We start from the raw sequence: 230,686 nt of genomic DNA, 5'->3' as shown, positions 1-230,686 counted from the left end.
CTAAAATGCCAGCGCAAAATATAATTAACAATTTCATTGCTGTTTTTATTTAGTTAAACTGATATGAGCTTTAAATTAAATAATAATTGGCGCATACGACTACCTATATTTTTTTGAACAAACATTTACTTGTAATGCATTACTTTTTGGAGCTTAACGCCAGTACCTTCAATGTTATGAAAACGAGCATAACAATTGTTATGCATTATATATGATCAACTACTAGTAACTAACATGGAAGAAATTATTGGAATTTTCGCCGGTATATTTACAACCATTGCCGCAGTTCCACAGATTTATAGAGCTTGGAGAACTAAAAAGGTAGATGATGTCTCCCCTAAAATGTTTTTTACATTAACGCTAGGGGTCCTGCTCTGGACAGTATATGGTGTTATGAAAAAAGATGTTCCAATTATTGTTACAAACGGTATTTCAACACTATTGAATATCACCATGTTCATGCTCATATTCAAATATAGAGAACAGAACAAAAGCCAAACACAATAAATTTTAAAGCTATAGGAAACATTTAGATTGTAAATATAAAAGTTGATTTTCCTTTAGATCTATAGATTCTCTTAAATGCAAAAAAGAATCACTCTAACCTATCCTAATGCAGCCCATAAGATTTCATTTTAATCATTATTTGTGCCGTATTGATATCATTATTTATCCATATGCTATACCGCACAATTTCCAATTAAAAGAGCAAATTATTTAACTGTGCATATTTTAATTTCAAGTAAGAAATTACAACCTATTAAAATTTAACAAGATGAAATTAGCATATAAAAGTTGCATAGAAGCCTGTAAAAAATGCTTCATAGATTGCCAAAACTGCATAGTTAACATGGCAGGCAAAGAAAGTATGAACGAGTGTCCAAATTGCTGTATTCAGTGTGTAGATACTTGTCTTAGTACCATTAAAATGTTAATGGCAGATAGTCCATTTTCCTCAAAACAAGCAACACTTTGCGCTGAAATTTGTGAATGGTGCGCAGAACAATGTCAACAACATGATCATGATCATTGCCAATTGTGCGCAGAATCTTGCCTGGCATGTGCCAAAGAATGTAGAAAACTTGCAGCCTAACACCTATTTAAAACTTAGAACATGGAAAATATTACAATAGATAAAAATCAAGAACAGACCGTACAACCTGGTGATGAATTTAAAATGAATCCTGAGCCGCTCACCATACGCGAAAGCTACAAAGGCAGTGACAAATTAAAAAACAAAGTTGCACTACTTACTGGTGGCGATAGTGGTATAGGTAAAAGTGTAGCGGTACATTTTGCAAGAGAAGGAGCAAAAATTGCCATCATTTACCTGAACGAAGAAAAAGATGCACTACAGACAAAAATTGAAATTGAAAATGAAGGCGGTCAATGTCTTTTATTAAAGGGCGATGTAAAGAACGAACAATTTTGCAAAAAGGCCTTAGATAATACCATTGCAAGCTTTGGCAGTTTAAACTGTATAATCAATAATGCGGCAATGCAATTTCCTACCGAGCATATTGAAGAAATAGAAACAGAAAATTTACACACCACCTTTGAAACCAATATCTATCCCTATTTCTATATTGTAAAAGCTGCTATGAAACACTTAAAAAAAGGCGATACCATTATAAATACAACATCTGTTACTGCTTATAGAGGGTCTGAGCATTTAATAGATTACGCCAGTACAAAAGGAGCAATTGTATCTTTTACAAGAAGTTTGTCAAAATCGCTTGCAGAGAAAGGAATTCGTGTAAATGCCGTGGCACCTGGACCCATTTGGACTCCTTTAATACCAGCTACTTTTGATGGTGAAAAACTAGAGAAATTTGGTAAAGATGTACCCTTGGGCAGACCAGGCCAACCGGCCGAAGTAGCGCCTGCCTATGTGTATCTGGCCAGTGAGGATAGCAGCTATATGACCGGACAGGTGTTACATATAAACGGCGGTGAAATTATTGGAGGATAATTAATTGACTTACTAATGATGAAAGATGACGTATTCCATATCTATATGGCAGAAGACGACGCCGAAGACCAACAAATTTTTATTGAAGCTATTGATAGTTTGCATGAGAACATACATATAACCATGTTCTCTAACGGGTCTGACCTATTAAATGAACTGCATACCAAACTGCTTACACCAAATGTTATTTTTCTAGATCTTTTTATGCCTAAATTAAATGGGGAAGAAACCTTGACCGAAATTAGAAAAAGTGCAGATTTTGACGATATTCCGGTGGTTATATTTTCCAATCAATATGATATTGACCGGATTTCGAATTTGTTCGAAAATGGAGCCAATAGATATCTCCACAAGCCAAATTCGTTCAAAACGCTGACTTCTGCTTTAAAAAGAACTATAGAATCTATTAAAAATAACACTTTGGGCGGTACGGCTATAATAAATTATGTTGCATAACAGTTACATAGAACGGTCATTAATAATATGACCCAAAAAAAGCAAATCTATTTTTTTAGGTATTGAGTTATTTTTAAAATCAATCGCATTATTGCGCAAAAACAGCAAATACTAACTTGCAATAGAATAATCGGCATTTCTAATGCCGATTTTCAATCAAATAATTTTAGAGTTCAAATTATTTACCGAACATGAGCAAACCAATTTTAAATGTTTTCCTAGCGGATGACGACAGTGACGACAGAACATTTTTTTCTGACGCTTTACGCGAAATACCAATACAGACCAAAATATCGGAATTCAACAATGGCGTAGATCTTATGGCAGGCTTGCTATCCGATAGTAACGATAAACCAGATGTCATATTCTTAGATTTAAAAATGCCTATGATGGATGGATTCGAGTGTCTTGCGGATATACGTGATCTTGAAAAATACGAAGATATTCCAGTAATTATTTATTCAACATCGTACCACCCTAAGGAAATAACCCGTTTAAACGAAATGGGGGCATCATTATATTTGCAAAAACCATCTTCATACAATCAACTTAAAACACTTTTACATAAGTGCCTTCGCTATGTGGACAATGCTGAAGAAAGCAAGCCTGAAAAAGAATTTGTTATTTCCATCTAAACACATTCTTTATCTTTTATTTTAACATCTTTTCCTTTTTACTCCTGTACCACCTTTCTGTTATTCTATTTTTCTAAAGCTTTATTAAGACCATATATAAAATAAAAAAGCCAGCTCTAAAGAGCCGGCTCAACCATTTTCATATATTTTACCTTATGCTGAAAGCGATACGTTTCTAATGTTCATTAAGTATGCTTTAGGAGTACATTTAAACTTGTTTCTAAATATTTTAGAGAAGTAACTTCTACTGGTAAATCCTATGGAATAAACTATCTCTGAAATATTCATATCAGATGTTTGTATCAACTCTTCGGCAAGAATCAACCTTTCATTTCTAATGAAATTGGTTACCGTAGTACCTTCCATTACCTTAAAGCCCTCTTGTAATTTAGTTGGCGAAAGACCATATTCCTTACTTAAATCTGTTACGGTATATGGAAATTCCGGTTTTCTTTTAATTGCGTTAACAGCTTCTTCAATTCTTAAAAGCTCTTTCTTGGTCAACATCGTAGATACCTGCCCACTATTCTCAATATCTTGCTTACAGTGTAATATCTCTAAAGCTAAAGTAAAGTTTACAATACCTTCTATTAGCAGTTTTCTAACCAAACCTACCTGGGTAATTGATCTGATCTGCAATAACTGTTCTTTTATTTTTAGATTGAAAGTTCCAATATGTGCATTACCGTCCTCATTTAAGAACTGGGCAAACAATTGGTCGTACAACTCATTATTATCTACGTTCTTACTTAGAGATTCCCCGTTTTGCGTTACCTTAATAATAGATAAGTTAGATTTTGTAGCCTCTCTTAATTTTATATTAATAGTTTTGTTAGAACCGCCTACAACCACTGTTTGCAATGCTTCAACCTTACTATTTTCTTTTCCGTTTGAAAACCTGAAATTACCTTCCAAACAGTAAATAAAGTATAAACTACGATTTTCATCCAATTTTAAATCAAAATTAAAATCCTCGTTCAAATCCATATCATATTCTGTGTAGGATATTCCAGATCCCAATGAAACAGTTTGTATTCTACCCGTTCCTTTATCATTATCATATTGAAGAATACGATCACCTTGAAAACTGGAGATACTTCCTCCTAATACACTATTGAAATAACTTAATTGATTATGGACTACTTGCATGATATATTGTTTAAATGGTTATTATTAGATAAAGCCTTTTGCGCTACTAAAGCGTCTGATGAGCTAGAAGTTGATATTTCTAGTTTAGAACCTTGGTTATTAGAGTTTTTGTGTCTTACGGCACCTACTCTAGCATATTGAAGATTGTTCATAAAAGCTTACATTTTTTGTTGTTACAAAGATGCAGCCTGTAGCAAGTAAATACGTTACAACATTTTTAAAAGCTGTTACACAATTTTAAGAAGACATAAAAATTATGAAATATACCTATTATAAAAGGGTGGGTAGATATACAGTGAAAACGGCCCCTTTATCCGTCTCTCCCTTGGCCATAATAGTTCCGTTATGTGATTGCACTATTTTTTTACAGATGGATAACCCTAACCCTGTACCGGAAAATTCTGTTTTTCCATGAAGGCGTTGAAATATTTCAAAAATTTTCTCTTGGTACTTTTTTTCGAAACCAATACCATTATCGGCAAATTGAAGTTGCACATAATTAATGTTAGGTAACAAGGTTTCTATATCCGTTTTGTTTCCACTTACTATATTACCCATAATTTTAATATGGGGGCGTACACCTTCTTTTACATACTTAAGTGAATTACCTATAAGATTTGCAAATAATTGCTCTAATTGAAATTGAATACCGTTTACGACCGGAAGGCTTACAGATTCTACTTTGGCATCTAAATCAATAATTCTTTCGCCCAAATCTTCTAAAACATTATTTAAAACGTCGTTTAAATCTACCCTTGTAGGTTGTTCGCTTACCTCATCTACTTTTGAATAAGAAAGCAGATTATTGATAAGATTGCGCATTCTATCCGATGAATATTTGATTTTTGACAAATACCCTTGCGACCTTTCACTTAAACGCCCCTCTTCTTCTTCGTCCAGTCTACTAACAAACATTTGAATTTTACGTAACGGTTCTTGCAGATCATGACTTGCAACACGGTTAAATGCTTCTAAATCTGCATTGGTTCGCTTTAGCTCTGTATTCTTTATCTGTAGTATAGATTCTGCCTCTATTTGTTTGGTTACATCCCTAATGACGCCTACCATATACCAACTACCCTCTTTTTGATGGCATTCTCCTATAGTATTCATATAGCGTAGTTCTTGAGATTTCGTGTAAATGCGAAAAACAAGATCTGTTTTAGACTTGTTTTTTCTAGCCTCTTTAAAACTAGACTTTACTTTCTCAAAATCATTTGGGTGTAAAAAAGTGAGCAGACGATCATATTTATTATCAAACTCGTTTGGATCGTAACCAAACAATCTGTACACGTTATCCGAATATTTTATATGATCCTCATTTAAATGCCAACGAAAGCTACCTATATTGGCCACACGTTCAGCTTCTGACAATAGCCTATTCTGTATAAATAATTGCGCTTCATACTTTTTCTCCTGTGTTACATCTTTAGAGAACAATATAAGGCCATCATTCATTTTAACCGCTTTAGTGGACAACCAAACAGGGTCATCTGTAAAAGCAAATTCTTTAGTGTATTCTTTATTCTCTCCGGTCGTATAACAATCGGTCAAAATTTCCAATACACCATTTTCTAAATTTTTAGGGTAATATTCTAAAATGGTCTTACCTTCTATAAAGCCCGAATCATCATTGGTAATCTCATTTAACCGATTATTAATATAATCTATACGAAAGTCCTCTACACCTCCCGCTTTATTGAACACGGGCTTTAAGTAAGAAATAATACTATCATTGCTATCTAAAACACGAATACCAAAAAGATTGGAAATTTCAAGTTCTCTATTTCTTGATTCCAAACTACCTAACGGAAGTTTAGAATCCTTATCTGAAATAAATTTTGGCTTTACCAAGGTCAGGGCAAATAATAACCCCTTACCAAAAATCCTAATTCTTACATGATAATTGAGAATATTAGCTTCTTCCCTTACTATGATATTAAAATTTTCATCTTCACCAGTTTCCAACACCTTGTTTGCCAAAATCAATACCTCATCATAATGAACAAGCTCCTCTAACGTTTCACTTTTATCATTTTCTGCTGTAACCGCAAAAAAGACCTGTCCTTTCTTGTTTGCATATTTAGGCCTATAATCTTTGATATTTACAGAATTAGAGGCTGATGGCTCAGCATATAAAATAGCAGTATCGGCATCATCTACCATTGTTCTAAAAAAATCATCCGCTAAATTATTCTTCATACTATTCCGTATTAAACATCTTATGTTAAGATACTGCGAAATAACTTATTAAATTGCGACTTGTTTGGTGCTAAAACAAAAAAAGTTGTTCCTAACGAAACAACTTTGATAAAATACCTTATGTAAGCAGTTTATATTTTCAATAAAAAGTTTTCTTTCTTAAAATCATTTAGGTGATAGGCCCAGTTCATTTTAACTACTTGCTTTAAGGACTTTTTAAGCTCGTTAAAACTACTTGGTTTTTTAATATAAATATTGGCTCCTTTTTCAAAGGTTTCCTCAATATCTCTTTCTGCAGAAGAAGTAGAATATATTGCGACCAACAGATCTTTTAAATGTGGTGTACGTCTAATTGCTTCCAAACACTCAAACCCGTTCATAATAGGCATATTCAAATCTAGAAATACCAAATCTGGAGTATTGTCCGTATCGTTCAATAAAAATTCCATACAACTCTTACCGTTCTCTAGCTGACGTAACTCCGTATTGAGTTCAACCCCTTCCAATGCATCTGCAAAAAACTGTCTGTCGTCTTCATCGTCATCAACGAGAAGTATTTTTAATTTATCCATTTTCTCTATTCATGTATTGAAAAGAAGAACCCTTCCTCTTTATTTTTTTCTAAACTTCATGTATTGGGTTATGGTTAACCCTGTTACTTTCTTGAATTGATTTGATAAATGGGGAACACTGCTAAAATTTAAGTTATGGGCAATTTCACCTAAACTCGTATTCTCTAAAAGCACTAATTCCTTTACTTTTTCTATGCGCACTAAAATATAAAAATTCTCTATCGAGGTAAATGTTTTACTAGAAAATAAGTTTGAAAGGTAAGGGTAACTAAACCCTAATTGATTAGATAATAATTCTGAAATTTTTACATTTCTAATATCACCTTCATAAACCATTTTTTTTATGTAAATCTTAATTTCCTCAACAAGATCACGATTTTCTTTCGTCTGAACTTTTATACCAAAACCCTTCAATTCACCAATGATCGCTTTAAGCTTTTCATCACTTATATCATCAGACAACTGAACGGTATTGTCATGCAAAATTTCAAAATCAACCCCTGCAGCGTCCATTGTTCTTTGAAATATTTCATTAACCATTTTTTCAGGGCTATATATGAAACTATATTCCATTAATTACATCAATATTAGTTCGCCACATTTAAGCCGGTAAAATTATTGTTTTACCTATAGATTATATAACAAAATACAATAAAATTTTACCACTATTAAAGCCGATTCCATAAAAATATTGAAATGTAAGTTTAAACCTACATAATATTATATCGGAATAATGCCATTTAAAAAAATTCTTACGATTTGGTAAATATCAATGCTCCATATGCAGGTATATTAATTTTTCCTGTCCAGTTCTTGGCATCGGTATGTTCTTCAACAACGGTTACATCATCAACCGGTAACTCTGAGAACGCTTGATCATATATTTTACTGCTAGCATTGATCTTAAGTTCAAAAGATTCATTTTCATGTAGACCGATACCGTAATTCCCGTAGTCCTGATTGCTAAAATTTAAAACGACCAGTACTGAATTGGATACATTATTTTCATCAAACCTTTTATATGCCAATATTTTAGTTTCATGATTTACATGTAGCATTTCTATATGCTGGCTTCTTAAACCCTCACCACCATCTATTTGGCCTGTTCTTAGCTTTATAATATCACTTACAAGATTTTCAATGCCTTTGTGTTTCTTTTCTTTGTCCCAATCCAAGCCTTCCGTATCTTGAAAGTATTCATCTTCAATAAACTCCTGCCCTTGAAAAAGCATTGGTATACCCGGTGCCGTCAAGGTCAAAACTATACCTAACAATGCTCTCTTTTTAGCAAAATCACTTTCTGCATCACCTGGTTGTATCTCTTCTGGCACTCTTGCCTTACCATTGGCAACCTCATCATGAGACTCCGTATAAACTATACGGCAAAACGCATCGTTACTATACTTAAATTCCAAGGCATCTACCACTTTTTGCAAATCCCTACTATCATCATGGGTATCTTCTATCACCTCTCTAACGGGGTGTACAAAATTCATATCCCATTGAGATCCATAAGCAAGTCCATTATGTTCAATGGCATCCGTTACCCTACTATCGCCTTTAAGATCTTCGGCAATTGTCAATACATGCGGATATTTATCCCTTATTTCAGAATTGATATCACGCATTAAAATATTGCCTTCTTCTATTTCGGTATCATACCCTAGACCACCGCCTTCATAACGTATATATGAGGTAGCATCCATACGCAACCCGTCACAATGGTACTTTTCTATCCACATTAATGCATTGTCCCTTAGATATTGGCGTACTTCTTTTCTGCCATAGTCAGGTCTAGTATCTCCCCAAGGGGTATCACTTCTATGGTCATTATAGAAATAGATGCCGCCTTTATCGTTCTCGCTCCAACCATCAAACTGCCATAGATCTACATCAGAAGGACCAAAGTGGTTATACACTACATCCATTATTACAGCTATACCTTTTTTATGCGCTTCATTGACCAATTTCGCAAAGGCATCTGGACCGCCATAATCTTGTTCAATGGCAAATGGGTGCGCAGGGTTATACCCCCAAGAAATACCACCCGCAAACTCTGCGACCGGTAACAGCTCTATACAGTTAATACCCAAATCCCTTAGATAGTCTAACTTATCTATAACATCTTGGAACGTACCTACGGTATCTGATGCCGAACGATTAAAAGTACCTACATGTAGTTCGTATATAACAAGCTCGTTCCAATTTGGCATGTTAAACTCCGCATCGTCCCATTTAAAATCTAAAGCCCTAATTATGGAATTACCATTGCTATTGGTCACTTCAAAGGCATAAGGATCGTTTCTTGCCAAAATCTCCCCATTATATTCAATAAAGAATTTATATTCATCACCTTCAGATGCTTTTTCGGTGATTACAGACCAGTACCCATTTTCTTCAAGTTCTAGTGAAATGTCATTTTTAGACCAGTTGTTGAAGCTTCCGCCAACGAAAACTTTCTCCGCATGCGGAGCCCACACTCTAAAGGTTACGGCACCATCATTTAAGACAGCGCCCATACCTGCCGATTTTTCTATAGTAGTATTCATATACCAAAAATAGACTGCGATCGGTGTAAGTAATATCCTCAAAAAGAGATGCTTTAACTCAAAAACATTTTATTCACGTAATTATAGGCTTCCCTATAAAAAAAGCTCATTTTAAAGAAAATGAGCTTTTTTTATGAATGCAATCACTTTGGTTCAAGAAACACTTTTCTATTGCATTTTTGGCAATACGATTTCAAACACCGATCCTTCGTTAAGTTTGCCCGATGCACTAATTACACCATGATGATTCTGTACAATCTTCTTAACAATTGCCAAACCTATACCGGTACCTACATATTCTTGCTTAGAATGTAAGCGTTGAAATACTTCAAATATCTTTTCTGCAAATTGTTCTTCAAACCCTATACCATTATCGGTAATGGTAATTTTAACGTATTCCTTATTATTTTTTAACCCAACATCTACAGATTTTGCGTTCGTAATAATTTCCGTATCTATGGTTACATTGGGCGAGACATCATTTTTAGAGTATTTTACGGCATTGGATAATAGATTATACATTAACTGCCTAAATTGAAATGGCACCACCTCCAATTCACATGAACGCAACAAGGTTATTTTGCCCTCTTTCTTTTTAAGTTCTTCCCCAAGGTCATTTTTGACATCTTCTACCAGTTCTTTTAAATCTATGACCTCAAAGACCCTATTCTCGGTATCTGTGCGTGAATATGATAGTAAATCATTGATCAGTGATTGCATTCTTTTGGCCGCAGATTGTATCTTTTCAAATTTAGCTTTGCCAGATGTGGATAGTTTATCATACTCTTTGTCCATCAACACTTCGGCAAACATCTGAATTTTACGCAGCGGTTCTTGAAGATCATGGCTAGATATGTATGCAAAAGACTGAAGCTCTTTATTCATTGCCTCTAATTTGCTATTACTATCAGCTAGTTCTTTGGTACGTATGTTCACTTCTTTTTTAAGTTCATCTGCAAACGATTTTTGTTTATCGATATTCATTGCCGTACCAATAAAGCCCACCATTTTATTTTCCTCGAATTTTGGAACCCCTAAAACCTTAAACCATTCGTATTTACCGGTTTCCTTTCTTCTAACCCTATATTCTAGCGTAAAGTCAGTTTCATCTGCAACCGCTTTACCAAAACCTTCATAAATAATATCAAGGTCATCTGGGTGCACTACTTCTTTCCAGACCTTACCGGTAAAGTCCGCTTCTTTTTCTATTCCTACATAATTTAATAAAGCACGATTAGAATACTGAATATTGATATCATTATCCGTAATCCAGATCCATACCGGAGATAAGTTTGCCACTTCCCTAAACCTACGCTCACTTTCCTTTAAGCGCCTTTCTGCCAACACCGCCTCCGTAGTATCGGTAACAATAACCAAAACGCCAGATACTTCTCCTTCTTCATTTTTTACGGGACTATAGCTAAATGTCCAGTAAACATCTTCCATTCTACCATTTCTAAAAATAGGAACCATTAGGTTTTCTTTCCAAATAGATTCGCCATTTTCAGTTACAATTTTTAACATAGGTTCTACATCGCTCCAGCTTTCGGACCAAGCCTGCTTTCCGTTTAAACCCAATATCTTAGGATGTTTACCATCATTTCCTAAAATGGGCCTATACGCATCATTGTAAAAACTCTTTAAAGTATCTCCCCAAAACAAAAACATGGGAAATGGAGAGTTCAACATTATGTTCAATGTGGTACGTAAATTATGCGGCCATCCATCTGGCGTACCTAACGGAGTAAGAGACCAATCTTTTTCTCGCATTAGCCTACCCATTTCACCACCATCATCCAGAAAATGAAATTTTTTATTCATAAGAATGTAATATCAAAACCCCTAAAACAACTATTAAATAATTGACAATCATAAAATTATATAGAAACTAAAGCAATCAATTTCTACCTGAAAAACATAATTGTCAAAGTATGCAAATTAATCAATTTAAAAAGTAATTGTTAACTCAAAAAAATAGATTGGCATTCATATGAAAAATTCTTACTACATAACTAACATTTTGTTTAAAAACATGGCTCATTGATCCACTATTCTTATTTTGCATACAGATACCAACCACCTACCATCTATGAAGAACAAGACTATTTTTAAAGTATTAATTTATGTTATTCCTTTTCTTTATCTGTTTGTTCCACAAAATGTAACAGCTCAAGACAAGGTTTCCAATCAAGAATTAGTTCAACTTTTTAGAGAATGGCGCTCTTTTGAAAACCCGCCACTAGTAGACGGCGCCCCTGATTATACCGTGCACACTTTTAAGAAAAGATTTCCAAAATTTGAACTATTACGAGAACAACTTCTAGCTATTGATACTGCAGGATGGCCTATACCGGACAAAGTAGACTGGCACATTATACATGCCGAAATGAACGGTTATGATTTTAACCAACGAATTTTAAAACCTTGGACCAGAGACCCTGCATTCTATAAAACAATTTGGACAGACCGTAGCGATGTTCCTGCCCACGAGGGTCCTACCCACCATGCCATAATAGATATTTGGAAATATAGCTTTCCCTTAAACAAAGCAGACCAAACCAAATTACTTAACTCTTTAAAAATCATTCCTATCCTTAACAAGCAGGCTCAGGAAAATTTAACGGGCAATGCCAAAGACCTATGGTTGGCCGGCATCCGTGATATTGAGACACAGAGTAATGACTTGGCAGCTATAAAAAACCTGCCCGGGATTCAAAAAAACAAAAAAATAATGGCTGCGATCAATGCGGCAATAACATCCACCGATCGTTTTTCGGCATGGCTAAAAACGGAAGCCAGTACTAAAACCGGTCCTTCGGGCATTGGCAAAGAAAATTATACCTGGTACCTACAAAATGTTCATTTGGTACCATTGACATGGGAAGACGAGGTTATGCTCTTAAAACGAGAGCTTACCAGAGCATGGTCCGCACTTAAATTAGAGGAACACAGAAATAGAAATCTGCCTGAGTTACCAGATGCCGGTAGCGTTGAAGAATATAATAAAATGGCAAAGGTCTCCGCAGAAAGCCTTTTGCAATTTTTAGATAAAAATGAAATAGTAACGGTTAAAGACTACTTTGAGACTGCGCTTAATGATCATTTAGGTGCATATGTACCTCGTGAGAAAAGAAACTTTTTTTGGATTACCGCCCATTTAGATCAACGCCCGCTTTACTCTCATTTTTATCATTGGTTTGAACTGGCAAGGATGGACAAAGAACCTAACCCGCGCGAAATTAGAAAAGAGGCCCTACTATACAATATATTCGATTCAAGAAACGAAGGCGTGGCTACCGCGGTAGAAGAAATGTTCATGGATGCGGGGCTATATGATGACCAAACCCGTTCTAGGGAAATTGTTTACATTATGATCGCACAACGCGCAGCAAGGGGCTTGGGATCGCTCTATGCACATGCAAACCTTATGAGCTCTGAAGAAGCGGGCGGCATCCACTCCAATTACACCCCAAGAGGTTGGATGAAAACAGAAAAGGACCTGTTGCTTTTTGAGCAGCACCTATACCTAAGACAACCAGGATACGGAACTAGTTACATTACCGGTAAATACTTACTTGAAAACACCATGGCCGAATATGCCAGAATGAAAGAATCTAAAAACGAACCTTTTGAAATGAAAGCTTTTTTCGATGAGCTAAATGCCATAGGCTGCATTCCAATAACATTGGGCAGATGGCAAATGACAGGTGTACGATCTTTTTTAGATAAAGAATAACATGGCCAACCATAACTACTTAAATATTGACTACGAACTCTAAGAAATTAAACCGCCAAATGGGGCTTCTTGCCCTTACCGCTACGGGTGTTTGTTCTATGTTAGGGGCATCTATAAATGTTGTGCCGTTCATGATACAACGTAATGTGCCGGGTATTGGCCCTTACGTACTGCCTGCATTTATTTTTGCGGCGGTGCCTGCATTGTTCGCGGCATTGGCCTATGGTATTTTGGCGTCTGCCATGCCACGTGCCGGCGGTAGTTATATATACGCCAGTAGAGGCTTAAATCCGTATTTAGGCTTTGTCGCCAGTTTCTCCCAATGGTTCGGGCTCTCTATTGTTATTGGTGTTATCGCTTACGTTACCGTACCGTTTATAAGAGATGTAACACTGAGTTTGGGATGGAAAAACATCTCTAACGGATTGGAAATAGGATGGATAAGAGTAACCATTGCATTGGCATTGATCTGGTCGTTTATCACCATTAACATTAAGGGCATCAAAAGTTATGAACGCATTTTATTGCCCATGATGTTTTTAATGTTCGCCCTTGGCGGAATTGTCATAGTTTCGGCACTCATTTACGATACAACGGATTTCCTGGCCGGGCTACAAAACAAAACAGGACGCAGCTTTACCCCTGTAAATCAAATAGATTTTGATTGGCGCATATTTCTGTCTGCGGCCGCACTTTTGTTTTCCAGCTTTATTGGTTTTGATTCTATTGCCCAAGCAGGTGGGGAAGCAAAAAAACCTACTAAAACATTACCAAGGGCAATTTTACTCGCCATATTTGGCGTTGGGCTATTTTACTTTCTCTTTGCAACGGCGGTTTACCATATTGTACCGTGGAGTTTTGTTGCAGAAGAAGCTATGAACAAAGATATCTCTGCCCCTGGGCTGTTAAGCTATGTACTGCCATCTGGTTTAGGCATTGCAATACTGGCAGGTGCCGCAATTGCCCTGATCAATGATCTACCTGCTATGTTACTATCCGTATCACGCTTAATGTTCGCTTGGGCCAAAGATGGTATTTTTCCAAAATCCATCTCTAGGGTACATCCAAAAAATCATACACCACATATTGCCTTAATAGTGGCTGGCGCTATGGCAAGTATTGGTGTTCTAGGCTCTCATTTTGCAGGAGATTTCTTTTTGGGCATAGATATTATGGTGACCTCAATGATGGTCAATTTTCTGCTAATGTGCATTACACTTGTTACCATAAAAAAGGTAAACCCAGGTTTGGCAAAAAAGATTTCCGTACTTAAAAACAGAACATTACAACTATGCATTGCTTGGTCTGGCATTTTCACCCTTTCCGGGTTCTTGGGCATACACACTTATAAGGATCTTACCTCAGAGACAACGGCGTGGTATTTTCACTCTACACCAATATGGCTCATAGTTATGGCGCTGGCAAGTTTATTATTTGCCTACTACTGGAAAAAATTGAAGAAACAGAACAACGATACAAACAAATTATTTTTAGAACTGCCTGAAGAATAAAAGATGCGAACAACAATTGAATTAGCAAAAGATTTAGAGATTTCCAGAGTGGTTACGGGCTTATGGCAAATTGCGGATATGGAGCGTAACGGCAATACCTTGGACCCTGTTGCAACGGCCAAGTACATGAAGCCTTATCTAGATGCCGGTCTCACTTCTTTTGATATGGCAGACCACTACGGCTCCAGTGAAATAATTGCCGGTACCTTTAAAAATAACCTAGCGGATAAAGATAGCGTGCAGCTATTTACCAAATGGGTTCCAAAACCCGGAAAAATTTCCCGTAAAGATGTCAGAGCTGCCATACGGACTGCACTTGACAGAATGCAACAATCCAGCATAGACCTTTTGCAATTTCATGCGTGGTACTACCCCGATGCCAGTTGGTTAGATGGCCTCTTATATTTAAAAGAACTACAGGAAGAGGGTTTGATCAAACATATTGGGGTCACCAATTTTGATGCCGCACATTTAAGAATTGCCCTGGCAAGCGGTATCCCTATTGTTAGCAATCAAATTTGCCATTCATTGATAGACCAAAGGGCGAACGGGCAAATGGCAAAAGTATGCCGTGAGTATAATGTAAAACTATTGACGTTCGGGACTTTGGCAGGCGGATTTTTAACCGATAAATGGTTAAACAAAACCGAGCCCACCAAAAAGGAACTGACTACATGGTCACAAATGAAATACAAACGTTTTATTGATGCCGCCGGCGGATGGGAACCGTACCAAAAGTTATTGCGGACCGTAAAAAAAATTGCAGATAAACATAATGCTTCCATCGCAAATATTGCAAGTAGGTTCATCTTAGAAGGTGAAGCCGTTGCCGCTGTTATTGTAGGCGCCCGTTTGGGAGAAAGCGAGCATATTGACGATAATAGAAAAATGTTGGACATTCAACTTGATGCGGATGATATCAACGATATTAAAAAGGCACAACTTCAATTGAAAGACATACCTGGAGATTGCGGTGACGAGTACAGAAAACCTCCCTTCCTGACCGCATCGGGTGATCTCAGCGACCACTTGGAAACTATTCCCAAAGCTTTTACCCCGTTAAAAACGGGAGAAAATAAAGAACAGATTTTTAGTGGTACCGAATGGGAAGAATATGCAGGTTATTGCAGAGCCATTAAACTTGGTAAAAACATCCATGTTTCTGGCACCACCGCTACACACGGCAACTTAATGATCGGCGGTAACGATGCCGCTGCCCAGACCCATTTTATAATTGATAAAATAGAAGGCGTAATCACTTCCTTTGGCGGTAAACTTGAAGACGTGGTTAGAACACGTATTTTCGTCAACGAACTAAAAGATTGGGAACCTATTGCAAGAGCTCATGGCGAACGGTTTAAAGGAATAAACCCTGCAAATACCCTGGTAGAAGCCAAACTGGTAGGCAATGGTTATATGGTAGAAATTGAAGCCGAAGCTATACTACCATAGCTCTTTTTAGTTTTTTGATCAATCTTTCAAAATGGTATTGCCTTTTTCAATATTTTCTTGAAAAGGAACCCAGTAGTCTTCCATAAAATTAGATACGGTCTTAGAAAACTCCGCGACAAGTTTTTTTGCTTGCCCAAGAATTTCTTGATGCTGAACAGAAGGTTCGTTGTTCTGTGCGGCCGCAATACGTAATGCGTCTTTTATTTTTGAATAGGGCGTTGTGTCAAATGATTGCCAAGCCCCTACTTGCCTATCTGGTTTTGGGGTCTTACCTTTTGCCCGTAATTCTTTTAAGGACTGTTCCATTTTTTCTAGCTTACCTATCAATACCTGATTAAGATCATTATTAGATGCTTGTATTTTAGATAGCCAATCAGCTATTTTCTTGCTCTTGGCATCAATATTCTTTAAGTCATTTGACAAAATTTCTACTTGAGCATCTACTTCTTTTTTATAATCATACAATGCTTTATCTACACTTGGCAATACTTCAAATCTAGGATCTGCAACTACGGTAACCTTTGTAGTATCGGCATAAGTACCTTGCTCTAAGACGATGGTATATTCCCCCGGCAACACTGGTATATCCCTAGAAAAATCATCTGTCCACGAACCTGGCAAGGAAGATGCCGTTTCATCTAATTTCCAGATCATATAATTTAAACCTTTGGTCAATTCCTTGGTCTCAACTGTATTGATTAATCTATCTTTTTGATCATAGATCATGGCGGTTACCTTAGTTTCTTTGGTAGGCTCGTCCGTAAGGTAAAAGGGAATTTTAGTCTTCTGAAATACCTTATTTTCCCCTTCAAAAGTGGTATGAAAACCTGTCCAAATATTTCCTGGCGGATTTATGAACAAACCTTTTACCTGTACGGCATCATTCATAGGCAGTGCGGTTAAGCCCAACTTTAACCTGTTTGCCGCAATTTCACGTAAGGCGGACAAATCATCCAAAACCCAAATTGCCCTTCCAAACGTACCAACGATCAAAGCGGATTCTTTCTCTTGAATTTTAAGATCCATGGTTGATACTGAAGGAAATCCGTTTTTAAATTGAGACCATGTTGCCCCTTCATCAATGCTTATCCATAATCCGTTCTCCGTGCCCAAAAAGACCAAATTTGGTTCTACCGGATCCTGTATTATACTTAAGGCATAGCCTTTTACCATAGTATTATCCGCTACACGTTTCCATGTTTTGCCTAGATCATCCGTTTTAAAAACGTAGGGTTCATAATCACCCTTTCTATAATTGTTGACGACCATCCATGCAGAATTTTCATTATAACGAGAAGCCTCTATTTGGGCAATCCAACCTTCGTTTGGCATACCCTTTACCTTAGAGGTTATATTTTTCCATTTTTTTCCGCCATCGGTAGTTAGTTGTACTTGTCCATCATCCGTACCTACCCAAACAATACGTTCGTTCAAAGAACTTGGTGCAATACTTAAAATTGCATTATAGCGCTCTGCACCGGAAACATCCAAGGTCAACCCTCCATAATCAGGTTTTTGGTGCTCGGGATTATTGGTCGTTAAATCTGGCGAAATAATTTTCCATGTTGCCCCTTTATCTTTGGTTACGTGTACAAATTGAGACCCGTAATAAGCTGCATTGTCATTTTTGGGGTCTCTTGCAAAAGCTGCGTTCCAGTTAAAACGTAATGGAACGTTTATATCTTCTGACGGTGGTTTTATACTTACATAATAACCGGTTAATTTGTCATACCTGTATAAATCTCCGTTTTGGGAGGAACCATAACCAAATCTAGAATTATCCGGATCGGGAGAAATATCAAACCCATCACCACCTACCAAATACTGCCAGTACAACGTTCTAATCCCACCTCTTTTCCAGGTATAGGAAGGCCCGGACCAATTGCCATTGTCCTGCATACCTCCGTACACATTGTAAGGCGTATCGTTATCTACGCCCACATGATAAAATTGCGCCACCGGTATGGTTTCCGGAAAGTACCAACTTTTGCCATGATCTTGGGTTATGCCCAGACCGCCGTCTCCACCAATGATAAAATGTTCGGCATCTTTAGGATTTACCCAAAAGGCATGAAAATCTGCATGAATGCCCTTTGTCTCATCAGCGGGTATCATAGGTACTGTATCAAAAGTTGCGGCACCATCATAACTGACCGATAATGGCTGATATATATTATAGACTCTGTCCGGGTCTTCCGAATCTACCGCTAGGTCTTGAAAATAAAAGGGCCTATTATTGGCAAATTTTGGATTATCATTGATCATTTCCCAACTGGCACCTCCATCATCGCTTCGGTAAATTGCATTTTTCTTTGCTTCTATTTTTGCATAGATCCTATCTGGTTTAGAAGGTGCAATGGCAATACCTATTCTTCCTAGATCACCAGAAGGCAATCCATTTTTCTCATCTAGCTTTCGCCAATGTGCACCGGCATCATCAGTTACATAAAATCCGGAACCTTCTCCGCCCGATGTAAAATAATAAGGCGTACGTTTATGTTGGTATAGCGCTGCAAATAGCTTTTTAGAATTTGTAGGATGCATGACCAGATCTGCAATACCGGACGTGGTATAGGAGTATAAAATCTTTTCCCAATGCAACCCGCCATCAACAGTTTTATATAAGCCCCTATGCTCATTTTCCGTAAAAGGATCGCCCATTGCCCCTACGTAAACAATGTTAGCATCGTTTGGATCAATACGTATTCTATGTATAGTTTTAGTGTCTTTAAGCCCCATGTGCTTCCAGGTTTTTCCGCCATCCGTACTTTTAAAAACGCCCATACCTAAATTCATGGAATTACGGGGATTACCTTCGCCCGTACCTACCCAAATGACATTAGGGTCATTTTGTTGTATGGCAAGCGCCCCTATATTTTGCGTTGGCTGTTCATCAAAGACAGGCTTCCATGCAGAACCTCCATTTTCCGATTTCCAAACGCCGCCAGAAGCCGCCCCAACGAACATCGTCTTTGGATGATCCGTTACCACATCTATTGCCGTGATACGACCGCTCATATTTGCGGGGCCCACATTGCGTATTTTCAGGTTTTTAAGTGTAGAGAAGTCTATCTTTTGCCCGATCGCAAATGGTGCAGTCATGGCAAATGCGAAGAATAAGATACTAAAGCGAATTTTCATAGTGTGACAGGTAGTTTACCCAAAAATAAAAATCAAGGCTTTAATATCAGCAGTGTAAACCATAAAAGATAATCATGGCATGTATATTTATATTAAGGAAGAATGCTACTTATGCAAATGTGTAGCAAAGTATACCCCGTATATGTAAATCATTAAGGTTCCATTGAAAGAAATGTGAAAACAAGCACTGTATAAATTTTAAAAACTATCCATTTTAGCTTAAAAACAGTTCAAAATCCACTTAAAACAGTCAAATAAATCATAAAACGGGTCAATTTCTTGTGTTTTATCAAAATTATACTATGTTATAGTTTAACCTTAAATTATTCTATGCGACAATTAAAGATCACCAAACAAATTACGAACAGAGATGCCAAATCATTGGAAAAATATTTTCAGGAAATCAGTAAAATAGATTTAATTACTGCAGATGAAGAAGTAGAGCTGGCAAAGAAGATTCGTGAGGGTGATCAAAAAGCGCTAGATAAATTGGTCAGTGCCAACTTAAGGTTCGTGGTATCTGCGGCTAAACAATATCAAAATAGAGGGTTACGCCTAACGGACCTCATCAATGAAGGTAATTTAGGACTTGTAAAGGCCGCTAAACGTTTTGATGAAACCAGGGGATTCAAATTTATATCCTATGCCGTTTGGTGGATCCGCCAATCTATTTTACAGGCATTATCGAACAAATCTCGACTCATTCGTTTACCACAGAACAAAATTGCGGTGAACTCCAAAATCTATCAGGTATATTCTGCTTTAGAACAAGCAAACGAAAGACCCCCTAGTGCTTCTGAGGTTGCACAGGAGTTGGACATCCATGTTTCTAAAGTAAAAAGCTCCATGAAAAATTCCGGTAAATCGGTTTCATTGGATGCTCCTTTTAAGGAAGGGGAATCATCTTCTCTTTATAATGTACTGGAATCTACCCAACTCAATAGCCCGGACAAGCAGATGATGGCAGAATCTTTGGAAACGGACATTGATCAAGTGCTAAGAAAAATTCCTGAAAGACAAGGCGATGTTCTTCGCCTATTCTTCGGTCTAGGAAATCAGCCTGCCATGAGCCTAGTTGAAATAGGCGAAGTCTTTGACGTTACCAGGGAGCGTGTACGTCAAATAAAGGATAAAGGGCTAAAATCACTTCGCCGTACCTCTAATACGGAAATACTACGTGCCTATCTATAGTATTACCTTAGAAAAACAGGTACAGCCCAATTACAAGTACCCCCTTAAAACAGAATAACATAAACTTAACAGCTTTAATTTGGAGTTGCAATTGCTTATGTTATGTTACTATTAAAACAGAGCTACATGAAATTTATTTACATTAAAAGAGAAAGCAATACCAAAGAATTGTACAGAACACGAAATGGTTTAAAAAAGTCTAAAGTAACCTCTATTACAAAATACTTTTTAGGAATACCTATTAAAACCTTGCATACCTACAGACAAATATATTACAGACGCAAGAACAATGCTGTTGACAAGATGTTGTTCATCTAATTGAACAGCTACACATACCATCCAATAATTAAAATTAAATTCATGAAGATATTAGTAATAGGAGCCGGCAATATGGGCCTAACATATGCAGAAGGCATGTCTAAATCAAAATTACTTAAGAAGAGAAATATAATGGTGCTGGACACTTCTGAAGAAAAGTTGGAGGCATTACGGGAAAATCCCCAATTTGATGCTTTTGACGATCTAAAAAATTGTGCTCCCCAGGCCGATATTATTTTTATAGCCGTAAAACCTTATCATGCAGAAAGTGTATTTCTAAAATTGAAACCCCTGGTTAAACCTGGTCAAATTCTTATTTCCATAATGGCAGGCGTGACCATGGAAACCATTAAAAGCTTAACGGGACTCACAAAAATAGTACGTGCCATGCCCAACTTGCCGGCACAGATCGGTAAGGGACTAACTTCTTTCGTTGCCGCAGAAGATGTCACTAGAATTGAACTGTTGACCATAGAAAGCCTGTTGGATACCACAGGTAAATCCGTTTTGGTGAGCGATGAGAATTTTATAGATGCCTCTACGGGTATTTCCGGTAGCGGACCTGCCTACGTATTCTACTTTATGCAAAGCATGATGGAAGCTGCTTTAAAAATGGGCTTTACGCCCAATGTCTCTAAAATATTGGTTGCACAGACCTTTACGGGAGCTATTGAATTATTCAACCAAAATGAACTTTCGCCAAATTCCTGGATGGACAAAGTTGCCAGCAAAGGCGGTACAACCCGTGCGGCCCTAGATTCTATGGAAAACAATAATGTAGGTGAATTGATCAAGGATGCGGCCTTTGCAGCCTTTGAGCGTGCAGTAGAACTTGGAAAAGAAAAAGTCGGTGAACATTAAATTACATCTCCCTAAATTGCCGATCCGTTTTATTTTAAAATAACACTATATTGTTGCCTAGCGGAACATACAGATTCCAGTAAATTTAATTGACAATGGTACCCCTCTACCTATTGTCTCATTTAATAACATTAATACTTTGATAAGACTATATTTTGTGCTTTATTTGAAAAATGCAAGCTAGAATTATCAAATTCATTAATGAAAGGCGCTAAAAATATGAAATTCATTCCTCACCTTTCTTATGACTGTGTAATATTCGGGTTTAATGGAAAGACGTTAAAAATACTCATTTTAGAATATCACAATACGGGCTTGTTTGCACTTCCGGGAGGCTATGTCAAAAAAAACCAAAGTTTACAGGATGCCGTAAACAAGGGAGTAGAAGAACGTACCGGACTCAAAAATGTGTATTTAGATCAATTTCAGATTTTCGGAAAATTAGATAGAACCGATCCTGAGGCCACGCGTCGCATTTTAGAGGCAAACAATAAGAATTTGGAAAAAAATAAATGGATGATGGAACGCTTTGTTACCGTTGGCCATTACGCCCTTATTAATTATGAAGATGTAAACCCTAAACCGGATCACCTTTCAGATAGTATTGGTTGGCATGATATAAACAAGGTACCCAAGTTAATGATGGACCATAACGAAATTGTTGAAAAGGCCCTGGAAGTACTTCGTAACAACATTAGCGAGAAATTGATAGGTATGAACCTACTACCCCAAAAATTTACAATGAAACAGTTACAACAAGTTTTTGAGGCTATTTTGGGCGAAACCTTAAGACGAACCAGTTTTCAACGTAAAATGCTGTCTCTTGATATTTTAGAGCGACATGAAAAACTTTTTGAGGGCAAGGCACACAAAGCTCCTTATCTATATAGCTTTAAACAATAAAAATAATATTCACACTTTATACAACAACAATGAAAAATTCAACAAACAACTTATTTAAATGCATGGCTATTGCCATTTTTATGCTAGGCACGGTAACCACCTATGCCCAAAAGAAATTTGGTGGCCTTGCCCTTTATACGGTCAGAGATGACATGGGTAAAGACGCCAAAGCTACGCTACAGGCTGTAGCAGATGCCGGCTACAAAAATATTGAAGCCGCCGGTTATGAAGATGGAAAATATTATGGTATGACACCATCTGATTTTAAAGGTTTATTAAAATCTTTAAAATTGAAATCGATCAGTACGCACCAAAGCGCGGTTACCCTTGACAATGCCGATAAAATGATGGCAGATGCCAAAGCTGCGGGGTTTAAGTATTTTGTAGTACCTATACCACCAATGGGCATGTTTACCTTTGATCAGGAAACAAAGCAAATGGGTATGACCGGCACGGTAAAAGACCTGGCTGAAATTCTGACGACATTAGGTGAAAAAGCCAACAAAGCAGGATTAAAACTACTTTACCACAATCACGATTTTGAATTTAAAAAGAACGAAAACGGCATAGTACCTATTAACTATCTTTTGGAAAATGTAGATTCCAAATTATTGGATTTTCAAATGGATCTATATTGGGTCACCAAAGCGGGCGCCAATCCTATAGCATATTTTAACAAGTACCCAGGTCGTTTTAAAATATGGCATGTAAAAGACATGGATGAGCAAGGTAGATTTGCCCCTGTTGGCACCGGATCCATCGGTTTTAAAAACATATTGGCCAATAAAGCTCTTTCTGGTATGAAATATTATATGGTTGAGCAAGACATGACCTTTGATGGTCTTAAACCTTTAGATGCCATTAAAATTAGTCACAAGGGTATTAAAGAAATTGGCTTCAAATAATAAAGAACACCAAACAACGGAGAAGGCCCCGAAGAGATTTTTCTCTTTGGGGTTTTCTTTTTTTTTAGCTTCTTCTCATTAAACCTTTTATCATTAAGGCTGTCTTAACCATTACATTAAAATATGTCCCTATTTTTGCGCACCAAAACCAACGATTAAAAAGTAAAGAATGAAAATGACCACAAGTTTACGCATGAGAATTATTCACCGTTATTTAGGTTTCTTTTTAGCCGGTATCATGGCTATGTATGCTATTAGCGGAATTATCATGATCTATAGAAATACCGATTTTCTTAAAAGTGAAAAAATAGTGGAACGCCAGTTAAAACCGAATTTAAAAGCTGCAGAACTTGGTGGAGCATTACGTATTAAAGGCGGCGTAAAGCCCCAAAAAACAGAAGGTGACGTCGTCTATTTTAAGCAAGGGCAATACAATAAAGTTACAGGTATGGCAATTATAAAAAAGATGGAACTTCCATTTATCTTAGATAAGATGGAGCACTTACATAAAGCCACGACCAATAGCCCTGTTTATTTCTTGAATATTTTCTTTGGGCTATCGTTACTGTTTTTCGTGGTTTCATCATTTTGGATGTTTTTACCCAAAACTTCAGTTTTTAAAAAAGGACTGTATTTTTCTTTGGCAGGTATGGTGTTGACCATTATACTGCTATTCGTTTAGTATAAACTCGACTAATTCAAACCTAAACCGTTGTAAGGAACTTTCCTTACAGCGGTTTTTTTTGCTTTAGTAGCTATCAGTATAGCGACAAAACAAAAACCTCCCTTCTTGGGAGGGGATTGAGGGGTGGGTAATCGGGTACTGTAGATTTCATGGAACATGCTAACCTTCAAGAACCCACCCCTAGCCCCTCCGAGGAGGGGAATAGTTTGTGACTGTTTAATCTCCATCCATTAACCTTTAATTAATCAAACTTCTGTATCTTTCAATAAGCAAAGTACTCTCCCCTAACACTTTATAATATTATCTTTATAGTAAATCCATAACCATAGGATTTTTTAAAAAAACCGTAAAATAAATATCTGACCAAATGAAAAAAGTTTTAACCCTTCTTATCCTTTTAGCAACTACATCATCCGTTTTAGCTCAATCAAAACTCATAAAAGCAGCTTCTTTTTTAGATGTTAGAACCGGTAAGTTAATTTCACCTGCCAACCTGCTCATTGAAAACGGAAGTATCAAATCTATTAATCCAAAGGCATTGCCTGAAGGTTTGGAAACAATTGACTTAACGGGTAAAATATTGTTACCCGGGCTTATGGACATGCACGTGCATTTAGATGGGGAATTTAAAGGTAGTTGGGACTATGTATATAAGGAAAGTGCCAGTCAAGGTACCATAAGGGCTGTTACAAATGCTGAAAAAACACTGATGGCAGGCTTTACCACCATAAGAAGTATAGGGCAATTACATATTACTCCAGAATTAATAGATGTTGCCGTTTCAGAGGCTTCTGAACAAGGTACCATAGCTGCACCACGAATTATTCCATCGGGACATATGATCACCATTAGCGGCGGACACGGGGATATTTCTTTAGGACTGGCGGAAGGATTGGTTACCGTAGGTCCCAATGACGGAGTGATCAATGGTAAGTATGATGCCATAGAAGCGGTAAGATATCAAATTAAGCATGGTGCCAAATTCATAAAAATGCACGCCACCGCAGGTGTGCTCTCTATGGAAGATGCCATTGGCGCCCAACAACTAAGCAATGAGGAAATGAAAACCATTGTTGACGAAGCTGCTAGGCACCATATTAAAGTTGCCGCCCACGCACATGGTACAGAAGGTATTAAAGAGGCCATAAAGGCTGGCGTGTACTCTATTGAACATGGGTCTATTATAGATGATGAAGGTATTCAACTAATGAAAGAAAATGGTGTTTATCTAGTACCTACCAGGGGGCTGGCCACTATAATAGAACCCATGATAGATAAAATGGATCCCGTTATGGCCGGTAAGGCAGAATATGTAATGCCCATTGCCAAACAAAACATTACAAAAGCTATAAAAGCAGATGTCAAAATTGCTTTTGGGACGGACACGCCTATTATTCCCCATGGAAAAAACGCCATTGAATTTGCGGCATTAATAGATTGTGGTATGAGTACTAAAGAAGCCATCAAAACCGCTACTACCAATAGTGCAGAAATGCTAGGGCTCACGGATCGTGGTGAATTAAAAGAAGGTATGCTCGCAGATATTATTGCTGTAGACACAAATCCAATTGAAGATATCTCCACTTTGGAACACGTAAAATTCGTGATGAAAAACGGTACAGTTTATAAGAATGAAAAATAAATAACCTTTTAGAATTCAATCAATCAAAAAAACAAATTATGAAATCATTACATCGCAGTATTAGCAATACGTTACTTACTTGTCTATCTGTTGTGCTTTTTATAAGTACCTCAGCGATCGGGCAATCAAAATCAGAAGAAATAGATGCACTCCTAGATCAATATCTCTCATATGGCAAATTCAATGGTTCTGCCCTAGTTGCCAAAGATGGTGAGGTTATTCTTAAAAAGGGTTATGGTATGGCGAATATGGAGTGGGATATCCCTAACAGTCCCAACACCAAACATCGTTTAGGATCGATCACTAAGCAATTTACCGCCATGCTTATTCTTCAATTGGCAGCGGATGGAAAGTTAGATCTTCAAGCTCCCATAACTACATACTTACCAGCATATCCAAAAACTACCGGAGACCAGATTACCACCCACCATTTATTGACCCATACCGCCGGTATACCCAACTACACCTCATTTCCTAAGTTTTTTGAAGAAGATAGTCGCGACCCATATTCGCCAGAAGAGTTCACTAAAAAGTTTCAGGATATGGAATTGGAGTTTACCCCTGGGGAAAGATTCAATTATAGCAATTCGGGGTACTTTCTTTTGGGTTTGCTCGTTGAAAAACTATCCGGCAAAACGTATGAAAAAATGCTAACGGAACATATATTTTCTCCACTAGGAATGAAAGATTCCGGATTTGACCATCACTCCAACATCCTTAAAAATAGAGCTACAGGCTATGAAAAAAATGGGAGCGAATTCATCAATGCTCCTTACCTAGATATGTCCATTCCGTATGCGGCAGGATCTCTCTATTCTACCGTAGAAGATTTATATCTGTGGGATCAAGCGCTATATACCAACAAATTGTTACCTCAAAAATATATGGATATGTATTTTAAACCATACATACCTGCATTTGGCAGTTTTCACTATGCCTACGGATGGATGACCGGTAATGAAGCCCTTGGAAATACAACAGATAGTATTGCCATAATTAGCCATGGTGGCGGAATTAACGGATTTAACACACAAATTTCCAGAGCGCCATCGGACCGATCATTGATCGTGCTTTTAAATAATACAGGCGGCGCTCCCTTAGGTCAAATTACGCAAGCTATTCTCGGTATTATAAACAATAAGAGCTATGACCTCCCAAAAGCTTCCTTGGCATCTAAAGTTTTAGAAGTTATAGAGATAGAAGGTATTGATGCAGGAGTAGCCTTTTATGAGAAAAATAAAGACAATCAAGATTTTGATGTCAATGAAAATGAGATGAACCAAGCGGGATATAAATTATTAAGGTCTAACAAAACCAGTGAAGCTATTCAAGTCTTTAAGTTAAATGTAGACGCGTATCCAAATTCTGCCAATGTATATGATAGTTATGCCGAAGCGTTAATGAAATCAGGTGATAATAATGGTGCTATTGAAAACTATACCAAAACGGTAGAAATGAATCCTGGAAATATAAATGCGATAGATATGCTTAAAAAATTAGGTGTTGATACCAGTAACTTCACTAAAGAGTTTGAAGTACCAGAAGCACTACTGGAAAGTTACCTAGGCGTCTACGAATTAATGCCCACTTTTAAAATTACGATTACCAAAGATGGTAAACAATTAAAAGCACAGGCAACGGGGCAGCCATCGTTCAATATTTTCGCCAAATCGAAAGATACTTTTTACTTAAAAGAAGTTGCCGCACAAATTCAGTTCATAAAAGACGAAAACGGAAATACAGAAAGTTTGACCCTATTTCAAAACGGACAGGAAATGAACGGTATCAAGGTGGAGTAAAATACCCACACCTAGCCCCTCTATGGAGGGGAAAAAATTGAGACCGTAATTTAACTTTCAGCAAATGATTTACATGACAATAGAATTTTCAACCAACGCTAACTTTACCATCAAAAACGCAATTCTCCCCTCTTGGGAGGGGACTAAGGGGTGGGTGCTATCATGAGAAAAATAATACCATACCACCCATATTTAGTAGAACTGGCTAAAAAGCTAAGGAACAATATGACCTTAGGTGAAATTGCCCTATGGCGAGAAATCAAGGGTAAAAAATTGGGTTACAAATTTAGCAGGCAAATACCTATAGACCAGTATATAGTAGACTTTTATTGTAAAGATCTTCAACTTGCCATAGAAGTAGATGGCAGTATCCACTTTAAAGAAGGACATGAAGAAAAAGATAAGAAACGGCAAGCTCGTTTAGCATCTTTAGGAGTAAACATGATTAGGTTTTCAGATAGTGATGTGAAGAATAATCTATCTACCGTTTTGGGAGAAATTAAAGAGTATATTGAAGAATTGGAACAAGGAAGAACCCACCCCTAGCCCCTCCGTGGAGGGGAATAGTTTTTAACTATTATTCACTTTTTAGATAAAAAATGGTAGTAACCTTTTTGAAAACGTAGCTCCCCAACAATCAACAAACCCCAAAACAAAGACGAAAACCTCCCCTCTTGGGAGGGGACCAAAGGGGTGGGTAATCGGGTGCTGTAGATTATATGGAACATGCTAACCCGGTAGAACCCACCCCTAGCCCCTCCGAGGAGGGGAATAGTTGGTGACTATTATTATACATTTTAGATAAAAAAGTAGTGGTAACCTTTTTGAAAACGTAGCTCCCCAACAATCAACAAACCCCAAAACAAAGACGAAAACCTCCCCTCTAGGGAGGGGACCAATGGGGTGGGTAATCGGGTACTTTAGATTTCACGGAATATGTTAACCCGTAAGGACCCACCCCTAGCCCCTCCGAGGAGGGGAATAGTTTGTGACTTTTATTACACTTTTTAGACAAAAAAGTGGTGGTTATCTTTTGAAAACATAACTCCCCAATAACCAACAAACCCAAAACAAAGACAAAAACCTCCCCTCTTAGGAGGGGACCAAAGGGGTGGGTTCTTAGGAGTTCTAATCTCAATTATAAACCTCCCCGCCCCATAGTAGGCAACCCATTTATTTTTCTGACAGTTTTACGGAAAGCCATAAGAAAATATACCGAAAACTTCTTTATATTGCATTAGCAAGCAAAGTATACTCCCTCTAGCACTTTAGCTGAAACTATTACATATATATTTTAATATTTGCGAATATGTGTAATTGTACAAATGCACCATAGTTACCTGCAAGCTGAACAAATGTAAATGAAAAAAATAATAGGAATTTTAATTGTTGGATTATTACTTTTTGGGTGTAAAGAAAAAACATCTGAAAAAAGAGAAATAAAAGAAAAATTAGAGTTCAATCAGGAATTAGCGAATGAACTAAAAAAAATGGCTGAGATTGACCAAATCGCCGCATATATTCCACAGGGAGAATATAAAAAAATGACTGATATGCAATGGAATTCTTACAAGGATAGTGTTTTTACTACTCACGAAATGAGATTAAAACAAATTTTTAAGCAATATGGATTTGTAGGGTTTGACTTGGCTGGAAAAGAAGGCTCACAAAACTTTTGGCTAATGATTCAACATTCTGACCACAATCCTGATTTCCAAAAAGAAGTATTGGAAAAAATGAAAATCGAAGTTGACAAAGGAAATGCAAAACCTAGCAATTATGGTTTATTAGTTGACCGAGTAATGCTTAATATTGGGAAACAACAAGTGTATGGAACTCAAGTGGACTACAATATGGAGACAGGACAAGCATTCCCGAGAAATTTGAAAGACAGCTCAGAAGTAAACAAAAAAAGAAAATCAATCGGACTTGAACCGATAGAAGAATATTTAAATGGAATGTCTGAAATGCATTTTGAAATGAACAAAGAAGGCTACATTAAGAAAGGAATTACAGAACCCAAATTATATAAAATTGAATAGAAGCCAGCATGTAACAATGTATAACCGCAATTACGGTGGATTCGAAAACGTCCGAATCCACTCGGAATTGCTAACGTCTGTGCTAAACCGAAAATTAACGCATATAATCCCGTAACTGACGGTAATACGGGACCGTTATGCATAATATTCCAAAACCATAGAAAATATGAAAAACCTGAATGGTACTTGGCTAAAGATTAAAACAGGAGACGACTATTGTCGACCAGAATTTATTGAATTCACTAACAACCAAATTATCCATTTTGAACTTGAATTAAAACACGGATATGAATTATCAAAAATCCGAACTGAATGGAGCGAGAAACTTTCCGAATCAAAGTATGAATTCGTAAATAAAAACCGAATAAGAATATTTAGAACGGGAAAAACTCTTACGGTTTTGAGCGAAACTGAATCTAAAACGGAGGATACTGAATTTGCGACTGACTATGAAAGAATTGAACTAACGAAAACGGAACTTGAATTTAAAAAAATTGAGACGCTCGAATTCAAAGCACAGTGGAATAACGAGAAAATACCATTAACGTTTAACAAACTTTTGGATAGTCCAGTAATCCAAGAACTAAATAAAAAAATGAAAAGAAATGGACGGAAATTAATATTAGAAAATTTGCAAGGAACTTATTTTGCGTCAATTTTCGAAAATGATGAACGAGAAACCTTAATCGGAATTAAGGAAATAGATGAGAAAAAAGCAATATTATTCGGATTTCCAGAAAAACCTTATGAAATAAAAGCTGAATAAAACGCTATGCACAACAATGTATAACCGAAATTACGGCGGATTCGACTACGTCCGAATTCACTCGGAATTGCTAACGTCTGTGCTAAACCCAAAAAATAGCTAATTTAACCCGTAATTGACGGTTATATGAGACCGTTGGTAGTAATATGAGCACAAGAGAAGAACATATCAAGTATAGACAAATAAAATTTGAATGTGTTATTATGAATCCCATTTTATCCAAGGAGGATTTGGAAATTTTAAAAGAATATGGAACTTGGATGGAAGCTCTTTTTTTAAAAAAAATTGAACCCCTAAACGAAAAGCAAGCTGAGTTTTGTCGGCAACTACTGCTTGATAAACCACCTGAAGAAAAATTTGCCAATATTTTTTGGAAATATCTTAAAAGGAATGAATTAGCAAATACCATTGAGCTAAACAATGTGCGTAAAACTTCAAAAGATGATAGAGAAGATTGGAAAAAAATTAGAAAAATGAGATTTTAATGTTTTACAACGGGGCTAATTGCGACATATACATTGGTAAAGGTGCAGGGAAAAAATTGTTGAATGACATTCGTAATGCAAAAACATCCATTAAAATCGTTTCACCTTATCTATCACCATTTTTGATTTCCGAATTAATAAACTTTCGAAAACGAAATCTACGGGTAGAATTAATTACTACCGATAATATTGAAGATTTTTATGGGAGTTACAAGAAAAATATTCATAAAATAATTATACAGAATAGAAAAACAGACAATGAAGCTGTTGCGCAACGTGAAAAATGGAAGGATATTAACAAAATATTACTTTATATCGATATTGGACTATTACTACTAATAATAGGTCTAGCCTATTTCTTAAGAGATATAAAAGTTGCTTTTGGACTAATACCAATAGGCGTTATACTTTTAATTATAAAACTCTATAAAAATAAAATCAGAAACAAAAGAATTTACTCTTATTGGTATTCTCAATTATTCCCTTTCAAAGTTTATATGTCGCCTGACACTACAGAACTGAGTGATACTTTCATTCACGGAAAAATTTATTTGATTGACGACCGTATTGCATATTTAGGTTCGTTAAACTTCACAGCAAGCGGGACTAAACACAACTACGAAACGCGAATAAGAACAACAGACCCAAAAGCAATTAAGGAAATCAAAAATGAACTCCACCAATTATTGAACCACTCAAATTTACCAGAAAGAGATATTCAATATTGGGGAAAGCAATTGTATAAAGAACCTATAAACTGAAAAAATACTACTGCCAATACGGCATATAAAAAATAGCGGTTTACATGCTTGAACAAAACGAGTTTTGTAAATTTATTATCAACCTTAAACCGAAAAGTAGTCGCCTAAAAAATCCGCTACTTTCCATATAAGAAGCCGCCACAAATCCCTATCCAATTTTGAACAAGAAAATCTTTAAAAGAGAAGAAAATAACTAAAACGTACCAAATGCCAAGGTGAATAATAATTAATGAAATCTATGATTCCCTATGAAAACCACCTTCTCCACCATTATTTTCATCCTGTTGCATGTAAACAGCTTTGCCCAAGACAGTTTTAAAAAACTTCCCCAGGCAGCTAATACCAGTTGCCCAATACTCTTGGTAGACGAGCATATTATCGCCAATAAAAACATCATCACTTCAAAGGAAGATATTGAAGAAATAGGAGTGATAAAGGATAAACCTAGCCGCAAAGCGCATTTTCACAATCTCACGGCAAACGGTATTTTGTTTGCGAAACTAAAAAAGAAGATACCCTTTAAAACGCAAACACAACTCAATGCCTTTTTTAATTTGGAAGAGAACAACCCGGTATATGTAAACGGCTATCTATTAGAGCATGACACCTATACCATTGCAACAGAAAGTATTGCGACCATAGACCTTGTAATGCCAAATGAAGAAAATGACTTAGACCAAAAAGTCATCAATGTTTGGATAATCTCCCAAGAAGAGCGTAAAAATGGCTGTTCACTGCAACAAATGGAGTAAATTAGTTGCTCACCTCATCATCGCTCATCATGAAAAAAATGATTCTACTTATCTCTTTCATCCTATGTACCACAACAACGTTGGTTGCCCAGCAAAATCAATTTCTAGAAGATAGTATTGAACGTTTAGAGAACTCCCGCAAGTATTTGCTCTTAGTCGCAGAAATGATGCCCGAAGAAAAATATGGTTACAAAGCCACAGCAGAATCTTTGAGCTTCTCCGAGAATCTAATGCACATTGGTTTTGCGCTAGATTGGCATAGCCAGTCGCTCTTAGGTGGTCGTGAAGCCCGTGTATACCAAACCGATACCATTTTTAAACCTGCCCATAAGACCAAGGCGGAAATGATGGCACGTATAGACCAAACCTTTACGGAAGCCATTGCCTTGTTAAAGGATTTTGACCCCAAAGCATTGAACGATCATTTGGACTATTTTGGGCTGGATCGCTCTAAAAGACAAATATGTATGCTGTTGGCAGACCATATTACCCACCATAGAGGGCAAATGTTGGTTGCCATGCGCTTGAACGGTCTTACGCCACCACGGTACGTTTTGTATCAATAATATTACTCCTGCTTCTTTTTATCGGTATTCATAATAGAAAGCACAATCCCTACCAGGGCAATGCAGACGCCGGCAAATATGGCGATCATTACTACACCATTGCTCCAGTTCACCAACGGAAGATTCATTGTTATCATAGTTTGGTCATTTTAATTGCGGTAAATGTAATCTCTAACGGCTGTGTATTCTATGACAATTGTCAGTCCGCCAACAATAACATGATGTATTTCTGCTTGGATTATCGCCTAAAGATTGTATGCCTAATTTGGGTTCTGTATTTTTATAGTTACAAATGATATTTGAACATGGTAGATAAAATTAAATGTCCGAATTGTGCGCATGAGTTTGATGTTGAAGAGGCACTTTCTGGCAAAATGCAGGCTCATTTTAAGGCTGAATACGAACGTAAAGTAGCAGAGCAGGCAGAGAAATTCAATAAAGAACGTAGAAAGCTTGAACTTGAGGTAGAAGAGTTCGAGAAAAAGAAAGAAAAAGAGAACGAGCTTTTTAAAGAGAAGCTGGCGCAACGTCTTGCCAAGGAATCTGAAAAAATACAAAAGCAGACCAACGAATCTTTTGAGCAGCAACTCCGTGCCCTACAACAAGAGAACGAAAAAAAGAAAGAGGAGAACAGAGCTTTGCGTGCCCAAGAGATCGATCTTTTAAAACGTGAGAACGAATTAAAGGAGAAAGCCGAGGAACTGAAGATGAACGTGCAAAAAGAGCTATTGGAGAAGCAATCTATCATAGAAGAAAAAGCCAAGGCAAAAGAGCGTGAGGCCATGGCGCTGAAAGAGAAGGAATACCAAAAGCAACTGGACGACCAAAAGAAACTTATTGATGAAATGAAGCGTAAGGCCGAACAAGGTTCTATGCAAATGCAGGGCGAAATACAAGAACTTGCCCTAGAAGAGTTGCTACGTAACACCTACCCTTTTGATAATATAGACGAGGTTGGTAAAGGTATTCGTGGTGCAGATTGTATACAAACGGTGATTAACTCCCTTCAGCAGACCTGTGGTTCTATCGTATATGAGAGCAAGCGCACCAAAAACTTCAGTAATGATTGGATCAATAAGCTAAAGCAAGACCAGATCAATTGCAAGGCAGATATTGCGGTGATCGTTACGGAGACCTTTCCACCAGACATGGATCGCTTTGGTGAGAAGAACGGTGTATGGATCTGTGGGTTCAATGAGGTAAAAAGTGTATCGCTGGTGCTGCGCGAGTTGCTGCTAAAAACACAATCGATCAAATCATCTGACGAGAACAAGGGCGATAAAATGGAACTTTTATACTCTTACCTTACCAGTAACGAGTTTGTACAGAACATTAATAGAATTATTGAAAACTATGATTCTATGATCAAGCAACTGAACTACGAGAAAAAAGCTGCCTACAAGAATTTTGCGGTTAGGGAAAAGCAAATTTGGGGCGTTCAAGAGAATATTAACGTGCTGTTTGGTTCTATTAAAGGTATTGCCGGTAACTCCTTATCTACCTCAACGATTCTTGACCTTCCGGATGCGGAGATTGATGATTAGTTGTTAGTGTGTTAGTTGGTTGTTGGTTGTTGGTTGTTGGTTGTTGGTAAAATAATGAATTTCACTTTGCGCTAAGCACAAAGCCCTTAATAAATTATGCGCCAAGCGTGCCACGCATTGCGTTTAGCGTTGGGCGCTAAGCTCTTTTTAGTTTGGAATTTAGCCAGGTGATCATCTTTTCAAATCTAAAAGAGATGAATATTAAATATATACAGCTCATAAAACTACCGATATTGCTACTTGATGTATCTTTAAAATAAAACACATTTAAAAGTGTTGCCGCTAACCCTAAAACACCAACAAAAAGAATAAAGTATTTTATAATTTTTATGGTAAGGGGCTGAAGGTACTTTTGCATGTTTTGGACGATTTTGATAATTAACTACGCCTATATGTAGCATTTTTGTGCAAATTGTTACATGTTTTGATGAAAATAGAGGGCTTATAAATAACCAAATTATTTTAATGGTTCAATTATTGATGCTAATTTACCTATGAAGAGACCTGTACTTTTTACCCTATTTTTTATCCTTATAGCCATAGGTTGTAATGCCCAAGAAGCTACAATTTCTGAATATGACTTGTATGGATGTTGGGTTCTGGACGAGGAAACAAAATCTTCCAACAACATCGTTATATATAAACCTTGTGAAGATGTCGACAATAAAAACGTAAAATTTGGATCTAAAATATCCCTCCTCGCATTTAATGTAAGTGAACATGAAAGCACGAATCATCAAGCATGCTTTACTACATTTACCGAAAAAGGCACTTGGGAATTTGATGAGAACACAAGAATAGCGAGTTTATACTCAGGTCATGAATGGTTAAAAGAGTTTAAATAACTTGACCCTGAAGAATATGCCAGTTAGGGATCACCTGAAAAATTTGAACAACTAAAATTCAGGGTTATCGGTATGGAGAACAAACAACTTACCGTAGAAATCATTCCTAAGCAAAACCCTAAAAGCCCAAGGGAAGCCTCATTAGAATAACACTATGGAAATAAAACGATTATTATGCATTCCTCTACTGGTTGTCACCTTCATGTCTTGCCAACAAAAAAAGAAAGCATCAGGTGATGATGTAACTGTTATGTGGACGTCCTTTTTGTCCGATTTAGAGGCTAAGGATAAAGTAGCTTTTAAACAATCATCGGACAAGACCATTCGCTGTTACGATTGTTTAGAGAATACTCCATCCGAAGTACAACAAATGAACCTTTTAAGGGAAAATGACGCTCTCTGGTACGACAAAATTTATGATGATTTCATTTATATTCCCATAGATAGCTTTATTGCCAATGACTATGACATCCTTTTCAGTCAAAAATTCATACGCATTCTCAGGGAAAATGAAACGATTATTTCAAACGAAGATAAGAATGGGGTGGCATTCGCCCACATATTAGTGACCACTACCCTACCCACTGCATATTTTGAAGGCGGGCAACATATCTTTTCTTTTAGAAAACATGAAGAGGGCGTATGGAAACTGAATGAGATAAGTACCGTACCGTAAACATATAAGTTAGGCGCCCATCCAATTTTTGAAGTCCGACGCTTTTGCCTTGCTTACTACAATACGCTCGCTACACGGCGGATGAACATCTACCAATAACTTGCTGTTGAAATGAAATTTAATGGCGGTAATGGCTTCTCTACGTACTATAAACTGTCTGTTTGCCCTATAAAACAGCTGAGGATCAAGTGCATCTTCAACATCTTCCAGTTTAATATCCAATACATAGGATCGCTCCTGTACCGTTACTGCTTTAACGAGCCCCGTATCTATATAAAAATAGGCAATGTCCGCAGTTTTAATAGGCAACAACTGATCGCCGACACCTACTAAAAATGTTTGTTTATAATTAGCGGGTTTGTTCTGTATTAAATGCAATAGACTTTGCATTTGCCGCTCATTGATACCCTTTTGTTGGTTCTGAACTTCAAAACGACCTAAAGCATCAGACAGCTCTTCTTGGTCTATTGGTTTTAATAAATAATCTATACTGTTGACCTTAAAAGCTTTTAACGCATATTGGTCATATGCGGTTGTAAATATGATGGGAATATTGATGGTAACCTGGTCAAAAATCTCAAAAGAAATACCGTCCGCCAAATGAATATCCATAAAAACCAGCACACCTTCATGCGAATTTGAAAAATAATCAACGGCGCTCTTTACGGTGTCCAATACCGCAATGACCTCAATACCCGGGTTGATCTTCGTCAACAAATAGGTTAGGTTATCACTTGCAGCAAGTTCGTCTTCAACCAATATTACTTTCATGCCACTTCCTTTAAAGGTAATTCTACTTTAAATATATCATTAACGGTACTTACCAGAACTTCTTTTTTTAATAAAAGTAAATATCGCTTTTTAAGATTGTACAATCCTGTGCCCATGCCTTCTGCCAATGTACTTCTTGAGCGAATGGGGTTTTCTACAATTAATGAATCCTTACCTGCATAAACCTTTACGATTAAAGGATTGGTAGATGATATTTCATTATGCTTTACAGAGTTCTCTACTAAGGATTGCAAAGCCAAAGGCGGTATCTCACGATCAAAAAAACGCTCATTTATATTGACCTGAATTTCTATACGATCACGATACCGGGTCTTCATTAAAAAAATATAACTGTCCAAAAACTTTAGCTCATCTTTTACCGGTACCAAATTGGTTTCACCGCTCTGTAAAATATAACGATACATATAAGAAAGCTTGTTTACGAACTTGGTGGCATTCTCATTTTCACGAATTAACGATGATAAGGAATTTAACGAATTGAACAGGAAATGAGGATCTATCTGGTTCTTTAATGCCGCTAACTCATTCTCAAGGTTTTGCTGTTTTAATTGTTCGTTCTCTATTCTACTTTCTTGTTTATCCGTACTTACCCGTAACAAACGTGCTATAAAAAACAAAACAATAGATAGATTGATGAAGGTGAAATTGACCCAACCCATTTCATTGGACCTCAACGACCTACCATTGACCAAAGGATAACAGATCTTAAAAATTTTAACCACCGTAATTGCCAACACAATATTGACCAATAGAATAACGATCCATCTAAAAAATGACGGCCACTTAAATTCATCGTAATCAATATTCGCGTTAAGCTGAATAACAGACCATGAATAGCAAAAGAAAAACAGGTAACGATACATAAAATCGACCACCCATGACATGGAAAAATTTAAATTACCCTCCATTATACCATTGTATAAGTAGATGGTTTTTGGTAACGACACCAATATTCCTAAGAGAAGAGCTGTCTTAATTACTTCGCCCTGCTTAACTTTTGTTATTGCCATTTAATTTATCTCTAATGGTATTTCTCAAATATACCGTAATAAACCTATGTAGTTTATGCACAAAAATAACGTGGAATATGGCTAACCGATGGTATTTATGACCCAAACGTCTATAATTACACCTAAAACAACCTTAGCCAATTATGAAATTTTAGGGAAGGGCAAAAAACATGGAAAAAATAAAAACAAACAGTACCTAATGAAAAATTGAATACTATGAGATGTAAGCAGAATAGCTACGTACTATAGCACTTTATACCTAGTGTTGACCGAACCAATGACGTACCGTTTCTTCTGCCAATTTATTGTTTGGCGTAAAGGCATTGTTATGTTCTCCACGGTATTCTAAATAACTTGGGAATTTCCACCACAAGATACCTTGGCACCAGGGTTCATTCTCAATACCCTTAAAGATAATTTCGTAAGATCTGCGCTGTGCTTCTTCATTTATAGTATCGTCTGCCTCTGCATGCGGATTCTTCCACGGAGTAGCTACACTCCTAAAACCTATTTCCGTAAATACAATGGTTTTTTTAAAACGGTCATATACTTTTTTAATTTTGGTCTTCACGGTATCGAACCTTAAGCTCATTTCCTCATCTGTAGGGTTGTCTTTTTTACTTAACGGATAGTAGGAGTTTAACCCAATGAAATCCAGATCGTCCCAAAAGTCGATTTTCTCGAACTCATCGCCCCAATTAGCGGCATAGGTCAGTTGACCGGAATATAATGCGCGTGTCTTTTTGATCATCTGGCGCCATGCATGGGGTTGGGACAATGTTGCTTTGGTAAATTCTACACCAATACACAACGCATCCATCTCATGAATCTCCGCCAAAAAAGCGTAATGGCGAATCCACCGATAATAATAGTCATGAAATTTGTCCCATTGGGCATCTGTAGGCATGTCTATACCACCAGGCCAACTACCGCCCACATAAATTTGAGGTTTCAATAAGGTATACATACCCATATCACTTGCCATAGAAACGGCATGTACCACGGCATCATCATTCTCGCTTCCGGCATTATCACTAAAATGTAATGGGGTTGGTGTATTGATATCATTAATACCCGTATACGGAACAATTGCCATGGCATTACTACCCATATTCATTTGCTTCAACAAAGATTCCGTTGCTTTTTTTGAACCGTAACCGTTGTAAATACTATAGCCCTCATGTGCAAAATTAAAGCCTTTTAAATAGGGCATTTTTTTCTTTACCGTATCTTTCTTGGGGTGTGTTTTTGGTAATTCCGCCAAATAGTCCTGCCATTTCGCTTCAAGTGTTCTTACCTCTTGTTGGGTAAGCGACAGCTTATGATAACGGTTTAGATATGTCTCTTTGCCCCAGGTATCAATCAAAAAATCAGTGAACGCACCTGCCATACAATCTCTAATCAACGAAGATTCCATCTCCAAGAATGAGTTGTTCAACAGCTCTGCTACCGTAAACGTATTTTCAGATTCTACCAATCTTGCGGCCCAATACTTGTATCCCTTCATTTGCCAAGTTTTGGTAAAATAAATTGGCAAGCCCAAGGTCATGATATTTTTATTGCTCTTACCGATCAGGTGGTGCAATAACAGCGCATTGTCCCTGCCAATGTTATTATCTGCATAAATATTATTGACTATGTTGTGTACGGAATTTGTAACGGTATCAAACGTTGCGTGGTCCGTATTGCCCGTCATTAAACCTTTTTCTTCTGTACAGGTATAAAAATTATACGTGATCTTTGGTACGTTCTTGCCTCCTACAAAATTTATGATCTCTGCTTTTGATGTGGAAATCAATGCTTGCCACTTGGCTACATCTGCTTCTTGAACGGCTTTCTGGTGGTCTACAAACTTAACATCATCAGTATCTAACAACACCCTAGAACCTTGGGCAAAATTAAAAAAGGTAGATTCATCTATTCCCCAGTTTGCATTAAAATCGCCCATGACCAATCGCTCTTTGCTCTCATACACCTCATATTCTAAATTCTGGCGGTAAAACGATTGTCCCCGATTTTCTATTTTCTCCGCAAATAAGGAAAACACTTCTTGAGCATCTGTACCTGTTAAGATGGCAAAAGGAATTTTTGGATTTTTGGGACTGGGATAAAAGCATACTCCTAAAACCGAATTATTATTGGGTACTACCTTAGCTCCCAATTTTATTTTTAATGGCGATATTTTAAAAGGGGTGTTACCTATGTATTCCTTAATGAGTGGATTATCAGCTATGGTCCCCACTAAATACACAATGCTATTGTTCAACACTTCATGGGTTACCTCATCAACACTTTTGAAGTTGACTTTGACACTGCGCCATGATCGAGATACTTCTACTAATGAAAGCTCATGAAGAATATTTTTATATTGCTTTTGCAAAGCGGTATCTTTTGCCCCGTATACGACCAAAATTTCCCGTTTATCAAAAAAACTTCTACGCAGATCTCTTCGCGAAGCTATAGAATCCAATTCTTTGGACATTATCTCTTGTTCTGCCGTTGGCAAGTATTGTACACCGGCAAAACCTACAATACCACCAATAACAATCAAAACAATAAAAAGATATTTTTTCTTCATAGACCAGTTAACAGCAAACGCTTGTTTAAGATAGCAAAACTGCAAAACCTATGTCTGTTTGCACCATTATTTAACTTTTAAAAAGGAGTTTGTGTGGTGATTTGCCAGTAATATGTTTCTATTATATTTTTAAAATTCACTACGCTTCTTTTAAAACACTCGAACTGACATTTTAAACAAAAAAAGGTTTTGAAACAATAGCCATTGTGATAAGAGCCCATTTGTACCTTAACTTTGTATTACACAACAACCAATTTTACATGAAGCCATTTTTGTTCTTAACGTTTATCCTGTTTTCTACCTTAAACACTCTTGCACAACACCGAGCCACGATACCTCTAGAAAAATATACCGAGCTAAGCGTATATGACAGAATAAGTGTTACCCTGGTAAAAGGTGAGGAAAATAAAATTGAAATAAGCGCTGCCGATAAGAAAGAACTAAGCATTACCGAAAACGATGGGCGTTTAAGGCTAAAAATGTGCTCTGGCGAATCTAATTTGAGTACCATTTTAAGCCTTACTCTTTTCTATACCGAAGCACTATCCGTTTTAGATGCCAACAAAAATTCTAGAATTATTTCAACGGGACTGGTTATTGGCACCGACCTAAAAATTGAGGCACAAGATGCCAGTACCATAACTTTGAATATTGCCTACAACAATGTGTCCGCAAAAAGTACTAGCGGTAGCGAAATAAAACTATCTGGAACAAGTAATGACCAAGAAATAATGATCAATACCGGTGGTAAACTCTTGAACAAGGGCTTAAAGACTAAAAACAGTACCGTAATAGTTCTATCTGGCGGTAGTGCGGAAGTATACGCCAGTGAGTCGGTCATTGCAAAAGTAAAGGCCGGTGGGGCCATTACCGTTTACGGCAACCCAAAAACCGTGGACAAGGATGATACCTTTGGCGGTAAAATTGCAATAGTAGAATAATTATTGCTCTATACTTTGAACATCAAAACCGATCAACTCATTTTCTTGAAATTGCGGCGTAACTTCAATTGGGTTACAACACACTTCACAATCTTCTACATAAGTTTGCAATGACACCGATGGGTCTAATAACATAGAAACTTCTTCCCAGCAATACGGACATTGAAAATAATGCTCGAACATAATATTTTTTATGCTTTTAACTCTTTGGCAAGTTCCTTTAAAGTCAGGGACTGTATTAAATTGCCTCCGTTGGATGTGAAAATGGTATCATGCCCCAATTTCAAAGAAAGCACATCTTCATCTACATCTAAATGAATGTCTGACGGATTTACCTTAATCTCCTCCAGCTTAACATCAAAACGCTTTTTTAGGGTAATGGAACCATTGATCTTACTTAATTCAAACCCGTAAAAATCGAACAAACGTTGTAACCCGCTGAAAAAGCTGAATCCTATGTATATCAAAGCAGCCATGGCAAACTTATATGCCAATGTAAATACATCTAGCTCATCACCGTTAATAAAAGTATACACTAAGTTTATACAACCGTAAATACCTAACATGAATACCAATAGGCCAACTACAACGGCCAATACATCTGTAAGCAATGCTTTTGTGGTTCTGGTCACAACCAAACCTTCTGCAGTTTTATCTGCCCTAAAGCCAAAATCTTTTAAATAATCCAAGTTATTTATTTCAGCACGCTTATGGGCAATGGTATTTTCCAAATCACTTAAATCTACAACAACAGCGCGTTTTTCCAGCTCTTCATGTAAACTTAACTGTGCTTCAAAAGTGAGCAATGAATGTTGGTTCATTATCTCTATGAGCTCGCTATTTGTTCTATCGCTATACATTTTTTCCCTAATTTATTTGCTCGTTATTCGAGATTAAAACTTTAAGGTTTACTTATAGTTCTATATTTAGTAATTGTCCTGTAAGTTGCAGTAATTGAAGCTCTGCCAACTTTGCATCATACTTCGCTAAATTCTTATTGGTCTGTGCATTCAACAAATTGATCTGTGCCTGCCTAAACTCGATTGATGTAATACTCCCCAATTGAAATTGCTCTTTAGAACGCTCAAAGTTATTCTGGTTGGTAAATACATTCTGTTCTTGAATTTGATATATTTTCAATAGATTCTCATACAAGGCCATAGCATTTTGCATATCACGATTTACCTCTAGTTCTACCTGCTTTCTCAATAATTCTTGATTGGCATATGTAATTTTCGCATTCTTAACACTTACAGTAGTGCTACCACCATCAAATAAGTTCCATGTAAGGCTTGCACCTAATGAATAATTGCCAACATTAGAATTGGTACCCGGAAAAACAGCACCCGTTAAAAATGCCGATGGTGCGTTCTGGTTTCGGTTCCAACCATAAGAACCTGACAGACCGATTGTTGGTAAATAGCCGGACTTGCTTACTTTAATATCATATGCATTGATATTTAAGTTAGTTTCGGTCTGTAGCACTGCTACGTTATTGGCAATTGCCTTATCCATAAATTCCATTATTTGAAACTTCGGTATAAAAACAATGGTGGTATCTACCTCATATTGGGTATTTAAATCTTGATTAAGCACTACATTCAAATCACGCTTCGCATTGGCCAATTGCTGTTCCGTATTCAATAGATTAATGCTATCATTGGTCATATCTACTTGGGCGTTCAATATATCCAATCTAGTATTTTGACCATATTCAAAAGAGTATTCTGATCTCGTTATTCTATCCCTAGAGATTTCCAATGCCTGCTTTTGTACATTCTTATTTTCCGTAAGTCTTGCAATTTCAAAATAGACCGTGAACATTTGGATCATGGTATTTTCTATAGTTTCCCGAGCCTGTAACGTGCTCAACTGATATTGCTCTTTTAATCTTTTATAATTATAAAACCTGCCCAAACCATCAAACAAGGTATAATTTAGGTTCAATGCCGTACTATACCGTTGACTTTCTGCACCGTCTATAGAGATATCGTCTCTTTGGCTACCATCCTCGTTAAACTGACCAGGAAACTCAGTAGTCGTATTATTGTTGTTATATGTAGCAGCTGCCGTTCCGGTCAACGTTGGCAAATAGCCTGAATTTAAAATACTGGTATTATTCTCTGCAATATCAACTTGACCTCTGGCAATCTCTATACCGTAATTGCTCTCTAACGCCTTGATTACAGCTTCTTCTTTAGAGAGTGTTTTCTCTTGCGCGAAAACTGTGCACATGGGCAGAAATACCAATAATATGATGAATTTTACTTTACTCATTATAACTTATCTATATTCTTATATCAATGTGAACCTGCTTCAATTTGTTCTTGATGCTTGCTACCTTCTATACCTTCTTGTGAATGGCCTTCTAAATGATTGGCTTCTTTTCTTTCCTTTATAGCTCTTTCCACCTCTTCTTTCGTAATCTTATGGCCAGAAGCAAAAGATAAGTTCTGAGCTTTTAGATTATTACTGAACGATAGGAACAATGGCAACATCAATAATGTCAGTACCGTAGCAATACCAATACCATAGGCAATAGATATGGCCATTGGTTTTAAGAACTGGGCCTGTCTACTTGTTTCTAACATTAAAGGGGCCAATCCTGCAATGGTAGTTATAGATGTCAAGAAAATAGCCCTGAACCTAGATTTACCAGCTTCAAATATGGCGTTGTCGAAGGTCATACCTTCACGCAAATTAGAATTGAACTTACCAATAAGCACCAGACCATCGTTCACCATAATACCGATCAAGGCAATGATACCTAAAATAGAAAGTACGTTAATTGGGAAATCATGAATCCAATGTCCCCATGCTACAGCCGTAAAGCTAAACGGCACCAATAATAGTAGCATTAACGGCTGACTGAAACTCCTAAACGTAAATGCAATTGTGATATAGATTAAAAGAATTACCGTGAAACCCACTAACTTTAGCGAGCCTGTTAATTTCTCCAACTCCCTGTTCTGCCCTTCATAAGATGCACTTACCGTAGGATACTTAGATTGTATCTCCGGCATATGTACATTTTGGATTTCTGTCATAATCTCCGTAGGACTATCCTTTACGTCTTTCATATCGGCAGACACTTGAATTTCCCTTCTACCTTCCAAACGATTGATGGCAACATCACCACGTTCAATGGTATAATCGGCAATTTCACTCAATGGAACGCGATCACCTGACGGAGTTACGATACGCATATCATCTAAATTGGAAATTGACGAACGCTCTTTTCTATCATAACGGACCCATACCCTAATCTCATCTTGCGATCTTTGAAAACGTTGTGCCTGTACCCCAAAGAAACCTGCACGAACCTGCGTCATCAATGTTTGAAGATCTAATCCTAATAAATAGGCATTCTCCTTTAATGTCAACCTAATTTCCTTGATACCTGCCGGGTCATTGTCCGAAATATCCTTTAACCTTGGATTTTTGGTCAATATGCTTTTTAGCTCTGCCTTTGCAGCTTTCAGTTGCTCAATATTATTCCCTAACAGGGAAACCGAGACCGGAGACCCACCAAAGTTTCCACCAGACCCATAAATTAAGCTTTCTACACCCACAACAGGCCCCACAAGCTCTTCTAATCTTCTAGTAACCAAATCTGCTGAAATATCATTTGGTCTCTCCTCTCCTGGCAGCAGGTTAATTGTCAATACCGCAGAAGATGACCCAGGACCTAATCTTTTGATCACGTTTTCAAAAACTTGTTTATCCGATCCATCAAGATATTCCTCAGTCAATTCTTTATTGACGATCACAGCTTTCTCTTCGATCAATGATATAATAGAATCTGTAATTTTTTCATTGGTACCGTTTGGCATCTCTAATTCTATACCAACCCGGTCACTGGCTATTCTAGGGAAGAATGCCGTTCTAATAATACCACCGCCTACAGAACCTAATGTTTGAATGAATGCAGATGCAAATACCGCAAACATGAATATTTTATGGTTCATTGAAAAGCTCAATACCGGCGTATACAATTTATCGCGCATCCATACCATTAGCCTGTCGCCAAACTCATTGATCACCCTAAGCTTTGCAAAGGCATTTGCAAATCCGCTTTTTGGCTTATCATCTATAGGCTGTAATGCTTTTGAATGTGCCAAGTGAGCGGGTAAAATTACCAAAGCCTCTACCAATGACACTACCAAAGTTAAAATTACGATAACCGAAACCTCACCAAAAAACTCCCCTATTCTACTATCTAAGAACAAAAAGATAGAAAAGGCCAATATTGTGGTAATAATTGCAGATATGATTGGTGGTAAAACCTCCATAGTACCATCTACCGCCGCTTGAACAGGAGACTTTCCTTTTTCATAATGCTGATAGATATTCTCGGCAATTACGATACCATCATCTACTAAAATACCGATAACGATGATCATACCGAAAAGTGAAAGTACATTAATGGTCACATCAAAGAAACCTGCAAAAACGAACATACCTAAGAATGCAACAGGTAGACCAAAGGCAACCCAGAACGCCAATCTGGTATTCAGGAACAGGGATAAAAATATGAGTACCAAAACCATACCCATAATGGCATTTTCCGTAAGTAATTGGGTTCTTTGGTTAAGCGTAGTGGACTGATCGGATACAACGTCCAATTTAATATTGTTATACTTTTCGTTAAACTCGTCTACATAGGCATTTACCTGGTCCGCTGCAGCAATTAAATCTTCATTATTGGTACTCGTTATCGTTGTGCTAACCGATAGATTACCATTGAAAAACGTTGCATTAGGACTCTCCGCAAATCTATCCCTAACTACAGCTACATCCTTTAAACGAATTACATTACCGGATTGATCTGCGCGCACAACTAGGTTACCCAATTCACTACCATAGTATGAACGGTTATTGGCACGTATTAAATATTCTTCCGCATCGGTCTTAATATTACCGCCCGTTACTAAAATATTGGCACTTGAAACCGAGCTGGCTACTTCCGCAAAAGATAAACCATAGGCCAAAAGGTCATTTTCATTAACGGCTATTTCAATCTCCTCATCTGGAAAGCCCGATATTTCTATTTGAGAAATACCATCCATTGCCCTTAAGTCATTTTCAATATCCCTGCCTACACTTTTTAAAGTCGCTAACGGAATATCCTCCCCGCTAATAGCAAATGATATTGTTTGGCGTACGGTCTCTAGTTTAGAAACAATCAATGGCTCCATACCTGTAGGAAACGTAGGCACCCTATCTACGGCATTCTTGACTTCTAAAAGCATGAAATCTATATTTTCGCCTTTTTCGATCTCAACGTTTATAGTACCACTATTCTCCCTAGACGTAGAGGTAACACGATCAACACCTTCTAGCCCTTTTAGGTTATCTTCAATTTTAAGAACAATACCTTCCTCAACCTCTTGTGGAGATGCCCCCGGGTATGTAATGGTTATGGCAATATTCTTTGAATCTGTTAGCGGAAAGAAAGAAGACTTCAGCGCCTTGGCACCAACGATACCAAATAAGGCAAAAGAAATTACGACCACATTGACCGCAACATGGTACCGAATAAAATACTCTATCAGTTTACGCATTATTCTTTTGTTTTTTCTGGTTGTTCAGAGTAAATTTTTACGGACATCCCTGTAAATGCACCACTAATTGGTTTAGAAACTATAGTAACACCATCCGGTACATTTTTTAACACTACGCGCTTATCGGAAAAATAAACGGGTTCTACATCTATCTTATCAAGCACAGAGTCTTTTACTACAAATATTTGATTGCCATCTAACAACAACCCTCTGTCAACTTCAATGGCATTTTCTTCCTTTTTGGCATCTAGGTCTGCCTCTAGGTACATACCCTCCCTAAGGTTTTTATCCGCAACCTCTATATATGCATTTACCGATTGCGTTAATTGATCTATACTACCATTGATTCTGGTAACCTTTCCTTTATAGGTAGTGTTATCATCTAAATTGGTCAATTCTACAGATTCCCCTACCTTTAAAAGATCCGTGTATCTTTTGCTAATGGCAACTTCAAGTTCATATACTTCGGTATTGATGAATTCACCTAATTTTTGGCCTGATCTTACCAAAGTACCCTCAGTAACCAAAGCCTCTGTTAGAACGCCCGAAAATGGCGCGGTTATACGATACTTGGACAATCTTTGCTCCAAATTCTTAACATTGTAGTAACTGGTTAAAATTCCTCTACCGGATATAAAAAACTTTTCTTTTTCCGTTGCCAACTCCGGAAGTGCCGGGGTACTTTTAGACATATCAAAATTAGAAAGATACTCTTGCCACTTAGAATAAATGTCAGGGTAGTCCAATCTTAAATCTGGCATTACCGCCGTTAGTTGATTGAAAAGATTACTTTTTGCAGATTGTACACTTGCGGCATATTCATTGGCATCTATACTGATAATGGTTTCACCTTGACGAAAAGCCTGACCTTCCTTAAACAACTTACTACCTTTTTTGAATACTCCCTGAACCTCAGCATATAGCTCTACCCGCTGCTTGGCCGTTAAATTACCATTGGCAGATACTACGATAGGTACCGTACCATTCTTAACAACCTCCGTAAAAACAGTTTTTACTACTTTTTCAGATTTCGGTTTAAATGTTTTCTTACTATCTATAATAATCCCTGCTAAAAAAAAGGATACTACAATTAGTAACAAACCTAGAACGGTAAAAATAATTTTTCGCATTTTATTTTAATTTATAAGCGTATTTCCAAAAAACTTGGTATCAAAAATACTTTTTAATATCCCTTATGATTATGGCAATTAAATGAAACGACCAAATTTGGTAGTGAACCGACTTTGATCCTATTTCAGCTTTATTCACCATTGTTCAAAAGTTTTGTGTATTCGTCCCAAACCCTAAAACCATTTGAAGAAACAATAAATTTATTGTTAAAACGTGGCACTTGTTTTAATGAGATTTTAACGTAAAACTTTTGGATATCAATATATCATTGGCGAAACTACAAAAAAACCTATCTGGCATGGAGCGCTTTTATGGTTAAAGTAATCATAAAATAGGCGTTGGGCGTGAAGATTAAAAACAAAAAAAGGGATGCCAAAGCATCCCTTTTTTTATCAATATTATACTCGTCTAGTTTCTTTTTGCATCTTCATACTTAGTATCAACAATTCTTGTTCTGTCCGCATCTGTTGAACCAAACTTCATGTTTAAAAATTCGTCATCGCTATCAAAAACGGCCAATTTAGAACTTTGCATCCTTAACAGTGAATTCAGCGATCTAAAATCATTGCCCTGTAATTGTACAAATTCCAAATTGCTCAAAGTTGCCATACCACTTGGCAGATCACCTTCAAACTTATTATATGAAAGTATCAGTTCCTTTAAGTTCACCAAACGTCCTAGATCTACTTCTATGGCGCCTGCCAGTTTGTTACCAAAAAGTTCCAGCCTTTCCAGTTTAGCCAATTTTTCAATTGATTTTGGCAAACTACCTTCCAAATAATTACTTGATAGGTTCAGCGACTTTAAATTTGACATCTCCCCTATTCCTTCAGGAATTGTTCCTTGCAATAAATTATTGAAAACGGACAGTTCTTCCAACTGTTTCATTTTTGAATAATCTTGAGGTAGATTACCTGATAGTTTATTCATTTCTAAACGTATCTCCTTCAACTCTTCTAACTGGAATATATCATTAGGTAATTTGCCTTCTATGATATTAAAAGCCAGATTCAATGTCTTTAAATGCGATAATTTTGATATTCCCTCTGGAATAGCACCCTTAAGATTATTGCGATAAAGTTTTAATGCCGTTACATGGCCATCCGTAATTTCTACACCATACCATGTAGAAGGATCATCCTGTAGATCCCATTTGTTTTGCCATTGTTCGCCAATGGTTCTCTTGTTAAAATCTAATAAATATTGTTTTTCGCTTGAAGGTATTTGAGCATGAACAGAGAAACTACAAGACAAAATAAAAATTAAGCAGGCATAGGTTATAAAATTTTTCATATTGAAAAAATTAATTGTTTGGGGGACTTTACGTATACCATTTACTTAGTTATACCATATAAAAACGGTACTAGTGTAAAAAGTACTTTTATTATAACGTGCAAAAAATACATTTATGATACGCCATTGATATTAATGTACTTATAACAAAAAAGAGATGCTGTTCAACATCTCTTTTTTTCACCAAACTAACTAAAAGTGTAAACTACTCTTACTCTTCTATATCCTCAAACTTCGTATCCGCCATTCTGGTCTTACTGAAGTTTATATCTTTAAATTCTAACTTTTTATCTTCTTTATCATAATCAAAAACCAAGTATTCTTTTGTTTCCAATAACTCTAATGCCTTAAAAGAACTAAAATTATTATTCTGAATTTGAAATACTTCTAAACTTGCCAATTCCGCAAACTCATTTGGTATATCTCCTATAAATCTATTATTGGCCAAGACCAGTTCCTTTAACTTACTAAGTTTGCCCATATCTCTTGGTATTGCGCCTTCCAATCTATTTTCAAAAAGACCTAAAGTTTCTAATTGCGATAGTGCGCCCAATGAACTTGGCATATCGCCATAAAACTCATTACTAGAAAGATTCAATACTTTTAAACTGGTTAGATTACCCAACGTAGCCGGAATTTCTCCTGTAAAAAAATTGTTGAACGCAGAAAGCTCTTCTAATTGAACCAAACTACCAATACCTTCTGGCAGCTTACCATTAAGCCTGTTCATTTCTAATTTCAACACTTTTAAGTTGGCAAGATTCGCTATTTCTGAAGGCAAAGCACCAGTTAAAGAATTGAATGCTAAATTCAACACTCTAAGATTCTGTAAATTACCTATTTCAGAAGAAATTGCACCCATAAGATTATTATGGAATAAATTAATCTCTACTACTTGATCATTTTCTACCGTAATACCATGCCATTGGGAAACAGGAGTCTTTAAATCCCATTTTTTTACCCAGTGATTACCATTTGCGGTTTCATATAAATCAATTAACGCTTTCTTCTCCTTTTTGGAAACTTCTGCAAAACAAATCGTTGTCAGAAAAAATAGGCTGAAACTTAAATAATATAATTTTTTCATAAGATGGTGGTTTGGAAAATTCTCACACTAAGAATTCTCCTACAAATTTGAACTAATAACGCTGAAAACTGAAATTTTATCGTTGAGTGACCTCTGTTTGTTGTGAAAGTAGCAAAATATGTTGTGAAAGTAGCAAAACTGTAGGTTTGGTATTATTTGTTTAACCCAACTCCTCAATTTCCATTGTAAGTGTTTCCCATTTCTGCATTAATGTTTCTAATTCCTTCTTTTTAGCTTGGTAACCATCAAAGAAATTGGGCTTGGCTATAGTGGCGTCATAATCTACCAACAACTCATGATCTATATTCTTAATTTCATTCTCAAGTGTTCCGATCTTACTTTCAACCGAGCTCAATTGGTTCTTTAAACTCTTTAATTTTTTTTGGTCTTGAAAAGAATTGGATGCTTTAGGTTTTTCTTTTGATGTAGCTACTGCCTGCTTTTTTTCAATAGCCCTAAAATCTTCTACTTTACGTTGTTCCAAGTAGTAGTCCACATCGCCTAAATACTCTCTTATCTTTTGATCTTTAAATTCATAAACTTTATTAGTAAGTCCTTGAAGAAAATCCCTATCATGGGATACCAATATCAAAGTTCCCTCAAAATTTAAACAGGCCTGCTTCAATACATTTTTAGATTTTATATCCAAGTGGTTGGTGGGCTCATCCATTACAAGAACATTAAAAGGCTGTAATAACATTTTGGCCAAAGCCAAACGATTACGTTCACCACCGGAAAGAACTTTCACATATTTATCCACTTCATCTCCCCTAAATAAAAACGACCCTAAAATATCTCTTACTTTACTTCTATTTTTTTCGTTGGCCGCATCTATCATGGTATCTAAAATGGTTTTGTTACCATCTAAATATTCCGCCTGGTTCTGTGCAAAATAGCCTATTTGCACGTTATGCCCCAGTTTTAAGTGACCCTCATGTTCCAAATCGCCAACAATAATCTTTGCCAAGGTAGATTTTCCTTGTCCGTTCTGCCCAACAAAAGCAGTTTTGCTATCCCTTTCAATTAACAGGTTAATGTCATTTAACACTAAGTTATTACCATACGCTTTTGAAAGTTCCTCTATTTCTACCACAACCTTGCCCGGCGTAACCGAAATTGGGAAACGAAGGCTCATAACACTGTTATCATCCTCATCAACTTCTATACGTTCAATCTTATCCAACTTTTTGATCAATGACTGCGCCATAGAGGCCTTGGTAGACTTGGCCCTAAACTTCTCTATTAAGCGTTCTGCCTGTTGAATTTCTTTTTCTTGGTTCTTTTGGGCATTTACCTGTTGTTGCTTTATTTCATTTCTTAACACCAAATACTCAGTGTAAGGTTTATTGTAGTCGTAAATACGCCCCAATGAGATTTCAATAGTCCTGTTCGTTACATTATCCAGGAACATTTTATCGTGTGAAACAATAACTACGGCGCCGGTATAGTTGTTCAAAAACTGCTCAAACCAAATGATAGATTCTATATCTAAATGGTTGGTAGGCTCATCCAGCAATAAAACATCGTTAGTTTGCAATAACAATTTGGCAAGCTCTATACGCATTCTCCATCCCCCGGAAAATGTTTCTGTTTTTTTATCAAAATCCTCTCTTCTAAAACCTAGACCTTGTAGTATTTTTTCTGTCTCCCCCTGATAGTTATAACCCCCTAAAATTTCATAATGATGCGTTATATCACTCAAGTCTACAATGAGCTGACTATAGGAATCCGATTCATAATCCGTTCGTTCTGCAAGTTGATGATTTATTTCATCCAATTTTAATTCCAAAGCCTTGATCTCTTCAAAAGCTTGATACGCTTCTTCCAATACTGATCTTCCTTCAACAAAATCTATATCTTGACGCAGAAATCCGATCTTAATATCTTTTTCTACCGCTATTACACCGGTATCCAAAGGCATATCTTTATTTAACAACTTCAGCAAAGTAGATTTTCCTGCTCCATTTTTACCTACTAGCCCCACTCTGTTACCGGCATTTAAACGAAATGAAATTTCTTCAAATAAATATTCTCCTCCAAAAGAGACTGATAGGTTGTGAACGTTTAACATAAATTCTAATTCTTCTATTGATTACTTAAAAATCCCATATAAAATTTGATGAGTTTTAAGCTAATTTTATCATTATAACTACAGTAGAGCAATATGAGAAATATCTCAAAATCGTACCTTAGTGCAAAGTTTTGCAAATGTTAAAAAAAGGAAACAAACTCTACAGCATTTTAACAGGAAGTTGTCCTAGATGTCATAAAGAAAGTATGTATTTGGACAAAAACCCGTACCATATGGGCAAAATCTTTAAAATGCACGAAAGATGTAGCCATTGCGATTTAAAATATAAAATAGAACCCTCTTTCTTTTATGGCGCCATGTATGTTAGTTATGGAGTAGGAATTGCTTTTGCAGTTGCGGCCTTTGTTATTGCATATTTGTTTGTTGGTGCAGACCTTATAGAAACATTTATAGCTATTATTGCGACACTTGTTATGTTTATGCCGGTAATTATGAGGTTATCCCGTAATATTTGGATCAACATGTTCATAACCTATGACCCTAACGCAACAAATAATTTTAAAAATTCCTAATTCCTATTAAAACGAGCTATATCCATTTCTTCAAGCAGAGGCAATTCTTTTTCTACACGATTATATAGCGCTTTTGCCGCCCAAGGAGCTATTGTAATTCCATGAGACCCAAAACCGTTCAACAACCATAAATTAATATACTTTGGATGTTGACCTACCAAAGGTCTTCTATCTTTGACCGTAGGCCTCATACCTGCCACGTGATCAACTACCTTATATGGATGATTCAGTAAGGTATCCAATTTATTTAAAAGCTCGCTTTTAGCTTCTTCCGTAGTTATATTATTTTTATCGTTTCTATGGTACGTGGCGCCTACTTTATACAGATCATTACCAAGAGGAATTAAAAATATAGAGGATTTAATCACATTTAATTCATTTAAACCTTTAGACTCAATAACAATATACTCCCCTTTTGAACCTTGCATAGGTAGATAATTGAAAAACGGATTCTGCATCATTCCGTATCCTTCGGCAAATACGACATTCTTTGCCTTTATATCTTTGTAAATTACGTAGTCTTGTTTTATTTGAAGGTCGTTATAAGTAAAGGTCTGAGTATATAATTTACTTTCTTCTTTTAGCCAATTCTCATAATTATTAAAAAGTGTTAGGGTCTCTAACCTACCTGTCTCTAAAACTTTACCCAATTGAAAAGGAATATTTAGTCCGGCATTTTCATTATTCACCAGCTTTGTAGCTAAATATGGCTTAAGCTTATTTTTATCTGCGGCTTCAAACCACAGATTCTGCTCTTCAATTGAGGCAAATTTTCGTAGCACGTTCAGCTTTTTATCAAACTTTACATTCAAAAATTGCTCTAATTGCGTGTAAAACTCGGTAGCAACAGGTAATTGTTCATCTGCCCGCCAAGAAAGGGTAAAGCGTTTTAAAATAACGGGATTATACAAACCGCCCGCAACACGAGAGGATGTCTGCGATCGGTCATTAAAAACAACAAAAGTTTTATCGTTTTTACGCAAGGTTTCGCAAAATGCAGTACCCGCCAATCCTAACCCTACCACTATATAATCTACCATGACACAAAGGTAACGACAATTGCATAAAACGTTATATAAAAACAAAAGACCCGATCTTTCGATCGGGTCTTTTTTTTATGTGAATTGGATTTTCAGTAAGCTTAGTAAGCCCACATGTCTTGTTCCTTATCTCTAATTGTTTCTTTAATTCGTTTTGCTTCCAATAATTGGAACAAAGCATTATCAGAAATGTAATCATCTACTTTTCTGTCGCCCTGTACGTTATCTTCTTTATAGATAACAGCATCGAATCTTCGTGCATTTAAAAGCATGTCAAAGGAGATAGGCTGTGCTGAATTTTGTTGGTTGAAAACTTTTGCTTCGTGTAACATTTCACGTGCATCTGGGTACCATACCCAAAAAAGCTCTACCATATCTGGATTGTCATCATCCATAAAGTTTACATCTGGTGCAACAGGAGCAATACCTAAAAGACGGTATTTTAATTCTCCCTGCCTTTTATCAAAATACCAAATTCCTTTAATGTGGTATTCTTCAATGTCTGCCGCAGAAATCGTTCTTCGAGTAATATACTCCTCAGAAACTGCTTCACCTGCATTCATTTGCTCATACCCGTAATCTAGGGTATCAACCATTTGTAAAGCATCTTTTAAATCGTCAAAAGTCCTTTTTTGTGTAAAATAAGAATCTGTGTAAGTATCTAATTTTCCACTTTTTAAATTTTTAACCAGTACATGGTACAAAGACCTTCTATCCGGTCCAATATCCATAGTATCTGTTGGGTAATATAAGGGGAAATTAACTCTCTCATCTAAATCAATGGTTTCCCATAAGGTTTTAGACCAAAGGATATCCCTATCATCTACATAACCATATTCTAACGGAGCATCATTATCAACAGCCTTTTGAGCTTCTGTACGAATACCAACCTCACTTGGTTTCTTTGCATTCAATACATTTGCTTGGGCCATCATTGATAAAGGTAACATTGTTACCGCCCCCATTACTAAAACATTTTTCCAATTCATGTTTACTTCACTTTAAAATTAACCGGGCAAGTCCTTAGGACCTACCCGGTATCATTCCATTTATTAGTTTGTAATCTCCACAACTACCGGAGATACTTTCTTCAACTTGTAACTTTTGTTATTTGTGATATAAGCTTCGATATCGAATATTTGTACAATATCTCCTCTTTTAGCACGACCTAAAGCTTGTTTAGCCTTAGCATTCATTTTGTTTCCTCTTACAGAAACTGTTGGTTGACCTGGAACTTTGAATTTGAAACCGCTTACAGCTAAGTTCAAGTCAAAATCGAAATCTTCTAAACCAGCACCTATAGTAGCGATCTCAACATTTCTCTTTGGAAGTTTAAGACTACCTGTTTGCTTGCTTATGCTACCTTCTGGTCTTGGAATATCCTTAATTCTAAATTCAGACTTAGAAGATACAGACTGACCATCTGGCAATGTACCAGAAGCTGTAATAGTTACATTTCTACCAGTACCTGGTGTCATCACATACTTACTACCACTTACCGCTTTAAGACCTGGAGCAGATGCTCTAACCTTATTGTTAGGTATACCTGGTATAGAGATAGACATTGGGTTAGCAACACCTCTATATACAACGTTCATTTTATCTGCAGCGATCAAAGCAGCATTAGGCTTAGATATTGTTGCGAAAGAATTTTTAACCTCAACAGGAATTTCTTCACCGTCTTGCTTAAAGTAGATGGTACCTTTTACTTCATGATCACCGGCAGAACCAGAACCAATCAACATTTTAACACCACCAGCTTCTAATTTATAATCAGAACCTTCAGATAATTTTCTACCATCTAAAGTCAACTCAGCTCTTACCGGAGTAGAAGAATTATCAGTTTTGCTGATAATGATCTTACCATCATACTTCTCACCTGCATAGTATGCAGATTTTGTAGCTAAAAGAGATGTTGCAAAGTTCTTTAAAGAAACTTGCTCAGTTAACTCACCAGCCAACATTGATTTCAAAGCTGCTTCTTCAGTTATCTTAACATCAGCCTGTAACTGTGTTAATTTTGCCAAAGATGCTACCAAAGGATACCCTTCATAGTGGTAGTTGATCCAATCTTGCTTTGTACCGTCTCTCTTTTCAACTTTACCGTTCTCATCTCCTGTTTGGAAACGATCGATAACAGATTGCTTTAGAGCAGCTGGTACAATTGCAGCAACTTGATCTCTATAACCTGTAAGGTTACTCATGAACTTTTTACCATCTTCAGATAAATTTTCACCTTGAAATAATTTTTGGTCCAAGTAATCTGACATGTCCATACGGGCATAATCCTTAGGATCTTCGATCCCTTCCATCATACCTTTCTTAAGTCCTTCTAAGTAATCATAATACTCTTGAGACATAGCTTTGATCTGCTGAGCATTTTTATATAACTTATCATACTTTGCAGCATCTTCAGATGCTTTAGTTCCAAGACTTTCCAAGAACGCATCGTTACTTGCGGTTGTCTTTTCGTTAGAAGTCTCTAGCTTTTCATTCATTATACCGAATGCCGCTAGCACCTCTTTACTCATGTTTAACGCCAACATTGCGATGAAGATCAAATACATTAAGTTGACCATCTTCTGACGTGGTGATTGTTTTCCTCCTGCCATGGATTTTTAATTTAGATTTTTATTAATAATTGATTCGGGTTGGTAAAAATCCAAACTAGTTTTTGCTCATTGCAGATAACATACCACCATATACACCATTCAATGAAGAAAGGTTTGTAGACAAAGATGCCATTTGATCTTTAAGTGCACTTGCATTTTGAACAACCTCTTCATTAACTGAAGCTTGCTTGCTAGCACTTTCTAATTGTACTTTATAAAGACTGTTCAAAGACTCCATTTGAGCGGCAGCCTGAACCATTTCACTTGAATATTTCTTAGTAGATTCCATTGCATCAACTGTTGGAGCGATACCTTTAGCAGCACCTTCAAAGTTTTTAATGCTAGATCCCAAGCTCTCCATAAGACTTGCGTCTACACCAGCTTCTTTTAATAAATCATCTAATTTTTTAGATAATGATGCTTCAGCTTCTTTTACTTCAGTTGCAGCTTGAGCTTTCTTAGGTGCTTTACTTTCACCACCAGCTAATTCTGGATATACCAATGACCAATCTAAATCGTCATCTACCGGTTCAAATGCACTGATCGCAAAAATTAATGCTTCTGTAATAAGACCTATCGCTAAAAGAATACCACCATTTAATGGTCCTAACTCCCAGTGAAGAATTTTGAATAATGCACCAATAATAACGACTGATGCTCCAAGCCCGTAGGCCATGTTAAATAATTTTTTTGTGGATTTTGACTGTGCCATGTTTAATTTAATTTAAGGTTTAAAAAAAAAGATTTGGTTAAAAAATGAATTTGAATTTATATTAAAACTGTTAATGTTATTATTTATTGTGTGGAATCTTCCTCACCCATATAATCCTGTACCGTTCTGAAACCTATGTAACTACGGGCAGAATCTGCATATTCGTAATCTCTTGTACTTACTTGTAAGAAGTATGCTACATCTTTCCAGGAACCACCTCTAATAACTTTTCTTGTATTAGATTGATCACCACCGTTAGGGTTCATCGTTGATACATAATCATATGCACTTGGATCGTAACTGGAATTTGTCCACTCAGAAACGTTACCGGCCATATTGTACATATTAAAGTCATTAGGCTCATAAGATTTCGCTTCTACTGTATATAAAGCAGCATCTGCAGCATAATCTCCACGTTGTGGCTTAAAGTTTGCCATAAAACAACCAGTGTCACTGATTACATATGGTCCACCCCATGGGTACGTACCACCTTCTATACCACCTCTTGCAGCGTATTCCCATTCAGCTTCCGTAGGTAATCTAAATTGATTTACAAACTGTCTACCACGACTCTTGTTATCATCGTTTTTAAACTTTGTTCTCCAGTTACAGAATGCTTTTGCCTGTTTCCAGCTAATACCTACAACAGGATACTCACTGTAAGCATCGTGCCAGAAATAATCATTGTGCATTGGTTCATTATAAGAGTATGAAAAATCCCTGATCCAAACTGTTGTATCTGGGTATATCTCAACTTCTTCTGTACGGATAAAGTCTTTACGGCTCTTGTTTCCTTTAACAGAAGCACGTGCGGCAGCCTCTATATCCATCCAGCTATACTTATACTTTAATGTTTTAACATCAATTGTACGTTGACCGTTATAAGATTCTTCTTCAGATAGATAGATAGAATCCATAATCTCGGTATAATACTCGTCCGGGTAATCTGCAGTGTTCCATATAAGGTCTTCATCTTTGCTCAACGCCCTACCTTCGTAACCCGTTTCACCCATACCTGAGTAATTGTCCAACATATACTTATCATATACAGAAGCTCTTGTAGTATCTGCGTCTTTAAAAGCATAATCGCCAATACCTCCTTCTTCCGGACCAATACCTAATTCATCAGCTAAAATGGCAAGCTTGGTTCTAACGATAGAATCCTTTACCCATTCTACAAACTGACGATACTCACTATTTGTGATTTCAGTATCATCCATGTAAAAAGAACGTACCGTAACCGTCTTGGTAGGCGCATTCAATAATTTTCCTTGGTCTTCTTCACTCTTACCCATTATGAAAGAACCCCTTGGGATAAGTTCCATTCCATATGGTTTTTCCGGATACCATTTTTTTCCCTGGACTCCAGTTAGCTCACCTTTCTGTTTAGACCCACAACTTGTGAGTAAAAAAACAAACGCTATAGAGGATAACAATAGCTTCTTCATACTTTAGGTTAAATTTCGATTATGGTTAAACTCAGAATACAATAATTTATTCTAACAACTAAAACTAGGTTTTATATAAAATATTGTATTAAAGTCTTTTTATACTTTAAAAATAATTATGTTAATTAAAGCCTTTCTTGTAGGCCTTAAACCACCTTTCAGGAATTTGTTGATTACATGCATCTAAATAATCCTTCTCGGTGCAAGGTAATAACGCAGGTGTATGGCCTTTAGTATGTGAAGAGAAAATAGATGGAACTTCTGTCCACCATCTTTCGGTCAATAAACTTTTGTAGAACACCAATTCTTCATCTTCGCTTGGTACATTGTACTTTACAAAGTCATCTGTTTTGGTATATGGAGATTCTTTGATTCTAAAATTGATACCTTCTATAAAGTACCATATTATTTGAGCTATAAGCTGTTGCGACTGTACGGTGTTCTCCATTTCATACAAGCCGAATACAGATACTTTATCGCTAATACCGGCATATCTAGAAATAGCGCAGATTTCTCTACCATTAAACCCGTTAGGAGAAAAATTAGCTGACAAAGAAATTTCGCTTGCCTTTACAGATCGCATATCCAGACTTACCATATGAGCGTTTCTAAGCACAGGTTCCGCCAAAGAAATATCATTGGCGACCTCCCCTAGCCTGTATGCATCAAAAAACAATCGCTCCATTAAATCTATTTCTTCTTGAGCGTTGAAATAGCTTTGATAGCCAATGTTTGAAAAATTGAAAAGGTTGTTTGGTTTATCGGTAATGATTTTACTCATGTAAGAATGTGAAGATATAAGCTCATCTTCTATACCAAAATCAAATCTACTATCAATCGCTACCAGGTTGATCATATCCCTAATACCATCAAAAGCCCTATAGGCAGGATAGGTAATATCTTGTGTAGCCCCTAAAATTATTGGTATAATATCTTCTTCCAGTAAACCGGCCACTACTTCTTTCACTACAAAATAAGTGTCATTTACCGTAGCACCTTCCTCTATATCCCCTAAATCTACTATAGTAGCATTCCAATTACCTATTAAAAGTTTGTAAAACTGTAATCTTATAGCAGAAACATCTAATTTTTCATGTTTCTTTTCATAGGCGTTTCTTGACTCTCTTACCCCCACAATTGCAACTGTAACGTTTGCCAGAACCGGCAAACCATCTTTTTCTGTATGTATGTGGGCATTTTTACCTATTGCCTGGCTGGGCAACAACTCATTATGGGCTAAAACTTTATCCGATACCGGAACTAGAAAATCAAAGGCCATCTATTAAAGGTTTTTAGAAATCATAAAAAATACTGTACTAATATTTTGACCTAAAATTAAATTACTTTTTTGTTTTAGGTTTAGCTTTTGCCTTTTTCTTTGGAGCTTTTTTCTTGGGTGTCTTCGCTTCGATCAACTTTTGGGCTTCCTCTAAGGACATATTTACTACATCTACCGTTTTAGCCAATTCTACTTTGATCTTACCTTTAATTACATTATGACGACCCCATCTGGCTTTTTCTATACGTATACCTTCTTCTTCCCAGTTATGAATAACCTTATCGATCTCTTTTTGCTTTTTAATTTCGATAAGTTCTATTATGTCATCATTTGATAGGTTATCAAAATCATACTTTTTGTTTACGTTGATGAACATGCCGTTCCATTTAATGAACGGTCCAAACCTACCGGTGCCCTTGGTAACTTCTAAATCCTCGTACATGGCAATTGGGGCATCGGCCTTCTGCTTGGCTACAATAAGTTCTATAGCCCTATCCATTTCAATTTCAAAGGCGCTTTCACCTTTGTCCATTGAAATAAACTTATCTCCAAATTTTACGTATGGGCCAAATCTACCTACATTGGCCAATACTTCCTCTCCTTCATATACCCCTAATTTTCTAGGAAGCTTAAAAAGATCCATTGCCTCTTCGTAAGTAATAGTATTTAAAGATTGCTCTGGCAGCAGACTTGCAAATGTTGGTTTCTCTTCATCATCTACGGTACCTATTTGTACCATAGGTCCAAATCTACCTAAACGGACAGATACTTGTTTGCCAGATTTAGGATCTTTACCTAATATTCTTTCTCCACTTGCGCGGTCTGCATTTTCTTCTACATCTACTACATTTGGATGAAAGTCTTTATAGAACTCTTTCATCATTTTCTTCCAGTCTTCATCACCTGAAGCTATCTCATCAAAATCTTCTTCCACCTGGGCGGTAAAATTGTAATCTAATATATTGGCAAAATTACTCACCAAGAAATCGGTTACGATCATACCAATATCCGTTGGTACCATTTTACCTTTGTCCGAACCTACATTTTCGGTAAGGTTCTTTGTTTCTATTTCATCAGACTTCAATATCAATTGCTGATACTTACGCTCAGTACCTTCTATAGTACCTTTCTCCACATAACCTCGGTTGAGTATCGTAGATATCGTGGGTGCATATGTAGACGGTCTACCAATTCCCAACTCTTCTAATTTCTTAACTAAAGATGCTTCCGTAAATCTGTATGGCGCCCTTGTAAAACGTTCTGTGGCAGATATGAAATTGTTCAACAAACGCTCTCCCTGCTTCATTGCCGGCAACATACCTTCTTGCTCTTCGGCAACGTCCTCATCATCTACACCTTCCATGTAAACTTTCAAGAAACCGTCAAACTTTATAACTTCACCGTTTGCCGTAAATTCTTCTGAATGTTTGTTTGCCTTTATCCTAACATTGGTACGTTCCAATTGAGCATCGCTCATTTGAGATGCAACGGTACGTTTCCAAATTAAATCATATAGTTTAGATTGATCACGCTCCAATGACGGAGATTGATTTCCCATATCCGTAGGTCTAATGGCTTCGTGTGCCTCTTGGGCCCCTTTAGACTTTCCTTTAAAATTTCTTGTTTCGCTATATTCCTTACCGTAGTTCTTTTCAATAGCTTCTTTGGCAGATGCCAATGCTTCATTAGAAAGGTTGACACTATCTGTTCTCATGTAGGTTATTAAACCTGCTTCATACAAACGTTGGGCTACCTGCATGGTTCTACCTACAGAAAAATATAATTTTCTTGATGCTTCTTGTTGTAATGTAGATGTGGTAAACGGTGCAGATGGCGATTTCTTAGCCGGTTTTTTATCTAATTTACTTATAGAAAAATCAGCTGCCTTATTTTTTTCTAAAAATGCCTTCGCTTCTTCCTCGGTAGAAAAAGTTTTGTTCAGTTTTGCAGAAAATACACTTCCGGATTCTGTTTGAAATTCCGCTGCAATCTTAAACGATGCCTGTGGCTCGAAACCTTCAATATCCCTTTCTCGTTCTACAATGAGCCTTACGGCTACAGACTGAACACGACCGGCAGAAAGACCTGGCTTAATTTTTTTCCATAGTACGGGAGATAACTGGTACCCAACCAAACGGTCCAAAACACGCCTAGCTTGTTGTGCATTTACAAGGTTAAAATTGATCTCTCTTGGGTTCTCGATCGCTTTTTGAATAGCTGCTTTTGTAACCGAGTTGAAAACAATTCGCTTTGTTTTCTTCTTGTCCAAGCCCAGTTCTTCTGCAAGGTGCCAAGATATAGCCTCTCCCTCTCGATCCTCATCACTTGCTAGCCATATAGTTTCTGCCTTATCCGCCAAACTCTTAAGTTTTTTCACTAAAGCTTGCTTGTCTTTATCAACTATATATTTAGGTGTAAAATCGCCTTCAACATCTACTCCCAGCTCCTTTGAAGGTAAATCCGCTATGTGACCAAAGCTAGATTCTACCTTATAATCTTTTCCCAAAAACTTCTCTATAGTTTTTGCCTTTGCAGGAGACTCAACAATTACTAAATTTTTCGCCATCAACCTTGTTTATACTTACAAATGTATACTAAAAATTAAACTTTGGAATTTCCAGATTTTATTTTTCCTCATATTTCAACAGAGTTCAACCAAATAAAATCATGAAATTAACGCATATTATCACCTGTATATTACAACGCATAAACCAATTAGTGGCTTAAACTAAAAAAAAGGAAGCCGATCGAGCTTCCTTTTTTTTAACCTAATAATAATTTTATAACTGTAGAGTACTGAGTAATTTTATATCATTATCTACATATTCATATTGGTATAATATTCGGTCACCTATCATCAGTAAAGATGACGGCAAGGGAATAACATCATAAGCTACAATATTTTTAAAAGTGTTGATCAACTTAAGATTTGGAGCGTTGGTCTTATCATAAACCTTTAAACCAGAATCTCCATCACAGACAAAGAGCGTATCATCTTTTATCCCCAATCCGTTTGGACCGTCCATAGGGTAGATAACCTTTAGTTCAGGATTTTCAAGGTTAGAAATATCTATGACATAAAGACCACTTTCCGTATTTCCGCAAAAATTACCACCTTTTAAGGTTACATATGCATAACCGCCATCGACCACAACAGGATCACAAGCGGTACCATGCCTGAATTCTGAGATAAATTTTGGTTTTTCCGGATTTTTAATTCCATAAATGTACATGCCCTGCGAGCCCCCTATAAATAAAATATCGCCTTGATTATATATGGTCTCAATATCCCAGGCTACCTGAACATCGTCCAAAACCTGTACATCCTCTACATCTGTAATGTCAAAAATATTTATATCACTATAATCTACGACATATAAATAATTCCCAATTATCTTAAAACGGACCAAAGAACCGCCTTGACCGGTACTTGGCTGCGGACTATCATTGAAACTTTCAAGAGAATCTACCACACAACCATCACAGTTATACCTAGACTCATACTCCTCTACCGATCTTCTTTCCGTTACAACTTCCCAGCCAATAACAATATCCCTATCATAATCAATATCGCCGAATTCATAAAAATCTGCCTGCGGATATTCAACATCCGTAGCCCAAACACCATTATTATATATGGCATTTTCAATACGCCCGGCTATTGAAATATTATTAATATCCGATATATCAAAAATGACCAAATCCCCATAACTATCGGCATATATTTTATCATCTTTTATAGAAATATCATTATTACCTTCTAATTTTATAAACGCGATACTTTCCGGAGATGAAGGGTTTTGATTATCGATTACATGAAAACCCTTATTTACATCATTGACAAAAATATAATTACCATAAGCATAAATTTTGCCCGATGATACCACTGGCACAGGTTCGGTAACCGATACGGCCTCTGCCTTAAACGTAATTGCATCTTGCAAAATAGGTCTTGCAACTTGGTAATCTTGGTAAGGTCCGTCATCGTCACAAGAAACAAATACAGATAATGCGATGGCACAAAATAGAAAAACAAAATTCTTCATTGACAATAATTTAGCTGTTTGTAATCATTAGATGAAAAAACACCTAATAGTTGCGTTATCAATGATTTGAAATTTTCTTTACCTCACCAAAACCTACACCATCCTTGTACATGTAATACACCGGCACTTTACCTAACATTGCAGTGAACAGCACGCCCACACAACATAAAATAAAGCCAAGTTGCGCCACAAATGCCGAAATAATCACCAAACCGAATATGACCAACCAGTTTTTGTTGCCCAACGTAAAACTCGCCTTTACCATTTCTAAAGGAGACAAATGATTTGAAAACGCCAAAAAAGCAGGTATCAACGAAATTGGCACCATGACATAAAATACGCCAACACCACAGGCAAGTACCCCTAAAATCGATAGGCCAAAAGTATATAATGCAAGTATGAACACTTTACCTAAACGCCCTTCTTTAAAATAATAGAAGTAATCATCACTAGTAAAATCCTCTAAATCTTTTTCTTTACAAATTTTCAAAAATGACGCATTTAAAGCTAAAGCAAATGTGGTCACCCCTATTGAAAAAACAGGCATAAGAATAGCTAATGCAATAGCTGCCATAGGCGGTAACTCACCATGCTGCAATGCTTCTGGATCGGTTATACCCAAAGCGAACATTGGGATATACAAAACAATATAAAACGGTAGTATAACAACAAATGTCAAGAGCAAAATGATAAAGCCTTGCAACCAAACTTTCTTAAATAGTTCAATAGACCTACTGAAAATGGTACCGAATTCTAAATCTGGTTTCGTGTTAATGTGCTGAGTCAAGTTTTCTAAATTCATGTATAGAGGTGGTTATAATTGGTACTAACACTAAATAATTTTCGTGTGCAAAGCCTAAACAAACCCTAAATATTCATGTCATCTTGTCATATTTTTGATTATAATAGTATCTTTGCCTTCCAAAATATTTTATACGCAACGTATTACAAAAATGGAGAAAACCATAGACGAAAATGTGCAGGGCACAACTTTGGTAGTTGAAGGAAAAGAAACGAACAAGCGTAACCTCTTTATAGAAAGCTATGGTTGCGCAATGAATTTTGCCGATAGTGAAATTGTTGCCTCTATCTTGGCAACCGAAGGTTTTAACACCACCCAAACATTAGAAAATGCAGATTTAGTACTTGTAAACACCTGTTCTATTAGAGATAAAGCGGAACAGACCATTCGTAAAAGATTGACCGAATATAATAAGGTAAAAAAATCTAGACCGCATTTAAAAGTAGGTGTTCTTGGCTGTATGGCAGAAAGATTAAAAGACAAACTTTTAGATGAGGAAAAAATTGTAGACATGGTCGTTGGGCCAGATGCTTACAAAGACTTACCCAACCTAATTAAAGAAGTAGATTCAGGAAGAGATGCCGTAAACGTAATTCTATCCAAAGATGAAACTTATGGCGATATTGCACCGGTTAGATTAAACACCAACGGTGTAACGGCTTTTGTATCCATTACCAGAGGATGCGACAATATGTGTACCTTTTGCGTAGTACCATTTACCAGAGGTAGGGAAAGAAGTAGAGACCCACAATCTATTCTTGCCGAAATACAAGAGCTTTCGCAAAAGGGCTTTAAAGAAATTACGTTACTTGGCCAAAATGTAGATAGTTATTTATGGTATGGCGGCGGGCTCAAGAAAAATTTTGAAAACGCATCTGAAATGCAAAAAGCTACCGCTACCAATTTCTCTAAACTGTTGGACATGGTGGCATTGGCAAACCCAAAGATGCGCATTCGTTTTTCTACTTCGAACCCTCAGGACATGACCCTGGACGTAATCAGGACCATGGCAGAACATAAAAACATCTGCAACCATATTCATTTACCCGTACAAAGCGGTAGCAACCGTATTTTAAAGGAAATGAACCGCTTACACACCATTGAAGAGTATTTTGAACTCATAGATAATATTAGAAAAATTATTCCTGATTGTGCTATTTCTCAAGATATCATTAGCGGTTTTCCAACGGAAACAGAAGAAGACCATGCAGATACCTTAAAAGCACTTGAATATGTAAAATATGATTTTGGTTACATGTACGCCTACTCTGAAAGACCAGGGACCTTGGCCGGCAGAAAAATGGAAGACGATGTTCCTGAACCTATAAAAAAGAGACGTCTTTCTGAAATTATAGCCCTACAAAGAAGCCACTGTCAATTTAGAACGGAAAAGCACGTAGGCAAAATCCAAGAAGTTTTGATCGAAGGAACTTCTAAAAAATCTGAAAACGAGTGGATGGGCAGAAACTCTCAAAGCACCGTGGTTGTTTTCCCTAAGGAAAACTACAAAATTGGGGATTTTGTAAATGTTCAAATCAATGATTGCACTTCAGCAACCTTAAAAGGTGTTGCTGTTGGGTATTCTGACAACAATTAACTTTTAGTAGCCATTGTATATGGAAAGCATACAAAGCATAAAACAACGTTTTGAAATTATTGGGCAAGACCCCAAACTGAATCGTGCACTGGAAAAAGCAATGCAGGTTGCCGCAACAGATATTTCTGTTTTGGTAACAGGTGAAAGTGGTGTAGGTAAAGAATCGATCCCAAAAATTATTCATTCGCTTTCCCATAGAAAACATGCAAAATATATTGCGGTAAACTGTGGCGCCATACCGGAAGGCACCATTGACAGTGAACTATTTGGCCATGAAAAGGGCGCTTTTACAGGTGCTACGCAAACCAGAAGCGGCTATTTTGAAGTTGCCGATGGTGGTACCATTTTTTTAGATGAGGTTGGCGAGCTACCTTTAACCACACAGGTTCGTTTACTACGTGTATTGGAGAATGGTGAATTCTTAAAAGTTGGTTCTTCTCAAGTTCAAAAAACAGATGTACGTATTGTTGCGGCAACAAATGTAAATATGTTCGAAGCGATAAAGAAAGAACGTTTTCGAGAAGACCTGTACTATCGATTAAGTACGGTTGAAATCAACATACCACCACTACGCGAACGTCAAGGAGATATTCATTTATTGTTCAGAAAATTTGCATCTGACTTTAGTCAGAAATACAAGATGCCAACTATAAGATTAGATGAGCATGCCGTGTCTTTATTGACAAAATACAGATGGCCTGGCAACATACGTCAGTTAAGAAATATAGCTGAACAGGTTTCCGTACTGGAAGAAAACAGAGCAATTAACGCTGCTACTTTAAATGGCTACTTGCCCCACAACACTACAAGTAACTTACCTGCGGTAGTCTCTAACACAAAATCTGAAAGCGATTTTAGTAACGAAAGAGAAATACTGTACAAAGTACTTTTTGATATGAAAGGCGACCTCAACGACCTTAAAAAGTTGACGATGGAGCTTTTAAAAAACAACGATTCTGAAAAGGTTCAAAAAGACAATGAAAACCTGATTCGTAAAATTTACGGTAACGATGACGAAGAAGACGTTGATATTGAACATGATACTCAAGAAGAATCTTCACTTAGCCTTTTACACCTGCCAGAACCAAAACAGGAAGAACCTTCTGTAATTCAAGAATCCTACGAAGACAAGTATCATTTTGCCGAAGAAATTCAAGAGGAAGAAACCCTATCTTTACAAGAGAAAGAAGTAGAATTGATCAAAAAATCTTTAGAACGTAACCGTGGAAAAAGAAAGGCCGCAGCAACAGAGCTAGGCATTTCCGAACGAACACTATACCGAAAAATTAAGCAGTACGATCTTTAATACAAAATGAATCTCATTTCCATGAAATACCTAAAAAAAACTATTCTTTATATACTACCCGTAATTCTTTTATTTAGTTGCGGTGTGTACAATTTTACCGGTGGCAATGTAGGTGAGGCAAAAACTTTTAAAGTAAATTATTTTCAAAATTACGCAACCCAAAGTCCAGGCTCAACATTTGAACCTGGTGTAGATAGAGACTTTACGTTGGCGTTACAAGATAGGATTCAAAACCAAACCAGTTTAGACCTGATCAGTACCGGCAACCCAGATTTATTGTACGAAGGTGAAATTACCGAATATAAAATTTCCCCAATGTCTGCAACAGCAGCCCAAACGGCCGCTCAAAACAGACTTTCCGTGAGGGTTAAAGTGCGTTTTTATAATCAATTAAAAGAAGATGCCGCTTTTGACCAAAGTTTTTCTTTTTTTTATGATTACCCGGCAGACACGCAATTAGCCAGTATTAAGAGCGAAGCCCACGAAATCATTTTTGAACGATTGACACAAGATATTTTTAACGCCTCATTAGCAGATTGGTAAGAACATGAACGTTAAGGACTTTACATATTTTCTAGAACACCCTACCAAAGTGGTAGAACCTATACATACCAAACATTTAGAAGATATTATTGATGAGTATCCTTACTTTCAAGCTGCACGAGCGCTACACTTAAAAGGATTAAAAAATTTAAACAGCTACAAGTATAACAAAGCACTTAAGGTAACTGCGGCATATACTACCGATAGAGATGTCCTTTTTGAATTTATTACCTCTAAAGACTTTCTACAATCCAATGTTTCGGAAACTATTATTTCAGAAATAGAAGAAAATAAAAAAGTAGAACCAATAGAAGAGGTAGAAAACGCACTTGCTACAGAGGAAATTGAAACTGTTGTAAACGAGGATGCTCCCAACACAATAGAAGAGTCACATATACCTGACGAAGCTACAGAAGAAGTTGAAGTCGAAATTGAAGCTACAGAAACCAATGCACCTGAAATTATTGCCGCAGCGTCCACTGCCTCATTAATTATTACTTCTGAAGATAAACCATTGCCACAAAATGAAGAAGATGCCGATAAAATTTTAGACCCAGCACTTTTTCAATCTAAAAATCCTGACAATACCGAAGAGGAAGATGCTTTGGATATAGGCAAACCGCTAACTTTCGATGCCAAAGAAAAATATTCTTTTTCTGAATGGTTAAGCCTAGCTTCAAAAAAACCATTAGAAAAATCTGAAGAAGTTGTAGCTGAGAATAACCCAGATGAAATTACCGAAGCGCAAGTAGAGGTAAAAGAAAGCAAAATTGAAAAGACTATACAAAAGGTAGAGAAACAAAAAGTTACCCCAAAACCTATAAGAAAACCCAAGGTCAAAAGCGAAGCCATTAAAAAGAAATACGATCGTATAGACAAGTTCATAGCTTCAAACCCAAAAATTGTCCCTACCGAACAGAGTACGACCATAGATATTTCCAGCTCTTCTAAAATTGACCATAATGAGCTTATGACAGAGACTTTAGCAAGGGTTTACCTAGAACAAAAAAAGTATAAAAATGCAATTCAAGCTTACAAAATTTTAAGTTTGAAATATCCAGAAAAAAGTAGTTTCTTTGCAGACCGAATTAAGACGGTAGAAAAATTACGAAAAGATAATAAATAATTTAGAATGAGTACATTTTCAATTTTCCTAATACTTATCATTGTTGTTTGCTTATTGTTAGTATTAGTGATCATGGTACAGAACCCAAAAGGTGGCGGACTTTCTTCTTCTTTTGGCGGAGGAGGCAACCAAGTTGTTGGAGGAGTAAAAAAAACAGGTGACTTTTTAGATAAAAGTACATGGACTTTGGCAGGATTGCTAATAGTTTTAATCTTAGCTTCTAACGTTGCCCTTAAAGGTAACTTTGGCGATACGGATTCTAAATTATTACAAGGGGACGATATTGAGACCGTAGTGCCAGAAGCACTGCCAGAAACAGTTACGCCACCTGTAACCAATGAGACTACACCGTCTGATAGTTTATAACATTACGACCACAAAATATTTTAAATGCCAGCTTGTCATAAGCTGGCATTTTTTGTTTACAATTTGTCAGTAAATAGGCAATGGCATAATTTCTGCCTTTAGTTAATCCACGAAACTAAAAATCAATTTTAAAAATTAATAATTATGGCTAAAGTTAACATCAAACCATTGGCAGACCGAGTTCTTATCGAGCCAATGGCAGCTGAAACTAAAACTGCATCCGGACTTTACATTCCTGATACCGCAAAAGAGAAACCACAGAAGGGCAAAGTTGTTGCCGTGGGTCCTGGTACAAAAGATGACAGTGTTACCGTTAAAGTTGGCGATACGGTTCTTTATGGAAAGTATGCCGGTACTGAACTGAAATTGGAAGGTACAGATTACTTGATGATGAGAGAAAGTGATATTCTTGCTATTATCTAAAACTAGCAATCGGCTATTGGCTTTAAGCTATTGGCCCTTAAATTTTTATTTAAAAAACAATAATCTTCTTGACTTTTTGCCCTGTGCAAAGAGTCACTAATCAAAATAAAATTAAAATGGCAAAAGATATTAAGTTTGATATAGATGCAAGAGACGGCCTTAAAAGAGGTGTTGATGCATTGGCAAATGCTGTAAAGGTAACGTTAGGACCAAAAGGTAGAAATGTTATTATCAGTAAATCATTCGGTGCTCCACAAGTAACTAAAGATGGTGTTACCGTAGCAAAAGAAATAGAATTAGAGAACCCGTTAGAAAACATGGGTGCACAAATGGTTAAAGAAGTTGCTTCTAAAACCAACGATCTTGCAGGTGACGGTACTACTACCGCTACCGTTCTTGCCCAAGCTATCGTAAAAGAGGGCTTAAAGAACGTTGCTGCCGGCGCCAACCCAATGGATCTTAAAAGAGGTATTGACAAAGCTGTTGAAGCTATTGTTGAAAATTTATCGAAGCAATCTAAAAAAGTTGGTGATTCTTCCGAGAAAATTAAGCAAGTTGCTTCTATCTCAGCTAATAACGACGAAACTATTGGTGACTTGATCGCTCAAGCTTTCGGTAAAGTTGGTAAAGAAGGTGTCATCACCGTTGAAGAAGCTAAAGGTACAGACACATACGTTGACGTTGTTGAAGGTATGCAGTTTGACAGAGGTTACCTTTCTCCATATTTTGTTACCGATTCTGAAAAGATGGTTTCTGATTTAGAAAGTCCTTATATCTTGTTATTTGACAAGAAAATCTCTTCAATGAAAGACCTACTTCCTGTATTAGAGCCAGTTGCGCAATCAGGTAAACCGTTATTGATTATTGCCGAAGATGTTGATGGTGAAGCATTGGCTACATTGGTAGTAAACAAATTAAGAGGTTCTTTAAAAATTGCGGCTGTTAAGGCTCCAGGTTTTGGTGACCGTAGAAAAGCAATGTTAGAAGATATTGCAATCTTAACTGGTGGTACCGTTATTTCTGAGGAAAGAGGTTTCTCTTTGGATAACACTACTTTAGACATGTTAGGTACTTGTGAAAAAGTCCAGATAGACAAAGACAATACAACTATTGTTAATGGTGGCGGTGTTGCAAAAGATATTAAAACAAGAGTTAACCAGATTAAATCTCAAATTGAGACTACGACATCTGACTACGATAAGGAAAAACTTCAAGAACGTTTGGCTAAATTGGCCGGTGGTGTTGCCGTACTTTACGTAGGTGCAGCTTCTGAAGTTGAAATGAAAGAGAAAAAAGATAGAGTTGACGATGCATTACACGCTACAAGAGCTGCGGTTGAAGAAGGAATCGTTGCAGGAGGTGGTGTTGCATTGGTAAGAGCAAAATCTGTTCTTTCTAAAGTATCTACTGATAATGAAGATGAGGCAACCGGTCTACAAATTGTAGCTCGTGCCATTGAAGCTCCTTTAAGAACAATAGTTTCTAACGCAGGTGGAGAAGGTTCTGTAGTTATCGCAAAAATACTTGAAGGTAAAGGCGACTACGGTTATGATGCCAAGTCTGAAAAGTATGTAGAAATGATGAAAGCTGGTATTATAGATCCTAAGAAAGTAACTAGGGTAGCATTAGAAAATGCTGCTTCTGTTGCAGGAATGATCTTAACTACTGAATGTGCTTTAACAGATATTAAAGAAGATGCTCCGGCAATGCCCCCTATGGGTGGCGGTGGCGGAATGCCAGGCATGATGTAGTGGCGAGCCGCCACAAGCAATTATTAGCTTGTTTGCGGACGTACATTAAATTTAAAGCTGCACTTGAAAATTTCAAGTGCAGCTTTTTTTATACTTATATCAATAAAAAAACCACCTTCTTTATTTACAAAAGGTGGTTTTATCGTCCAAACAGTATCGCCTTCTAAAGGCAATAACTAGACTACTTCTTTCTAGGAGCAGCTTTTGGGGCGGCCTTTTTACCAGCTTTTGCCGGTGCAGGCTTTGCAGCTGGTTTCCCTGCTGATTTTGCTTGTGCCATTGGTATAGAATTTTAAAATAAATCTATAGCTAATGTATTTCAGATTTTGATCCGTGAATATTTTGTTGGCAAAAGATTAACTAAAACACGATCTTCTTCTTTTTTAGAATTACACGCTGCACCAACACTTAATTAATTATCATGATGTTGACCGTCATCAGAATTATCTTCCCTATATCTACAACAAGGGTGCACACTATTATAAGCTTCTTCTGTAGCTTTTAATTCTTTGGTATCATGACCTACGGCTACAATTGCTGTTTTTATTTTCATAGCATCGGTTTTACGTTCATCCATAATTACATCTAACTGATGTGTAGGTATACTCCAATTGGCATATTTCACGCCTTTTACATTTAATGCAGCTTCCTCTATGCGCTCTTTACACATGGCACATCTACCATTTACGTCAAAAGTCATTTTTTTGTTCTTGTCTTGAGCATAGGTCAATACTGCAATCAACATTATTGCCACTGATAAAATTGTTGTTTTCATAGGTATTATTGTATTTGTTATTTATAAAATTTTAAATCGGAATCCGCCATAGAACATTCTACCCATTATTGGCGCATACACTATTGTTGTATCAAAATTGGGACCAAAAGGGTTATCAGCGCCCAATACAGGATTAATTTGCTGCACATCCGAAAGGTTTTCACCACCCAAATACACTTCAAATGAATTAGAGAATACTTTTGTCACTTGAGCATTCATTAGATTATATGTTGGGGAAAAAGCAGGTAATTGGTATTCCACCGGGTTAGCACTAGTGTCTGGCAACCGCGCTTCTCCAAAACTATGAAGGGTATAATCAAATTTCCATTGCGCACCATTATCCTTAGCCTCGGTCTCATACCCTAAATTAACAAAAAATCGATGTTGTGCTTGTAATGGTTTCTGTAGATTTCCGCTTTTATAATCCGTAGATACATCATAAAACTTATACGATGTTCTAAAATTAAGACGGGTCAAAAGCTCATAATTTAATTCTACTTGAAAACTTTTAGCACTACTCTCTCCTTCCAAATTATAAAAAGAAACTTCTTGCGGATTTTCCCAATCCACCACCACTTGGTTTTCAAAATCAGTGATGTAATAATCTAAAGAAATATCTCCCTTTCTGTTGAAGAAATTAAATCCTTGTAGAAAGCTAACTCCATAATTCCATGCATCTTCTGGCTCTAAACCATACACATCACCACCCGAACCTGCAATATTAATTTGCCTAGCAGAGGCGAACGATTGCTGATTTTCGGCAAAAATATTGGCAGCTCTTTTACCTCTACCAAACGAACCTCGTAAGCTTCCCTTTTCCCAAGGGGTATATCTAATATGGAATCTTGGTGTTACAAAAGTTCCCAATCTATTATGATTATCTACCCGTAAACCAGCGGTGAGACTCACTTTTTCCAGATTTTCATAGCTGTATTCAAAAAAAGCACCAACGGAATTATCTACACGAGAATAATCTGTAGTTGTCACCATTTCATCATAACCATCATAAGCAAAGGTGATTCCGGTTTTAAATTTATTTCTGGTATCTCCAATAATGGAATTAAATATTAAGTTGCTATAAAGGCTCTCGTGATTGATATCATAGGTTCTAAATCCGAAATAAGAGTCCTGCTTATGTAAGCTATAAGACGTTTGAAACCCTAAACTTTGAAAGGGCAATTCTGGAAAAACATAGCCGAGTTTTAAAGAAGTATCAAAACGACGGGTGTTAATTTCGCTTCCCCACACTTCGGCTCCGCTCAGTGCAGGAACTTCGGCTCCGCTCCGTGACCTATTACCTCCATCTACTCTATCTGTATCAGGATTAAAATCTACTTGCCCCACTTGTTTTTCATCATTTAAAAAACGAACGTTAAAAAAGCTGACAAATCCTTTTTCCGCATCTTGATATTGCCAACGGTTCATGACATTAATCTGATCTGCTAAAGGTGCATCTAAAAAACCGTCATCATTACCATCTTCTTTTTGAGTACGCTTATTTCCATGTATATATAAACCTGTACTCCACTTATCCGTTAGCTTTCTGTTGAAATGTGTATTCAACTCATAACGCCCGTTTTGGTTGGCATAACCATTTACAAAAACTGCATTATCGGTTAACGGCTTTACCAACTCGGTATTAATTTGACCTGAAATACTTTCGTAACCATTGACCACACTACCTGCACCTTTGGTAATTTGAATACTCTCTATCCAAGTACCAGGTGTAAATGTTAATCCGTATGCCTGTGATGCCCCACGAACCATAGGAATGTTTTCTTGAGTTATTAATAAATACGGACTCGTTAATCCTAACATTTGAATTTGCTTGGTTCCCGTTAATCCATCAGAAAGATTTACATCAATTGCCGGATTGGTTTCAAAACTTTCCGCCAGATTACAGCAAGCGGCTTTTAACAACTCATCACTGTTTACCGTAATCACGTTCTGCGGATTGAAATACGTTTTTTGTATAGCATCTCTTTGCTGCTGAACAACAACCTCATCTAATTCATTAGATGGCTTTAGACTAACCCGTATTGTTTTAGGTTCGTTAATGGTTAACGTATCAGACTCAAAACCAACATAACTAATGATCAATTTATTGAACTCTTTCAGATATGGAATGGAAAAATTACCATCGAAATCTGTCACTACTCCCGTTTGAGAATCTTGCCAGTAAACATTTGCCCCTGAGAGACCCAAGGCATTTGCGCCTTCAGAATCCAGCACTACACCTTCTACTTTCTCTTGCGAAAAAACAAGTCCAGACAGCAAAGTCATTAGTATTACTATTATATATTTGTTCATTTAATATTCAATTTGATTAATCAATTTTTACTGTTCGTAGTCGTAATGCATTTGCAATGACCGAAACAGAACTAAAACTCATAGCCAAAGCGGCTATCATAGGCGAAAGCAACATCCCGAAAACAGGATAAAGCACTCCCGCCGCAATTGGTATACCTACCGAATTATATATTAATGCGAAAAATAAATTTTGTTTTATATTCTTCATAACCGCATTACTAAGGTTATATGCTTTTACAATTCCATGTAAATCTCCTTTTACCAAAGTAATTGCAGCACTTTCAATGGCGACATCTGTTCCCGTACCCATGGCAATACCTACATCGCTTTTAGCCAAAGCAGGCGCATCATTAATACCGTCTCCTGCAACAGCTACCTTTCTTCCTTCAGATTGTAAACGCTCAACCTCCGCCAATTTATCCTGTGGTAACATACCTGCTTTAAAATCTGCCAGGCTTAATTGTTCCGCTACCGCTTTTGCCGTATCATGATTATCTCCGGTAAGCATTATCACCGCAATACCGGCTTTCTGCAACTCTTCAATAGCTTTTTTACTCGTCTTTTTAATTTTATCTCCGATTGCAACAAAACCAACTGCCTTATCACCAATTGCCAAGTAAGAAACTGTTTTTCCAAGTTTTTGATGAGAAACTACATCTGCCTTTAAACTATCTAAAATGGATACTTGAGCCTCATTCATCATCTTTTCGTTACCCAAGGCAATAAACTCCCCATTTATTTTACCAGTGACGCCCATACCTGTAACCGAATTAAAATCTTCAACCTTTAAAACGTTTACATTATTTGCCTTGCCATACTTTACAGTTGCATCTGCCAATGGGTGCTCACTTTGCTGATTTAATGAAACAATATATTGCAATACCTTTTCTTGGTTAATCTCAGAAATACTACCCACCTTTTCTACAGATGGTTTCCCTTCCGTAATTGTACCGGTCTTATCTACAATTAGCGTGTCAATTTTATCCATTCGCTCTAAAGCTTCTGCATTCTTTATCAGCACGCCAGATTGCGCTCCTTTACCTACACCCACCATAACGGACATTGGCGTAGCCAAACCTAGGGCGCATGGACAAGCTATTATCAATACAGCAATAGCATTGACCAAAGCATATACATAAGCAGGTTCTGGACCAAAAATGACCCAAACAATAAAGGTGATTACAGAAATGAACACCACAGCAGGTACAAAATAACTAGAGATTTTATCCGCTAATTTTTGAATTGGTGCCTGACTACGACTTGCCTTGTTCACCATGTCAATAATCTGGGATAGCAACGTATCCGAACCAACCTTCTCTGCTATCATCACAAAAGAACGCTTACCATTAATTGTCCCAGAACTTACATGATCACCCTCTACTTTTTGAACCGGAACAGGCTCGCCCGTTATCATAGATTCATCTACCGTGCTTTCGCCTTCATGTACACTACCATCAACAGGTATTTTATCCCCTGGTTTCACCCTAAGCAAATCTCCTTTTACTATGTTATCTATTGCAATTGTCTCCTCTTTACCATCAACAATGCGAATTGCCTTATTTGGAGCTAGCTTAAGAAGTTCTTTAACCGCAGAATTAGTTTTACTATGCGCACGAGCCTCTAATAGCTGTCCGAACAAAACTAGAGTCAATATTACCGTAGCTGCCTCAAAATATACATGAACCGTACCTTGGTCTGTCTTAAACTGCGGAGGAAAAAAATCAGGTGCCAAAATAGCCAATACACTAAATAACCACGCTACACCTGCCCCAATACCAATCAATGTAAACATATTCAAGTTCCATGTTTTTACAGAACGATAGGCTCTCTCAAAAAACATCCAAGTTGCATAAAACACAACAGGGATTGATAATGCAAACTGCACCCAATTCCAATTTCTTAAACTCAAAATATTGTGAAGCGGATTGTTCGGTATCATTTCTGACATTGCTACAATAAAAATGGGCAACGTAAAAGCCACCGCTATTTTAAACTTTTTTAAAAGCTTATTATAACTTTTCTCTTCAGCAGAAACATCAGCTTGCTTTGGCACTAAATCCATACCACAAATAGGGCAATCACCCGGTTCATCACGAACCACTTCAGGGTGCATTGGGCACGTATATTCCTGACCTTTATGACTACTGACACTCGCCTCTTCTACCAAATCCATACCACAAACCGGGCAATCACCAGGCTCTGTATAGGTTTTATCTCCCTCGCAATGCATGGGGCAATAAAAAGTACCATTGCCATTTTCTACTTTCTTAGGCTTCACTTCTTTATGATGATGCGCTCCTAATTCATGAATAGCATAATGACCGCCATCTTTTTTCATGGCATTTTGCAACTTTTTCAATGACAATTCTTTGTCCATCTCCAAAACCGCTTCTGCTTTCTCTAAATTCACTGTAGCCTTAGAAACTCCTTCTACGGTAGATAAAGTGTGCTCTACGTGAGACCTACATCCATTACAGGTCATGCCACTTATAGTATATGTATGTTTCATTATAAGATAATAATTTCTAACAGTTACTCAGAACCGTCTCTACTTTCTTGTTATTTTTTCAAAAATCTATAATTGCAACTAAAGCTTTTAAAAAGCTATTTACATTTTACAATAGAATTAAAGAAAAGGGATACTAAATAAAAGTAGTTTTTGATTAAACTGCATTTACGAACTAAAGCCGGTAGACAGTGCTAAAATCAAATCAAGAAAACTTGGTGTAGAATATTCAAATCCTCAGCCAATGTTGGTGGCGGATATGAATTAAAAGAAATGTTATTTTCAACTGAATCCTTAAATAAATCTAAGTATGCATTTGTAAAGGAAACTAGAAATACCTGTTGTGAAAAATCGAATTTTGAAAAATCACGCGTCAAATCATCTTGACCCTGCATGGTAAAAGCCTCATCAGCACAACAATGTTTTTTAACCGAAGGTGCATCTTCCAACAAAGCCAAACCAGCCTTCATTCCGCAATCTTCGGCATGATCAAACAGTGCAACATCCATAACACGCCCCATACACAAATGCTTTTCTACCGTCCACGATATTGTGGACAACAACAATAGCATTGCCATGAAAACGGAAAATAGTTTATGTAGCAATTGTTTCACACTTCAAAATTACAAAATATTAATAGCAAAGTACTTATACCAGATTTCTTTAACGAAACTTTTACTTAAGAATTCTCCTATAAAATAAACAATGTGCCGAATATACGATTCTAAGAAATTTTAAGTTAAAAGAGTTAACACATTAACAAACAGTAATCAGTAAACACTAATCATCAAAATTAAAAATTATGAAAAAACAAGTTAAACAGATTTTCCTAATATGCACTATTGCCCTGTTCATAGGCAGTTGTAGCTCTGACGACGGGTCAATTTTTGATACCCCATTACCAGATGACACTACAGGGGATGATAGCGGTGATGACACCAATGAGCCAGAAGTGGCAACAATTGTTTTCAACGAAGCTGTTCCTTCCTCAAATATAACTACGGCATCTGCTAGTGGTGAAGCAGGTACCAACGTTACAGGTAGAGTTATTTTTACATCAGACGCTACAACACAACGTAGAATGTACATTACCCAAAACTATTTGGGACAAGGAGAAATGCCTTTTAGTTCTTTTGATTTGGTAAGTGATGATTTGGACAAAGCATTAAAGGCCGATGGCTCTATTGATTTGGATGGTGCTACAAAGAAAGAAATCGATTTTTCTTTTCCGTTACCGGTTCCGGATATTGAAAATGGAGAAATTGTTTACTCTTTTTGGACAACTACAGGAAAAGGTGATTTTAGAGACAGCTCAAAAAGATTGGCTTTAGGTGTTGGTCAAATTACGGTAACAGTTGGTAATGGTACCAACCCTACCGCTGCCGTAAGGGAATTTACAGATGTTAAACTTTTTGCCCCGGCACAAGATGGATCAACGGAATCTTTCTTTTCTTTATTGAACGAAACCGTTTATAGAATTGATGTAGGTCCTGAATTTAGAGCTTTCTGGGATTTTGGATATTACTATGGTGCTTCTGGCCCTTCTGCCGGCGACAATGCTTCTTTTGCCTCAACAGAGCAATATGACGCTTCTTTTGGTTTTGACGTTGAAGGACTTAAGCCTGGTGCAGACGAAGAAAATGCCGCTACGGAAACGTTGAACCAAATGTTCTTTGCTACTTCTGCAACAATTGACGTTGCTGCATTTGATGCGATAGCCCTAAATAGTGAACTAAATTTTATAGCTAGTTCTAGCGCTCAAAAAATTACCAACCTAAGTGTAGGTGACGTAATAGAGTTCGTAGACAACTATGGCAAAAAAGGCCTTATTAAAATTACCGCTATAGAAGCTGGTTTCAACAATAACGACTTTATTGAATTCGATGTTAAGATTCAACCATAATCTAAATTTATATTTCGTATAATTATAAAGAGGATGTTGAAAAACATCCTCTTTTTTTGTTTTAGCGCACACGGTTACATTGCAACAATATGTATTTTTGTAAAAAAAAGTTATGTTCGATACGCTAAGACCTCAAGTAAGCTCCATTGTTGATTCTAACAAAACACCGGATGCCAAAATGCAGGATATATGTGAGCTTTTAAAAGCCAACGTACCACATTATGACTGGGTAGGATTTTATTTTAAGAACGGTGACAAGCGAGAACTTAAATTAGGCCCTTATGCAGGTGCACCTACAGATCACACCATAATTCCTTTTGGAAAAGGAATTTGCGGTCAAGTAGCCGAAAGCAACGAAAATTTTGTGGTTCCTGACGTTCAAGCACAAGACAACTATATAGCTTGTAGTATAACCGTTAAATCAGAAATAGTAATTCCCTTATTTGTAAATGGTGAAAATATTGGTCAAATAGATATAGATTCTAACACTCCAGATCCTTTTACCAAGGCAGATGAGACCTTTTTGGAATTCGTAAATTTTGAAGTAGCCAAAATTCTTTAAAACTTTAGGCTTTTTGTTGATAAACTAGCTCATTTTATAACTGCAAAAAAATTACTTTTGCTTGCTTATTAAAAACATTTAAGCATCATAAAATGAGCAGTGTAAAAAAAGCATCTTCAGCCTTAATTTCAGTTTTTCATAAAGACGGATTAGAGCCCATAGTAAGAAAATTTCAAGAATTAGGAATCACAATTTACTCTACCGGAGGAACCGAAAAATTTATAACTGATTTAGGAATTGACGTTGTTCCCGTAGAAGATGTAACAAGCTACCCTTCTATTTTAGGAGGAAGAGTAAAAACTTTACACCCAAAAGTATTTGGCGGTATTTTAAACAGACAGGACAACGAAAGCGATGTTGCCCAATTGGCCGAATTTGAAATTCCACAAATAGATATTGTTATTGTTGACCTATATCCGTTCGAAAAAACCGTTGCAAGCGGTGCTTCTGAACAAGATATCATTGAAAAAATAGATATAGGTGGTATTTCGCTTATACGTGCCGCAGCCAAGAACTTTAAAGATGTTACTTGCGTTTCCTCAATGGAAGATTATGCTGATTTTCTTGAAGTGATTTCTGCTGACAACGGAAATATTAGCCTTGAAGACAGAAAGCGTTTTGCTGCAAAATCCTTTAACGTTTCTTCTCATTATGATACTGCCATATTCAACTACTTTAACCAAAACCATGATATCGCTGCATTAAAAGTTAGCGAAACTAACGGTAAGGTTTTACGTTACGGAGAAAACCCTCACCAAAAAGGATTTTTCTTCGGTGATTTTGATGCAATGTTCTCTAAGCTTCACGGTAAAGAACTATCATACAATAATCTATTAGATGTTGATGCCGCCGTTAATTTGATGCTGGAATTTAAAAATGATGCTCCTACTTTTGCTATTCTAAAACATAATAATGCTTGCGGACTAGCACAAAGAGAAACTTTACACCAAGCCTATGTAGACGCTTTGGCAGGTGATCCTGTTTCAGCTTTTGGCGGAGTTCTAATTAGCAACAAAGAAATTGACAAGGCTACCGCAGAAGAAATTCATAAATTGTTCTGTGAGGTAGTTATAGCTCCTAGCTATAATGCCGAAGCATTGGAAATTTTAAAAGGAAAGAAAAACAGAATCATCTTAATCCAAAATGAAGTTGACATGCCAGAAATGCAAGTAAGAACTTGTTTAAACGGTATGCTTCTTCAAGAAAAAGATCATAAAACAGATGCTATTGCAGACCTTACAAATGCAACTACCACTAAACCTACAGATCAAGAATTAGAGGATTTAATTTTTGCATCAAAACTTTGTAAGCATACAAAATCCAATACCATTGTTTTAGCCAAAAACAAACAACTTTGCGCAAGTGGTACCGGTCAAACCAGTAGAGTAGATGCCTTGAACCAAGCCATACACAAAGCAGAGTCTTTTAATTTTGACCTTAAAGGTGCGGTTATGGCAAGTGATGCTTTCTTCCCGTTCCCTGACTGTGTTGAAATTGCCGATAAGGCAGGAATCACCAGTGTAATACAACCAGGCGGATCTATAAAAGACCAATTAAGCATAGATTATTGCAACGAACACAAAATTTCAATGGTGATGACGGGCACACGTCATTTCAAGCATTAATTTCATTACTTTTGTCGATGAAATACACCCTTTTATCTAAAATTTAAATATCACATATGGGATTTTTTGATTTCTTGACCGAGGAAATAGCTATAGATTTAGGTACAGCCAACACTCTTATCATTCATAATGACAAGGTAGTTGTCGATAGCCCTTCCATCGTTGCCAGAGATAGAATTAGTGGAAAAATCATTGCAGTTGGTAAAGAAGCCAATATGATGCAAGGTAAAACCCATGAGAACATAAAAACGATTAGACCATTGAAAGATGGTGTAATTGCAGATTTTGATGCATCTGAAAAGATGTTGATGATGTTCATCAAGAATATTCCTGCATTAAAGAAAAAATGGTTTCCACCTGCATTGCGTTTGGTCATCTGTATACCTTCTGGCATTACGGAGGTTGAAATGCGTGCGGTAAAAGAGTCCGCAGAACGTGTAAACGGTAAAGAAGTATATCTTATTCATGAGCCTATGGCCGCAGCTATTGGTATTGGCTTGGATATTATGCAACCAAAAGGAAACATGATCGTTGATATAGGAGGTGGTACTACTGAAATTGCGGTTATTGCCCTAGGTGGTATTGTTTGTGATAAATCGGTAAAAATTGCGGGTGATGTATTTACTAATGACATCATTTATTATATGCGTACACAACATAATTTATATGTTGGTGAAAGTACAGCAGAGGCAATTAAAATTGAAATTGGTTCCGCAACAGAAGATTTACAATCTCCACCAGATGAAAAATCTGTACAAGGGCGTGATCTGTTAACAGGAAAACCAAAACAAGTTCAAATATCTTACAGAGAAATAGCAAAGGCTTTAGATAAATCTATTCTGCGAGTTGAAGACGCGGTTATGGAAACACTATCTCAAACTCCCCCAGAATTAGCTGCGGATATTTACAATACAGGCATCTACCTTGCAGGTGGTGGTTCTATGTTACGTGGCCTGGACAGAAGGTTATCCCAAAAAACCGATTTACCGGTTTACATAGCCGAAGATCCGTTGCGTGCCGTAGTACGTGGTACAGGTATTGCACTTAAGAATTTAGAACGATACAAGAGCATTTTAATTAAGTAAGAAGCTTGTTGAAAAAAACAACTTCTTACTTAATACTGATAACCTTGAAAAAAAAATCAAGTGCCATTAATTAATGATTATCGGTAGAATTAGTAGACCAAGGTCCCAATCAATTTACGTGCAGGCCGTTTAGTCAAAAATTCTATTATCGAGTAAAAATATAGGGGTGAATGCAACAGATCATAAATTTTCTAATTAGGTACAAGATATTCTTACTTTACCTTTTTCTGTTATTGATTTCTTGCATATTTACGTTTCAATCGCACTCGTACCACCAATCTAAATTCCTAAATTCTTCTAACTATATTACGGGGAGCATCTACACTTTTTCAGATAATATAACTTCCTATTTTGGATTAAGAGAAGAAAACGAAAAGCTTGTTGAAGAAAACAAAAGGCTTAGAGACAAGTTATTCAACAATCTGGTTCTTTCCCCTTCACTTATAGATTCTACCTCTGTAAATTACGAAGTTATCAGGGGGCGTGTTATCAACAATAGCTATGCAGACCAACGTAACTATATTACTATCAACAAAGGAGAAAGTGACAGCATTGTGCAAGACATGGGCGTTATTACCGACAAGGGTATTCTTGGTATCGTAGAAAACACCTCAGACAACTTTTCTACCGTACAAAGTATCTTAAGCGACAAATCTAACATCAATGCAAAAATTAAAAACTCCAATCATTTTGGTTCTTTGGTTTGGGAGAATACTACAGATTACAATGTTGTACAATTAATTGACATACCAAGGTTGGTTCCCCTTACTATTGGTGACACTATTGTTACCGGCGCCATGAGTAGTATATTTCCAGAAAATATTCCTATTGGCACCATTAAGAGGTTTGATCTGGACAACTCTAAAAGTTTCTATTTTATTGATGTAGAGCTCTTTAACGATATGACCAATATTGGCACTATTTATATTATTAAAAATTTAAACCGAAAAGAAGTTTTAGAATTAGAAGCAGAAACAGAAGCCAATGATTAACAATACTTCATTTTTACTGGTGCTCAGATTTATTTTATTGGTATTACTACAGGTGTTGGTATTCAATAAACTAAATTTCTTTGGTTACATAAATCCGCTTGTATATATTCTTTACCTGTATTGGTATCCTATCAAACAAAATAGAACTACCTTTATAATTCTATGCTTTTTCTTAGGTCTTTGTGTAGATATTTTTTCTGATACCTTAGCAATCAATGCGGCCGCTACCGTTACCATAGCTTATTTACGACCAACCATTATGCACTTTGTTTTTGGTGTCAATTATGAATTTCAAAGTTTTAAGTTAAACAACAGTACCAAGGCACAACAATTCACATTTTTAGCGTTATTGATTATAATACATCATTTGGTATACTTTACGTTAGAAATTTTCAGTTTTTCCAATAGCCTGTTAATTTTGCAAAAAACGATTATCGTTGGTATTGCCACCTTGATTTTAGGAATGTTGTTCAGTACGTTATTCAGTAGCAAAAAAGAATGAGAAAAATTCTTTTATCATTAATTATAGTCGTTATCGCAATTACCTTTTTGGGAAGGCTATCCTATTTGCAAATTTTTAGTTTTTCTGCAGAGCAAGTTTTAGAAGATCCAGCGATCAAAGCAATTTATGACTATCCTGAAAGAGGTTATATCTATGATAGAAACGGTCATCTTTTAGTAGGTAACGATCCTGCATATGACGTCATGGTAATTCCACGGGAAGTAAAACCATTAGATACCTTGGAATTTTGTGGACTTCTAGGAATAGACAAAGAAAAATTTATTGAGAAATTAAAAAAAGCTAGAGTATATTCCCCTCGCCTTCCGTCGGTATTGGTACCCCAACTTTCTAAACAAGATTATGCCAAACTACAGGAGAAAATGCGCAAGTATAAAGGTTTCTACATTCAAAAAAGATCTTTGCGTTATTATGACACACCTAGTGCGGCAAATGTTCTAGGGTACATTAGTGAAGTTAACGAAGGTGATTTGGCGGTCAATAAGTATTACGTTCAAGGTGAACTGAAAGGCAGAACCGGCGTAGAAAGATATTATGAAGATTTATTACGAGGAAGAAAGGGTGTTCAGTATATACAAAAAGATAGATTCAACAGAGACATTGGCCCCTATAAAAACGGTGCGTTAGACACATTACCTGAACAGGGAAAACAGATTAGTATTACCATTGACAAAACGCTACAAGAGTATGGTGAATTATTAATGAACGGCAAGCGGGGCGGCATTGTAGCCATAGAGCCTGCTACAGGAGAAATCCTTTCTATGATATCAGGACCAACCTATGACCCTGCATTATTGGTAGGCAGGGAACGTTCTAAAAACTACACCAAACTTTATAATGACACTATAGCAAACCCTACTTGGGATCGCAGTATTCATGCGCAACAACCACCTGGATCGCCGTTTAAGACCTTGAATGCCCTGATTGCTTTGCAAGAAGGTGTGCTTGATGAAAATACGACCATACAGTGTTATCATGGCTTCTATGTAGGCAAAAAAAAGAGAGGCTGTCACTGTGGAGGCGGTTTACGAAATCTAAACAAAGGTATATCACAATCTTGCAACGCATACTTTGCAGGCGCCTTCAGAAAAATCTATGAGAAATTTGAAACCACTGACGAAGGTATGGATGTTTGGGAAAAACATATGCGTAGTTTTGGACTTGGAGATTATTTAGGATACGATTTACCTTTTGGACAAAAAGGCCGTATTCCAAGCAAAGAATATTATGACAAATGGTACGGTGACAACAGATGGAGTTCTTCTTATATCATATCAAATTCTATTGGGCAAGGTGAAATATTGGCCACTCCGGTACAGCTAGCGAACATGACAGCTGCCATAGCCAACAGGGGACACTATTTTACACCGCACATTTTAAAGAAAATTGAAGGTAAGGATATTACAGAACCAAAATTTACAGAAGCAAAACACACCACAATAGACCCAAAACATTTTGAGCCTGTAGTTCAAGGTATGGCAGATGTCTATGTTAGCGGTACTGCAAGATGGTTGCAAATACCAGGAATAGAAGTTGCAGGAAAAACCGGTACGGCCGAGAATTTTACCAAAATTGATGGTGTACGTACACAATTGACGGACCATTCCGTTTTTGTGGCATTTGCACCAGTAGACGACCCTAAAATTGCCATAGCGGTGTATATTGAAAATGGATACTTTGGATCTAGGTACGCCGGACACATAGCTACACTTATGATCGAAAAATATCTGAAAGGTGAAATTACCTTGAAGACTCTTGAAAAAAGAATGCTTGAAAAAACTTTAGAAGCAGAATATGCGAAACCCTACAGTGGGGAAGAGTTTAAAATTAACGAGCGTGTCTGGTAGAAGCATTTTAAAAAGAATTGATTGGCTAAGTGTATTTATCTATTTCGCACTTGTTTTTATCGGCTGGATAAATATCTACTCTAGCACGTTCATTGACGAACAAAGTTCAATTTTCGATATTGGCACACGCTATGGAAAACAGCTATTTTTTATAGGAGTAAGTTTAGTTTCCATTGTTATCATTCTTGCTCTTGAGGTCAATTTTTATGAACGTTTTTCTAGCATCTTTTACCTACTTTCAATGGTTTCGCTGTTAGGCTTATTTGTTTTTGGTAAAACTATTGCCGGAGCAACTTCATGGTACGATCTGGGATTTTTTAACCTACAGCCTTCTGAGCTCGCAAAAGTAGCAACTGCCCTTGCACTCGCCAAATACCTTAGCGATATACAGACAGATATTAAGCGTAGAAAAGATCAATTCTATGCACTATTAATAATACTTGTACCGGCCATTTTAATTATACCTCAACCAGACCCTGGTAGCGCCCTAGTATTTTTCGCCATGATCTTTGTAATTTTTAGGGAAGGACTTCCATTATATTACCTGGTCATTTTACTAAGTCTAATTCTCATTTTTGTAATCACCCTAATGTTCGGTACGGTTTGGCTTATCATCGGTTTAGCACTAATGATTATACTATTGTTTACCCTAAAACGTAAATCATTGAAAATTCCGGTAATTCCCCTTAGCTTGATCAGCGCCGCAATTATTCTATTTTCACTTTCGGTAAATTTTGTTTTCAACAATGTTTTTGAACAACGCCACAGAGATCGTTTTGGTTTATGGCTTCGATTGGAAAAGGATCCTAAAAAATTAGAACAGATTAGAAAATCAATCGGTTACAATACCTACCAATCTGAAAAAGCGATAGAATCGGGCGGATTTTTTGGCAAAGGTTTTCTTGAAGGTACACGTACCAAAGGAGATTTCGTACCTGAGCAAGATACCGACTACATTTTTAGTACCGTTGGTGAAGAATGGGGATTTATAGGTACCGCAACCGTCATTATTCTATTCACCGTTCTGTTTCTAAGACTAATATCCTTAGCTGAACGACAGAAGAATGCATTTGCAAGAATGTATGGCTACGGGGTCATCTCTATTCTACTTATTCACTACTTCATCAATATAGGTATGGTAATAGGAATACTACCTACCATTGGTATTCCACTACCTTTCTTTAGCTATGGTGGATCCGGACTCCTATTCTTTACTATTCTACTTTTTATTTTCTTGAGACTGGACACCAATAGGCTAAAAGAGAGTTTCTAAAACTTCCACCCGGTCGTATTTTTACTACTTTCAAAACCATTTTGCTGCTTTTCAGGCAGTTCCGTAAAAAAGTCTATTCCTGTTTCTTTTTCTATTTCATCGACCGATACTACGAAATTGCGCAATGATGTAAATTGGGGCTTATTCGGTATCAAAAAAGACAACGTATATACTTTGTCTCCCTTTTTACGTGCAATGATCTTGTAAAAAGCATCTGGCACATCAACATCTTCCTGTCCTATTTCTTCTAAGCCACTTTCTAACACTCCGCCCGTAAATACATACAACGTTCCAAATTGCTTTGCCCAGCGTCTTGTCTGCTGTTCCAAATCGTTCCAGATACCTGAATTGAACTCCCTATCTTGCGGACTTATGTTACTTGTATAAAATGTCTCGTTGTATGCCTGTAGAGAAAATCTGCGATCACCGGCAGGCACCAAATGCCCTCGATCATAACCAGACCCCCTGTAATTTCGCCAATCGGCAGATTTAGTAGAAACGAACGGATCTTCTATAAAATACGGCCGTTTTCTATCATCATAGGTCAAATGACTTTTACTCAAAATATATGCTACCCATTCAGCTTGCTCATATGGTTCATTATAAGACAATGTAAAATGTTCATGATTTACTATTTCACCTGTTGTAGAAGACGGCAACAACTCTTTTGGAAAGTCATTAATAGTAGCTCCATCGTTACTTTTAGAATAAGTAGCCGGGGTATAAAAATTTTCGAACAGCCAAAAACCAATAATACAGATTAAAATTAAAATACTGTAAAGAGATCCATTTTTTTTGCGGTATGCCATACGCCAAAATTACCTAATTTTGTAAGATATAAGGTAAATTACCGACCAATAAACCTAGTGAACAAAGTCTAAACGAAAGGAAAATTATGATGCTAACTTGGAAAGATGTAATTCATTTTTCAGTGAACGGTAACCCTGAACCTGACAGAAGAATTGAAAAAACAGAACAGGAGTGGAAAGAGATCTTGACTCCAGAACAGTTTAGAGTTACTAGAAAAAAAGGTACTGAAGCGCCGCATTCCGGCGCCTTATGTACTGCGCACGATGCCGGAAAGTATGAATGTATTTGTTGTGGTACGCCATTATTCGATTCTACCATAAAATTTGAATCCGGTACCGGCTGGCCAAGTTTTACACAACCTATTAAGGAGAACGCCATTAAATACCATAAAGACACTTCTTTTGGAATGGTACGTGTAGAAGTACTTTGTAATACCTGTGATGCGCATTTGGGACATATTTTCCCTGACGGACCAGCACCCAGCGGATTGCGGTACTGCATTAATTCTGAATCAATGCAATTAGAAAAGGAGGAAGCCAATGGATAGTAACAAATTAGAAGTCGCTACTGTAGGCGGCGGTTGTTTTTGGTGTACCGAAGCGGTATTTCAAGAAGTAAAGGGCATACATAGCGTTGTATCTGGATATACGGGAGGGACAGCTCCCGGCAGACCCACTTACAGGGAAATTTGTTCCGGATTAACAGGGCATGCAGAGGTAGTTCAGGTAACTTTTGACCCAACGATTATTTCTTATGAAGATATCTTGATTATTTTTATGACAACGCACGACCCCACTACCTTAAATAGACAAGGTGCCGATACCGGAACTCAATATCGTTCCGTTATCTATTACCACAATCATGAACAAAAGAAGATAGCACAGGTGGTCTTAAGCGAAATGAAAGCCGTTTACGAAGATCCTATTGTTACCGAATTAACTCCTTTAGGTATTTTTTACGATGCCGAAGAGTATCATCAAGATTATTATAAGAACAATTCTGAGCAAGGATATTGTCAAGTAGTTATAAATCCTAAGTTGGCAAAACTTAGAAAGCTACATGCAGAAAAGCTTTTATAACAAAGTAATTTCCACTTATCTTTAGAGGTACTCGGCTCATCTACAGCAATATACTATTCACCTATGAAATCAAATATTTTTTCATAGGTGAACTTATTTTTGGGACATAATAACATTAAAACCTACTTATTATGAATTCTCAAAAAACATTTTATTACATAGCTTTAGGTCTTTTCGCAACCGCAGTTATTGGATCGATCGTTAATTCAATTATCAACTATGACCTAATAGTAGAAACTTTTATTAAACTAGGTTACCCGGTTTACCTTATACATGTGCTGGGGGTATTTCAATCCATTGGTCTTATCTTGATCGTATTCAATAAATCTCATTGGGCTTTGGAATGGGTCTATGCAGGTTTTTTCATGAATTACTTTTTAGGCGCAATGGCACATTTAGCCGTTAAAGATGGTAACGGGGCATCAGCAGTTGTTTGCATTGTACTGTTATTTGTAACTTATATTCAAAGTAAAAAAATACGCGATTCCAATAGCGAGTTAGCTGAATTCGGCAAACCGAAACATGCCAAGTTCATTTAAAACAAGAACAAAAAAAAAGCCGCTACATCTTAAAATGTAGCGGCTTTTTCATTATCAAATTTCTTTTAATTCTTTACACTTGCCAACTTAGCTTGTTTGATATTATTCATTTTTAAATCTTCCAAAACATTTACTGCTTCTTCAACATAAACATCTTTAGCTAAATTCTTATGCCATCTGTTACGCTTTTCTCGTAATATAGAATCTTTAGTAAACAATTGCTCTTCGTAACCTAAAGATTTAAACGTAAGTTTAGAATCATAATCAGTTAAAGTCTTAAAGTAGTTAGACTGTTCTTTATCTTTATTCTTTTCTTCTTTATATGTCTCAAAATTTAAAGAGATTTCAGTTTCATCTTGCTCTGCCTTTAACCATTTGGCATTTTCTTCTATCAACTTAATTTGTTGACTGGCCGCCATTCTCTTTTTACTATTGGCAACAGTTTTCTCATAATTGATATAACCATCCCAAGGCTTGTAATCTGCCGGAGTAATCTTATCCCAACCTAAAGGATTGGATTGGTCTCTTTCTCCTAAATCAATATAGCTATATCTATCTGGCACAACTATATCACTCTTTACACCTTCTAATTGAGTTGATCCACCATTGATTCTATAGAACTTTTGAGTAGTAATCTTAATAGCTCCTAAATCTCCATGATCATTACTACGCAACATATTGTTCAATGGAATAACGTTTTGTACCGTTCCTTTACCAAATGTTTGCTTGCTACCTATAACTATAGCTCTTTTATAATCCTGCATTGCTGCCGCTAAAATTTCTGAAGCAGAAGCAGACAACTCGTTTACAAGTATTACCAAAGGTCCATCCCACTGAATTCTTACATCCTTGTCATCATAAACATCCTTGCCCTTATCTTTAGATTGTACCTGTACTATAGGACCATCCTTAATGAACAAACCTGCCATTTCAACAACCGTTTTTAAAGACCCACCTCCATTATCACGTAAATCAAGAATAAGACCTTCCATGCCTTCTTCTTTTAGGCGCTCAACTTCCTTAGCAACATCCGTTGCTGCATTTCTTTCACTGTAATCGTTGAAATCCACATAAAATTTAGGAAGATTAATAATACCGAATTTCTCTTCTCCCTTAATAATATTAGCTGATTTTGCATATGACTCCTCTAATTCTACAACATCTCTTGTTAAAGAAACAACATCTAAAGAACCATCTACTTTTCTCACGGTCAAATCTACAACGGTTCCTTGAGCTCCTTTTATCAATTTAATGGCATCATCTAAACGCATACCAACAATATTGATCGGCTCTTCACCGTTTTGACCTACTTTAATAATTTCGTCACCAACTTCTAAACGTTGATCTCTCCAAACCGGTCCACCGGATATTATTTCTACAATTTTTGCACCTTCGGATTTTTTCTGAAGTCTTGCACCAATTCCTTCGAATTTACCTGACATACTAGTGTCAAACTTTTCCTTTTCTTCAGGGGCAAAGTAGAAAGTATGTGGATCAAACTCATCTACAATAGTATTAATATATTGTACAAACCAATCTTTGCGCTCTAAATCACCAACAAAATCAAAAAACTCATCTAATGTAGTTTCCGTAGATTTTCTAGATTGTTCTTCTGCATCTTTTGGTGTTTTTATTTGGTCCTTTTCGTTATCGACCGCTTCTTTACCAATTTTAGAAATCTTGGAATCATACGTACCTAAAGTTGCATACTTTAACTGCTTTCTCCAACGTTCTTTTAACTCTTTACGGTTTGCCGCAAAAGGCTCTTCATCATACTTAATACTAATACTTTCGTTCTCAGAGTAATCAAAAGGAGTTTCCAAAACTTCTTTATAAATTACTTTGGCATCGTCCATACGTTGCATCAATCTTTCATAAACTATATTGAAGAAAGTGATATCCGTATTTTTAATTTCATCGTCTATCTGATACTTGTACTTTTCAAACTCGGCAATATCCGATGCTATAAAATATCTTTTCGTTGGATCTATAACATCAATAAAATCTTCAAATACATGTACAGAAAAATCATCATTGAGCGCTTTTGGCTCATAATGCCCTTTTTCAAGAACATAAGTTATCAAATCTAACAACAACTTATCCTTGTCGTCATTTTCAAAAGTCTTATTTGTAAAACTGCACGATGCTACAGCTGCCAGCATCAACAACAGTACGTAGGCTAAATTTCTTTTCATAAAATTATCTTTTACTTTCCTTTTCAATTTCTCCGAATTTGAGGGTTAAAAGCAGCTGTAAAAGCTACTTAAACCTCTAAGGTAAAGAAAAAACCATGCCAATAAAATCTGCTTTGAACTAATTTTTTGTTAAACGGCATTTCGGACATATCATATTTAAAAACGTATTTTTACTACAGAAAGTATACGCTATGGAAAAACCATTGATTTTAGTTACAAATGACGACGGTATTACGGCACCTGGGCTACGCATGCTGGTTTCTATTATGAAAAAAATTGGTGATGTTGTGGTGGTAGCGCCAGATAGTCCGCAATCTGGAATGGGGCATGCCATTACCCTAGATACCGCCCTATTTTCAAAAAAAATGAAAATTGACCTTGACAATGAGAATATTGACGAGTATAGTTGTAGCGGCACACCTGCAGACTGTGTAAAATTAGCTCTTCAAGAGATACTGCCCAAAAGACCAAACATCTGTGTTAGCGGTATTAATCATGGTTCTAACTCATCTATCAATGTAATTTATTCAGGTACCATGAGTGCTGCTGTCGAAGCTGGTATTGAAGGAATTCCCGCCATTGGTTTTTCGTTGTGTGACTATAGTTGGAACGCTGATTTTTCTCAAGCCCAAGATTTTATTCATGATATTGTAATTCAAGCTTTAGAGAACGGAATCCCTAAAGGTACCGTTCTAAATGTCAATATTCCCAAACTAAAAAAAGAAGAGCTTAACGGTATAAAAATCTGTAGACAAGCGAAAGCTAACTGGAAAGAGAAATTTGACAAGCGCACCAACCCTATGGGCAAAGACTACTATTGGTTGACCGGTGAGTTTGAACTATTGGACAAAGGCGAAGATACCGATGAATGGGCACTTGCCAATGGTTATATTTCTGTAGTGCCAACACAATTTGATTTGACCGCCCACCACGTTATTCAGGAACTGAATACCTGGAATTTTTAGAATTATACAAAACATATTTTATTATATCTCGCTCAAATATTTTAAATGAATACCAAGAAAGAAATTTTAATAGGTTTTATTGTAGGCATTATCGCAAATACCATTGGCACATTATTATACATTTTAATATTCTCGGATTTAGGTATTATAGAAACTTTTGAAGCCGCCGTTAGACAAGAACACGTAGGCAGTCTTTTGGCTTTGGGCGCCATTCTTAACCTTGTGGCCTTTTTCGCATTTCTAAGAATTAAAAGGGACAATAGGGCCAAAGGGGTTTTGATCGCAACCATTTTAACCGCATTCGTGATTCTTTACTACAAAGTATTTTAAAATGAAGTATTACATTATTGCAGGCGAAGCTTCTGGTGATCTTCATGGCTCTAACTTGATTAAGGCCCTGAAGAAACAAGATGAGAATGCCGACATTAGATGTTGGGGCGGCGATTTAATGCAGCAAGCCGGAGGAACCCTTGCCAAGCATTATAAGGAACTGGCCTTTATGGGTTTCATAGAAGTAATCCTGAACCTGAACGCCATTTTTAAAAACATTAAATTTTGTAAGCAAGATATAGCGGCATTCAATCCTGATGCTATAATTTTCATTGATTATTCTGGCTTTAATTTGCGCATTGCAAAGTGGGCAAAAGAAAATAACTTTTTAACCAACTATTATATTTCTCCACAAATTTGGGCATCTAGGGAAGGTAGAATTGATAAGATAAAAGCAACGGTTGATCATATGTACGTGATACTGCCTTTTGAGAAAGAATTTTACGAAAAGAAGCACAATTACCCAGTCAACTTTGTAGGTCATCCATTACTAGATGCTATCAATAATAGACCAGAATTAAACGAAAGTAACTTCAGAGCCGAAAACAGTATTGCCCCTACAAAACCGATTATAGCCTTATTACCCGGCAGCCGTAAACAAGAGGTTCAGAAAATGTTATCGCTTATGCTTTCTTTGACAAACGACTTTTCTGAGCATGAATTTGTTATTGCAGGAGCACCAAGTTTGGACAAGAATTTTTATGCTGAATTTCTCACCGATCCCAATGTAAAGTTCGTTCAAAACAAGACTTACGACTTACTTTCCATTGCCAGTGCCGCCCTTGTTACCAGTGGAACGGCAACCTTGGAAACAGCCTTGTTTAAAGTACCACAAGTAGTTTGCTACAAAGCAAATTGGATTTCTTACCAAATTGCTAAACGTATCATCACCTTAGAATACATTTCATTGGTAAACCTTATCATGCAAAAAGAAGTTGTCAAAGAGCTTATTCAAGATGATTTTACAAAGCAAAATTTAAAAAAGGAATTGAACTTGATTTTAGATGGCGCGGCAAGAACAAAGCAATTGGCTTCTTATGATGAGCTTATTACAAAGTTGGGCGGACCAGGTGCTAGTGCAGAAGCTGCCTCTTTAATTATTGCAAATGCCAAAATCCCATAGGTTTAATCATTTTAAAAAATAATTTTATAATTTTAGAGTTACACGTATTACAGGGTACAATTTACTTTATGCGCATACTACCATTTCTTCTTGCTATTTGTTTTTTAACCAGTTGTGGAGTCAAAAAAACAAGCACTTCTGACAAAGAGCGCAAAATATCTGTTGCGGCAGCCAATAATGCTCGCATAGGCAATACCACAATACCGGCAAGAACGGAAGATCACAGCGCATTACCGCCAACCATACGCACAAAAGCAGATGCAATAATCAATACCGCACTTTCATTTTCTGGCACGCGCTACAAATTTGGCGGCACTACAAAAAAAGGAATGGACTGCTCCGGTCTGCTTTATGTTTCTTTTGGTGAACACGATATACAATTACCAAGAACTTCTATACATATGGCAGAAGAGGGCCGTAGGGTAACCGTAAAAAATGTAGAAAAGGGTGACTTACTTTTTTTTAAAACTACCCGAGGATCCAAACGCATAAACCATGTAGGAATGGTTGTGGGTACGGACAACGATGAAATTACATTTATTCACGCATCTACATCTCGTGGTGTTACCGTTTCTTCTTTAAGAGACGGTTTTTGGAACCAGGCATTTGTAAAGGCTACAAGAATATTATAACATGAAACTCTTAGCGTTTATTCCTATCAGATTAACGCTTTTACTCATTTTTGGAATCTTAATAGGCTACTATTTTCAATTCGACCCCAAGTACTTACTAACCGCTACCTTATCTCTATTTGCACTATTAGCCCTAGTTTTCTTTCTTGAAAAAAACAAAAAATCAATTTTATTTGGCAGTATGGCCGCGCTATCATTTGTTTCATTGGGTAGCTATAGCTATACACTTGCACAACCAATTAATTCAAGCAGCCACTACAGCCACTTTGCTTCTAACCAAAATGAAAAGTGGACACTTAAAATTAAAGAAGTACTAAAGCCCAACCCTTATTCTAACCGTTATTTTGCCAAGGTCAAAAGTATAAGCAACACCCCTGTAAGCGGTACTATACTGCTTACCATTCCCAAAGACTCTTTTGGTTTAAATTTAAAAATTGACGATGAACTAGTAACTTATTCGCAAATTCTACCTATTGATAAACCATTAAACCCACATCAATTTGATTATAAAAAGTATTTGAGAAACCTGGGCATATACCACCAATTGAAAATTGCAAAAAAGCAGTTCATAAAAATTGAAAATAGAAATACCACCTTAAAGGGTTTTGCCGCCAAAATTCGCAACCATATAATCTTAAAACTAAAACAAGAAAATTTTGGAACTGATGAATTAGGTGTCATACAGGCTTTATTATTAGGCGAACGCTCAGATATTTCTAAAGAAACCTATACAAATTACCAAAAAGCGGGTGCCGTACATATTCTTGCGGTCTCTGGTCTGCACATTGGTATTCTACTTTTAGTCATCCAATTTTTACTGAGTCCGCTGCAAAATATTCCAAATGGCAGAACTATCATTCTTATATTTTCCGTTCTATTTTTATGGATGTTTGCCTTCATTGCAGGATTGTCCGCTAGTATTATTCGTGCAACTACCATGTTCACTTTCGTAGCCTACGCACTCTATTTAAACAGACCTCACAACACTTTCAATATACTTGCTCTTTCTATTCTATTTATCCTGTTATTCATAAATCCGAATTTGCTATTTCAGGTAGGCTTTCAAATGAGCTATGCCGCTGTATTTGCCATACTTTGGATTTTCCCGATTCTTAAAGACCTATGGTTTCCAAAGAATATAGTGGTCCGCTATTTTTGGCAATTGCTTTGTGTCAGTATCGCGGCACAGTTAGGAGTTTTACCCATTAGCTTGTACTATTTTCACCAGTTTCCAGGACTTTTCTTTATATCTAATTTAATCATCGTACCCGCCTTAGGTGTAATTCTAGGCATGGGTATTTTTGTGATTTTCTTTTCAATATTAAACTGGCTCCCCACTCAACTTGCCTGGGTATATAATAAAATAATTGGGCTCATGAACAACATTATAGCTTGGGTGGCTCAGCAAGAAAGTTTTATTTTCAGTGCTATTTCTTTCGATTTTATTCAGCTATTACTTTCGTTTACCGTACTTGTTATAGGCATTGAACTATATACCAGGTTCAATTATAAACGGATAATGTTCTTTTTAGTCAGTATTCTTTGTTTTCAAGGATATACCATATATCAAGAGCAACAGACTAAAAACATATCAGAAGCTTTGGTACTGCATCAAACTAAACAAACTCTTATTTTAAATAGACGCGGGCATCAGTTATCCATCTTAACAAATTGCAAGAACAGACCCGATTATCTAATTTCAGATTATAGAACTGCTGAACGCATAGATTCTGTTCATTTTGATTCTTTGGAAAATAGCTATTCATTACAAGATGAGAAACTTTTAATTATTGATAGTACAGGAATATATTTGAAGTCAGCACCTAACTATATATTATTGACACAATCACCAAAAATAAATCTGGACCGGTTAATAGATAGCATACAACCTAAAGAAATCATTGCGGATGGCAGCAACTACAAAAGTTATGTGGACCGTTGGAAAGCGACTTGTATAAAAAATAAAATCCCTTTCCACTACACTGGTGAAAAGGGAGCTTATTATTTTGAGTAGTTAGTGACTAATACACTTTACCCATCAACTTTTTAATAATCGGTGATGCTAAAAGTACGATTGCCCCTGCTCCCAAGGCATATTTTGCAATCAGCATAAAACCATCGGTATATACTGTTAACGTAGCAAAACCACTAACATCTCCATCAGTACTTTCTATTGCCAATTGCTTACCGATGAAGCCAACAATTTGAAAGGCAAAGGCAGATGATAAGAACCATACCCCCATAATAAAAGCTATTAACCTTGCAGGAGCAAGATCGGTCATTTTAGACAACCCAACAGGTGACATAAAAAGTTCACCTACAGATAGCAAGAAATACATTAGCAACAAATATGTGAACGGTACAAAACCATTTTCGTTGGCGCTACCGCCACTAATAGCAAGAACGTAAAAACTGATTCCCGCAAAAAGTAGTCCCAATCCAAATTTATAAGGAGTTCTAGGGTTCCAGTTCTTTTTACTCAACCATGTCCACATCATGGAAATAGGAATAGCCAAAATGATAATAAACATAGAGTTCAACGAATTTGTCTGTGCTGCGGACATAATACCTTCCAAGTCAATATTTCTAGCCGCAAACAATGTTATAACACTACCCGACAATTCATGGAAGCCCCAAAATATGGTCATGAAAAATGTAAGTAACACAGCCACAAAAAGCTCCTTTCTTTCTTTAACATTCGCCTTGAACATCTCGTAAGCCAAATATGCCAATACTGCAATACCTATGCCTGTAAAAATTACATTTACAATGTTCTGATCCGCAAACATACCATCTGTAGCTATTGCCTTATAAGATGATAAAAGTAGGGCAATCAAAGGTGCCGACAACACAGCTAGTACAGGTACTAAAATCCCTTGTTTTACACCAAGCACTTTCTTCTCCAATACATGTTCATTAGGAGGTAAACCTCTATCACCGAACACATTATTTTGAATACCCCTCCAAAATACGATCAAACCGGTCAACATACCTATTCCCGCCAGACCAAAACCATAGTGCCAACCATAGGTTGCAGCCAACCATCCACATAATAACGGAGCTACCCAGCCACCAATATTAATACCCATATAAAATATGGTAAATCCAGAATCTTTTTTAGGATCGCCTTTCTCATATAAAGTACCTACAAAAGTTGAAATATTAGGTTTAAAGAATCCGTTACCTACTATGATCAACGAAAGCGCCAGAAAGAACGCCATATTGTTTTCTATAGCCAAAACAAAGTGACCTATAGACATTAAAATACCACCTAAAAAGATAGAATTTCGCATGCCCAAAATCTTATCTGATAATTTACCACCAATTACGGTCGATGCATATACCAAAGAACCATAGGAAGAGTATACCGCTGCGGTGGCATAATCTCTTTCAGCCAAAGCTTGAAAGATTACATCTATCATGTAAAGCGTTAGCAACGCCCGCATACCGTAGAAGCTAAAACGCTCCCATAGCTCTGCAAAAAATAAATAAAATAAACCCTGAGGGTGCCCAAAAATCTGTTTTTGGTCTGAAAATTCAGTACTTTCAGTCATATTGATGTTAGTTTGATTATAGTTTTTCCTTTATAAAATTGGTCATCTTATTGAATAGGTGAATTCTTGTATTTCCACCGTAAATTCCATGATTTTTATCTGGATAGATACCCCAATCGAATTGTTTGTCCGCCTGTATTAATGCTTCGATCATACGCATTGAATTTTGTACATGTACGTTATCATCTCCTGTACCATGAATCAACAAATAATCACCTTCTAACAACTGCGGGTAATTGAATGGCGAGTTGTCATCATAACCGCTTGGATTTTCTTGTGGAGTTTGCATGTAACGCTCCGTATAAATTGTATCATAAAAAGCCCATGATGTAACAGGAGCAACCGCAATGGCCATCTCAAAAGTGTCATTACCTTTTAAAATACAATTGGTAGACATAAAGCCACCATAGCTCCACCCCCAAATACCTGTTCTTTCTGCATCTATATATGGTAGTTCACTCAACTTTTTAGCAGCAGCTATTTGATCTTCAACCTCATATTTACCCAATTCTTTCTGAGTAACTTTCTTGAAATCCCTTCCTTTAAATCCGGTTCCCCTACCATCTACACAGGCAACTATATAGCCTTCAGCAACTAAACCTTGATGCCAGTAATCATTAGCACCCATCCAACTATTGCTTACGTTTTGTGATCCAGGACCACTGTACTGATACATAAACAACGGATATTTCTTTGAGGGGTCAAAATCTTTTGGCTTGATCATATACATATTAAGATCGTTACCATTAATTGATATTGTAGAGAATTCTTTAGGACTTACAGCATAGCTCTTCAATCTTTCTAAAAGCTGATCATTATCCTTAATATCTTTTACTTTCTTACCATTAATGGCTTGATGCAATGTAAATACAGGCGGAGTATCAGCGCTTGAAAAGGTATTAATGAAATAAGTAAAATCTGTACTAAATTTGGCATTATTAGTTCCTTCTTTGGCAGCCAAAGCTTTTTTATCATCGCCACCACTACTAATATTATAAACACCACGGTTAATAGAACCGTTTTCTGTAGACTGATAGTAAATTTTATCTTCGTTTTGGTCGTACCCGTAGTATTTTGTTACTTCCCAGTCGCCTTTTGTAATTTGGTTCATTAAGCTACCATCTTCTCCATAAAGGTAGATATGGTTATACCCATCTTTTTCACTGGTCCAAATAAAGCTATCGTCTTCTAAAAAAGTAAGGTTGTCCGTAATGTCAACATAAGCATCATCTTTCTCTTCCAACAAAATTGTTACATCACCTTTTTTGGCATTAACAGCATACATGGTCAAATGATCTTGATGTCTATTTAAAGTCTGTACACTCAGCATATCTTTATGGTTCATCCATTTAATACGCGGAATGTAATAAGCACCGTTTGTATCTACTTCAGTTATTTTACCACTTGCAACATCTAAAAGGTGTAAGGTAACTACAGAGTTGTTCTCTCCTGCTTTAGGGTATTTGAATACATGTGGTTGTTGATATAGCCCCGTACCGTAAACATCCATTGAAAACTCAGGTACATTTGTTTCATCAAAACGTAGAAAAGCAATTTTAGTGCCATCTGCATTCCATTCAAAGGCACGTACAAAGGCAAATTCCTCTTCATACACCCAGTCTGTAACACCATTGATGATAGCATTCTTTACACCGTCATTAGTAACTTGTTTGGTTTCACCTGAAGCGATGTTAAAAATGTAAATGTTATTATTCTTCACATATGCCACTTTGCTACCATCTGGTGACAATAACGGTTCTTGAATTTTATCTGCACTTACCTGAACCACTTTTTTTGCAGCCACATCGTACACATAATATACACCTAGTTTAGAACGTCTAAATATTGGCTCAACTTCAGTTGAAAGAAGCATCTTCTTTTCATCTGAACTAAAATCATATGATGAGAACGAAGGAATATCCGCTAAATCTGCAGACGAAACCACTGTACCTACTTTTTCTAATGTTTTGTAATCGTATTTATCAACCGTAGTAATTTGGCTAAATCTGTTTGAATTAAGAACTGTGTATTGGGTGCCGTTATTCATGGATCTAAGGGCTTCCATACCTTCCGTTCTAAAAGCTCCTTGATAAATATCTGAAACTTGTATTTGTTTTTCCTGTGCCCAAGTAAATACGCTGAATGAAAGTAATATCAACGCAAATAAGTGTGTTTTTCGCATAAATGAGTGAATTTTGTTAAATCTCTCAAGTTTACCACTATTTCCTCAAAAAACCACGCTTTACCGTAAAAAAGAAAGCGCTTTTAACGCTTTGGGCCTTTAAAAAAAATTCTTACCAATATGCGTATCTTTACTACCGTAACAATGTGCGGTATTTTTCTAAATCTTCACTTGTACACAACATTGAATATTAGTAGAAAGTTATACCTAAATGACCAAACCGATAAGTGGTTTCTCGAAGCTTACGAAAGAAGAAAAAATAGACTGGGTTACCGAGAATTTTACGCAAAACGCAGCACAATCAAAGAAAATTCTGCAAACGTATTGGAACCAAGATAAAATCGTTCAACAATTGCATGATGAGTTCATAGAGAACACCATCACCAACCTTTACGTACCACAGGGCATTGCTCCCAACTTTTTAATTAATGATACGCTGTACGCCATACCTATGGCCATAGAAGAAAGTTCTGTAATTGCCGCAGCAAGCAAAGCCGCAAAATTCTGGTTAAAGAGAGGCGGTTTCAAGTCCGAGATACTAGGTACCGAAAAAGTGGGTCAGGTCCATTTCATTTTCAAAGGGGATACTAAAAAACTAGAATCTTTCTTTACGTACCTAAAGCCTGTTTTACTAGCTGAAAGCGCATCTTTAACCACTAGCATGGAAAAAAGAGGCGGTGGTATTAAAGATATTGTCCTTAAGGATAAAACTCATGAGCTAGACCACTATTTTCAATTGCACGCTACTTTTGAAACTAAAGATGCCATGGGCGCCAATTTTATAAATAGTTGTTTGGAGCAATTTGCCACAACGTTAAAAAAAGAGGCTGCCCATTACGATGCATTTTCTACACCAGAGAAAGATGTAGAAATTGTAATGAGCATACTGTCTAACTATGTTCCCAATTGTACCGTTCGTGCAGAAGTAAGTTGCCCCGCAGAAGACTTAAAGCTTTCGGCAGAACTAACTCCACAACATACTGCAGAAAAAATAATACAGGCTATTAAAATTGCCCAAGTTGAACCTTACCGTGCCGTAACACACAACAAAGGTATCATGAACGGCATTGATGCGGTGGTATTGGCTACAGGGAATGATTTTAGAGCTATTGAAGCCGGCGTACATGCTTACGCATGTAGAAACGGAAGATATAGCAGTCTTACCCATGCCGAAATTGAAAACGGTATTTTTAAATTTTGGATAGAGCTACCTTTGGCATTAGGTACGGTTGGCGGCCTTACAAACTTACACCCTCTTGTGAAACTGAATTTAGAAATGCTACAGCGACCATCAGCACAAGAGCTTATGCAAATAGTGGCAGTTGCCGGACTTGCACAAAATTTTGCCGCCGTAAGTTCTTTGGTCACTACCGGAATTCAAAAAGGTCATATGAAAATGCACCTATTGAACATTTTAAACCAACTTGGCGCCAATGAAAATGAAAAAGCAATTTTGGTAGAACATTTTAAAACCAACCCGGTTACTCATCACGGTGTAGAAATTCAATTAAGTACTATTAGAAAGTAAATTTTAAGCTATGATGAATGAATTTTACAGCAACGGAAAATTACTACTAACAGGGGAGTATGCAATTCTTGATGGCGCTAAAGGACTTGCATTACCTACAAAATTTGGTCAGTCATTAAAGCTTAGAAACAAGAATACGAAAACTATACAATGGTTTGGTGTTGACGAAAATGATGATACTTGGTTTTATGCCGAATTTGCCAAGGAAGATTTTAAAACGGTTACTACCACCGATGACACTACATCAGATCGACTAAAACAAATATTGACCGAAACCAAAAAACTTAATCCTAAATTTTTATCCAACATTACGGAAAACAGTATTGTTGAAACTAAAGTTACTTTCCCTATGAATTGGGGACTAGGCACTTCTTCTACTTTAATAGCCAATATGGCAACATGGGCAGGTGTAAACCCATATCAATTGCTAGAAGCAACCTTTGGCGGTAGTGGTTATGATATTGCATGTGCTACACACAACACTGCTATTACCTATCAAAGAAACAACTATGAGCCATTAGTTGAAGAAGTTAATTTTAATCCGACTTTTAAAGATGAGCTGTTCTTTGTTTATCTGAACCAAAAGAAGAATAGTAGAGATGCAATTAAAAGTTATAGAAGTTTAGATTTCAATAGAGAGGAATTGATAAACAAGATTAACGCTATTACCGAAAATATACAGAAGTGCACTACCGTAGCCGAATTTGAAAACTCATTGAACGAACATGAGGCAATTTTATCGGAAACACTTCAAATTTCTACAATCAAAGAATCTCTTTTTCCTGACTATACTAGAACTATTAAAAGCTTGGGAGCTTGGGGTGGAGATTTTATACTAGCTACAGGAACGGAAGAAAACATATTATACTTTAAGAATAAAGGATACCAAACAATTCTCCCCTATTCTAAAATGATATTATAAAAAAAGAGCATCCAAATTGGATGCTCTTTTTTTTATATAGATTTTAAAACAACTACTAGTAGAAAGTAGCTCTTTTATCTTCAATTTCAGAACCGTCTTTCAATGCGTTGTATACCGCGGTGTTTGCACGACTTGCCGCTCCTGTTTTTAAAGCATTGGCATATACGCTATAGTTATCCAATTTTGGAGCTTCTGTTTTCTTTACGATCTCTATTTTGAAAATACCAGTATTTCCTTGAATCAATCCTGAAGTTTCACCAGCAACCATTCCGTAAGCAGTACCTACCACTACAGGCTCGCTACCTGCGCCAGGAATTGTTGGAGACTTTACAGTAAGTGCAGAAGCGTTAGAAATACTTACACTGTTATCAGCTGCAATAGCACTCATATCCTTACCCTTGTTAGCCGCTATAATTTGAGCCGCCTTACGTTCTTTTCTTATTATAGGCAAAACTAATACAGAAGCATCTTCAGCACTCATTACACCCTCAGCATAACTACCTGTCAATTGAACAACCGCATAACCATTGTTGATATTGAATCTCTTCACATCACCAACTTCGGTGTCCGCATTGAATGCCCACTGGACGATATTTCTTTGATTTGGTAATCCCGGAAGATTTTCATCTAAAGCCTTAATCTTATTTACAGGTCTAACTACATATTCATCTTTCTTAGCGATGGTAGAAAATGCACTTTCATCCTCTGTAGCTTCCATTTCAAATTTAGTGGCATTTGTAAACAAAGTATTGATCGTTTCTTCCGAAGGAACGATTTCTCTAGATACGGTAGCTATTTGAACAACATCTTCCTTATCATCTATTTTAATTACGTGGAAACCAAAATCAGTTTCAACCAGACCAATAGAACCTTCATTATTGTTAAAAGCAAAATCGTTGAACTTAGGTACCATTACCCCTCTTTGGAAATATCCCAAATCTCCACCATTTGGTGCAGATGGTCCGTCAGAGTTGTCTCTAGCCAATTCAGCAAATACAACACCAGATTTCTTAGCTTCTCTCAATAATTCTTTTGCCTTCGCTTCTGCTTCCTCTTTAGTTCTTGTTACAGCAGGGTTTGCTCTTGTAGCACCTGTATAAGCCAATAGGATATGGCTGGCTTTCACGGAACCATTTGGCTTTCTAGCGATCATTTTAGAAATCTTGTAAGAATCACCATCTTTATAAGGTCCGTATATCTCACCGATATTTAAACTCATTAAAGTATCTGCTACGCTAGAAGGTAAGTTTTTCTTAGCCTTGTAGATAGTATCGAATTTAGTATCGGAATATCTGCCTAAAAATGCAGCTACGTCCTTTGTATTTCTAAACCCTCTAATAGTATCGTTACGATCTGTTTGAGAATTGTATTCTACAGTATCATCTAAAAGTTTAGTGATTTCATCCTTTATGGCTTTTTGATCGGCCTCAGATGGCTTCTCTTGAAAATATACATATTGCAAGTCCCTGGCAGGATCTTGCTTATATTCTTCTTTATGCTTATTAACATAATCGGCAATTTCACTTTTGGTAACATTGATCGTACTATCTGGAATAGAAGTATAAGGTACTCTTACATACTTTATGTCCATTTTTTCGTTAGCCAACTTATAATCTAGCTCACCTTCTTTCAATGTAGCGCCAACACCTGCCTTGACCATGTTAAAATAGGTTTGCTCTTTTGCCAATTGAACGATTTCAGCTTCTGTCTGCATCCAAGCTTCATATTGTGCAGGGTTGTTTACTTTCCAATCCGCAACGGTTTGCCTGAACATGTTTGCATCAAACTGACCATTTTGATCTTGAAATTGAGGATTCTGGGCATACCCGGTAGTCCTAAGAAAATCGACTATCTGATCTTGCTCGATACCAATACCCAAATCTTCAAACTGCTCACCTAAAATGGTCTTTCTTACTTTATTCTCCCAAACTTGATTTACTACTTGCATTGAAGATGTAGTAGGACCAACCCTTTTAGAAGCAACTTCAACTTCTTGTCTAAATTCATCAATAGAAATATCTTCTCCATTAATTTCGGCTACGGACGAACCTACTTTTTCACTTCCAAAATTGCTACTGGTAAAAACCCCAGAAATAACAAATGCAAAAAGTGCCAAACCTATTATCAAGATCAACACTGTTGTACGTTTCCTAATATTTTCTAATACTGCCATTCTTATTAACGTTTAAAATAATCGTTTGTGGTTATTGGGTGGCAAAACTACCATTTTTAATTGAAATAATAAAAACTAAAAAGCCACCTAATTTATTGATTGATGCACTGTTATTCCTCTTCCAAAACTTCTATGGAAATCAAATCTATTTTGGTATTGGAAACTTCTAGTACGGTAAACTTATAGGAGTCTATGGTAAGCTCTACTTCTTTATCCGGAATCTCCCCTAGTGTATGTACCAATAGACCCCCTAAGGTCTCATACTCATCTGAAACCGGAAGATTCAATTTGTGATTTTCATTAATATCATCTACTTCCAACCTTGCCGAAAAAAGAAAATGACGATCATCAACAACCTCTTCTCTTAAATCCGTAGTATCATGCTCATCTTCTATTTCACCAAAAAGCTCTTCTACAATATCTTCAACAGTTACCAGACCAGATGTACCGCCATACTCGTCCAAAACTACGGCTATACTTTTTCGCTTTTTGATCAAAACGTTCAATATATCTTGAATTAACATAGTTTCAGGCACAAATTCAACCGGTAATAATATGCTTTTGATCGTCTTTGGTTTTTTGAAAAGCTCATAAGAATGTACGTAGCCAATTACATTATCTACCGTATCATTATAAACCAATATTTTTGAGTAACCGGTCTCTGTAAACAATTTCGCCAAATTTTTGGGCGTTTCATGCATTTCTACCGCAACTATTTCTGTTCTGGGCACCATGACCTCCCTAGCTTTAACGGCAGCAAATTCTAATGCATTTTGAAAAATCTGTATTTCGGTATCAACTTCATCCTCTTCCTCTACAGTTTCCATCTGTTCCGTAATATAATCTCCCAATTCCAATTTGCTGAAAGCCAGCTGAACTTCATCTCCAGAGGTTCCAAAGACATATTTTAATATTAAATCAGAAATCCAAATTATAAAATCTGATATAAACGAAAATAGGATATAGAACAAGAATGCAGGTATTGCCAATAACTTTAACAGGTTATTTGCATAAATTTGAAACAGCACTTTTGGTAAAAATTCTGCCGTTATCAAAATAACAAATGTAGAGATCAAGGTTTGGGTCAACAGACTAAAATCTGTAATCAATAATTTTAAAAAAGCATTGTCCGGCGCAATACCCGTAAACCAGTTCATAAGCACATCGCCCATAAAAAGACCATAAATAACCAATGCTATATTGTTTCCAATTAGCATGGTAGCAATGAATTTAGATGGTTTTTTGGTTAGCCTGGTCAACACCGTAGCTAAAAATCCTTCTTGCTTCTTCTCTATTTCAATGTGGATTTTGTTCGCAGAAATAAAGGCAATTTCCATTCCTGAGAAAAATGCTGAAAAAATCAAGGAAAGTATAATGATAATACCGGCTGTACCCACTATTTATTTTGATTATCCCGTTTACGTTGTTCAAATTTTTTTCTGTAGTTTCTTCTAAACAAGAACATACCTATAGAAATGACAGCAAAAAATATGAAAAAATAAGCCATACTTCTATCGGTATTCCAATCCGTAAAAATTCTATAAATTGAAAAACCGGCCACTATTATATATAAGTATTCCGTATACCTTAAAATATTAATCATTTTCTTGTTCTTTATCTTCTTTTATCAACATTAGACCATAAGTCTTATGCGCATTTAAAAATTTGAGGTCTTTTTGAATATCCATTCCTTCACCATCCATCACCGTACCATCATCAGGATTGGTAAATGTGAACTTCTCTTTTGTAAACGCCCACTCATTACCACGGTCATAGTACAATTGAGATGTTGACAATTTCTTACCATCATCACTTTTTATAAGTACATTACCACGCAAATCTACGATAGAAGTCTTAGAATACAACACACCATAATCTGCCTCTATGATCGTTTTCTCGTTTTTTTCATTAAAAATCTCTACTAAAAGACCTTCTGGAAAGGTTTGATAGGGAAAAGACAGTTGTTCAAAATCATTTCTTATAGGTCCGGAAAGTACTGCCAATACTTTTGAAGAGCCTACTTCTTCAGACACTAATTTTTCTGGTGATTCTGTATAGGTAGCCACAAAATTCTCGGCAACACTTCTTGGGTACACTTCTTTTGGCGCTTCTTCACCTACGCGTTTATACTCGTCCTTACAAGATAAAAAAAGCATTGCCATGGTACATACCACAGCAATGCCTTTAAAATTTTGAATTTGTATCATTTTTTCTATAAAGAAGGTACTTTCACACTACCACCAACCCAACAGCTGAAAGTAACGGTCTTACCGGCCATACCTGAACTAAAGATCATTTCTTTAGAAGGTGCTTTTGAGCTATAGCTATTTGCAGCTTGACTTGAAGAACCACTTAATGATGGATCTACTCTACCTGCTTTTCTTGCCATGTCCGCAGCTTTCCAATACATTGCTCTTTTCTCAAACGCTGAAGAACCACAGTCATTGGCACTTGTTGCATAAAGGTTAGCGATCAATAAATATGCACGGCCGTTTGAGGGGTTAGCATCAATGGCTTTTTGAGCATAACTACGTGCTGTAGACTTACTACCTTTTCTTTTATTGATAACTGCTACTTTATAAGCAATCTTAGATTTTTTATCATTACTAGTTTCCAAAGACAATGCTTTATCAAAATCTGCAAGAGCCCCTTTAGTATCTCCATTCTTCATTTTCAACGTACCACTGTAAACATAAGCATCGGCTGATGGATCTAAAGCTAACTGTGCTTCAAATAATTTCTGGAACAAAGGATCATCCGTACACTCTTTGTTGAACATAAGACCTACAGCTCTTTTTACCCAAACAACATCTCCTTTTTTCTCTTCAAAACTTTTCTCATAAAGAGGAATAAGGTTTCCACAATCCGCTAAAGGACCTAATTTAGAATCAATACTACCCGCAATCTTACCATAAGCTTCAGAATAAGAGTTGTATGCCTTTAAACGAGACTTCTCTTTTGAAGTTAATGTACCAGCTTCTTCCTTAGGTAACAACTTGGCAATTTTCCCGGTAATTTTTTCGTTTTCTACTTCTATTTTTTCAGTAACCCCGTCATAAACATCAAAAACTTCCTGTAAGTCTTTTCTACCTGCCTTATGCTCATCAACCAAACTAGAAAAGTAAATGTATAATGCCTTAGGATTTGTAAAATTCTCCTTGTCGTTAGTAAATGCATTGCTTAACATGCTATACATTTTAGCATCGTCGGCCATTTTATTATCATACATTACCAATGCCTTATCTACCTCGGTCTCACCTTGGCTAGTTTTAGATGCGAAATGCTTTAACTTATTGTCATAAAGACCCATAAGATCATTAGCAAATTTTTCTTTATCGGCACCTGTTGCCTTTTTCATCTTATCTTTAAGTATACGTTCACCATATACATAGATAGCGTTATTTAACTGTGGACAAGTTTCATAAACCATTTTCCATGGCTCATAAGCCGCGTCATAATTTTTAACTTTTGAATGCTCGGAAAATATGGACAAGTTAGTCATACATTCAGGGTTTTGTGCCTGTGCATTGCTCACTCCCATCATCCCTAGGAACATTATTGCCGTGAAGTAAAGTTTCGATTTCATGTTTTCTCTTTTTAAAATGGTTAATGTACTAAATTTTTTTATTAATTGATTTTTCTTTTCTGGAACCAGCGATCGTTCAATGATAGACCTACATTAAATTTAAAATAGCTCTCTTCAATTAAATTAGCCCTGGTAGTTCCTCTTTTACCAAATTCAAAACCTAGGTTAAGATTAGAGAAACTTCTACCCAGTGGTAAGCCTAACCCAAAAGTTATGCCAAAGTTATTTATATCAACATCGTTCACCAACATACCGGTCTTATCTAATCGTAAGCCTGCACGATATGTTATACGTTTAAAGTAACTTGTAAATGAACCATGTTCCGGTGTAATAAAAGCCCCCAAAGCAAATGAACTTGCATCTTCATACACAATACTCTCTGCACCCAAGAATGCATTTTCAAAAGAACTCATCTCTTGAAAACTATACTCGGCACCTATAAACCATTTATAGTCTTCCCCATAACCAATACCTAATGTAGTCGTAGTAGGTATTTTCAATTCAGTGTTCTTTAAATTCTGAGAAATCAAGTCTACCTCTACCTCTTCTATATTAACACCGGTAGACACTGAAAAAGAACCCAATTGCCTATCATTTTTAGACACTAGATTACCTTGTGTATTTACCCGTATTGATGTATGAAGTCTATTTCTACCCTTTATAATAGGTGAATAATTTAGGGCATAATTAAAATCGAATCCGTTTACCCTTGAGCTTCTTCTATCAAAAGTACCAAACTGGACATCTTCTACTTGTTGCAATCTTTCACTATCCAAAGTACCAAAGTTGAAATTTACCGTAGCACCTATACTTACGTCTTTAAAAATTTCATACCCTACAGAATAGAAAACTCGCGTTAAACCGCCTTCACCAGAGTAAACATTGACCAATGAATTGCCCGAAACAGTTCTTTCATCTACTAAATTATATCCTACAGATGAGTAAGGTTTAATACCAAAACCCATGCCCAGACCCTTACCTACACTAAAACCAAGTGCCAAATAATCTAGATTTGTAATAGAGCTTTGTTGTTCTTCCGTAAAACTTTTAAGGGTAAATTGCTTATTGGAAACACCGGCAGTGTAGGTAACCAAACCTTCACGGTCCATTACCTCTAAACCTAATTTACCAAAAGCAGCAGGGTTTTTTAAGTTGATGTGAATACTATCGGCATAGACGCCAATGCCTCCCATCATTTGATTTTCTACCGTACTTTCATTATTTAAATCTCCAATTCCAAAAAAAGAATAGGGAGAAACGGTACCATCTTGAGCGTACATACCAACAGTGGATATGTATACAATTGCAATTACAATTTTTCTGATCATTTAGTGCTTGTTGTATTCCAGCAAATAATTAAGCCCTTTCAGGAGAAATTTGGAATCCGCAAATATGGTATTTTTTAATCGTTTAGACAAAAATAGTGTGTCTCCACCGGTTAAAATAACTGTTAAATTTTTAAATCTTGCTTTGTAAAGATTAATGACACCGTCTATTTCAAGCGTAATTCCATTTACCGCCCCACTGTGTAGACAGTTTTCAGTAGTGTTGCCAATGTAGTCTAACAGCTCCTTTTTTTCAAGTAATGGCAATTTAGATGTTTGGTAATGCATAGCATTATACCGCATTTGTAAGCCCGGGGAAATTGCGCCACCCAGGTACTCATCAAAATCATTGATCATATCATACGTAACACAGGTTCCTGCATCAATAACCAAATTATTTTGATGTGGATTATAATAATAGGCAGCCGTAGACAAGGCCAAACGATCTACACCTAAAGTTTGTGGAGAGGCATATGAGTTCTTAAACGGCACTTTTGACGCATGACTAAGCTCATGAAGTTCACTAAAAATAGCCAAAACCTTAATCTGTTCCTCTGAAATTGACCCTACACTAGAAATTATTGAAAATTCTATTTTAGGAAATTCCTTGAAAATTCTTTTTACCGCCTCAACAAACAAATCTACAACAACAGTCTCTAAATGAATTATTTCCGACTTTTTAAAGATTGCTAACTTGACATTTGTATTACCCGCATCAACAATTAAATTCATGTTGCAAAGATTAAAAATTAAAAAAACATTTTTCTTTTTTTACGATTTAGTTTGGAAATCATAAAATTGAAATTATATTTGCACCCGCTTACAGCAAGCATGGTGCCTTAGCTCAGTTGGTAGAGCAATGGACTGAAAATCCATGTGTCCCTGGTTCGATTCCTGGAGGCACCACAATAAATCCTTACTTAACGGTAAGGATTTTTTTGTTTACATCCCTTTCTTTTCTACACCAAAAATATACAAGGATAGCCAACCTACATACTATTAAAGCTGTATTTTTTACTTTATAAGTTGTAAGTAGGCAAATTGTAGAGTCTCCAGTGAAAATTTGCAAATCAAAGTAGGTGCGGTGCTGTTAACATCGACTAAAGACTACTTTAGCCGATATTACCACAGTATAATGAAGCAAACTTCTACCAATAGTTAGAAAGTAAATAAAGATTAAATTTCAGCGTAAATTAAATAGGCGCAATTCACACACTGATTTTACAACATGTTAATCCCAAACCCGTTCTACCTTATGTTCTGTAAAATCTTCAATTTTTAATTCTTTTTCTGAATTGTTCACAATGGTCAAAGCCCTAAAAAACTCATTGGGAAAAATTTGATTGGTCATCACATACTGCCCCTCATTGATGAATAGCTCTAACGAAGAATGGTCTAAAAGCATCATTATTTCTATAGGTCCGTCCGGTATATTCGGAATCTTCATTTGTTGAACACCAGGAGCAAATTTTTCACTAAAGTCTACCTTACCCGATTTTCTTCGGTCAAAAGTGACAACTTTCTTGTCCCTATCAACATCTATACTCACGCTATCGCCATTTTTATTTCTAAAGTACATTTGCGCATTGGGCACGGAAAGCGTAAACTGTATTTTACTTTGGTTTCCATATTTAAGAGGCATAATTCTTTTTCTCGTAGGCAAGATTTCCAAAACACTTTCCGGATAAGCCATTGCTACGTGCCTCTCAAAACTTTTTAACGGATAATTGTACAACAACACGTCATCATTTACTTTCCGCAAGGTCAATTCTCTAGGTACAGTCATTGCACTTCGCCATTTATCTGTAGGTGTATCTCTTGCATAGTCCCAATTGCTCATCCATCCAATAAAAACACGTTCATCATTAGGTGCATCATTATAGGTTACTCCTGCATAATTATCCCTACCTAAATCTATCCACTTATGCTCCACTTGGTCCGAGGTAAATGTTTCTCCATCAAAATCTCCTATAAAATATTGCGTACCACTACCCCCATTTGGTGCACCCGGATTTATACTGATCAACAATACCCATTTTACCTCATCGGTACCTTCAATCTTCAACCGAAATAAATCCGGACATTCCCAAACCCCTCCATGAGCACCTTGCTCTTTACCAAACTCACTAACTTTTTCCCACTCTTTTAAATTAGGAGAGTTCCATATTTGCAAATGATCACCTGCTACTAGTAGCATTGTCCAAGTTTCTGCCTTATCGTTCCAAAACACTTTGGGATCCCTAAAATCTTTAATGCCGGTATTACCAATTACTGGGTTCCCTTCATACTTGGTCCAACTATCACCATTATTTAAGCTATAGGCAATGCCCTGAGTTTGAAAATCTTTTTTACCTGCTTGCTCGCCCGCCATGTCATGATAGGTAAAAATAGCCACCATTGCCGTCTGATCTTCCGTGCCAAAACCCGAAGTGTTATTATGGTCCATAACGGCACTACCAGAAAATATCAATCCATGTTCATCTGGAAAAAGCGCAACTGGCTTATGCTTCCATTTCATCATATCTTTACTTACCGCATGACCCCAATGCATAGGTCCCCAAACGGTACTATCCGGATAATATTGATAGAACAAATGATATTCCCCATCATTATAGACAAGTCCGTTTGGATCGTTCATCCATTTTTCTTCTGGTGTAAAATGATATTGAGATCTAAAGGGTTCTATATAATACCCTGTTGGCTCTACATCTTCCTTGAAAACTTCTTGTTTAACGTCTTGTTTACAACTAGTTATTAAAATACCCATTATTAAGACAAACACCTGTAAGCCTTTATTTTGCAAAGTTTTAACCATAAATTCACTTTTCAACCGGCACTTCTTGAAATCTAATTATAGTACCTTTGTAAAGATGAAAATACTAATTTCTAAATTAATATTCTGTCTTGTGATTTTATTACACTTCTCTAATAAAAGCGTAGGCCAAGACAAAATTACAAAGGCTTTGAACTCTTGGAACCAAGGCACTATACCCTATGTATATTTTGATAATCTACCGATTACCGATTCTATTGCATACCTAGATACAAGGGAAAAAGAGGAATTTGAGGTAAGTCACCTAAAAAATGCCATTTGGGTAGGATACAAAAAATTTGACGAGCAAAGAGTTTTAGAATCTTTACCTGACAAAACACAACCTATTATAGTATACTGCTCTATTGGTGTTCGATCTGAAGATATTGGCGAACAGTTAAAAGATTTAGGGTATACCAAAGTTCAAAACCTTTATGGCGGAATTTTTGATTGGAAAAATAAAGGCGGACAAGTTTTTAACGACAAAGAAATACCTACCGATAGCGTTCATGCGTTTAGCAAGCATTGGGGCAAACTTTTAAAAGAAGGAATTAAGGTGTACTAGTTAGGAGTTTGGAAAATTTAAAGAATTAGATTGGCAATATTACAAAACAATAAGACGGAAAAAGACGAGAAAATTATAGATTTCACTCTCGCAAACTCAAACAACCTTTTGCTGATCTTTACCAGAAACCCAGAACTTGGTAAAGGCAAAAGGCGTTTAGCAGCAACTGTAGGTGACCAAGCAGCATTTGATATTTACAAATTCTTATTAGCGCATACGGTAGCCATTACCAAAAACCTTTATGCCGAAAAACAGGTGTATTACTCTGAAGAAATTTGGAATAACGATATTTGGGACAATTCTAAGTTTGATAAAAAAATACAAAAAGGCGATGACCTTGGCATTCGCATGGCAAATGCCTTTCAAGAAGGATTTAGAAACGAATATCAAAAAATCATCATCATTGGCAGTGATATGCTAGACCTTTCTCAAAATGATCTAGAAGATGCATTTAAGGCTTTAGAGAAAAATGATTTTGTAGTGGGTCCTGCAGAAGATGGAGGATATTATTTATTGGGCATGAAAAAATTTGTGCCCGAACTTTTTAAAAATAAATTATGGGGTACGGAAACCGTTTTAAAGGACACCTTAGCAGACCTTAAAAATGAAACAACCGCCCTTTTAGAAACAAAAAACGACGTTGATTATTATGAGGACATAAAGGATATTGAAGCCTTTGCCCCTTTTTTAAAACATATGAAAAAATGATGAAAGAAGAACTTTTAGAGTCTGTAGCCTACCTTAAGAACAAAGGTTTTGACAACCCAGAAATTGGTATTGTACTGGGCACAGGATTGGGAAAATTAGTAGATAGTATTGAAGACCCCATAGATGCCCATTATAACCACATTCCATTTTTCCCATTGGCCACCGTGGAATTTCATACAGGAAAATTAGTCTATGGAACCATATCCGGAAAGAAAGTTGTGGTCATGCAAGGTCGTTTTCACCTTTATGAGGGGTATGACTTTCTTGACATTACCTACCCTATTCGCGTAATGCATATGTTAGGTATTTCAAAACTGTTTATCTCTAACGCCGCTGGTGCGGTAAACCTAGATTTTAAGAAAGGAGATATGATGTTGATAGAAGATCATATTAACCTTCAAGGAGGCTCTCCATTGGCATTTAAAGGTGTAAGCGAATTTGGCGAACGTTTTGCAGATATGTCTGAACCTTACGATGTAGATATGCGCAACAAACTTACCGCCATTGCAAAAGAGCATGACATTTCATTGAAAAGCGGTGTGTATGCATCTGTTGTAGGACCTCAATTGGAAACCAGGGCAGAATACAGAATGATTAAATTGATAGGAGCAGATGCAGTAGGCATGAGTACCGTACCAGAGGTCATAGTTGCCAATCACTTATCATTACCCATAGTGGCCGTTTCTGTTTTGACCGATGAATGCGACCCAGATAACCTAAAACCTGTTGATATAGGTGAAATTATTTCCATTGCCGAAAAAACAGAACCTAAAATGGTGAAGTTATTTAAGGAATTGATCAAGCAATTGTAAGGTTTGCCGGTATTTGGCTACCATAAAAGGGTCAACATTGTATTATGAGTACACACCAGCCAACCATAAGTATCATCATTCCTGTTTTAAATGAAGAAAAGTATATTAAAGATGTGCTTTTTGCCATTTCTAACAATGCGGTCAGCAACCGTATAAAAGAAATACTTGTGGTTGATGGTGGCAGTACAGACCGTACCGTTGCCAACGCTCAGAAACATGGAGCAATGGTAATCAACAGCAATAGGGGACGCGCAAAACAAATGAATCTTGGTGCTACAAAAGCTACTGGCGATGTACTTTATTTTTTACATGTAGATTCTTTACCGCCCAAAGGTTTTGACCGTGCCATTTTAAACGAAATTAACCAAGGCTTTGAGGTAGGCTGTTTTCAAATGCGCTTTAATAGCAACAGCCCCTTTCTAAAATTCTTTTCTTGGTGCACCCGTATCAACCATCAAATTTGCCGAGGTGGTGATCAATCACTTTTCATTACCCGTGAACTTTTTAACCAACTAGATGGTTTTAATGAAAGCTATATTGTGTATGAAGACAATGAATTTATTCAGAGAGTCTATAAACTAAAACCATTTAAGGTAATTTCTTCTTCTGTAACCACTTCTGCCAGAAGGTACGAAGAACGTGGTATGATAAGGCTACAGTATCATTTTGGCATGATCCACTTAAAACATCGTTTAGGCGCAAATCCAAAAGATCTATACCAATATTACCTAAAACATATAGCTGCTTAAATTATTGGCGCCTTTTTATTTCTTCACATTTTAAAAAAATTTACGACACCTATTAGTTACTATAAGTAGGTCTAAGTTTTAAAATTACCCAATAACGGGTATTGTTCTCCAGTATCTACCATTTTACATTTATAAATGTTAATTTAAAACTATACCAAAATGAAAACCAACGTATTAAAGCACTTTTTCTTTACTGTATTAACTCTTTTTATTATCAGTTGTGATAAAGACGAAACCGAGGTAACCGAAAATGAACAACAAGAACAAGAACAGATTGAGGAACCAGAAGAGGAAGTTACAGACCCCACAGTTGTTTTAGCCGAAGAAAGGGAAACTGTCATAAACTCCCTTACAAATGGAAATCAACAAACATGGAAAATTACTGAAGCTATTTTGACCAATAATTCAGGGACTTTTAATATTTCAAATAATTTTAATGTTATTGACGACGAGCTTATTTTCATCAATGAAGTATTTGCAGGTTCTAAAACAGACTTTAACGGTACGTTAGAATGGAGACCAGGAAATTTCATTGAAACCGAGGCTACAACAATAGAGGAAACCTTGGTAGATTATTATGAATCTCCTTTTAAAACATCCTTTGATTTTGTTAGTGAAAGTAGCGCTAACTTAGAAAGCCCTGGTTTTACATTTACCTATGTAGACGGAAATACAATTACAGGAACCGTTTTAGGCGAAGGTTCATCAACTATTGATATTATACTTAGCCCAAAAACAGTGGAAGACTATGTACAAGTACCTACTGAAACATTATCTTTTTCACCTGCTTTCACCTATCCATCAAATGCAGTTAGCGGGATGTCCCCAGGAATGACAGGATCAAATAGCAGCAATAGTATCTATATTGTAACCAGGGAAGATGGCATGAGAGGTTCAGAATCCATGAATCCAGAACGTGTCTCAAGATTCGATCTTGAAAACGGAAACCTCACTGATCAATTATTTTTTCAAGGAGATATTGTTTCAAAACAACTTCATATTATAGACAATAAACTAAAAGTAGTTGGCGGGCAATATATAAATACATATGATTTAGGCTTACAGACAAATCCTACCAGTGCTTCTTATGAAGGTCAGATTGCATTATCTAGACATGGGTCTGCCGTAATAAACGACGAAATTTTTATCGTAGGCGGATCTCTTGGCGACACACAAAATGTTGGTAATGAAATTTATAAATGGGATGATCTTAATTCATCACTTTCTCTTGAAACTACCATGCCAGAAATTAGAAGTGGCGCCCGCGCAGAAACCGTCCAAAACAAACTATATGTTTTTGGCGGTACAGAAGAGTTCGTTGGTCAAAATGCAAAAAATACTATTTATATCTATGATTTTGAAACAGGGGATTTGAGCACTGAAACCATGCCATCATCTGTCCATTTTACCTACACCGGTAAACATGAAAACTTAATAATTGTGGGAGGACAAATTAAAACATTTACAGATGATGCCGATGCAGATGGTAACCCTGACGGATTTTTAACTCAGGTTGACAATGATCCTTATTTAGGGGTGTACAATACATTAAACAATGAATTCACTGAATTGAGCACTAACCTAACAAGTTCTGAAAATGAAACCATTCATTCTATGACCGTAATCAATGGAAATATATATATTCTATACGGTCAACAAGAAGAAGTGGCAGAAGGAGAATTTCAAAATTGGGATGTTTTAGTAGCAGATTTAAACTAGGTATCTACTAATTTAATTGCAATCTTATATATTAACCTTTACGGACATAACAACCGTAAAGGTTTTTTTTTAAAGCAGAACAATTTAGACAGTTAGTAGTAGTTCTATTCCCCTTCATAATCCAGCAACACCCCTTCACTGATCCATTTTGCCAATGCCTGCCTATTATCTGGATCCACAATCCTTACTTGATCTTTGGCATTTCTAATATTTCCAATTTCGATAAAGGTCATAGCAGGGTGAGTCTTTTTCACCAAATAAAGAGAGGTTCTATCCTCAAAAGTACCAGAGTAGCTTCGGTTTGGTTGGTATTTCTTATACTTGGCTTCAAAGGTCCTATGAATACTTTGCGCCAATCTTTTACCATTTTTACTATGCTCATGGTGATAAAAAAACACATCTATGTTCTGCCCCTCGCTTCTACTATCTACATGTGTAACTATCAATCTTTGATAGTTGCCTTTATTAGATTTATATAAATCATTTACAACTTCTACACGCTGCTTTAATCTCGCAACTTGATTTAAAGGTATTGTTTTGTCTAAATAAGCCACCTCATCATGGTCGACCTCTAAAATAAAATCATCTCTAATACCGTCATTGGGATCTTGTATAATAATATAGACTTTTGCACCATGGGAAAGCAATTCTTTTGCCAAACGCAAGGTTATGTCATATGCGTATTCATCTTCTGCAATGGCCTTACCGGCATATATGCCCATTGCCCCGGGATCAGGACCGCCATGACCGCTCACCAAATAATATATAGTACCTTTTAATCGCTCACTTTTCTCAATGACATTTTTATGTTTCTCACCAAATATATCATAAGAAACACTTTCCAATTCCTTAATTTCCTTAGACTGTATCTGTAGGGAATCTACAATTGCCACAGTATCTAATTTTACAGCTGGCATAATGTATGTTCTACCCGCAATAAGATGTACACTATCGCGTAAATTTTCATTGTTCAACAACACAAATTCATCGAACACTTCATAGGGGTCAACACCTTGCTTTCTCAACAGTGACAGTATACCGTCACCAGGTTCTGCAACAGTAGTTTTTAATGAATCTTGCCCAAAGCAAAAAACACTTAAAAACATACATATTACTATGGTAAAATTTTTGTAATTCATCTTGGTACCAAACGCAAGGTCTATGCCATAATTTACGGAAGACCTCTCATAAAGCCACAAAGATTGCTAAAAATATTGACCAATACCAAAGACAATACCGTTGTCTCCGTCTTTTGTAATTCCGTAGCCGTAATCAATTCTAAAAATTGCATTGAAAATGCGCTTGTGCATAAATCGTAACCCTACGCCTGGGTAAATTCTAAGATTTTCACTTTCCCACAAATCATCGAATCCGCCTGCTGGGTTGCGCCATGTACCTCCATCTATAAAAACATTTCCTTGTAGAACAAACTTGTTTTTATCAATTATAGTTTGACGATATTCCGTATTTAAAACAATCATTCCGGTACCTCTGTCAATTGTATTACCTACGCCTCTAATATTTAAATTATTATCTACAGTAAAAGGTGCAAAAGGACTATCAACATTACTTGCCAAACCTAAGCGCAGCCTATTTGCCCAATTACCTTTATCACCTATTCTTTTGAAATACGTAAAATCATTGAAACCAATTAAAAATTCGGGAAGATTGGTATTTGTACTACCTACATATTGCAAATTCAACTGACTTCTAAATCCTTCTAAATAATGATAGAAGTAATCTAAACTATTATAATCATAAATGAATTTGAACAAATGCTTATCTACATTCAAATTCAAAGGTACCCCAGCACTTGTGGCGCCCTCTATATATTCATAATCTTCCGTAAAAAAACTAAAGCCCAGCTCCATTCTGTTTTTAAAACTGAATTCATACAGCCCCAAGAGTTCAATACCGGTATTATTGTATTTGTAATTAGCCGTATCATCTTGAAAAAAAACAGGTTCCAATGTGCTGAAATCATTATAATTAAAGGCAAGCCCTAGCTTATTGGTAAATAAATAGGGCGCTCTTACACTTAAACCAAAAGAGCTGTAATTATCATATTGATAAAAAGCCCCTAGAGTAATGTTTTTACCAAAAGAATTGAACTCTTGCAAACCTACCCTAAATGCAAAATTATCATTTGAGGAACTGAAAAGATTGGCAAACGGAATTAACGTAAAGTTCTCTTCAATAACATATTCAACATTACAAGTTTTATTTGGTAAAATATTGACATTGTAATAAGCATGAGATACAGAAGGCAGTTTTTTTAAACGGAGAATATCTTGATCCATTACTACAGAATCTAACTCCATACCTTTCTTTAAGGTAACCAGTTTTTCAATAAAAGAAATCTTAGTGCGCTTTGTTCCTGAAAACTGCAGTTGACTTACCTCATTGGTTTGCCCATACGCAGATGAGCATACTAAAAACAGTACTGCAACAACCAACAGCATACCTTTACATTTGCAGGTATTTAAGTCATAAACCATAAGGACATTTCATCTTGAGTCTCAATATAGAACAAATTAAGTACGGAATCAATTTTAGTTAAAACAACATGACCTAAACCAAAAAAAGAGTCTAATTGCCTTACAACAATAGACTCTTTTAAGAAACACTCAAATAAAAATTAAAAAATACCTCTTAACCCTAGATTAAATGTTTGTCCTAAACCGGTATTACTACCGCGTACAAAATTAGTATACAGCAATTCTAGGTTCAAGGCACTTGTTAACTGATACTTTGCACCACCACCAATGGCAGTGAAATCTTGTGCAAAATTGTTACCTAAATCCAATCGTTGAGAGTGTTGCGCCAACGCCAAAACTGTGAACTTACTGGAAGGAAAATAGCTCAAGAACAAACCTGGTGTCAGGTTTAAACTATTATTGGCAAAGCTCTCTTCTTTATCACCAAAACTTAGCTCTGAGTTGATCTCACTAAAAAGTTGCCATTTGTCTCCCGGAAAAGTATAGTCATAGAAAAATCTATTCTGCCATATGTAACCTTTTTGATCAAGGAAAACCCCGTTTTCAGTTTCATTATCCACTAACGGAATAAAGAAAGAACTCTGTATGGAAAAATTACTTACCGATGCTATTGGCACAAACTTTACAGATGGTGCAATAGAGGTAAGTCCAGATCTAGCCGTGTTGTTTTCGCCATCAAATTTAAAAACATCAGTAGCACTTCTATCACCGATCACGTTAGATCTAAATTCTAAAATAGCACCTATATTCCATCGTTTATTGGTTCCTACACCTGTATATCCTTCTAACGTAGAGGTAAAAAAAGTTTGTCTAGACTCGGTACCGTCTGTAAAAGTACTTTTGGTCTGTGTGTACAAATTGTTGAACCATTTTACATCATACTGACCCTTACCAACCAATTTTGAAGGTGTATACTGTTGAATATTACTTTTCTGCTGCAAACTATCTTGAGCAAAGCCTGTAAAAAAAGCGCAGAAGGCTGCTGTAAGAAATATGTTTCTAATTATAATTTTCATCTCTAGGTTTTTAAAATTCTTAGTTGATTATTTAGTTTCGTTCAAAGTCCAGTCATAAGGATAATAAGATACTTTTGCCTTTTCTGGTAATTGTTCCTTTCTGTAGGTATTAATAAATTCTACGGTGCTTCCTTTTTGTTCAAAATCTCCCTTATACCACTCGAATAATTGTGAAATTTGCACCTTATTCTTATTTACCTTAATAAAATTGGGGTTGTTCAATGCCAAAACCGTTTGTTTTTGTAATTGACTGTTCAATGTAGCCGGTTTATATGCCGTATTTATTATAGGAGGACAACCCAAACCTGCACATACCAATACAAAATGAAATCTTGCTTCAGAAGGAAATTCCGCTCTCAGCAAATTATTCTCTATACCGTTCAAGGTTATGGATTTACCGCCAACCTCATGTTTAGTTTTATCAAAAAATCCAGGAACATCCAATGGTGATTTTAATGGGTAATTGTTTACAATACCGTCTATGACCAATAAATTATAAGCATTGATCCAGAAGGCTTGGTATTGTGTAGCATCAGATTTAGAAATTGAAATACCCTTTGCTATTTCCAAAACCTCATTTAAACTTTTTGGGTCATTTTTAATTGCGGCATACTTCACTTTGTCGTTCACTACATTGGCTTTAAAAAAGCTATCGCTTTTGCTAAAAAAAGTAGTTAATTCTTGTGCCGTTATACTGTTTACAGCAAAAAGGATGAACATAAAAGGTATAATAGTTTTTTTCATGGTAATCTTAATTTAAAATTGCTTTTGAGATTGTTTAAGTCGGTCATTTTTTAAAAACCATACAAACAAAAAAATATTTTTCAACGATTTTTTCAATACTTACGTCTCAATTAATCACTGATTTTCTGTATGTTACAAAGACGTTTTAATTTCATTAAAACGCAAACTACGATTAAAAGTATCACAGAGTTATAACAAGTTTATAATCTTTCTAAATTAAAATGTAGCTGTTAAGTTCTTACCTTTAAAACCGACACAACCACCAACAAAATCATTTTATGGATCATATTGTAATTATAGGTAATGGCATTTCCGGTGTCACCTTAGCTAGACATATTCGTAAACTATCTGACAAAAGAATTACTATTATTTCTGCAGAAAGCGATTATTTCTTTTCGCGAACAGCCCTAATGTACGTTTACATGGGACACATGAAATTTGAACATACCCAACCTTATGAGAACTGGTTCTGGAAAAAGAACAGAATTGATCTTATGAACGGTTTTGTTGAAAAAGTAGACACCGATTCTAAAAAATTACTTTTAAAAGGAGGTTCTACTGTTTCTTATGACAAATTGGTAATTGCAACCGGCTCAAAACCCAACAAGTTTGGCTGGCCCGGTCAAGATTTAAAAGGTGTACAAGGACTGTATTCCAAACAAGATCTTGAAATGCTAGAAAAAAATGCCCCTAACAACAAGGTGTGTAATAGAGCGGTAATTGTTGGTGGCGGACTTATAGGTATAGAAATGGCAGAAATGTTACGTTCTAGAGAAATACCGGTCACTTTTTTAGTTCGTGAAAAAAGTTTTTGGAACGGTGTGCTACCCGCAGGAGAATCCGCAATGATCAACGAGCATATTATAGAGCACCATATAGATTTACAGTTAGACACTAATCTTGAAAAAATTATTGCCGATGATAACGGTCATGCCAAAGCTGTTGTTACAGATAAAGGTGAAACCATTGAATGTAACGTTGTTGGCCTAACGGCCGGTGTTGCCCCTAATATAGATTTTCTAAAGGATTCTGGTATAGAAATAGGCAGAGGTGTTAAAGTAAATAGATTTTTAGAAACCAACATAAAAGATGTGTACGCCATTGGCGATTGTGCAGAGCAACATGAAGGCATAGGTAGCAGAAGACCTATAGAGGCCGTATGGTATACTGGTAGAATGATGGGCGAAACCCTGGCACAGACTATTTGTGGAAACCCAAGAAAGTATAATCCCGGTCACTGGTTCAACTCCGCGAAATTTTTAGATGTAGAGTACCAAACATATGGGTGGGTGTTTAGTGAACGAGGCAAAAAAGAAAATGAACAGCATTTTCATTGGAGACACCCCGAAGAAAAAATATGTATTACCGTAGCGTTCGACAAAGACACTAATCAATTTTTAGGCATCAACACTTTTGGCATACGTATGAGACATGAGATTTTTGACCAATGGTTAACGGAGAACAAAGATATTGATCATGTAATGACTTACTTAAAAGATGCCAATTTTGATCCGGAATTCTACAATCTTCACGAAGATGCAATTGTTGCCAAATACAATAGCGATTACAACAAGAATATTAATCCGAAGAAAAAAAGTTGGAAACGAATTTTCAGCATCGCCTAACTCAATTATTAAAATAAAAACACACCTACCATGGGTAATCTAAATAGAAGTATGTCACTTGCGGGAGAACCGCCAAAAGCTTTGAACACTGGTCAAAAATTGGCAGTAATAACAGGTATGACCGGTATGGGCATTCTTATTTTACAATTGTTCAATTTAAATTTAGGCAATAGTGCACTATGGCTTTCAATAGCTATTCTTGCCATTTTTGCCGGAATTATTTGGTTTTCACAGGCTGCATATGCACACAAACATAAAGGGATAAAAAATGATGGGGTTTGGTTTAAATCAATGTCCAGCAGAGGTGTACTAGCCTGGATGGCAGGTATCGCCTTAACAGGATTCTACATTGTTCTTTACTTTTATCCGCAATATTTAGGGCTAGTAAAAGATGGTGACAACACTGGTTTAATTGCATTATTTGACCCGTTGAGCAAAGCTTTAAGCGGTAACCCAGCCAGCCAATGGTTTGTTTATGGTACGCTATATACCGTAGCTATTTTGGCTTTTGGAGCTAAATTTATTTGGAAATACCGTCATAATAAATACGAACAGTTAAGAACGGTAAGTGTCATGTTCTTTCAAACGGCATTTGCATTCTTTATCCCAGAAATTATGGCAAGGTTAAACGGTGATTTACCCTATTATGACCTTAAGAATATGTGGCCCTTAAATTATTATAATTTTGAGCGCTACCGTATTAACGGTTTCATAGATTCTGGCAGTGTAGGTATGACTATGTTATTTTTTGGAATCATATCCATATTTGTTATATCTCCTTTCTTGACCTATAAATATGGTAAACGTTGGTATTGCTCTTGGGTATGTGGTTGTGGCGGCCTGGCAGAAACTGCTGGAGATTCTTTTCGCCAATTAAGCGACAAATCCAAATTCGCCTGGAAAGTTGAGCGCTGGGTAGTACACAGTGTAGTAGTATTCGTAACCTTAATGACTACTGCGGTAATCTACTCTTATTTAGGTAACGACACCAGTAAATACTGGCTAACAAAAACCATGTTTATTTCTGGCGTTGCCATTATTTTAACCGCTGTATTTGCATGGGTAATGATTTACAAAAGAGACGAACTTGAGAAAGATGCCAAATATGGCGCTATTGGATATTTTACCATAATAGCGGTGTTAATAGGTATGCACTTTTTTAGTGGCTCAGGAAATATATTCATTTTCAAGGCAGAAACGCTAAGAACCACGTACAGCTTTTTGATTGGAAGTGTATTCTCAGGAGTCATTGGAACAGGGTTTTACCCTATTTTAGGAAACCGTGTTTGGTGTAGATTTGGTTGCCCAATGGCCGCAATATTAGGATTTCAGCAACGTATGTTCTCTAAATTTAGAATTACTACCAATGGTGGTCAATGTATCTCCTGCGGTAACTGTTCTACCTACTGTGAAATGGGTATAGATGTACGTGCTTACGCTCAAAAAGGCGCAAATATTGTAAGATCTAGTTGTGTTGGCTGTGGTATCTGTTCCGCTGTTTGCCCTAGAGGTGTATTAAAATTAGAAAACGGACCAGAAAAAGGACGTATAGACTCTAAAGAAGTTTTGTTGGGCAATGATGTTGATTTAATGGACCTTGTAAACAAAAACTAGTGGTATTCAGTAGGGTCATTTAGAAAGTGCCCAAAGTTATCATCTAGGAAAAAGAACATGAAAGATTGGTTTTAGCTAATCTTTCATGACCTTTACAACGTAATAACCACCATAGAAATTAAAAATGAATCGCTTTCTTTTTATCATAATTCTCCTCTCTTTGCATTTACAGGGGCAAAAAGAAATCAATTATCCTGAGGTAATTTATGGTAAGGAAAATATAAGCGCCAGCTGGGTTAGCCATCCAGATATTAAAGGTGGAGAAGACATTGCAGTGTTATTTAGAAACACTTTCAATATCACCGATTCTAAAGAAGATTTCATCATTAATATTTCTGCAGACAATCATTATTTTTTATATGTAAATGGGCATTTTATTACCCACGGTCCGCAATTAAGCGACATTCAGCACTATAAATTTGAAACCTTAAACTTAAAAGACTATCTAAACAAGGGCAAAAACGCTATCGCCGTTAAGGTCATCAATTTTGGTAAAAGAAGGTTTTTGGGTATGCAGTCCATATTTACCAGTGTTATGGTAAATGGTGTTACCGAAAATGCAAAATTTATCAATACCACTGGAAACAATGATAATTGGCTAAGCACTATAGACCAATCATATAAAGCCAATGAAGTGGTTTGGAGAGGTAATGGGGAAAAGGCAATCGTTGGCGGATTCTATGCAAACAATCCAACCGATATTGTTGATATGAACCACTACCCTACACATTGGGAAATGTTGGATTATGATGATTCCAAGTGGAAAAAGGTTGAATTTTTTGAGAATGCCAGTAGCATGGGCGGTTCCATTGCCTATTTATTAGAACCTCGTAATTTGCCTTTGCTTTCCTGGGATGAAGAACCTGTAGGTAGTATTGTAAGGTCAAGTAACCCTATTGACACCGCTTTCCCAAAAACAGGTGAACTTAGAGTTGCTCCAAACAAGAATATTACTTTTTTAATCGATCGGCAATATGTTACCAACGGTTTTCCTGAACTGATTTTTAGCAAAGGAAAATCAGCCAAAATCACTATTAAATATGCCGAGAATCTTTTTGGTGCAAACAACGAAAAAGGAGACCGTAACGACTTAGAAAATAAAAAGCTTTTGGGTTATTACGACGAAGTAATATCTAACGGAGAAGCGAACCAAAAATTTATCCCAAATTGGATGCGCACCTTTCGTTTCATTGAATTTGAAATTGAAACCAAAGATCAGGAACTTGTTCTAGAAAAATTTGTAAATCATAGATCACGAACCACCATACCATCTATCGCAGAGTTTTCTTCGGACGATGACATGTACAACGACATCTTTAAAATTTGCAAACGCACTATTGATATCTGTACACAAGATTATTTTTTGAGCGATGCCTATTATGAGACCATGCAATATGTTGGCGATACCAAAATACAGGCTTTAATTTGGCAGTCAATGAGCGGTAATACGGCACATACCAAAAATGCCATTCGCCAATTTGATCATTCCAGGGATTCTGATGGCAATATATTAGGTGCCTATCCTCTACGCTCTACATTTATTTACCCTACCTATTCTTTGGTTTGGGTAGATATGATTGCCGATTATTATAAAACCTCTGGTGACAAAGCATTTATACATACTTACAAAGACGGCATAACCAATACTTTAGCTGGTTTTGAAAAGAACATGAATGAGCTTAATTTGGTAAACAAAACACCCTATCGCTATTTCGTTGATTGGTATACAGGACCCAATAATGGCAGTGGTACGGCAACAAAAAACGATGGTCTCAATTCTGCCGTTGTAAGCTTACATTATGTTCATGCCCTACAGAACGCCGCACTACTTTTTAAAGAAATAGGAGATGATCATACCTATCACAGCTATAAAAATAGAGCGCAAGAAATTATAGCATCGGTCAACGAACATTGTTACGATGCCAAAAGAAAGCTCTTTGCTGAAAGACCAGACAAGACCATTTATGATCAACATACCAATATCATGGCCATATTGACCAATGCCATACCATTGTCAGAGCAAAAAGCATTATTATCAAAAATTTTAACCGAAAAAGATTTATTACAGGCTACCTACTACTATCGCTTTTATCTTTTTGAAGCGATAAAAAAAGTGGGTGCACCAGAGCTATTCGACCTTGCACAAAAACCTTGGGAGCAAATGATCAACGATCATATGACCACTACCCTAGAACGCTTTGAAAGTGCCGAAAAGCCAACAAGGTCAGAGGTTCATCCATGGAGTGCATCACCAGCCTATTTTTATTTCAATTATTTGGCGGGCATTAGCTCGGTAAAAAATAATTTTGAAGAAATAGCTATAGCTCCCACTTTTGGCAAGCTAAATAAAATGGTAGGTTTGCTACCCACACCAAAAGGAAATATTGAATTTGACATAAGGAGAAACAAGAATAAACTATTTGCCGAAATAATAATTTCAAATACCATGACAGGTAACTTGATTTGGCAAGAAACTAAAATTCCGCTTAAAAGAGGAAAAAACACTTATATCATTAAAAATCGAAAATAACGGCTTTATTATTCATACAGCCATGATTTACTTATTAATCTAAATATTTATAAAATGAAGCTATTAAAACTTTCTTACCCCGCTCTTATCTGTATAGGAATGTTAGCTTTTATAAACCCTGAAGATAAACGTTACGAGCGCACCTACTACGAAGACGGCACACTAGAAAGTGAAGGATGGATGCGCTATAGCACAAGAACAGATTATTGGACTTTCTACCACCCTAACGGTTACAAATCTGAACAGGGTTTTTACGCTTATGGCAAGAGGGAAAAATATTGGTTTTTTTACAGCGAAGACCGTATAAGAACCAAAGAGGGAAAATTTGCCGATAATAAAGAAATAGGGTGGTGGCTATTTTACGATAAAAAAGGAAGAATAAACCATAAGTGCCAGCTCACAAAAGGTATTAAAGACGGATACTGCCTAAAATACAAGGATACTAAATTGATATCCGCAGAGAAATATAGTAAAGGTGAAAAAATAAAGGAATGGACATCTTTTCGTGCTTTTACCAGTGAAAATAGCTTATCAGATTTAAAATAATGACAGACATTAAAGTAATAATACCAGCTTTTAACGAAGCAGATTCCATTGCGCATGTCATCAATGAACTACCAAAATCGGTTTCTGAGGTCATCGTTGTTAATAATAACTCTACAGATGATACCGAAAAAAATGCAGCAGCAGCAGGTGCTACCGTACTTACAGAAAACAGAAAAGGATATGGCTATGCTTGTCTTAAAGGCCTAGAATACATATCAAACCTGTCAAAACAACCTGATATTATCGTATTTATTGACGGAGACTATTCTGACTATCCGGAAGAACTAACCAAGGTAGTAGCCCCTATTTTAAAAAATAATATCGATTTTGTGGTAGGTGCCAGAACCAAGAGTCTACGAGAAGAAGGATCCATGACCCCACAACAGGTTTTTGGCAACTGGTTGGCTACATTTTTAATGCGATTGTTTTTTGGTGCAAAATTTACGGATTTGGGCCCATTTAGGGCAATTAAGTACGAAAAGCTCAAAGAATTGAACATGGAGGACAAAACTTATGGATGGACGGTTGAAATGCAACTTAAAATTCTTAAGAAAAAGATGACATATACCGAAGTACCAGTACGTTACAAACGAAGAATTGGCGTATCTAAGGTATCTGGTACCGTAAAAGGTAGTATATTTGCAGGCATAAAAATTTTGGGGTGGATCTTCAAATACAGTATTAAATAATATGGCACTAGCTTTAGCTTATTTTATTATCATAATTTATAGTATTTCTTTACTATTAATTTTCTTTTATAGCTTGGCACAGCTTAATCTGTTGATCAACTACTTATCTCAAAAAAGACAGAACCAAACAGCTCCAAAATTTAATCTTTTAGACCCTAAGGAAATTCCATTTGTAACCATTCAACTTCCAGTGTTCAACGAAGAGTATGTAATGGACCGTTTATTGGAGAATATTGCAAAAATAGAATATCCTAAAAGTAAATTAGAGATTCAGGTACTGGATGATTCTACAGATGACACCGTTATTACTACTGCTGCCAGTATTGCTAAATTGCAGGAAACCGGTTTGGACATTAAACATATTACAAGAACCGATCGTTCCGGTTTTAAGGCCGGCGCCTTAAAAGAGGGACTTGAAGTAGCCAAGGGTGAATTCATAGCTATTTTTGATGCGGATTTTTTACCGGCTTCAGATTGGCTGAAAAAAACAGTTATTTATTTTAAAGACGAAGAGATCGGTGTAGTACAGACCCGTTGGGGGCATCTGAACCGCGATTATTCTACACTAACCAAAATACAGGCATTTGCACTTGATGCGCACTTTACCTTAGAACAGGTAGGACGCAACAGTAAAGGCCACTTCATCAACTTCAACGGCACCGCAGGTATTTGGAGAAAAGAGTGCATAATTGACGCAGGTAACTGGGAAGGTGATACTTTAACAGAAGATCTTGACCTTAGCTACCGCGCACAGTTAAAAAACTGGAAATTCAAGTATTTAGAAAATGTAGAAACGCCAGCAGAACTACCTGTTGTAATAAGTGCGGCACGTTCCCAGCAATTTCGTTGGAACAAAGGTGGGGCAGAGAACTTTAGAAAAACGGTCTGGAGCGTTATAAGCGCAAAGAACATACCTTTTAAAACTAAATTTCATGGGGTAATGCACCTTTTAAACAGCTCTATGTTCTTATGTGTATTCTTAGTGGCGTTACTAAGCATACCATCGCTATATATTAAAAATACGTACGGTCATTTAGATTGGGTATTCTCCTTATTAAGTTTGTTCACCGTAAGTACCATCATCTTATTTGTCTGCTATTGGTTTACCTATAAGAGTATACAAGGCAGCGGTTTCAACAACTTTGTAGATTATATACGTATTTTCTTCACCTTTTTCTCTGTAGCATTAGGTTTCTCTTTACACAATACCATTGCAGTAATTGAAGGACATATGGGTAAACGAAGTGAATTTGTACGTACACCAAAATTCAACATCAGTACTTTAAAGCAAAGCTGGAAAGGCAATAAGTACCTAGCTAAAAAATTATCACCCAATATGATTTTGGAATTTGCCTTAATGATCTATTTCATGTTCGGCATGTACAGCGCAATACCATTAAATGATTTTGGACTGTTTCCTTTTCACTTTATGCTGTTCTTAGGCTTTGGGTTTGTATTCTTTAAATCACTGACCTCAAGGGCTTAAAACTGATTTATTCTAAGAATAAAAAACCTCAAAGCAAAATTTGTATCAAAAGCTCATATTTAATTTTATCTTTTGAAATTAAAAAAAGTGCCATATTGTTTTATTTCCCCTAAAGTAAATATTTAAACACTTTAATAACTACTAACGAGTTTGGCAATAACAAGGTCTCATTTTTAATATTAAAACAAATTTTATTAGTTCAATTTGGAATAATTATTCCAAATTACATACCTTTACCTTATGAATAAGAAAGATGCCATATTATCATCTGCGCTTAAATTGCTAACGGAAAAAGGAGTACATAATACACCTATGTCCACCATTGCAAAAGCAGCAGGTACAGGCATGGGTACTATTTATAACTACTTCCCTAATAAAGATATTCTTATCAATGAAATATATATTGGTATTAAGAATAAAGAGAAAGAACTATTTGCAAAATTTAATGCCGACCAACCTATAAAGACGCAATTTGAGCTTTATTTCACCTCAATTATCGACTTTTTTACTGAAAATCCAGAGAGTTTTCAATTTATGGAGCAATTACAAGCTTCGCCTATTATCACAGAAGAAATACGAACAGAAGGTGCAAAAGCCGTTACACCTGTAAAAGATTTATTGATAAAAGGCAAGCAAGAACGTATAATTAAAGCTATAGCGGTTGATGAGTTGCTTATGTTTATTGGCGGCGCCGTTTTATCCTATTTAAGATGGTATTTTAATCAAACTGAAATTAAAAATTCTTCCCTTAAAAATCAAATACAATTGGTCTGGGACGGAATTAAAGAATAAAAAATTTATATTTAAAATGGAATGAATATTCACTCTAAATAGAAGGATTATGAAAAAAAACGTATTAATTACAGGAACATCAACAGGCGTAGGTTTTGAAAGCGCCATATTATTCGCAAAAAACAATTTTAAGGTATATGCTAGTATGCGAAATCTTAAAAAGGCGGCAGAACTTAAGAAACGTATTGCTGATGAAAATTTAGATATTGAAATTCTTGAATTGGATGTAACTAAAATTGAATCAATAACCGCTGCCGTTGAAACTATTTTAGAAAAAGAGGGTAAAATAGACATACTTTTCAATAATGCCGGTGCCGGTTTTGCAAAAACAACCGAACTAAGTACGGAGGCAGAAATTAGATGGGTTACCGATGTCAATTACCTAGGGGTCGTTTTCTGTACTCAGGCGGTATTGCCACATATGAGAAAGCAAAAAAGCGGCCAAATTATATCGATTACTTCCGTTGGTGGTTTGGTAGGCCAACCATTTAATGAACTGTATTGTGGAGCAAAATTTGCCGTTGAAGGTTTTATGGAAGGTCTTGCGACATATGTTGGAGATGCTTTTAATATCAATTTTACATGCATTGAACCAGGAGGAATTTCTACAGAGTTTATGACTTCTGCTATTGATAAAACTGCTGTAGATGGCCAGTTTGCAACGGGTGAATACCTTCCTATTTTTGAAAGGTATATGGCAGGGAACCAAAAAAGGGCACAAGAAAGTGAAGAACAGGTATACCAAACTGGTTTAGAAGTTGCCAATGTGGCTTTAAAGGTTGCACAAAATGAAAATCCTCCGTTGCGACTTCGCACCTCTAAATGGGCAGAAGATTTTTGCCATTTAAAGACACAAGCAGATCCTGACGGCACCAAACTAGTACAACAAATAAAAGAGTCCTTTTTATAAGGACACTATGTTTATCATAACCAAGATTTTGATTTGAAATAGCATTTTACGGTCTGACCTACATATTATAGAGCTTAAATATTGACTTATCACCAAATAAATCAGACCGTTCTGCGCTAAATAACTGGGTGTATTCTGCATTATGTACTTTAAAGTACTTAACTTGAAGATTACAAACTATAATTTGGCGTTATGATGAAAACTTATTTTAAGATTTTAGCGATAACTGTAATAGTATTCATTTTTTTGCGTGCAAAGACAAAAAGTCAAAATCCAATACTGAAACAACTACAGAAGCAACCTTTTCCGTCAATAAAGAAAACTTTCTTCCTGGCGGTTTAGTTGAACCAATATCTGTTGTTAGTAAGGAAATGTCCGATGGTTCTACCGCAGATTGTTACAAAATCGTAACCTCTGGTACACCTACAGAACACGATATGGGACCTTGGTGTCCTGATAATATTTCAGATGACGCTTCAAAAGGTGGCATATGGGCCGTTGAAGGGGAAATATATGATATAGATGGCGAATTTATTAAAAACTTAGGTACACTCCTTAATGATGATACGTGGATGCTCTATGATAAGAGCACAGGTGAAATCACTAAAACCAAGACCAAGGAAGAATGTAATGATGCCGCAAACCCAAATGTTGGTGAAGAATACAAAAACTTTTGTGTGGAATGCTTACCTTCTTATATAACAGGGATGACGCATACCTACTATATACCCGTTACCCCAAAAAAGGCTCCTGAAGGGTATGCTTTTAATTCTGGACGTCCTGCAGGCGGCGGTGGTGAATATGAAAGACCGGAACATCCAAAAGACGGAGAAAGACCTAAGGGACCACCACCAGTTGAAGGGGCTATCGGACCTTCAAATAGAGGTTTAGCTTTCAACGGTGTTGTATTTAACGCACCCGCACCTGTAGATGTTATTTTAGCTGCTTACACCATTGCCCCTTTTGATGATGCTGGCGGACATATAAACCTACATGAAGGATATCATTACCACGCAGCCACTGGTGTTTCTAAAAAAATACCACAAGAAGACAATCATGCTCCAATGATAGGCTATGCTATGGACGGATACCCAATTTTTGCCAACACTAATGCTAATGGTAATGAAACTACAAATTTAGACGAATTTAGAGGTCATTACGACGAAATTAGAGGTTACCATTACCATGTAGACAAGGCTGGAAGCAATAATTTCATTGACGGTTTACGTGGTGTTTATGCTATGTAAGAAACCGCTTTTACAACTTTTTCTTGCCGCTTTTCTATTGGCAAGCAATTTGCTAGGTGCCCATAATCCAGATTTTTCAAGTATAATTTTTTCTAAAACGGAGAATGGGCAAATTGTCATGCAATTAAATAGCTCATTGACTGCTTTTCAACAAGAGGTCAACTATATAAACGGACATGGTGCCTATTCATCTCCAGAGGAATTTCAAGAATTGGTACTTCAACTATTTGCGTCTAGGTTTTCCATTATTCTCAATAAAAATATCACGCTGAAATTTAAAAATTCTAAAGTTTTCTTAGGACACGACACCAAGATTGTGTCAGAGCTAAATGACCTACCTAAAGGGACAAACGCTATCTATTTAAAAAATGAAATGTTCAAAGACCTAAATAATAGTCAATCTATTATTATTTTTTTACTAGAGGGCTTCCCGAAAGAAAAATTTAAATTGGACCGCGATAATAGTTACGAAATAAATATTGCTCTAGAAGATGGAAAATGGATTTTACCATTGAAACAAAATAAAGATACCACATTTAGGTATTTGCCCATTTTAATTACCCTTTTAATTGGTGGTGCTTTATATTTTATCTTTAAAAAGCAAGCAATCTAAATATTAATAAACCAAATATAGCAGTATACATTGCTTTAGTATTCGTTACAATAGGTCTCATTTTTCAATTTATGGAGATGGGTATTTTTGGAGCAGATCCGATACCAAAAATAACCCAATACCACCAACTATTTTTTTGGTGTGGAATCTTGGTTTGGGCTCATGGATACATGAAACAAAAGGCTGTGGATAAGAATGAAAGCGAAAATGACCTATAAACAAAACAACAATTTAAATGGTTTGCTTACATTGAGCACCACCACAAATCATTCGCCATCCTTTTAAGAAATATACGTTTACTATTTAATCGAATAGAGGATACGTACAATTTCAATTTCGCAGATTGTGGAAATTCGGCTTGGACGATCAATTCATTTTAATGATGTTGCTTTAACACACTTAATACTTATTTATTCTAAAGTATTATAGTTGAATGATGGTAGTGGTCTATTTTATCTAAAATGATTTTTTCCGTTGAACTCACATAACCAACGCGTTTAAGACATATTCTCTTTATAAAAAAGTGCTTTTGTCGGCACTAGATAATAGTCATATTCGCCAATACCTAGCAAATCAAAAACCAAACATAATAATAACCACCCAAAAACGCTCCTTCACTAGATATTCTTAAATGCGCATTTGCCTATATTTAATTACATGAAAATAGTTAGAGTTCAATGACAACGTTTTATATGATACTAATGAGGAATACCACATCAATTCAATTTAAATAGTGTAGTTACAATAACACCGTGCTCATCAACTATTTTTAATAGCTCTTGCTCTTCCAAAACTTTCAGATTAAACGGATTCTCTAAAAGTTTAATACCACTATTCTTTTTTAAACGGGTTCCTTGACCGGAAATGACATCCAAATTGGGCGTAAAATCTTTACAGGGAAGATGTTCCGTAAGTATTACATACTTAAAACCAGGTAGCTTGTGAACAACCTGCTGTACCTCATCGTTAGAAATGTGTTGCAATACTTGACGTATAATAGCGCAATCCGCAACAGGAAGGTCATCTACTGCAATATCCAAACATTGAAACTCTACGTTTTTTGATTTAAACTTTTTCTTGTTGTGCGTAATTAATTCTGGCACAATATCTACAGCAATATACTTCTTGGTGTACCCCACCAGTTCTTTTCCTACATTAAAATCACCACAACCCAAATCACAAACAGAAATGGGATTTTCAAATGAGGTTAAAAACGCAATTAATGTGTTGATATAAGGTTTTACAATATCTGGCTTATGAGAGCCTTCACCTGAATAAAAATCTTCAGTACCACTACCCCACAGATTCATTTCATATACTTGTTGCATAGCCTTTTTGGTTGGCCACGGAATCTTATTTGGTTTAATACCCTTTTTATCAGTACTCATAAGTAACAGTGCAAAATTTCGACTTCAAAATAAGGTATAAAAATTTAAAATAGAGATACTATAAATAACACTCATATAATGTCGTGTAAATTATATATTGAACCTATCTGCCTTGTTGTTCCAGAGAAACATTGGTTGACCAATACAACCTTAAAGGATTTAAAGGTGTTGCAAGATGAAAAATTAATTATTTCTGGTTTACATTGAAACACTAACTTACCTTCACTATTAAAAAGTCTTTTTCAAAAAAAAACGGTTTTGAGCCAAAAACTGTTATTGAATCTGATTTTGGAGGTATGATCATTAATCTTGTTGCACAAGGCCTAGGCATATCTATACTACCGTTATCCTATAAATTCTCAAATGCAATTGGCGTTAGGTTTATAGCGCTAGATGAGACTATTAGCTTATTTATGAACTGGAGAAAAAATGATCCTAATAGAATAACAGAAAGAGTAGTTAAACTTGCCAAAGAAATGACAAACCCTACTTAAATCAATATTTTAAAGTTTGTAAAACAAATGGATCCAAATAGATCTTGACAGCCTAAAATTAAAAGTGCTCAACAGTACAGTTACCAAAGCAATAATAGTAAATACCCGCAACGGAGACAGATCCACAAAATACCAAAACAACACAAGGCTTATTATCATTTGTGCCACAGCCAAGGCATAACTAACGAACATAGCTCCAAAAAAGAAGCCCGTTTCTTTTTCAAATTTAAAATTGCATTCAGGACACCTTTCATTCATTATCGGCATTCTGAACAAAAAAACATTTCCTTGCCCACTAAAGACCTTACCCTCATTACAATTAGGACATTTGCATTTTACAACATTCAACACTTTACTCACGACCTCCATTTTTATACTGCAAAATTAAGACATAAAATAAAGGTTTCGGTCGTAACATAAGCGCATATGTTTGTACTTTTAAGACATTTTGTATGAAAATCCCCGTTTTACATATTAGTCAGTTTTTAAAAAACAAGCCGTTACATAGTCTTTATGTTAACTCTTTTGCAGACCATATTCAAATCAATAAGAATCTTATAAATAAACCTCATACCCATAATTTTTATTTGTGCGTTATTTTTACCAAAGGCACCGGCACACATGAAATAGATTTTGACACCTACCCAATAGAACCCGGAAAGGTCTTCTTCTTAAAACCTGGGCAAACTCATTTTTGGAAATTTGAATCGCATCCAGAAGGTTATATTTTCTTTCACTCTCAAGAATTCTATGAACTTAAATTTTTGGATCATTCCCTTAATTCTTTTCCTTTTTACTATTCCAATCAAAACCCGCCTTTGCTTCAATTATCTAAAGAGAAACTGAAACACCTAACCACTGTTTTTCAAGAACTTTTTACAGAGTACAGAGAAGAAAATTTACTAAGAGAAGCTAAAATCATTAGTCTTATACACTACATATACATAGAACTAACGCGTGCATATACTGCCGACACTATCATAGAAAAATTAGGATCTAACAGCTATGCGAATATTCTTGAGCGACTGGAAAAATTAATTAACGCACACTTTTACACCGAAAAATTACCTAAATTCTATGCTGAAAAACTAAGTATTACAACCAAACACTTAAACAGAGTGGTTCAAAAGACCATCAGCAAAACTACAACTACCTTGATCTCTGAGCGTATCACGTTAGAAGCTAAACGTTTGATCGTTCATTCTAATGACAACCTAGCCAATGTTGCAGACACATTGGGGTATTCTGACTATGCCTATTTTTCAAAATTCTTTAAATCAAATACAGGGATGACCCCAATGGAATTCAGAAAAATATATTTTCATTAAACCATAACAAGATATCATGATGAATTTAGAAACAAACAAAAGGAACGCCATCGCTTTTTACAGAACGGCATATTTAGGAAACCCAAAACTGGCCATAGAAATGTATGTTGGCAAAGAATACATTCAGCATAATCCCGCAGTTGCCAATGGCACACAAGGTTTTATAGATTATTTTGAACGCATGCAAAAAGAATACCCTGAAAAATCTATTGAATTTGTACGTTGCATTGCAGAAGGAGATTTGGTTGCATTACACACGCACCAGGTATGGCCAGGAAATGACCAATATGTTACAATGGATTTTTTCAAGTTTGATGCAAATGGAAAAATATGTGAACATTGGGATGCTATACAGCAAATACCAGAGAAATCTGAAAATCCAAATACCATGTACTAATTCATCAGCCAGACAAAAGCACTATCATGAAAGACATTACTATTCAAGGCATTAATTGGGATGCAAAATCATCTTTTCAAAGTGGGCCTGCAAAAGCTCCAGACTTAATCAGAAAAGCATTGTACAGCGACTCTATGAACCTATATACCGAATTAGGTATATCTATAGAAAATGATGCTGTAATAGACAAGGGTGATTTTATCATCAACGAGTATTTTGATATTGAAACCATTACCAAAAAGAATATTGAATCTGGCTCAAAATTGCTTTCTTTAGGTGGTGACCATTCCGTTACGTTTCCCATAATAAAAGCATTAAATGAACACTACCCAAAACTAGATATTTTACATATAGATGCACACGCTGATCTATACCATGACTATGAAGGCGACCCTTACTCCCACGCTTGCCCATTTGCAAGAATTATGGAAAACGGCTATGCCGTAAAACTTATTCAAGTAGGTATTCGCACCTTAAATCCACATCAGGCCGATCAAGCAAAAAAATACAATGTTGACGTGCATGAAATGCGTAACCTAGATTTGAACGCCATACCTAAATTTGAAAATCCGCTTTATATTTCCTTGGATATGGATGGTTTTGACCCTGCATTTGCCCCTGGAGTTTCGCACCATGAACCTGGCGGACTCTCATCTCGTCAAGTTTTAGATTTGATCCATGGCATAGATACAGAAGTCGTTGGCGCCGATATTGTAGAATATAACCCTGACCGAGACTTTCATGACATGACCGCTTACTTAGCTGCAAAAATGATGAAAGAACTTTTAGGAAAATTGATGGGCAATTGAAATCATTTTTCAATAAAAACCATTAAATTGACCTGTTACTAAACCCAAACCCCTAATGCCGATTACCTTTAAGAATTTTCTGAAACTCCATAGAATTTCCTTGATATTGGCAGTATTAAGTTTTGTGTTTTACTACACCTTTGCCTATCATCTAGATAGAACCGATTTTATAAAGTTGCTCTCCCTATTTATAGCACTTTTCTTTTTCTGTTTTAAACTGATACAGTTTGAAAAAATGAACTTCAGGTTGTTGCTAGGTATCGGCATCATATTTAGATTAATCTTTCTTTTTATAGAACCTAATCTTTCTCAAGATTTTTATAGGTTTATATGGGACGGTCAACTGGTCTCAAGCGGCATAAATCCTTATCTACACACTCCAGATGAATTGATGCAAAACATGGTATCAATAATACCGAACGCCAAAGAACTTTACAATGGCATGGGCAGTTTAAGCGCAAGGCACTATAGCAATTACCCACCTTTAAACCAACTTATTTTTGCCTTGGCCACAATTCTTGGCGGCAAAAGTATTTTTGGTTCATTAATAGCCCTGCGTTCAATTATTATTCTTGCAGATATCGGTATAATATATTTTGGAAGAAAGCTGCTGAAAAACTTGAACCGATCTCCGCATTTAATTTTCTGGTATTTCATTAATCCGCTTGTAATAGTTGAACTCACCGGAAATCTTCATTTTGAAGGGGTCATGCTGTTTTTCTTTATTGTTGCCATGTACCTTTTATCGTTAAACAAATGGAAAACCGCCGGTGTTGTTTTGGCATGTTCCATATCTATAAAATTAGTACCTCTTTTATTTTTACCATTATTCTTTAAATACCTGGGCTGGAAAAAAAGCATAGTGTTCTATATGATCATTGGTATAACTTCCATTGCACTATTTCTGCCATTCAATACCCCAGAATTTTTAGATAACTATAGTAAAACCTTAAAACTATGGTTTTCTAATTTTGAGTTCAATTCCAGTATTTATAATATCGCTAAAAAAACTGCCATACATTTTGATGAAAAACCATGGGAATTCATTAAAGAATACGGAAAATTTACGCCCTTATTTACTATTGCAACAGTAGGTCTATTTACATTTTTACCTAAAAGATATGACCTAAACAGGGTACTATGGTCTATGATGTGGGTTTTGACCATTTACTACTTTATATCTACTACCGTACACCCTTGGTACGCTATCTTTTTAGTTTTACTTTCTATTTTTACAACATACAGATATGCCGTAGTTTGGTCAGCGGCCATTGTACTGAGCTACTTTGCTTATTCTCAGGCAGATTTCAAAGAAAACTTGTGGCTATTGGGTATTGAATATATTTCAGTGTATGGCTATTTGTTTTATGAAATCATTGCACATAATAACAAAAAGTGAAGTTTTTGTAAAAATTATACGTTGAGTGATGTCAAATAAATATAATTTGTACATTTACCCCATAATGAACGAAATAAACTACTTTTTATATAGCACCGTGAGCCCATTGGCTCTAGCGCGCCCGTTCACATCTCGCCGTCGTCGCCCGTAAGGGTAAGATATAATTATGGAATTAGGTGAGTCCATTTCCGCACAGAAAATCAAATTTTTTTTTACACTTTTAAATCTAACTGGCAATGAACTTAATTGTTGCTAACGAATCACATTTTAAATACGCTCAGGATATCTGCGATACCATTGCTGAATCTGCCAAAGTACGCGGTACCGGCATAGCAAAACGTACCCCAGAGTATATTCAAAGAAAACTATCTAACGGTAATGCCATACTTGCATTGGACGGAGATAAATTTGCGGGTTTCTGCTATATAGAAGTATGGGGACACGAGAAATTTGTAGCAAATTCCGGTCTCATAGTACATCCAGATTATAGAGGGCAAGGTCTAGCTAAAAGCATTAAAGCCAAAATCTTTGAATTAAGCAGGGAGAAATTTCCCGATGCCAAAATATTTGGGATCACCACAGGTTTAGCAGTGATGAAAATCAACTACGAACTAGGCTATAAACCTGTTACATTTTCTGAACTTACAGATGACCCTGAGTTTTGGAAAGGTTGCCAAACCTGTAAGAATTTTGACATCCTTACGAGAACTGAACAAAAAATGTGTCTCTGTACGGGTATGTTATATGACCCTACCACAAAGAAAAAAACTGAGAACACTAAAGAAATGAACGGTAAGGCATTTACAAGATTAAAAAGTATAAAAGAGAGTTTGTTTCTGAAAAAGAAATAAGAGAATAGAAGTTATGGAGCTTAAAATGACTTTTTCCAATTACAGATTTAATGATCAAAGTCTTATTTCTTTCTTCTAACCTCTTAACTCAAAACCTATAGAACCAAAATAAATAATTATCCGGCTTGCCGGAATTGAACATCATACAATGAAAAAATTAGTACTAGCATACAGCGGCGGATTGGATACTTCTTATTGCGCCAAGCATTTATCAAAAGACAAAGGATTTGAAGTTCATGCAGTAAGCGTGAACACAGGAGGTTTCTCTGTTGAGGAAATAAAGGAAATTGAGAAGAAAGCTATTGAACTGGGCGCTTCATCTTATACCTCTATAGATGCCGTACGGACCTTTTATGATAAAGTAGTAAAGTATCTTATTTTTGGTAATGTACTTAAAAACAATACCTACCCACTTTCCGTAAGTGCAGAACGAATTGTACAGGCAATAGAAATTGTAAACTACGCTAAAAAGATAGGCGCTGGTTATATTGCCCACGGTAGTACAGGCGCGGGTAACGACCAAGTACGTTTTGATATGATTTTCCAGATCATTGCCCCAGAAATTGAAATCATCACGCCTATTAGAGATAACAAATTAGCTAGGGAAGAAGAGATCGCATACTTAAAAGAAAACGGTGTAGATTATCCATGGGAAAAAGCAAAATACTCTATTAATAGAGGACTTTGGGGTACTTCTGTTGGTGGCGAAGAGACATTAACTTCAGAAAAGCCCTTACCAGATAGCGCCTACCCAAGCCAATTAAAGGAAAAGAACCCTACAGAGGTAAAACTTACTTTTGAAAATGGCGAATTGGTTGCTATTGATGGTGCAAAAGACAACCCAGTTGCAAATATTGAAAAACTAGAGGCTTTGGCATCTAAATATGCCATTGGAAGGGATATTCACGTTGGCGATACTATTATAGGTACCAAAGGCAGAGTTGGGTTTGAGGCTCCTGCTTCTTTAATTATCATAAAAGCACATCACTTATTAGAGAAACATACACTTACAAAGTGGCAACAATATCAAAAGGAACAACAAGGCAATTTCTATGGCATGTTATTGCATGAAGGCAATTACCTAGATGCTGTAATGCGTAACATAGAAACCTTCTTGACAGATACTCAAAAAACGGTTTCCGGAGATGTATTTGTAGGCTTATATCCATTTCAGTTCAGGTTACACGGTATTTCATCTAAACATGATTTAATGACCGATGCTTTTGGTAAATATGGCGAGGTCAATAAAGGATGGACAGCAGATGACGCTAAAGGATTTATTAAGATTCTTTCAAATTCCGGAAAAATCTACAACCATGTAAATGGGGATAAATAGTTAGGAGTTAGGAGTTAGGAGTTAGGAGTTAGGAGTTAGGAAAAATAGTATTAAGTAATGAGTACAAAGTATTAAGTAAAGAATTAAAAGTGTTGTTTAAGTACTTCGTACTTAATACTTAATACTTCGCACTAATTACACAAAAGAAAATTATGATTAAAGCAGGTATTATTGGTGGTTCTGGGTATACGGGAGGTGAGCTTATTCGCATCTTATTACATCACCCAGCAACTGAAATCGATTTTGTATTCAGTACTACTAGAGCTGGAAAAAAGGTAACAACGGCTCATCCAGATCTATTGGGAATTACTGATATAGCGTTTACGGGTAATGTAAATCTAAATGTAAACGTTGTTTTTCTATGTTTAGGCCATGGTAATTCTACCGCATTTTTAAACGAGCATCATTTTTCAAAAGATACCGTTATTATAGATCTGAGCAATGATTTTAGATTGCACACCGATGCCAATTTCAATGGTAAGGAGTTTGTTTATGGTTTACCGGAATTATTCAAATCCGAAATTGAAAATGCAAAATATATAGCTAATCCTGGTTGTTTTGCAACTGCTATCCAATTGGCATTGCTACCCTTGGCAAAAGCCGGGTTGTTGGACAATGAAGTACATATAAATGCTGTGACCGGTAGTACCGGTGCGGGTGTTAGTCCGTCTGCCACATCGCACTTTTCATGGAGAAATAATAACGTTAGCTGGTACAAACCTTTTACCCATCAGCATTTAGGGGAAATCAACGAGAGCTTACATTCATTTCAAAAAGATACTGGCAATCTGTATTTTATGCCCAATAGAGGGAATTTTACCCGTGGTATTTTGGCAACTTCCTATACCAAATTTGAGGGTAGTTTAGAGGATGCTAAAAAAATCTTTCAGGAATTTTATAATGATGCGGTGTTCACCCAAATATCAGATGAGCCCATCAATTTAAAACAAGTGGTAAATACAAATCAATGTCACATCCACTTACATAAACATGAAGATGTGCTGTTGATCACCTCTGCCATAGATAACTTATTAAAAGGTGCGTCTGGGCAAGCGGTGCAGAACATGAATTTAATTTTCGGTTTGGAAGAAAACCTAGGACTTAATTTAAAAGCCGGAGTCTTCTAAATGATTTGATGGACTATTGAAATAACATAAGATTAAAATAAAATTAATGGGGACTAATTTTAAGTAGTGATATGAAATTTACGGTTTACTTCATACTTTTTACTTAGCACCTTTTACTTAATACTACACCAAACATGAAAACAGCCATTATAGGTACAGGTAATTTAGGACTTTCTATTGCTAAAGGCATATTGAACAGTAATGGTGCTACCAGTATGTACCTTACCAAAAGGGATACCACAGCTATAGCAGAATTTGAGAAATATGATAAGGTTACCGTTACAAATGACAATAGAATAGCCGTTGAAAATTCAGATATTTTAATATTTGCCGTACAGCCTATTCATTTTGCCGCCATTTTAGAAAGTATAAAAGATCTATTGACGGATAAACATGTAATCATCTCAACTATTACCGGATTTAGCATCGAAAAAATAGAAGCGGTAATTGGTAAAGACAACTTTATCATAAGAAGTATGCCCAATACGGCTATTTCCGTGGGTAAATCCATGACCTGTATCTGTAGCAACGAAAAAGGCAAAAAAAGGGTTGAATTGGCAAAAGCCATTTTTAATAGAATGGGACATTCTATGGAAATCCCCGAAGGTCAAATGCAGGCTGCAACCGTAATCTGTGCAAGTGGTGTAGCTTTTTGGATGCGCTTAATACGTGCCACTACCCAAGGAGCCATACAACTTGGTTTTGATGCCAAAGAGGCGCAAGAGCTTGCCATGCATACGTGTAACGGTGCCGCAAGTCTTTTAATCGAATCTGGCAATCATCCTGAAGAAGAAATTGACCGTGTTACCACGCCTATGGGTTGTACCATAACCGGTTTAAATGAAATGGAACACCAAGGTTTAAGCTCATCATTGATACGCGGAATTATTTCCTCTTACGACAAGATCACTGAATTCAAAAACAAGTAAACACGCTACCCAACCCGTTCATTATTTTGAACTTGAAACTTTTCAACTATGAAATTATTTGACGTTTACCCTTTATATAATGTAACCCCGGTTTCCGCAAAAGGCATTGTAGTAACTGATGACCAAGGACAGGATTATTTGGATTTCTACGGCGGGCATGCCGTTATTTCCATTGGCCATACGCACCCACATTATGTAAAGCGTTTAAAAGACCAATTGGATAATATTGGGTTTTATAGCAATGCGGTACAAAACCCTTTACAGGTAGAATTGGCCAACAAATTGGGTGAAGCATCCAATTGTGAAGATTACAATCTATTCATGTGCAACTCTGGCGCAGAGGCAAATGAAAACGCATTGAAAATGGCTTCTTTTGTAACCGGAAAATCAAAGGTAATCGCCTTTAACAACGGTTTTCATGGACGTACTTCTGCTGCGGTAGCAACAACGGACAATCCATCTATCAATGCTGAAATTAACCTGCAACACGAAGTTGTATTTCTTGACCTAAACGACAGTAAGGGTTTTGAAAAGGAAATATCAAAGAATGTTTGTGCCGTTATCATTGAATCTATTCAAGGCGTTGGTGGTTTAGATGAACCTACGACCGAATTCTTACAAAAGGTTGCTTTGTTATGTAAAGAGAATGATGCATTGTTGATTGCAGATGAAGTACAATGCGGATTTGGCAGAAGCGGAAAATTCTTTGCATTTCAACATCATAACATTCAACCGGACATCATTAGTATTGCTAAGGGAATGGGAAACGGTTTTCCGGTAGGTGGTATTCTTATTCATGAAAGTATAAAGGCAAAATACGGAATGTTGGGCACCACTTTCGGTGGCAATCATTTGGCTTGCGCAGCCACCATGGCGGTTTTAGAAGTAATTGAAAAAGAAAATCTAATTCAAAATGCTAAAGCATTAGGCGAATATTTCAACGAAAAGGCAAAAGAAATTCCACAAGTAAAACGGGTAAAAGGAAAAGGCTTAATGTTAGGGCTTGAATTTGATTTTCAGGTTGCCGATCTACGTAAAAAATTAATTCACGAACATTTTCTTTTTACCGGTGGGGCAAAAGATAAAACAGTGCTAAGAATTTTACCTGCCCTGAATATTACAAAACAAGATTTAGACGTGTTTTTTACAGCTCTTAAAAAAGCCCTATCATGAAGACAACCCTAAGCATATCTAAAAGGAATGCCGTACTTAAGCGTATGGCCGAATTGGTGCAGCAAGAAGAATCAATTCTAATATCTGCCAATGAAAAAGATTTAAATTCTTTTGAATCAGGCGATATCGCAATGGTTGATCGCTTAAAGGTAAACAAGACCAAGGTGGCAGAAATGATTTCTTCCTTGAAAAAATTAGCTGCCTTGCCAGACCCTTTGCATGTAGAACGTTTTCAATTTACCCATGAAAATGGTTTAGAGATCAGCAATAAAACCGCACCTTTCGGTACGATCATGATTATTTATGAATCTAGACCAGATGTTACCATTGAAGCTGCGGGTATCGCATTTAAATCAGGTAACAAAATATTGCTAAAGGGGGGCAAAGAGTCTTTGAACTCCAATTTGGTTTTAGTAAACCTATGGCACAAAGCTTTGGAGTCTTGCGATTGTGCTACGGACTGGGTAACCTACCTTAATTATTCTAGAACAGAAACTCAGCAGTTTTTAGAAAAACCAACACAAAAACTAGACTTAATTGTACCTAGAGGTGGCGAAAAACTGATCGCTTTTGTTAAGCAACATGCACAGTGCCCGGTAATAGTAAGCGGTAGAGGAAATAACTTTGTATATGTTTCGCACGAGGCAGATTTGCAAATGGCACTGGATGTTATCGTCAATGCAAAGACCACAAAAATTTCCGCTTGTAATGCCGTTGACAAAGTCATCATTTCAAGAGATTTACCACGCAAGGCAGAATTTTTAAGTCATTTGATTAAGACCCTTAAAAAACACAATGTTGAAATTTTGACCGATGCCAAATTAGCCGGATTAGATGGCACCTCTCAAATGGAAAATGAATCTATTTGGTTTGAAGAGTTTTTGGATTATAAAATTGTACTAGGGCAAGTGCCAGATGTAGATGAAGCCGTACAGCTCATCAATACCTATGGAGGCGGCCACTCCGCTTCTATCATTACTAAAAATGAAGAGGAAGCAGATATTTTCATGCAATCTGTGGACACCGCTGCGGTATACCATAATGCATCTACCCGCTTTACGGATGGTGGACAATTTGGACTTGGAGGAGAACTAGCCATTAGTACAGATAAATTACATCAACGCGGACCTATAGGATTACAGCATCTAGTAACCAATAAGTGGTACGTAAAAGGAAATGGACAGGTAAGGTAGTTAGGAGTTAGGAGTTAGGAGTTAGGAGTTAGGAGTTAGGAGTTAGGAAAATAAGATTTCACCTAACATAAACGATATTAAAATGTTGAAAAATAGAATTTTATTGAAATTAGGTTCCAATACCTTAACCAAAGACACTGATCATATTTCCCGAGGAAAAATTGAGGATATTGGTCGGCAAATTGCCGCTCTAAAAGATAAGTTCGAATTTATTATTGTGAGTTCCGGTGCCATTGCCGCTGCTAGGCAGTTTGTTAAGTTGGAACATAATGGAGAAGAAATTAATGTAAAGCAGGCATTGGCATCTATTGGTCAGCCTCATCTAATGCGCATTTTTCAAGAAAATTTTAGGGAGCTTGGGCTCTTTACATCACAATGTTTGTTATCCTATTCCGATTTTGAAAATGAGCAAACTAGAGCGAATATTAAAAACACCATTAATGTTCTTGTTGCCAATAACTTCATTCCTATCATTAATGAAAATGATACCGTTGCTACTGATGAGATCAAATTTGGTGATAATGATAAATTGGCCGGTTTAACTGCATCGCTTTTATCTGCCGACATTCTTATCATTGCTACAAATACAGATGGTATTTACACAAAATCATCTTTAACGACTTCCACACCAAAAACAATAGAAGCCGTTTCAGACCTGACCAAATTGCTAAAAGAAATAGGGGAATCCAAATCTACCCACGGCACCGGTGGCATGCAGTCAAAAATTGATGCAGCCACCATTGCACAAAAAGCAGGTATTGAAACCTGGATCACCAATGGGCTGAACGATAACTTTATTGTTGATGCCATTGAAAATAAAAGCACATTTACAAAAATAACATCATCATGAATTACCTTTCAATAAACGATATAGACGTTTTATCCAACTGGGTAAAAGAAGCCATAACACTTAAAAAACAACCTAAAAAATTTAAGGAATTAGGTAAAGACAAAACTATTGGGTTGTTATTCTTTAACAACTCGCTTCGTACACGTTTAAGTACCCAAAAAGCAGCAATGAATTTGGGTATGGAAGTTATTGTGATGAATTTTGGTAGCGAAGGTTGGGCTTTGGAATATGCCGATGGTACCATTATGGACCAAGGCACATCTGAACATATTAAAGAGGCCGCCCAGGTAATTTCCCAATATTGCGATATCATCGCTATTCGTGCCTTTGCCGGTTTGGTAGATAAGGAACTAGATGAAGCTGAAGAGGTGCTCAAAGGTTTTAAAACATATGCTACGGTACCTATCGTAAATATGGAAAGCTCTGTGGGACACCCATTACAAGCATTAACCGATGCCATTACGTTAGAGGAACACAATTTTAAAAACAACCCTAAGGTTGTTCTTTCTTGGGCGCCACACCCAAGGGCTCTACCACATGCCGTTGCCAATTCATTTGTACAAATGATGCAAAAGCAACATGCCGATTTTGTGATTACACATCCTGAAGGTTATGAACTGGACCCAAACATTACAAAAGATTGTACCATTGAGCACGACCAAGAGAAGGCTTTAGAAAATGCCGATTTTGTTTATGTAAAGAACTGGAGTAGCTATACCGATTATGGTCAAATAAAATCGCAGGACCCAAACTGGCAAATGACACTTAAAAAATTAGGCAAGGCAAAATTTATGCACTGTCTTCCTGTTCGTAGAAATGTTGTTGTTGCCGATGAAGTTTTGGATAGTGACCAGTCTTTGGTTATAGAACAGGCAAATAACAGAACCTACGCAGCACAATTGGTGTTAAAGAAAATACTGGAGAGCAATGAAAATTAATAAGTGGATCTATATTGGTATTGCGCTATTCGCCCTCATCCTTTTTGTAATGAATATGGTAGATATTGACCATAGCACCGCTCATTGGAAAGCCTATATGGGTCCGGTCAGTAATATTATTCTAATAATCGCCATGGTACTCATGTTCAAATTTGCAGATTATGAAAAATAAATTAAGTGTTGTAAAAATTGGTGGTAATGTAATAGAAGACGAAAACGCCCTAGACGTTTTTCTTACTGCTTTTTCTAAACTTGAAGGCTTAAAAATTTTGGTCCATGGCGGTGGAAAATTAGCCACTCAATTAGCAACCAAACTTGGCATTGAGTCTAAAATGATAGATGGCAGGCGTATTACCGATGCTGAAACCGTTGATATTATAACCATGGTGTATGGCGGTTTGGCAAACAAGAAAATAGTTGCACAACTACAAGCTAAAAACACCAACGCAATAGGATTAAGCGGTGCAGATGGTGATAGCATACAGGCTCATAAACGTCCTGTCAAAGAAATTGATTACGGATTTGTAGGCGATATAGATGGTGTAAACGCTGCATTATTATCCAAGCTTTTGGCCGCAGATTTAACACCCATTTTCTGTGCCTTATCGCACGATGGTGCCGGACAGTTATTGAATACCAATGCAGATACGATTGCCTCTGAAATTGCAATAGGCATGGCACCTACCTTTGAAACTACGTTGTATTATTGTTTTGAGAAAAAAGGGGTTTTAATGGATATTGCCGATGAAAACAGCGTAGTTAAAGACATTAATACCAATACCTATAAATCACTTTTATCCGATGGTATCATTGCTGACGGAATGTTGCCAAAACTTCATAATTGCTTTCATGCCCTAAACCACAACGTAGCAAAAGTATGCCTGGGCGATGTTACCATGTTAGATAAAAACACAGAACTGTTCACGACAATAAAACTTTAAGATGAACCAAACAGAACTTACAGAAAGTGCAATTGCATTACTGAAGCAACTCATATCAATAGAATCTTTTTCTAAAGAAGAAGATAAAACAGCCGATGCAATACAGGCTTGGCTGGCAAAATATGACATACCTACGGAAAGAGACCTCAACAATATTATTGCTAAAAATAAATATTGGGACGACTCAAAACCTACATTATTACTGAATTCGCACCACGATACGGTAAAACCAAATACGGCATACACCAAAGATCCTTTTTTGCCCCACATTGAAGATGGCAAGTTGTTTGGCCTTGGTAGTAATGATGCTGGCGGACCGTTGGTGTCTCTTTTAGCAACATTTGTAAATTATTACCATGATGAAAACCTCAACCATAATATTCTTATGGTCGCTTCTGCAGAAGAAGAAAATGCAGGTGAAAATAGCTTACGCGGATTGTTACCAAAATTGCCGCATATAGATGTAGCCATTGTTGGTGAACCTACTTTAATGCAATTGGCTATTGCAGAAAAAGGATTGGTGGTTTTTGATGCTGTTGTTAAAGGTACTCCGTCGCACGCCGCACATCCAAACAATGATAATTCCATATACAACACCATTAAAGTTCTGGAATGGTTCAAGAATTATTCTTTCGAAAAATCTTCTGAAGCCTTGGGAGATGTGAAAATGACGGTTACCCAAATAAATGCTGGCAAACAACATAATGTGGTACCGGCACAAGTAGATTTAGTAGTAGATGTACGTGTAAACGATGCATATAGCAATAAAGAAATTGCAGATTTATTAAAGAAGGATGCGCCATGCGAATTAAAGGAGCGATCTTTGCGTTTAAATTCATCGAAAATAGATAAAGACCATCCGTTGGTGCAATCTGGCATTGCCTTGGGCAGAACAACATATGGATCACCTACATTATCCGATCAAGCAGCGTTAAGTTGCCAATCGTTAAAATTAGGACCTGGGGACAGCACACGCTCCCACTCTGCCAACGAATTCATCTATGTACATGAAATTGAAGAAGGTATAGATTTATATATTAAATTATTAAAAGGCTTCCTTTCAATCAACAATTAAAAATAACCAATTACCAATAAGCATTGTTCATTGCTTAATTGATAATTGATAACTGACAACATATGAAACTCTGGGATAAAGGATTTAGCACCGATAAAAAAATTGATCACTTTACAGTTGGCAACGATAGAGAATTGGATTTACACTTAGCAAAATACGACGTTATTGCCTCTAAGGCACATGCTAAAATGCTGGGTAAAATAGGATTGATTTCCCCCAAGGAAACCGCTGAACTTGTAAAAGAACTTGATAATATTGCCGCGCGAATAGAAAAAGGCACATTTTCTATAGAAAATTCTTTTGAAGACATGCATTCTAAAATTGAATACATGCTGACGCTAAGTCTAGGAGATACCGGTAAAAAAATACATACTGCACGTTCTAGAAACGACCAAGTTCTTGTAGCCATGCATTTATACCTAAAAGACGAATTGACAGAAATAAAGGCGATGACCAAATCGCTTTTCAACCTTCTTTTGGTAAAAGCACAAGAGCATAAGGATGTTATGCTACCAGGTTACACACACTTGCAGATTGCCATGCCATCTTCTTTTGGGTTATGGTTTTCCGCCTATGCAGAAAGCTTAATAGATGACCTTTATTTTATTGAAGCGGCCTACAAAGTTTCAGATCAAAATCCGTTAGGTAGTGCTGCCGGTTACGGTAGTTCATTTGCTATAGACCGTAGTTTTACCACCAAAGAAATGGGTTTTGAAACCATGAAATATAATGTGGTTGCAGCACAAATGAGTAGAGGAAAAGCTGAAAAAGCTACCGCTTTTGGTATTGCCAACATTGCAGCTACCCTATCTAAAATGGCCATGGATATTTGCTTGTATATGAGTCAGAATTTCGATTTTATCTCATTCCCCGATGAGTTGACCACGGGTTCCAGTATTATGCCACACAAGAAAAACCCCGATGTGTTTGAGTTGGTACGTGGCAAATGCAACAAACTACAGTCTATTCCTAATCAATTGACATTGGTCATCAATAATTTACCTAGTGGTTACCACAGAGATTTGCAATTGGTGAAAGAAATTATTGTTCCGGCTATTCAGGATATGAAGGCTTGTTTAGAGATTTTAACTTTTAGCCTAAAGGAAATCAGAGTGAACGATAGTATTCTAGACGACCCAAAATATGATTATTTGTTTAGTGTGGATACATTAAATGAGTTGGTACAAAGCGGTATGCCGTTTAGAGATGCCTACAAGAAAATGGGTATGGAAATCAATGCAGGTACTTTTACTCCAAAAAGAGATATTCATCATACACATGAAGGAAGTCTAGGTAATTTATGCTTGAAAGAGATTCATGATAAAATGAAAAAACTCAACTGATTTTCAAATACTTACCAGAATAAATCTTGGTAAACTGTGCTCCAAAAGTGACTATTAAACTAGAGTAGGACACCCAAAGCATAACCAAAATTATACTCCCGGCCGCCCCATAGGTAGAGCCGGGTTCCGCTTTTCCAAAATAGAATGCCAAAGCATATTTACCAAGTAAAAATAATACGGCAGTAAGCGCGGCACCTACTTTAACCGCTTTCCAACGAACATGAGTACTGGGCAAATACTTGAACATAGCCCCAAATAATAAGTAAATAAAACCTAGTGATAATATTAGATCCAGTACGAATCCAAGTTCTAACATACCATCTGGCAAAAGTCTGGAGAGCTGCTTTGAGAATGCTGACAACAAAGAGGTCAATACAAAACTTACCAAAAGTAAAAATCCTATAATAAGAATAAATCCGAAACCTTTTAAACGCATAAATAAAGTTGACAGAAACTCATTTGAATATTTAGGTTTTGTCTCCCAAATTTCATTCAATGCGTTTTGTAATTGATAAAATACCCCGGTTGCACCATAAATCAGCACTCCTATTCCCAATAACGTTGCTATGAACGACGTCTGCTGACTGCCTTGATTTTTAATGATATCTTGTATAGATTGTGCCGTATCAGGCCCCATAGCAGAAGAAATTTCAGCGAACAACTCTCCCTGAACAATCTCCTTGCCCCAAATACCACCTACTATTTCCAATATTAAAATAAGCAATCCTGGTAAAGATAAAATTGCGTAATAAGCAATTACGGCACTAATTTGAAAGGGCTCTTTTTCCATCCATCCCTCATAAGTTTTTAGTAATAACTTAGGGAGATGGGTTAGTTTAAATTTGGCGTTTGTTCCTTCAGTATTAATTGACATAGTTTATTGGATTCACACTCTTATTAAAATTACTCTAGATAAAAAGTTCTTTGTAGTCCAATCCAAGAAAATAGTGTCTCTTAAAGCCTAGGTCTCCCCTTATATCTACAGTGGCAATCAAAGAATTCTCTTACACAACCGTTTATCGCCTTTTCACAACAATTAATTTTAACACTTGTCATTCATAGGCATATTTGATGAACACACTTGATCAAACCAACCAAAATGTCATTTTTTAAAAAGAGTATCACCCTTATTCTTCTATTTTTAAGTATAAATCTTTTTGCTCAGACCACCCCGATACCAGACGGAAATTTCGAGCAGTTTTTGGTAGATACGGGCATTGACACCAATGGTGTTAATGGAAATATTCTAGATGTAGATGCTGAAGGTGTTACCAACCTTAATATTTCAAGAAATGATATCACCGATTTTAGTGGTTTAGAGGCTTTTGTAAACCTGATATCTTTAAATGCAGGTTCAAATCAATTCTTAACGCTTCCGTTAAACACTTTAACCTTATTAGAAGAATTAACTTTTAGAAACAATCAACAACTCGCCAGTTTAGATCTATCCCAAAATACCGCTCTAAAAGAATTTGAAATACGAGCAAGTTCCGCTGCACCTATACCTACAATACCAAGTTTAGATTTTTCTAACAACCTAGCCTTGGAAAAAATTAATGTATCAACTTTTGAAAGTATTACTTCCCTAACGTTGCCCACAACTCCAACTCTTGTAGATATTGACATCGCTCAATTAAGTGTTCCTGTTATAGACCTATCCTTACTTGAAGGTGATATTGACTTTAGAATTGTTGGAAGTAGAGTTGATGTCAACATTATTTATCCAAACCTAAGAACTGCACTTAAAAAACTAGAATTAAACAGTATTGATTTTCAAACGGTAGATGTCTCGGAAATGATTGCTTTAGAGAGGTTCGAATTATCGTCAACTAGTACTGAAAGTTTTCAGTTACCAAATACAAACACACTGACTTCCATACGCATATGGGGTCATGAAATCAATGTTCCCGTAGATTTATCAATAGCTCCAGAACTAAAATATTTAGACATTAGAAATAATTACGGAAGCACACCTTTACAGATTGATGTAACTTCTAATCTTGAATTGACCAGCATTAGTCTACCTAACAATTTAATGAATACAGTAGACTTGACGCAGAACAGTAAACTAACACGGCTTGATGTTTCAAGAAACAACCTTACAACAATAGACGTAACCCAAAACACATTATTAAATACGTTTGATGCCAATAACAATCAACTAAGTACTATAGACTTATCCCAAAACTTGGATTTGGAATATTTACGCCTTCATTTCAATCAATTTCCTGATTTAGATGTTACAAACAACATAGAACTTAGGCAATTAAACATTGGAAATAACTTGTTCACTACAAATGGTCTTGACTTAACCCAGAATGCTGAATTAGATATTTTATATGCGAACAATAATCAAATAGAATCTCTGAATATTGACCTAAATCCTGGTTTACGATTTTTGGATATTTCATTCAACTTGTTTCCGGGTACCAAAATTATAAACGATTTTTATGATAAAATAGTTACCAAAGCCAATCTTAGTGATGTCTATTTCAAAGCCAATAACAATTTACTAACTGGAGCTATTCCAGATTTTTATGCTATTTATACGGATAACGACCCTAGTACTACACAGCATAGGCGGTGGTGGTTTAATATAGAAAACAACTATTTCCATTTTGGAGATTTTGAAAATCAACATTTAGACCTTGTTGGCCTATTAACTACACAATCTATTGGTCCGTCAGCAGATGTAGTAATGAGAGACTACACCTATGCTCCGCAAGCGAAGGTCAATGCAATAGAATCTTTAACCGGAAATGCCGGTGACGACCTCATTTTGACCACAACGGTACGTGGTTCTCAAAATCACTACAAATGGTTTAAAGATGGCGTTGAGATAACCGATGCCCCAGATGCACCGGAACTGATTTTGAACGATATAAATACTTGTGATGCCGGGGTTTATCATTCAGAAATTACCAGTGAGCTAGTTCCATTTGAAAATTTAGATGCACCCGGCACCAATGGCAAAAATCTTTTATTGATCCGCAACGACATAACTTTGACCGTTAATGCCTCTAAAAATTGCGTAACACTTTTAAACCCTGCCAATAACGACATCAATGTACCTATAAATACAGGTATTGAATGGAACGACAACCCTGGGGCCTGCGATTACAAAATTACTGTTATGAACGTTGACACGGCTACTCCTATTGAATATGAAGGTAGCTCTATTATAGATTTAGATGTTGGAGATGTTACCCTTTTCAATTTTGACGCCAACTTACCTAGTAATACGGAAATATCCGTACAAATAACCCCATATTTTGACGATGGTGATTTTGGCGGATGTACTACAGAATCATTCAACACTAATTCCGATATTATAGCTACAGAATGTACCTCACTTGAATATCCTTTAAATAATGACACCAATGTACCTAGTACTATAACCAATATTTCTTGGTATCCGGCAAATGCCGCTGATAGCTATAAATTATCGATAACCTCAACAAGTGGTACGAACAATCTGGCAGAAACCAATATTGGCAATACGCTTTCACATTCATTTGCACAAGAATTTCCTGAAGGTGATATTGTTACGGTATCCATAACACCAACAAACTCTTTAGGAGATGCAATATGTTCTTCTGAAAGCTTCACCATTAAAAGCTCCGGACCTCAACCTCCTTTGTGCACTTCATTGATAAGCCCAATCAACAATGCGACAAATATTGCACCCAACACTAACCTTGAATGGAATACTATCGCAGATGCGGACGGATATAAGCTAACTGTTACAGCGAGCAGCAGCACCAATAACAATGTGACCGATCTAGACATTATATCAGGCAACACCTATGACTTTGCTAACGATTTTGAACCAGGTGAAACCGTTACCGTAAATATTGTCCCTTATAACTCCACAGGCAGCCCTATGGGTTGTGTTTCTGAAAGTTTTACTATAAAATCAATACCAAATTGCACTAATTTAACAGCACCATTAAATGGCGCTAACAATGCAGCCGTAAATACAAATATTGAGTGGGCAGAAGTTACTGACGCCAATGGTTATATTATATCTGTCAATGGTAGCATCAGTTCAGAAAACAATGTTAGTGAATTAGATATTACCTCAGGTAATAGCTATAATTTTGCCAACGAATTTGTACAAGGAGAAACTGTTACCGTAACCATAATACCATACAATGAAATAGGTGAAGCTATTGGCTGTAGTTCTGAAAATTTCACAATTAAACCAATTCCTTCTTGTACCAACTTAATAGCACCTGCCAACAATGACACCAATATTGATGTTGACACTTCTATCGAGTGGAATGCAGTAACGAATGCAGATGGTTATAGGGTCACCGTAATTGCCAGTAATAGTACCGCAAACAATATGACCGATTTTGAAATAACAACAGGTACAACTTTTGATTTTTCCAATGATTTTATACAAGGCGAAACGGTTACTGTTACCATAAAACCCTACAACGATAGCGGAGAAGCCTCTGGGTGTACATCTGAATCGTTTACTATAGTACCGCCACCGGTGCCTAACTGTACAACACTAATTACCCCTCTGAACAATACTTTAGATGCAGATATCGATACCGATATTAGTTGGAATGCCGTAACCGGAGCAACTGGCTACAAATTAACCGTCACCGCAAGTGAAAGCACTAACAACAACCTAACCGAGGTTGATGTTATCGCAACTTCTTATGATTTTACGGGTGATTTTATACAAGGTGAAACAATAACCGTAACCATAAAACCATACAATAATTCTGGTGAGGCAACCGGCTGTACTACAGAAACATTTACCATAAAACCAGTACCTACATGCACCAACTTAGCACAACCAATAAATGGTGATATTGCAGTTGTGACAAACACCTCAATCTCCTGGAATACAGTAACCGATGCTATTGGATACTTTGTAAACGTTTCAGGAAGCTCAAGTACAGCTAATAATGTAACAGATTTTAAAACCACAAACACCTCTTTAAACTTCTCAGAAAATTTCACCCAGGGAGAAACGGTATCGGTAACCATAACTCCATATAACGAATCTGGTAATGCCATTGGTTGTAATACAGAAAGCTTCACCATAGAAGCCGTACCTGCTTGTGCTACCCTAGTTTTACCGGCAAATGGTGCTATAGATGTGCCAGTGAACACTGATTTAGAATGGACAGAAGTTGCCGAAGCCGATGGTTATCTGCTCACCGTAACCGGTAGTTCTAGTTCAGCAAATAACATCAACGAACTAGATATTACTACTGGTAACACTTATACCTTTGCAAGCGATTTTGAACAAGGTGAAACTGTTGAGGTAATTATAAAACCTTATAATAATGCTGGCGAAGCCCTTGGATGTTCCTCTGAAAGTTTTAATATCAAGGCCATACCAAATTGTACAAATTTAATAGCTCCAATAGACGGTGAAGAATTGACGGAAGTAAATGAAATCTCATGGAACACCATACCTAATGCCAATGGCTACAAACTGACTATAACCGCAAATAACAGTACAGAAAACAATGTAACCAATTTAGAAATTACAGATACTTTATATGTTTTTCCTAATGAATTTAACCAAGGAGAAACCGTTACAGTAACTATTGTTCCATTTAATGAAGTTGGTGATGCCATAGGTTGTACTGCAGAAAGCTTTACCATTAGACCATTACCGTCTTGTACCAATTTGATCAGTGCTTTACAAAATACAAATAACGTTGCTGTAACCGCTGACATTGAATGGAATGCCTCTAACGATGCAGATGGTTATAGAATTTCTATAGGTACAAGCGCTAACGGTAATGATATTGTAAACAATGAAGATGTTGCATCTTTAACCAGCTACATATTAAATGAAGACCTGCCTTCTGAAACCTTGATTTTTGTAAGTATTATTCCCTATAACACCTCTGGAGATGCCATTGGTTGCAACTATGATAGTTTCACCACAGAAATCATTGCTCCTAATTGCTCATCCTTAATGAGTCCGGCAAACGGCGAAACCAATGTTCCTCTAGAGAGTACAATTACTTGGGAAGATGTCGATAAAATAGATGGATACCGTATCTCTATTGGAACCTCTCCGGAAACAAATGATATTGTTGACAATTTAGATATGGGTATAGCTACGCAATACACCCATGGCGAAGAGTTCCCGTTCAATACTGAAATTTACGTCACCATAATTCCTTACAACAGTGTTGGCGAGGCTATGGCTTGTGACCAACAAAGTTTTACCACTTTACTACCTGAGGATGAAACCAAATATGGCTTTTCGCCCGATGGTGATGGAATAAACGAGTATTGGCATATAGAGCATATTGAGTATTATCCCGAAAATGTCGTCAGCATCTATAACCGATGGGGAGACATGGTGTTTCAGATTAAAAATTACGATAATGCCTCTAACGTATTTTCAGGTACCGCCAATATGAGCACTAAATTGGGTGCGGATCAGTTACCGTCAGGTACTTACTTTTTCAACATTGAAATTGATGGTGAAACTATTTTAAGAAAAACACAAGGCTTCCTTGTTTTAAAGCGATAAAAACATGCAAAATTTATATAAGAACATCGCTTTAATGGCGTTAGTAAGCTTTGCCTTGATCAACAAAGGCACGGCACAACAAACCCCTACTTTTTCGGAATATAATTACAATCCGTACTTAATTAACTCGGCATTTGCCGGGTTGGCTCCAAGTGCAGAAATAGGCATTAGCAACACGGGCACCTTTAACCAAATTGAGGGTAGTCCCAAAAGCTTTGCATTAAGTTTTCACACGCCTTTAAATCGAGGTAAAATAGGTTTAGGAGCAGGATTAATAAGAGATGAAATTGGTGTAACCACCTCAACTAGTGCTTTTGCCACATACTCCTATAAAATTTTCTTTGATACAAAAAAGAATAGGCCCTACTGGCAAATCTATACTCCTAATTCATTATCATTTTCCATTTCACCTGGAGTACAACAATATCAAGATAACTTATTGGAATTAGGAATAATGGATGATCCTAATTTTGCAATGAACATTAATGCTACAGTACCAACAATAGGCTTGGGATTTTTATTGAACCTGGCAGACATTTATGTAGGGTTTTCAACACCTAACGTAATTGGCGACATGCTCGTTTCAGATGATAATGTAGAAATAAATGTTCCCTATTACGGATATTTAGGCTATCGTTTTTTCTCCAATAAATTTGAAGAACTAATGATAAAGCCCAACTTATTGCTGAAATATGAAAATGGCGCGCCCTTTCAAATAGATATGAATATAGCCGTAAGCTTTAAAAATCGTTTTGAATTAGGTACAGGCTATAGGTCCAACTCATCAATAAATTTACTGGCCGGTGTATACTTGTTTAAAAATATAAGGGCAATTTATAGTTATAATGTAGCCACTAACAATTCTACATTAGGAAACACCCATGGTATTATTGCTACCTATCGTTTTGGGCAAGGGTTTAGTAGAGATTAAATACCTTTCAACAATTTATGAATGAACTCTAATTTTTTCTCTACAGGTTTTGAGATTATAAACGGATAGGGATCGTCTTCTCCCAAAGAACGGTTCATACTATTAAGTGTAAATAAAAGGGGTATACCTGTTTCCATTATTCTACTAAAATCAGTAACGGTATATGGATCAAAAGCAGCATTCATTTTCAGGCTTTTCTTAGCAATTATTTTAGGATTTGATTTGAGACCGAAATTATAGGCGGTTTCCAATACATCAGTCAAGTGCAAGTAATGGGACCACGTTTCTGCCCAATCTTCCCAAGGGTGGGATGATGCATATTTACTTATAAAACTTTGTTGCCAATTTGCCTTTGGACCATTATTATAATGGGTGGTCAATGCATCTGCATACGATTGAGATTCATCACCAAAAATGCTCCTAAAATCCGCTAAAACCTCCGGATTATCACGAATTAGCAAATCCCAATAATAATGTCCCACCTCATGTCTAAAATGACCGAGCAAAGTTCTATACCGCTCTGCCATTTGCTGTTTTACCTGCTCGCGAACAACAGGGTCCGCTTCCGCTATCATAAGGGTAATTACACCATTTGCATGACCCGTTTTTAATCCTTTTGATTCTTCTGGAAGCTCATCTTTCTCTAAAAAATCAAAGCAAAAACCTTTCTCATTATCTACTGTTTTACTAACTACCGGCAGTCTAAAACGTAATAATTGATATACCAATCTATGCTTGGCAACCTCAATATGTTTCCATTTTTCTAGATTATCATCATCTAAAAGATGCGGAATTGTTCTGTTTAGGGTACAGGCAAGGCAGAATTTGCGACCTCTAGAAACGTCTACCAACCAGTTACAGACCGTGTGCTTATAGTTCTCACAATATTCATAGGTCTTCCCGTCCAGTTCCTTAACCTGCCATGTAGTGGCGATTGGATCTAATGATACAATTTTATTATAATATGAAGAATAGCCAAGTTTAAAACCGCAGTTTAAACAAATTTTATTCTCAAAAACAACCGTATTCTTACAATTGGTACACTGAAATAATTTCATATGCTATAGCCTTTATTAAGACAAGGAGCATGTACTATTTGATCATTTTGAAATTAATGATTTCTTGTTCTGTCAAATATCTCCAATGCCCTCTTGGTAAATCTTTTTTGGTAAGACCACCATAAACTACCCTATCCAATTTTTGGATTTTATATCCTAAGGTTTCAAACAAACGCTCTACAATTTTATTTCTAGAACTATAAATTTCAATACCAACTTCCCTTTTGGGAGCATCAGCAATGAAACTAATATCCTGTACACGAACTACTTTTTCATCTATAACGACCCCTTCTTGAATTTTCTTTAAATCAGCACTTCGTAATTCTTGCTCAAGTACTAAATGATATATTTTGCGTAGACCGTTGATAGGGCTTTTTAACGTCTTGGTCATATTACCATCATTGGTAAACAAAAGTAAACCTGTATGTTCTTTTTCCAATTTATCAACGGGTAGTAATTTTGACTTAGAAGCACTTGATATTAACCCGGAAACATGTCTCTTGCCACGCTCATCCCTTATCGTAGTAACGAAATCCTTGGGTTTGTTCAAAAGCACATACTCTCTCTTAACGGGATTCAATAACTGACCATCAAATTTTACCTCATCGCTCAATTTAACCTTATAACCCATTTCAGTTATAGGCTTACCATTTACAGTTACATTACCGGCAGCAATATAAATATCCGCATCTCTTCTTGAACATACTCCAGAGTTGGCCACATACTTATTTAATCTTATTGAATTTGGATCTTGGGGCTTCGCAGGCGTTACGTTTTTCTTTATGGGCGCATTTCCACGAGCATAGCTCTTCTTTTTGAAATTACCCCCTTGCCTTCCTGAAGCATTTTTTCCCCTACTAGAATCATCCCTACTCATAACTGTACTAATTTTGTACAAAGGTAGGAAATTGCGTTGCGGTTCAAATAGTTATATGTAACATATTACGAACAACTATACTATTCTATTTAAAACAAGGTGCACATCTATTAAAAGAATACCAAAAACTCCCATAACTATGATGAGTTTTAATATGTTGTGCAGCCAAACATAGTCTTTCCGCGCGTTTGCCTTAAATAAAAGAACTATAAACAATACCAGTAATATGACACACAATATAAAATAATAGTTCATATAACCCACGTCAAACTTAAAAATCAACAAAAGGGACGGTACTAAGGTCAAAAAGATTAATGTACAAATGAAAAATTTAGAAGTTCGGGCACCATAAATTATTGGTATAGTTCTATAATTCTGAGCTAAATCTCCTGATATATTTTCCAAATCTTTCACCATTTCACGTGCGAGAATCAACAAAAAGAGAAACACCGCATGTACAAAAATTACCGGTTGAATATTCTTATAATAAACAAATACTACAAAAAAGGGCGTAATGGCCAGTGTAGCCGATATAAAGTTTCCCAAAAATGGAATTCGTTTTAACTTATGTGAATAGATCCATATCCCAAAAATGTAAGATGAGAAAAAGAATACCGCTTTAAATGAAACATAGCTGGCGACCACCACTGCCAAAAAATTTAGCACAAAATAAGTTGTTAATTTAAACCGCTGGCTTACCAAACGATCCAACATACTTTTTCGTGGTTTATTGATAAGGTCTTTCTCTGCGTCGTAAAAATTATTTATAATATAACCACCTGCAATAACCAAGGCAGATGCCAATACAATAACAAAAAGGTTAATATCAAAAACAACTTTACGGACCGGAAGCTCTGGAGCAAGTATATAAATAGACGCCAAATATTGAGCTAGCGCTATAACTAAAATATTATAACCTCTAACCACTGAAAAAAGACTCAGTACTTTTAAAAGTAAGAGTTTATTTCTTCTATTAAGCATTTATGAAAATTACCTAAAAATTATAGACTACTTCTAATTTATAGTCTTTTAACGCAGTTTTAGCTTTTTCAAAATCTTCTGTAAAACCTAATATGTAACCACCACCACCTGAGCCACAAAGCTTTAAGTAATAGTCATTGGTGTCTATTCCATTTTTCCATAAAGCATGGAATTTAGCAGGAATCATAGGTTTAAAATTATCAAAAACAACATGTGAAAGTTGTTTTAAATTACCGAACAAGGATTGAATATTGCCATTCACAAAATCTTCTACACAGGCATCTGTATGTTTAATGAACTGGTTTTTCAACATACTCCTAAAACCATCATTTTTCATTTGTTCCATGAAAATCTGAACCATTGGAGCGGTTTCACCAATAATGCCGCTATCTAACAGAAACACTGCTCCTTTACCTTCTGCATTTTGAGAAGGAATACTAGTAGATTCAATATTATCTTTAGAATTTATAAGTATTGGCAGGCTTAAATAACTGTTCAATGGATCTAGACCAGATGATTTTCCGTGAAAAAATGATTCCATTTTACCAAATATCGTTTTTAGCTTCAACAGTTTTTCCCTAGTTAAATTCTCTAATACCGTTATTTTATCCTGCGCATATTTATCATAAATAGCCGCTACCAAGGCACCACTACTGCCTACACCATACCCTTGGGGTATAGAACTATCAAAATACATACCTGCTGCAACATCTTCTTTTAGCAGGTCTAGATCAAAAGAAACCAAACTTGGCTCTTTTGTTGTAAGCTCCTCCAAATACAAAGCAAAAGACTCTAAACTTTTATTAGATTTTGTTGCCTCTTTTGATACGCTGGCATCGGATTTCAAAGCACCCTTATAAAAGTTGTAGGGAATAGATAATCCTTTGGAATCTTTAATGATACCATACTCTCCAAAGAGTAGAATTTTTGAATAAAAAAGGGGTCCTTTCATTTTTTAAATACTAAGCAAACATTCAAACTTATATAAATATAGTCAAAGATCTACATAAAGTTGAACGTTTTACCTTAAAAGGTTAAACAAATTGTGCAGACCATTTCCTTACAAACGTTTTTTGTAAAGAAATAGTACTTAAATTAACTACAACTTCTTAGCGCCCAGACCAATTCGATCACAAATATACTGTCCATTTTGACAATAAGAAACTAACTTATCTTTTATAAACGGAAAAACAATATCTTTTTCATTTTCAGGATATAAGACATGAACATTTGCTCCTGCATCTAGAGTAAAGCAAATATGGGTTTTAGATGCCTCTCTAAATTTCCAAATCTCATTGATTATAGAAAGTGTATTTGGTTTCATCAATATAAAATACGGATTGCTCGTCATCATCATGGCGTGCAATGTAAGTGCTTCACTTTCCACAATATTTATAAAGGAATCTAGGTCTCCTTTAGATAAAATGGACTTTAACTTCTCTAAATTACTATGTGCTTGGTCAAACCGCTGCGTAGCGAACGGGTGCCCGTGCATTAACTCATGACCCACCGTACTACTTACCTGCTTTTCACCTTTATCTACCAATAAAATGGTGTCGTGAAAATTACCAAACACCTCATGTACATTATAAGGATACTTTATTCCAAATAAGTTGGAGCTTCCTTCCATTGAGGATGTTTCTCCCCATTGCACCAAAGGTCCTTCAATACTGCGACATGCACTACCAGAGCCTAATCTTGCCAAAAATGAAACCTTACGGTTAAAATGCTCTTCTGAAAGAGTCTTTAGAAACGTTCTTTCCATCTCCATAAAACATAAAGCCAAAGCAGACATACCACTAGCCGATGATGCAATACCACTGCTATGCGGAAAAGAATTTGATGTTTTGATTACGAAGTGATACTCTTTTAAAAATGGTAGATAGACCTCTATTCTCTTTAAAAATGTATTGATTTTTGGCTTAAACTCTTCTTTTGCCTCTCCCTCAAAAAAAAGATCGAAAGAAAACTCATCAGCTTTATTATCCTTTTTTTTATAGTGTACACTAGTTTTAGTAACACAGGCAGCCAAAGTAAAACTGATAGAAGGGTTTGCCGGTATCTGATTTTCTTTCTTTCCCCAATATTTTACCAAGGCAATATTACTAGGAGAAGAATATGACACTTCACCTTCTTCTTTCAATAATATATATGGGGCTGGAATAAAATCTTTTTCTGACATTGAATTTTCAATTTGTGCAAATATAGTTTTTAGGCTTATCAATTAAAATAAATCCTTATTTTAGAGCTAAACGCCAACCAATTGAAAAGAAAACTTACATATGTAATTATTGGAATTCTCATATGCTCAACTATTGGGTTTCTAAGTAGTGTGGTTACACAAAGCTCTGTAAATACTTGGTACATGACATTGAACAAGCCAAGTTTTAATCCTCCAAACTGGGTTTTTGCCCCTGTTTGGAGCGTACTTTACATTATGATGGGTATTTCTGCCGGTTGGGTATGGGCCAAAGGCTTTCACCATAAGTGGGTCAAGACCGGCCTTTATCATTTTGGCTTTCAATTACTTTTAAACGGTTTGTGGAGCATTGTTTTTTTTGGACTTAAACAGCCCCTATTGGCCCTATTCATCATTATAGCGCTATTAATTGTTCTGGCACTTACCATAAAATGGTTTAAGGTTGTCAGTAAATTTGCGGCGTATCTATTGACCCCATATTTTCTGTGGGTATGCTTTGCTACGGCACTAAATTTTAAAATATGGGAATTGAACTAAACGGACAGTTCTAACATCTTACTCATTGTCCTATAATTTCTTGTAGTTGCCTCAACCTTTAACTTACGCTCAACAAGATTATTATTCAATTTCGCTTTACCATAACCTGCTGTACATTTTAAAAAAATACAGTCATTGGCAACTAAAAAGTCTTCAGTTTTAAAAGTCTCTTTGCTTAATTTTTCTACAGCTTCTACGCTTGGCACCTCTTTTAACAAAACAAAGTAATTTTGCTTTTGCAAATGCTCATCATCTGTTTTAAACGGATTACGATCTAATAGTTCTTTTAATTTAGAAATGGTCATCACTATGACCGGAACGTCAAAATTAAAATGGTTCTGAATCGCTTTAGCTATCAGATTTTCCAATTCTTTGGAATTTTCCAATTCACTTCTAAATACCACATTACCACTTTGTATGTACGTTTTAACGTCTTCCAATTTTTGCTTGGAGAGCAATTCTTTTAACCCGGCCATTTGAATTTTATGCCTACCGCTTACATTGACACCTCTTAGAAATGCTATATAGGTTATCATATTATTGGGAATTTGAATTTAAATCCTCAACCACGGCTTGGGCTGCAATATAACCACCTGTCCATGCATTTTGAAAATTGAATCCGCCGGTAATGGCATCTACATTTATAACTTCACCTGCAAAATATAGACCTGCCAGCTTTTTACTTTCGTATGTCTTAAAGTTAATTTCCTTTAAATCTACACCTCCGGCAGTGACAAACTCTTCTTTAAAAGTACTTTTACCATTTACTTGAAAAATGCCCGCAGTCAATTGTTCTGCTAATGAAGTTAGGTGTTGCTTTGAAACTTCTGGCCAGGTCATATCATCAATACCAGCTGCCTGTACCAAATTTGCCCATAAGCGTTTGGGAATGTCAAGAACTTTAGTTCTTAAAACAGTCTTCTTTTCTACCTGCTTTACCTTTAAAAACAACTCTAACAATCCGTTTTGATGATATTCCGGAACCCAATTCACCTGAATTTTAAATTGGTAATTGTATTGCTCCAATATTCTTGCGCCCCATGCAGATAACTTTAAAATAGCTGGTCCGCTCATACCCCAATGAGTTATCAATAATGGCCCGTCCGAGAATAGGACCGGCGCATCAAATTTTGATTTCAATGAATTTTTACCAAAATTCTTTTTCGGTAGTACCCTTACCTCGGCATGGGTGGCTATTCCAGGAATATTCCCTATACGCCTATCTTTTATATTGAACGTAAACAATGAGGGAACGGGCGGAACAACAGTATGCCCCAATCCTTCAACATACTTCCAGATTTTTGGATTACTCCCAGATGCCAACATAAGTTTTTTACCGTACATGTGACCATCACCAATGGCAACCTTCCATATTACCTCTTTCTCCTCTTTAATTTGCTCTATACCGGTTACAGAACAAAGTGTTTTCACCTGTATACCTAATCTATCTGCCTCTGAAAGAAAACAATCAATAATAGTTTGTGAAGTATTGGTTACCGGGAACATTCTACCATCTTCCTCAATTTTTAAGGCAACTCCCCTTTCTTCAAAAAAGCCCACGGTATCACCACTTGCGTAAGTATGAAATGGTCCTAAAAGTTCTTTCTCACCTCTTGGATAGTTCTTGCTTAAATCTGCGGGATTAAATTCTGCATGTGTAACATTACAGCGGCCACCACCAGAAATTTTCACTTTAGTGAGAACATCTTTGCCACGTTCCAAAATTGCAATTTTTGTATTCGGCCTTTTTTCGGCAATGTGTATTGCAGTATAAAAACCTGCTGCCCCACCACCAACTACTAAAACGTCGTACATTATTTAATCCGTTCAGGAAAGTTGGTGATTATTCCATCTACACCTATATTTTTCATAGCATTAATATCTGCAGATTCATTAACTGTCCAAGTATAAATTTTAAGTCCGGCATTTCTAATTTCATTAGCTTTTTCTATGTCTAGATTCTTGAAATAAGGATTAATAGCTACCGCATTCAGCTCTTTGGCCACAGGTATGGCATCAACCGGGTCTTCTTCTGTCAATACCGCAATTGCAACATTAGGGTTATACTTACGCATTTCACGTAGTTCATCCCAATTAAAGCTAGAGATGATAAAATTATCTGCGCTCCAATTTCTTTTTTCTATATAGGCATTCATTATATGGTTTACCCTATCTGCAGTACCTGCGCCTTTTAACTCTATATTTAAGGCTACTTTATTGTCGATCAACTTTAAAACATCTTGAAGCAAAGGAATTTTATGGCCACCGTCAACGATCACTTTCTTTAAATCAAAAATATAGTATTCTTCAATATTGCCAGGGGCATTGGTCAACCTATCAAGCTTATCATCATGAAAAACCACGATCTCGCCACTTTTAATTTTAAAAACATCGATCTCTATCATATCTACACCCAGATCCATTGCTTTTTGAATTGACGGCAAAGTGTTTTCAGTTTCGTGGCCCATGGCTCCTCTATGACCAATAACTAAAGGTTCTTTTTTCATATGACAAGATGCTATGGTGAAACAAATGATAACTAAAGCTATTTTTTTAAGCATTGGTTTATGATTTTATTTCAAAAATAAAGGATTCTAAAGGATTTAAGTCAATAGAAATATGACCTTCGCCATTTTCTACACGTAAAGAATTTACATGGCCATAGAGAGCATCGTGCAATGGATAAATTCCTTCTTTTAATTTCCATAGATTCACCAAATCTACAGGTATTTTCAAATCGAACGAAAAATGGTCGTTTACATCAAAGTTTGAAACTATTATTAATTTTTGATTCTGAGACCAACGTACATATGACAATACACGGTGATTATAGTTTTCGGTAATTTCTTTGTTATAAAAATGAATCTCCCTATATGCGCCCATTAAGGCCTCACTTGTTATGGTGAAGTTTAACAATCGCTTATAAAAATCTCGCAAAGCCTTTTCTTCGGGGGTAGATTGGCCGCCATCAAACTTTTTATTATTGACCCATCTTTGGTGATGCGGCACACCTATATAGTCAAATATGGAAGTTCTTGACGGACTACCGAAACCTGCATGTTCCGCCGCCGGCTCTCCTACCTCTTGACCAAAATATATCATTGTAGGAGATGTACTTATGGTAGCGGAGACAACCATTGCCGGTCTACCAATTTCGGCATCACCAACAAACTCAGGACTAGCAATACGTTGCTCATCATGGTTTTCCAAAAAGTGAAGCATATGATGCTCAATATCCTGCAAACCATTTTGTACAACCGGTAAATGATCAGACCAACCATAACCTTTCATGATATGTTTAAGTCCATCATAAAAGTCTACCTTATCATATAAATAGTCCATTTTACCCTTGTGGATGTAGGTTCTATATAAATCTGGATTATAAACTTCTGCCATTAAAAAAGCATCAGGGTTTTCCTTTTTGATAGATGAGTTCATAAAACTCCAAAATTCAACCGGCACCATTTCCGCCATATCATACCTAAAACCATCAACGCCCATTGCCAACCAATATAATGCAATATCCCTAAATTTTCTCCAAGAACTTGGCACTACTCTTTTCTTCCAAAACTCAAAATGCTCATTACAATCCTTTTCTCCATAATCATTGGGCAACATATCAAAATCCAATCTACCGTCTGGTCTTACCCCGTAATTTATTCTTACGGTTTCATACCAATCGTTCATATCCGGTTGGGGACTGCGAGAACCGTTACCTGTCCACTTTGCAGGTATCTCTTCTAATTTTGAATACGAAAAATTTGGCAAATTACCACCCAACGGCACATAACCCTCTCGCCAATATGGAGTTTTAAATTCCGTTCCCGGGATGTAATAAAAGTTGTTATCTTTTTGATATTCTACCGATGTATCATCTCCATACCCAAAATCAGAAACACCTTTAGGATTTGTTTTACCCTCATACTTTCTGGCTACGTGATTAGGTACAATATCTATGATTACTTTCATACCCGCTTTATGGGTTCTATCTACCAAAGACTTGAACTCTTTTAACCTTTTTGAAGGGTCTTTCGCCAGGTCTGGGTTAACATTGTAATAATCTTTGACTGCGTAAGGTGATCCTGCCCTACCCTTGACCACGTCTGGATCGTCGTTAGCAATACCAATTTCAGTATAGTCATTGATAACCGCATGATGGGGAATACCGGTAAACCAAATATGCGTAACACCTAATCCTTTGATTTCTGTGAGTGCCTTTTTATTAAAATCGGCAAACTTACCAACCCCATTCTGCTCAATAGTGCCCCAAGGTTTGTTGTTTGTATTTGTATTACCAAAGAGTCTGGTAAATACATGATAAATTACAATCTTACTATTCATGGGGCAGTTCAATTTTTAATTTTATACTATTAAAACTAAGGTTATTTATACTGTAATCAATTTATTGGGCGATAAGGCTACTTTCTGTCCGTTTACACGAATGGTCACCTCTTCAGTACCCGTTAATTCAAATGTTGTTTCCTTTGCAGTTACATTTACCTTAATTATTCTATTTCTAAAATTAACTTTAAATGAATATCCTTGCCACTGAGCAGGTATTTGAGGTTTGAAGGATAATTTATCATTAATAACCCGCATACCACCAAAGCCTTCAACAATACTCATCCATGTGCCGGCCATAGACGTAATATGTAAACCTTCTTCTACCTCCTTATTATAATCATCCAAATCTAACCTAGAGGTTCTTAGATAAAAATTATAAGCCTGCTCCATTCTACCCAATTTAGCCGCTTGAATACTATGCACACATGGTGACAACGATGATTCATGAACGGTAAAAGGTTCATAAAAATCAAAATGCCTCTCAAGGTCTTCCGTAGAGAAATCTTCTTCAAAAAAATAAAAACCTTGCAATACGTCTGCTTGCTTAATATAAGGAGACCTTAATATTCTATCCCAACTCCATTTTTGGTTAATTGGTCTTTCTGACTTTGGCAATTCATCTACCTTTACCAAGTCTTTGTCAAGAAAACCGTCTTGTTGCAAAAATACACCGTGTTCTTTTGAATACGGAAAATACATTTTAGTCGCTACCTTCTTCCATTTTTCACACTCCCTATCCGTAAGCTGAGTTTTACCTATTATTCTATGATAATCATCTGGATAGCCACTTTTTACTTTATCTAATTGTGTTAACGTATAATTGATACACCATTTTGCCAAATAGTTGGTATACCAGTTATTATTGACGTTGTTCTCATATTCATTAGGTCCTGTAACGCCAAGCATAACATATTTGTTCTTATCCTTTGACAAGTTTACGCGTTGGTGCCAAAATCTAGAAATACCAATGAGCACTTCTAGACCCATCTCCGGTATGTAACTATAATCACCTGTATATCTATAGTAATTATGTATCGCGAAAGCTATAGCCCCATTCCTATGTATTTCTTCAAAGGTAATTTCCCACTCGTTATGACATTCCTCTCCGTTCATGGTAACCATTGGATATAATGCCGCTCCATTTGAAAAACCTAGCTTTCTGGCGTTTTCAATAGCCTTTTCTAAATGATTGTACCTATACTTTAAAAGTTTTCTGGCCACCTTATCATCTTTTGTAGCCATGTAGAAAGGAATACAATATGCTTCTGTATCCCAATAGGTACTACCACCATATTTTTCACCTGTAAACCCTTTAGGACCTATATTTAAACTTGAATCTGTACCAAGGTATGTTTGATTCAATTGAAAAATATTAAAACGAATACCTTGCTGAGCCTTAACATCCCCATCGATTACAATGTCGCTCATTTCCCAAATAGCTGCCCAAGCGGCTATTTGTTTTTTTATCAACCCATCAAAACCAAGAGAATTTACTTCATTTAAGCAATGATCGGCAACCTGTACCAACTCTTCGTTTGGATGATTTCTTGAAACTACATAACCACCGAATTTTGTTAAGGTAACGGCCGTATCGGCTTTTACGTTTTGCTCATATTTTACGGATACGAAGTTATCTGTCTTTACAGACGGCATTGCCGAAACCTGATTTCCATCATACTCCAAAGAAGCCTGCATAAACGTACAGGTCTTAAATTCTGTTTTCATGGTATGTGCCTCTATAAAAGCACGGTTATCTAAACTGGTTACATTTGTAGTGTTCCAGAATTTATCGTCCCAGTTACTATCTTCGTTGGTAATACCACTATCTAGGTATGGCTCAAATACAACTTTGGCATCGGCATTCAAAATTTTAACCGTGTACGAAATAGCACCAACTTCATCAACATCTAAACTTAAAAATCGTTTTACAAAAATATCTACCTCTACATTATTAGAGGAAACCGCTTGAAAACTACGGGTATACACCCCCTCTTGCATATTTAACTCCCTTCTAAAATTTGAAACCTTTTTACAGGTAGCCAAATCAAATTCTTGATCGTTCAAATAAATTTTAATTCCTATCCAATTAGGAGCGTTCAATACTTTTGCAAAATATTCCGGATAACCGTTTTTCCACCACCCTACACGCGTTTTATCCGGATAATAAACACCCGCAATATAGCTTCCCTGAAAAGTCTCGCCCGTATAGGTTTCCTCGAAATTTGCACGTTGCCCCATTGCCCCGTTACCGATACTAAATATACTTTCAGAAGATTTCACATTTTCCTTGTCAAATCCTTCTTCGATAATGCTCCAATTATCCGGTTTTATATAATCTTGATTCATTAATTTACTATTGAGTTGAAATTATAATAGAGTTAAAGATATTTTCTATTATTATTTATGATTTTTATTAAGTAACAATTCTAAAAAACTATCGTCTATTTCCGTAAAATCCTTGAAATTATAATCGGCTTCATGTAGTATGTCAACATCTCCTATGCCTATACCTATCATACCCGCCGCATTGGCAGCTTGAATACCTGCAACAGCATCTTCAAAAACAACACATGATTCTGCTTTAACATTTAAATTATTTGCCGCTATCAAAAACACTTCTGGATCTGGTTTGGCCTTTGTAACGCTATTACCGTCAACAATGCTATCAAAATAGGACAATAGACCCACTTTTTCTAAAATAGGCTTTGCATTTTTGCTTGCCGAACCTAATGCGATAGGAATATTCTTATTCTTTAAATATTGCAATACCCTAGGCACATCTGGCAGAATCTCGCTAGCATCCATCTTTTGGATATATGCCAGATAATCTTCATTTTTTTCGATCATCCAAGTATCGAACTGTTCTTGGGTCGCTTTTACACTTCCTATATCCAAAAGAATTTCCAAACACCTTTTTCTACTTACGCCTTTAAAAAGTTCATTTTGTTCTTTGGTAAATTCAAAACCTAATTCGTTTGCCAGCTTACGCCATGCCAAATAATGATATTTAGCGGTATCCACAATAACACCGTCCAAATCAAATATAAAACCTACTTCTTTCATTTTCTTATCTATTAATTGATAGTTGAATCACGTTTAATTAAAGTTGCATTGATAATTTCAGTTTTAAAGGGCGCTTCCTCCATCTCCAAAGACTCCATCCTATCTATTAAAAATTTTGCGGCTTTTTCTCCCATTCTTTCACCATGTTGCGCTACTGTAGTTAGTTTTGGAGAAGCGTATTTGGATAAAATCCCATCGGTAAAGCCTATGATAGAAATGTCATTTGGAACGTTATACCCTAACTGTTGAATAATGCTTAAACATTGAACAGCAAAAATCTCGTTTACACACAATACCGCATCAATCTCATTATTTTTAAAAAATTCCATAATCAACTTACTATTGTCCAGATCATGGGGCAATGTCAAAATTAAATCTTCATTTATAGAAATATGATTATCCTCTAAAGCCTTCAAGTAACCCTCTTTTCTACTTTCGCTTACATTAAAAAAGTTTTCTGTTGTCACCAAAGCTATTTTTTTGGCACCGGTAGAAATAAAATGTTCGACCGCTTCTATAGATATCCCCTTATCGTTCAATATTACCTTATCACAGGCAATCTCTTTCGTAACACGATCAAACAATACAATAGGTATCCCTTGATCCAATAATTCCTTTAAATGAGTAAAGTCGTTCTTTCTCTGCGTTTCTGCACTTAATGACAGTATAAATCCGTCTATACTACCATTGGCCAGCATTTCCATATTTATAACCTCTTTATCAAATGATTCATCAGATATACAAATAATTACATTGTAGCCCATACTGTTGGCATACTTTTCTATACCTCTGAATACGGTAGTAAAAAAATGATGCACAATATCAGGTATCACTACACCAATGTTTTTGGTTCTTCTATTTTTAAGACTAAGAGCTATATTATTAGGACGATAATTATAGAATTTGGCAAATGCCTTAATTCTATCTTTAGTATCCTTACTAATTTCCTTACTATTCTTTAAAGCTTTAGATACCGTAGAAATAGATACGTCTAGCTCCCTAGCAATGTCTTTCAATGTTATTTTAGGTTTCAATAAAAATGTGATTTAAAATTTTAAGATAAGAACTTAATTTCTTCTAAAAAGTTAAGTTCTGCAAAGACCGATAAATGGTAAATATATAGAAAAAAGTATTTTTTATATATTTGCATTATTATCACATATTCATATTTAACCCTATGTTTAATTAAGAATTTGATAAAAACACCCTATAACATTCATTATACCCGCAAAAATGAAAAGTTATTAACACGAAACCGTTTTCGTAATTATTTAACGTTGCGTAAACTATTGACCATACACCTTTTTACATATTTTTAACAATTGAAATTAAATTAACTCAACTTAAATTAACAATTTATGAAGATTACATTCCTAAAAAGTCTGTTTATTCTAGGTGCATTTTTGTGCTTTGGATCTATACAGGCACAAGAAGTATCTGGAACAGTTTCAGATGCAAGTGGACCTTTACCAGGAGCTAGTGTTCTTGTAAAAGGAACAACGAATGGTACGCAAACTGATTTTGACGGTAATTACACATTGACGGCAGGAGAAGACGCAGTACTTATTGTTAGTTATATCGGCTACAAGACTCAAGAAGTAGCAGTAAACGGTAGAACTTCAATTAACTTCACATTACAAGAAGATGCTGAAGCACTGGAAGAAGTTGTAATTATTGGCTACGGTACTACAACGGTTAAAGATGCTACCGGCTCTGTAACCGCAGTAACAGCTGAAGATTTTAACGGAGGTAACATTGCCTCTCCAGAACAGTTGATACAAGGTAAAACTGCCGGTGTTAATATCCAGGAAACCAGTGGTGAGCCTGGTGCAGGAATCCAAATTAATATTAGAGGTTCTAACTCTGTACGTGCTAACAACAATCCGCTTTTCGTAGTTGATGGTGTTCCATTAGGAGGTGGCGATACTTCTCCACAAGGTGAAACTGGTTTTGGACAAAGTGCGGTTAAAAACCCATTAAATTTTATCAACCCTAATGATATTGAAAGTATCAGTATATTAAAAGATGCATCCGCAACGGCTATTTATGGTTCTCGTGGTGCAAACGGCGTTGTTATCATTACCACAAAAAGTGGTAAAGGAAGTAGCCAGGGTGTATGGGACTTTTCTAGTTCTTTAAGTATTGCTACAGCTGCAAACACTTTTGACCTTTTAAAGCCATCTGAATTTTTATCTGGTGTTACTGCTGTTGGTGGTAACGCAAATGCGGTAAATTTTGGAGCTAACACAGATTGGCAACAAGTAGTTTTAAGATCTACCGCTTCTCAAAACCAAAACCTTTCTTACTCTAAGAACTATGGTAGTGGTAACGTAAGAGCAACGTTCGGATACGGAAAACAATTTGGTATTGTTGAAAATTCTGATTTAGAAAGAATTACAGGTAGAGTTAATCTTAACCAACGTTTCTTAGATGACAAATTAGTTCTTGGCCTTCAAATGTCGATTGCCAGAATCAATGATTCTCAAGCACCAATTAGTGCGCAGGCAGGTGCAGCAGGTGATGTTTTAGGTGGTGCATATGCTGCAAACCCGACATGGCCTTCAAATTCTGATTTTAATGCTGGTGGATTGAACGTTAACCCTCAAAATGCATTAGACAATACACAGAATATAACCAATACCGATAGATATTTATTAAACGGTTCTATTCAGTATAACTTTACGCCAGAGCTATCTGCAAAATTAAATGCAGGTTTGGATATCGCTGAAGCGACCAATACTTCTGTGATTTCGAGAGACATCAACAATATTAACGGTGTTACTGATATAGGTCGTGGAAACTATGGAGTCTTAAAAAGAGACAACAAAACCTTTGAGGCAACGGTAAACTACAATAAAGAGTTTGAAAACTCTAACTTAGAGGCCTTAGTAGGTTTTGGTTACCAAGATTTCCAGACTTTTGGGTTTAATGCTGGTGGTAGAGGTTACTCAACCAGTGATTTAAATGCAATGGGCAGAGACCTTAGAAGTGCTGTAAGCGACTTACAGAATGCTGTTTCCGGTTCTTACCAACAAGCTTATTATGCCCCTAATACAAATGGCGTATTAGTCAATAGATTATTACCAACCGTTGTTGCTCAAGAAGAATTAGGAAGAACTCTTGACAGCCCGGTTACTTCTGTATTCACCAATTCATTTGACAATACAGATGAGTTGCAGTCTTTCTTTGCCAGATTAAACTACACCTTAAATAACAAGTACTTGTTTACAGCAACAATGAGAGCTGATGGTTCTTCAAGATTTGGTCCAGAAAACCAATATGGATACTTCCCTTCCGGTGCTTTTGCATGGAAAATGAACGAAGAAGATTTTGTCGGCGAAAATGTATCTACTCTTAAGTTACGTTTAAGTGCAGGTATTACTGGTAATCAAGATGGTTTAGGTTATGGTAACTTCGTAGCAAGGCAACGATTTTCAGATTTAACTGTTCAGCAAAACCTTGATATCAACGCAAATGGTACTGCAATCGTTGCAACTGATAGACCTGATTTGAAATGGGAGTCTTCATTCAACTTAAACGCAGGTTTTGATTTCGGTTTCAACAATGATCGTTTAACCGGTAGTTTAGATGTTTATAGAACTGAAACAACTGACGTTCTTTTACAAACTCCACCAGCAGCACCTGCGGTTGACCCATTCCAATTCCAGAATGTTGATGCTAGTATCATCAACCAAGGGGTTGAATTTGCTTTGGCTTATGATTTCGTAAGAACGGACGATGCAACGTTCTCTGCAGATTTTAATATCGCTTACAACAATAATGAAGTTCAGAATTTTGACGGTTTAATTGATACTGGCGCTGTTAACGGACCTGGTTTAACAGGTGCATTTGCACAACGTTTTGCTTCTGGACAATCATTATATTCTTACTACCTGCCAATTTTTACTGGTTTTGATAGTGCTGGTTCGCCAACATATCAAGATGTTGACGGAAACGGTGTTGGTGACCCTTTTGCTGACAAAACGTTTGTTGGAGAAGATGCTTTACCAGACATTACAACTGGCCTAAGCTTAAACTTAAAAGTAAAAGATTTTGATGCATCTGTATTCTTTCAAGGTCAATTTGGTTTCTCAGTATACAACAATACTGAAAATGCATATTTCACGGCAGGAGCACTTTCCAACTCTAGAAACGTAACTCAGAATGTATTGACCAGCGGAGAAGACCCAGGAGCTTCTGCGGATGCTTCTACGCGTTTCTTAGAAAAAGGAGATTTCGTTCGTTTTCAAAATGCTAGTATTGGCTACAACGTACCATTATCAGGTGAAGGAGCATTGAATTCTTTGCGTTTCTCACTAACAGGTCAAAACCTTTTCCTAATTACTGATTACAGTGGTTTAGACCCAGAGGTTACTGCCAATACCGGTGATTTAGGTTCAGGTGTACCATCTAGAGGTATTGACTATGGCTCTTACCCAAGACCAAGAACTTTTACTTTTGGTATAAATGCATCATTTTAATTAAAAAAAATTGTATATCATGAAAAATAATTTTAAAATCTTAACGCTTTCTATTCTATCGTTGGTAGGGATTTCTTCCTGTACCGACCTAGAAATAGAAGAAACAGATTCGATCATTTCCGAAGGATTTCAAGGCTTAGCCGATCCATCTTCTACGGTTACGAATCTATATGGATCACTCGCCGGACAGTATGCTGGTCAAGATAACTATTTTGCACTTCAAGAAGTTACTTCGGACGAACACCTAATACCGACACGTGGTGGTGACTGGGGTGATAACGGACTATGGAGAGTACTACACACTCATGATTGGAACGGTCAACATTCCTTTATAGTTAATGTATTTCAGTTATGGAACAGTAACCAATTACAAGCTTCTCAAGTTTTAGACTCAAGAAGTAACCCTTCTACAGAAAATATAGGTGATGCAAGCTTTATCAGAGCTTACAGTATGTGGGTTATATTGGATAACTTTGGTCAAGTTCCTTATAGAGATACCCAATTACCATCTTCTTCTGTACCTGAAGTACTTACAGGTCAAGCAGCCTTAGATTTTATTCTTGCGGATATAGAAACAGCAATTTCAAATACCCCTGCTACACCTGCAGGTAGTGGCGAAGCTAACTTAAGAGCAAGTAAGGCCGCCGCAAGATATTTAAAGGCAAAAGTTCTTTTGAACAAGCATATTTACCTTGGTGGTTCTCCTGATTCCGCAGATATGGCCGAAGTAATTTCTTTGGTGGATGCTATTACTGCCGATGGTTATGCATTACAAGAAGGTTATTTTGATCTTTTCTTGCCAGATGCCGATACCGAGACTATTTGGTCTCTAGAAGCTAATACTATTAATAAAGTAGTAATGGGACTTCACTATAACAGCACAAGTATTCAAGGTGGTGGATGGAACGGATTCAGTACCCTTGCCGAATTTTATGATTTATTTGAAGGAGATTCTGAATCTAATGAATTAGATGCGGACCAAAACCCTGTGGACGGACAAGAAGAACGTAGAGGTGGAGTACCAACTATTGGTGTAGCTTTTGCAGACCAACCTTACGCTTCTGAAAAAGATGGTTATGTTGACGGTTCAAATGTCGGTTATGGTTTCTTAATCAATCAACAGTATGACCTTGATGGTACTCCACTTGAAGACAGACAAGGGGCTCCTCTTACATTTAAAAGAGATTTTAAAGACGGTTCCGGTGCCGTTAACTTTATCAACAATGATGAAACTACCGGTATCCGTATTCAGAAATATGCAGCCAGAAATGGTGAAGCTTCTATTAGTCATCAAATTGTATTTAGATATGCAGATGCTCATCTTATGAAGGCTGAGGCTATGTTTAGAAGCGGTGGCGACCCAACTGCCATGATCAATGACCTAAGAACTATACGTAACACTCAAGAGTTATTAGGAACAGTTTCTGAGCAGGATATCTTAGATGAAAGAGGTAGAGAATTATACCAAGAAGCATGGAGACGTAACGATTTAATTCGTTTCGGTCAATTTGGTAGAGATTGGTTATTTAAAGCTGAAGGAACTATCAACAATGACGATTACAACGTGTTCCCTATTCCACCAGCACAATTACTTGCAAATCCTAACTTGGTTCAAAACCCAGGTTACTAAGAATATATAATTTTAAGTTTAAGTTGTAAAGGCCTCCAATTTATTGGAGGCTTTTTTAATTCTTATACTTAACAGAATTACTACAGAATTAAGAAATCTTAAATTGACTATATGAGCTGAATATTGATATACTTAACTATTTAACAGACTATTAGTCAAACTAAATCAATAATGATTATCGATTAGACTCTAATTTAAATTACCTAATTAAAATAAATATCACTAAGCAAACCTATACCTAAACCCTAAGTATTCCCGTATATAATTACAAGTACCATCAATCAAAGAGCCTTTAAGTTCTATTCATCAACTGTCTTCAATCGAAGCAATACTGTTACCGCAATTAAACTAGACTAAAACTTAATCAAATACAATTATCGTAAACAAATAACGCAATATTTCCAACCACAGAAGCGGTAAGAAATATTGCGCTATCAACTCTACTATCAACTAGAGTATCACTTTATAAGTAAAAAAGTATATAGTTAATTGAAAACTACTTATCTAAATATAATATAGGTACTGACAACTACTAATGTAATTATCAAGCCAACAGGTTTTACATACTTCCAACTAGTAATATCCACCTCATTAGTATATTCTTGCACATAATCCGTTTCTCTTGGTTTTAATGTACCGATCAACAACATTAAGCCTATGGTCAAAACAAACGTTATTGCTTGTACATGTAACATATGTGGCAACCATTCTACACCTAGCCCCCTTTGCATGAAAATGTAGATTACATAAACAACTACGGCAAATATTATTCCTGCCTTGGCAGCAATAGCCGGTACTCTTTTAGTTAAAAAACCTATAACGATTGCAGATAAAATAGGAATACTATATGCACCATTAACTTGTTGCAAGTAACCAAAAAGACCATCTGACGCATAATATAAAAAAGGTGCCAATATCATTGAAAACAATGCCAACATTACCCCAAAACGCTTACCTACGGCTACAACTTTAGTTTCTGAAGCTTCTTTGTTTATATACTCTTTATAAATATCCAGACCAAACAATGTAACACAACTGTTTAAGGCACTATTAAATGAACTTAAAATAGCTCCAAAAAGTACGGCAGCAAAAAAACCTACCAAAGTAACCGGAAGCACTGCAGCCACTAATTTAGGATAAGCCTGATCCGCCCTGTCCAATTGACCATCGAACATGTGAAATGCAATAATACCTGGCAAAACAACTATTAAAGGACCCAATATTTTAAAAAATGCAGCAAGCATTACTCCTTTCTGACCTTCTTTAAGATTTTTGGCTCCTAAAGCCCTCTGAATAATTTGTTGATTGGTTCCCCAATAAAACAATTGCACCAAAACCATACCTGTAAATATGGTTGCAAATGGTATACTTGACGATTCCGACCCTATAGCATTAAACTTTTCTGGATGCTCCGTAGTAAGTTTGGACAAACCTCCTAATATACTATTATCATCACTAATTGCATATAGTCCAAATATCGGTATCAACAATCCACCTATCAACAATCCAATTGCATTTATCGTATCTGAAACTGCAACAGCTTTTAAGCCCCCGAAAATGGCATAAATACTACCAATTATTCCAATACTCCAAACACAGACCCATATAGACCCCCATTCAGAAATACCCAGTTTTTCGGGCAAATCAAACATTCCGCTAATTGCTAAAGACCCAGAATATAAAACTATCGGTAAAAGAACAATTGCATAACCGCTTAAAAACAAACCAGATGTCATTGCCTTGGTAGTGGTATCAAATCTTCTCTCCAAATACGTTGGTATAGTGCTAATACCACCTTTCAAATATCTAGGTAACAAGTATATAGCACATATGACCATAGCAATAGCCGCCAAGGTTTCCCATGCCATCACCAAAATTCCATCACTATAGGCGTTACCGTTCAAACCAACAATTTGTTCCGTAGATAGATTGGTCAATAGTAAAGACCCGGCAATTACTCCTGCCGTTAGACTACGCCCCCCTAAAAAATATCCATCAGAGGTTTGCTCATTAGTTGATCTTGTTGCCAAATATGCAATTACGGCTACTAAAATGGTAAAGCCTAAAAAAGATAAAATTCCTATCATGGGTCAAATTGTTTGTTATTTAGTCAAGGTTAAATATATTGGATTATTTCCATTACTTCTAAAAAGTAGCCACTAAATCTCATTATTCATATTATTACGCTGTCCCTATAACGATTTCTTTAAATTTTAACGTTGACTTTTACTAAATAAGCCTAATAAATAGTAGGTATTTGGCTATATTGCAAATTATTTTTGAACGACCAATTTTACAGGTCTGCAACTCAACTTTAACAGTTCACAAAACAACTCGAAGTGCTCTCTCAAACAAACGCAACAATGAACTTTAATTTGCTTAAGATCAGCTGCCTTGGCTTATTTTTATTTCTTTTAATTTCTTGCGGATCTAATGAAAATTCAAATACATTGGAACAGCAACAGGAACCTACGCTATTCACCTTACTAGAACCTGAAGAAACTGGTATCTCTTTCGTAAACAAGGTTGCCAATTCTAAGGAATTCAACATTTTTAAATATCGTAATTTCTATAACGGTGGCGGTGTTGCCATTGGCGACATCAACAATGATGGATTATCAGATATTTTCTTAACGGGTAATATGGAAGACAACAAGTTATTTCTTAACAAAGGCGAAATGAAATTTGAAGATATTTCAGAATCTGCCGGAATAACGGGAAATAAGCCATGGTCTACCGGTGTAGTTATGGCAGATATTAATAATGACGGATTTCTTGATATCTATGTGAGCAATGCCGGTAATATGGAAGGCAACAACCATGACAATGACCTTTACATTAATAACGGTGATGGTACTTTTACCGAAAAAGCCCATGAATTCAATCTAGCAGAAACAGGTTTTTCAACACACGCCTCTTTCTTCGATTATGATAAAGACGGAGATTTGGATGCTTACATTCTAAACAATAGCAACATACCTGTTAGCAGCCTTGGCTACGCAGAACAGCGAGAGGTTAGAGCTCAAGATTGGGAAGGCGTACCTAAGATTTTTAGAGGTGTTGGTGATATGCTGTTAAGAAACGATAATGGCAAATTTGTTGATGTTAGTGAAGATGCCGGTATTTACGGTAGCCTTATTGGCTTTGGTCTAGGTGTCATGGTCGTTGACATCAACAATGACCTGTACCCTGACATTTACGTTTCCAACGATTTTTATGAAAGAGATTATTTATACATCAACAACCAAGACGGCACTTTTAGAGAAGAGGTTCAAAAATGGACAAATCACTTAAGTTTATCCGCTATGGGGGTTGATATGGCAGATATAAATAATGACGGACTTACAGATATTTTCATAACCGATATGCTACCTGAACCAGATCAGCGTGTAAAATCTGTTATGGAATTTGAAGGTTATAACATATTTAAACTTAAACAGAGTAAAGATTTTCATCAACAATATATTCAGAATACATTACAGCTTAACAACGGCAATGGTTCTTTTTCTGAAATTGCCTATTACAGTGGGGTCGAGGCTACCGACTGGAGTTGGTCTGGACTTTTATTCGATATGGACAATGACGGACTGAAGGATATTTATATAACAAACGGAATTAACCATGACCTTACGGATTTAGACTTTGTTGATTTTTTTGCCAACGAAATCATTCAAAAAATGGCATTGACGGGCAGGAAAGAATCTATTGATTCTATTATCAACAAAATGCCTGTTACGCCGTTACCAAATTATGCATACCGCAACAATGGTGATATTACGTTCAGTAATTACAACAAACAGTGGGGCTTTGAATTACCCAGTCGTTCTAACGGTTCTGCTTACGGCGACCTGGATAATGATGGCGATTTAGATTTAGTTGTAAACAATGTGAATATGGAGACTTTCGTTTATCGCAACAACTCTGAATCTCAATCACAGAACAATTATATTAAGCTTAAATTCAAAGGCAGTGACGGTAATAGGTTCGGCATTGGTACGGTTGCCCGCCTATATTACCCAAATAATATTATTGATCAAACGGTAATGCCGTCCAGAGGTTTTCAGTCTTCAGTAGAATACCCTATGACCATAGGTCTTGGAGACACCAAAACTTTAGACTCAATTCGTATTATTTGGCCTAATGATGCCACTACTAAATTAATCAATGTAAAAGCCAATCAGACCATTACATTTAAACAAGAAAATGCTACAGCGATTTTTAAAATAAACAAAACAGAAGCCCCTACCCTTTTAAAATCAATAGACAATAACACTTTCTTGGCACATAAAGAAAATAACTATATGGATTTTGATAATGAAGGCCTAATTTCAAAATCGTTGGCAGAAGAAGGTCCCGGCCTAGCGGTGGGTGATGTAAATGGAGACGGCAATGAAGATATTTATATTGGTGGTGCCAAAAATCAAGCAGGTGCACTATATCTTCATAACGGCAATGGATCACTTTCCAAACCTATTATAAAATATTTTGAAGCCGAAGCAGCACTAGAAGATACTACAGCTTCGTTTTTTGATTTTGACAATGATGGGGATGTAGACCTTATGGTAGGTACCGGGGGCAACGAACTGGGCATGCAAGGATCTTACGGGATTCGTTTATACATAAATGATGGCAAAGGCAATTTCTCGCTAAACACAAAAAAATTACCGAGCATTAATAAAAATGTTGCCGTTATTGCTCCTTCAGATTTTGATGCCGATGGTGATATCGATGTTTTTATAGGATCAAGAAGTGTAGTGGGCACTTATGGAGTAAACCCTGACCACTTATTTCTTTTAAACAATGGTGATGGCACCTTCACGGATATTACCGAACGTTCTGCATATGACCTTAAGGATGCAGGAATGATTACCGATGCCAAATGGCTAGATATGGATGGTGACGGTAAAGATGACCTAGTAACCGTTTCTGATTGGGGAAGTCCAAAAATCTATAAAAATTCCGGTAGAAGACTTAGCGATTCTAAAAGTTCTCTAGATAGCCTAAGTGGTTGGTGGGGCGCAGTGGAAGGATATGACCTTGATAACGATGGTGATAAAGATTTAATTTTAGGTAACACCGGTAGCAATATTCATTACAAACCCGCACCCGGGCAACCCATGAAAATGTGGGTAAACGATTTTGACAATGACGGAACCATTGAACAGATTACCACGCAAAATTATGATGGCGGCGATTATCCTCTTCATCAAAAAAAGGAATTAACTACTCAAATATTAGCACTAAAGAAAAAGAACATTAAAGCTTCTGAATATGCTACAAAAACCATTCAAGAGCTATTCCCTAAAAATATTATTGACAATACCATCTTAAAAGAAGCAAGTATTGCCGAAACCGTAATTGCGATCAACGACGGCAATGGTAATTTCACCATTAAAATTTTGCCTCCGCAAGTTCAATTTTCCTGCATCTGTGGCATTCAATGTTTAGACATCAATAAAGACGGAAACCTTGATCTTATAATGGCGGGCAATAACTTTGAGTTCAAACCTCAATATTCCAGACTAGATGCCAACTACGGAAACGTTCTTCTGGGTGATGGAAAACTTAATTTTGAATGGCAAAACTATACTGATAGCGGTTTCTTTATAAGAAATGAAGTAAAACAACTACAGACAGTTAAAGACAAAAAAGGAAACGAATTTATCATCGCCGCTATCAACAATGACACTCCAAAACTGTATCTATTAAATGAAGAATAATTTACTGTACATATGTGTATTGGTTTTTGCCATTGGTTGTAAACAAAATTCAGGAAAACTATTTGTAAAGCACGCTGCCGAAGATACGGGTATCGCCTTTGAAAATACCCTTACCGAAACAAAAGACCTAAGTATTTTAGACTACCTGTATTTTTACAATGGTGGCGGTGTTGCCATTGGCGACATTAACAATGATAGTTTACCGGATATCTACTTTTCCGGAAATCAGGTAAAGAATAAATTATACCTGAACAAAGGCAATTTACAATTTGAAGATATTACGGAAACAGCAGGTGTCGCTGGTGGTAGCTCTTGGAATACGGGTACTATAATGGGCGATGTAAATGGTGACGGACTTCTGGATATTTACGTGTGTGCCGTTGTTGGGCTAAACGGATTTAATGGGTACAATGAGCTTTTTATAAACCAAGGCGATGCAACTTTTAAAGAGAGTGCCTCAGATTATGGTTTAGATTTTGAATCTTACAGCTCGTCAGCCGCATTTTTAGACTATGATTTGGATGGAGATCTAGACATGTACCTTCTTAATCATGCCATACACACGCAAGATTCTTATGGCAACGCTCAAATTAGACATAAGCGTGTTTATGAAACTGGCGACAAACTGCTACGTAATGACAATGGTAAATTTGTAGATGTAAGCGAAGAAGCCGGTATTTATGGTGGTGTAAACGGATACGGACTAGGAATAGCCGTTTCCGATTTTAATCAGGATGGCTACCCGGACATTTATATTGGCAATGATTTTCATGAAGATGATTATTACTACTTAAATAATGGAGACGGTACTTTTAAAGAGAGTCTAAAAGATGCTTTTGGACACACTAGCCGTTTTTCTATGGGTAGCGATGTTGCGGACATAAACCATGATGGCCTGCCCGATCTAATTTCTTTGGATATGTTGAGCAGAGATGAAATTGTCTTAAAATCTTCTGAAGGTGATGACGACATACAAATTCAAAAAATGAAGACCGAGACGTTCGGCTACCACAATCAGTACACTAGAAATATGCTATTTGTGAACCAACCAAACGGTAAGTTCATAGAAACTGCCCTACAAAGCGGTGTAGCGGCTACAGATTGGAGTTGGAGCGCCCTCTTTAGTGACTTTGACCAAGATGGAGAGCAAGACCTATACATTAGCAACGGTATACCTAAGCGTCCTAATGATCTTGATTACATCAATTATATATCCAACGAAAATATTCGGTCAAAAATCAACAATACCAACTTAGTAGATCAAAAAGCACTAAAAATGATGCCATCGGGTTTTATTGGCAATATGATTTTTAAAGGGGCTAAAGACCTTCAGTTTATTGATGAATCTAAATCATGGATTGCACAAGACACCATTATTTCCGGGGCAACAGCTTATAGCGATTTGGATAATGATGGTGATTTAGATTTAGTGACCAACAACCTTTATAGCCCTGCAGATATACAGGAAAATACCACGAACAATAAAGCCAATTGGCTTAAAATTAAATTGGATTATCATAGTAAAAACAAATTTGGTATTGGTACTAAAGTTTTCTCATACGCCAACGGAATTCAACAGTTTAAAGAAATGTATACCGTTCGCGGATTTCAGGCATCTTCTGAACCCGTAATACACTTTGGTTATGGTGGACTTAAAAATATTGATTCCCTTAAAATAATATGGCCAGATAAAAGCATACAGGTAATCAAAAATATTGCAACAAACCAAACGCTTTATTTAAGTCCTGAAAACACAGAAACTTTTAATTATAGTTCGCTTAAAAAGAACGAAAATATTCTGTTCAGAAAAACATTGAACAATTTAGGCGTTAATTATGTTCACAAAGAAGATGCCTATAGTGATTACTTACGACAAAAATTGATACCCTATCAAATGTCAGATAGAGGTCCTGCAGTAAGTATCGGTGACCTGAACGGAGATGGGAAAGAAGACATTTTCTTTGGCGGTGCAAAGTATATTCCTTCGCAAATTTTCTTTCAGGGCGACTCCACTTTTCAATCAAAAGAATATTTAGAAATTAAAAGAGATAGTATTAAGGAAGACATTGCCTCTATTATTGGTGACTTTAATTCTGATGGTACAAACGATCTTATAGTAGGCTCTGGTGGCGCAGATTTTTTTAATGAAATGAAGCCGCTTACCGATTCTTATTATGTTTCAAACGATAGTGCTTTTGTTCCAAAAGAATTTCCCGAGCTATTCGAGAATGCATCGGTTATTTTAAAACTGGATTACGACCATGATGATGATTTGGATATTATAATTTGCAACCAATCCGTTAGTGCAGATTACGGTAACAAACCCAACACCTATCTTTTGAACAATGAAAAAGGTAATTTTAAAGTAGCATCAAACACCTTTAAAAACTTAGGAATGGTAACCGACGCCATCGTTACCGATTTTAATAATGACGGATGGGAAGATATTCTATTTGTTGGTGAATGGATGTCACCAAGATTCTTTCAAAATATTAAAGGAACATTTGAAGAAATACATCCTTTAGAAAATAAAAATACGAACGGTTTATGGCAAGCAATTACCAGTTTTGATATTGATGGTGATGGTGACCAAGACTACCTTTTAGGTAACTGGGGGCTAAATACCAAATTTACCGCTACGCAGGATCACCCCATGAAAATGTTCTATGGAGACCTTGACAAAAACGGAGCTACAGAAACTATTGTCAGCACTTATAAAAATGGCAATGATTACCCCATAGATGGGCTAAAGGAACTATCTAGTCAATTGGTATCTCTTCGCAAAAAATTCAACACCTATAAATCTTTTGCAGGTAAACCAATAGAAGCTATTTTAGGCGAAAACATGCTACCAAATGCGGAAGTTCTTGAAGTTCACACCTTAAATTCCGGTTATTTACAAAACAACGATGGCAAGTTTACTTTTGTACCATTTAGCTATGAATTACAGTTAGCGCCTATTATGGCCTTCTTGGAATTTGACTTTAACGGAGATCAAAGGACTGAAGTTTTAGCTGCAGGAAATTACTTTGGCGTAAAGCCATATCACGGTCGTTTTGATTCATTCCCTGGGGCATTGATTAGTACCGGCAACAATATTACCTTAGCGAACAAAATAGGACTAGACTTAACAGGCAAATCAATCCGTAGCATGAATATCTTAAACGTGCGCAAAAACAAATACATCTTGCTCACTTTCAATAATGAAGCTGCAGAAATCTATAGCATCCTCAAACCATAGTATAATGAAGAAGTTTTTATTAATCATAATTGCAGGTGTATTACTTGCAAATTGTACGGAAAAGAAAAAAGAACCTATTGTAGTAACCCCCGATCAGTTACATAACTCTATAGACCATGTCATAGATATCATGATACATGATATTTTCTCACCGCCCGTAGCCAGTAGAATTTTCGCTTATCCTAATATTGCGGCTTATGAAATTGTAGCTCAGGTAAATCCTAAATACACAAGTCTGTCAGGTCAATTAAAAGGTCTTACGCCAATACCGGCCATAGATACGGTTTCTAATATCAACCCACAATTATCTGCATTGATAGCACACATGAACATTAGCAGACAGCTAATTTTCTCCGAAGATAAATTCGATGTTCTACAGGATAGTTTATTCACCCAATGGAAAACTATGAACGAACCTGAGTTTGAGGCTTCAAAAAACTATGGCATAAAAGTGGCGGAACACATTAAGGATTGGATGAACAAGGACAATTACAGCCAAACCAGAACCATGCCCAAGTTTACGGTCAATACAGATGACCCCGCAAGATGGCAACCTACACCACCTGCATATATGGACGGTATAGAACCCCATTGGAGTAAAATTAGACCATTTGTTATAGACTCGGCATCACAATTTAAACCAATTCCGCCACCACCATTTTCCTTAGAAAAAGATTCTGATTTCTACAAAGAACTCATAGAAGTATACAATATAAGTAACGACATTACTAAAAGCGGTGATGAATCTGACGAAGTCGCCATTGCTAAATTTTGGGACTGTAACCCTTATGTCTCCGTAACTAGAGGACACCTAATGTTCGCTACCAAAAAAATTACTCCTGGTGCGCATTGGATCGGAATAACAAAAATTGCAAGTAAAAAAGTGAATAATGATTTCGACGATACAGTATTCGCATACACAAAGACCTCTATGGCAATTGCCGACGGATTCATTAGCTGCTGGGACGAAAAATATCGCAGTAACTTAATTAGGCCAGAAACATTGATCAATCAACATATTGACGAGAACTGGAAACCTATTTTACAGACTCCTCCTTTCCCAGAATATACCAGCGGACATAGTGTAGTTTCAGGTGCTGCCGCTACTGCCCTTACCAATATTTTTGGGGAAAATTTCAGTTTTGAAGACGATACCGAAACCCCATATGGTCTACCTATTAGAAAATTCAATTCTTTTAATGAAGCTGCGGATGAAGCTGCAATTAGCAGAATGTACGGAGGTATTCATTACCGCGCCGCCGTTGAAGTAGGTGTTGGCCAAGGCAGAAAAATTGGTGCGCTATTGAATTCTAAAATTAAGATGAAGAACAATTAAATTTTACACATAATAAACAATAATGAAAAAAGGCATTACCATTATAATAGCGGTCATATTTATTGCATTACTCTGGTATTTTTTCATAAAACCACAGGATTACCAAATAAGAGTTATTGCCAAGTCTAACACAGGAACAGTTAATCAAGCATTGAAATCATGGAGTAAAACGCTTCAAGAAGCCTCTATACGTCAAAAAGATGATTTAACGCATCTAGAACAAATGATTGTTACCGGTGATTCTACACATGTCTATAATTGGAATATTACCCCAATCAATGATTCAACCTCTCAATTAATTATCAATGTCAAGGACAAGGATCATAGCTTAACGAACAAGCTTTTTATTCCATTTACCGATACCAATTTTGAGAAGGAAGCTCGAAAAACGGTCACGGATTTTATAGAGAATTTAAATGCCCACAGAAAAGAATTCAAAGTTACTTTCCTAGGTGAGGACCATTTACCCTCTACGTATTGCGCCTGTGTTGAGCATAAAACTACGCAAAGCAATAAAGCTTTTGGAATGATGGAGAGCTATCCATATATTAATTCTGTTATTGCCAGTAACGGAATTCAGGTAAATGGCGTTCCTTTTATAGAGACTACGGATTGGAATATGCAAAATGATAGTATTAGTTTTAACTTCTGCTATCCAATCATTAAAACAGATTCGTTACCATTTATCAAAGACCTTGTTTACAAAGAATTCATAGGTATGAAATCATTAAAGGCAATTTACAATGGTAATTACATGACTTCTGACAGGGCTTGGTATACATTAGTAGATTATGCGGAAGAAAAGAATATTGCTATAGAGAAAAAACCGATTGAATTCTTTTTTAACAACCCTAATATGGGCGGAGATGCCTTACGTTGGAAAGCCGAAATATTTATGCCATTAACAGATCAAGATGAGTAAAATAATATGTTTATCCCTATTAATACTAGCAACATTTACTTCTTGTTCCAATTATGGACAACTAAAAGTGATTGCCGATTTACCAGGTAGTCTATCAGAAAATTCAGGTTTGGCTACTTATAAAGATTCCACCATATGGGTAGTAGAAGATGGCGGTAACAAAGATGATATCTATCAAATTAATTTTAAAGGAGAAATTCTTAAAAGTTTAGAGGTTAAAAATGGGAAAAACCATGACTGGGAAGACCTTACAAAAGATGCAGCTGGAAATCTTTACATTGCAGATATAGGCAATAATGCCAATGACCGCAAAAATTTAACTATTCTAAAGTTACCCAACCCAACCATTGAACCTGGAGACAAAATAGAGGCAGAAAAAATTGAGCTACGTTACCCTGATCAAAAGGAATTTCCACCAAAGAAAGATGCTTTTTTTTATGATTCCGAAGCAATATTCCATCATGGGAATAAAATCTACATTGTAACCAAGAACAGGTCAAAATCATTTACTGGAGAAGCACGCGTTTACTCTGTTCCAGATACCAAAGGAAACTACGAAGCTTCTTTTATTGGTTCATTTACTCCTTGCACAGATTGGAAAATTTGTCAAATAACTTCAATTGACATCTCCCCAAAAGGAGATAAAATCATTGCGCTCAGTTATGGAAAACTATTCATATTTACAGATTTCACATGGGATGATTTCACAAAAGGAAATATGCAAGAAATTGACCTTGGCGCCCGCTCCCAATTAGAATCAGTTTGTTTTCTTAATGATGACACCTTACTTATTTCTGATGAAAAAGCACATGGCGAAGGTGGAAATCTATATACCTATTCTTTAAAATAAACGATTATTCTAAAAGCCAAAACCTAGTCCAAAAGTAAATCTTGGTCCGTCTTCACTAACAAAGATGGCAGTATTTACTGAAATAATATCAGAAGCATTTAAAAAGAACCCGCCACCGTAAGAAGTATGCCAGCGACCAGAACTCATTTCTGGCATCCATACCCTACCATAATCAAACCCACCAAAAAGACCCATTGCCGTTGGTAATAGTCTGGTGCGTTTCTTTTTTAGGCTAAACCTTATATCCGTATTTTGGTAGTATGATGTTTTACCCGTAAAACGTTGATTTCTAAATCCACGTAGACCATCTAGGCCACCAATGCTTGCGGCTTGGTAAAATTCATATTCGTTACCTATATTAAAATGCGCCTTCCATTTGGTCGCCAATACCAATCTACCACTGGTTATCAACTTATAATCAAAACTTAAGCTTGGTACAATGTAACCAAAGCTTCCGCCCTCTTTAGAAAGATTTTCTTTAAACCCAGCCTCTAGAGAGGTTTCCATACCCAATGTAGGAAATGCTTCATTGTCCCTATTTTCATAAGTATAAGCTGCATGAGCCCCAACAAAATCACTATTGGTCTCTTCTCCGTTCTGTTGGTAAAATGTATTAATGAATCTATCGTCAGTTTCTTCAACACTAATATTTTCGTAGGACAATCCTAATTTGACCTTGGCACCTAATTGCCCCCTCCATACCAATGATGGGGAAAAATCAATCTGTCTTAGCTTCACCCTATTGAAATCCAAACCTAGGTCATCATCAAAATTTTCGGTATTGTTACCAAACCCGAAGAAATTAATTGCAAAATTAGGGCTTGTAAACCTTGCTTTTAATTCTGCATTCCAATTTTCAAACACATGTGCAAATTCTCCTTGATACTTAAAATCAAATCCGCTTGTGGCAAAATAATATGACGCTCCAAAGGTGTGCTGTTGCGTAAAGGGATTTTGCCTAAAACCATTATAAGTATAGGTATTTACAAAACCTATTCGCAGACCATCATCTGGATTAAAGCCTATGGTAGGGATAATTTGGTTAAAGCTACTTCTTAATTTTAACGGCTGGTAGGTGTTTAACTCATAATCATCTGACAATTTTACTTTTGCACCACCTGTTTCCTCAAAAGTGTTCTTTTTGCTCTTAAAATCATACAAAGCCACATTTTTACCATCTTCTACCCTGTAAATGTCATTATTGTGACCACCGATAATACGAACCTTTACACCAGAATAATTATCTGAATTTTTAACTTCAAAGATATCATCATCATCCAATCCAAAAACCCATAGCTCTTTTGTATCTTCTTTTGTAAAAACCTTATCATAAAAAAGTCGTTTTTTCTTATCACCAATATTTCTAAAAACCTTTACCTCGGTCTCTTCATCGCTCAGCCTATTAATCTCGAACCAATCATCTTTATCTGTCCCTGCTACTACAGCATATTTGTTCAATATCCGATAATATTCGTTTGCAGTTTCTTGAATATGGCCTAATCTAGCCAATAGAATCTTTTTAATCTCATCTACCGTTTCATCACGTACTTCTTCAGGAAAAGACAAAAATGCCTCATCTATATCACTTGGCTTTAGATGTTCCTGTAAGTACTTTGCCTGCTCTAACCATTGGCTTTTTTCCGTTTCTCCCAATAAGGTCAAATCTAAAACATAGGTCATTGGCGATGAATTGAAACCTTTAACACTTCTAATATCTTCATTAAAACCCTCCATTAACCGTAACCCAGGTATTATACGCGTAGCAATTTTCATTAAAGCACCATCACCCATTTTTGAGAATACCTGATCACGATCTCTTGGCACTGGTCTATAAATGGTTTTACCCTTTTCTTTGTCCTTGAATTCTGCCCAACGCCACTGGTCTACATGACGATCCCAATCACCTAGAACCATATCAAAAAGACGCGCTCTTAGGTACAAGTCTTTATCAACTTCATATTCTTCATCATCACGAAGATCTTCAAGCATACTGTCAGTACTTTTTAAATCATTAGAATATCCAAAACTTGCCAAATCTCCATGGCCATCCCCGGTATGCTCTTCGATCATATATAATTCATCACCAAAAGATTCATTATAGTTTTTCAACGCCGGTTGTTTGGGCACATAATATAAAACCGGATTGGTATGGTAAATACCTACGGCATCAGATAATTTTGCAGTGGTAAACGGTCCATAAGGGTGTGATCCCGTGTAAAAATCCTGTAATATTTCTTGGGTATAGGTTTCTTTTAGATCATCTAGCACATATTGGTCTTGAAATGCCATAGATTGTAGATATAATTCTGCACTCTTTCTTAAAGCTCTCATCACATACTCTCTACCATCTTTTGCACGCAAACGCAAAGATTTAGATTGATGTCCGCCTCCTTTCTTAACAGGCTCCAAGCCTCCCATAAGCGAATCTAAATTTACGGTCGGCACTTTTACCTCCGTACCGTAGTACTTACGGTAACGATCACCCCATACGCCTTTATAAAATCCGCTTTTATCAATTTCTTCTTTTGTATATACAGATGCCTTTACGCTATCCGGAAACTGTTCAGAAAATTCACCTACATATTCATTCTTAACAGGGGGCAGAACTTCATTAGTAAATAAAAACTCTTCTTCATCATTTTCGTTTACTCCATAAAAGCGCACTCTAGAGGAACCATCTTTATACACTTCCAAGGTAGCATAGCCCATTTTACCCGTATTAAACTGAGAGCCGTTCAATAAACGTGTAAAGCCTTTTTTTGCTCCGGATCCACTTACAATTTGAGGTGTATTGTTTTCAACAAAATACTGCAATGTATGTTCATGACCAGATGCAAATATTACACGGTCAGAATACTGTGCCAAGGTAGTTACCCTATTCATCAATTCTCTATAACGCTTGTTGTTCACATCTTCTACAGATGCACCAGATGTAGTTCTTAATACATTGATAAAAGTACCTAGAACAGGAACCGGCACTGCCATTTTTTTTGGGTAGAATTGTTTTCTTAGCGAGTACTGCCCTCCATGCTCTCCATAACTGTTAGATGGGTGGTGCATGGCTATTACCGTGGTGCGATCTCTATAATCTTTTATGGCATCTTCCAATTCCAGAAAAAACTTGTCCCTACTCTTGATCTCACATTTATCATTAATATCCGGGCGTTTGTCCCAATTGGTCAAATACCATTCTGTATCTATGGTAATTATAGCAACATCATCACCTATTTCCACAACATCTATAGGACATCCGTTTTCTGGTAAAAAGGGATCCTTTTCTTTTTCTTTAAGTGCTTTTTTAATATAGTTTTCCTCTCTTTCAAGACCTACCAAACCTTCCGTATACCAATCATGATTACCAGGAATAAAAAGTGGCCTTCCCTTAAAATTGGTCAATGCATTAAGTTGGGCATCTAAATGATTTTTTGCGGTTCTATATGCTACGGTAGAGTCTTTAGGGTCCGGCAACCCGGCAGGATAAATATTATCGCCTAGAAATATGGCCGTGCTATTTTTATCGGCTTTGTCCAATCTGCCCTTAAATATCTTTAATGCAGGATTCATACCTCCCATAGGAGATAAACCAGCATCTCCGATCAAATAAAAGGTGTGCGATACTTTTTTTTCAACATCTACATCTATAGCAAATTTATCGTCTACATATTTAGTGTTATATGTAGCACAGCTAGTAATGAACATAAAAACCGATAGATATGCATATAATTTTTTCATAGTAACGTTGCCCTCTTTAAAATTTTGTAATTTGGATATTTCAAACCAATTTCCCTTATGTCAGAAATCTTAGATAAAACACAACAATTTGTAACTGACTTACTTACCAATGAACTGGATAAGAAGTTTTTATACCATAATCTAAGACATACACAAAGAGTCGTTAAAAGTACTAAACAATTACTGGAATCATGTTCTCTATCCGATCAAGATCAAGAACTTCTTATTCTAGTAGCTTGGTTACATGATACGGGTTACACTAAAGGAACCTCAAATCATGAGGAGAGTAGCTGCGAAATTGCAGAAGATTTTTTATCTAAAGAAGGATATGACAAAGAAGGCATAGAAAAGGTAAAATCATGTATACTTGCCACAAAGTGGAATGCACAACCTGCTAATTTAATGGACGAAATTATCCGTGATGCAGATTCTTCTCACTTTGCACAAAGCAGTTATCTTGAAACTTCTGATCTGTTACGCGAAGAATTGAAATTACTTGGTTTAAAAAACTACAACCAAAAAGAATGGCTAGAACTCAACATTCAAGTCTTTAGAACGGACCACCAATACTATACGGCTTACGCCAAAGAGAATTGGTTACCTAAAAAAGACAAAAATCTAAGAAAGCTTATAAAAGATAAGAAGTCTGAAAAGAAACTTGCTAAAAAAGAAAAGTTAAAAGCGCAGTTTAAAAGTGAAAGTCCGGATCGTGGTATTCAGACCTTATACCGTGTTACCCTAAAAAACCATATTACGCTTAGCGATATTGCAGACACAAAAGCGAATATTCTACTTTCCGTAAATGCCATTATTATATCATTAGCGTTATCTAACCTGATACCAAAATTAGACAACCCATCTAACGACTACCTTATTTATCCTACGGTGATATTCGTATTTTTTAGTGTGGTTTCTATGGTTTTAGCGGTCTTAGCGACCAGACCAAATGTTACCAGTGGCGAGTTCACCAAAGAAGATGTAGCCAACAAAAATGTAAATCTATTGTTTTTCGGCAACTTTCATAAAATGGCATTGAGCGAATATGAATGGGCTATTCAAGAAATGCTTAAAGACAAAGATTATATATACAGTTCCCTGACCAAGGATCTTTATTTTCTTGGTATTGTACTTAATAGAAAATACTCTCTTTTACGGTGGACCTATACTATTTTTATGATAGGCATGATCCTATCTGTAATAGCATTTGCAGTTTCCTTCAAATTCTTTGGTCCCGATCGTAAAATAGATTTATTGAGCCAGGCACTATTCTTTTAGGGCATCCATAAGATCTTGGTAGGTATAAGTCTTTTCGGGCTCTTGTTCTCTTTTATAAAGAATCTCTGCACGTATAGCCTTTAAGCCAGAAACACCTTGTAATCCCTCTAACTCTACAATTTCTATTTTGTTGGTAAAGCAACCTTTGGACTTCAAAAATTTAATATATCTCAAATATTCCAATTCATCTTTCTTTTGAGAATATACAATAGAAAGCACTCCTTTTTCGGTCAGCCTTTGATCGGTGCCCTTAATGTAAGACTTATCAATTCTTTTTTTAATGACCTCATAGCGGGCGTTATAGGTACCATCAACATCAAATTGTTTTTCATCCATTCTAAAACGGATGGATAACGACGTATTATATACCAATATCAATGACGCAGCATCTAACGGTACCGGTAACTTTGGTTTTAACGAGTAATGTGCATTTTCCATTTCGCACATGACCTGCAATTGCCACAGCCTTAAATTATTAAGATATAACGAATTGTATTCCCTGTTTTCTGAAATTGAAGCGCCAATGTACATGTTATGCTCTACACCATCGGTCTTGTAACGCTCATAATAATGAGGAAACATAGCCTGTGCACCTTCCTGTCTTTTATCAATAACAGAAGAAAGTTTTTTATTGATCAATGTTACGCTCTCGTCATAGTTCTTTCTATGATCGTAATAAGAGCCCGTACCCATATCTATCTTAGATTCATATTTTAATATATGCTTCTCTATTTCCTTATCAGACTTTTTAAGATGCTCAAAAACAGGTGATATCTCTTCATGTACAAAATCAAATATAGCTTGTTCACTATTCGTATAAAGCATTTCCTTTATACTCTCTAAATGATTGTTCACCCTAAAGATCAGCTCTTCATAAATTGGCAAATTCCACTTCTTTTGGGCTATGTTAAGCACATTGTCAATCTCAGAAAGCTGAATCATTAAATCGCGCTGAATGGCTAAATTTCTTGCTTGAGAAGAATCCTTTATATCAATTTGACCAAATAGAGGATATACATCCTTAAAAACAATTTCTTTAAACGATGGCGATTTCCCCTCGGCCTCATCAATCATAAACTTTTTAGCTTCTTCTTGAAATTTCCAATAAACCGATGAATGAACAGAAGTACACTCGTTCTGAATGATAGCATCTATTCTATTGGTCTCTTCAACATTGGCACGTACAACGGCAGATACGATAAACGGCAAAACATCATCTAATTTCTGTGCGTTTACACCGTTAAGAACACCCTTCTTTTCAGATACAATTTCCAACACTCCCAAAAGATCGTTCTCATAGGCAATAGGAGCAAAGATGGCACTTTGTATACCCTGTTCCTGAAGTCCCTTGTAAGGGTTCATATTACCCGTTTGCTCTACCTTACGGTCCATATCGGTTATGGTAAAGTATGAATTGTGATCTATCAGTTTATCATAAGAATCTTCACATAGTGCACTTTTACAGTTCATGTGATGTTTTCCCCCCAAAAGAAAACTATCAAAACCCATACCCGCAACCTCTTCAAATTCATTTTTCTTAGCATCAAATGAGGCAAAACCAACTTTAATATTTGGCAATCTAAAAAATGATTTGAATGTTTCTTGCAGATCATGCATGAAGTTCGTGGGCTGTATGGTATCCTTTGAAATTAATTTTGTTTTAATATTTGAAATCGCCTGCTCCATGGTAACATCGAACAAGTTGGCGATTACAAATCCTTTAGATATAAAACTTTCAGGCGGAATCTTATCCATCCAAAGCTTAATATCGTACGGATTTGCCAAAAGCTCATCTACATCTTCTTGTGTAATCTCTTTTGATTTATTGGTAGGGATAATATCGATAAAATCCGCATTGTACAAAATGCGGTAATGGCGCATTACACCATTGGCATCTGGAATATCATAAAAATAAGGGCGACTAAAATCTAAATGGTAACCATAGTAGAAGTTCAAAACCACAACACAGCTCATGATATAATCCATATCATCGCCAACGTTCCTTAGTTCCGGTTCGTAACCATCGCCTGCCTCTTCAATTATTTTTTGAAATCGTTTAGACGACTTTATAATGGTGTCCTGATAAGGTAAGGTTGCCACTTTTATCTCGTTACCACTTAATGCCTCTGTAAATGTATCTTGTAGAATACGATTTATTATATCTTTATTTTTCTCTAATAAAGTAAAGTCCGAAAAACCATTGCGTAGTTCAGGAAAACCCTTTTCAGTAGACAAAATACGTTCAGCGGTGGCCGCCAAAAAAGGATCGTCACCCTTCAAATGTTCATCATACTTCTGTAGAAGTTTTTCAAAACTTATGAGGTGCTTCACCGGCATAATCTTTCTCTCGTGCTTTCCCATGGTTTAGTTAGTCTACTAATTTGACGTAAAGTTACAAAACCTACCATATTTTTTAGTGCCGTAAGCCGTATGGTTGACTTGATTTTCGGATATTTAGAGAAAAATAACCCATGTCATCGGATAGCAGACTAAATAGAGCTTACAAAAACGCTAAAGTTATTCCGTTCGACGACACTTCTAAGTTTATACTTTTTAGTGATTGCCACAGAGGCGATAACAGTTTTGCCGATGATTTTGCCAACAATAGAAATATCTATTTTCACGCTTTAAAATTTTATCATTCCGAAGGATTTGATTATTGTGAACTAGGTGATGGCGACGAACTTTGGGAAAACATTCACTTCGAATCTATATTTGAGGCCCATAAAAATGTATTCAAGCTTTTAAAGCAATTTCATCTAGAAAAAAGATTGCATATGATTTGGGGAAATCATGACATGGTCTATAAAGATGATGCTTACGTTAAAAAACATTTATCCAGCTACTTTGAGCCTATAGACGATAAAGATAAATCTCTTTTTGAGGGTATTAAATATCATGAAGCACTTATTTTAAAACATAAAGAAACACAACAGGAAATCTTTCTTACACATGGCCACCAAGCAGATTGGTGGAATTACAGGTTTTGGCGAGTAGGTAGGTTTTTAGTAAGAATTCTTTGGAAACCTCTTCAAGTTTGGGGTATTGCGGACCCCACATCTCCTGCCAGAAATTATACCGAACTTATAAAAGTAGAGCGCCGAATAAAAAAGTGGATCCTTAAGAACAACCTTAAAATTACAGTAGTAGGCCATACACATAGACCACGTTTTCCCGAACCTGGCGACATACCTCTCTTTAACGATGGCAGCTGCGTTCACCCAAGAAGTATTACCGGTATTGAAATTGAAAAGGGTAATATCTCTTTGATCAAATGGCAAATAAATACTACCGATGACGGTACCCTACGCGTGGTTAGGATTTTGCTGGAAGGACCTCAAAAACTTAGAGATTATATAGAACGAGCATAAACCTTGTACCCAAGTGTTTTCTCATTATTATTTAACAATGCATAATTTTAAATATTTATTAATAATTACGTTTAAAACATAATAATGTCTTCATTGAAAATTTAATATTCATTAAAATTCTTAAAATTATATATAAAATATTGTGACTTCCATAAGGTTTTGGTTTCTAAACTAATACAATCAATTAAACCTTATAAAAATGAAAAAATTTATTGCAGAATTTATCGGCACCTTATGGCTTGTATTAGGTGGTTGCGGCAGTGCCGTGCTTGCCGCAGGATTTCCGGAAATGGGTATTGGCTTTGTTGGTGTTTCTTTGGCTTTTGGTTTAACAGTTGTAACCATGGCCTATGCAATTGGGCATATTTCTGGCTGTCATCTTAACCCGGCCGTTACTATTGGGGTTTGGATAGGTGGCCGTTTTGAAGGTAAAGACGTTTTTCCATACATTATTGCCCAAGTAATGGGCGGTATTGCCGGTGCAGCTATTCTATTTTTAATTGCATCTGGGAAATCTGATTTTGTACTAGGTGGCTTTGCTTCCAATGGCTACGGAGAACATTCGCCCGGAGGATATAGCATGACTTCTGCCTTGATCATAGAACTAGTAATGACCTTTATTTTCTTGTTCGTTATTCTAGGGTCTACCTACACAAAAGCACCTAGAGGATTTGCTGGATTGGCAATTGGGTTATGCCTTACTTTAATTCATTTGATCAGCATACCTGTAACAAATACATCCGTTAATCCTGCCCGTAGTACCAGCCAGGCTCTTTTTGTTGGCGATTGGGCACTAGATCAATTGTGGTTATTTTGGCTGGCACCTATAGTAGGGGCAATTTTAGCCGGCTTGGTCTATAAAGCAATATCTCCAGAAATGACAGATAGATTATAGTATTTTATACAATGGGCTCATCATAATTATATAAAATATGATGAGCTTTTTTTTTATGGTATATTTAAAGAATCAACTAAACAACGCTATTAAATATGCCACTACTTATTGTTATTATAGGAATTCTTCTCCTATTTGTTCTCATTGCCAAATTTAAACTTAATGCCTTTATCACGTTTATCATCGTCTCTTTATTCGTTGGTATTGCCGAAGGTATGGAGCCCATTAGTGTGGTCGATTCCATTCAAAAAGGAATCGGTAATATTCTAGGCTTTCTTGTCATCATTCTAGGACTTGGTGCCATGTTGGGCAAGTTGGTTGCAGATAGTGGTGCCGCACAACGTATTACCACCAAATTAGTTGAGAAGTTCGGTAAAAAGAATATTCAATGGGCCGTTGTCTTAACCGGATTTATTGTGGGTATACCCATGTTTTATTCCGTAGGATTTGTAATCCTAGTTCCATTGGTATTTACCATTGCGGCAGCCACCGGCTTACCACTACTTTACGTAGGGCTACCCATGCTTGCATCGCTGTCTGTCACCCATGGATATTTACCTCCGCACCCAGCACCAACGGCTCTTGCAACTATGTTTAATGCCGATATTGGCAAGACTTTGTTATACGGAATCATAGTCGCTATACCTGCCATTATTGTTGCAGGACCATTACTTTCAAGAACTTTAAAAGGTATTAACGCAACCCCACTTAAAGAATTTCTTAACCCTGTAGTTTTAAAGGAAGATGAAATGCCAAGCATGGCAAATAGTATTATCAGTGCACTTTTACCTGTTATATTAATTGCTGTTGCCGCATTGGCCCAACTTTTACTGCCTGCAGATTTCTTTCTTACCAAGGTTTTAGTTTTTATGGGTAACCCAGCTATTGCCATGCTTATTGCAGTTTTGGTTGCCATTTACACTTTAGGTTTAGGTCAAGGAAAAAGTATGAAAGAGGTCATGGATTCTGTTGGTAGTGCCATTACGGGCATAACTATGGTACTACTAATTATTGCTGGCTCTGGCGCACTAAAGCAAGTTTTGATCGATAGCGGTGTAAGTGAATATATTGGTGGAATATTAGAGCAATCTTCCATTTCTCCATTAATTTTAGCTTGGCTGATCGCTACCGTAATTCGCGTTTGCGTTGGTTCTGCCACTGTTGCCGGTTTAACCGCTGCAGGTATTGTACTGCCATTGGTGCAAGGCACCGGTGTTAGCCCAGAATTAATGGTGCTTGCCATTGGATCTGGCAGTTTAATGCTATCTCATGTAAATGATAGCGGGTTTTGGTTATTTAAAGAATACTTTAATCTATCCGTAAACGACACTTTAAAAAGCTGGACAGTTATGGAAACCACCGTAGGTGTTATGGGCTTAATCGGTGTTTTGGCTATTAACGCCTTCATCTGAAAAAATATAAATATGCAAAAAAAGCCATCTGAAAGAATTAAGGACCTAGGGTTAATTTTACCTCCTGCCCCACCTCCCGCAGGGCTATATAAACCTGTTTTAGTCGTTGACCATTTTTTATATATTTCCGGTCAGGGTCCTATGCAAAATGATGGGTCTTTGATGGTAGGCAGAGCTGGTGATGATATGACGATGGAAGAGGCAAAAGTTGCCGCAAGGCAAGTTGCCTTGACCATGCTTTCTACCATACAAACCCATTTTGGCGATATTGATAAAATCAAAAGAATCGTAAAAACATTGGGGATGGTAAATTCCACTACAGATTTTGGTCAACAGCCTTTGGTCATAAACGGATTCAGTGAACTTATAGCTGATATTTTTGGACCTGATAACGGTGTAGGTGTTCGTAGTGCGGTTGGTATGATTTTACCTGGTGGTATTCCTGTAGAGATAGAGGCACATTTTGAACTACATCATTAACAGAAATGGAAGATAATAATTGGTATTCATTGACCCATCCGGAAGACGTAATTTCTCCATCCTTATTAATCTATCCCAATAGAATTCAACATAATATTGAATTAATGATTTCTATGAGGGGCGATGTAAATTTCTTGCGTCCGCATGTTAAAACATACAAAAACGCCAATATCATTGCTATGCAGATGGATGCCGGTATTCAAAAATTTAAATGCGCTACCATTGCAGAAGCCGAATTACTTGGTAATTGCAAGGCCAAGGATGTACTATTGGCCATGCAACCGATAGGCCCTAATACCAAACGCTTTGTTGAACTTATAAAAGCATACGGCAATACCAAGTTTTCCACTCTTGTTGACAACTCTAAATCTTTACAACTTTTAGGTGACCTTGCTAAAGCCAACAACATTAAAATTCCGTTGTGGATAGATATTAATAACGGAATGAACAGAACGGGTATAGCTCCTGATCAAAAGGCATTGGCCCTATATCGAGAGCTAAGCGAACGTGGGCATTTAATTGCTGAAGGCTTACATGTGTATGATGGTCATTTACGCCATACAGACCCCACTATTCGTGAGGCGGAATGCAATACTGCATTTGAACCTGTATTGAGCTTAAAAGCCAACATTGAGAAACTTGACATACCAAGTCCTAAAATAGTGGCCGGTGGCTCACCGACTTTTCCCTTTCACTGTAAACGAGATGACGTGGAGGCCAGCCCGGGCACTACTTTACTTTGGGATGCCGGTTACGGAAGTCTCTTTCCTGAGATGCATTTTTTGCCCGCAGCTGTACTAATGACACGTATTCTAAGTAAACCAACTACGGGAATTCTTTGTTTTGACCTTGGTCATAAATCCTTAGCACCTGAGATGCCTTTTCCCAGAATAGTATTTTTAGACCTAAAGCACAGTAAGCAAGTTAGTCAGTCAGAAGAGCATTTGGTCGTTGAGTATGACGACCTTACCATACCTGAGGTAGGGGATGTGCATTACGCAGTTCCTAAACATATTTGCCCTACCGTAGCCAAATACGATACCCTTACGGTTGTTAAGGATAATAAAGTTATAGATCATTGGCCGGTAACTGCAAGAACCCAAAAATCTACGATATAAGTATGTTCATTTTCGATGCCCATTTAGACTTGTCCATGAACGCCATGGAGTGGAACCGTGACCTTACCTGGTCTGTTGAAGATATCAGAAAAGGTGAACAAGGCATGACCGACAAGCCAGATAGAGGTAACAATACAGTATCATTAGATGCTATGCGAAAAGGCAATATCGGGCTCTGCATGGCAACGCAAATTGCCCGTTATGTCCATAAAGACAATGCACTACCGGGATGGAAGTCACCTCAACAGGCATGGGCACATACACAAGGACAACTTGCATGGTACAAAAGCATGGAAGATGCTGGTGAAATGGTTCAGATTATAAACAAAACCCAACTTGATGCGCACCTAGAACTTTGGAAAACCGATAAAGAAAAGAAACCTATTGGGTATTTATTAAGTTTAGAAGGTGCAGATTCTATCATAGACATCTCATACCTACAACGCTCATATGATCAAGGGTTACGTGCCATTGGACCTGCACATTACGGTCCTGGTACATACGCCCATGGCACAAACTCATCCGGTGGTATTGGCGCCAAGGGAAGAGAACTTCTAAAAGAAATAGAACGACTAGGACTTATACTTGACGTGACTCATCTGTGTGATTTAAGCTTTTGGGAAACTATGGTAAACTATGACGGTCCTCTTTGGGCAAGTCATAACAATTGTAGAGCCCTAGTTAATCACCATAGACAGTTTTCAGATGAACAAATCAAGGAAATTATAGCGCGTAAAGGTATTATAGGTGTTGTACTTGATGCTTGGATGATGGTTCCAAATTGGGAAAGAGGGGTTTCTACACCGCAATCTGCCAGCGTAAGTCTACAACAAATACTCGATAATATTGATCATATTTGTCAACTTGCAGGTAATGCCAATCACGTAGGTATCGGTTCTGACCTCGACGGCGGATTTGGAAAAGAACAAGGTCCTGCCGATGTAGATACCATTGCAGATTTGCAAAAATGTGTTCATTTACTGGAAAACAGAGGTTATTCACCTCAAGACATTGAGCAAATAATGAACGGAAATTTTATTTCGTTCTTAAGGGAAAAATTGAAATAGAATAGTTCTTTTATCGAAAAAACACTGCCCAATACTTATTTTAACGAAGCCTTAAGTGCCCATGGCAGGGTATTTGTTATCTTTATTATATCAATTTTTAAGATTCGATGAGAAACCTTTTTTTTCTTTTTATTGTATTGCTCTCGTTTTCTACGACTAAGGTTTCTGCCCAAACAGATTTACCTACCTCAAAACCTTTGAAAATTGATAAGGTAAATCCCATTAATTCTAGTGGTACTCCAAACAATGGATCTGTTCTAAATATGCCCAACTTAATTAAAGAACAGCCAAGTGTGGACATGAAAGCCCCAAAGCCTATAAAAATGTTGCGTGACGAAGAACTCGTGCAGGCAGGTGCAGGTATGAAAATTGACCCACGCATTGGACCTGGTGAGCGATTAGGTGGTTCCGGTCAATATTTTGCAGATCAATATCTAGGTGATGTAAAAAGTAGTGGGAAATTCATAGGTATTGTTTGCAGGGACCATGAATATGTAGATGGAGACCGTGTTAAGATTTACATGAACGATATAGTCGTTGAACAAAACCTGCTACTAACCGGAGCGTTTAAAGGAATCAATGTAGACTTACAAGATGGATTTAACCGCTTGGATTTTGAAGCACTTAACCATGGATCCTCTGCCCCAAATACTGCGCAAGTAGATGTGTATAACGATAAAGGGGAACTGATCTACTCCAATAAATGGTTGTTGTCCGCAGGGTCCAAGGCTACTTTGATCGTTACCAAAGAAGCTATGTAAACAATTACATTACTTTGCTTGCCAAGTACCGCTGTACTTCATAAACATCTATACTCTTATTGAACTTTTTGCTTACACTTGGTACGTTTTCACTAGATATCCAGATTTTTAATTCAGCATCTAAATCAAAAGTACCCGAAGTTTCAAGAGAAAACCTTGATATATTCTTATAAGGGAGCGATTTGTATTCAATTTTACTTCCCGTAATACCTTGTATATCTATTAAAATTAAACGCTTGTTAGTAAACATAAAAACATCGCGCAACAGGGAAAATCCCAACTCAATTTCCTCTCCATCTATCAATAAACGACCATATTTTTTTAATAGCTGTTCTACAGACACCTCACTGGCATTACCTAATATTTTATTCAACAATCCCATAATCTAACTTCTTTATCAATTTATCTATTTCCAGGATTATATGTTTCTTCTGCTCTTTTTAAAACATCTTTCTTATAAAAAGGTACTTCTTTCCAATTTACATTTTTATACTTAATAATTTGATCATCAAAATGAGGTGAGGCAGGGTCTCCACTTTGTCCACCGGCCAAAATACTTTTGGCTTTTACGGTATCACCAAATTCTACGACGGCAACAAAACTATTTCCTCTAGTACCGTAAATTTTCTTTGCTCCATCAGTGGTGTAACGTGCACCATAGGCAGCTAAAGCACCCCATCTACCAGAAGCGAAACCAATAGGTATACTAGGTTTGGAGTCATCAAAATCTTGTTTTATCTCTCCTGTTATTCGCTGATATCTATTGACTTCTCCCCAAGGTATTTTCCAAGTAACAAAATCAGCTGTTAATTGGTCAATTACTTCTTCGAATATTTCTAAAGATTCTTCTGTATGCGTACCTAAAAAGGTTATGAGTTCCATATCACTCATATTACCCGGATGCTTGGCTTTTTTACCCATTGCGGTACCATAAAAATGAGCCAATGTCATGGCTACCTCATCTTCACCTGTTGTAAAATCCCATTCTTCAAGAATTTTAATTGGCTCTCTTAACTTAGGATTTTGTTCTTCATTGATGTAATATGCTTTCACCAACCCAGGTATCAGGGCTTTAAAAGCCGGCAAATATGGGTCATGCGCTAAGCGGATAAGACTATCAATGGTGTACCCTTTTCTGTCTTTCAATAATTCTATGGCATGAACGCCTCTAAAGTTCTCTTGATCTCTAGACATGTAATTTGGGTAGTCTTCTTTCTTTGGACTAAATTCTAGAGCTGATGTAAAAGGTGTAGAATTACAATTCTGGATCCATCCGTTTTCCGGGTTTAATATCAAAATATTTTCATCTACCGTATGCAAACCTTGCCAATCTGTTTTTGGGTTGCTACCATCTACCGGTTTTGTATAATTAAATTGAACATCTCTTTTTGGAACGTAATTTCCATGAAAATAAGCGATGTTGCCTTCCGCATCTGCATATACCGTATTGTTACTTGAATTGGTACGAATATCCATCATATCCCGAAAACCTTTATACCCGTTTTGTTTTGTGCGGATGAATGATTGCTCTAACGCCTTTACCGGCTCCCACATCATAGCAGATGCTGTCCATTGCCCATCGGCAACGTGAGTAATTGGTCCGTGGTGAGTTCTATATGCCGGATACTTTTTCTCTTTTAACTTTTTACCATCAAGATATTTCAACACTATCTCAGATGATTGTACCGGTCGCAATTCTTCTCCGTATTTATAAAATAAATCATCATCGTTCTTAACTATTGTCTCCTTAAATTCATCCATAACATCAGTATAGGTTGATGTATGCATCCATCCGGTTTTTTCATTAAAACCTTGATACACAAAAAACTGACCCCAAGTTACCGCACCATAGGCATTTAATCCTTCTTCGGAAACTACATGGACTTCTCCCCTAAAATAAAACGAGGTATGCGGATTGATCAATAACAGCGGATTACCGGACTGTGTCAATTTACCTGAAATAGCAATACCGTTAGAACCTTGTGGCTCCTCGGCTTCTTTTTCCTTTTCTAATTGCAACAATTCCATTTCTGGTAATGCCATATCACTTTCATAGAAGGCAGCAATCTTCTTTGTTGAAATTCGCTCAATATCCCCACCAATAGAACCTTCACTAAAATACATGGGCATCCATGGCTCAAAATGTGTCAATAATCTAGGTTTTACTTTCGGGTGCGTATATAGGTAGTAATTGATACCATCGGCAAAGGCATTACACAACTCTTTTAACCAAGCGGGACTCTTTTCATAATTCGCTTTAGCCTCATCTTCGGTCATGAACAGTTTTGCGCGCAAATCGCTATACAAGGCCTCTTCGCCATCTACTTCTGCCAACCTACCTGTTGCCCAAATATAATTTTGCTCTACGCGATTAAAATCATCTTCGCATTGGGCATACAATAACCCAAACACTGCATCGGCATCTGTCTTACCATAAATATGGGGTACTCCAAAGTCATCTCTTATTATTTCAACATTCTCAGCTTGTGCTTCCCATTTTTCTATTTCTCCCTTCTCTGGTTTATTTGTCTTACATGACAAAACCAATACAAATGTCAACAAGTAAATTATTCTGTTCATGGATGCTATTTATTTTGAATATTTGAGATACATAAAAGTACTTGAATTTTACCAACTACCGCTTGCTCCACCACCACCTGAACTGCCGCCACCGCCAGAAAATGAACTACCACCACTTGATGAGCTACTGCCCGAACCAAAAGAGTGGGAACCTGATGATGAAAATGTTTTTCTGTAATATGTTTTATCGTTCTTTAGCCACGAAATACTGAAATCTTCGTTATCAGATAGTTTAAGCTTAAAAAAAGCGATTATGGCAGCTATGCCAAAAAACGGTAGTAATAACCACAACAGAACTTTAGGATGATCAAAAATTCGCATGGCAAGATCTTGGTCTGCGGTATAAATACTATACCCCACAAAAAGAGGCACCACCATAAATACCAAACCAAAAATAGTAGAAATAGAACCTCCTAAAAGCATAAAAACACCAGGTAATACGCCTAATTTACCCATAAATATTCCTCTAAAAACCTCTATAATATTTCTATAGCTTTTAAGAAAGAAAAAACCACCTACCCCAATAAATATTGACAGAAAAACACCAAGAAAAATGTTCATATAAAGCCTTTCCTTCCGTTTTTTATCTTCAATTTCTTGTTTAAACTCATCTAAGGCTTCTGGGTTATTGAGAAACGCTATAAGCTGATCAGTAGCCTCATCAACACCATCAAAATATGCCTCCTCCTTAAATTTGGGAATCATCGTATTTCTAATAATTCTTGAGGCCACGGCATCTGTAATGTACGGTTCCAACCCATAACCTACCTCTATTCTTACTTCTCGGTCCAATTCTGAAAACAGAATCAGTAGTCCGTTATCCTTTCCTTCTTGACCAATTTTATTTTGATTGAACAGTCCGTTCGCATAAGACTCAATGGTATCAAAACCCAACTCTTCTATCGTGACTATTACTAGTTGATTGGTAGTATTCTCCTCAAACGCTACCAAACGCTGATTTAAATCTGCTGTTTGACTTGCTGTGAAAATGCCTGCACTATCGGTTACGAAATCACGCAATTCATAGTATTGCTGTTGTGCATTCGTATAAAAAGTAACTAATAAAAAAAGAAAAATGGTTTTTTTAAGCATCGGGCGGTAATCAGGATACTCAAATATAAAAACCTTTATCGATACCGGACAGCAATATCAAAATCTATTCTAGATTCGGTTAAAGTTTAGAATTGAAGTAACTTGCGGATCATTATCGGTCGGTCTGGACTACGCTCGACCAGACATTAAAAACCAAACAATTCATCTCAATGGCAGAAAAAAAAGTAAGTATACTAACCGCTTTTAAAACAATTATATGGCCACGCAGAAAACTGGTTTTGTTGGGTTTATTGCTTATCGTAATCAGTAAAGCTGCTAGTTTTGTGGCTCCGGTTTCTTTACGATACTTTTTAGATGATATCATCCCTAATAAAAACTATGACCTATTAAAAATATTGGTTGCCGTTGTTATTTTTGCATTTTTGGTACAAGCGGTCATGTCTTTCCTACTTACCAAAGTGCTTAGCATTCAGGCACAATACATGATTTCCGAGCTTCGTGCACAGGTACAAAAGCAAGTACTTTCATTACCTATTCGATTTTTTGACAACACCAAATCCGGCTCATTAGTTTCTAGAATCATGAGCGATGTGGAAGGGGTTAGAAATTTAATTGGCACCGGACTCGTACAACTTGTTGGTGGTACCATTACCGCTGTAGTGTCTCTTGTATTGTTATTGAGAATTAGCCCAATAATGACCTTATTGACTTTTGTACCCTTAATATTATTTGCATTCATTGCTCTAAAGGCATTTAAGATTATAAGACCTGTTTTTAGGGAGCGTGGTAAAATTAATGCAGAAGTAAAAGGAAGACTAACGGAAACCCTTGGTGGAATACGCGTTATTAAAGGCTTTAACGCAGAGGTGCAAGAAAGTAAGGTTTTTGAAGAAGGGGTCGACAAATTATACCAAAATGTAAAAAAGAGTTTAACGGCTACCGCTTTTATGACCAGTGCTTCTACCTTTTTATTGGGATTGGCCACTACAGGAATTATGATGGGGTATGGTGGATACCAAATGATGCAGGGCGAATTGACTACGGGCGAGTATTTTGAGTTTACTTTTCTTCTTGCCCTAATGGTAGCGCCCATTGTACAAATGAGCAATATTGGAAGCCAGCTGACCGAAGCTTTGGCCGGTTTAGATCGTACCGAAGAATTGATGAACAAGGTTTCAGAGTCTGACGAAAAAGACCGAACCATTGTGCTTTCCCAATTAAAAGGAGATATGGCTTTTAAGGACGTAAGCTTTGCGTACGAGGAAGATAAAGATGTCTTGCACAACATTAGCTTTGAAGCTAAATCTGGTGATGTTATTGCGCTTGTGGGTAGTTCTGGATCCGGGAAGTCTACCATTGCAGGTTTAGCGGCTAGTTTTTTAAACCCTGACTCCGGTGAAATTACCATTGATGGCACGGACCTTTCAAAAGTTGACCTAACCAGTTTTAGACAATTTTTAGGCGTGGTTTTACAGGATGATTTTCTATTTGAGGGCACTATTAGAGAGAACATTCTTTTCCCTAGACCAAATGCTTCTGAAGAGGAATTACAAGCAGCGATTAAAGCAGCGTACGTAGATGAATTTACAGATAGATTTGAAGACGGATTGAATACCGTTATAGGGGAACGTGGCGTAAAATTATCTGGTGGTCAACGCCAGCGTATTGCCATTGCCAGAGCTGTGTTGGCAAATCCAAGAATCTTGATTTTAGATGAAGCTACCTCTAATCTTGATACGGAAAGTGAAGCTTTAATTCAAAAGAGTTTGGCTGAACTAACGAAAGGAAGAACCACTTTTGTCATTGCGCACCGTTTAAGCACTATCAGAAAAGCGAATCAGATTTTAGTGATTGAAAACGGACGTATTGCTGAGCAGGGAACCCATGAAGAGCTGATTGCCAAAGAAGGTAGATACCATAATCTGTTTACGTATCAGGCTAGGATATAATTTTAGGAGTTAGGAGTTAGGAGTTAGGAGTTAGGAGTTAGGAGTTAGGAGTTAGGAGAAAAAATAAATACAAATTCAAAAAACAAGTTCAAAACTTAAGTTCAAGTTCAAAAATTCTGTTGAAAATATAAAATGTCAGTTCGAGTGAATTTTCGAAGTATGAGAAAATTTGCCTGCCTGCCGGCGGGCAGGTATTGAGAACTGTCGCCAGTACCTAAACCATTTTCAATACAATTCTATATTGACACTAAACCACAAAAAAATCTTTCATATTAACAGTAGTCGAAAAACTTAGGAACACGAATTTAACAGATTGCTTCGTCGCGAAATACTTCTCGCAATGACGTAAGCAATAATCTTTTCGTCATAGCGAGCAAAGCGTGGCTATCTGTTTATTTGGAACTCATATCTGCTTAATAGCTGTTGGCTGTTGGCTGTTGGCTGTTGGCTGTTGGAAAATAAAAATTAATTTTCAAATTATAAGACTATAACAAGCTTTTAGAATCATTTCAACAGATAGCTTCGTCAATTCCGATTGCATCTCGTTTTCTCGCAATGATTAGACTCTTATAATTCCTCTGGAGCTAGCTCTACTTCTAGTCCGTCCATATCTTCGGTGATATGTAATTGACAGCCTAAGCGTGAATTATCTTTTACATTAAATGCTTCAGATAACATGGCTTCTTCATCATCACCCATTTCTGGAAGTTCTGTATCTGACAACACATAGCATTGACAAGAAGCGCACATTGCCATACCACCACAAATACCTATAGTACCTTCTGGAGCAAGTTCATAAGAACGAACTACTTCCATTAAATTCATATTCATATCGGTCGGCGCATCTATCTCATGTAATACTCCGTCGCGGTCTGTAATTTTTATTTTGATGTCGGTCATTACTAGGGTTTAGTAGTTAGGGATTAGTGAACTAGTTTATTTTATTGACTGAATTAGTCCGTAAAGCATACTAGAAATTTCGTTGGACTTTTCAATTAACTCAACTGTTCTCTCTTTTTTTAAATAATTTAATCTTTCAGACAAATACAACATAGACCTTACCTCGCTATTTGAACTTGCCGCAAAATATAAAAATCTGATAAAATCAGGATTAGTTTTCCTATCAAAACCTTCAGCAATATTATTAGATATTGAAACAGAAGCTCTAGATATTTGATCTTTAAAAGAATAATCTTTCAAGGTTATAAATTCTTGATAAACTAAAACAGCTAAATCTTGTGATTTTTGCCAAACTAATAAATCTTCAAATCTTTTTACTGCCATTTTACTAACCCCTAAATCCTATACCCTAACAACTTTTTTATTCAATCTTCTTCACCACCGCTTTAGGCGCTTCTTTTTTTGTTCCATCAAATCCGCTTACTCCACCTACGGTAGTGTATTTCATTACGTACTTCTTATCTGGATGAATTTTTTGAAAGGCGCTTTGGCACATTAGCGTTGCCTCATGAAAACCACATAAAATCAGTTTTAGTTTACCAGGATAGGTATTGACATCTCCAATGGCGTATATACCCGGAATATTGGTTTGGTAATCAAAGGTATCCACCTTTATGGCATTTTTTTCAATCTCCAATCCCCAATCTCCAATAGGTCCTAATTTGGGTGATAGCCCGAATAAAGGAATAAAATCATCGACCTCCAAAACAAGCTCTTCCTTAGCATCGGATATTTTTCTGATTAGAACAGATTCTAGTTTATCATCCCCATTTAAGGCAATAATTTCAGCGGGAGTAATTAGATTAAGCTTGCCTTGATTCTTCAGTTCCTGAACCTTTTCTACAGAATCCAAAGCGCCCCTAAACTCATTTCTTCTGTGCACCAATGTGACCTGAGCAGCTACATCTGCCAAAAAGATACTCCAGTCCAATGCCGAGTCTCCACCACCTGCAATAACCACTTTCTTATCACGATACACTTCTGGATCTTTAATCATGTAAGCAACACCGTTATCTTCAAATTTTGCTAAATTATCCAACAAAGGTTTTCTAGGTTCAAAACTTCCTAACCCTCCTGCAATGGCTATAACCGGGGCATTATGCTTTGTTCCCTTATTGGTAGTGACCACAAAACTACCATCTTCTAACTTTTCAATAGTTTCGGCACGTTCGCCCAAAGTAAAACCAGGTTGAAAAGATTTGATCTGCTCCATTAGATTATCCACCAAATCGCCCGCCAATACTTCTGGAAAGCCCGGAATATCATAAATGGGTTTTTTTGGATAAATCTCTGCACACTGACCACCAGCCTGTGGCAAGGCATCTATCAAATGGCACTTAAGTTTTAGGAGTCCGGCTTCAAAAACGGCAAAAAGACCCGTAGGTCCCGCGCCAATTATTAATATATCGGTCTTAATCATTACTGAGATGGTTTGTAATATTTCTCAAAATTATCATTCTATTGTTTTAAATATCATGACAATTATCAAGATCTAAGCTTCTATATTAATTACATTTTGAATTTGTGGTGCGTATTTCTTAATGGTCATTTCTACACCGCTCTTTAAGGTCATTTGATTGACACTGCAACCAACACAAGCACCTTCTAAACGCACTGTAACCGTTTCTTCTTCAATAGAAATAAGACTAATGTCCCCACCATCGCTCTGTAAGAAAGGTCTAATTTCTTCCAATGCTTTTTCCACATTCACTTTTAGCTCTGTTGCAGTCATATCTATTTTTTATTAACCGGCGAACAACCCGCCATTGTAGTAATTTTTATTGCTTCTGTAGGTGGCATTGTCTTGTTTCTAGCAACCACCTCACTAACCACCTGCTTTGTCAATTCTTCAAATGCTTTTTCTACAGGTGTAGCGGTTTGCAAAGCCGCAGGCCTACCAACATCACCAGCTTCACGTATGCTCTGTACCAATGGCATTTCACCTAAGAAAGGTACATTTAAATCTTCTGCCAGGTTTTTAGCGCCTTCTTTACCAAAAATATAATATTTATTTTCTGGCAGCTCTGCAGGTGTAAAATATGCCATATTCTCCACGATTCCTAAAACAGGAACATTTATAGAATCTTGCTGAAACATGGCCACACCTTTTCTAGCATCTGCCAAGGCAACCTCTTGTGGTGTACTTACTACAACAGCCCCTGTAACCGGCAAAGATTGCATGATACTCAAATGAATATCACCGGTACCCGGTGGTAAATCGATCAGCATAAAATCCAACTCGCCCCAATGTGCATCAAAAATCATTTGGTTCAATGCTTTTGACGCCATAGGTCCTCTCCATATAACCGCTTGGTCACGTTGGGTAAAAAACCCAATAGACAATAATTTTACTCCGTAATTCTCTACAGGCTTCATTTTAGATTTACCCTCTACGTTTACCGCCAATGGTTTCTCATTGGCAACGTCGAACATAATAGGCATTGAAGGCCCATATATATCAGCATCTAAAAGGCCTACTTTAAAGCCCATTTTTGCCAAAGTAACCGCAAGGTTGGCCGTTACCGTAGATTTACCTACACCTCCTTTACCAGAGGCTACGGCTATAATATTATTAATACCCGGTATAGGCTTACCTTTAATTTCATTCACCTTTGGTTTTGCCGCAGGTGCTTCAACCTTAATATTGATCTTAATCTTAGCTTTTTCATACACCTCTCTATGGATGACTTTTAAAATCTCCACTTCGGTCTTTTTGCGAGCTTGTAAACTTGGGTTGGCAATGGTAATATCTACCTCTACCTCATCACCAAAAATTTGAATATTGGTTACCGCACCACTTTCTACCATGTTTTTGCCTTCCCCGGGAACCGTAATATGCTCCAAAGCCTTTAAAACATCCTTCTTATCTATCTTCATTGTATAAATTCATTCAAAACCTGCCCATTGACAAGTAGGTTACAAAGATAATCCTTAGTTATCAGATTAGGAAGCTAGCGTATTGAAAATGAAGATGCCATTATAAACAGATCCTCTTATTCATAGATATTCAATTCACATTTTTTTATGATTAGGCAATTCACATAAATTTTTCAAAAGACGTACATTAGAATCTTCTTAAAACTTTACAACATGTACCAACCTACCAAAAAAACTCTCCTACTTTCATTTCATAGTCTACTTTTTTGCCTTTTCATTACTTCATGCTCCAGTTCTCATACCGATTTTACAAAAAAAGATGTAAAGCGCTCTCAAAAACTGATAGGGCTTGATTTTGACAAGAAATATATAGACACCTTATATCCCTATTTACAGCGAAATAAAAAAGGATTTGATTCCCTTAGAAAATACACTCTGGATTACGATGTGGTACCTGCGGTTAGATTTAACCCATTACCAATGAATTTTACACCAAAACCACAATCTGGGTTTCCAGAATGGGAAATTCCGAATAATATTGACATACCAGAAAATAAAGCTGATCTAGCTTTTTATTCGATACCTCAACTAGCATCCCTAATTAAAAACAAAAAAATTAGCTCGCTAGAATTGACCCAATTTTTTATTGAACGCTTAAAAAAATATAACGACATCTTACAGTGTACCATAACCATAACCGAAGAGATGGCACTGGAACAAGCTAAAACCATGGATGCCGAACTTGCCAACGGAAAATATCGTGGAATTCTTCATGGCATTCCTTATGGCGTTAAAGATTTAATGGCAGTGCAAGGTTACAAAACTACGTGGGGAGCAGCACCCTACCGCGACCAACAAATTGATATGACCGCAACCGTGGTGCAAAAGTTACAGGATGCAGGTGGCATTTTAGTAGCCAAATTAGTTTCTGGTTCATTGGCACGTGGTGATGTTTGGTTCGACGGAAAAACTAAAAACCCGTGGGATACTACTCAAGGTGCTTCTGGATCATCAGCAGGATCTGGATCGGCAACTTCTGCAGGTTTGGTGCCTTATGCATTAGGTACCGAAACATTAGGCTCTATTTTATCACCAAGTACCAGAAACGGAATTACCGGTTTACGCCCTACTTACGGTAGAGTAAGCAGACACGGTGTAATGAGTTTAAGCTGGTCTATGGACAAGGTTGGTCCTATGACCAGAAGTGCTGAGGACTGCGCAATTGTTTACAGCGTAATTACAGGCAAGGACCCTAAAGATGGTATGACGACGGATTTCCCTGATGGATTTGAACCCAACAAAGACTACAAGTCTCTTAAAGTTGCCTATTTAAAAAATGACATTGAAAAAGACTCTTCACTTAACAAAGAAAATTTAGATAATGCCGTGAAGAAATTTGAAGATATGGGCATTTCCTTACACGCCGTAGAACTACCTAAAGATCTGCCCTACAATAGTTTTGATATCATTTTAAGAGCAGAAGCGGGTGCATTTTTCGATGATATGGTCAGAGCTGAAGAAGTGGATAAAATGGTAGAACAACACCAACGTTCAAGAGCAAATTCATTACGCCAGGCACGCTTTATTCCCGCAGTGGAATATATACAAGCCAACAGACAAAGACAGGTACTTATTGAAAAAATGCAGGCCGTTATGAAAGATTATGATGTGCTTATTTCACCAAGTTCGGGCAACAGACTTTCAATTATTACAAACCTGACCGGTCATCCGGCAATTTCCATTCCTACTGGGTTAGATGAAAAAAAGCACCCTACCAGTATCACGCTAATTAGCAACTTGTATGATGAAGCCAGTATTCTTTTATTAGCAAAAGCCTTTCAAGACCAAACGGATTTTGATGAAATGCATCCTGAAGGATATACGGATTAGTTAGTTGTTAGAATACTATAATTTTCAATAAAGTCGACAACTATTCGTTTTCAAAAGGTTCTCGATACACCCCTTATTCAATAAAAAATTGAATAAGGGGCACTCGAACTGACATTCGCAAATTACATTAAAACTTAATGTTTCTCGACTGCGCTTGAAATGTCTTTTTATATATTTCAAAAACTAAATCTGTCTGCCGTCTAAAAGATTAATGATTCTTGAACCATACTCGGCGTTCTTTTCCGAATGCGTTACTTGTATAATGGTGACGCCTTCTTCTTCATTAAGCTTCTTAAAAAGCTGCATGATTTCTTCGCTTTGTTGAGAGTTTAGGTTGCCTGTTGGCTCATCTGCCAATATCAGTTTTGGGTTTGCAATTAAAGCTCGTGCCACACCAACCAATTGTTGCTGTCCACCACTTAACTGTGTTGGGAACAAATCTTTTTTACCTACAATATTGAACCTATCCAACATATCGGCTACCAGTGCCTTTCTTTCAGAACCTTTTATTTTCTTGTACAACAAAGGCATTTCCAAATTTTCCTCTACCGTAAGATCATCTAACAAATGGTATGACTGAAACACAAAACCTATATATTCTTTATACAGATTAGAACGGTATTTTTCTTTTAAGGTATGTACCGATTCGTTCAAGAAATCATACTCTCCTTCATCAAACGTGTCTAGCATACCTATAACATTCAATAATGTAGATTTCCCTGAACCGGACGGACCCATAATTGAAATGAATTCGCCTTCCTGTACTTCTAAATTAATATCCTTTAGCAAAAACACGCGTTGACCGCCTTGCTGTACCCATTTGAAAATATTTCTTAATTGTAATAACATCTTTATGTAGTGAATTAGTTGATTAGTGAAATAGTAAGTTAGTTGTTAATGGTTAAATCTTACTTATTATTCTGTTCTTAAGCTTTTAACAGGGTTTGCCGCCGCTGCTTTCATGGTTCTAGCTCCTACCGTCAACAATGCAATTAAAGCTGCCAATAGACCTGCACCTATAAAAAACCAAATACTTAATGGCACTCTAAAGGCATAGTCTTGCAACCATTTATCTAAGGCAAAATATGCTATTGGAGCTCCTATGATGAACGCTATGCCAACCAACTTTAAAAAGTCTTTGGTCAGTAATATGGTTATAGACCCTGTACTTGCACCAATTACTTTTCTTACTCCTATTTCTTTTGTTCTTTGGGCAACTACTAATAATGACATCGCAAACAAACCGATACAACTTAATACAATACCTAAAACAGAACCAGCGGTAATAATTGTTGCCATAGATTTCTCTCGTTTAAAAGTTCTATCAATATTTTCATCTAGAAATGAACCTAAGAACTCTGCATTGGGTTCTACTTTTTGCCAAGCATTCTTAATGGCGTCAAAAGAATTAGCCATATCTGTAGGCGCCACTTTTACGTAAGCATAATACAAATCAAAATTCTTATCAAGAAAAAAGGTAAGTGGCTCTATGCTTTTACTGATATTTTGATGGTTATAATCTTTTAACACTCCTATGACATTATACGCTACAGAATCTTCATCAAAATATATTCTTGTTGCCAACGGATTATCTTCTTCGTTCAGCTCTTTTACCATAGCTTCATTGATGACCATGCTTAAACTATCTGCACTGTATTCTCTATTAAACATGCGCCCTTCTAATAATTGAATATCCAAAGTTTTAGCATAATCATAATCTACATTTAGTACATTACTATTTACTACCCGACCTTTATATTCAAACCCGAATTTACTGATGGACATGCTGCCGTCTTTTCCACGCCCTAGGTTATTGTCCGACCCGGTTACACTTAAAATATTTCTATTTCCACTAAGTTCATTTCGCAACAACTCTACCACTCGGTAACTATCTTTTTTTCCGTTCAAAGGTATGGACACCACCTGTTCTTTATTAAAACCAAGATTTTTGCTTCTCATAAACTCTAACTGCCCTTGAAAGACCAAAGTACCGGTTATCAACACAATAGCAATTACAAACTGAACCACTATTAATGCATTTCTTACTCCGTTTTTACCCAATTCCCATTTACCCTTCAAAGCCTTTAAAGTATTAAGTTTACTTAAAAGCAGTGCTGGGTATCCTCCTGTAACCAAGGTCACCAATAATATGCCTAACAAAAAGCTACCAAGAATTGTTGGCGTCATTAAATTAGCAAAAGTTGCATCTGTATTAAAGAGCGTTTTATACGAATCAATCAATAAATTAGAAAGAACTAATGCAAACACAATGGCTATGGTGAACACCATTAGACTCTCTAACCAAAACTGTCCAAATAATTGCCCTTTTACTGCCCCAAGGGTTTTTCTCATACCTATTTCCTTTAGGCGTTTTTCACCCAAGGCAATGTTCATGTTCACAAAATTGGCACAGGCAATAAAAATGATTAAAAAGGCTATGCCTAAAATCATATAAGGAAATGTTCTTTTTATTTGAAGTACACCCGTATTAAAATTTGCAAAGCGTTTGTCCGTAAATGGCAATAAGTTGAGCTGACTGTAATTTCCGTTTGCATCTGGCTGTGCACCATCACGCTTCATATTATCCATTTGCTCCCCTTTATGCAAAAGCGTAAACTCTATTGTGCTTTCTTCAAACTGAGATTTAGAAACTCCGTCTTCCAACAGAAGATATACTGGGTGATTTTGTGAATCCCAAACATCAACATATTCCGGATAATCCCAATGGCTTTCAAATGGAATAGCAATATCAAAACTTACACTGCTATTTTCTGGTATGTTTTTTAGAATACTAGTAACCGTAAAGGGTTTTTCTTCTTTACCTATAAGAATTCTTACTGTTTTCCCAATACCATCCGTAGAACCAAAAAGCTTTTCAGATGCCTTTTCGGTAATGGTCACCGAGTTTTGGTCGGGCATTGGTTTATTGGTATCCCCTGTAAGTGTAGGAAAACTAAAAATGGAAAAATAGTCTGCATCTACAAACTCTGCATCTAAATTAAAATCGTTATCTCCATAAGACACTAGCGCGTTTTCACTTAATGCCCTTGCAATATGTTTTACGCCCGGAACCTCTTCTTTCAAAGCCGGAGCAAATGGCACAGGATTAGCTGTAGAAATTTCTGAACCTTTCGGAGTTTGATTTGTATAATATACTTGAAAAACAGCACTCTTATTTTCATGAAATTGGTCGTATGACAACTCAAACAAAGCTGTCATAGCCAACAATAATGCTACAGCAAATGCCAAGGTCAACCCCACAATATTTGCAGCGGTAAACACTTTGTTCTTTATTAAATTTCGCCAAGCTACTTTTAAATAATTCTTAAACATGATCGTTCGTTTTTTGATTGATGATTAGTTGATGCTAAACATTGATTGATGATATAAAATATGAAACTAATTTCATGCCACTATATTAAAGACCTAATTATCAAATACTTAAAATGAAAGTACATTTTCGTGTGTAAAATATTTTGACAAAAGATGTACAATATATTTACAATGACCATTTAAAAATTAGAATGTTACACCATTGTCATCTACGCTAAACCAAGTTTTGACCATACATTTCAAAAATTACTCTGAACGCAAGCTTTTTACGGGATTTGCAGCTGCTGATTTTAATGATTGCAGTCCCACGGTCAAAAATGTGATTACCATAACAAGTACACCACTTGCCAAAAACACCCACCACTTAATTTCAATACGGTACGTAAAACCCTCTAACCATCTAGAGATAAAGTAATAGGCTATTGGTGATGCCAATACAAAAGCAATGAGTACTAGTTTAATAAAGTCTTTCGTTAGTAATTTAACCACTGACTGTATACTTGCGCCCAACACTTTTCGTACACCTATTTCTTTTTTCTTTTGCTCCGCTACATAGGAGATAAGTCCAAATAAGCCCAAGCAGCTTATGAATATTGCTAAAATGGTAAATCCTACAGAGATAAACCCTAAACGCTTTTCTTCTTCGTATAACTTTTCTACTTCTTTATCTACAAATCTATAATCAAAAGGGATGTTACTTAACGTAGATTTCCATTGTTGTTCCAAACCTTGTAGCAACTGACCATAATTTTCTGTGTTTGCCTTAATAAACAGCCAATTAGGTTCCGTTTCCTTATGCAGGAACAAAGGCTGAATCTCTTCTTTTAAGGAAGCAAAATGATAGTTTTTTACCACACCTATAATTCGTAATTCGTCAATTTCATCGCCATAACTTTGCATCAAAGTGGCACTTAACGCGTTTTCAATATCAATATTAAAAGCCTTTAACGTAGCCTCGTTCACTATAATCTGGTCTACGGTATCGGCAGCATTGAAATCCCTACCTTTCAACAATTCTATACCCATGGTGTTAAAATAGCCATCGCTAACGCCGTTACGTTTTATCACTGTTTTATTTTCCTTATTTCCGCCAGGCAAGTAAAATCCATTATCTGCCAATATAATTTCCGATGGCGAATAATTTCCACTTGACACTTGTAATACGCCCGGTACTTTTAAAAATGATGCTTTTAAAGATTCAAACTTATTAGATGATTCTTCGGTCCCTACCCGCAATGCCAAAAGGTTATCTTTTTTATAACCTAAGTCTTTGGTTTGGGCATATTTAAACTGTTGGCCTATTATAATTACCGTACTTATTAAACATATAGAAATTACAAATTGAAATACTACTAAAGCTTTTCTAAAGGTACCGCTACCAGATTGTAAAATAGCCGAACTTTTTAATGCTCTCACCGGTTTTATAGAAGACAGGACTATAGCAGGATAAACACCTGAAGCCAAACCTGTAACTACACCTACAGCCAATAATATTACCAAAATCTGCCATTGGTACAAACTTGTATAGGTCAATAATTCTTGTGTTACTTCATTTACAAATGGCAAAAGCAATATAACTATAGGAATACTAATCAACATGGCGAATATGGACAGTAACAAAGACTCGCCCAAAAATTGCCGCATTAATGCATTTTTACCTGCGCCAACTACTTTTCTAACCCCAATTTCACGCGCCCTTTTACTAGCCCTAGCCGTACTAAGATTTATAAAATTAATACATGCCACCAATTGTATAAAAAATGCCAAACTCAGTAAAAAATAAAGGTAGGTACTATTAGATACGCGATCCAGCTGATTTTTTCTACCGTTGGAGTACAAGTGAATATCAGTAACTTTTGTAAGCTCTAGCGTCTTACTGCTCATACCGGCATCTTTTAAATCTTGCGCTCCTCTATCTTCCATAAACTGGGGCAATTTACGTTGAAGACCTAAACCACTACCATTTGAAGTCAATTTTACATAACTATACGCAAAATTATTGGTGGCAAAGCTTTGGAAGTTCTGTACAAAGGTTCCCATTCCCGGGGTACTCATACTTACAATATAACTAGGATTAAAATGCGTTTTATAAGCCTTTTCATCATAAACTCCTTTTACGGTAAGGGTTAATGCACTTTCTCCACTGCCCCAAACTACAGTTTTGTCCAAAGGACTGGTTTTGCCGAATAACTTATCGGACAAGTATGATGACAGCATTACGGTATTGGGTTCATCTAAAGCCGTTTTTTCATCACCTTCAAGTATTTTAAAATTGAATACTTTGAAAAAAGTTGAATCTGCTAAATAGACCCTTGGTTCATAGTAAGCATCTTTGCTATTTGTCGCTCTTATTAGTGGACTGTAAAATGCATCGGTCAATACAACTCTGGTTGCTTCTTCTACCTCGGCAAAATCTTCTTTTAATGCAAATGCTATTGGTGGCGACGAGGTGGCGGAATCAAAAGATTCTTGACCATCACGATCTATAATTGTCTCCACCCTATAAATTGATGACGCCTGGTTATGGTGCTGATCATAACCCAACTGCGCAAATACATATAACAATATTACTAAACAGCTTACGGTACCAAGCGTAAGACCCAATAAGTTGATAATAGTTTGCTGCTTGTTCTTTATTAAATTACGCCAAGCTATTTTGATATAATTCTTTAACATGATGTTCTTTTTGATTGATGAAGTTTGATGCTTAGCTTACTCTGACCGTAAACTCTTCACGGGATTAACGATTGCCGCTTTTATACTTTGGTAGCTTACCGTTAGTATTGCTACGATAATGGCAAGCACAGCCGCCAACAGGAATACCCCAACACCAATCTCTATTCTATAAGAGAAATCTTCAAGCCATTTATTCATGACATACCATCCTACGGGCAAAGAAATCAATATGGCTACACCTACCAATTTTAGGAAATCTACCGTAAGCCGGTAAGAAATTTGACTTACAGTAGCTCCCAACACTTTTCTAACACCGATTTCTTTTGTTCGTTTTTCGGCATTAAAGGCAGCTAATCCAAATAATCCCAAACAAGCAATAAAAATGGACAGCATAGTAAAAATGAAAAATATCTGACTCAGTTTTTGTTCGGCTTCATAGGTGGTATTAAAAGCTTCATCCATAAATCGATAATCAAAAGGTTGACCAGGTGCCATAGTGTTCCACGTATTTTCTATTGCAGCAATATTATCGGCATAATTTCCACCACTCATTCTTACCGCCATGTTCTGTGCATTTGAATTTAAATGCATTCCCAAAGCGTCTATATTGGTTCTTAACGTTCTATAATGAAAGTCTTTGACCACCCCAATTATGGTATAGTAGGTAGGATTTTCTTGATCTATTTCCTCGGATATACGCATTCCTAAAGCTTCTTCTGCCGTAACATTTAAAATAGGCAGCGTAGCTTCATTGATAATAATTGCTGTAGAATCTGATGTATAGGCAGGATTAAAATCACGACCGGCAACCAGTTCCATTTCCATAGTTTTTAGATAATCTGTATCTACATCCCACTCTTGCATTTGAATGGCACTTTCCTGATCTCTAGAACCTTCTTCAAAGAACGAAGTATCTGACCGCCAAGATGGCGTTGGATAATAATTGCTCAACGTAGCACTCTCTACAAAACCCATATTAGCAATCTGTTCTTTAAAAGCTTTGGTTTTGGACCCTAATGCACCCAATTCATTTATTAACAATACTTGGTCTTTGGAGAAGCCCAAATCTTTATTCTGTATATAATTCAATTGCTGAAATACTACCAAGGTGCTGATGATAAGAAATACCGAAATTGAAAATTGAAAAATTACCAAGGCATTACGTACCCTACCATTGCCCACACTTTCAGAACTGTTACCTTTTAACGTTTTAACAGGTGTAAACCTCGACATAAAAAACGCAGGATAACTTCCTGACAACAGTCCAAGTAACATAGTTGCCCCCAATAACGCAAACCAAAATAAGGGCTGCGTAAACGGAATTTCAATTGATTTGCCTGTAAAGCTATTGAAAAACGGCAAGACTACCAGTGTAATCAATAGTGCCGCAAGTAAGGACACAAATGCAATTAATCCTGATTCGGTTAAAAATTGAAAGACCAAATTCAGTTTATTTGAGCCCAAGGTTTTACGCACCCCTACTTCTTTAGCCCTCTTTAACGAATGTGCCGTAGACAAATTCATAAAATTTACACTTGCCAATATGATCAAAAACAGCCCAATAAAAGAAAGAATGTAGATATTCTGAATACTGCTCGTTGCACTCATTTCCGAGTTTTTATCTGAATGCAAATGAATATCGGTCAAGGGCATGGTGTGGTACCTAATATAATTACCGGATGCCGCAAACGACTCTGCCGTCATACCTGGAAAATATTTTTGTGACCATGGCAACATGTAACGCTCTAACATACCTTGTAAGGGCTCTTGAAAATCTTCGGCCTTGGCACCGGGAATTAACTTTATAAATGTAAAATAGTTATTACCGCCCCAATTATCTTCTCTTGATGCCACGTTGCCCGCCATTGCCAAAAACACGCTATAGTCATTGAAATAAGAATTTTTGGGCATGTCTTCTATGACTCCGGTTACCGTATAGGTATCGGTATTATCCAACAATAAATTTTGACCTATAACATCTGTAGAGCCAAAATGTTTTTCTGCGGCAGTTTTGGTAAGTACTAATGAATTAGTCCCCGTTAATGCTGTTTTGGCATCACCCGCAAGTAAGTCTATCCCAAAAAATTCAAAAACAGTGGAATCGGCATAGGTGATATGGTTTTCCTTGGCACTTCTGTTTCCTCCAACTTTTTTAACATAAGCACTACCTATGGTCCTAAAACGTACTGCAGCTTCTACTTGCGGATAGTCTCTTTTTAAGGTTTCCGCCATGGGTGCGGCAGCTTCTCCTGCCTTAATTTCCGCACCACCAAATTTGATATCAGAATCTATACGATAAATCCTATCTGCATTGGCAAACATTTTATCATAGCTAAGCTCATCGTAGATATAAAGCGATATAATTAATGCCCCCGCCATTCCTATGGCTAGACCGAAGGTGTTTAGAAAAGTGAAAAAGGCTTGCTTTTTTAGACTCCTCCAGGCAATTTTTAGATAGTTTTTAAACATGGTTCTCGTTTTTTGATGCTTGATTACGGATTATCAAATTCTATTTCTATGCCAAAATATAAAATATTGATTTTCAGTTATTTATGTAAATACACAAAATACTAAGTGTCAAATATTTAGACAGATTATGTCCAATATATTTACAAAGCCACTACTCTGTTCTTAGACTTTTTACCGGGTTTACCCTTGCTGCATTAATAGCCTGAAAACTAATGGTCAATAACGCTATTACAATGGCTACCGCTCCGGCAATTATGAACGCCCAAGCATTAATTGAAGTTCTGTATGCAAAACCCTCTAACCAATTCTGCATTAACAACCAGGCTATTGGCGTTGCAATTACTATTGCCATACCTACCAATTTCATAAAATCTTTAGATAATAAGCCCACAATACCTGTAATACTTGAACCTAGTACTTTTCGTACGCCAATTTCCTTTCTACGTTGGTCTGCAGTAAAAGCGGACAAGCCAAAGAGTCCCAAACAAGATATTAGGATGGCCAGCAGTGCAAAAACTTGAGAAAGGTTGCCTATTAATTGTTCACTCTTAAATTTGGCATCGTAAGTGTCATCCACAAATTCATATTCAAAAGGAAACGCAGGGTTAAACCTGTGCAACGTTGCTTCCATTGCATTTAGTGCCAATGCTGTTTCTTTACCCGTTTTAGTTTTTACGTACATAAAACGTGCTTGACTAGGGTCGTTAAAAAAAATGACAGGGTCACTTGAACCATACATATCTCCGTACACATAATCTTTTACAACCCCTATCACAGGATAATCTTCTTCTATAGTTTTACCAATGGCACTACCGTTACCCATAAGTTTTGCAAAAGATTCACTTACAATAATATTGACACTGTCCTGTGCAGGATTGTTACTAAATCCGCGTCCTTCAATAATTTTCATTCCTGTAGTGTTGAAGAAATCTGCTGTAATATCTCTAACCGATACCAGTACATCTTCAGTATCTACACCGCCTTGCCAGCTTAACCCCGATGTATTATTTCCACCGGATAAAATATCAGAGTTAATGAATCCGATGCTTTCTATCATCCCCGAAGATTTCATATCTTCTTCAATAGGTTTAAAGTTTTTGATCATATCTCCGTTAACGGGAATTTTCACCAGATTTTCTTTATTGTAGCCTAAATCTCGACCTTTTACATGCTGTACTTGTTGATAGACGATAATGGTGCTAATGATAAATACTATGGATACAACAAACTGAGTAGCTACCAGCCCTTTTCTTATCACTGAGGCACTTCCTTTTGACCTTCTTGCTCCTTTTAAAACGTCTACAGGTTTAAAAGATGACAAATAAAATGCCGGATACCAGCCTGCAACCAAGCCACAAATCAATGTGATACCTAACAGCGTTAACAAATGCGTTGGGTTTACCAGGTTTAACGCTAATTGTTTGCCGATCATGGTATTAAATTGCGGCACCAAAAACTTTAACAAAAGCACACTTAACACGGCAGATAACCCTGCTGTGATTATCGCTTCTGCCATAAATTGAGAGATCAGTCCTTTTCTCCCAGAGCCTAAAACTTTACGCACCCCTACTTCATTTGCCCTTTTCTCGCTACGTGCCGTAGCCAAGTTCATAAAATTGATACAGGCAATTAATAGAATAATGAGTGCAATAAGACTAAACAGCCGTACATAGGTTATTTGTCCTCCTATATTTTTACCGCCTTCAAATGCCGAACGTAAATGCCAATCTTTCATGGAGAATAAAAAGGCGATGGTTTCATCGTCCTCGGTTTTCATTGGTAGTATTGCCTTTACTTTACTATTGACCACATCAAAATTTGCTTCTGGAGAAAGTTCCACAAAAGTGTCCGCGAAGTTTCTATCATATTCGTTTACCCATTCATTATCCTTTGCAAAGTGATCAAAAGGAACAACCCAATCAAAACTATAGGTTACATTGTGCGGCAAATCTTCGTAAACTCCTGAAACGGTATAACTTTCTTCGTTGTTTATTTTAATTACTTTGTTAATTGCTGAAATATTCTCACCAAATAATTGTGTAGCCGTTTCTTGTGAAATAACAATGGCATCTACATCATTAAAAGCAGTTTCCAAATTTCCTTCCACAAATGACAGACTGAACATCCTTAAAAAATCAGCATCTGCGTAACGTCCATCTTTATTGATGGCCGTTTCACCTACCTGAAATAAAAAATCTTCTTCTTTTGTTCGGGCCGCACCTACAATACCTGGTACCTCTTCCTTTAAAACTTCTGCCAACGGACCGGGAGTTGAATGAAATGTACGCCACTCACCTTCATATTGCTGATTTGTGGGTACATAATATACCACGTCTTGCTTATCAAAATTAGCATCATAACCAACCTCATCTTCTACCCAAAGCAAAATCATGGCCGCACAGGTGATACCTATTGCCAAACCAAAGATATTCAGCATACTATAGCCCTTGTTCTTCCAAAGGTTTCTCCAAGCGATTTTTAAATAGTTTTTGATCATGATTTTTGTTTTTTGATGATGAATTATTCTTTACGCAAGCTTTTTAAAGGCTGTATCAGCGCAGCGCCTATAGATTGATAGCTTATGGTCAAAATAGCTATGGTCAGTGCAATAAATCCTGCGATAAAGAATATGCCCCAACCAATAGTGATGTGGTAGGCAAAATCCTCTAACCAACGGCTCATTAAATACCACCCTACAGGTATAGCAATGGCGATAGAAATTATAATCAGTTTCATAAAATCTACGGTAAGTAATTTATAGATGCTTTTAAACGGAGCCCCTAAAACCAAACGGATGCTGATCTCTTTTTTACGTTGTTCTACCATAAAGGCAGATAGTGCAAACAAACCTAAACAAGCAACTAAAATGGCGAACAGGGCAAAGCTGTTGAATATTTTACCCATACGTTCCACCTCATCATGCATATTGCTGAACTCTTGATCTAAAAAACTATAATTAATGGACTGACTGGGCACATTTTTATCCCAAACCGAAGTAATTGAAGCCAGGGCTTCATTCACATTTCCTTTTTCTAACTTTAGCGATATAGACCCTAAATCTTTACCGATTACGAGCGATAGCGAAGAAATATCTTCTTTTAAGGACTTAAAATGAAAATCATCTATTACACCTATGACCTTAAACTGTTGACCGTTATTGTTTAGTTCTTTGCCAATAGCGTTTTCCAAGCCCAATTCACGTTGCATATTGGCGTTTATAATAATTGAATTCAAAGCATCAGATGCAAATTGCTTAGAAAAATCTCTTCCTGTTTTAACCGTAATACCCAGCGTTTTAATGTAATCATAATCTACTCTCCAGATTTGGGCAGGTATACCTCTACCTTCATTTCCTTCATCTTCCCTTCTAAAGGTATTACCGTTTCTACTACCACCATCTACCGGCAAATAATTAGAAATGGTAGCCGATTTCACTTGTGGCAATTGAAGTAGTTGTTCTTTAAAATTTTCAGCACTCTCCCCTAAGATTCCGGTACCTTCTAGAACAACAACCTGTTCCTTATCATACCCCAATTCTTTTTGAAGAATAAAGTCCATTTGTTTGTAAATAATCAAAGTGGCAATGATCAGTACTACCGATGTAGTAAATTGAAAAATAACGAGTCCGCTCCTTAATTTGCCACTTTTACTACCAATACTAAGACTTCCCTTTAAAACATTTACCGGTTTAAATGCCGACAAATAAAATGCCGGATATAAGCCCGCCAAAGCACCTACCAAAAGAGCGGCAACTATTATTACCGGAACAAACCACCAAGCAGACCAAGGCATTTCTATAGTTTTAGATGCCATGTTGTTAAATGTTGGCAGTAATGCCCAAGCCAATAACACACCTAATAGAAAAGACACAAAACTAAACATCATAGATTCGGTCAAAAATTGCGTTATCAAATTGCTTTTAAAAGCACCAATGGTTTTTCTTAAGCCAACTTCTTTAGCCCTATTGGCAGACTTTGCGGTAGAAAGATTAATAAAGTTAATTACTGCCAATAATAACACAAAACCGGCTACAGCGGCAAAAAGCCAAACAAAACGAATATCGCCATGTTTAAGTCCGTCTGACATTTTAATATCCGAATGCAGATGAATATCGGTTATGGGCTGTAGTTTGTACTTCATGGTTCTAAGCACCTCAATAAAGTCTGGAGCGCGCCCTCGTTCGCGCTGTGCAGGTATAATATAGTCTTCTACAATAGAAACCATTTTTTGTTCCAATTCCTGCACGTTCGTATGGTCATCTACCAACACATAGGTAAAGTAATTCTGGTTGGTCCAGTTTGCATTGGTATCTTCTATAGGTAAAAGAAAGTCAAAGGCTAGATGTGAGTTTTTTGGAGCATCTTTCATGACCCCGGTTACCGTATACGGAGTACTCTCATCATTATCTAAAATGATGGTTTCGCCCAAAATTTTATCCCCATTAAAATACTTTGCCGCTTTGGTTTCCGATATGACAATACTTTTAGGATTTGCCAATGCGGTTTTAGAATTACCTTGTTGCAACTTCACCTCCAAAAGTTCAAATGCTTCTTGATCCGCAAGCACAAATCCGGTTTCCAAGTTATTTTGAGCTGCCCCAGCTAAGCGAATACCGCGTTTACCTGCCCCAAAAATTTCAATTGTATTTATTTTCCCTGCCTTTTTTATTTCTGGAAAATCATTTTGCAAGGCTTCTGCAAAGGGTAATTGAAAGTGAGTGCTTTTCATGACTTCACCTTTGTACATGCCTTCTAACACTACCCTATATAACTGATCTTTTTTGGTATAGTGCTGATCATAACCCACTTCATTGTGAATGAACAAGGCTATTAAAAGACAAGCCGCTATACCAACAGCAAAACCACCAATTTTAATGGTGGCAAATAGCGTATCCTTCTTAATACTTCTCCAGGCTATTTTAAGATGGTTTCTGAACATGGCTCTCGTTTTTATTGATCGATGATTAAATTATTATCCGTGATTAAGGGATAAGTTTGGTTGGTTTGGTTGGTTTGGTTTGTTGGTCGATTAGTAATCTTCACTTCGGCTCCGCTCAGTGAACAGAATTAATGATTGATTGATGAATAAACTCCCTTACATCATGGCACCTATAGCCCTATTCTGACTTTCAGTTACGATTTGACCGTCGAATAGATTTACAACTCTATGCGCGTAATGTGAGTCTCTGTCCGAGTGTGTTACCATTACTATTGTGGTTCCTTCTTGGTTTAATTCTGTCAACAAGTTCATTACCTCAATTCCGTTTTTAGAATCCAAGTTCCCCGTTGGCTCATCGGCAAGTATTAATTTCGGATTGGTAACCACCGCTCTTGATATTGCCACACGTTGCTGCTGACCACCTGATAATTGCTGGGGAAAATGTTTTTCCCTATGTGCTATTTTCATACGTTCCAGCACTTTCATTACTTTCTCCTTACGTTCTGCCTTTCCCATTTTTAAATAGATCAATGGTAGTTCTACGTTTTCAAAAACGGTAAGCTCATCTATTAAATTAAAGCTCTGAAATACAAAACCTAAATTACCCTTACGCAATTGGGTACGCTCGCTCTCCTTTAAGCCTCCCACTTCATTACCTGCAAAATTGTAGCTACCCTCCGTTGGGTTGTCCAACATACCAATGATGTTCAATAATGTAGATTTACCACAACCAGATGGTCCCATAATGGCAACAAACTCGCCATCTTCTACTTTTAGGTTGACACTGTTCAATGCCAAGGTTTCCACTTCTTCTGTTCTAAAACTCTTTTTTAGGTTTGTAATGGTTATCATTTTCCTACTATTTTGATTGTTATAATGACATCGAAAATTCTCTGATGTGACAGTTTTTATTTTAAGATAATTCTTTCCTACTTTCTACCCTTCGGCTGCGCTCAGGGTTCGAAACTGAACTTTATAGGTAGCTGAGCGGAGCCGAAGCTATTTCAACACTATTCTTTCGGCTTCCCCAAAATTATCATAGTTACTGGTAATTACTTTTTCCCCTGGTTCCAAGCCTTCCAATACTTCATAGTATCTAGAATTCTGTTTTCCTATTCTTATATTTCTTTTTATGGCTTCTCCTCCATCTGGGTTTAGTACAAATATCCATTGACCGCCGGTACTCTGAAAAAAGCTTCCTTTTGGTAATAAAAGCGCATCATTAGATTCTCCCAATTGTAATTTAATATTGTAGCTCTGTCCTGAACGTATGGTCTCTGGTTTATTATCGGTAAATACTAAATCTACCTTGAACCTACCATTTCTAACTTCTGGATATACCTTACGTAAACGCAATGGAAATTCTGCACCGTTACGCTCTAATACCGCCGTAAGGTCTCTTTTT

Annotated in this window: 189 protein-coding genes and 1 tRNA gene (2 of these 190 running past the window's edge); 106 read left to right on the top strand and 84 right to left on the bottom strand. The window is 36.6% G+C overall.

Annotated elements, in window-relative coordinates; genetic code table 11:
- Window positions 1-37: the beginning of a DUF6789 family protein gene (locus PXC01_RS04280; protein ID WP_276471128.1), read on the bottom strand. It extends 401 nt beyond the left edge of the window; the window shows 37 of its 438 coding nt (coding positions 1-37); its start codon is at window positions 35-37; the stop codon falls past the left edge of the window.
- Between the two features lie 197 nt (window positions 38-234).
- On the opposite strand from PXC01_RS04280, the gene PXC01_RS04275 reads away from it, so the two are divergent.
- The 5 genes from PXC01_RS04275 to PXC01_RS04255 all read left to right on the top strand — a co-directional run bounded on the left by PXC01_RS04275 (window position 235) and on the right by PXC01_RS04255 (window position 3,063).
- On the top strand, window positions 235-507 hold the full coding sequence (locus PXC01_RS04275; RefSeq protein ID WP_276471127.1) for a SemiSWEET family sugar transporter: 273 nt from the start codon (window positions 235-237) through the stop codon (window positions 505-507).
- A gap of 268 nt (window positions 508-775) precedes the next feature.
- Window positions 776-1,093, top strand: a complete 318-nt coding sequence (locus tag PXC01_RS04270) for a four-helix bundle copper-binding protein (RefSeq protein WP_476703487.1) — start codon at window positions 776-778, stop codon at window positions 1,091-1,093.
- A gap of 21 nt (window positions 1,094-1,114) precedes the next feature.
- Window positions 1,115-1,972, top strand: coding sequence for an SDR family oxidoreductase (locus tag PXC01_RS04265; RefSeq protein WP_276471125.1), 858 nt, complete (start codon window positions 1,115-1,117; stop codon window positions 1,970-1,972).
- 15 nt (window positions 1,973-1,987) lie between these two features.
- Window positions 1,988-2,428: a response regulator gene (locus PXC01_RS04260; protein WP_276471124.1), complete on the top strand. Its 441-nt coding sequence runs from the start codon at window positions 1,988-1,990 to the stop codon at window positions 2,426-2,428.
- Between the two features lie 191 nt (window positions 2,429-2,619).
- Window positions 2,620-3,063 (top strand): response regulator, encoded by a 444-nt coding sequence (locus PXC01_RS04255; RefSeq protein WP_276471123.1) that lies wholly within the window; start codon window positions 2,620-2,622, stop codon window positions 3,061-3,063.
- A gap of 153 nt (window positions 3,064-3,216) precedes the next feature.
- On the opposite strand, the gene PXC01_RS04250 is transcribed toward PXC01_RS04255, so the two are convergent.
- The 7 genes from PXC01_RS04250 to PXC01_RS04220 form a co-directional block, all read right to left on the bottom strand.
- Entirely contained in the window at window positions 3,217-4,212 is a 996-nt protein-coding gene (locus PXC01_RS04250) for a helix-turn-helix transcriptional regulator (protein WP_276471122.1), read from the bottom strand.
- Window positions 4,203-4,364 carry a hypothetical protein gene (locus tag PXC01_RS04245; protein ID WP_276471121.1) on the bottom strand — a complete coding sequence of 54 codons (162 nt, stop codon included), beginning with the start codon at window positions 4,362-4,364 and terminating at the stop codon, window positions 4,203-4,205. The genes PXC01_RS04250 and PXC01_RS04245 overlap by 10 nt, the downstream gene beginning before the upstream one ends.
- A gap of 118 nt (window positions 4,365-4,482) precedes the next feature.
- Entirely contained in the window at window positions 4,483-6,414 is a 1,932-nt protein-coding gene (locus tag PXC01_RS04240; protein WP_276471120.1) for a sensor histidine kinase, read from the bottom strand.
- A 131-nt stretch (window positions 6,415-6,545) separates the two neighbouring features.
- The gene (locus PXC01_RS04235; protein WP_276471119.1) at window positions 6,546-6,986 is read right to left on the bottom strand and encodes a response regulator; all 441 of its coding nucleotides are present in this window, start codon (window positions 6,984-6,986) and stop codon (window positions 6,546-6,548) included.
- Window positions 6,987-7,025: 39 nt separating this feature from the next.
- Complete coding sequence (locus PXC01_RS04230; RefSeq protein ID WP_276471118.1) at window positions 7,026-7,526, bottom strand: helix-turn-helix domain-containing protein; 501 nt, start codon at window positions 7,524-7,526, stop codon at window positions 7,026-7,028.
- Between the two features lie 212 nt (window positions 7,527-7,738).
- Window positions 7,739-9,535 (bottom strand): alpha-amylase family glycosyl hydrolase, encoded by a 1,797-nt coding sequence (locus PXC01_RS04225; RefSeq protein ID WP_276471117.1) that lies wholly within the window; start codon window positions 9,533-9,535, stop codon window positions 7,739-7,741.
- Between the two features lie 168 nt (window positions 9,536-9,703).
- A complete protein-coding gene (locus tag PXC01_RS04220; RefSeq protein ID WP_276471116.1) occupies window positions 9,704-11,356 on the bottom strand; it encodes a PAS domain-containing sensor histidine kinase in 1,653 nt (550 codons plus the stop codon).
- 268 nt (window positions 11,357-11,624) lie between these two features.
- Here PXC01_RS04220 and PXC01_RS04215 point away from each other — a divergent pair, with 268 nt between their 5' ends.
- From PXC01_RS04215 to PXC01_RS04205, 3 genes are read left to right on the top strand one after another with little or no spacing between them, the layout of a single operon-like run.
- Window positions 11,625-13,271 (top strand): hypothetical protein, encoded by a 1,647-nt coding sequence (locus PXC01_RS04215; RefSeq protein WP_276471115.1) that lies wholly within the window; start codon window positions 11,625-11,627, stop codon window positions 13,269-13,271.
- 59 nt (window positions 13,272-13,330) lie between these two features.
- On the top strand, window positions 13,331-14,782 hold the full coding sequence (locus tag PXC01_RS04210; protein WP_276471114.1) for an APC family permease: 1,452 nt from the start codon (window positions 13,331-13,333) through the stop codon (window positions 14,780-14,782).
- Between the two features lie 3 nt (window positions 14,783-14,785).
- Window positions 14,786-16,234: an aldo/keto reductase gene (locus tag PXC01_RS04205; RefSeq protein ID WP_276471113.1), complete on the top strand. Its 1,449-nt coding sequence runs from the start codon at window positions 14,786-14,788 to the stop codon at window positions 16,232-16,234.
- An 18-nt stretch (window positions 16,235-16,252) separates the two neighbouring features.
- On the opposite strand, the gene PXC01_RS04200 is transcribed toward PXC01_RS04205, so the two are convergent.
- Window positions 16,253-19,375, bottom strand: coding sequence for an exo-alpha-sialidase (locus PXC01_RS04200; protein WP_276471112.1), 3,123 nt, complete (start codon window positions 19,373-19,375; stop codon window positions 16,253-16,255).
- Window positions 19,376-19,705: 330 nt separating this feature from the next.
- Between PXC01_RS04200 and PXC01_RS04195 the strand changes: the two genes are divergently transcribed.
- From PXC01_RS04195 to PXC01_RS04120, 16 genes are all read left to right on the top strand, one after another.
- Window positions 19,706-20,566 carry a sigma-70 family RNA polymerase sigma factor gene (locus PXC01_RS04195; RefSeq protein ID WP_276471111.1) on the top strand — a complete coding sequence of 287 codons (861 nt, stop codon included), beginning with the start codon at window positions 19,706-19,708 and terminating at the stop codon, window positions 20,564-20,566.
- Between the two features lie 126 nt (window positions 20,567-20,692).
- Entirely contained in the window at window positions 20,693-20,884 is a 192-nt protein-coding gene (locus tag PXC01_RS04190; RefSeq protein WP_276471110.1) for a hypothetical protein, read from the top strand.
- Between the two features lie 42 nt (window positions 20,885-20,926).
- Window positions 20,927-21,745, top strand: a complete 819-nt coding sequence (gene proC / locus PXC01_RS04185; protein WP_276471109.1) for a pyrroline-5-carboxylate reductase — start codon at window positions 20,927-20,929, stop codon at window positions 21,743-21,745.
- 219 nt (window positions 21,746-21,964) lie between these two features.
- Window positions 21,965-22,648, top strand: a complete 684-nt coding sequence (locus tag PXC01_RS04180; RefSeq protein ID WP_276471108.1) for an NUDIX hydrolase — start codon at window positions 21,965-21,967, stop codon at window positions 22,646-22,648.
- A 29-nt stretch (window positions 22,649-22,677) separates the two neighbouring features.
- A complete protein-coding gene (locus tag PXC01_RS04175; protein ID WP_276471107.1) occupies window positions 22,678-23,553 on the top strand; it encodes a sugar phosphate isomerase/epimerase family protein in 876 nt (291 codons plus the stop codon).
- A 169-nt stretch (window positions 23,554-23,722) separates the two neighbouring features.
- A complete protein-coding gene (locus PXC01_RS04170; RefSeq protein ID WP_276471106.1) occupies window positions 23,723-24,235 on the top strand; it encodes a PepSY domain-containing protein in 513 nt (170 codons plus the stop codon).
- A gap of 370 nt (window positions 24,236-24,605) precedes the next feature.
- Window positions 24,606-25,880, top strand: a complete 1,275-nt coding sequence (locus tag PXC01_RS04165; protein ID WP_276471105.1) for a metal-dependent hydrolase family protein — start codon at window positions 24,606-24,608, stop codon at window positions 25,878-25,880.
- A gap of 38 nt (window positions 25,881-25,918) precedes the next feature.
- The gene (locus tag PXC01_RS04160; RefSeq protein WP_276471104.1) at window positions 25,919-27,679 is read left to right on the top strand and encodes a serine hydrolase; all 1,761 of its coding nucleotides are present in this window, start codon (window positions 25,919-25,921) and stop codon (window positions 27,677-27,679) included.
- Between the two features lie 162 nt (window positions 27,680-27,841).
- Window positions 27,842-28,225, top strand: a complete 384-nt coding sequence (locus PXC01_RS04155) for an endonuclease domain-containing protein (protein WP_276471103.1) — start codon at window positions 27,842-27,844, stop codon at window positions 28,223-28,225.
- Window positions 28,226-29,040: 815 nt separating this feature from the next.
- Window positions 29,041-29,721, top strand: coding sequence for a DUF6624 domain-containing protein (locus PXC01_RS04150; RefSeq protein WP_276471102.1), 681 nt, complete (start codon window positions 29,041-29,043; stop codon window positions 29,719-29,721).
- A gap of 166 nt (window positions 29,722-29,887) precedes the next feature.
- A complete protein-coding gene (locus tag PXC01_RS04145) occupies window positions 29,888-30,487 on the top strand; it encodes a hypothetical protein (protein ID WP_276471101.1) in 600 nt (199 codons plus the stop codon).
- A 146-nt stretch (window positions 30,488-30,633) separates the two neighbouring features.
- Window positions 30,634-30,972: a DUF413 domain-containing protein gene (gene maoP / locus PXC01_RS04140; protein ID WP_276471100.1), complete on the top strand. Its 339-nt coding sequence runs from the start codon at window positions 30,634-30,636 to the stop codon at window positions 30,970-30,972.
- Window positions 30,972-31,733 carry a phospholipase D-like domain-containing protein gene (locus PXC01_RS04135; protein ID WP_276471099.1) on the top strand — a complete coding sequence of 254 codons (762 nt, stop codon included), beginning with the start codon at window positions 30,972-30,974 and terminating at the stop codon, window positions 31,731-31,733. The genes maoP and PXC01_RS04135 overlap by 1 nt, the downstream gene beginning before the upstream one ends.
- 248 nt (window positions 31,734-31,981) lie before the next feature.
- Window positions 31,982-32,485, top strand: coding sequence for a hypothetical protein (locus PXC01_RS04130; RefSeq protein ID WP_276471098.1), 504 nt, complete (start codon window positions 31,982-31,984; stop codon window positions 32,483-32,485).
- 29 nt (window positions 32,486-32,514) lie between these two features.
- Window positions 32,515-33,051: a DinB family protein gene (locus tag PXC01_RS04125; protein ID WP_276471097.1), complete on the top strand. Its 537-nt coding sequence runs from the start codon at window positions 32,515-32,517 to the stop codon at window positions 33,049-33,051.
- Window positions 33,052-33,356: 305 nt separating this feature from the next.
- Complete coding sequence (locus tag PXC01_RS04120) at window positions 33,357-34,595, top strand: DUF2130 domain-containing protein (protein WP_058105094.1); 1,239 nt, start codon at window positions 33,357-33,359, stop codon at window positions 34,593-34,595.
- Between the two features lie 136 nt (window positions 34,596-34,731).
- On the opposite strand, the gene PXC01_RS04115 is transcribed toward PXC01_RS04120, so the two are convergent.
- The gene (locus tag PXC01_RS04115) at window positions 34,732-34,953 is read right to left on the bottom strand and encodes a hypothetical protein (protein WP_276471096.1); all 222 of its coding nucleotides are present in this window, start codon (window positions 34,951-34,953) and stop codon (window positions 34,732-34,734) included.
- A gap of 136 nt (window positions 34,954-35,089) precedes the next feature.
- On the opposite strand from PXC01_RS04115, the gene PXC01_RS04110 reads away from it, so the two are divergent.
- Both PXC01_RS04110 and PXC01_RS04105 read left to right on the top strand, forming a co-directional pair.
- Window positions 35,090-35,440 carry a hypothetical protein gene (locus PXC01_RS04110; RefSeq protein ID WP_276471095.1) on the top strand — a complete coding sequence of 117 codons (351 nt, stop codon included), beginning with the start codon at window positions 35,090-35,092 and terminating at the stop codon, window positions 35,438-35,440.
- Window positions 35,441-35,594: 154 nt separating this feature from the next.
- Window positions 35,595-36,116 carry a hypothetical protein gene (locus PXC01_RS04105; protein ID WP_276471094.1) on the top strand — a complete coding sequence of 174 codons (522 nt, stop codon included), beginning with the start codon at window positions 35,595-35,597 and terminating at the stop codon, window positions 36,114-36,116.
- Window positions 36,117-36,125: 9 nt separating this feature from the next.
- On the opposite strand, the gene PXC01_RS04100 is transcribed toward PXC01_RS04105, so the two are convergent.
- The 3 genes from PXC01_RS04100 to PXC01_RS04090 form a co-directional block, all read right to left on the bottom strand.
- Window positions 36,126-36,887, bottom strand: a complete 762-nt coding sequence (locus tag PXC01_RS04100; protein WP_276471093.1) for a LytR/AlgR family response regulator transcription factor — start codon at window positions 36,885-36,887, stop codon at window positions 36,126-36,128.
- Window positions 36,884-37,918 carry a sensor histidine kinase gene (locus tag PXC01_RS04095; protein ID WP_276471092.1) on the bottom strand — a complete coding sequence of 345 codons (1,035 nt, stop codon included), beginning with the start codon at window positions 37,916-37,918 and terminating at the stop codon, window positions 36,884-36,886. The genes PXC01_RS04100 and PXC01_RS04095 overlap by 4 nt, the downstream gene beginning before the upstream one ends.
- Before the next feature lie 259 nt (window positions 37,919-38,177).
- Window positions 38,178-40,496 (bottom strand): glycoside hydrolase family 113, encoded by a 2,319-nt coding sequence (locus tag PXC01_RS04090; protein ID WP_276471091.1) that lies wholly within the window; start codon window positions 40,494-40,496, stop codon window positions 38,178-38,180.
- 260 nt (window positions 40,497-40,756) lie between these two features.
- Here PXC01_RS04090 and PXC01_RS04085 point away from each other — a divergent pair, with 260 nt between their 5' ends.
- Window positions 40,757-41,437 (top strand): head GIN domain-containing protein, encoded by a 681-nt coding sequence (locus tag PXC01_RS04085; RefSeq protein ID WP_276471090.1) that lies wholly within the window; start codon window positions 40,757-40,759, stop codon window positions 41,435-41,437.
- Here PXC01_RS04085 and PXC01_RS04080 read toward each other — a convergent pair whose 3' ends face one another.
- From PXC01_RS04080 to PXC01_RS04045, 8 genes are all read right to left on the bottom strand, one after another.
- Window positions 41,438-41,620 (bottom strand): CPXCG motif-containing cysteine-rich protein, encoded by a 183-nt coding sequence (locus PXC01_RS04080; RefSeq protein ID WP_276471089.1) that lies wholly within the window; start codon window positions 41,618-41,620, stop codon window positions 41,438-41,440.
- 8 nt (window positions 41,621-41,628) lie between these two features.
- On the bottom strand, window positions 41,629-42,297 hold the full coding sequence (locus PXC01_RS04075) for a hypothetical protein (RefSeq protein ID WP_276471088.1): 669 nt from the start codon (window positions 42,295-42,297) through the stop codon (window positions 41,629-41,631).
- A gap of 52 nt (window positions 42,298-42,349) precedes the next feature.
- Entirely contained in the window at window positions 42,350-43,714 is a 1,365-nt protein-coding gene (locus PXC01_RS04070; RefSeq protein WP_276471087.1) for a TolC family protein, read from the bottom strand.
- 23 nt (window positions 43,715-43,737) lie between these two features.
- The gene (locus tag PXC01_RS04065) at window positions 43,738-47,001 is read right to left on the bottom strand and encodes an efflux RND transporter permease subunit (RefSeq protein WP_276471086.1); all 3,264 of its coding nucleotides are present in this window, start codon (window positions 46,999-47,001) and stop codon (window positions 43,738-43,740) included.
- Window positions 47,001-48,131, bottom strand: coding sequence for an efflux RND transporter periplasmic adaptor subunit (locus tag PXC01_RS04060; RefSeq protein ID WP_276471085.1), 1,131 nt, complete (start codon window positions 48,129-48,131; stop codon window positions 47,001-47,003). Before PXC01_RS04060 ends, PXC01_RS04065 begins: the two co-directional genes overlap by 1 nt.
- Before the next feature lie 409 nt (window positions 48,132-48,540).
- Window positions 48,541-49,425, bottom strand: a complete 885-nt coding sequence (locus PXC01_RS04055; protein WP_276471084.1) for a leucine-rich repeat domain-containing protein — start codon at window positions 49,423-49,425, stop codon at window positions 48,541-48,543.
- A gap of 211 nt (window positions 49,426-49,636) precedes the next feature.
- On the bottom strand, window positions 49,637-50,512 hold the full coding sequence (locus PXC01_RS04050; RefSeq protein ID WP_276471083.1) for a leucine-rich repeat domain-containing protein: 876 nt from the start codon (window positions 50,510-50,512) through the stop codon (window positions 49,637-49,639).
- Between the two features lie 160 nt (window positions 50,513-50,672).
- Window positions 50,673-52,583: an ABC-F family ATP-binding cassette domain-containing protein gene (locus tag PXC01_RS04045; RefSeq protein WP_276471082.1), complete on the bottom strand. Its 1,911-nt coding sequence runs from the start codon at window positions 52,581-52,583 to the stop codon at window positions 50,673-50,675.
- 137 nt (window positions 52,584-52,720) lie between these two features.
- Here PXC01_RS04045 and PXC01_RS04040 point away from each other — a divergent pair, with 137 nt between their 5' ends.
- Window positions 52,721-53,116 (top strand): DUF983 domain-containing protein, encoded by a 396-nt coding sequence (locus tag PXC01_RS04040; protein WP_276471081.1) that lies wholly within the window; start codon window positions 52,721-52,723, stop codon window positions 53,114-53,116.
- On the opposite strand, the gene PXC01_RS04035 is transcribed toward PXC01_RS04040, so the two are convergent.
- From PXC01_RS04035 to PXC01_RS03995, 9 genes are all read right to left on the bottom strand, one after another.
- Window positions 53,113-54,156, bottom strand: a complete 1,044-nt coding sequence (locus PXC01_RS04035) for an NAD(P)/FAD-dependent oxidoreductase (RefSeq protein ID WP_276471080.1) — start codon at window positions 54,154-54,156, stop codon at window positions 53,113-53,115. The two genes, PXC01_RS04040 and PXC01_RS04035, sit on opposite strands and share 4 nt — an antisense overlap.
- A gap of 101 nt (window positions 54,157-54,257) precedes the next feature.
- Window positions 54,258-55,145 carry a type IX secretion system ring subunit PorN/GldN gene (gene porN / locus PXC01_RS04030; protein WP_276471079.1) on the bottom strand — a complete coding sequence of 296 codons (888 nt, stop codon included), beginning with the start codon at window positions 55,143-55,145 and terminating at the stop codon, window positions 54,258-54,260.
- Window positions 55,146-55,208: 63 nt separating this feature from the next.
- A complete protein-coding gene (gene porM, locus PXC01_RS04025; RefSeq protein ID WP_276471078.1) occupies window positions 55,209-56,768 on the bottom strand; it encodes a type IX secretion system motor protein PorM/GldM in 1,560 nt (519 codons plus the stop codon).
- A gap of 55 nt (window positions 56,769-56,823) precedes the next feature.
- A complete protein-coding gene (gene porL / locus PXC01_RS04020; protein ID WP_276471077.1) occupies window positions 56,824-57,480 on the bottom strand; it encodes a type IX secretion system motor protein PorL/GldL in 657 nt (218 codons plus the stop codon).
- Window positions 57,481-57,563: 83 nt separating this feature from the next.
- Window positions 57,564-58,928 (bottom strand): T9SS ring complex lipoprotein PorK/GldK, encoded by a 1,365-nt coding sequence (porK, locus tag PXC01_RS04015; protein ID WP_276471076.1) that lies wholly within the window; start codon window positions 58,926-58,928, stop codon window positions 57,564-57,566.
- Window positions 58,929-59,049: 121 nt separating this feature from the next.
- Window positions 59,050-60,207, bottom strand: a complete 1,158-nt coding sequence (locus PXC01_RS04010) for a formimidoylglutamase (RefSeq protein ID WP_276471075.1) — start codon at window positions 60,205-60,207, stop codon at window positions 59,050-59,052.
- A 61-nt stretch (window positions 60,208-60,268) separates the two neighbouring features.
- Window positions 60,269-62,773, bottom strand: a complete 2,505-nt coding sequence (gene topA / locus PXC01_RS04005) for a type I DNA topoisomerase (protein WP_276471074.1) — start codon at window positions 62,771-62,773, stop codon at window positions 60,269-60,271.
- 214 nt (window positions 62,774-62,987) lie between these two features.
- A complete protein-coding gene (locus PXC01_RS04000) occupies window positions 62,988-64,253 on the bottom strand; it encodes an LVIVD repeat-containing protein (protein WP_276471073.1) in 1,266 nt (421 codons plus the stop codon).
- Between the two features lie 58 nt (window positions 64,254-64,311).
- Window positions 64,312-65,055: a hypothetical protein gene (locus tag PXC01_RS03995; RefSeq protein WP_276471072.1), complete on the bottom strand. Its 744-nt coding sequence runs from the start codon at window positions 65,053-65,055 to the stop codon at window positions 64,312-64,314.
- Window positions 65,056-65,206: 151 nt separating this feature from the next.
- On the opposite strand from PXC01_RS03995, the gene miaB reads away from it, so the two are divergent.
- The 7 genes from miaB to groL all read left to right on the top strand — a co-directional run bounded on the left by miaB (window position 65,207) and on the right by groL (window position 72,167).
- Window positions 65,207-66,652: a tRNA (N6-isopentenyl adenosine(37)-C2)-methylthiotransferase MiaB gene (gene miaB / locus PXC01_RS03990; RefSeq protein ID WP_276471071.1), complete on the top strand. Its 1,446-nt coding sequence runs from the start codon at window positions 65,207-65,209 to the stop codon at window positions 66,650-66,652.
- Between the two features lie 19 nt (window positions 66,653-66,671).
- Window positions 66,672-67,958, top strand: a complete 1,287-nt coding sequence (locus PXC01_RS03985) for a sigma-54 interaction domain-containing protein (RefSeq protein WP_276471070.1) — start codon at window positions 66,672-66,674, stop codon at window positions 67,956-67,958.
- A 21-nt stretch (window positions 67,959-67,979) separates the two neighbouring features.
- Entirely contained in the window at window positions 67,980-68,501 is a 522-nt protein-coding gene (locus PXC01_RS03980) for an LptE family protein (RefSeq protein WP_276471069.1), read from the top strand.
- Window positions 68,502-68,505: 4 nt separating this feature from the next.
- Window positions 68,506-69,627 (top strand): hypothetical protein, encoded by a 1,122-nt coding sequence (locus tag PXC01_RS03975; RefSeq protein WP_276471068.1) that lies wholly within the window; start codon window positions 68,506-68,508, stop codon window positions 69,625-69,627.
- A 6-nt stretch (window positions 69,628-69,633) separates the two neighbouring features.
- On the top strand, window positions 69,634-69,993 hold the full coding sequence (gene secG / locus PXC01_RS03970) for a preprotein translocase subunit SecG (protein ID WP_276471067.1): 360 nt from the start codon (window positions 69,634-69,636) through the stop codon (window positions 69,991-69,993).
- 144 nt (window positions 69,994-70,137) lie between these two features.
- The gene (locus PXC01_RS03965) at window positions 70,138-70,416 is read left to right on the top strand and encodes a co-chaperone GroES (protein WP_036156781.1); all 279 of its coding nucleotides are present in this window, start codon (window positions 70,138-70,140) and stop codon (window positions 70,414-70,416) included.
- A 116-nt stretch (window positions 70,417-70,532) separates the two neighbouring features.
- Entirely contained in the window at window positions 70,533-72,167 is a 1,635-nt protein-coding gene (gene groL / locus PXC01_RS03960) for a chaperonin GroEL (RefSeq protein ID WP_276471066.1), read from the top strand.
- A 412-nt stretch (window positions 72,168-72,579) separates the two neighbouring features.
- Here groL and PXC01_RS03955 read toward each other — a convergent pair whose 3' ends face one another.
- The 4 genes from PXC01_RS03955 to PXC01_RS03940 all read right to left on the bottom strand — a co-directional run bounded on the left by PXC01_RS03955 (window position 72,580) and on the right by PXC01_RS03940 (window position 78,372).
- Window positions 72,580-72,942 carry a heavy-metal-associated domain-containing protein gene (locus PXC01_RS03955; protein WP_276471065.1) on the bottom strand — a complete coding sequence of 121 codons (363 nt, stop codon included), beginning with the start codon at window positions 72,940-72,942 and terminating at the stop codon, window positions 72,580-72,582.
- A 21-nt stretch (window positions 72,943-72,963) separates the two neighbouring features.
- Window positions 72,964-75,252 carry a TonB-dependent receptor gene (locus PXC01_RS03950; protein ID WP_276471064.1) on the bottom strand — a complete coding sequence of 763 codons (2,289 nt, stop codon included), beginning with the start codon at window positions 75,250-75,252 and terminating at the stop codon, window positions 72,964-72,966.
- A gap of 16 nt (window positions 75,253-75,268) precedes the next feature.
- On the bottom strand, window positions 75,269-77,761 hold the full coding sequence (locus PXC01_RS03945) for a heavy metal translocating P-type ATPase (protein WP_276471063.1): 2,493 nt from the start codon (window positions 77,759-77,761) through the stop codon (window positions 75,269-75,271).
- Window positions 77,762-77,958: 197 nt separating this feature from the next.
- Window positions 77,959-78,372 (bottom strand): HYC_CC_PP family protein, encoded by a 414-nt coding sequence (locus PXC01_RS03940; RefSeq protein WP_276471062.1) that lies wholly within the window; start codon window positions 78,370-78,372, stop codon window positions 77,959-77,961.
- A 188-nt stretch (window positions 78,373-78,560) separates the two neighbouring features.
- On the opposite strand from PXC01_RS03940, the gene PXC01_RS03935 reads away from it, so the two are divergent.
- From PXC01_RS03935 to rodA, 8 genes are all read left to right on the top strand, one after another.
- Window positions 78,561-79,661: a hypothetical protein gene (locus tag PXC01_RS03935; protein WP_276471061.1), complete on the top strand. Its 1,101-nt coding sequence runs from the start codon at window positions 78,561-78,563 to the stop codon at window positions 79,659-79,661.
- 112 nt (window positions 79,662-79,773) lie between these two features.
- Window positions 79,774-80,223, top strand: a complete 450-nt coding sequence (locus tag PXC01_RS03930; RefSeq protein WP_276471060.1) for a GAF domain-containing protein — start codon at window positions 79,774-79,776, stop codon at window positions 80,221-80,223.
- A gap of 92 nt (window positions 80,224-80,315) precedes the next feature.
- Entirely contained in the window at window positions 80,316-81,848 is a 1,533-nt protein-coding gene (gene purH / locus PXC01_RS03925; RefSeq protein ID WP_276471059.1) for a bifunctional phosphoribosylaminoimidazolecarboxamide formyltransferase/IMP cyclohydrolase, read from the top strand.
- A 56-nt stretch (window positions 81,849-81,904) separates the two neighbouring features.
- Window positions 81,905-82,933: a rod shape-determining protein gene (locus PXC01_RS03920; RefSeq protein ID WP_027066022.1), complete on the top strand. Its 1,029-nt coding sequence runs from the start codon at window positions 81,905-81,907 to the stop codon at window positions 82,931-82,933.
- Window positions 82,934-83,103: 170 nt separating this feature from the next.
- Complete coding sequence (gene mreC / locus PXC01_RS03915) at window positions 83,104-83,925, top strand: rod shape-determining protein MreC (RefSeq protein ID WP_276471058.1); 822 nt, start codon at window positions 83,104-83,106, stop codon at window positions 83,923-83,925.
- On the top strand, window positions 83,918-84,427 hold the full coding sequence (locus PXC01_RS03910; RefSeq protein WP_276471057.1) for a rod shape-determining protein MreD: 510 nt from the start codon (window positions 83,918-83,920) through the stop codon (window positions 84,425-84,427). Before mreC ends, PXC01_RS03910 begins: the two co-directional genes overlap by 8 nt.
- Complete coding sequence (gene mrdA, locus PXC01_RS03905; protein ID WP_276471056.1) at window positions 84,424-86,292, top strand: penicillin-binding protein 2; 1,869 nt, start codon at window positions 84,424-84,426, stop codon at window positions 86,290-86,292. Before PXC01_RS03910 ends, mrdA begins: the two co-directional genes overlap by 4 nt.
- Window positions 86,240-87,565 carry a rod shape-determining protein RodA gene (gene rodA, locus PXC01_RS03900; RefSeq protein WP_412759678.1) on the top strand — a complete coding sequence of 442 codons (1,326 nt, stop codon included), beginning with the start codon at window positions 86,240-86,242 and terminating at the stop codon, window positions 87,563-87,565. Before mrdA ends, rodA begins: the two co-directional genes overlap by 53 nt.
- On the opposite strand, the gene PXC01_RS03895 is transcribed toward rodA, so the two are convergent.
- Window positions 87,562-88,374, bottom strand: a complete 813-nt coding sequence (locus PXC01_RS03895; RefSeq protein ID WP_276471055.1) for a DNA/RNA non-specific endonuclease — start codon at window positions 88,372-88,374, stop codon at window positions 87,562-87,564. The genes rodA and PXC01_RS03895 overlap by 4 nt on opposite strands.
- Before the next feature lie 89 nt (window positions 88,375-88,463).
- Here PXC01_RS03895 and msrB point away from each other — a divergent pair, with 89 nt between their 5' ends.
- The 3 genes from msrB to PXC01_RS03880 all read left to right on the top strand — a co-directional run bounded on the left by msrB (window position 88,464) and on the right by PXC01_RS03880 (window position 89,993).
- Window positions 88,464-88,922 carry a peptide-methionine (R)-S-oxide reductase MsrB gene (msrB, locus tag PXC01_RS03890; protein WP_276471252.1) on the top strand — a complete coding sequence of 153 codons (459 nt, stop codon included), beginning with the start codon at window positions 88,464-88,466 and terminating at the stop codon, window positions 88,920-88,922.
- Window positions 88,915-89,454 carry a peptide-methionine (S)-S-oxide reductase MsrA gene (gene msrA / locus PXC01_RS03885; RefSeq protein WP_276471054.1) on the top strand — a complete coding sequence of 180 codons (540 nt, stop codon included), beginning with the start codon at window positions 88,915-88,917 and terminating at the stop codon, window positions 89,452-89,454. The genes msrB and msrA overlap by 8 nt, the downstream gene beginning before the upstream one ends.
- Before the next feature lie 131 nt (window positions 89,455-89,585).
- Complete coding sequence (locus PXC01_RS03880; protein WP_276471053.1) at window positions 89,586-89,993, top strand: DoxX family protein; 408 nt, start codon at window positions 89,586-89,588, stop codon at window positions 89,991-89,993.
- Between the two features lie 65 nt (window positions 89,994-90,058).
- On the opposite strand, the gene PXC01_RS03875 is transcribed toward PXC01_RS03880, so the two are convergent.
- A complete protein-coding gene (locus PXC01_RS03875) occupies window positions 90,059-92,188 on the bottom strand; it encodes a carboxy terminal-processing peptidase (RefSeq protein WP_276471052.1) in 2,130 nt (709 codons plus the stop codon).
- Window positions 92,189-92,379: 191 nt separating this feature from the next.
- Between PXC01_RS03875 and surE the strand changes: the two genes are divergently transcribed.
- The 5 genes from surE (at window position 92,380) to PXC01_RS03850 (ending at window position 97,252) form a co-directional block, all read left to right on the top strand.
- On the top strand, window positions 92,380-93,153 hold the full coding sequence (gene surE, locus PXC01_RS03870; protein WP_276471051.1) for a 5'/3'-nucleotidase SurE: 774 nt from the start codon (window positions 92,380-92,382) through the stop codon (window positions 93,151-93,153).
- A 45-nt stretch (window positions 93,154-93,198) separates the two neighbouring features.
- Window positions 93,199-93,483, top strand: a complete 285-nt coding sequence (locus PXC01_RS03865) for a hypothetical protein (RefSeq protein ID WP_276471050.1) — start codon at window positions 93,199-93,201, stop codon at window positions 93,481-93,483.
- Window position 93,484: 1 nt separating this feature from the next.
- Entirely contained in the window at window positions 93,485-94,606 is a 1,122-nt protein-coding gene (gene lpxB, locus PXC01_RS03860) for a lipid-A-disaccharide synthase (protein ID WP_276471049.1), read from the top strand.
- Between the two features lie 68 nt (window positions 94,607-94,674).
- Entirely contained in the window at window positions 94,675-95,238 is a 564-nt protein-coding gene (locus PXC01_RS03855) for a C40 family peptidase (protein ID WP_276471048.1), read from the top strand.
- A gap of 1 nt (window position 95,239) precedes the next feature.
- On the top strand, window positions 95,240-97,252 hold the full coding sequence (locus PXC01_RS03850; protein ID WP_276471047.1) for a ComEC/Rec2 family competence protein: 2,013 nt from the start codon (window positions 95,240-95,242) through the stop codon (window positions 97,250-97,252).
- Between the two features lie 7 nt (window positions 97,253-97,259).
- Here the strand turns inward: PXC01_RS03850 and PXC01_RS03845 are convergent, their stop codons facing one another.
- A complete protein-coding gene (locus PXC01_RS03845) occupies window positions 97,260-98,792 on the bottom strand; it encodes a peptide MFS transporter (RefSeq protein ID WP_276471046.1) in 1,533 nt (510 codons plus the stop codon).
- Between the two features lie 16 nt (window positions 98,793-98,808).
- Entirely contained in the window at window positions 98,809-100,974 is a 2,166-nt protein-coding gene (locus tag PXC01_RS03840) for a S9 family peptidase (RefSeq protein ID WP_276471045.1), read from the bottom strand.
- A gap of 211 nt (window positions 100,975-101,185) precedes the next feature.
- Between PXC01_RS03840 and PXC01_RS03835 the strand changes: the two genes are divergently transcribed.
- Together PXC01_RS03835 and PXC01_RS03830 are read left to right on the top strand one after the other, a co-directional pair.
- Window positions 101,186-102,502, top strand: coding sequence for a hydroxymethylglutaryl-CoA reductase, degradative (locus PXC01_RS03835; RefSeq protein WP_276471044.1), 1,317 nt, complete (start codon window positions 101,186-101,188; stop codon window positions 102,500-102,502).
- Between the two features lie 10 nt (window positions 102,503-102,512).
- Window positions 102,513-103,424: a GYDIA family GHMP kinase gene (locus PXC01_RS03830; RefSeq protein ID WP_276471043.1), complete on the top strand. Its 912-nt coding sequence runs from the start codon at window positions 102,513-102,515 to the stop codon at window positions 103,422-103,424.
- Window positions 103,425-103,479: 55 nt separating this feature from the next.
- On the opposite strand, the gene PXC01_RS03825 is transcribed toward PXC01_RS03830, so the two are convergent.
- The 7 genes from PXC01_RS03825 to PXC01_RS03795 form a co-directional block, all read right to left on the bottom strand.
- Window positions 103,480-105,597, bottom strand: coding sequence for a peptidylprolyl isomerase (locus tag PXC01_RS03825; RefSeq protein ID WP_276471042.1), 2,118 nt, complete (start codon window positions 105,595-105,597; stop codon window positions 103,480-103,482).
- Between the two features lie 110 nt (window positions 105,598-105,707).
- Window positions 105,708-106,934: a hemolysin family protein gene (locus tag PXC01_RS03820; RefSeq protein ID WP_420828579.1), complete on the bottom strand. Its 1,227-nt coding sequence runs from the start codon at window positions 106,932-106,934 to the stop codon at window positions 105,708-105,710.
- A 59-nt stretch (window positions 106,935-106,993) separates the two neighbouring features.
- On the bottom strand, window positions 106,994-107,200 hold the full coding sequence (locus PXC01_RS03815; protein WP_276471040.1) for a hypothetical protein: 207 nt from the start codon (window positions 107,198-107,200) through the stop codon (window positions 106,994-106,996).
- Window positions 107,193-107,804, bottom strand: a complete 612-nt coding sequence (gene lptC / locus PXC01_RS03810; RefSeq protein ID WP_276471039.1) for an LPS export ABC transporter periplasmic protein LptC — start codon at window positions 107,802-107,804, stop codon at window positions 107,193-107,195. The genes PXC01_RS03815 and lptC overlap by 8 nt, the downstream gene beginning before the upstream one ends.
- A 5-nt stretch (window positions 107,805-107,809) precedes the next feature.
- Window positions 107,810-109,183: a hypothetical protein gene (locus PXC01_RS03805; protein ID WP_276471038.1), complete on the bottom strand. Its 1,374-nt coding sequence runs from the start codon at window positions 109,181-109,183 to the stop codon at window positions 107,810-107,812.
- A 41-nt stretch (window positions 109,184-109,224) separates the two neighbouring features.
- A complete protein-coding gene (bamG, locus tag PXC01_RS03800; protein ID WP_276471037.1) occupies window positions 109,225-110,511 on the bottom strand; it encodes a BamG family beta-barrel-assembly machinery protein in 1,287 nt (428 codons plus the stop codon).
- Window positions 110,512-111,240 (bottom strand): type III pantothenate kinase, encoded by a 729-nt coding sequence (locus PXC01_RS03795; RefSeq protein ID WP_276471036.1) that lies wholly within the window; start codon window positions 111,238-111,240, stop codon window positions 110,512-110,514.
- Window positions 111,241-111,341: 101 nt separating this feature from the next.
- Here PXC01_RS03795 and PXC01_RS03790 point away from each other — a divergent pair.
- Window positions 111,342-111,414 (top strand) — tRNA-Phe (locus tag PXC01_RS03790).
- A 325-nt stretch (window positions 111,415-111,739) separates the two neighbouring features.
- On the opposite strand, the gene PXC01_RS03785 is transcribed toward PXC01_RS03790, so the two are convergent.
- A complete protein-coding gene (locus PXC01_RS03785) occupies window positions 111,740-113,323 on the bottom strand; it encodes a glycoside hydrolase family 32 protein (protein WP_276471035.1) in 1,584 nt (527 codons plus the stop codon).
- Between the two features lie 91 nt (window positions 113,324-113,414).
- Between PXC01_RS03785 and PXC01_RS03780 the strand changes: the two genes are divergently transcribed.
- The 5 genes from PXC01_RS03780 to PXC01_RS03760 all read left to right on the top strand — a co-directional run bounded on the left by PXC01_RS03780 (window position 113,415) and on the right by PXC01_RS03760 (window position 117,873).
- A complete protein-coding gene (locus PXC01_RS03780) occupies window positions 113,415-113,885 on the top strand; it encodes a rhodanese-like domain-containing protein (RefSeq protein ID WP_276471034.1) in 471 nt (156 codons plus the stop codon).
- A 36-nt stretch (window positions 113,886-113,921) separates the two neighbouring features.
- A complete protein-coding gene (locus tag PXC01_RS03775; RefSeq protein WP_276471251.1) occupies window positions 113,922-114,593 on the top strand; it encodes a TIGR04282 family arsenosugar biosynthesis glycosyltransferase in 672 nt (223 codons plus the stop codon).
- The gene (locus tag PXC01_RS03770) at window positions 114,590-115,405 is read left to right on the top strand and encodes a purine-nucleoside phosphorylase (RefSeq protein WP_058105036.1); all 816 of its coding nucleotides are present in this window, start codon (window positions 114,590-114,592) and stop codon (window positions 115,403-115,405) included. Before PXC01_RS03775 ends, PXC01_RS03770 begins: the two co-directional genes overlap by 4 nt.
- Window positions 115,406-115,449: 44 nt before the next feature.
- Window positions 115,450-116,154, top strand: a complete 705-nt coding sequence (locus tag PXC01_RS03765) for a TIGR04283 family arsenosugar biosynthesis glycosyltransferase (RefSeq protein ID WP_276471033.1) — start codon at window positions 115,450-115,452, stop codon at window positions 116,152-116,154.
- 159 nt (window positions 116,155-116,313) lie between these two features.
- Window positions 116,314-117,873 (top strand): Kelch repeat-containing protein, encoded by a 1,560-nt coding sequence (locus PXC01_RS03760; RefSeq protein WP_276471032.1) that lies wholly within the window; start codon window positions 116,314-116,316, stop codon window positions 117,871-117,873.
- Window positions 117,874-117,977: 104 nt separating this feature from the next.
- On the opposite strand, the gene PXC01_RS03755 is transcribed toward PXC01_RS03760, so the two are convergent.
- The 4 genes from PXC01_RS03755 to PXC01_RS03740 all read right to left on the bottom strand — a co-directional run bounded on the left by PXC01_RS03755 (window position 117,978) and on the right by PXC01_RS03740 (window position 122,131).
- On the bottom strand, window positions 117,978-118,979 hold the full coding sequence (locus tag PXC01_RS03755) for an N-acetylmuramoyl-L-alanine amidase family protein (protein ID WP_276471031.1): 1,002 nt from the start codon (window positions 118,977-118,979) through the stop codon (window positions 117,978-117,980).
- 99 nt (window positions 118,980-119,078) lie between these two features.
- Window positions 119,079-120,335, bottom strand: a complete 1,257-nt coding sequence (locus PXC01_RS03750; protein ID WP_276471030.1) for a BamA/TamA family outer membrane protein — start codon at window positions 120,333-120,335, stop codon at window positions 119,079-119,081.
- A 176-nt stretch (window positions 120,336-120,511) separates the two neighbouring features.
- Entirely contained in the window at window positions 120,512-121,387 is an 876-nt protein-coding gene (locus PXC01_RS03745; protein WP_276471029.1) for a hypothetical protein, read from the bottom strand.
- A gap of 27 nt (window positions 121,388-121,414) precedes the next feature.
- The gene (locus tag PXC01_RS03740; RefSeq protein ID WP_276471028.1) at window positions 121,415-122,131 is read right to left on the bottom strand and encodes a DUF547 domain-containing protein; all 717 of its coding nucleotides are present in this window, start codon (window positions 122,129-122,131) and stop codon (window positions 121,415-121,417) included.
- 278 nt (window positions 122,132-122,409) lie between these two features.
- On the opposite strand from PXC01_RS03740, the gene PXC01_RS03735 reads away from it, so the two are divergent.
- The 10 genes from PXC01_RS03735 to PXC01_RS03690 all read left to right on the top strand — a co-directional run bounded on the left by PXC01_RS03735 (window position 122,410) and on the right by PXC01_RS03690 (window position 134,183).
- Window positions 122,410-123,756 (top strand): NAD(P)/FAD-dependent oxidoreductase, encoded by a 1,347-nt coding sequence (locus PXC01_RS03735; protein WP_276471027.1) that lies wholly within the window; start codon window positions 122,410-122,412, stop codon window positions 123,754-123,756.
- A 30-nt stretch (window positions 123,757-123,786) separates the two neighbouring features.
- Window positions 123,787-125,370 carry a 4Fe-4S binding protein gene (locus PXC01_RS03730; protein ID WP_276471026.1) on the top strand — a complete coding sequence of 528 codons (1,584 nt, stop codon included), beginning with the start codon at window positions 123,787-123,789 and terminating at the stop codon, window positions 125,368-125,370.
- A gap of 124 nt (window positions 125,371-125,494) precedes the next feature.
- Window positions 125,495-127,900 (top strand): alpha-L-rhamnosidase-related protein, encoded by a 2,406-nt coding sequence (locus PXC01_RS03725; RefSeq protein ID WP_276471025.1) that lies wholly within the window; start codon window positions 125,495-125,497, stop codon window positions 127,898-127,900.
- A 54-nt stretch (window positions 127,901-127,954) separates the two neighbouring features.
- Window positions 127,955-128,446, top strand: a complete 492-nt coding sequence (locus tag PXC01_RS03720) for a toxin-antitoxin system YwqK family antitoxin (protein WP_276471024.1) — start codon at window positions 127,955-127,957, stop codon at window positions 128,444-128,446.
- Window positions 128,446-129,135, top strand: coding sequence for a glycosyltransferase family 2 protein (locus tag PXC01_RS03715; protein ID WP_276471023.1), 690 nt, complete (start codon window positions 128,446-128,448; stop codon window positions 129,133-129,135). The genes PXC01_RS03720 and PXC01_RS03715 overlap by 1 nt, the downstream gene beginning before the upstream one ends.
- 1 nt (window position 129,136) lies before the next feature.
- A complete protein-coding gene (locus PXC01_RS03710) occupies window positions 129,137-130,621 on the top strand; it encodes a cellulose synthase family protein (protein ID WP_276471022.1) in 1,485 nt (494 codons plus the stop codon).
- Between the two features lie 240 nt (window positions 130,622-130,861).
- Window positions 130,862-131,413 (top strand): TetR/AcrR family transcriptional regulator, encoded by a 552-nt coding sequence (locus PXC01_RS03705; protein ID WP_276471021.1) that lies wholly within the window; start codon window positions 130,862-130,864, stop codon window positions 131,411-131,413.
- 49 nt (window positions 131,414-131,462) lie between these two features.
- Window positions 131,463-132,323 (top strand): SDR family oxidoreductase, encoded by an 861-nt coding sequence (locus PXC01_RS03700; protein WP_276471020.1) that lies wholly within the window; start codon window positions 131,463-131,465, stop codon window positions 132,321-132,323.
- Between the two features lie 371 nt (window positions 132,324-132,694).
- Window positions 132,695-133,570, top strand: coding sequence for a YHYH protein (locus PXC01_RS03695; protein ID WP_276471019.1), 876 nt, complete (start codon window positions 132,695-132,697; stop codon window positions 133,568-133,570).
- The gene (locus PXC01_RS03690) at window positions 133,560-134,183 is read left to right on the top strand and encodes a hypothetical protein (RefSeq protein ID WP_276471018.1); all 624 of its coding nucleotides are present in this window, start codon (window positions 133,560-133,562) and stop codon (window positions 134,181-134,183) included. Before PXC01_RS03695 ends, PXC01_RS03690 begins: the two co-directional genes overlap by 11 nt.
- Before the next feature lie 716 nt (window positions 134,184-134,899).
- Here PXC01_RS03690 and PXC01_RS03685 read toward each other — a convergent pair.
- Window positions 134,900-135,571: a class I SAM-dependent methyltransferase gene (locus PXC01_RS03685; RefSeq protein WP_276471017.1), complete on the bottom strand. Its 672-nt coding sequence runs from the start codon at window positions 135,569-135,571 to the stop codon at window positions 134,900-134,902.
- Window positions 135,572-135,867: 296 nt separating this feature from the next.
- On the opposite strand from PXC01_RS03685, the gene PXC01_RS03680 reads away from it, so the two are divergent.
- Window positions 135,868-136,065 (top strand): type 2 periplasmic-binding domain-containing protein, encoded by a 198-nt coding sequence (locus tag PXC01_RS03680; RefSeq protein WP_276471016.1) that lies wholly within the window; start codon window positions 135,868-135,870, stop codon window positions 136,063-136,065.
- 9 nt (window positions 136,066-136,074) lie between these two features.
- On the opposite strand, the gene PXC01_RS03675 is transcribed toward PXC01_RS03680, so the two are convergent.
- Window positions 136,075-136,323, bottom strand: a complete 249-nt coding sequence (locus PXC01_RS03675; protein WP_276471015.1) for a DUF983 domain-containing protein — start codon at window positions 136,321-136,323, stop codon at window positions 136,075-136,077.
- Window positions 136,324-136,517: 194 nt separating this feature from the next.
- Between PXC01_RS03675 and PXC01_RS03670 the strand changes: the two genes are divergently transcribed.
- The 16 genes from PXC01_RS03670 (at window position 136,518) to argH (ending at window position 151,754) form a co-directional block, all read left to right on the top strand.
- Window positions 136,518-137,393, top strand: coding sequence for a helix-turn-helix transcriptional regulator (locus PXC01_RS03670; RefSeq protein WP_276471014.1), 876 nt, complete (start codon window positions 136,518-136,520; stop codon window positions 137,391-137,393).
- Window positions 137,394-137,412: 19 nt separating this feature from the next.
- The gene (locus PXC01_RS03665) at window positions 137,413-137,790 is read left to right on the top strand and encodes a nuclear transport factor 2 family protein (RefSeq protein WP_276471250.1); all 378 of its coding nucleotides are present in this window, start codon (window positions 137,413-137,415) and stop codon (window positions 137,788-137,790) included.
- A 26-nt stretch (window positions 137,791-137,816) separates the two neighbouring features.
- Entirely contained in the window at window positions 137,817-138,599 is a 783-nt protein-coding gene (gene speB, locus PXC01_RS03660; RefSeq protein WP_276471013.1) for an agmatinase, read from the top strand.
- Window positions 138,600-138,654: 55 nt separating this feature from the next.
- Window positions 138,655-139,998: an MptA/MptB family glycosyltransferase gene (locus PXC01_RS03655; RefSeq protein WP_276471012.1), complete on the top strand. Its 1,344-nt coding sequence runs from the start codon at window positions 138,655-138,657 to the stop codon at window positions 139,996-139,998.
- A gap of 236 nt (window positions 139,999-140,234) precedes the next feature.
- On the top strand, window positions 140,235-140,849 hold the full coding sequence (locus PXC01_RS03650) for a GNAT family N-acetyltransferase (protein ID WP_058105019.1): 615 nt from the start codon (window positions 140,235-140,237) through the stop codon (window positions 140,847-140,849).
- A gap of 148 nt (window positions 140,850-140,997) precedes the next feature.
- Window positions 140,998-142,185, top strand: a complete 1,188-nt coding sequence (locus tag PXC01_RS03645; protein ID WP_276471011.1) for an argininosuccinate synthase — start codon at window positions 140,998-141,000, stop codon at window positions 142,183-142,185.
- 152 nt (window positions 142,186-142,337) lie between these two features.
- The gene (gene argC, locus PXC01_RS03640; RefSeq protein WP_276471010.1) at window positions 142,338-143,312 is read left to right on the top strand and encodes an N-acetyl-gamma-glutamyl-phosphate reductase; all 975 of its coding nucleotides are present in this window, start codon (window positions 142,338-142,340) and stop codon (window positions 143,310-143,312) included.
- Window positions 143,313-143,446: 134 nt separating this feature from the next.
- Window positions 143,447-144,241 carry a pyrroline-5-carboxylate reductase gene (gene proC / locus PXC01_RS03635; protein ID WP_071340427.1) on the top strand — a complete coding sequence of 265 codons (795 nt, stop codon included), beginning with the start codon at window positions 143,447-143,449 and terminating at the stop codon, window positions 144,239-144,241.
- A 48-nt stretch (window positions 144,242-144,289) separates the two neighbouring features.
- Window positions 144,290-145,414 carry an aspartate aminotransferase family protein gene (locus tag PXC01_RS03630; protein ID WP_276471009.1) on the top strand — a complete coding sequence of 375 codons (1,125 nt, stop codon included), beginning with the start codon at window positions 144,290-144,292 and terminating at the stop codon, window positions 145,412-145,414.
- The gene (locus PXC01_RS03625) at window positions 145,411-146,607 is read left to right on the top strand and encodes a glutamate-5-semialdehyde dehydrogenase (RefSeq protein WP_276471008.1); all 1,197 of its coding nucleotides are present in this window, start codon (window positions 145,411-145,413) and stop codon (window positions 146,605-146,607) included. Before PXC01_RS03630 ends, PXC01_RS03625 begins: the two co-directional genes overlap by 4 nt.
- Window positions 146,608-146,689: 82 nt before the next feature.
- A complete protein-coding gene (gene proB / locus PXC01_RS03620) occupies window positions 146,690-147,457 on the top strand; it encodes a glutamate 5-kinase (RefSeq protein WP_276471007.1) in 768 nt (255 codons plus the stop codon).
- Window positions 147,454-148,395 (top strand): Rossmann-fold NAD(P)-binding domain-containing protein, encoded by a 942-nt coding sequence (locus PXC01_RS03615; protein ID WP_276471006.1) that lies wholly within the window; start codon window positions 147,454-147,456, stop codon window positions 148,393-148,395. Before proB ends, PXC01_RS03615 begins: the two co-directional genes overlap by 4 nt.
- Complete coding sequence (locus PXC01_RS03610) at window positions 148,385-148,567, top strand: hypothetical protein (protein WP_058105011.1); 183 nt, start codon at window positions 148,385-148,387, stop codon at window positions 148,565-148,567. The genes PXC01_RS03615 and PXC01_RS03610 overlap by 11 nt, the downstream gene beginning before the upstream one ends.
- Entirely contained in the window at window positions 148,557-149,336 is a 780-nt protein-coding gene (gene argB, locus PXC01_RS03605) for an acetylglutamate kinase (protein ID WP_215997120.1), read from the top strand. Before PXC01_RS03610 ends, argB begins: the two co-directional genes overlap by 11 nt.
- A 1-nt stretch (window position 149,337) precedes the next feature.
- Window positions 149,338-150,411 carry a M20 family metallo-hydrolase gene (locus PXC01_RS03600; protein ID WP_276471005.1) on the top strand — a complete coding sequence of 358 codons (1,074 nt, stop codon included), beginning with the start codon at window positions 149,338-149,340 and terminating at the stop codon, window positions 150,409-150,411.
- 62 nt (window positions 150,412-150,473) lie between these two features.
- Entirely contained in the window at window positions 150,474-151,754 is a 1,281-nt protein-coding gene (gene argH, locus PXC01_RS03595) for an argininosuccinate lyase (RefSeq protein ID WP_276471004.1), read from the top strand.
- On the opposite strand, the gene PXC01_RS03590 is transcribed toward argH, so the two are convergent.
- Window positions 151,747-152,628 (bottom strand): YihY/virulence factor BrkB family protein, encoded by an 882-nt coding sequence (locus PXC01_RS03590; RefSeq protein WP_276471003.1) that lies wholly within the window; start codon window positions 152,626-152,628, stop codon window positions 151,747-151,749. The two genes, argH and PXC01_RS03590, sit on opposite strands and share 8 nt — an antisense overlap.
- A gap of 225 nt (window positions 152,629-152,853) precedes the next feature.
- Here PXC01_RS03590 and PXC01_RS03585 point away from each other — a divergent pair, with 225 nt between their 5' ends.
- Window positions 152,854-158,274: a T9SS type B sorting domain-containing protein gene (locus PXC01_RS03585; protein ID WP_276471002.1), complete on the top strand. Its 5,421-nt coding sequence runs from the start codon at window positions 152,854-152,856 to the stop codon at window positions 158,272-158,274.
- Window positions 158,275-158,278: 4 nt separating this feature from the next.
- Entirely contained in the window at window positions 158,279-159,205 is a 927-nt protein-coding gene (locus PXC01_RS03580; protein WP_276471001.1) for a PorP/SprF family type IX secretion system membrane protein, read from the top strand.
- On the opposite strand, the gene PXC01_RS03575 is transcribed toward PXC01_RS03580, so the two are convergent.
- The 5 genes from PXC01_RS03575 to PXC01_RS03555 all read right to left on the bottom strand — a co-directional run bounded on the left by PXC01_RS03575 (window position 159,202) and on the right by PXC01_RS03555 (window position 164,303).
- Entirely contained in the window at window positions 159,202-160,263 is a 1,062-nt protein-coding gene (locus PXC01_RS03575; protein WP_276471000.1) for a zinc-binding metallopeptidase family protein, read from the bottom strand. The two genes, PXC01_RS03580 and PXC01_RS03575, sit on opposite strands and share 4 nt — an antisense overlap.
- A gap of 34 nt (window positions 160,264-160,297) precedes the next feature.
- Window positions 160,298-161,140 (bottom strand): pseudouridine synthase, encoded by an 843-nt coding sequence (locus PXC01_RS03570; RefSeq protein ID WP_276470999.1) that lies wholly within the window; start codon window positions 161,138-161,140, stop codon window positions 160,298-160,300.
- A 75-nt stretch (window positions 161,141-161,215) separates the two neighbouring features.
- Window positions 161,216-162,121: a geranylgeranylglycerol-phosphate geranylgeranyltransferase gene (locus tag PXC01_RS03565; RefSeq protein WP_276470998.1), complete on the bottom strand. Its 906-nt coding sequence runs from the start codon at window positions 162,119-162,121 to the stop codon at window positions 161,216-161,218.
- 13 nt (window positions 162,122-162,134) lie between these two features.
- Window positions 162,135-163,073 carry a mevalonate kinase family protein gene (locus PXC01_RS03560; RefSeq protein ID WP_276470997.1) on the bottom strand — a complete coding sequence of 313 codons (939 nt, stop codon included), beginning with the start codon at window positions 163,071-163,073 and terminating at the stop codon, window positions 162,135-162,137.
- 147 nt (window positions 163,074-163,220) lie between these two features.
- Window positions 163,221-164,303, bottom strand: coding sequence for a diphosphomevalonate decarboxylase (locus tag PXC01_RS03555; RefSeq protein WP_276470996.1), 1,083 nt, complete (start codon window positions 164,301-164,303; stop codon window positions 163,221-163,223).
- Between the two features lie 81 nt (window positions 164,304-164,384).
- On the opposite strand from PXC01_RS03555, the gene PXC01_RS03550 reads away from it, so the two are divergent.
- Window positions 164,385-164,858 carry a TspO/MBR family protein gene (locus PXC01_RS03550; protein WP_276470995.1) on the top strand — a complete coding sequence of 158 codons (474 nt, stop codon included), beginning with the start codon at window positions 164,385-164,387 and terminating at the stop codon, window positions 164,856-164,858.
- Here the strand turns inward: PXC01_RS03550 and PXC01_RS03545 are convergent.
- From PXC01_RS03545 to PXC01_RS03515, 7 genes are read right to left on the bottom strand one after another with little or no spacing between them, the layout of a single operon-like run.
- Window positions 164,855-165,394: a DUF1697 domain-containing protein gene (locus PXC01_RS03545; RefSeq protein WP_276470994.1), complete on the bottom strand. Its 540-nt coding sequence runs from the start codon at window positions 165,392-165,394 to the stop codon at window positions 164,855-164,857. The genes PXC01_RS03550 and PXC01_RS03545 overlap by 4 nt on opposite strands.
- Before the next feature lies 1 nt (window position 165,395).
- The gene (locus PXC01_RS03540; RefSeq protein ID WP_276470993.1) at window positions 165,396-166,673 is read right to left on the bottom strand and encodes a BaiN/RdsA family NAD(P)/FAD-dependent oxidoreductase; all 1,278 of its coding nucleotides are present in this window, start codon (window positions 166,671-166,673) and stop codon (window positions 165,396-165,398) included.
- Window positions 166,673-167,419, bottom strand: a complete 747-nt coding sequence (locus PXC01_RS03535; protein WP_276470992.1) for a glycerophosphodiester phosphodiesterase — start codon at window positions 167,417-167,419, stop codon at window positions 166,673-166,675. The genes PXC01_RS03540 and PXC01_RS03535 overlap by 1 nt, the downstream gene beginning before the upstream one ends.
- Before the next feature lie 4 nt (window positions 167,420-167,423).
- Window positions 167,424-169,199 carry an alpha-amylase family protein gene (locus PXC01_RS03530; RefSeq protein ID WP_276470991.1) on the bottom strand — a complete coding sequence of 592 codons (1,776 nt, stop codon included), beginning with the start codon at window positions 169,197-169,199 and terminating at the stop codon, window positions 167,424-167,426.
- 45 nt (window positions 169,200-169,244) lie between these two features.
- A complete protein-coding gene (locus PXC01_RS03525) occupies window positions 169,245-171,548 on the bottom strand; it encodes a glycoside hydrolase family 65 protein (protein ID WP_276470990.1) in 2,304 nt (767 codons plus the stop codon).
- A gap of 51 nt (window positions 171,549-171,599) precedes the next feature.
- The gene (gene pgmB, locus PXC01_RS03520; RefSeq protein ID WP_276470989.1) at window positions 171,600-172,265 is read right to left on the bottom strand and encodes a beta-phosphoglucomutase; all 666 of its coding nucleotides are present in this window, start codon (window positions 172,263-172,265) and stop codon (window positions 171,600-171,602) included.
- 11 nt (window positions 172,266-172,276) lie between these two features.
- A complete protein-coding gene (locus tag PXC01_RS03515) occupies window positions 172,277-173,299 on the bottom strand; it encodes a LacI family DNA-binding transcriptional regulator (RefSeq protein ID WP_276470988.1) in 1,023 nt (340 codons plus the stop codon).
- 324 nt (window positions 173,300-173,623) lie between these two features.
- Here PXC01_RS03515 and PXC01_RS03510 point away from each other — a divergent pair, with 324 nt between their 5' ends.
- On the top strand, window positions 173,624-176,746 hold the full coding sequence (locus PXC01_RS03510; RefSeq protein ID WP_276470987.1) for a SusC/RagA family TonB-linked outer membrane protein: 3,123 nt from the start codon (window positions 173,624-173,626) through the stop codon (window positions 176,744-176,746).
- A gap of 19 nt (window positions 176,747-176,765) precedes the next feature.
- Window positions 176,766-178,376, top strand: a complete 1,611-nt coding sequence (locus PXC01_RS03505; RefSeq protein ID WP_276470986.1) for a RagB/SusD family nutrient uptake outer membrane protein — start codon at window positions 176,766-176,768, stop codon at window positions 178,374-178,376.
- Window positions 178,377-178,876: 500 nt separating this feature from the next.
- Here the strand turns inward: PXC01_RS03505 and PXC01_RS03500 are convergent, their stop codons facing one another.
- On the bottom strand, window positions 178,877-180,463 hold the full coding sequence (locus tag PXC01_RS03500; RefSeq protein ID WP_276470985.1) for a solute:sodium symporter family transporter: 1,587 nt from the start codon (window positions 180,461-180,463) through the stop codon (window positions 178,877-178,879).
- Between the two features lie 276 nt (window positions 180,464-180,739).
- On the opposite strand from PXC01_RS03500, the gene PXC01_RS03495 reads away from it, so the two are divergent.
- From PXC01_RS03495 to PXC01_RS03475, 5 genes are read left to right on the top strand one after another with little or no spacing between them, the layout of a single operon-like run.
- On the top strand, window positions 180,740-184,096 hold the full coding sequence (locus tag PXC01_RS03495; RefSeq protein WP_276470984.1) for a VCBS repeat-containing protein: 3,357 nt from the start codon (window positions 180,740-180,742) through the stop codon (window positions 184,094-184,096).
- Complete coding sequence (locus tag PXC01_RS03490) at window positions 184,086-187,337, top strand: VCBS repeat-containing protein (protein WP_276470983.1); 3,252 nt, start codon at window positions 184,086-184,088, stop codon at window positions 187,335-187,337. The genes PXC01_RS03495 and PXC01_RS03490 overlap by 11 nt, the downstream gene beginning before the upstream one ends.
- Before the next feature lie 4 nt (window positions 187,338-187,341).
- Window positions 187,342-188,673: a vanadium-dependent haloperoxidase gene (locus PXC01_RS03485; RefSeq protein ID WP_276470982.1), complete on the top strand. Its 1,332-nt coding sequence runs from the start codon at window positions 187,342-187,344 to the stop codon at window positions 188,671-188,673.
- A gap of 22 nt (window positions 188,674-188,695) precedes the next feature.
- Window positions 188,696-189,595, top strand: a complete 900-nt coding sequence (locus tag PXC01_RS03480) for a GyrI-like domain-containing protein (protein ID WP_276470981.1) — start codon at window positions 188,696-188,698, stop codon at window positions 189,593-189,595.
- Window positions 189,588-190,445 (top strand): NHL repeat-containing protein, encoded by an 858-nt coding sequence (locus tag PXC01_RS03475; RefSeq protein ID WP_276470980.1) that lies wholly within the window; start codon window positions 189,588-189,590, stop codon window positions 190,443-190,445. The genes PXC01_RS03480 and PXC01_RS03475 overlap by 8 nt, the downstream gene beginning before the upstream one ends.
- Before the next feature lie 9 nt (window positions 190,446-190,454).
- Here the strand turns inward: PXC01_RS03475 and PXC01_RS03470 are convergent, their stop codons facing one another.
- On the bottom strand, window positions 190,455-194,177 hold the full coding sequence (locus PXC01_RS03470; RefSeq protein WP_276470979.1) for a metallophosphoesterase: 3,723 nt from the start codon (window positions 194,175-194,177) through the stop codon (window positions 190,455-190,457).
- A gap of 57 nt (window positions 194,178-194,234) precedes the next feature.
- On the opposite strand from PXC01_RS03470, the gene PXC01_RS03465 reads away from it, so the two are divergent.
- Window positions 194,235-195,452: a Pycsar system effector family protein gene (locus PXC01_RS03465; RefSeq protein ID WP_276470978.1), complete on the top strand. Its 1,218-nt coding sequence runs from the start codon at window positions 194,235-194,237 to the stop codon at window positions 195,450-195,452.
- Here PXC01_RS03465 and PXC01_RS03460 read toward each other — a convergent pair.
- Complete coding sequence (locus PXC01_RS03460; RefSeq protein WP_276470977.1) at window positions 195,441-197,813, bottom strand: GAF domain-containing protein; 2,373 nt, start codon at window positions 197,811-197,813, stop codon at window positions 195,441-195,443. The genes PXC01_RS03465 and PXC01_RS03460 overlap by 12 nt on opposite strands.
- Before the next feature lie 110 nt (window positions 197,814-197,923).
- Here PXC01_RS03460 and PXC01_RS03455 point away from each other — a divergent pair, with 110 nt between their 5' ends.
- The 7 genes from PXC01_RS03455 to PXC01_RS03425 all read left to right on the top strand — a co-directional run bounded on the left by PXC01_RS03455 (window position 197,924) and on the right by PXC01_RS03425 (window position 204,556).
- Window positions 197,924-198,823 carry a metallophosphoesterase gene (locus PXC01_RS03455; protein ID WP_276470976.1) on the top strand — a complete coding sequence of 300 codons (900 nt, stop codon included), beginning with the start codon at window positions 197,924-197,926 and terminating at the stop codon, window positions 198,821-198,823.
- A gap of 199 nt (window positions 198,824-199,022) precedes the next feature.
- Complete coding sequence (aqpZ, locus tag PXC01_RS03450) at window positions 199,023-199,718, top strand: aquaporin Z (RefSeq protein WP_276470975.1); 696 nt, start codon at window positions 199,023-199,025, stop codon at window positions 199,716-199,718.
- A 95-nt stretch (window positions 199,719-199,813) separates the two neighbouring features.
- Window positions 199,814-201,130: a gluconate:H+ symporter gene (locus PXC01_RS03445; protein ID WP_276470974.1), complete on the top strand. Its 1,317-nt coding sequence runs from the start codon at window positions 199,814-199,816 to the stop codon at window positions 201,128-201,130.
- Between the two features lie 12 nt (window positions 201,131-201,142).
- Window positions 201,143-201,610, top strand: a complete 468-nt coding sequence (locus PXC01_RS03440) for a RidA family protein (RefSeq protein WP_276470973.1) — start codon at window positions 201,143-201,145, stop codon at window positions 201,608-201,610.
- Between the two features lie 5 nt (window positions 201,611-201,615).
- A complete protein-coding gene (locus PXC01_RS03435) occupies window positions 201,616-202,728 on the top strand; it encodes a D-TA family PLP-dependent enzyme (protein ID WP_276470972.1) in 1,113 nt (370 codons plus the stop codon).
- Window positions 202,729-202,730: 2 nt separating this feature from the next.
- Entirely contained in the window at window positions 202,731-203,795 is a 1,065-nt protein-coding gene (locus tag PXC01_RS03430) for a dipeptidase (RefSeq protein ID WP_276470971.1), read from the top strand.
- 107 nt (window positions 203,796-203,902) lie between these two features.
- Window positions 203,903-204,556 carry a hypothetical protein gene (locus PXC01_RS03425; RefSeq protein WP_276470970.1) on the top strand — a complete coding sequence of 218 codons (654 nt, stop codon included), beginning with the start codon at window positions 203,903-203,905 and terminating at the stop codon, window positions 204,554-204,556.
- Window positions 204,557-204,560: 4 nt separating this feature from the next.
- Here the strand turns inward: PXC01_RS03425 and PXC01_RS03420 are convergent, their stop codons facing one another.
- The 3 genes from PXC01_RS03420 to PXC01_RS03410 are packed head-to-tail and all read right to left on the bottom strand — an operon-like array spanning window position 204,561 to window position 208,228.
- Entirely contained in the window at window positions 204,561-204,938 is a 378-nt protein-coding gene (locus PXC01_RS03420) for a PH domain-containing protein (protein ID WP_276470969.1), read from the bottom strand.
- Between the two features lie 20 nt (window positions 204,939-204,958).
- Window positions 204,959-207,136, bottom strand: coding sequence for an acylase (locus PXC01_RS03415; RefSeq protein WP_276470968.1), 2,178 nt, complete (start codon window positions 207,134-207,136; stop codon window positions 204,959-204,961).
- A 48-nt stretch (window positions 207,137-207,184) separates the two neighbouring features.
- Window positions 207,185-208,228: a TPM domain-containing protein gene (locus tag PXC01_RS03410; protein WP_276470967.1), complete on the bottom strand. Its 1,044-nt coding sequence runs from the start codon at window positions 208,226-208,228 to the stop codon at window positions 207,185-207,187.
- 170 nt (window positions 208,229-208,398) lie between these two features.
- On the opposite strand from PXC01_RS03410, the gene PXC01_RS03405 reads away from it, so the two are divergent.
- The gene (locus PXC01_RS03405; protein ID WP_071340471.1) at window positions 208,399-210,138 is read left to right on the top strand and encodes an ABC transporter ATP-binding protein; all 1,740 of its coding nucleotides are present in this window, start codon (window positions 208,399-208,401) and stop codon (window positions 210,136-210,138) included.
- 567 nt (window positions 210,139-210,705) lie between these two features.
- Here the strand turns inward: PXC01_RS03405 and PXC01_RS03400 are convergent.
- The 5 genes from PXC01_RS03400 to PXC01_RS03380 all read right to left on the bottom strand — a co-directional run bounded on the left by PXC01_RS03400 (window position 210,706) and on the right by PXC01_RS03380 (window position 213,975).
- A complete protein-coding gene (locus PXC01_RS03400) occupies window positions 210,706-211,038 on the bottom strand; it encodes a 2Fe-2S iron-sulfur cluster-binding family protein (RefSeq protein WP_027065921.1) in 333 nt (110 codons plus the stop codon).
- Window positions 211,039-211,074: 36 nt separating this feature from the next.
- Window positions 211,075-211,422: a four helix bundle protein gene (locus PXC01_RS03395; protein ID WP_276470966.1), complete on the bottom strand. Its 348-nt coding sequence runs from the start codon at window positions 211,420-211,422 to the stop codon at window positions 211,075-211,077.
- Between the two features lie 37 nt (window positions 211,423-211,459).
- Entirely contained in the window at window positions 211,460-212,518 is a 1,059-nt protein-coding gene (locus PXC01_RS03390) for an NAD(P)/FAD-dependent oxidoreductase (protein ID WP_276470965.1), read from the bottom strand.
- A 72-nt stretch (window positions 212,519-212,590) separates the two neighbouring features.
- Complete coding sequence (locus PXC01_RS03385) at window positions 212,591-212,830, bottom strand: NifU family protein (protein ID WP_058104966.1); 240 nt, start codon at window positions 212,828-212,830, stop codon at window positions 212,591-212,593.
- Window positions 212,831-212,832: 2 nt separating this feature from the next.
- A complete protein-coding gene (locus tag PXC01_RS03380) occupies window positions 212,833-213,975 on the bottom strand; it encodes an Mrp/NBP35 family ATP-binding protein (RefSeq protein WP_071340475.1) in 1,143 nt (380 codons plus the stop codon).
- 213 nt (window positions 213,976-214,188) lie between these two features.
- On the opposite strand from PXC01_RS03380, the gene PXC01_RS03375 reads away from it, so the two are divergent.
- Window positions 214,189-215,865, top strand: coding sequence for an amidase (locus tag PXC01_RS03375; protein WP_276470964.1), 1,677 nt, complete (start codon window positions 214,189-214,191; stop codon window positions 215,863-215,865).
- Window positions 215,866-216,048: 183 nt separating this feature from the next.
- Here PXC01_RS03375 and PXC01_RS03370 read toward each other — a convergent pair whose 3' ends face one another.
- The 8 genes from PXC01_RS03370 to PXC01_RS03335 all read right to left on the bottom strand — a co-directional run.
- The gene (locus PXC01_RS03370) at window positions 216,049-216,714 is read right to left on the bottom strand and encodes an ABC transporter ATP-binding protein (RefSeq protein ID WP_058104963.1); all 666 of its coding nucleotides are present in this window, start codon (window positions 216,712-216,714) and stop codon (window positions 216,049-216,051) included.
- 66 nt (window positions 216,715-216,780) lie between these two features.
- On the bottom strand, window positions 216,781-219,198 hold the full coding sequence (locus tag PXC01_RS03365) for an ABC transporter permease (protein ID WP_276470963.1): 2,418 nt from the start codon (window positions 219,196-219,198) through the stop codon (window positions 216,781-216,783).
- 246 nt (window positions 219,199-219,444) lie between these two features.
- A complete protein-coding gene (locus PXC01_RS03360) occupies window positions 219,445-221,874 on the bottom strand; it encodes an ABC transporter permease (RefSeq protein WP_276470962.1) in 2,430 nt (809 codons plus the stop codon).
- 36 nt (window positions 221,875-221,910) lie between these two features.
- The gene (locus PXC01_RS03355) at window positions 221,911-224,343 is read right to left on the bottom strand and encodes an ABC transporter permease (protein ID WP_276470961.1); all 2,433 of its coding nucleotides are present in this window, start codon (window positions 224,341-224,343) and stop codon (window positions 221,911-221,913) included.
- A gap of 151 nt (window positions 224,344-224,494) precedes the next feature.
- Window positions 224,495-226,840: an ABC transporter permease gene (locus PXC01_RS03350; protein ID WP_276470960.1), complete on the bottom strand. Its 2,346-nt coding sequence runs from the start codon at window positions 226,838-226,840 to the stop codon at window positions 224,495-224,497.
- Window positions 226,841-226,863: 23 nt separating this feature from the next.
- Window positions 226,864-229,281, bottom strand: coding sequence for an ABC transporter permease (locus PXC01_RS03345; RefSeq protein WP_276470959.1), 2,418 nt, complete (start codon window positions 229,279-229,281; stop codon window positions 226,864-226,866).
- A gap of 156 nt (window positions 229,282-229,437) precedes the next feature.
- A complete protein-coding gene (locus tag PXC01_RS03340) occupies window positions 229,438-230,133 on the bottom strand; it encodes an ABC transporter ATP-binding protein (RefSeq protein ID WP_058104953.1) in 696 nt (231 codons plus the stop codon).
- 147 nt (window positions 230,134-230,280) lie between these two features.
- Window positions 230,281-230,686, bottom strand: partial view of an efflux RND transporter periplasmic adaptor subunit gene (locus PXC01_RS03335; RefSeq protein WP_058105135.1) — the end only. 845 nt of this gene lie beyond the right edge of the window; the window shows 406 of its 1,251 coding nt (coding positions 846-1,251); its start codon lies beyond the right edge, outside the window; it ends in the stop codon at window positions 230,281-230,283.

This window comes from Maribacter huludaoensis (genome assembly GCF_029350945.1).
Taxonomy (GTDB): domain Bacteria; phylum Bacteroidota; class Bacteroidia; order Flavobacteriales; family Flavobacteriaceae; genus Maribacter; species Maribacter huludaoensis.
Note: the sequence above shows the minus strand (reverse complement) of the source record. Positions and strands in the feature narration are given on the sequence as shown.

Coding starts and splice junctions, on each gene's coding strand:
- PXC01_RS04275 (WP_276471127.1), top strand. CDS start 235: ATGGAAGAAATTATTGGAATTTTCGCCGGTATATTTACAACCATTGCC.
- PXC01_RS04270 (WP_476703487.1), top strand. CDS start 776: ATGAAATTAGCATATAAAAGTTGCATAGAAGCCTGTAAAAAATGCTTC.
- PXC01_RS04265 (WP_276471125.1), top strand. CDS start 1,115: ATGGAAAATATTACAATAGATAAAAATCAAGAACAGACCGTACAACCT.
- PXC01_RS04260 (WP_276471124.1), top strand. CDS start 1,988: ATGATGAAAGATGACGTATTCCATATCTATATGGCAGAAGACGACGCC.
- PXC01_RS04255 (WP_276471123.1), top strand. CDS start 2,620: ATGAGCAAACCAATTTTAAATGTTTTCCTAGCGGATGACGACAGTGAC.
- PXC01_RS04250 (WP_276471122.1), bottom strand. CDS start 4,212: ATGCAAGTAGTCCATAATCAATTAAGTTATTTCAATAGTGTATTAGGA.
- PXC01_RS04245 (WP_276471121.1), bottom strand. CDS start 4,364: ATGAACAATCTTCAATATGCTAGAGTAGGTGCCGTAAGACACAAAAAC.
- PXC01_RS04240 (WP_276471120.1), bottom strand. CDS start 6,414: ATGAAGAATAATTTAGCGGATGATTTTTTTAGAACAATGGTAGATGAT.
- PXC01_RS04235 (WP_276471119.1), bottom strand. CDS start 6,986: ATGGATAAATTAAAAATACTTCTCGTTGATGACGATGAAGACGACAGA.
- PXC01_RS04230 (WP_276471118.1), bottom strand. CDS start 7,526: ATGGTTAATGAAATATTTCAAAGAACAATGGACGCTGCAGGGGTTGAT.
- PXC01_RS04225 (WP_276471117.1), bottom strand. CDS start 9,535: ATGAATACTACTATAGAAAAATCGGCAGGTATGGGCGCTGTCTTAAAT.
- PXC01_RS04220 (WP_276471116.1), bottom strand. CDS start 11,356: ATGAATAAAAAATTTCATTTTCTGGATGATGGTGGTGAAATGGGTAGG.
- PXC01_RS04215 (WP_276471115.1), top strand. CDS start 11,625: ATGAAGAACAAGACTATTTTTAAAGTATTAATTTATGTTATTCCTTTT.
- PXC01_RS04210 (WP_276471114.1), top strand. CDS start 13,331: ATGGGGCTTCTTGCCCTTACCGCTACGGGTGTTTGTTCTATGTTAGGG.
- PXC01_RS04205 (WP_276471113.1), top strand. CDS start 14,786: ATGCGAACAACAATTGAATTAGCAAAAGATTTAGAGATTTCCAGAGTG.
- PXC01_RS04200 (WP_276471112.1), bottom strand. CDS start 19,375: ATGAAAATTCGCTTTAGTATCTTATTCTTCGCATTTGCCATGACTGCA.
- PXC01_RS04195 (WP_276471111.1), top strand. CDS start 19,706: ATGCGACAATTAAAGATCACCAAACAAATTACGAACAGAGATGCCAAA.
- PXC01_RS04190 (WP_276471110.1), top strand. CDS start 20,693: ATGAAATTTATTTACATTAAAAGAGAAAGCAATACCAAAGAATTGTAC.
- proC (WP_276471109.1), top strand. CDS start 20,927: ATGAAGATATTAGTAATAGGAGCCGGCAATATGGGCCTAACATATGCA.
- PXC01_RS04180 (WP_276471108.1), top strand. CDS start 21,965: ATGAAATTCATTCCTCACCTTTCTTATGACTGTGTAATATTCGGGTTT.
- PXC01_RS04175 (WP_276471107.1), top strand. CDS start 22,678: ATGAAAAATTCAACAAACAACTTATTTAAATGCATGGCTATTGCCATT.
- PXC01_RS04170 (WP_276471106.1), top strand. CDS start 23,723: ATGAAAATGACCACAAGTTTACGCATGAGAATTATTCACCGTTATTTA.
- PXC01_RS04165 (WP_276471105.1), top strand. CDS start 24,606: ATGAAAAAAGTTTTAACCCTTCTTATCCTTTTAGCAACTACATCATCC.
- PXC01_RS04160 (WP_276471104.1), top strand. CDS start 25,919: ATGAAATCATTACATCGCAGTATTAGCAATACGTTACTTACTTGTCTA.
- PXC01_RS04155 (WP_276471103.1), top strand. CDS start 27,842: ATGAGAAAAATAATACCATACCACCCATATTTAGTAGAACTGGCTAAA.
- PXC01_RS04150 (WP_276471102.1), top strand. CDS start 29,041: ATGAAAAAAATAATAGGAATTTTAATTGTTGGATTATTACTTTTTGGG.
- PXC01_RS04145 (WP_276471101.1), top strand. CDS start 29,888: ATGAAAAACCTGAATGGTACTTGGCTAAAGATTAAAACAGGAGACGAC.
- maoP (WP_276471100.1), top strand. CDS start 30,634: ATGAGCACAAGAGAAGAACATATCAAGTATAGACAAATAAAATTTGAA.
- PXC01_RS04135 (WP_276471099.1), top strand. CDS start 30,972: ATGTTTTACAACGGGGCTAATTGCGACATATACATTGGTAAAGGTGCA.
- PXC01_RS04130 (WP_276471098.1), top strand. CDS start 31,982: ATGAAAACCACCTTCTCCACCATTATTTTCATCCTGTTGCATGTAAAC.
- PXC01_RS04125 (WP_276471097.1), top strand. CDS start 32,515: ATGAAAAAAATGATTCTACTTATCTCTTTCATCCTATGTACCACAACA.
- PXC01_RS04120 (WP_058105094.1), top strand. CDS start 33,357: ATGGTAGATAAAATTAAATGTCCGAATTGTGCGCATGAGTTTGATGTT.
- PXC01_RS04115 (WP_276471096.1), bottom strand. CDS start 34,953: ATGCAAAAGTACCTTCAGCCCCTTACCATAAAAATTATAAAATACTTT.
- PXC01_RS04110 (WP_276471095.1), top strand. CDS start 35,090: ATGAAGAGACCTGTACTTTTTACCCTATTTTTTATCCTTATAGCCATA.
- PXC01_RS04105 (WP_276471094.1), top strand. CDS start 35,595: ATGGAAATAAAACGATTATTATGCATTCCTCTACTGGTTGTCACCTTC.
- PXC01_RS04100 (WP_276471093.1), bottom strand. CDS start 36,887: ATGAAAGTAATATTGGTTGAAGACGAACTTGCTGCAAGTGATAACCTA.
- PXC01_RS04095 (WP_276471092.1), bottom strand. CDS start 37,918: ATGGCAATAACAAAAGTTAAGCAGGGCGAAGTAATTAAGACAGCTCTT.
- PXC01_RS04090 (WP_276471091.1), bottom strand. CDS start 40,496: ATGAAGAAAAAATATCTTTTTATTGTTTTGATTGTTATTGGTGGTATT.
- PXC01_RS04085 (WP_276471090.1), top strand. CDS start 40,757: ATGAAGCCATTTTTGTTCTTAACGTTTATCCTGTTTTCTACCTTAAAC.
- PXC01_RS04080 (WP_276471089.1), bottom strand. CDS start 41,620: ATGTTCGAGCATTATTTTCAATGTCCGTATTGCTGGGAAGAAGTTTCT.
- PXC01_RS04075 (WP_276471088.1), bottom strand. CDS start 42,297: ATGTATAGCGATAGAACAAATAGCGAGCTCATAGAGATAATGAACCAA.
- PXC01_RS04070 (WP_276471087.1), bottom strand. CDS start 43,714: ATGAGTAAAGTAAAATTCATCATATTATTGGTATTTCTGCCCATGTGC.
- PXC01_RS04065 (WP_276471086.1), bottom strand. CDS start 47,001: ATGCGTAAACTGATAGAGTATTTTATTCGGTACCATGTTGCGGTCAAT.
- PXC01_RS04060 (WP_276471085.1), bottom strand. CDS start 48,131: ATGCGAAAAATTATTTTTACCGTTCTAGGTTTGTTACTAATTGTAGTA.
- PXC01_RS04055 (WP_276471084.1), bottom strand. CDS start 49,425: ATGAAAAATTTTATAACCTATGCCTGCTTAATTTTTATTTTGTCTTGT.
- PXC01_RS04050 (WP_276471083.1), bottom strand. CDS start 50,512: ATGAAAAAATTATATTATTTAAGTTTCAGCCTATTTTTTCTGACAACG.
- PXC01_RS04045 (WP_276471082.1), bottom strand. CDS start 52,583: ATGTTAAACGTTCACAACCTATCAGTCTCTTTTGGAGGAGAATATTTA.
- PXC01_RS04040 (WP_276471081.1), top strand. CDS start 52,721: ATGTTAAAAAAAGGAAACAAACTCTACAGCATTTTAACAGGAAGTTGT.
- PXC01_RS04035 (WP_276471080.1), bottom strand. CDS start 54,156: ATGGTAGATTATATAGTGGTAGGGTTAGGATTGGCGGGTACTGCATTT.
- porN (WP_276471079.1), bottom strand. CDS start 55,145: ATGAATTGGAAAAATGTTTTAGTAATGGGGGCGGTAACAATGTTACCT.
- porM (WP_276471078.1), bottom strand. CDS start 56,768: ATGGCAGGAGGAAAACAATCACCACGTCAGAAGATGGTCAACTTAATG.
- porL (WP_276471077.1), bottom strand. CDS start 57,480: ATGGCACAGTCAAAATCCACAAAAAAATTATTTAACATGGCCTACGGG.
- porK (WP_276471076.1), bottom strand. CDS start 58,928: ATGAAGAAGCTATTGTTATCCTCTATAGCGTTTGTTTTTTTACTCACA.
- PXC01_RS04010 (WP_276471075.1), bottom strand. CDS start 60,207: ATGGCCTTTGATTTTCTAGTTCCGGTATCGGATAAAGTTTTAGCCCAT.
- topA (WP_276471074.1), bottom strand. CDS start 62,773: ATGGCGAAAAATTTAGTAATTGTTGAGTCTCCTGCAAAGGCAAAAACT.
- PXC01_RS04000 (WP_276471073.1), bottom strand. CDS start 64,253: ATGAAGAATTTTGTTTTTCTATTTTGTGCCATCGCATTATCTGTATTT.
- PXC01_RS03995 (WP_276471072.1), bottom strand. CDS start 65,055: ATGAATTTAGAAAACTTGACTCAGCACATTAACACGAAACCAGATTTA.
- miaB (WP_276471071.1), top strand. CDS start 65,207: ATGGAGAAAACCATAGACGAAAATGTGCAGGGCACAACTTTGGTAGTT.
- PXC01_RS03985 (WP_276471070.1), top strand. CDS start 66,672: ATGGAAAGCATACAAAGCATAAAACAACGTTTTGAAATTATTGGGCAA.
- PXC01_RS03980 (WP_276471069.1), top strand. CDS start 67,980: ATGAAATACCTAAAAAAAACTATTCTTTATATACTACCCGTAATTCTT.
- PXC01_RS03975 (WP_276471068.1), top strand. CDS start 68,506: ATGAACGTTAAGGACTTTACATATTTTCTAGAACACCCTACCAAAGTG.
- secG (WP_276471067.1), top strand. CDS start 69,634: ATGAGTACATTTTCAATTTTCCTAATACTTATCATTGTTGTTTGCTTA.
- PXC01_RS03965 (WP_036156781.1), top strand. CDS start 70,138: ATGGCTAAAGTTAACATCAAACCATTGGCAGACCGAGTTCTTATCGAG.
- groL (WP_276471066.1), top strand. CDS start 70,533: ATGGCAAAAGATATTAAGTTTGATATAGATGCAAGAGACGGCCTTAAA.
- PXC01_RS03955 (WP_276471065.1), bottom strand. CDS start 72,942: ATGAAAACAACAATTTTATCAGTGGCAATAATGTTGATTGCAGTATTG.
- PXC01_RS03950 (WP_276471064.1), bottom strand. CDS start 75,252: ATGAACAAATATATAATAGTAATACTAATGACTTTGCTGTCTGGACTT.
- PXC01_RS03945 (WP_276471063.1), bottom strand. CDS start 77,761: ATGAAACATACATATACTATAAGTGGCATGACCTGTAATGGATGTAGG.
- PXC01_RS03935 (WP_276471061.1), top strand. CDS start 78,561: ATGAAAAAACAAGTTAAACAGATTTTCCTAATATGCACTATTGCCCTG.
- PXC01_RS03930 (WP_276471060.1), top strand. CDS start 79,774: ATGTTCGATACGCTAAGACCTCAAGTAAGCTCCATTGTTGATTCTAAC.
- purH (WP_276471059.1), top strand. CDS start 80,316: ATGAGCAGTGTAAAAAAAGCATCTTCAGCCTTAATTTCAGTTTTTCAT.
- PXC01_RS03920 (WP_027066022.1), top strand. CDS start 81,905: ATGGGATTTTTTGATTTCTTGACCGAGGAAATAGCTATAGATTTAGGT.
- mreC (WP_276471058.1), top strand. CDS start 83,104: ATGCAACAGATCATAAATTTTCTAATTAGGTACAAGATATTCTTACTT.
- PXC01_RS03910 (WP_276471057.1), top strand. CDS start 83,918: ATGATTAACAATACTTCATTTTTACTGGTGCTCAGATTTATTTTATTG.
- mrdA (WP_276471056.1), top strand. CDS start 84,424: ATGAGAAAAATTCTTTTATCATTAATTATAGTCGTTATCGCAATTACC.
- rodA (WP_412759678.1), top strand. CDS start 86,240: ATGCGAAACCCTACAGTGGGGAAGAGTTTAAAATTAACGAGCGTGTCT.
- PXC01_RS03895 (WP_276471055.1), bottom strand. CDS start 88,374: ATGGCATACCGCAAAAAAAATGGATCTCTTTACAGTATTTTAATTTTA.
- msrB (WP_276471252.1), top strand. CDS start 88,464: ATGCTAACTTGGAAAGATGTAATTCATTTTTCAGTGAACGGTAACCCT.
- msrA (WP_276471054.1), top strand. CDS start 88,915: ATGGATAGTAACAAATTAGAAGTCGCTACTGTAGGCGGCGGTTGTTTT.
- PXC01_RS03880 (WP_276471053.1), top strand. CDS start 89,586: ATGAATTCTCAAAAAACATTTTATTACATAGCTTTAGGTCTTTTCGCA.
- PXC01_RS03875 (WP_276471052.1), bottom strand. CDS start 92,188: ATGAAAAGAAATTTAGCCTACGTACTGTTGTTGATGCTGGCAGCTGTA.
- surE (WP_276471051.1), top strand. CDS start 92,380: ATGGAAAAACCATTGATTTTAGTTACAAATGACGACGGTATTACGGCA.
- PXC01_RS03865 (WP_276471050.1), top strand. CDS start 93,199: ATGAATACCAAGAAAGAAATTTTAATAGGTTTTATTGTAGGCATTATC.
- lpxB (WP_276471049.1), top strand. CDS start 93,485: ATGAAGTATTACATTATTGCAGGCGAAGCTTCTGGTGATCTTCATGGC.
- PXC01_RS03855 (WP_276471048.1), top strand. CDS start 94,675: ATGCGCATACTACCATTTCTTCTTGCTATTTGTTTTTTAACCAGTTGT.
- PXC01_RS03850 (WP_276471047.1), top strand. CDS start 95,240: ATGAAACTCTTAGCGTTTATTCCTATCAGATTAACGCTTTTACTCATT.
- PXC01_RS03845 (WP_276471046.1), bottom strand. CDS start 98,792: ATGACTGAAAGTACTGAATTTTCAGACCAAAAACAGATTTTTGGGCAC.
- PXC01_RS03840 (WP_276471045.1), bottom strand. CDS start 100,974: ATGCGAAAAACACACTTATTTGCGTTGATATTACTTTCATTCAGCGTA.
- PXC01_RS03835 (WP_276471044.1), top strand. CDS start 101,186: ATGACCAAACCGATAAGTGGTTTCTCGAAGCTTACGAAAGAAGAAAAA.
- PXC01_RS03830 (WP_276471043.1), top strand. CDS start 102,513: ATGATGAATGAATTTTACAGCAACGGAAAATTACTACTAACAGGGGAG.
- PXC01_RS03825 (WP_276471042.1), bottom strand. CDS start 105,597: ATGGCAGTATTAGAAAATATTAGGAAACGTACAACAGTGTTGATCTTG.
- PXC01_RS03820 (WP_420828579.1), bottom strand. CDS start 106,934: ATGGAAATTGCCTTTATTTCTGCGAACAAAATCCACATTGAAATAGAG.
- PXC01_RS03815 (WP_276471040.1), bottom strand. CDS start 107,200: ATGATTAATATTTTAAGGTATACGGAATACTTATATATAATAGTGGCC.
- lptC (WP_276471039.1), bottom strand. CDS start 107,804: ATGATACAAATTCAAAATTTTAAAGGCATTGCTGTGGTATGTACCATG.
- PXC01_RS03805 (WP_276471038.1), bottom strand. CDS start 109,183: ATGAAATCGAAACTTTACTTCACGGCAATAATGTTCCTAGGGATGATG.
- bamG (WP_276471037.1), bottom strand. CDS start 110,511: ATGATCAGAAAAATTGTAATTGCAATTGTATACATATCCACTGTTGGT.
- PXC01_RS03795 (WP_276471036.1), bottom strand. CDS start 111,240: ATGAATTTAATTGTTGATGCGGGTAATACAAATGTCAAGTTAGCAATC.
- PXC01_RS03785 (WP_276471035.1), bottom strand. CDS start 113,323: ATGGTTAAAACTTTGCAAAATAAAGGCTTACAGGTGTTTGTCTTAATA.
- PXC01_RS03770 (WP_058105036.1), top strand. CDS start 114,590: ATGATGAAAGAAGAACTTTTAGAGTCTGTAGCCTACCTTAAGAACAAA.
- PXC01_RS03765 (WP_276471033.1), top strand. CDS start 115,450: ATGAGTACACACCAGCCAACCATAAGTATCATCATTCCTGTTTTAAAT.
- PXC01_RS03760 (WP_276471032.1), top strand. CDS start 116,314: ATGAAAACCAACGTATTAAAGCACTTTTTCTTTACTGTATTAACTCTT.
- PXC01_RS03755 (WP_276471031.1), bottom strand. CDS start 118,979: ATGTTTTTAAGTGTTTTTTGCTTTGGGCAAGATTCATTAAAAACTACT.
- PXC01_RS03750 (WP_276471030.1), bottom strand. CDS start 120,335: ATGCTGTTGGTTGTTGCAGTACTGTTTTTAGTATGCTCATCTGCGTAT.
- PXC01_RS03745 (WP_276471029.1), bottom strand. CDS start 121,387: ATGAAAATTATAATTAGAAACATATTTCTTACAGCAGCCTTCTGCGCT.
- PXC01_RS03740 (WP_276471028.1), bottom strand. CDS start 122,131: ATGAAAAAAACTATTATACCTTTTATGTTCATCCTTTTTGCTGTAAAC.
- PXC01_RS03735 (WP_276471027.1), top strand. CDS start 122,410: ATGGATCATATTGTAATTATAGGTAATGGCATTTCCGGTGTCACCTTA.
- PXC01_RS03730 (WP_276471026.1), top strand. CDS start 123,787: ATGGGTAATCTAAATAGAAGTATGTCACTTGCGGGAGAACCGCCAAAA.
- PXC01_RS03725 (WP_276471025.1), top strand. CDS start 125,495: ATGAATCGCTTTCTTTTTATCATAATTCTCCTCTCTTTGCATTTACAG.
- PXC01_RS03720 (WP_276471024.1), top strand. CDS start 127,955: ATGAAGCTATTAAAACTTTCTTACCCCGCTCTTATCTGTATAGGAATG.
- PXC01_RS03715 (WP_276471023.1), top strand. CDS start 128,446: ATGACAGACATTAAAGTAATAATACCAGCTTTTAACGAAGCAGATTCC.
- PXC01_RS03710 (WP_276471022.1), top strand. CDS start 129,137: ATGGCACTAGCTTTAGCTTATTTTATTATCATAATTTATAGTATTTCT.
- PXC01_RS03705 (WP_276471021.1), top strand. CDS start 130,862: ATGAATAAGAAAGATGCCATATTATCATCTGCGCTTAAATTGCTAACG.
- PXC01_RS03700 (WP_276471020.1), top strand. CDS start 131,463: ATGAAAAAAAACGTATTAATTACAGGAACATCAACAGGCGTAGGTTTT.
- PXC01_RS03695 (WP_276471019.1), top strand. CDS start 132,695: ATGTCCGATGGTTCTACCGCAGATTGTTACAAAATCGTAACCTCTGGT.
- PXC01_RS03690 (WP_276471018.1), top strand. CDS start 133,560: ATGCTATGTAAGAAACCGCTTTTACAACTTTTTCTTGCCGCTTTTCTA.
- PXC01_RS03685 (WP_276471017.1), bottom strand. CDS start 135,571: ATGAGTACTGATAAAAAGGGTATTAAACCAAATAAGATTCCGTGGCCA.
- PXC01_RS03680 (WP_276471016.1), top strand. CDS start 135,868: ATGATCATTAATCTTGTTGCACAAGGCCTAGGCATATCTATACTACCG.
- PXC01_RS03675 (WP_276471015.1), bottom strand. CDS start 136,323: ATGAATGAAAGGTGTCCTGAATGCAATTTTAAATTTGAAAAAGAAACG.
- PXC01_RS03670 (WP_276471014.1), top strand. CDS start 136,518: ATGAAAATCCCCGTTTTACATATTAGTCAGTTTTTAAAAAACAAGCCG.
- PXC01_RS03665 (WP_276471250.1), top strand. CDS start 137,413: ATGAATTTAGAAACAAACAAAAGGAACGCCATCGCTTTTTACAGAACG.
- speB (WP_276471013.1), top strand. CDS start 137,817: ATGAAAGACATTACTATTCAAGGCATTAATTGGGATGCAAAATCATCT.
- PXC01_RS03655 (WP_276471012.1), top strand. CDS start 138,655: ATGCCGATTACCTTTAAGAATTTTCTGAAACTCCATAGAATTTCCTTG.
- PXC01_RS03650 (WP_058105019.1), top strand. CDS start 140,235: ATGAACTTAATTGTTGCTAACGAATCACATTTTAAATACGCTCAGGAT.
- PXC01_RS03645 (WP_276471011.1), top strand. CDS start 140,998: ATGAAAAAATTAGTACTAGCATACAGCGGCGGATTGGATACTTCTTAT.
- argC (WP_276471010.1), top strand. CDS start 142,338: ATGATTAAAGCAGGTATTATTGGTGGTTCTGGGTATACGGGAGGTGAG.
- proC (WP_071340427.1), top strand. CDS start 143,447: ATGAAAACAGCCATTATAGGTACAGGTAATTTAGGACTTTCTATTGCT.
- PXC01_RS03630 (WP_276471009.1), top strand. CDS start 144,290: ATGAAATTATTTGACGTTTACCCTTTATATAATGTAACCCCGGTTTCC.
- PXC01_RS03625 (WP_276471008.1), top strand. CDS start 145,411: ATGAAGACAACCCTAAGCATATCTAAAAGGAATGCCGTACTTAAGCGT.
- proB (WP_276471007.1), top strand. CDS start 146,690: ATGTTGAAAAATAGAATTTTATTGAAATTAGGTTCCAATACCTTAACC.
- PXC01_RS03615 (WP_276471006.1), top strand. CDS start 147,454: ATGAATTACCTTTCAATAAACGATATAGACGTTTTATCCAACTGGGTA.
- PXC01_RS03610 (WP_058105011.1), top strand. CDS start 148,385: ATGAAAATTAATAAGTGGATCTATATTGGTATTGCGCTATTCGCCCTC.
- argB (WP_215997120.1), top strand. CDS start 148,557: ATGAAAAATAAATTAAGTGTTGTAAAAATTGGTGGTAATGTAATAGAA.
- PXC01_RS03600 (WP_276471005.1), top strand. CDS start 149,338: ATGAACCAAACAGAACTTACAGAAAGTGCAATTGCATTACTGAAGCAA.
- argH (WP_276471004.1), top strand. CDS start 150,474: ATGAAACTCTGGGATAAAGGATTTAGCACCGATAAAAAAATTGATCAC.
- PXC01_RS03590 (WP_276471003.1), bottom strand. CDS start 152,628: ATGTCAATTAATACTGAAGGAACAAACGCCAAATTTAAACTAACCCAT.
- PXC01_RS03585 (WP_276471002.1), top strand. CDS start 152,854: ATGTCATTTTTTAAAAAGAGTATCACCCTTATTCTTCTATTTTTAAGT.
- PXC01_RS03580 (WP_276471001.1), top strand. CDS start 158,279: ATGCAAAATTTATATAAGAACATCGCTTTAATGGCGTTAGTAAGCTTT.
- PXC01_RS03575 (WP_276471000.1), bottom strand. CDS start 160,263: ATGAAATTATTTCAGTGTACCAATTGTAAGAATACGGTTGTTTTTGAG.
- PXC01_RS03570 (WP_276470999.1), bottom strand. CDS start 161,140: ATGAGTAGGGATGATTCTAGTAGGGGAAAAAATGCTTCAGGAAGGCAA.
- PXC01_RS03565 (WP_276470998.1), bottom strand. CDS start 162,121: ATGCTTAATAGAAGAAATAAACTCTTACTTTTAAAAGTACTGAGTCTT.
- PXC01_RS03560 (WP_276470997.1), bottom strand. CDS start 163,073: ATGAAAGGACCCCTTTTTTATTCAAAAATTCTACTCTTTGGAGAGTAT.
- PXC01_RS03555 (WP_276470996.1), bottom strand. CDS start 164,303: ATGTCAGAAAAAGATTTTATTCCAGCCCCATATATATTATTGAAAGAA.
- PXC01_RS03545 (WP_276470994.1), bottom strand. CDS start 165,394: ATGATAACCTATATAGCATTTCTAAGAGGTGTCAATGTAAGCGGTAGG.
- PXC01_RS03540 (WP_276470993.1), bottom strand. CDS start 166,673: ATGTACGACGTTTTAGTAGTTGGTGGTGGGGCAGCAGGTTTTTATACT.
- PXC01_RS03535 (WP_276470992.1), bottom strand. CDS start 167,419: ATGCTTAAAAAAATAGCTTTAGTTATCATTTGTTTCACCATAGCATCT.
- PXC01_RS03530 (WP_276470991.1), bottom strand. CDS start 169,199: ATGAATAGTAAGATTGTAATTTATCATGTATTTACCAGACTCTTTGGT.
- PXC01_RS03525 (WP_276470990.1), bottom strand. CDS start 171,548: ATGAATCAAGATTATATAAAACCGGATAATTGGAGCATTATCGAAGAA.
- pgmB (WP_276470989.1), bottom strand. CDS start 172,265: ATGAAAGAAGTAGGTTTTATATTTGATTTGGACGGTGTTATTGTGGAT.
- PXC01_RS03510 (WP_276470987.1), top strand. CDS start 173,624: ATGAAGATTACATTCCTAAAAAGTCTGTTTATTCTAGGTGCATTTTTG.
- PXC01_RS03505 (WP_276470986.1), top strand. CDS start 176,766: ATGAAAAATAATTTTAAAATCTTAACGCTTTCTATTCTATCGTTGGTA.
- PXC01_RS03500 (WP_276470985.1), bottom strand. CDS start 180,463: ATGATAGGAATTTTATCTTTTTTAGGCTTTACCATTTTAGTAGCCGTA.
- PXC01_RS03495 (WP_276470984.1), top strand. CDS start 180,740: ATGAACTTTAATTTGCTTAAGATCAGCTGCCTTGGCTTATTTTTATTT.
- PXC01_RS03490 (WP_276470983.1), top strand. CDS start 184,086: ATGAAGAATAATTTACTGTACATATGTGTATTGGTTTTTGCCATTGGT.
- PXC01_RS03485 (WP_276470982.1), top strand. CDS start 187,342: ATGAAGAAGTTTTTATTAATCATAATTGCAGGTGTATTACTTGCAAAT.
- PXC01_RS03480 (WP_276470981.1), top strand. CDS start 188,696: ATGAAAAAAGGCATTACCATTATAATAGCGGTCATATTTATTGCATTA.
- PXC01_RS03475 (WP_276470980.1), top strand. CDS start 189,588: ATGAGTAAAATAATATGTTTATCCCTATTAATACTAGCAACATTTACT.
- PXC01_RS03470 (WP_276470979.1), bottom strand. CDS start 194,177: ATGAAAAAATTATATGCATATCTATCGGTTTTTATGTTCATTACTAGC.
- PXC01_RS03465 (WP_276470978.1), top strand. CDS start 194,235: ATGTCAGAAATCTTAGATAAAACACAACAATTTGTAACTGACTTACTT.
- PXC01_RS03460 (WP_276470977.1), bottom strand. CDS start 197,813: ATGGGAAAGCACGAGAGAAAGATTATGCCGGTGAAGCACCTCATAAGT.
- PXC01_RS03455 (WP_276470976.1), top strand. CDS start 197,924: ATGTCATCGGATAGCAGACTAAATAGAGCTTACAAAAACGCTAAAGTT.
- aqpZ (WP_276470975.1), top strand. CDS start 199,023: ATGAAAAAATTTATTGCAGAATTTATCGGCACCTTATGGCTTGTATTA.
- PXC01_RS03445 (WP_276470974.1), top strand. CDS start 199,814: ATGCCACTACTTATTGTTATTATAGGAATTCTTCTCCTATTTGTTCTC.
- PXC01_RS03440 (WP_276470973.1), top strand. CDS start 201,143: ATGCAAAAAAAGCCATCTGAAAGAATTAAGGACCTAGGGTTAATTTTA.
- PXC01_RS03435 (WP_276470972.1), top strand. CDS start 201,616: ATGGAAGATAATAATTGGTATTCATTGACCCATCCGGAAGACGTAATT.
- PXC01_RS03430 (WP_276470971.1), top strand. CDS start 202,731: ATGTTCATTTTCGATGCCCATTTAGACTTGTCCATGAACGCCATGGAG.
- PXC01_RS03425 (WP_276470970.1), top strand. CDS start 203,903: ATGAGAAACCTTTTTTTTCTTTTTATTGTATTGCTCTCGTTTTCTACG.
- PXC01_RS03420 (WP_276470969.1), bottom strand. CDS start 204,938: ATGGGATTGTTGAATAAAATATTAGGTAATGCCAGTGAGGTGTCTGTA.
- PXC01_RS03415 (WP_276470968.1), bottom strand. CDS start 207,136: ATGAACAGAATAATTTACTTGTTGACATTTGTATTGGTTTTGTCATGT.
- PXC01_RS03410 (WP_276470967.1), bottom strand. CDS start 208,228: ATGCTTAAAAAAACCATTTTTCTTTTTTTATTAGTTACTTTTTATACG.
- PXC01_RS03405 (WP_071340471.1), top strand. CDS start 208,399: ATGGCAGAAAAAAAAGTAAGTATACTAACCGCTTTTAAAACAATTATA.
- PXC01_RS03400 (WP_027065921.1), bottom strand. CDS start 211,038: ATGACCGACATCAAAATAAAAATTACAGACCGCGACGGAGTATTACAT.
- PXC01_RS03395 (WP_276470966.1), bottom strand. CDS start 211,422: ATGGCAGTAAAAAGATTTGAAGATTTATTAGTTTGGCAAAAATCACAA.
- PXC01_RS03390 (WP_276470965.1), bottom strand. CDS start 212,518: ATGATTAAGACCGATATATTAATAATTGGCGCGGGACCTACGGGTCTT.
- PXC01_RS03385 (WP_058104966.1), bottom strand. CDS start 212,830: ATGACTGCAACAGAGCTAAAAGTGAATGTGGAAAAAGCATTGGAAGAA.
- PXC01_RS03380 (WP_071340475.1), bottom strand. CDS start 213,975: ATGAAGATAGATAAGAAGGATGTTTTAAAGGCTTTGGAGCATATTACG.
- PXC01_RS03375 (WP_276470964.1), top strand. CDS start 214,189: ATGTACCAACCTACCAAAAAAACTCTCCTACTTTCATTTCATAGTCTA.
- PXC01_RS03370 (WP_058104963.1), bottom strand. CDS start 216,714: ATGTTATTACAATTAAGAAATATTTTCAAATGGGTACAGCAAGGCGGT.
- PXC01_RS03365 (WP_276470963.1), bottom strand. CDS start 219,198: ATGTTTAAGAATTATTTAAAAGTAGCTTGGCGAAATTTAATAAAGAAC.
- PXC01_RS03360 (WP_276470962.1), bottom strand. CDS start 221,874: ATGTTAAAGAATTATATCAAAATAGCTTGGCGTAATTTAATAAAGAAC.
- PXC01_RS03355 (WP_276470961.1), bottom strand. CDS start 224,343: ATGTTTAAAAACTATCTAAAAATTGCCTGGAGGAGTCTAAAAAAGCAA.
- PXC01_RS03350 (WP_276470960.1), bottom strand. CDS start 226,840: ATGATCAAAAACTATTTAAAAATCGCTTGGAGAAACCTTTGGAAGAAC.
- PXC01_RS03345 (WP_276470959.1), bottom strand. CDS start 229,281: ATGTTCAGAAACCATCTTAAAATAGCCTGGAGAAGTATTAAGAAGGAT.
- PXC01_RS03340 (WP_058104953.1), bottom strand. CDS start 230,133: ATGATAACCATTACAAACCTAAAAAAGAGTTTTAGAACAGAAGAAGTG.